Source organism: Haloferax marinisediminis, assembly GCF_009674585.1.
GTDB classification, from domain to species: Archaea; Halobacteriota; Halobacteria; order Halobacteriales; family Haloferacaceae; genus Haloferax; species Haloferax marinisediminis.
On the sequence record NZ_WKJP01000001.1, the window covers coordinates 1,228,835 to 1,453,558 of the forward strand.

The window sequence follows — 224,724 nt, forward strand, 5'->3', positions numbered from 1 at the left end:
GCAGGCGGCAGCGACGACGCGTGCGTGGTCTTCGAGGAGGAGCGACTCGCCGACTGCGCCTCCCGAGTTGAAGTGAGTCACGACGCCGTCGTCGACGAGGTCTTCGGCGATGCGATGGAGGGCGCGCTCGGCGTACTCGCGGGCCTGTTCGTCGTCGGTGAGTCCTGCGAGGACCAACAGGGAATCAACCGCGAGGGCGTTTCCACCAGCGTAGACCGTGAGGTCGGTCCGCGGTCCGGGTGCGTTCTCGCGCCCTTCGGCACCGAGGAGGTAGTAGTCCGTCCCGGCAGCAGGGCCCATGCTCCCGCCGAACCCGGTGCCGGTCCACAGCGACTTGACGAGGAACCGTGCCGTCTCGACTGCCGGGTCGCGGTAGGCGTCTTCACCGGTGTACCGGTATCCGTTGGCGAACGCCCGAAGGAGCGCCGCGTTTGATTCGAGTGTCTTCTCCCGGTTCGCTTTCGTCCACGCAGCGTCGTCTGTGTATCGGAAGAAACCGCCTTCGACAGGGTCGAACAGCCCGTCACGAATCGCATCGAGTGTTCGGAGCGCGCGCTGTTGGTCGCGCTTGAGTGCGAACTCGACGGTGCGCGGGAGTGGGAACTTGGCGGCGTCGCCCCACCCGGCGTGTGATTCGTCGAAGGTGACCTCGACCTGCCCGGCGAGGTGCGCTTCGATTTGCGGCGAGACCTCACCTGCTGGCGGGAGGTCACCGGCGAGTGCGCGCGGGAGTCGGCCTGCTTCGGCCCCCTTCTTCTCCCACACCTCGCGCACGCGGTCGATGACCTGCCGCATGCCGTCGGGTCCGATGAACGTCGCGCCCGTGATTGGTCGGCCGTCCGGCGCGAGGAACACCGTCGAGGGGAACCCGCCCATGTTGTACCGCTCGCGGATGCGTGGCTGGCGGTCCACGTTCACCCGGACCGGAACGAACCCGTCGTTGAGATTCGCGGCGATACGCGGCTCCGCGTACGTCTCGGCGTCCATCTCGTGACAGTCCTCGCACCACGTCGCCGTGAGCGACAGGAGAATCGGCTTGTCTGCCGCCTGTGCCTCGGCGAACGCGTCGGGACCCCACGGTCGCCATTCGACGCGCGTCTCGTCGGTCATATCCTGTCATCCGCAGTGGATGCGGGTAAGCGCTTCGAGGCCACGCCGCACAGTCCGCGACGGCGTTGGGGTCCCGTCGCATCTAACGGAGGACAAAAGGGCTATGCGTTGGGACCCGGTAGAGACGACCATGCGAACGCGCACGCTGCTCGCGCTCTTGCTCCTCATCCCCCTCTCCGACGCGTTGTTGCTCGTGGTCGTCGCGCAGTACATCGACCTCGTGCCCACTGTCGCGTTGGTGGTGCTGACCGGGTTAGTCGGTATGCTGCTCGTCCGCGCCGAGGGGCGACACACCCTCCGCAATCTTCAGACGAAGTTCGCTCGAGGCGACCTGCCGACGAACGAACTCATGGACGGTGGCCTCCTCATCGCGGCCGGTGCGTTCCTCCTCACGCCGGGGCTCGTCACGGACACGATTGGCTTCCTCATCGCCATCCCAGTGACGCGGTACCCCATCCGCGAGGTGCTCAAGCGCTACGTCGTCAAACCGTACATGGACAAGCAGGCCGGCGGATTCGTCACGGGCAACGTCTGGACTGCCGGATTCCCGCAAGGAGACATCGGCGACGACGACGTCTACGACACCGGTGGCGACGGCGTCTACGACGCCGACCCCGACTCGTATCGGTTCGGCGGACAGGACTCAGAGTAACGCTGGCTACATTTTCTTCGACACACACTCGTCGACGAGCGACAGCGCTCGGACCTGACGGGATTCGTGTCTCCTCGGTGAATCGACGGACGACGGCGACATTCACTAACACGCACCAACGCTGCCTCGAAAAGAAAGTCTTAAAATCAACAGCGCACAACGAGTGAATGCGCTTACCTGGGCCAATAGCTCAGTCAGGTTGAGCGCTCGGCTGATAACCGGGAGGCCCGCGGTTCAAATCCGCGTTGGCCCACTCCCATTGGCAACGATTCGTTGCCGATGTGAGTTGGGGCGTAAACTCCCCGGCCACCCAACTTCTGACGAACCTACTCCTGAAGAGACGTCTCTACTTACGGAGCGTTCACTGAGATTACTCATGGTGCGAGACGCAGGAGTCAGTGTCGCCACTGTAACTCACACGTCTCGCGGAGCTTCCGCACCTTCGGCGGCGACGACAACCCCGCGCATCGTTGTACGGAGTACGACACGCCCATGAGTGATGATAGTCGGGTGCAGCTATCGGACCTTCACCCCATCACTACCGGAAATGTTGGTCCCATCATCGAGTTGGCCGACGATGATTCCCAGTTCGTCTCCATCTCCAAATCCAGTATCTTGAACCGGGAAGTGGAGCACTAAGTCAACGATTCCATCGCCATCTACATCCTCGAGATGTCCTCCATGAGCGGCGCTGGCACCAGCCCCACCGCCAACAGCCGACTCAGAGCCAAATCTGAGTGAGCCCACATCGACGCTACTGGGATCGAAGTCGGCCGTGCCAAGGATGGCAACTGGGATTACACCTGCACTCCTCGGGTTAACTGGATTCAGATCGCTTCCAGGCTTGATGTCGATGGAAACTTCTTGGATCGATTTGAAGAACCGAATATTATCCCAATACGCGTCATTGTCACCGTCGACCCAGAAGGCGACGGTGTGAACTCCGCTTACACCAGATAAGTCGATGAGGCAATCCCGCCACCACTGTCCCTCGCCTCCGTACGGGTCTTCACCCCGACGGTTCTTCAACTCGGTCGATGGGAAGTCCCACAGAGCAATCTGATTTGGAGAACCATATCCAGCATCATCGAGCGAGACTTTGATGTTCCCGTAGTTTGGGTTATTATTCTCTGCATATAGGTCTAAAAGGATATTTTCAAAGTCGGTCAAATCGAGAGTAATCCCGATTGCGCTAGCGTATCTTAGGGGTGCATTCGCTGTGCGGAACGATTGTGAACCGCTTGATGCCTGTGCAGTCGTGACTACATGGGTTCCGTTATTTTTGAACAATACCCATGGGGCGTTTGGTGAAGTATCTCCTGGGCTCTCAGTTTCGAAGGATTGGGTGATTGTCGGGCTCTGTGCTACGGCGGGAGAACTGGTCGCTAATATACCGGTCCCGAGCACCGGCACGGTACCAGCGATCTTGAGCACTGTACGTCTCGAAATTCGCAGCAGGTCTCGTTCTGACATACGATACGAGATACGAACTGCAGTCGAATCACGTCACCCACCGGGAGAATCACCGGGGTACGGTCGCCAATATTAATCCTTCCGGAATATGTAATTTGAGTCTAACATTGTAAAGAGACATTCGGAATTTTGAGTAGGCGATAGTGCTTCGCTATCGCGGTTTTTCAACCAGATAGATTTGGAGATAATCTGGTGACACGGAGAACCTATCAAATTTTATAACTTTTCAGAGTGTACCTGTCTTGTAGGGTGGATGCAGCTATGAAAAATACAGAAACGGATATTATCGATATTCTGAATCGCCGTTCTGTTCTATTAGAGTCAATCTCAAAATATCCAGCAAGAAAGCGTACACTGGTTGATGAGTTGGATACCTCGCGGTCAACGATTGACCGAGGGATTCGCGACCTCGAGACTCTTGGGTTGGTCAAGTACGAATCTGGTCTCTACAGTCTCACATCAGTTGGTCAGTTCATTGAAACCATATTCTTCGATTTCCAGGAATCAGTCACAGTCGCGACGAACCTCGCACCCTTCCTAGAGTGGATGGATCCCGAGTGGTTTGATGTCAACCTCTCTTCGCTTCGGGATGCACAAGTATTCGTTGCCGACTCTAACGACTCTTTTGGGCCTTGGGATTGGCACGCTGGGACTGTACGAACCACACAGCTGTACCGTGCATTGCTCCCATCTGTTGGCCGGGAACCGATGGAAATCAAGTACCGGACTATTGTCGAAAACGAGTCAGAACTCGACGTGATTGTGTCTCATGAAACTGCAGAGAAACTCCAATCTGAGCCACTCGTAGACGTCTTCGAGGACATGTTGGAAACCGGTCGTGTAACGGTCTACGTCTGTGACGAGCCAATCCCCTACTATATCGGTATTTTCGATAACGTGGTACAGGTTGGATGCTGTGGCAACCACGGAATACCGCATACGCTACTGGAAACTAGCGCCCCCGAATGTGTGACATGGGCAGAAAACAAATTCAATTCGTATCAGACCCGGTCGGAGTTGCTTTCCTACTAACCATCACCTGCTCAATTCCTTAGACGGGACGGATAACCTCGCGTGGCACACCGGGATGTGTATCGGCGCGAAGCACGCGACCAACGTCGACGACATCGATTGGAGTGCGAAATCTGCATCTCGCTGGAACCGGGCAGGATCTCTACGACTTCCACAAGGGCAACTACTTCGACGTGACCAGTCCCTCAATCGTGAGCGACCGAGTGAATCCACGTGAGACGAGATGCAGGAGTGTGCCACGTCGAACTGCGTGTAGAATTGCCCCTACTCTCGATAAACAATGTCAACTGTATGCCCGACTACAGTGGTAGTTTTAAAGATTATTAACGTATCGTCTCACAACTTGGCCATATATACTCGAACTTAGACCCCACCTGTCGCAAATGAGGGCAACGCATATGTGGCACCGGAATGTGGTACCAAATAACATGGTTTTCAAATTGACGTGTCTCTACGGATGTGAGTTCACGACCACTGCAGACTCTCGCGAACACGTCGGGGTTCTCGTGATGGAACATATGGACGACGAACACGATACGCCCGTCGACCCACTGGAGGCGGGCGAACTCGCAGTGAAGACCGCCGACAGACCACCGAGAAGTCGGTCCACCTGAAACGTATCAATCAGGTCGTCGGTGGTGTGAGTCTCGTTTCAAATCACATCCAGTTCCGTACCAATTCGTCTCTGTCACTCGATTCGAGCCTCGGTTGTCGAACGATAGCAAATAAATTTACTCGATTCTGTATTCCAGTAGTATTAAAGTCGTACACGACATATGAACAGGTGATGCCAACCATCGACGTCTCCGAACACCTGTACCGCCAGCTCCAGTCCGCCGCCGAAGGTGAGGATCTCGACGCGGCGATGTGGAAGATGGTCGGTCGCTACCAGCGCGGTAACACGCCCGGCGACTAAACAGGCTGGAGACCAACTACCCCGGCCGCGCTTGCGGTCACATCAACCCCTCTCGTCGCGGTATGCCCTTTTCGCGACGGGCCATCAGTACTCCAGAGCGGGTGCGCTGTGTCGCGCTGCGCAGCTGTGTCCGTCGACAGCGTCCCCCGCAGATACCCACTTATCCATAGAACGCCTCCACACGAACGTGGAAAAAGAACACAAAGATTTCACTTCCATCAGTGGCCTGCCCGACGAACTCGGCATCGACGCTGACCTCTCGAAGGTCGGACAGACGCTCACGATTCGGAAAGACACCCGACGGTACGGAAAGCCGATGACCATCGTCTCCGGGTTCGAGATGGACCGAGCCGACATGAAAGAACTCGCGTCGGAACTCAAGCGCAGACTCGCCTGTGGCGGAACTATTCTCGACGACGAGATCGAACTCCAGGGGAACCACGTCGAGCGCGCGCGGGACATCCTCGAAGAACTGGGGTACCGAGTCGCCTGAGCGCCGTTCGTCATCCCGGGTCGCGCGTCACCCGACGAACGAGGTGACGCCGAGGCTTTCGGCGACTAACCACACGATGAACAACCCGTACGTTCCGAGGAGGACGTACGACTCGCCGCGGGTCAGTGCCATCTCGGTCCGGAGGACGGCGAAGAAGACGATGGATGCACCGGTCAGAAAGCTCATCATCGGGACGACTTCTTCGAACGCGATGACTGTCCCACCCGCGACGAGAATACCGATTGGGAGCGCGACGAGCAGGGCGAAGACGTTGCTCCCGAAGACGTTTGCCAGACTCATCGGTGCGTTACCCTGACGGGCGGCCGTGACGCTGACGAAGGTATCTGGAAGGCTGGTCCCCGCCGCGACAACCGTCAATCCCCAGAGGAACGGCGACGTTCCGAAGGCGTCACCGAACCCGACCGCCGCCCGGACGAGCAGCTCCGCCCCGACGAGGATGATTCCGAGGGAGACGATGAGCGCAATCCACTGACGCCGTGGGTCGATGCCTTCGACGGTCGTGGTCTGCGTCGCACGGTGCTCCAGCGTATCGTGGTACTGCATGAAGAGATAGAGGCCGTACAGCGAAAGAGGGATGAGCGCCAGCGGACGGGTGACGAACCCTTCGAGGCTCTCAGCCGTTCCAGACGGTTGGTAGATGACGGCGAGTGAGAACGTGAGTACGAGCACCGCCAGCGCGAGGAGATAGAACTGTGCTTCCTTGTACACGAGGTCACGGTTCGACGCGAGTCGCTGTCCTTCACCCACGAGCGCGGACACCGCAGGAATAACCAAGATGTTGTACACCGCTGACCCGACGACGGCACCGATACCGATGTCGAACGCGCCGTATCGAAGCGTGGCGATGATGATGCTCGATAGCTCTGGAAAACTCGACCCGATGGCGGCGATGATGGCTCCCTGTACGATGGCGGGGAGTCCGTAGTACGCGCCGAGTCGGTCGGACGCCTGCACGAGGTAGTCGCCACCCCTCCACGCGAGGACTGCGCCCACGATGGTGAACACCACGAGAACTGGAACAGATGCCACACCGGACGTTCGGTTGGTGGTGACAAAAGCGCGCGGGACAGTGGTCGCGACACGCTGCCGGAGTGGCGTCCCTCAGAACCCTTCTCCCTCAGAACCCTTCTCGGAGATAGACGTCACGCTCGGTGAACACCGAACCAAGGGCGTCGACAGCAGACGACTCGTGAACGGTGAGGTACTCACTCTGTGCAAGTTCGTCGACCGACCGAGCGCCGACGAGCAGTTGCGAGAGCGCCCCGATTTCGACGGTTGCATCGGGGTCTGCTGTCGTCGGTTCGACCGACGCCTCGCCGTCGGTGACGACGACCCGGAACGTCTCGTCGTTCCACGCACAGCGGTCGTCGGACACGTCGAAGACGAACGCAGACTCGGCAGCTGTCGGGTACGACACCGCTTCGAGCGCTGCGGCCACGTCGACGATACGGACCATCGGCCCGGGCTTGATTTCGACCGTCGCTGCGCGCGGGTCGGTCAGGTCGTCGATGAGACGGGTTCGCTCGTGCTCTCGTTCGAAGACCACCGAATCCACCTGTGAGTCGTGGTCGCGAACGAATCGCAGGAGGTGTCGCTGTGCCTCGGTATCCACGCCCGCGAGCTGGTCGACGTGCATCGTCCGCGACTCCCAGTCGCCTTTGACGCGGTAGACGACGTACCCTCTCAGGTCGCCGTCCAGTTCCCACCCGTAGACGTATGGGTCTGTCTCCCAGCCACGGAAGACACGATATCGCCACCATCCTTCGGTTCGGTCGAGTGCGAGGTCTTCGGTGGCCGAGTCGGCGTAGACGGCGTCGAGGCGGTCCCAGTCGTCGGCTCTGAGACGGACGAACTCGCCGCGCGCGGCTGGACACACCGCGGTGAGTTCTTCAGGCGAGACCGTCGTCTTCGCGTAGTTGTTGGTTGTCGCCCACCCAAAGCGCCGATAGAACTCGTATTTGAACGGCCAGAGCGCCGAGAGGTACCGACCGGTCTCCCGGAATTCGACGAGGAGATCGTCGAGCATCGTCGCGATGTGGCCTTGCCGGCGCGCCTCGGGCGGCGAGGCGACCGCGGTGATTCCGGGCAGTGGATGCCACTCGCCGCGGACGCGTGCTTTGTAGTCGTAGAAACCACAGACCGTCACGAGGGCCGACGAATCGAGGTCCTCGAGTGGTGTCTCTGGCGGGACGTCGTAGAGGCCGCGGCGGACGTAGATGTCCGGGTGGGGGTGGTCGTCGTCGTCCCAGTCGGGACCACCCTCCGGACGGAAGGCGTAGTTGAGGAACTCGCGGTAGGTGTCGCGGTGTTCCTCGGGAAGTGGGTGGAGGTGCATAGAATCGGTCCGTCGTCGGCCGGTATATGTTTTGGGAGGCCGACCGTGTGACGGGGAGACCTTCGGCATGACGCTTCGGCCTGACGGTGTCTTCGCGTGCCTGCGAGAACCGTGCGATTCACGTCGTCGCGGCCCTGAGGCGTCACCATGAGCGAGACTCGGAGTTCGTTTTTGAAGCGGGGGAATCTGCTCCTCGTAGCCGTCGTGACGCTTGGAATCGTCATTCCGGGTGTCGCGCGACGGTTCCTCGGTGAGGCCGGGTACAACGACCTCGGCATGATTGTATTCATCCTCGGCTACGCGGGGATGATATTCATCGTCTGGTACGGGTGGATTCGACCGCTCGACATCTCCGGGCCGGAACCGTAGCGCTACCGAGTCACTCTCTCGACGGTTTACCTCTATATCGTGGGCTAGTGGCCCGCGAGACGAGGGAGAATAACGGAACTTTGATAGTCGATTCGCACCGACCGAGAAAACAAGAATGCTTCCCCTTCAGCTCATAGACAGCTTCCTGCTCAACTACAACATCGGGCAGGCGCTGTTGCTCGTGTTCATCCTGACGACGGTTGGAGCTCTGCCGCTGAAGTCGCGACGTATCCTCGGCATCAACACCATCGTGTTCGGCCTCATCTTCCTGTTGACGCCGCAGGCACTGGCAAAGTCGCACTACCTGTTCCTCGGCATCGCACTGCTCATCGTCGGCCCCATCCTCTACACGACGGGCAACCGCTAACCACCGAACCGACCGCTGACAACGCTTTCTCTGCGCACCTGACTCCGAAGAACGCGACGTTTAAACAGTGAGAACCGTAACGCACGGGTATGTCTGAACCGCGCGTTCCCGGCGGTCGTGGGGCAGTGCTCGACCTGCCCTGTGGCGAAGAAAAGCGCGTCCGGGGACTCGACTTGGGCAAACGTGAGTTTGACTGTCCCTGCGGCGGCACGCACGCTGTCGTCATGGACGTTCACCCACCGGACCGATTCCTCCCTGAGTTCCTCGTCGAAATTCTCCAGAGTACCATCGAGACGACGAGTGAGGACATGCCCGAGTTCGGGACGGCACATCTCATGGGAATCGTCCTCGAAGAGTTCCCCGAAGCAGTCGTCTCCGAAGACGTCTCCGACGACGGTGAGATGGGCGCGGGCATCGTCTGGGTCACGGATTTCGATTCTCGAAGACTCCACGAGATTATCGTCGAACTCATCGTCGAACTCATGGAACACGCCGTCAGTCACGCCAACGACGACGGTGTCATCTCCGAGTTCGAGTCGAAGATGCTCCAGTTCGACGTGAGCGAGTTCGTCGACGAGTACCGCGCCCAGCGCGACCTCGACCCCGAACCGTACATGTGAGCGCTGGGGCCGTCGGCCCCTCTCGTTACTCCACGTGTATCTCTTCAGCAGTAGGGTCGAGCGTCGCCTTCGCCCCGAGTGGGAGTGGAACGCTCGGGTCTGCGTGGCCGAACTCCACGTCGAAGACGGCAGTCGCCTCCGGGTTGTACTCACTGAGAACGGACAGCACCGCTTCGCGGAGTTGCTCGCCGTAGTCCGCTGGCGGTTCCCACTCTAACTCTGGCGAGTACGTCTGTGGCCGACCCATCACGAGTCCGTCGAATCGCTGGAGGAGTCCCCGCTCACCCATCGAACGAAGGGTATACCCTACTTCACGAGGCAGTGGCACGTCTTCCGACGTTTCGAGCGCGAGTATCGCACCGTCGAGTTCGTCAGGAGTCGGGAGGTAGCGGTCTGTCTGGAGGTGCCACTTGACGATGCTGAAGCATCCGCCCCAAAGCGTCCCGGAGACGCGCTCGTCACCGTGCCACGTCCGGCCGGGGTTCTCGTACCATTCGCGAGGTTCCCCGGTGTCGAAGTCGAACCATCTGTCGGTCCACTCCGGGGCCGGTTCGACCACGCCGAGTGCGTCGTCGAAGAACGCACGTCTGAGATACCGCTCGGTGTAGGGGTGTATCTCGGGGTCCAAGATGAGCGTCGGGTGCAGTGTCGCACCGTAACTCACGATGCCGTGGTTCCAGAGAAACAGGCGGAGGTTGTCGTTGTCGCTGAAGCCGTAGAATCGCGTCGGGTTGGCGGTCAATCGTTCTGGGTCGAGATGCTTCAAGACGCGAATCTGGTCGTCACCACCGGTCACCGCGATGACGCCGTCGATCGACGGGTCTTCGAACGCATCCACGATATCTTCCGCGCGCGCTCGCGAGTTGTCACGGAGCCACTCCCAGTCTCGGCGGGCCGTCTCGAATATCACTGGCTCCAGACCGAACGTCTCTCGGAGTCGCTGGCACGCTCTGTTTCGCCTCGACTCGTCGATGGGGCGCGACGGTGCGACGACGGCAATCCGACTGCCCGGCTCGAGCGGTGGCGGCGTCGTGAACTGTGGGGGCACGTTCTTCCATCGTGTTACTTCGCCTGAATAGCCTTCGCCGGGCCGTACACCGGTGTTTGGCAAACTTTACGATATTCGCAATCACGTTTCGGACCTCGTAATTTTTCGCCGGACTTATTACGATGTGCGGATTCGATTGCGACGATGACTGACGAGGACACATCAGCCGGAACTCAGAACGGAACAGAGGACCGGACGATTCTGCTCATCGGAAGTGGCCCGATTCAAATCGGACAAGCAGCGGAATTCGACTACTCCGGCGCGCAGGCCTGCCGCGCGCTGCGAGAGGAAGGCGCACGAGTTGTCCTCGTCAACTCCAACCCCGCGACCATCATGACCGACCCCGAGATGGCCGACAAGGTCTACATCGAGCCCATCACGACGGAGGCCATTTCGGAGATCATCCGGAAGGAACGCCCCGACGGCGTCATCGCCGGACTTGGTGGCCAGACGGGACTGAACGTCACGGCCGAGTTGGCAGAAGAAGGCGTCCTCGACGAGTTCGACGTCGAAATCATGGGGACGCCCCTGGACACCATCTACGCGACCGAAGACCGCGACCTCTTCCGTCAGCGGATGGAGAAGATTGGACAACCCGTCCCGCGCTCGACGACCATCTCACTCGAAGACGGTGAGAAGGTCCAGAACATCACCGAAGCAGACCTCCAAGAACGCGTCGAAGCGTCCGTCGACGACGTCGGCGGCCTCCCCGTCATCGCCCGCACTACCTACACGCTCGGTGGCTCAGGGTCCGGCGTCGTCCACGAGATGGACGAACTCGTCAGCCGTGTCCGCAAGGGACTTCGCCTCTCGCGTAACAGCGAAGTGCTCATCACGGAGTCCATCTCCGGTTGGGTCGAACTCGAATACGAAGTGATGCGCGACGCCGACGACTCGTGTATCATCATCTGTAACATGGAGAACATCGACCCGATGGGGATTCACACCGGCGAGTCCACCGTCGTCACCCCATCGCAGGTCATTCCCGACGAAGGTCACCAAGAGATGCGCGACGCCGCACTCGAAGTTATCCGCGAACTCGGCATCCAGGGTGGCTGTAACATCCAGTTCGCGTGGCACGACGACGGCACACCCGGCGGCGAGTACCGCGTCGTCGAAGTGAACCCGCGTGTCTCTCGCTCCTCCGCGCTCGCGTCGAAGGCGACCGGCTACCCAATCGCCCGCGTGACGGCGAAAGTCGCCCTCGGCAAGCGCCTCCACGAGATTACGAACGAGATTACCGGCGAGACGACCGCCGCCTTCGAACCCGCAATCGACTACGTCGTCACGAAGGTCCCGCGCTGGCCCAAGGACAAGTTCACCGACGTAGACTTCACGCTCTCGACGGCGATGAAGTCCACCGGTGAGGCGATGGCTATCGGCCGGACGTTCGAAGAGTCACTGATGAAGGCGCTTCGCTCCTCGGAGTACGACCCCGCCGCCGACTGGGACGAGGTGTCCGACGACGAACTCGAAGCAGAGTTCCTCGTGAAGCCGACACCCGACCGTCCGTACGCCATCTTCGAGGCGTTCGAACGTGGCTACACGGTCGACGACGTGGTCGAACTCACGGGAATCGAAGAGTGGTACGTCGAGCGCTTCGGCCGCATCGTCGAATCGGTCGAAGCCGCCTCGGAGGGTGACTTCGCCGCCGCCGCATCCGCCGGGCACACGAACGCCAGCATCGCAACGGCGACTGGCACCACCGTCGACGAAGTCGAGCAGAACGTCCCCGGCCGCACGTACAAGCAGGTCGACACCTGTGCCGGCGAGTTCGCCGCACAGACGCCATACTACTACTCCGCCCGCAAACCCGAGTTCTTCCGCGGACCGTTCAAAGGCGACTCCGCGGGCAACGAACTCCGCGTCGACCGCGACATGGAGAGCGTCGTCGTGGTCGGTGGCGGCCCCATCCGTATCGGACAGGGTGTCGAGTTCGACTACTGTTCGGTCCACGCCGTCCAGGCCCTCCGCGACCTCGGAATCGACGCGCACGTCGTCAACAACAACCCCGAGACGGTCTCGACGGACTACGACACCTCCGACGGCCTCTTCTTCGAACCAATCACGGCCGAAGAAGTCGCCGACGTCATCGAGGCAATCGACGCCGACGGGGTGATGCTCCAGTTCGGTGGCCAGACCTCGGTCAACATCGGTCACCCGCTGGAGACCGAACTCAAGCGTCGCGGTGTCGACTGTGAGATTCTCGGAACCACCATCGACGCGATGGACCTCGCCGAAGACCGCGACCGGTTCAACCGCCTGATGGACGACCTCGGCATCCTCCAGCCACAAGGTGGCTCTGCCACGAGCGAGGCCGAAGCGCTCGACCTCGCCAACGAACTCGGCTACCCCGTCCTCGTCCGCCCGTCGTACGTCCTCGGCGGCCGCGCGATGGAAGTCGTCCACTCCGACGACGAACTCAAAGAGTACATCGAGGAAGCAGTCCGCGTCTCGCCCGACAAGCCAATCCTCATCGACGAGTTCCTCGCCGACGGTGTCGAACTCGACGTCGACGCCGTCTCCGACGGCGAACGCGTCCTCATCGGTGGCGTGATGGAACACGTCGAGGCCGCCGGTGTCCACTCCGGTGACTCCGCGTGTATGATTCCGCCGCGCTCGCTCGACGACGAGACGATGGCGCGTGTCCGCGAGGTCACAGAAGATATCGCAAAAGCGCTCGACACGGTCGGCCTGATGAACGTCCAACTCGCCGTCAAGGAGAACGACGACGGGTCGAACGACGTGTACGTCCTCGAAGCCAACCCGCGTTCGTCGCGGACGGTCCCGTTCGTCTCGAAGGCGACGGGCGTCCCGATCGCGAAACTCGCAGCGAAGGTCATGGCCGGCAACACGCTGGACGAACTCGAAGCGACCGAGCAGATTCCCGACCAGGTCTCGGTCAAGGAAGTCGTCCTCCCGTTCGACCGCCTGCCGGGTTCGGACCCGCGCCTCGGCCCGGAGATGAAGTCCACGGGTGAGGTCATGGGAACCGCGACCACGTTCGCCAAGGCCTACGAGAAAGCCCAGATTGCAGCGAACGATGCCATCCCGCTCGATGGGACGGTCTACGTCGACCTCGCCGATTCGGAGTTCCCTGACGCCGACAGCGAAGCGGGACAGGCACTCCTCGACGGGTTCGCCGACTACTACGACGTACTCACGCCCGGCGACGTAGACGACCTCCTGCCGCTCCTCCGCGAGGGTGACATCGACTTCGTCGTCTCCCGTGACCGCGAGACGCTCATCGACTGTGTCGAAGAGGAAGTCGGCTACTTCTCGACGTACGCCTCCTCGAAGGCAGCCCTCGAAGCACGCGGCGCGGCGGACGAGGACATCGACGTCCACCCCGTCTCCGAGCGCCCGCGCACCATCGCCAACTGGGGTCAGTAGACGACCGCTGGTCGGCGAACTGCGCGGTCCTTTCTGTGACGTGTCGTTCGTTCATCAGTCCGTGCGCTGCCCCCGACTTTTGACGCCTTCACGAAGGTTATTGAGTCTCGACCCCATGCGCGAGTATGACACGGAAGCGCGGCCGCGTCCTCGTCGCCGGTGCGACGGGTCGGACCGGCCGGTTCGTCCTCGACACGCTGGCGGAGACTCCGTTCGTGGTCAGGGCGCTCACCCGCGACTCCGACGCGGAAGCCACACTTCGGACACAGGGGGCAGACGAAGTCGTCGTCGGTGACCTCCTGAACCGCGACGATGCGAGGGAAGCGGTAATCGACGTCGACGCCGTCGTCTCGACTGTCGGCGTCGCCGCCGGTCTCGAAACGATTCGCGGAGAGCTCGTCGACGGTGAAGGCGTCGAAAACCTCGTCGATGCCGCGACTGCCGCAGGCGTCAAACGCTTCGTTCTCACCTCGTCTATCGGCGTCGGTGATTCGAAAGGCGGTCTCCCGCTCTCACTCCGCGCGATTCTCACCGCTGCGGGCGTCCTCTCGGCCAAGGAACGTGGCGAGAGACGACTCAGAGACGCCCCACTCGACCACACGATTGTTCGACCGGGGGCGCTGACCGACGCGCCGGCGACCGACGAAGTCCTCGTCGGCGAGGGTGGAGACTCTGTCCGAGGAAGTATCCCCCGCGCGGACGTGGCGAACGTGCTCACCCGCTCGCTGTTCACCCCTGCAGCGGAGAACCGAACGTTCGAAATCGTCTCGCGACCGGGACTTCGTGGACGACCGAACTACCTCGTCGACATCCAGTGGGGATCCGTTCCACGAGGCGAACCCGCCGACTAGTCGAGTTTTCCAAGCGCTTCGAAGAAGTCAGAGGTTGGGCCAGCGAGTCGAACTGGCGAGTCGGACTGCTCGATGCGAACCTCGATTGGTGTCGAGACAGTCCGGCGGGTCCGTCCGTCACCCACGACGACGGCTGACTCGGCGTCTGTGACCGTCACAGTGACCGTGGCATCGAGTGGGACGACGAGCGACGGCATCCCCTCACGTGCAGCCATCTCGGTGACGACGAGTCCTTCGACGCCGGGATGGACGAGCGGCCCACCTTCGCTGAGGTTGTAGGCTGTACTACCCGCAGGCGTCGTGACGAGAACGCCGTCTGCGTGACCGCCGGAGTAGAGCGAGCCGTCGACACGGATCTCCACCCCTGCACCCCCACCGTGGCCTCGTCGAGGGCCGTGGACGACGACTTCGTTCATCGAGGGGTCCATCTCCCAGTCGTCCCCGCGGGCGACGATACGCGGAACTTCGCGGACCGACGGCGTCCCGTCTCGGAACGCTGCGACTTCGCTCAACACTTCGTCGATTGCGTCGTCGGGAGAGACGGCGTTCAAGAACCCGACCTCGCCGAGGTTCACGCCGAGGATGGGGACGCCGTCTGCACCTCGTGCAGCGTAGAGAAACGTCCCGTCTCCCCCGATGCTCACCACGAGGTCACACTCGTCGAGCCGCTCGACTGGGAACCCACCGACGTCTAGTTCCTCGGCCGTCGCCGCATCGACAACCGCTTCGACATCGACGGCCGCCAGCGCCTCGCGCATGTCTGCGGCGAGGTACGCGGCCCGACTATTGCCCTTCTGCGCGACGATGCCGACCTTCATAACCCGCGGTTTGACGCCACCGGGCAAAAGCCCACCGTCACGTCACCACGAAAGACTGACACGGGAAACGTTCATGACATCCCCTGCCCACGTTGAACTGATGGCAGGCACGGACGGTGGCCTCTCTGTTCGGCCGAGGTGGTCTCCGTGAGCGACGACGACGACTGGTTCGAGCGGGCGCTCCGCGAGCGCCGCGACGACACGGACGAAGCCGCCGCCGACCCAGAAACTGTGGAACTGGACGACGAGAACCACGACCACGCCGATAGAGACGGTCGCAGTGACGACGAGAGCGCGTCGGGTTCGCCGGCGAACGACTCGGATGGAGCGGCAGCGCCAGCCGACTCGATGGAGAACGCGGGCGACGACCCGTTCTCGACGAACTTCGCGGAGGCGTTCAAAAACGCGCCGATGCCAGACATCGGCGATTCCGACGACGAATTCGGTGGGTCCGCCGGCAGTGGGATGGGCGACGACTTTCACTTCGACAGCAACGCGACCCGGGAGTCACTCCAGTTCGACGACGACGACTTCGAGTCGGACATCGACCGCATCGACATCGGCATCGAAGGACTCGACGAGATGATTCTCGGCGGCGTCCCGGAGCGGTCGCTCATGGTGACGATTGGGAGTGCCGGGACCGGCAAGACGACGTTCGGTCTGCAGTTCCTCTACGAAGCGCTCAAAAACGGAGACAACGCCGTCTACATCACGCTCGAAGAGAGCCGCAGTCGTATCCTCGACACCGCCGACGAGAAGGGCTGGCAGTTCTCGGAGTACGAAGCCGATGGAAACCTGGCAATCGTCGATTTGGACCCCGTCGAGATGGCCAACAGTCTCTCCAGCATTCGCAACGACTTACCTCGCCTCGTCGACGAGTTCGACGCCGACCGTCTCGTCCTCGACTCGGTCTCACTGCTCGAGATGATGTACGACCACCCCTCGAAGCGCCGGAGTGAAGTGTTCGACTTCACGCGCTCGCTGAAAGATGCCGGTGTGACGACTATGCTCACCTCCGAGGCAGACCAGACGAATCCGTACGTCTCTCGACACGGCATCGTCGAGTACCTCTCCGACGCGGTGTTCGTCCTCCAGTACGTCCGTCCCGACGACTTCCGAGAGACGCGACTCGCAATCGAGATACAGAAGATTCGCGATGCCAACCACTCTCGAGAGACGAAACCGTACGAACTCACGAGCGAGGGAATCAGCGTCTACCGGCAGGCGAATATCTTCTAACTCCACCTTTTTCTTCGTCGGGGTCGCTACGCGACCCGCTCTTCACGGGCGACCCGCGAGTCGCCCGTGAGGAAGCGAGACGGTGGTTCCGTCTCGCCCTCCTCGAAAAAGCTGTCTTCGTGAGCGTCAGCGAACGAAGGCTCGTGAGACGCGAGGCGTCTCACGGTGGACCACTGCTAGAAGTCACCGACTTCTGGCCGTTCAGCCAGAACGCGGCGCGTTCTGGCGACAAAAAAGGCCGAACCTCGCTTCGCTCGGTTCGGTGCAGTACACTTGTTGGAGGTCAGGGAACTCGCCAGATCCTGTTGAAATCATCTGTCACTGACACTTCGTCGAGACCGTGCTGGATAGAGGGCGCGAGTCGGTCACGCGGTTGAATGAGTAGGTCGGCGATGCCACCGCTACTCAAGAGCCGTTTTTTCCGTTTGGTTGCTCCAGTACGTCTGGTAGTCCCACTGGTCAGTCCTGTTCTCACTGTAAGTTGGCATATAGCAGCAGTTGTGTATCATATGGGAGTGATTTAATCGATAGACTAACTGGCCGAGTCCTCGCACTGCGACGAATACGTGTCTGTTACTCCAGACTGACCTGATTTTAGAATGTCACAAGTTCGAGACAGATTTAACTGGTAAAGATATAACTCAGGTCCTGACATTCTGGTCATCGTAACTTTTCGCCACTCATGTGCGCTCTCGACGTAGGGTCGAGGTTCTGTGTGCGGTTTGGGGGGTTATACACTACACTACATATGTCGAACCAAAACAATTCTCCAGTAGACGGAACCGACAAGACAGGCGTCGAACACACTGGCCCTGAACTTTCGCGGCGCTCCGCGCTTCGTAGCCTCGCGGGTGCGGGCCTACTCGGTCTGGTCGGCCTCCCGGCGATGGCCGGGTCAGTGAGTGCATCTTCGTCCTCGTTCCTACACAGCGGTTCGTGCTCGAGAATCACCGGCGTCGGAGTGGGCCGCAACGGAACGTTCACGCCCGTCGACGCGCCCGCGATGGTTTCTCCATATCACGAGAGTGGTAACCCCCCGTGGGGCAGTGTCTTCAGCGCTGACGCCCAGCACGTGTGGTACTGCCCATCCGGGACGTGTGATCTTTATCAACCCGCAGACGAACGAATCCGCCTTGAGCAGACGTTCGACCTCGATATGGTGCCGAGTACAGCGACGCTCTCCGTCGCCGCGGACAACACAGCTGAGATCTATCTGAACGGCACTTTCGTACGCACTGTCGGATACTACCCACCGATGGTCGGGCAGGACGTCGTTCCCTTCCTACAGACCGGCGAGAACACTCTCGAGATACGCGCGTGGAACGACCCAATGTACGGTGACACACCTGCGGCAATCATCTTCGAGATGAAGGCACCTCTCCCACCGCAGAGCTGTGAATCAACCACTATCGACGTCAACATCGACATCAAGCCCGACAGTGACGACAATTCCATCAACCCGAACTCGAAGGGAGTCACCCCCGTCGTGGTCTACTCGACCGACGATTTCGACGCGACGACGCTTGACGTCTCTTCACTCGCCTTTGGCCCTGGCGGTGCGAGCGCGGCCCACGGCGGCCACGTCGATGACGTCGATGGAGACGGCCTGATGGACCTCGTGCTACACTTCCCGACTCAAGACGCTGGCTTCGCCGACGGCGACACCGAGGCCAACTTGGTCGGGCAGACCAACGATGGCACGGACGTTGTCGGGACCGACGCGATCAAAACTGTCGGCGGCAAAGGTAAGAACAGAGGCCGCGCTCGCTGAGGATTCGTACCGTCGACGTTCTGAAAAGCGACATTTTTTCTCTGCGCGAAGTTGTTCCGGTCTGTCCCAATGTGCAGAACCCGTTGATCGTTGTATCTCAAAATTCCGAAAAAGTGCAGTGATGGGCGCCTCGTCCGGTAACCGTCACTCCGTAACGCTCGGAACTCAATAGTGAATACACCCTCTGAGTGTTGCACATCACTTCTGACAGCAACTGGGTCGCTTTCAGCGGCGTGCTGAATAGAGCACGCGAATTAGTCAATGAATTGCCTTTTTGTACGGTGCGTCTAAGTATCGGACATGTCTCACCCCCACCCGATTGAAGTCTTCATTCCGGTGGTGTTCTTCGGTGGTGTCGGCTATCTGGTAGCAGGCCCCCTTGCAGCAGGTGTGGGAGTGGTCGTGGGTGCTGCATTGGGAACTTCAATTGGAAAATCAGAGTCGTAGCCTGTACTGAATACACTCTCAATTCAGCACGCGATTTCTCTCAGTTGGTGCGCATCTCAACGGGCCAGTCGATGTTATCGACGCCATCAACGCATTCAGACCGCTTCACTCACCTCGTCAGCCACTCGGGAGTGCCGCCCTCTCGGAACCGCGAGGACGAACCTAATGGCCAGCGTCGCGGCGATGGCTGCCGGCAGGACCGTGAACACGACGACGACGAGCGAAACCGTCACCTCGCCTGCGGTAAACAGCAGGAACGTCGCGAGCGTCAGCGTCGGTGCGAGAACCGCACCAAACACGAGGCTGATTCCAGCGAGCGTGTACCCCCACAGTCTCCCTTGCCAGACCCAGATTCCACTGACAGCGAGTGCCGGAACGACGACACTGAGGTCGAGGAAGTGCGAAATCATGGCCTGTGGACCGACTTCCGCGACGAGGAGTGGGGCCGACCCCGTGAGCGTGGCGGGAACGACTTCGGAGAGCCACAAGAACGCCAGCCCCAGTGCAATCACGAGCAAGAACACGCCGTAGACGCGCTCTGTGATGTGTCCCGCTAGCGTGTCGTGAATCTCTCTCGCGTCGGTGGTCACGACCCCGCCCACGAACGTGAACAGCGAGAGCGAAAAGAGTGCGACGTACCCGAGGAAGAACTGATTGAACGCAACCTGCAGGCCAATCGACGCCCACATGTACGTCATGTACGCGAGCGACCCGAGCCAGACGATTCGCCCCCGGAGTGACCCACGCATCGTAAACCAGAGACCGAGTGCTAACATGGGAACACCGACTGCGAGCATCATCAGATCCTGTGCGAAGTACGTCGGGAGCAGGGCAGGGACGTCGTTGTAGTGCCCCGGCCGAAAGAGGCCTAAGAGGGCCGAAATGACAGACAGCACGACGAGTACGCTTGTCGTGACGACCTGCCAGCCTCGAATGAGCGTCGTCATCGGTGAATCACCACTTAGAGATACGCTCGAACGAAGAATAATCCGGCTCGACGGTCCTCACACCCTGAGAACGGTGGAGTAACTGGTGTGGCGACTCACGTCGAAACCGGCGGGAAAAGAGGGATGAAGTGGAGTGGGGGTCGTGTCAGAGTGGACTGTCTGGCGTCAGTCGTCGGCAGGCGCGGGGACGGCCTCGCGCTCTGGCGAGAACTCCTCGTAGTGGACGACTTCGTCGACAGGGCGGCGGTATTTGGGCTCAGCCTGCAGTTCACCGGCGTCTTCGGCGGGAATACCCATCGTCAGAAGCATCACGGGTTCGTACTGGTCGCCGTCGATGTCGAACGCATCGAGGACGGCGTCGGGGTCGAAGCCACCGATGGCGCAGGTGGCGACACCTTCGTCCCACGCGGCGTGCATGAGGGCCATCGAGACGAGTGACGTCGAGCGAACGGTCCAGACGCGGCGTTCCTGCTCGGGCAGGTCGGCCATCCCGGCGATGTTTCCGAGGATGTCGTCGCGGACCTCCTCGTTCGGGAGGTAGCCCTTTTCGAGCATGTCGTCGGCGATGGTTTCGGCGTGTGCTTCGGGGTCTTTGTTGCCGAGGATGACGACCGACGCGGCGGCACCGGTGACGTGTTCTTGGTCGTACGCTGCTGCCCGGAGTGCCTCTTGAGTCTCGTCTTCACGGAGGACGACGAACTCCCACGGTTGCAGGTTGTAACTCGACGGTGCTTGAATCGCATTCTCGAAGATCGTTTCGAGCGTCTCGTCGTCGAGCGGTTCGTCTGCGTATTCGTGGATGGAACGGCGGGTCGTCGCAACCTCTTTGAATTCCATTGTTACCTCTCTAGGAGGACAATATAATAGAGGGTCGCAATCCGGGCGAAACCGCCGATTTCAGTGTGCTCGCAGCCCTCATTCCACTGGTTTCACCAGGTGGCATTCGTGTAACCACCGACGAATTCGCCCCAAAAACGAGGGACGTCGGGGGAACGGCCGCCCGAGCGTGAGCGATGGTTCACACCTCGATAGCTCGTCGTGCGAATGCGAGCGTGCCGTTCACGTCGAAGAGGGTACATCTATCGCCTATGTGAGCGTATATATAGCATGGCTTCCTCGACAGAGTCCGGTACACTTGCCCCCACGCCGGACGAGTTTCGCGACTTGGGATACCGCGCAGTCGACATCATCGCGGACTATTTCGAGAGTATAGACGACCTCCCAGTGTTCCCCGGCAAAGCACAGACAGAGATCGAAGCGGTGTTCGAAGAACCGTTGCCGGAGACTGGCGAGGACCCTGCATCGATTCTCGAAGAGTGGCCCACCCGAGTCCTTCCGAACGCGACACACGTGGGTTCGCCTCGGTACTTCGGCTACGTCATGGGTTCTGGAACGGCGATGGGGGTCGTCGCAGACGCACTCGCTGCCTCCATCAACATGAACGCCGGTGGGTGGAAACCCGCACCCGCTGCGACTGAAATCGAACGCCAGACGATCTCGTGGATCGCCGAGATGATTGGCTATCCCACAGACTGTGGTGGGCAGTTTACCAGCGGCGGGACGATGGCGAACCTCACTGCGATTCTCACTGGCCTCAGAGCAAAGGCTGGATACGACACGAAACGCAGTGGGCTCCAGTCAGCTGACCAGTCGTTCACACTCTACATGTCGGACCACGAAGGCCATTCGTCGATTTATCGTGTCGCAGAGATTCTCGGCCTCGGTAGCGACGCGGTCCGACTCGTCCCCAGCCACGACGATTTCACGATGGATGTCGACGCACTCGCCGAGCAACTCGACGAGGACGTGTCCAACGGCGACACCCCACTTTGTGTCGTCGCGCAGGTCGGCTCTGTCAACGTCGGCGCAATCGACCCGTTAGACGAAATTGCGACAGTCTGTGCGGAACGTGACATCTGGTTCCACGCGGATGGTGCGTGTGGCGCGCTTGGGGCGATTCTCCCAGAGAAGCGACCGCAGTACGCCGGCTTGGAACGCGCAGATTCGGTCACGTTGGACCCGCACAAGTGGCTCTATATCCCCTACGACTGTGGCTGTGTGCTCGTGCGCGACCACTCGCTACTGGCTGATGCGTTCGAGATGCACGCCTCGTACCTGGAGGGGACGATGCGAACTCCCTACGAGGGGCTGGATTACTACGAAGTCGGCCCACAGATGTCACGCGGGTTCCGGGCACTGAAAGTCTGGATGAGTTTGAAGCACTACGGCGTCGAGGGCTATCGCACACTGCTCTCACAGAACGTCCACTGTACGGAGCATCTCGACGCACGTGTCCGCGATGCAGACGATTTCGTCGCACTCCACGAGCCAAATCTGTATCTGTACTCGTTCCAGTACGCACCGCCTGACCTCCAGGCGCTCGCCGCAGACAGTCCACAGGCACGCGACGCTGTCGACACCTATCTCGACGAACTCAACCAGCGAATCGCCGACGAGATTCAGCTTACCGGCACTGCGTTCGTCATGACCACCTCGATTCACGGGCGCACAGTGCTTCGATTTTCTATCTGTAGCCACCGGACGACGACCGACGACATCGACCGAACCTTCGAAGCGCTTCGTGACATCGGCGAACAGGTAGATAGCAGCCTCCGACAGACACTCGACCGACACGTGTAGTCGGAGGCGTTTCTGGTGTTTCTGTTTCTGTCGGAGAAGTGGCCGTGACCCCGACTGTGTGCCCTACCGGACGATTGTGACAGGGACCGGTGCGCGCCGGACGACTTCTTCGGCGACGCTTCCAAGCACGATTCGAGAGACGCCAGTTCGGCCGTGGCTTCCCATCACGACGTGGTCGTAGTCGGCCTCGTCGTCACTCAGTTCGTCGACGATGGCCTTGGCTGGACTGCCGACGGCGGTGACTTCGTCGATGACGCGCTCCGTGTCGACGAGTCCAACCTCGGCTTTCGCCTCGGCGAACGTCTCGCGCGCCTCGCGCTTTTCGTCTTGATACCACTCTTCGGACCCGCTGAGAGCACGTTCTCGATAGTCTGGGTCTGCAGGGTTGATGACTTTCAACAGCGTGAGATGAGCCTCCGGCCACTCCGACGCGGCAAAACGGAGCGCAGCGACCGACTGGGGCGACCCATCGACGGGGACGAGAACGTGTTCGGCCATGTGACTGTATAGACGGGGACAGGACAAAAACCCGCCCACGAAACGGCCCTCGCGGACGCCGTCAACTCCGGTCCAAGCGCCCACTGTCTGGCTCGACAGTTAGTCGCCGTGCCGTGTCACACAGGTCGAGAGGCCTTTCAGTTCGACCGGTTCGGAGTTGTCCGGCGAGTAGACGACCATCTGGCCTTTCTCCATGTACGGCACCTTGTCTTCGAGGTTGGGCGGGATGTTGACGCTCTTGATGGCGTCTTCGTCGCCGAGGTTGAGCACGACTTTGGTGTTCACCTGTTTGAACACGGAGTCGGCGATATCCTGTGGGTCCTGTGTGATGAGGAACAAGCCGAGACGCTCTTTTCGGCCCTGCTTGGCCGCCTCGGTGAACTTCTCGATGACCTTTCGCGCCTGCACAGTGTCGGCGTTGGTCAAGAAGTTGTGTGCTTCGTCCATCCCGAGCACCAGCGGCGTCTCCTTGATTCGCTCACTGGACGGGTCGTTCGAGAGTTTGTCGTCGATGAGCAGTGCGGAGACGGCGAGGACGAACAGTTCCTTCGCTCGACTCGACGAGAGGTGATAGGTCGGAACGACGGTCAGACCACCGGGGCGGACGAGTTCGTGGTCGAGTTCCGTGATTGGTCGGGCGTCTTGGTCGAACACGCCGTTTGGGACACCGCGAACGCGCCGCTTCACCGCGTCGAACGTCGCTTCGTGGACGCGCCCCGATTCGTCGAGTTCCTCTTTGAGCGCAGGGTCGTCGAGGAACGTCAGGAACTCACGGTAGGTTCCGCTGTCGCCGTAGTCGCGGAAGAATCGATTGAGCAGTTCGAGGAGTGCCGGGTACTGGTTGTCGTTGAGGCTACTGCCGGCGACCAACCACGGGAGGTCGCGAGCCATCGAGAAGGGAATCGTGAACTCCAACTGCTCTGAGCGGTGGTTCGACCCGGCGTACGACGACCCGGCCATCTTCGGGACGAGTGCGAGTGTGTCGTCGTGGCCGCCGTGGGCGATTCCCTCGCGCTCGTAGCGCCGGGCGGTTTCGTCGTCCATGTCCGGGTTGTCGTCGTGCATCTGTGCGTACTCGTCTTGCGGGTCGAACTGCACGACTGCCGTCTGAACCTCGCGTCCGTCGTCCATCTCGTACGTTCGCTCGGGTGAGAGGTACTGCCGAAGGATGTTCTTCGACCCGTGGGTCTTCCCGGAGCCTGTGCCACCCGCGACGAGCGTGTGCCGGAACACGAGGGGGTCGCCGTCGGAGTAGTCGTCTTTCAGTCGGTAGTCGATGGTCGGCGGTTGTGCCGCGGTTCGAACCTTCTCGCCGCCGACGGAGAGGTGTCCGAGGAAGACGCCGTCTTCCGGAATCTTCAGTCCGGTCTTGATTTGCGTCGCGTCGGTGGCCTCGCCGACCGTCGCACCGGGTTTAGGCACTCGGTCGACCATTCGGCGCTTGAGCTCGCCACGGTCCGAAAAGAGGACGGCGATGGGTTCGAGTTCGGCCATGAATTTGAAGTCACGCTCTTCGAACTCGTCGAGCGGTTGGCGCATCGCGCGCCGGGCGTGAATCTCGGTGGCGTCGTCGGTCTGGAACTCCTGGGCGTATTCGAGGCCGACGATGCGGCAGAACAGCAGTTCGTCGTCGGGGTAGGGGACGATGAGGTACTTCCCGAGACGAACGTGTTCGCGGTTCCCGGCCGTGACGAACGCCCGGAGAATCGTCCGTTCGTGGTCTTCGGAGACGCGGAGTCCCTGCGAGACGGCGATTGCACCGAGGCCGCGTTCGGTCCCAGTGGGTTCGGCGTCGTACTCCTCGAACTGGAGGCCACTGCCGCCGTTCGCGGTGGCCACAGACGATGTCGACGCGTACTCGTCATCCGCCTGTTCGGTGTCGTCGGAACTGTCTCCACCCGAGGGACGTCGACCCTCGCGTTCGTCTCGGTCCGTCTCGTCGGAGTCGTCGCCGACGAAATCGTTGAAGTCCCCCAGGTCGGTCATGTCCCAACGCTTGCAGGCGGCGTGTAAAAATCCTCACGTCGTGGCATCGAGTGAGAATCACTGGGTTCCCAACTTCGCACCGGCCGCCGAACCTCGCGGACGACACGGGCACTCGCAGATGTGAGGCGTTCCCGCGGACGACTTTTCCGTGTCGCTTCCCTAGGGGTGTGCATGCTTCTAGTCCGCGGTCACGGTGGGGGAACGGCACTCACCGGAACGATATTCGAACGAGGTGAGGAAGCGCCCACCTACCGCGGTGCCCCCGACGAAGCGGCACCGTACGTCTGGGTCTGCGACGAGTTCTACGAGGTCGAAAGCGGCGGCAGCGAGACGGAAATCGACGGCCGGTCTATCAGAGTCGCGTTCGACACGCCGATGCCGCGCGGATTCGACACCCGCGAGCAGGCGCTCGTCGCGGCCAAAGAACACATTCGAACACAGTTCGCACGCGTCGGCGTCGACTCCGACGCCGTCCGTATCGAGGTCGTCAGACCCGACGAAGAGGGTCGCCCCGAAGAGGCGCCGTAACTTACTCGTCGGCGTCGACCCAGCGGACGTTGTCGTAGCTTTTCATCTGGTCTGACCCGAGCTTCTCGGCGAGTTTCCGTCTGAGTGCAGCCTTCTCTCCGACACTCACTCGCGCTAACTCGTCTGCCTTCTCGACAGCGAGTGGTGGGCCGCGTGTCGCGGCCACGTCGCGCACCATGTGGCGCATCAGCTTCTCACGGCGTTCTTCGTCCTTCGTGAACACGTATGGCGCTTCGACCCGGTAACAGACGTCCGTCCGCGGGTCGTACAGCACGAAGAACGTGACCGTGTACGCTTCGGGGTCCAGCTTCCGCTCGACGCCGAACGCGTCTCCATCGGCGCTCATCTGACGGTCCGACCCGCCGCGTGAGATGAACCAGTTCGTGAACGTCAACGACTCCGTTCGCCGGTCGTCTGCGTCCGGTCCGTCGCGCCGTTCGAGCAACCTGACGAAGAACGAGGCGTCGTCGACCCACGGCACGTCGCCAGACTCGTTCTCGCGGAAGTGGTTCTGGACCGTGCGGACGATGTGCTTCGCGCCGGGGTTCTTCACGAATCCAGCGAGCGGAACGTCGCGTTCGGCGAACCGCTCGACCAGTCGGACGTAGTTCTGAACGATTGCCTTCGGTTTCGCGTCACGGGCGAGGTCGTTGAGTTCCGCGTCGCGGTCCCGCCAGTTCAGGAGTTGTTTCGGGTAGATGGGCCCGTCGAGGATGAGGAGGTCAGAGACCTCGTCCGCGTGTTCGAGTGCGTGAGCGCTTTCGGCGAGATACAGCGACAGCGCGTGGACGACACCCTCGGCGTAGCGGTTGACTCGTGGCGCGCGGAGGATGCGCTTTCGGGCGTATCCACGGTCCGATTTCGTCCACTCGTCGGTGTCGAAAATCGAGAACGAGTCGCGGGTGTGCGCAGTCATGACGATGGACCGTGCGCGGTGGAGGTCGAGGTCCGATGGTTCGGCCGCCATCGCGGCGTGGGCCACGTCGAGGACGAGTCCGTTCTTGAACGTCGTCGGGTTGATGGTCCCCGAATCGAGGCCGTGGACGGTCGGAAACGGCGCGTCGACGAGTGCGATGTCGTCTACGTTCGCAGCGTTGAGTCGTTGCTCGCCGATGGGTTCGATAATCGGTCGTCCGTCACCGACCGGCGAGAGCGGGTCCAGCCACGATTCCCAGACCGTCCGCGCGAGGTCCTCGTAGTCGGTGTCGTCGACCGAGTCGGCGATGGAACTCGCCATGGAGGCGATGTCGTCCACGTGGACGGGGTCGAGGGTCATACCTCGGCGTCGTCGCCGATGGTGAAAAATCCGCCCGTCTCCTGATGTGTCCGAGAACGGAGTCGTTCCCGGCATGCTCATATCAGTTCGTTTCCAATGCTTCGACGACGATGTCAGTCAGCGCGGTCGGGTTCGACCTCGACTACACACTCGCAGTTCCGACGCGGGACCGCGAGACAATCCTCTCAGAGGCAGCGGCAGCAGCAGGCGCGCCGCCGCTCTCTCGGGAGGCGTATCTCCGGGCACATCAAGAGAATCTCACACGCGAGACGCGCGCGCCGATTTTCGAGGCGCTCCTCGCAGAGCACGACTCCCCTGTCGACCCTGAACACGTGGCGACGGCGTACCGTGAGCGTATCACGGACGCAGTCGTCCCCGTCAGTGGTGTCGAAGCGATGCTCACCGGCCTCCGGACGACCTACCGGGTCGGTCTCCTCACAAACGGCCCGGTCGTCGCACAGGAAGACAAAATCGAGAAACTCGGGTGGTTCAACCACTTCGATACGGCGCTCGTGACCGGTGCGCTCCCCGCAGGGAAACCGGACGTTCGGTCGTTCGAGGCCCTCCTCGACGGACTCGACACACCACCCGAAGAGACCGTCTACGTCGGAGACAGTGTCCATCACGATATCGCGGGCGCACACGACGCCGGGATGCTTCCGGTGCAGGTGGTCGGTGACGACTGTGACGACCCCGACCCGCGCGCCATCGCGCACATCCCCCGCGAGCTGTTGCCGACGAAGCTTCCCGAACTCCTCGCAGACCTCTAGTTACGCGGGTTCGTCTTCTGACGTGTTTTCGTCGTGCTCACCTGTCGCGTCTGCGTCGAGCGCTGCGACCAGCGCGCGGAACACCGGAAGCGTCCACTTCACTTGCGCGCCGTCTTCGACGAACACGAGCGTCCGCGGTGGTCGGACTGCCTTCGGACGCACTCGAAGGTTCTCTTCGCTCGCCGCATCGGCAGTCACGTCGGGGTGTGCGAGGAACTCGATGCGGGCACGGTCCGGTTGGACGTACACCTCGGCGACGCGCGTCTCGTTCGCGTCGACGGCGTAGGCGAAGGCACCGTCGTCGGTGGGCTCGACGTCGGGGTCCGCATCGACCACGGAGAGTATCGCAAACGCCTCCTCGTGGCCAGTCAGTTCGGAAGCGAGTAGTTGCGCGATGCGTGTTCCGTCGGTGAGTCTGTCGACGACCATAGAGTCGGTTGTCGTGGAGATGCTTTTGGGGTGTCGCTTTCGTCAGCGATGTGGGGTGGGTTACTTCGACAACCCGTGTTTCGCCTTCGTCGCCGCCTCGTCGACATCGACGCCGTTCTCGCGGGCGAAGAGGACTGCTGCCGCCTCGGCGGTCACACCGAGGTTCGACTGTCGCTCGTTGATGCCGGCGACGGCAGCCTGTTTTTCGATGCCAGCAGCGACGCAGGCGTCGAGAATCTGCTCGAACGCAGACTGCTCTCGGAGCACGGACGCGTCGGGTTCGAACTCCTCGGGAATCTGTACGTCGGCGGGGTCGAACGTCGCGACGACATCGCCATCGTCGCGTTCGACGAGCCCGCGACCCGCGGCGAGGTCGATGAGGCGCTTCGCTTGGTCGGGTGAGAACCAGTCGCGGTCGAGTGACAGGGCGACGACGAACTCGCCTTCGCCGAGTCGAGTCGACCCGTGCTGACGGAAGGGAACGGCGACGGTGACGTCGAGACTCATCGGTTCGACGGCGGTGGCGGGTGAACTAAACGGTTTGTGTTGGTCGCGGCGGGCGTACGCCTCGTTGTGACACCCCCTGACGAGAGCTGATTCGAGCGATTCAAGTAGTCACCGAGGTTTTTACCCCGTATGAAGGACCAAGGACGCTCCAAGCGGAAGCGGACCGGTGGACGACTCAAGCCGGCGTCGAACAAGAAGCGCTACCAGCTGGGTCGTGAGCCCGCCGCCACGACGGTTGGCGAGCCTCGATTCCAGGTTATCGACTCCCGCGGAAACAACGAAAAGCTCCGCATGCTCTCGACCAACGTCGCACAGGTCGCTGAGGGTGCCGAGGTCACGCAGGCCGACATCGAAGGCGTCGTCGACAACCCGTCGAACGTCAACTACGCCCGCCGTAACATCATCACGAAGGGCTCCATCATCGACACGAGCGCCGGTCGTGCCCGCGTCACGTCCCGCCCCGGACAGGACGGACAGGTCAACGCAGTTCTCATCGACGAAGAGTAATTCTCTTTCACCGCGTCGGAATTCCGGCGCGGCCCCGTTTACTTCCAGAGAGCGACAGCCACGCGTAGACGTGGCTGTGAGTGTGAGCACCGTGCGTGAAGACGATAGCTGAGCGACGACTGTTGAGCGACTGGTTGTGTGGATAGAACGTGCGGAAGAACGGACTCGAACGAACTCACACCGTTGCGAGGTGGAGGGCCGATAGACTGCGTCGCCTGGTCAGGGGGTCGGTGCCGCTTTCTGGAGTGCCGTCTCGGCGATGTTGCCACCGTAGTCGGCGCTCCGCGAGACGGAGTCGACGATGAGCCCGAGGAGTTGGGCCCGTGCCGGGTCGAGGTCACGGAGCAGTTCGTCGATTTTGCGGGCGCGTTCGTCGATTGCTTGCACGGATTCACGAGCCTCGTTCGCGAGCCGCGCTGCTTCGTTGCTGTCTTCGGCGAAGAGCGCATCCATGCCGCCGTTGACGACCTTTTTCGCCTCTTCGAACAGTTCCTCGATAGCCGCGATAATCTCCTCGCTCACCGGTTGTTCGAAGTTCAACGAGAGGTGTGCAATCTTCGTCGCGTGGTCGGCGATGCGTTCGAGTTGTCGTGCGGCGGACTGGTAGTCGAAACACACCTCACGGGGCAGGCCGAGTTCCTCTGCCGCCTTCGGGGTTCGGAGCGTCGCACGGAAGATACGAGAGACGACCATCCAGAGGCGGTCGACGTCGTCGTCTCGCTGGATGACGTCGTGGGCGAGGTCTTCGTCCATCTCCGCGATTGCGGCGATGGCGTCTTCGAGCATCGAGAGTGCGATGAGTCGCATACGCGTGACCGCGTTGTGGATGGAGAGTTCAGAAGAGTCCAGCAAGTCACGGATGACGACGCGGTCACGAGTCTCTTCGAGGACTTCGAGACCGACGAGGCTCTGTGTCGCCTCGCGAATCGTCCGACGCTGGTCGGTCGTGATGCGTCCACTCTCCAACGCGATGATGTCGAATCCACTGACGTACATCGTCATCACCGCGCGCGTGAGTTCGTCACCTTCGAGGTTCGAGATGTCGAGCGTCCCTTCGGTTCGTTCCTCTTCGGACCGGGGAGTCAAGAACAACGAATCACCCTCTGGATAAAATTCGACTTCGCTCCCAGCGGAGACGCCGTTCTCGGTCGCCCAGTCTTTCGGGATAGAGACAGTGTAGGTGGAACCGCCCGTCACCTGCACCTTTCGGGTTTCGACCATACGCGTCTCTGGACCTCATCGCACAATAAAACTGTCTATACCTATATACTATTTGAGCAGATTACATTCTAGATTCAGAACTGCGCTGTATTGTGCGCAGAGTCACAACCTCACTGACATCTCTGGAGGCAGCTGTGGAACTTCATATCTGTAGATATCGGTATGTATGAGCGCACCCATGCCAGTAGTTGACAATCCACTCCCCGAAATATCACGGGGAACGTCCCGGTACGTGCGGCGAGCAGGTCGGAGACGGCTCTGTCCGTGCCACAAGTACCAGAACATATCTCTATATAGTTGTCATAGCAGCGTATTTACTTACAAATCATCTCGAAATCGATGATGACGCACGAATCGGATGACGTCCTGTCTCGGCGCAAATTCTTGATTGCTTCCGGCGCGGCTGGCATCGTTGGCCTCGCTGGATGTACCGAGAACAACTCCGGCAGTTCGGAGGGCGGCAACTCCGGTGGCTCGGACGGTGGCTCCGAGGGCGGCGACAGCGAGACGCTCTCGGGTCCGGTCGACATCGCCGGTTCTTCGACGGTGTTCCCACTGGCCACCGCGATGGCCGAGCGCTTCCGTGGAGAGAACCCCGATGTCAACATCAACATCCAGTCGACGGGGTCCGGTGGCGGCTTCGCGAACTACTTCTGTACCGGGGATACGGACTTCAACAACGCCTCGCGCCCCATCGACTCGGAAGAAGAAGACCAGTGTGCGAGCAACGACGTCACGCCCGTCGAGCTCAAGGTCGCAACCGACGCTCTGACCGTCATCGTCAACAACGACAACGACTTCCTCGGCGAGGGCCTCACCGTCGAACAGCTCCAGACCATCTTCTCGGCTGAGGCACAGCCCGAGACGTGGTCCGACGTCAACTCTGACTGGCCGGAAGAGCCCATCGAAATCTTCGGTCCCACTGACGCATCCGGCACCTACGACTACTTCATCGAGGCCATCATCGGCGAAGAAGGCCCGGGCCACCGCCAGGACTACTCTGCAACCGAACAGGACCGCACCATCATCCAGGGTGTCGAAGGCTCCGAGTTCGCCATCGGCTACATGGGCTTCGCGTACTACACCGAGAACACCGACTCCGTGCAGGCGGTCGCCATCGAGAACGACGCCGGCGAATTCGTCGAACCGTCGCTCGACACCGCACTCTCCGGCGAGTACAACCCGCTCTCGCGCCCACTCTTCACGTACCCCGCCACGGAGTCCCTCGCGGAGCCGCAGGTCGCTGAGTTCGCTCGCTACTGGATGGAGAACTCCACGAGCAAGGAAATCGTCGCCGACGAAGTCGGCTACGTCCCGCTCGGCGAAGACGAACAGCAAGAGATGCTCGACAGGCTCAATTCGGCCATCGAAGAGGCTAACTGAAGCCGTACTGGCAGAATAGGCTAACGAAGCGTTTTTTCATAATCCACTATTCATACAATCCAATGAGAACAGATGACCTCGAAACTGACCTCACGCGGAAGACGGAGAATTCTCCGCGTGAGTTGCTGACGCGGTCGTTCTTCTTTTTGTGCGCGGCGTTGTCCGTCGTGACGACCGTCAGCATCGTTGCACTCCTCATCACAGAGGCGGCGAAGTTCTTCAGCTTCACCGCCCCGCTGATGGGGGTCACGGGAGAAACAGCCTCACTCGTCGACTTCCTCACGGGAACGACGTGGCAGATTCACAATCAGGAGTTCGGTGTGCTGGCGCTCGTCTCGGCGACGCTGATGATTACCATCGGCTCCGCGATCATCGCGCTCCCACTCGGTGTCGCAACCGCGATTTACCTGAGTGAGTACGCGAGCACGCAAGCCCGGTCTGTTCTCAAGCCGGCGCTCGAAATCCTCGCTGGCGTTCCGACCGTCGTGTACGGGTTCTTCGCACTCATCTACATCACGCCTGCGCTGGGCGTCGTCTTACCCGGAATCGGGACGTTCAACATCCTCTCGGCGAGCATCGTCGTCGGCATCATGATTATCCCGATGGTCGCGTCCATCAGCGAAGACGCGATGTCCGCCGTCCCCGACGACCTTCGACAGGCTGGCTACGGGATGGGTGCGACGAAGTTCGACGTCTCGACCGGAATCGTCGTTCCGGCCGCGCTCTCGGGCATCTTCTCGTCGTTCATCCTCGCACTCTCGCGTGCCATCGGCGAGACGATGGCCGTCACCGTCGCGGCAGGTGCACAGGCGAAGTTCCTCAACCCGCTGGACCCCTCTTCGTATCTCGAAGGCGCGTTGCCGATGACCGCGGCGATGGTCCAACTGCTCACCGGTGACATCACCGGCGGCGGTCTGGCCTACCGCAGTCTGTTCGCAATCGGTCTCGTCCTCTTCGTCATCACGCTCATCATGAACATCATCAGCGACTACGTCGCACAGAAATACCGGGAGGTGTACTGAGATGGCAACCCAGAACGATACCGACCAGATAGAAGGGTTCGGCCAAGTCAGCAGAACGACCGGCACCATCTTCCGGTACCTCCTCATGGGGGCGACGATGTTCGGCATCGTCACGCTGGCCATCCTCCTCGTCTACGTCGCAAACGACGCACTGCAACCGCTCACCGCAGACGCGGGCTGGTATCTCGTCTTCTTCGTCACGCTCGTCGCACCGGCGGTCCTCGTCGGCGCGTACCTGTACCGAACGAACATCGAGGCGCTCAAACTCGGTTCGATGGTCGTCGGCATGCTGGCGGTGACGCTGATGTTCAGCGGTGGTGTCGCCATCCTCTTCGTGGACATCATCCCGCCGCTCGTCAGTCTCTCCTACGTAATCGGTCTCCTCGTTGCCATCGGGGCCGTCGTCATCATGACCAAATACGAGGACAAAATCCCGTTCACCGTGCGTGTCGCGGCGACAGGCGCTATCTTCTTCCTGTCGCTGTTCGGGATTCCGGGCTACTACCACAGCATTCCGGAGATGGTCCAAAAGATTCCGGTCATCCCGACCGAGTGGGTCATCGTCACGCTCGTCTTCGGCGGTATCGGCGCCGTCGTCGTCGGCCAGTACTTCGCTCGCATTCGTGAGAACACGAAGGTGGGCATCGTCGCCGGCGCTGCAGCACTCGGTGCAACTGGACTCGCTGCGGCATCCGGGATGTTCACCGGCGTCAACCCGACTGCACTCGCAGTCGTCACGGCCGGCGCGTTCGTTCCAACCGCCGCCTACGCTGGCGGCGCTGCACTCACGCGCGAACGAGAACGAATCGGACTGCTGTTCGCGGCCGTCATCATCTTCGGGTCGCTCGTCGGTGCTGGTGTGGTCGACGCGCTCGGCTTCGCCGGCCCACAGTCGTGGGTCAACTGGCAGTTCCTCACGAGCCCACACAGTGGCTCGGCCGAAAACGCCGGTCTCTACCCCGCAATCGGCGGCTCCATCCTCCTGATGATTACGGTGGCCGCGCTCTCGTTCCCAATCGGTGTTGGGTCGGCGGTGTACCTCGAAGAGTACGCCCCGGACAACACCTTCACCCGCTTTATCGACGTCAACATCTCGAACCTCGCTGGCGTCCCGTCCGTCGTGTACGGGCTTCTCGGGCTGGGTGTGTTCGTCACGTATCTCGGCCAACCAACGGGGACGGTCCTCATCGGCGGTGCGACGCTCGCGCTGCTCATCCTCCCAATCGTCATCATCTCCTCGCGGGAGGCGATTCGCTCTGTTCCCCAGGATATGCGACAGGCATCCTACGGGATGGGCGCGACGCGCTGGCAGACCGTCAAGAACGTCGTCCTCCCCGAGGCGTTCCCGGGAATCCTCACCGGGACCATCCTCGCACTGGGTCGGGCAATCGGTGAGACCGCACCGCTCATCATGATCGGTGCGCCGAACGTCCTGTTCAGTCTCCCGACCGAACTCAGTTCGAAGGTAAGCGCGATGCCACTCCAGGTGTACGCGTGGTCGAGTCTGTTCGCCAGCGAGGACTTCTACACGAAGGCAGTGCCAGCGGGCGTCGTCGTGTTGCTCGCGGTCCTCCTCGCGATGAACTCCGTAGCAATCGTCCTCAGGAACAAGTTCGAAAGCGAAAGCTAATACAGGTACATGAGTCATAAACACAACACAGCAGAGGTTGAAGGTTCAGATATGACCGGGACAGAGGACCCGACGAACGACGAGATGCTCGTCCAGACCGACGTCAGCGATGGACTGTCGGCGTCGTCGATGTCGGATACGACGAACGCGGAGACGATTATCCGCGCAGACGGTGTCGACGTCTGGTACGGTGACGAACAAGCACTTCAGGGCATCTCGATGGAGATTCCTGAAAACAGCGTGACCGCGATGATCGGTCCGTCTGGATGTGGGAAATCCACGTTCCTCCGGTGTATCAACCGGATGAACGACCTCATCGACGTCGCTCGTGTCGAAGGGTCGTTGACGCTTCGTGGCAAGAACGTCTACGACGACGACGTCGACCCGGTGGCACTCCGTCGCCGCGTCGGGATGGTCTTCCAGAAGCCCAACCCGTTCCCGAAGAGCATCTACGAGAACGTCGTCTACGGACTGAAGATTCAGGGCATCGACGCCGACTACGACGAAGTCGTCGAGGAGTCGCTCAAGCGCGCCGCCCTCTGGGACGAAGTCAAAGACCGTCTCCACGAGTCCGGTCTCGACCTCTCCGGTGGGCAACAACAGCGTCTCTGTATCGCTCGCGCGATTGCGACGGACCCGGAAGTCCTCCTGATGGACGAACCGGCATCTGCACTCGACCCGGTTGCAACCTCGCAGATCGAAGACCTCGTCGAAGAACTCGCCGAGGACTACACCGTCGTCATCGTCACCCACAACATGCAGCAGGCCGCACGTATCTCGGACAAGACCGCCGTGTTCCTCACGGGCGGTGAACTCGTCGAATTCGACGACACGCAGAAAATCTTCGAGAACCCCGAGAGTCAGCGCGTCGAAGACTACATCACCGGCAAGTTCGGATAACGCCACGACCACGGCGTTCGTCGGGTTCGGTTCTCCGCTTTTTCTCGGTGTCGTCCGCGTCTGTGAGTGTCCCGTCTCGGCTGTTCCTGTGAGTTTCCGGTCTCATCCGCGTCTCTGAGTTGCCCGTCTCGTCCGTTTCTCTGTGTGTCCACCCAGTATCCGTGTGACAATAGCACATCCCAGCACTGGTCACGGGACTGAACCTCACGTGAGGTGCACCATCACAAGGAATTTGACTGTTCCTCTCGGATGGACAGACATGGCTAGAAACGAGTACCAGACTCGACTCAGGGAACTCGAGGAAGACGTCTCGTACCTCGGTGAGTTGGTCTCTGAGCGTGTTCGACACGCACTCGACGCTCTCGACGAGAAAGACGAAGACCTCGCACAGCGCGTCGTCGAAGGCGACGGGGAGATAAACCGCCTCTACCTCGACCTCGAACAGGACTGTATCGACCTGCTGGCGCTTCAGCAACCCGTCGCCGGCGACCTCCGGTTCGTCGCAGCGTCGTTCAAAATCATCACCGACCTCGAACGCATCGGTGACCTGGCAGTGAACCTCGCACAGTACGCCACCGACGCCGAACAGGATGTCTACACGGAAGTCGACATCCAGCGCATCGGTGATGCCGCTCTCGATATGGTCGACCAGGCGATGGATGCCTACTCGACCGAAGATTCGGAACTCTGCCACTCGGTCGCCGAGCGGGACGACGACCTCGACACGATGTGCGACAACGCGTCGCAGACAATCGTGCGAGACCTGATGACCAGTGACGACTTCGAAGGCGACGACGACCTCGACGCAGAGGACTCCCTCGTCGACGTGCGGCGACTCCTGCTGACGGTCCGTGACCTCGAACGCATCGGCGACCACGCGGTCAACGTTGCGGCACGGACGCTCTACATGATCGACAACGACGACTCGCTGCTCTTCTAAGCAGTCGTTCGCGGGTTCGTCTTCGATTCACTCGGTGCGGTATTGTGCAGTCGCTCACAGTCGTGCGTGACGCAGAAAAAACACGAGCGAACGGTGATGCTCGACTTACTGGAAGCCGAGACGACCGTCGCGAGTGTCGGGCGACAACCCTTCGCGGGCACCGCCTTTGAACTGGTCTTGGATCTGTTCGTAGTAGCTCATCAGGTCCTCGGTGATGGTCGGGCGGACCGACTCCATCGCCTTGCGGAAGTGGCGCATCTCGATTTCCTTGGCGTTACCGTCTTCCCGAAGCGCCTCGATGGCGGCCTCGCGGCAGATGGATTCGAGGTCAGACCCGACGTAGCCGTCGGTAATCTCGGCAATCTCGCGGAGGCTCACGTCGGGTGCGAGCGGACTGTCTTGCGTGTGGATGTCGAGAATCTGCTCACGGCCCTGCTCTTCGGGTTGTCCGATGAGGACGAGGCGGTCGAAGCGACCCGAACGGATGAGCGCGGGGTCGATCATGTCGGGGCGGTTCGTCGCCGCGATGACCATGACGTTCCCAGCGTCTTCGAGGCCGTCTAACTCGGTCAGGAGTTGGTTGACGACGCGCTCAGAGACGTTGTTCCCCATATCTTGGCCGCGTGCTGGGGCGAGTGCGTCCAGCTCGTCGAAGAAGATAATCGTCGGCGAGACCTGCCGCGCCTTGCGGAACGTCTGCCGAATCGCCTTCTCCGACTCACCGACCCACTTCGACAGCAGTTGCGGGCCACGAACCGAGATGAAGTTCGCGTTCGTCTCGTTGGCGACTGCCTTCGCGATGAGGGTCTTCCCCGTCCCGGGTGGGCCGTAGAGGAGGACGCCTTTCGGCGGTTCGATACCCATCCGGACGAACTTCTCGGGCGTGGTCAACGGCCACTCGACGCTCTCTTTGACCTTCTGTTTGGGGTCTTCGAGGCCGCCGACGTCGTCCCACGTGACCTTCGGAATCTCGACGAGCACCTCGCGCATCGCCGAGGGTTCAACCTCGCCGAGGGCGCCACCGAAGTCGTCGTTCTTGACGACCATCCGGTCGATGAGACTCGGCGGGATGTCCTCTCTGTCGAGGTCGATTTCGGGGAGGTAGCGCCGGAGTGCCTTCATCGCGGCTTCTTTGGTGAGCGCCTCGATGTCGGCACCGACGAACCCGTGGGTGCCGTCTGCGAGGTCGTCGAGGTTCACGTCGTCCGACAGCGGCATGCCGCGGGTGTGAATCTGGAGTATCTCCTTGCGGCCTTCCTCGTCCGGGACGCCAATCTCGATTTCACGGTCGAACCGGCCGGGGCGGCGCAGCGCGGGGTCGACAGAGTCGACACGGTTCGTCGCCGCGATGACGATGACCTGTCCGCGTGCTTCGAGGCCGTCCATCATCGTCAGTAACTGGGCGACGACGCGGCGTTCGACTTCGCCAGTTACGTCCTCGCGCTTCGGCGCGATGGAGTCGAGTTCGTCGATGAAGATGATACTCGGCGACTCCTCTTTCGCGTCCTCGAATATCTCGCGGAGTTGTTGTTCGGACTCACCGTAGTACTTCGAGATAATCTCCGGGCCAGCGATAGAGAAGAAACTGGCAGACGTCTCGTTCGCCACGGCACGGGCGAGAAGCGTCTTCCCGGTGCCCGGCGGACCGTGTAGAAGCACCCCTTGCGGCGGTTCGATGCCGAGTTTCTTGAATATCTGCGGGTGCTTCATCGGCAGTTCGACCATCTCGCGGACGCGCTGAATCTCGTTGGTCAGGCCACCGATGTCTTCGTAGGTGATGCCGCCGCCGGTCTTTTCGAATCCGGAGATTGGCTCCTCACGGAGTTCGACGTCGGTGTCTTCGGTGACGAGCGCGACGCCGTCCGGTTTCGTCTCGACGGCGATGAGCGGAATCGCCTGCCCGGGCGACCGCATGAATGGGTGGTTCGTACTCGACATCACCGGGACGATGTCGCGTTCGACCACCGGTCGTTTGAGAATCTGTCGCTTGACCATCCCGGCCGCGTCGGACCCGAACTGGACACTCGCCTCTTCTGGCGGTGCCAACACGAGTTTTTCGGCCTTCTTCGCATCCGCTTTGCGGATGGTCACGCGCTCGCCGATGCTCACGTCGGCGTTCTGCCGCGTGAACCCGTCGATGCGGACCGTATCTGTATTCCAGTCCTGCCGGTCTGCCCGCCACACCTTCGCGGCGGTCGTCTTTCCTCCCTCGATCTCGATGATGTCTCCCGGCGAGAGCTTGAGATGGAGCAAGGTGTCCGGGTCAAGACGGGCGATACCGCGTCCCGAGTCGTTCGGGTACGCTTTCGCCACTTCAAGTTGGACTTCGTTCATATGAATTACCTCGCGGGGATGCTGATACCTGTGGGAGGCCACCGGATAAGTCCTTCCCCGGTCTGCCCGGGTCGGCGTCTTCCGCAGGTGACAGCTTAGCACACAATAGGGCGGGCGGCTACTAATCCCTACCGACTAAACTGGTCTTCGCCGCGTCGATGGCGGGCGTTTTTACCTCCGCACGCCGACGAATACTACCATGAGACTCCTCGCGTTCGACGGTCGGATGGGTGCGAGCGGTGACATGCTCCTCGGAGCGCTCGTCGCCGCCGGTGCCGACCCGTCCGTTCTCGCCCCCGTCGAAGACGCTCTCGACGTCGAATACCGAGTCACCGAGGTGGACAAAAACGGCATCGTCGCGACGAAGGTCGACGTGCTCCTCGTAGAGACCGACGGTGGCGACCCACGCGGCGAAGGCCACGACGACGACCACCCGCAACACGAAGACGAGCGCGACTCGACGCACGAAGACGAAGGCGACCAGCAGCCCGACGAGGACGCCGACAGTTCTGACGAGACGCCACCGAACCGTGTACGCGGACATTTCTCTCCAGACCACGGACACTCCCACGACCACAGTGGCGACGGACACGGTCACAGTCACGGCCACAGTCATTCGCACGACCACGACCACACCCACAACCACTCACACCATTCTGACGACCACGACCACACCCACGCCGAAGGCCACGGCCCGCACCGGACGTATCCAGAAGTCGTCGAACTCGTCGAGTCGATGGACCTGCCGGCGGGTGTCGTCGACGACGCGACGGCCATCTTCCGAATCCTCGGCGAAGCGGAGGCCGCGGTTCACGGAACAGCCCTCGAAGAGACGCACTTCCACGAAGTCGGTGCCGACGACGCCATCGCCGACGTGGTCGGAACGTGTCTCTTGCTGTCGGACCTCGACGTCGACCGCGTCGTGACCGCGCCAGTCTCTGTCGGCGGCGGTGAGACCACGATGAGTCACGGAACGTACCCGATTCCTGCACCAGCGGTCCTCAACGTGGTCGAGCAGGCCGACTGGTCTATTCGCGGCGGCCCGGTCGAGGCCGAACTGCTCACGCCGACGGGCGCGGCCATCCTCGCCCACCTCGCCGAGGGTGTCGAGGCGCTCCCCTCGCTGACCGTCGAATCCTCTGGCTACGGTGCCGGTGGGTGGGACTTCCCGGACCACCCAAACGTACTCCGCGCAATCGTCGGCGACGGCGGATCGCGACTCGTCCGCGACGAGATTTCCGTGTTAGAGACGAACCTCGACGACGCCACCCCCGAGGTTCTTGGAAGCCTCCAAGAGACGCTGAAAGACGCCGGCGCACGCGACGTGTCCATCATCCCGACGACGATGAAGAAGTCGCGCCCTGGTCACCTCGTCAAAGTCATCGTCAAACCGGAGGACGTCGAGCGCGTGGCCTACCGACTGGCTGTCGAGACAGGAACGCTCGGCATCAGAGAACACGGTGCGGGCCACCGTTGGACTGCCCACCGCGAGTTCGAGACGGCGACGCTCGACATCGATGGCGACACCTACGACGTGACAGTGAAAGTTGCCAGCGACGCAGATGGGGTCGTCTACGACCGAAGCGCCGAGTACGACGATGCGCTCGCCGTGGCTAAAGAGACGGGGCTGGCGGTTCGAGAGGTCATGAGAAGAGCAGTGGATGCAGTCGCGGCAGACGAGTAGGCGACATACCTGGCTCACTTCGGAATCGAAGAGACCGGCTTCACTCAGTCGTCGGTGAGTTGCGGATACGCGACTTCCCAGAGATGGCCGTCTGGGTCAGCGAAGTAACCCGAGTACCCGCCCCAGAACACCTCTTGTGCCGGCTTGACGATTTGGCCGCCGGCCGCCTTCGCTTCCATGAGTACCTCCTCGACGGCCGCTTTCGTGGAGACGTTGTGCGCAATCGTGACGCCGGAGAAACCGCTACTAGCCTCGTCGAGGACAGTAGCATCTTCGGCGAGTAAATCCCGTGGATAAAGCGCTAACCACGTCCCTTCGAGCGTGAAAAAGGCGATGTCACTGTCCGGTTCTCGGTCACGGAGTGGCAAGTCGAGACCGTCGCGGTAGAACCGAATCGATTCGTCGAGGTTCGACACACCGAGCGTTACGACTGTGATGCGAGGGTCCATTCAGAAGCGGTCGCTCGGACTGCGCATAAATAGGGTGTTCGTCAGTCCGTCCCTCACAACTCCGCGACGAAGTCCCGAACCAGCGGCACGAGGTCCGCGCCGAACTCTTCTTGGACGTAGTGACCGACGCCGTAGAGTCGAACCGTCGACGAGTCTTCGAACAGGCCTTCGAACGTCCGGAGTTCGGCCGGACGGAACGCCCCGTCGTCCATCCCCCAGATGAGGCGTGTGGGGATGTCAGCGAGGTGCTCACGGCGTTGCCAGAGCGACGAGAGCCACGCCTGCGACCCGATAATCGCCTGCGGGAAGACGCCCGTCCCGGTTCGGTCTCCCCGGTTCGCCAGTCGGTACTGCTCGCGTGCCGCCTTGGTGAACTTCGACCGGTCGGCGAACCCCATCGGCATTATCACGCGCGTGAACAGGTCGTAGCGCTCACAGAGTTCACGTCCGATGCGTCCGCCGAGGAGGCGGGAGAACCGCGCGAAGTGCGGGTCGTCGTTCACCGGCCACATCCACGTGTTCATCACGACGAGGCCACGGACGTTCTCGGGGTGTTCGACGGCGTACGAGAGACCGATTGGTCCGCCCCAATCTTGGACGACGAGGACGACGTCTTCGAGTCCGAGTTCTTCGATGAACTCCTCGACGACGGCCGCGTGGTCCTCTGGTCGGTACGTGAAGTCGGCCGGATGCTCGGAGAGGCCGAATCCGAGGTAGTCGAGTGCAATACAGCGGTACTCGTCGCGCAGGCCACGAATCAGGTGCCGGTAGAGGAACGACCACGTCGGATTCCCGTGGAGCATCAGCAGCGTCGCAGCACCACCATCGACCGGTCCTTCGTCGACGTAGTGTACCGCGCCGGCGGAGAGCCCAACACAGTGTGATTCGAACGGGTACGCCGACCGGTCGACCCACGTGGTGTCTGTGTGGGCCATCGAGAGAGACTCGTCTATCGCACGTGAACTGATGGAAGTCATAGGAGAACTACGCATGCAACCAACATAAACTCGAACGGCGACGTGGTCGATTCGGGGCGAATTGCGGGTTAGGTAGTTCCTTCCCGGCCGTTCAGAACACCGTATCAACGCCGCACGAGAGGTCCGACCACCCCCACCAACGCGTCCACCTGAATCCAGAAGCACTCCTGCGTACGCAGCGGTGCATCACTGCGTATACGACTCGTTTACTCCTCTCGCGTCCGGTGTTCGTCGAGTGCTTCGTCGATGCTCAACTCACCGCCGGCGACCCGTCGTGCGAGGTCTTCGTCTATCGTTCGACTGTCGTCCGACACCTCACGAGAGCGTTCCTTGATGCGCTGGAGTTCACCAGCGGTTGGTTCGATCTCTCTGGATTCGATTCGTTTGCCACTCATCTGCGCGATGTTGACCGCCGCGAGCACATCTCCCATTCCGCGCGCACCCGTCCCCAGATACGGTGTCGTCCCCGTCTCGTCGACGAGTTCGACTGCGACGCCGTCGAGGTCGTTTATCAGTTTTGCACCCTGCAGACGGGCACCGTCGCCGATGCGGACGACCGGGTCGATAGCGTCGTCCGTCTCGCGTTTGATGACTTCGACAGCATCGGCCAGTGGCACGTGGAACGCGGCGACGACGGTCTGCCCCGAGAGGACGGCGATGCCGGGTCTCGTTCCGGGGTCGACACCGACGACGGTCTGGCCGCCACCACCACGGAGTGTCGCGAGCGCTTCGTCGACGGCGCGGCGGACGTCGTCGCCGGTTGCAGTTACGCGTGAGACGGTCGGGTCTGTCTCGACATCGTCACTCGGAGCGGTGATGAGGACACGTGTCTGGTCGGGGAGTGGGTCGCCCGGTTCGACGGTTGTGAAGGTGACTCCTCGACTTCGCAGTTCTCCCACGGCCTCGTGGTACAGTTCGAAGTCCGCGGTGGCGACGACTATCACGAGTGGAGGTTGGCGATGGTGACGAATAAAGCGTGTTGCGTCGGGCGCGCGCCCGCGCCTGACGGACCGGGGACTTTTTCGGTCGGTGGCGCACACTTCCGTCCGTGACAGCGCCAGTCTCCACCGGATGTGCTTCGCTCGACAACCTGCTCGACGGTGGGTTCGAACGCGGCACCGTCACGCAAGTGTACGGTCCGCCCGCCGCTGGAAAGACCAACGTCGCCCTCTCTGCGGCCGTCAACGTCGCCGCCGAAGGCAAAACCGTCGTCTACATCGACACAGAAGGGTTGTCAGTCGACCGCTTCCAGCAACTCGCCGAAGCAGTCGCACCCGCTGACGTGGAGGCTGTCACCTCGCGATTGATGATAAGCGAGGCGTACGATTTCGAAGACCAGGAGGAGGCCGTCCGCGACGCCGCCGAGTTCGTCGAACAAGCGGATCTCATCGTCCTCGACTCCGCGACTGGATTCTACCGACTCGAACGCACCGCCGAGGGTGACGGTGGCGAGTCGCTCCGCCGTGTCGCGCGACAGGTCACCCACCTCTTATCCCTCGCGCGGAAACACGACCTCGCTGTGGTCTTGACGAATCAGGTGTACTCCGACCCCGATACCGACCGGACGCGTCCGCTCGGTGGACACACGCTCGAACACTGGACCGGAACCGTCGTCCGACTCGACCGCTTCCGCGGCGGGAACCGACGGGCGACCCTCGAAAAACACCGTGCGAAACCGGCCGGTGAGACGGCGACGTTCAAGATTACGGACCGCGGACTCGCCAGCACAGAGTTATAAAAAAGTGGTCGACGGGGGTGCACCCGAGTCACCCCGGATTGCGGGTCGTGTCTCGGCGATTCTGCTCGCTTACAGTTCGTTCAGCTTCCGCAGGAGTTGGCCGCGGTAGCGTTCGTCGGCTTCGAAGCCTTTCACTTCGAGCACGTTGCGTTCGAGTTTGTCGAGCGCGACGTGGAACGCGTGTTCAGAGCCGTAGCCTTCACCGCTGCCGGCCAGTTGCCCGTGACTCGTGCGGAGGCGAATCTGACACTGGATGAGCGGCGTGCCGCGGAGTTTCTCTTTGTGTTCGTGGAAGCGAACGTGCGCGTGGTGGACGTTCATCCGCTGGTACTTGTTCGCCACCTCGGTGATGGCCGAGACGATGTCGGCGCGGCCGAGCGTCTCCAAGAGGCCGATGTTCGTGACCTGCACGTCCATCTGCTCTTCTTCCGTGAACGTGAGTGCGCGGAGCACGTCGGTCTTGGTCAGCACACCGAGCACCTCGCCGTCGTCGTCTTTGGGCGTGACGACGAGCCCAGCGATGTCGTTTTCGAGCATGCGCGAAACGGCATCACGGACGCTCTCTTCGGGCGTCGCGGTGAGTGCGGGACTCGTCATCAGGTCGTAGACCGGGAGGTCGAGCATCCGGTCGGTGTCACCACGACGGTCCTGTTTCCCCTGTCTGCCTTCGTCGCGAACCATGAACTCGACCAGGTCGTACGTGGTGAGGACGCCTGCGAGGCGGCCGTCGCCGTTGGTGACGGGAAGTCGCGAGATGCCGTGTTCTCGGAGTTGGTTGATGGCTTGCCCGAGGCGGTCACGCTCGCCGATGGTGACGACGTCTTCGGTGTAAATCTGTTCGACCGTCAGCGCGTCGAGGTTCTCGAGGACTGCTTCGAGGATGTCGTTCTGCGTGACGACGCCGTACTGCTCTTTGCCCTCGTAGACAGGGGCGACTTTGGTGTCTCCCTCGACGAGCATGCGCGCGACTTCACGAACGTCCTCGTTTCGGTCGATTTTCGGGACTGCTTTCGTCAGCGCCGATGCTTTCGTGTTGTCTTCGACGTGCGAGTTGATGAGTTGCTTCTCACCGATGACGCCCGCGTACTCGCCGTCGTCCACGACGATGATTCCTTTAGGGTTTTCCCGCTCGAAGATCGAGCGGACTTTGCCTAATCGCTCGTTAACGTCGACCTCGATGAAATCAGGAGTGGCGATATCAGCAATATCCATAATACATCCTGATATACAACGTGTCCTATCTTGAAACTTCGTCCCGTTACCACCCCACAGGAACCAGCGAAATCGCAAGGCGTCGGCGAGTCTCAACGGCCGAATTCACGCGAGAGACGGCCTGTGTGTAACAATGTCACGCACAGTAGCGTTGTCGAAGTGATGTCCGAGAGATATTTCGTCTGTCTCGCTGGGACGGCCGTGCGCGCTAGTGTCCCCGAATGACCACGACTATCGGGTCGATAACGAGACTTATCGTCGTTCATACCAGTTCGAATGTTCTCCTAATTCTGGGAGTAGGGGCTACCTAACCCCTCAAATTCGGACATCTAGCCTCTCCATACTTACACGCTTTCCGACCGTTCATGATTTCAAGAGTATGGCGACTCCTGACAAGAACTCCAAGACAGACCGCTACGATGGCGAGGAATCGTTCCGAGCAGACGGCTCGGGCCGTGCAGCACTGATCCCAACGACCGGCCCAGACGCGATGGCTACGCGTGCGAAGGAACTCCCAGTTCCGGCGGCAGACCGCATCGAGTACGGCCCCGCCGACGTCGAGTCCGAACACGAAGAGCTGGACGACGAAGAGACCGAGGCCCCCGAGACACTCCGTGAGGCAGTCCTCCGCGAGGTCAAGGCGTTCTTCGCAGACATCGACGACGAAACCGCGTTCGCACCGACACCGTCTGACCAATTCATCGAAGAGAACTTCTTCGACTTCTCCTTCCTCGAAGGCGTCGAAGACGTCGAACACTACTGGGTGAACAAACCCTTCGCGTTCGTCTCGATTCTCTACGACCACAAACAGCGAGAACACCGCTACCACGTGAGCGAACCGATCCTCGACCCCTTCGAGACGTTCGTCCGCGACGACCTGACGAAGATTCTCCGAAACAGCCTGCTGTACCGCGACCTCGACCACGATGGCGACCGCGAAGAGGTGTTCGACGACGAGGCACGCGAGATTATCTCTGAGCACGCCGCGACGGTCGAAGATGGCTCGCTCTGGAAGTTGTTCTACTTCCTGCTTCGCGACTTCATCCACTTCGGTCGTATCGACCCCGTGATGCGCGACCCCGGAATCGAAGACATCTCGTGTGACGGTGACGGCGTCCCAGTGTACATCTTCCACGGTGTCTACCGCGACATGCCGACGAACGTCGTCTTCGACGACGGCGACCTCTCGTCGTACACCATCCGCCTCGCCCAACGCGCAGGCAAGCAGGTGACCGTCTCCGACCCGCTCGTCGACGCGAGTCTCCCTGACGGCTCTCGCGTCCAACTGACGCTCGGCTCCGATATCGCGACCCGTGGGTCGAACTTCACCATCCGGAAGTTCGCAGACGAACCGCTGTCGCCAGTCGACCTCGTCCGCTGGAACACCTTCAGCGTCGAACAGATGGCGTACTTCTGGCTCGCCATCGAGAACAACCGCTCGCTCATCTTCGCGGGTGGCACGGGGTCTGGAAAGACCACCTCGATGAACGCAGTGTCGTTCTTCGTCCCCGGACACGCGAAGGTCGTCTCTATCGAGGACACGCGTGAAATCACCCTCCCGCACGACAACTGGATTCAGTCGGTCACCCGTGACACCTTCACGGCCGACGGTCGCGGCGAAGTGTCGATGTACGCGCTCTTGCAGGCCGCCCTTCGACAGCGCCCCGAGTATCTCCTCGTCGGTGAGATTCGGACCGAAGAACGCGTCGCACTGACGTTCTTCCACTCGATAGCGACGGGCCACACCGCCTACACGACGTTCCACGCGGACTCCTCGCAAGGGGTCGTCCACCGGATGCGGAACGAACCGCTCGGCGTGCCCGCACAGATGCTGTCCGACCTCGACATCATCTCCGTCCAGAAGCAGATTCACCTCGACGGCGACCGGACGCGACGCAACATCGCAGTCACCGAAATCACCGGCGTCGACGAAGACGGTGAGGTCGAACTCCGCGACGTGTTCAAGCGCAACCCGACGAACGACGCGCACGAACGCGTGGGCGAGTCGAAGATTCTCGACGAAATCGCGGCCGAACGCGGCTGGACCCAAGCCGACCTCCAGTACGAACTGGACATCCGTGCCGACGTACTCCGCTTCATCGCTGCGCAGGGAATCGACGACTACCGCGCCGTGTCGGCGATGATTCGCCGGTTCGAACGCGACCGTGAGGGCCTCCTCGCCCACGTCTACGCAGAAACGTCCCTCGCAACCGTCGAGCCAGACGACGAAGCAGACAGCGGCGAATCCGCTGCCGATACTGAGTTCGACGAATCGCTCGACGACGAGGAACTCGCCGCCGAGGCAGAAGAAATCCTCTCTGACCTCTTCGACATCGAGGTCGGCGACGCCGACGACTCCACGTCTGCTGACGACGCCGACGACGTCGAGACTGACGCTGCGACCACCGAGGAGACGTCCGAGGAAGACGCTGCGGCGTCTGCTGATGACGACGTGACCAACGGTTCCGACTCGGAGGACGACGATGCCCGCTGATTCGTCGTCCTCGGTGCCGCTGCCCGACTACGAGGTCGAGCAGTACTTCCCACGCGAACACTTCGACGAATCGCCGGAAGACGTCCGTCGCCTCCGCGAGCGCTACGGGTACGTTCGCACGTACTTCAAGCGCCACCCTGCGGGACACCGTGACCTCCAGCGCTGGCTGAACCAGACGCGCATCGGGATGACCTACGACGTCTACCTCACGCAGTCTGTCAAACTGGCGCTCGTCGCTGCAGCTATCGGGTCACTCCTCGGTATCGCCGTGACGTTCGTCCTCGTGCAGATGGGCGTGCTGGCAAACGCCAGCAGTCCAGTGAGCTTTGGTGCTGGCTACGGTCTCATCGCACCGCTCCTCCCGTACAAGGTTCCCATCCTCGGGACCCTTCTCGTCCTCCTCCTCGGAGGACTGTTCGGCGCCGGAACGTACTACGCGCGCTACTACACTCCGCGGAGTCGCGCCGAGATGCGTGGCCGAAGTGTGGACATCCTGCTCCCGCACGCCATCGTCTACATGTACGCCCTCAGCCACGGTGGGATGAGCTTCCTCGAAGTCATCCGCTCTGTGGCCGACGCACCCGACTACGGCGAAGTGTCACGCGAGTTCGAAATGATCGACCGCGACATGGACCTGTTCGGCAACGACCTGTTCACGGCCCTCCGCAACGCGCGGAACCTGACTCCGTCGCTCAACTTCGAGCAGTTCCTCGACGACTTACTCTCGGTTCTCGACTCCGGTGGCGACGTCACCGCGTTCTTGGACCGCGAGTCGTCTACCTACCTCGAAGAAGCACGTGACGAACAAGAGGACTTCATCGAGACGCTCTCGATGCTCTCTGAGGTGTTCGTCGCGGCGTTCGTCGCCGCACCACTGCTGCTCATCGTCACCCTGATGGTCATCAGTTTCCTCGGCGGCAACACGCTCGTCCAACTGTACGCGCTGAACTACCTCATCTTCCCACTGGGGATGGCGTTGTTCTTGCTCCTCATCGACGTGTTGTCGGCCCCGTACACGCAAGATACGGTCCAGACGAAACACGACGTGACGATCGTCGAAGAGCTTTGGATGGCCCTCCACGAGTTCGCCGCCGTCGCTCGGCGTGAACTCCAGCGCGCCCGTGAGGAACGCTGGGGAAGCGACGACGCAATCGCCTCCGACGGCGGCGTCGTCGACGCCCGACTCGACCACTACCGCCGCGCGAACGCGGTCAGCACTCTCCGGGAACTCGTCGGCGACCCACTGGACATCATGCGCCGTCAGCCGTACCTCTCGGCGCTTATCACGGTGCCAATCGCAGTCGTCGCCCCCATCGTCGCCATCGCGCTCGGTCTCGCGACGCCGAGCATCGACGCCATGCTGGCCGACCCGTACAACACGACGGTTTGGCTGGCTGTGCTCCCGTTCGCCATCGTCGCCGTCCCGCTCACCGTGTTCCACGAGCTTCGAACTCGCCGCGAGCGAACTCTCGAACGACGCTTCCCAGACACGCTCAACCTGCTGTCGAGCGCGAACCAGATGGGCATCCCGCTCGTCGAGTCGCTCGCACTCGTCTCTCGGTGGTCGAGCGGCATCCTCGCGGACGAACTCCGCGCGCTCCGAAACGACATCCGCTGGAACTACGACGCGCACTCGGCGCTCATGGCCTTCGCAAGCCGCCTCGGCGTTCCACAGCTCTCGCGGGTCATCCGCCTCATCGCGAGCGGTGGCCGGACGAGTGGTGACCTCTCGCGCGTCCTCAGCGTCGCTGCCGAAGACACGCGAAACCGATACAAACTGGAGAAGTCCCGCCGTCGCGCGATGGGTTCGTACATCGCCATCGTCGTCATGGGATACCTCGTCTACCTGTTCGTCATCCTGATGCTGGGTGCGAGTTACCTCGCGCCCCTCGCCGAGATGACTGCGCCCACGACGGCGTCGAACGGGCAAGCACTCCCCATCGGCATCGGCTCCGTCCCAATCGACAACTTCCACGTGGTGTTCCTCCACTCCGCGCTCATCCAGGCGGTCGGGAGTGGCCTCCTCGCTGGCAAACTGGCCGACAACAGTGCCCTCAGTGGCCTGAAGTACGCCCTCGGACTGTCTGCGCTGGCGCTCATCGCCTTCGCATTGGTGTAAATCCATGACTCACAAAATCCCCTCCAAACACACACAATCGCCACTCAGGCACGTATCGCGCGGGCTCGTCGCACGCTTCGGGAGCGACGGCTCGCACCTCCGAACCGACCAGCGAGGTGCATCTGCCATCCTCGGGACGATGTTCGCGTTCGCACTCGTCGTCTCCGTCGTCGCCATGGTGCAGGTCTCGGCGGTTCCCGCGTGGAACCAACAGACCGAGTTCGAACACCTCCAGACCGTCGAGAGCGAATTCGCCATCTTCGACGAGAACGTCGCCAAGGCTGCTGACGGGCACGCAACCCGGTCGACCATCGACGCCGGCGTCGATTACCCGACTCGGGCGCTGTTCCTCTCGCCTGCAGCAGGCTCCGGAACCCTCCGAACGACGGACGAAGCGGCCGCGAGCATCACGGGTGCCGTCGCGACCGGCGAGACCGGAACGTACTGGGACAGTACCGAACACACCTTCGACACCCGTTCGTTCGTCTACCAGCCTGACTACCGTTACATGCAGGAAAACCCAGCGCTCGTCCACGAAGGCGTCTCGCAGTACACTGCCTACTCGTCGGGCGAAGTCGGTGCGACGCAGTCGCTCGTCGACGGCACTAAAATCTCACTCGTGCTGTTCGAGGGTGACATCAACGTCGGCACCGGTGAGTCGACGACCTTCGGTGTCGTTCCACTGAGCGCTGGAACCGACTACATCACGGTCACGGACACGGGCACGCCGATTACCATCTCCGTGCCGACTCGGCTCTCCAACGAGACGTGGCACGACCTCCTCGCTGACGAACCCAACGTCCAGTCGATTACGTACACGAACGGGACGGACTACAACACCCTGACCGTCGAACTCGTGCCCGGAAAGACGTACGACCTGCAACTCTCGCGCGTCGGACTCGACACGGCGGGAATCCAACAGGAGCCAGCCTACATCGTCGATGTCGAGGGTGACGACGCCGTCGTTCCACCCGGAGCGACACACCGCGTCACTGTCGAAGTACGCGATGCACAGAACAACCCAGTTCCGAACGCTGTCGTCAAGGCGAGTCCAGGACTGACCGACGAGAGCGGTCGCATCGAAGCCCGTGACACCGGAACAATCTCGACTGTCACCGACGCCAATGGCCGTGCGACGTTCACCTACTCGGCGACGGGCAGCATCGACGGTGTCGTCTCCGACGAGTTCGACATCGTCGTCGAAGACTCGTCAGGAACCGAGGTCGACCGGATGACCTTCGACGTGCAACTCCGTGTCGGCGGTACCTCCGACCCCCTCCGTGGGTTGGTCGCTGACATCGACGACCCCGGCTTCGTGTACGCTGACGTGGACGGAAACGGTGAGTTCGACGGGTCTGACTACCAGGTCTCCAACACTGGAACCGGCGACGCCGTCGTCTACGATGCAGGCTCCGACAGACTCGTGGTTCCCCCGAGCGTTGGGACCATCTTCTCTAACGAGAGCGTCTCCCTCTCTGGCAACGGTGTGTCGCTCCACGTCGACGTCGTGACCTCCAGTTCGAGTTCGGGTGACATCACCATCGACGCACGGAGTGGGTCCGTCGCTGGCGTGGGTGTCAGTATCTCCTCGGTACAGAAGGGGAACATCCTCGTCCAAGCAGCCGACGAAATCGACATCTCGGGTGCGTCGGTCAACCAGGCCGACGGGTCGATAACGGTGACCGCTGATGGTGACGTCGACATCGACAATGCAGGGTTGACGACCATCCAATCGGACACGATAACCGTCGAGTCGACTAGTGGGTTCGTCAGCGCTCGGAGCGCCGACATCAGTGGAAACGGAGACGTCGCAGTGGACGGCGCTACGGGCGTCGACCTGACAGGCGGTGGCCTGTCGAGCGTCAAAGACACCCGTGGTCTGTCCGTCGGGTCGTCGAGTGGTGGCGTCAACCTCAACGGTGTCGTCATGCTCGGTGACGGCGGCATCGACGTGACCGCAGAGAACAACATCTACGTCGTCGGTGCCAACATCGCGTCGTCGAAAGGGAACGCCAACAGCGACGTCATCATCACGTCGAATTCCGGGATGGTGAGTGGTCGCGAAGCGGCACTCTCCGCGAAGCACGACATCGTCATCACCGCAGCGACGCGCATCTCTCTGCCGCAGTCGTCGCTAGAAGACAGGGACAACTCCCCTGAACTGAACGCACCCACGGTGGAGGTCTGAGATGCCACGGTTCGCGACGCTATCTCGGTTCACGAAACAGACGCGCGGGACGTCCGAGATCCTCGGCCTCGTCTTCGCGTTCGGCCTCGTCATCTCGGTCATCGCCATCGGCCAACTCGCGGGGGCACCCGCGTGGACTGCTGGGGACGAAGCGGACCACAGCGCGAGCGTCTCTTCCGACATCGCGTCACTCGATGCCGCAATCTTCCGGAGTTCTGGCACCGACGCCAGTGGTCGGGTCGCAATCGACGCGGACGTGTCGTACCCCGAGCGATACCTCGTGGTGTCGCCCCCCGGGAGCGTCGGTAGTTTCCACGTCGACGGAACCGACACCGTGACCATCACAAACGTGACGGCGGCCGGTCCCGAGTCGGTGTTCTGGGACGGAACCAACCGAACCTACACGACGACGTCCATCGTCTACAAACCCGACTACGCCGAACGTGACGAGGCCACGTTGGTCATCGAAAGCGGTGTCTCGTACCTCGAAAACGACGGGTCTGCAGTCGTTCACCGCCAGTCTCTCGTCCGTGGAACCGACGTCTCGCTCGTCTTCTTCGAAGGTGAGCTAGACGGCCACACGACGGGTGGCGAAACGGTGTCGCTGTCACCGATTTCGGTCCGAACCGAAATCCTCCCAGTATACAACGAGGACGAACCGATTCGCATCACCGTACCGACGTTCCTGCCAGAAGACGACTGGCGTGACCTCATGGACGAGGAACCGCACGCGTCAGTCGTCTCCTACACGACGGCCGGTGACCACGCCACCGTGACCATCGAACTCGAAGCAGGCGTCATGTACAACGTCCGTGTCGCTCGGCTCGGCGTCGGCGACCCCGTCAACCCCGACCCGGGTGCGTACGTCGTCACTGAAGCGGGTGAAGATGCTGCCGTCCCTGCTGGTGGCCGTGAGACGCTCGCTGTCCGCGTGTTCGACCAGTACGGGGCACCCGTCGCAGGAGCGACGGTCACGGCACCGTCGTCGACACCGCTCGGTGGAACCGTCGCCCCACTCGGTGGAGCGACTACCGTCACCGACGAGACGGGCCGTGCTCGGTTCTCGTACACCGCTCCCGAGGGAGTCACTGACATCGACCACGACACCGTCACCATCACGCTCGCCGGTGCGAGTGGCCCCGGTTCGACGGTGACTATCCCGTTGGAAGTCCGTGGTGCCGGTGAGACGTACGAGGTTCGGAACGTGGCGATGACGCCAACCGCGACGCCGACACCCACCCCGACTCCGACCCCAACGCCCACCCCAACAGCGACGCCAACTCCAACGCCCACCCCAACAGCGACACCCACCCCAACAGCGACACCCACCCCAACGCCGACCCCAGAAGACAGCTTCGTCATCGACGATGGCTCGGTCGTTCCCTCTGTCGACTTCGTAGGTGACCTCGAACTGCTCGGAAGCGCAATCAAACAAGGCACCACGGACGTCCCTGTGACGGTGTCGTTCGTCGCCGGCGGTGACACACACTCACCGTCGGAGTGGGACAACGTCAACGATGGTCAGCAGCACTCGTTCACCCTGAATGGACACGGTGGAGACGTGATATCCATCGTCGCCGCCGCCGAAGGATACGTCACTGCTGATTCCTCGGCTGACGCACAGCAGGTCGCCGTCCTTCGAAACGGTGACCCAGTCCCCGATATCAAGGGGTACGATGGTCAGCAGGACGCAGAGGAGTTCGTCGCCCCGTACATCAGCGACGACGGACAAACGATGGAACTGGCAGACAACCAGGTCATCTTCCTGTTCGAACTGGGGTCGACGAACCCGAGCGACAACGCCTTCGACATGCAGGACGCCGTCATCCTCGTGACGCTCTGGGAAGCGTAAATGCGCCGGTGTCGGAATCTCCGTCACACGCACTACCTGAACAGAGTTAACAAACCCCACATCGTATCATTTCGCCATGCCGTTCGACTCAGACCGCGTCTCGACTGTTACGTTCGACTCGTACAGCACCCTCGTCGACGTCGACGCCGCCGAAAAGGCGCTTGCTGACCGCGTCGCCGACCCAGAACCCGTCTCGAAACTCTGGCGGGCCCGCTCGCTGGAATACACGTTCGTCGGCAACCACATCGACGAATACCGTCCTTTCTACGAAATAAACCGCGCCGCGCTCCAGTACGCGCTGGATGCGCACGACGTGGGCGTCTCCGAAACCGAACGAGATGAAATTCTCGCCGTCTACCACGAGCTCGACGTGTTCGACGACGTTCGAGACTCCATCGAACGGTTGCGAGACGCTGGCTACGCCTGTTACGTCGTCTCGAACGGAAACCCAGAGATGCTGGACTCGATGGTGGACCACGCGAACATCCGTGACCTCCTCGACGGCATCGTCAGCGCGGACGAGGTCGAGGTGTTCAAACCCGACGCAGAACTCTACCGCCACGCCGCGGCAAGAACGGGGACCGCAATCGACGAGATTGCCCACGTGACCGCCGGGTGGTTCGACGTGATGGGTGCACAGCACGCGGGAATGCAAGGCGTCTGGGTCGACCGGAAGGACTCACCGTGGGAACCGTTTGGGCCGGAACCCGACCTCACGGTGCCGGGGATTACGGCGTTCGTCGACGAACTCGGCGTCTAACTATCGATTCGATCGGTGACGTTCCTCCTCGAGGGACAGTCGCATTCGACAGCGACCACGATTATTTGGCTAGGAGTCATATCTAGTGACATGGAAAAACGGCGAATCAAAGGTGGGTTCCTCGCAGTCGTCGGGTTCATCCTCTCGCCGTTATCGTGGTGGAACGACCTCGTGGTCAACCTCCCGTTAGCCTACGCGTTCGGTATCGCTGTCGCGCTCATCTCACGAGAGTTGTTTCTGCCGGGCGTCATCGCGGGGTACTGGTTGACGAACGTGGCCGGGTTCGTCTTACTCCACAAGGGTGCAATCGACGTCGTCTCCGGTGAGCCAGAGCCGTACACGACCCGACGCTTCGTCAAAGACTTCCTCATCTCGGTCGGCTACACTGTGATCGTCATCGCACTCGTGTGGTTCGGCATCTTGACCATCCCCGACGGAATCTTAGCGGCGCTCGGACAGTGAGTTCGGTTGGTCGTCGAAGCATTCCGCGGTCAGCACCCTAACTGTCGTGTCATGCTGCGTATCGCACATTCGTCGAGCGAGGGCGCTACCACTCTCTGTCTCGCAGTGGGCTGAAAAAAGGTCGATTCGGTGTCCCAACCGGGTCGAATTCGGCGGATGATGGCCGAGATATCCGGTCGAGGTAGTCGTTCGTCTAGCTCTCGCTCGACGTTTCGTTCGTCTCGACAGTCACTTCCGCATTGTCAGTGACTGGCGCGCCGTTTGCCGTGTACGGGCCATCGTCTGCTCCCTCGGAGCTGACGAAGTCGAACTGTTCGTTACCGTTGCTGTCGAAGTGCGGCATCGCCGTGAGCGTCGCGTTCTCCGTCAGTGGTTCGTCGAGCGTTACTGCGATATCCTCCTGTTCACCGGCCGAGAGGTATCCGGATGCACCGATGACAGCACCGCTCTCGTCGTGGATGACGATGAATCCACCTTCAGAGAGGGTCGCACTCGCCACGAGCACTGCAACTCCGGCGGTCGACTGGTCGTTGAACTGGACGGACGCGGTCGCCTCTTCAGCAGGCGGTGCTTCAGTGGTTGGTTCTTCAGTCGTTGGCTCTTCGGTCGTAGGTGCTTCAGTGGTTGGTTCCTCGGTGGTTGGCGTTGCCGTCGGCGTCGCGGTTGGCGTCGGCTCAGCAGCCCCGACAATCACGTTGGCGGTGTCAGTGACTGGTGCACCATTCATCGTGTACGGACCATCCTCAGCCCCTTCGGACGTGAGGAAGTCGAGTTGTTGGTTGTCGTTGGTGTCGAGGTGCGGCATCGCGGTGAGCGTCGCGTTCTCGGTCAACGGTTCGGCAAGGGTCACAGTCACGTTGGACTGGTCACCGGGTTCGAGGTACTCAGACGCACCGACGACGGCACCACTCGCGTCGTGGATTGCGATGAACCCCCCGGCAGAGAGGGTCGCACTCGTGACGGTAACGGTGGTTCCGTCAGAGGTTTGGTCGTCGAACTGCACAGATGCAGTCGGCTCTTCAGCCGGTGGTTCTGGTTCTGCTTGCGCAACGGTCACTGCGGCAGTGTCAGTGACGGGTGCACCATCGACCGTGTACGGACCATCCTCTGCTCCCTCGGACGTGAGGAAGTCGAGGACCTGGTTGTCGTTGGAGTCGACGTGTGCCTGTGCGGTGAGCGTGGCGTTCTCGGTCAACGGTTCGGCGAGGGCCACAGTCACGTTGGACTGGTCACCGGGTTCGAGGTACTCGGTCGCGCCGAGCACGGATCCGCTCTCGTCGATAATTGCGATGTAGCCTCCGTCAGGGAGGGTCGCACTCGTGACAGTGACCGAGTCTCCGTCGGTCGTCTGGTCGTCGAACTGGACCGACGCAGTCGGGACAGGTTCACTGGAGACGGTGAGCGTCGTCAGTTCACCCATGTCCTGTGTCTCGACACCGTGGATGTAGGTGCCCTCTGGGAGTCCGGACGTGCTGACTTCGAAGGTCACCGTCTCGGTCTCGCCGGGGTTGAGTGCCCAGCCGATTCGCTCGACGACGTCACCTTCGAGCCGGAACTCGACGCACTGAATCATCGGTACGGAGTTCGGGTTCGTGATGTCGGCAGTCACCGTCACCGTGTCGCCGGGTTGGACCGTCGACGGTGCGGAGAGGTTACTCACGTCGTACGACGCGAGTGAATCGTTCAGTGGATATGTACACTGCTGGCCCTGTGCTTGTTGTTGAACCTGCGCGTACTGTGTTCCAACAGCCTGCGAATTTGGTCCACCAACCGCCTGTGTCGCCCCTTCAGGCGCCGCGAAGCCGATACCTGTCGCCGCCACAGTGACGACTGCAGCGATGAAAAGTATGGTCGCGATGTGTATTCGTGTGTTCATGTGTCTGCAATGACAGACTACCCAGTCCACAGATAAAAGATGACGAGATTGTTTCACTATCTCGCTGACATAGCTGTTGGTTTACGTGACTGTGTTGCGAAGGTTAGTTGATGGTTGAGGCCTTCACGGGTGCGTATTCGGGGCTCTTTGTGATTTTCCAGTATCAATGATTGTTTCTCTCAGACTGTTTCGATTAACTGTCATTGTGTGGATATAATTCGGGGATTTGACACTCTCTCGTCACTTTATTAAGAGTATCTTGACAAATGAACTGACGAGTTTCGGTGACTCTTTGCTCGGTGGATATGTGCTTCGTCTCCACTGACCAGAGCGATACACGAAAGCCGAGCAACTCCTTCAGCACCGTCGAGAGAATGGATAGGTTAGGGCAGATTCGAACTTTGTGAGACTGTCATCTCACGTGCTCACGCTCGCGTTGCTCGCGTGAACCTCACTCGCAAATCAGAGATTTGCTCGCTGGTTCGAATCTGCCGTCATCATTTTCGATTCCACAGACTCCTCACCTCGCTCACGATGTTCGCTCCGCTCGAAGTTGCGAGGAATCAGAAAATGGGTTGGGGCAGATTCGAACTGCCGACCTGCTCCGTGTGAAGGAGCCGTCATAACCTGGCTAGACCACCAACCCGGCTTCGAACGTTCGTTCCCTGCGCCACCAATTAAGACTTACGTTGTGCCCCAATTAGGGGGCCGCACCGACCTGCTCACTGACTGGTTCGACGAACACGTCGCCGAACCTTGCCGGCCGCCTCTCTGCTTCGAGTGGCTGCCCGGCGAGCCCCATACTCGACGCGTTCGCGGCGTGTCTCTAGGGTGATTTCTTCTTCTTCTTCAGGTTCCGCTTCACGACCCATCCGTTCCATGAGGTCTCTGCGGAACGGTGCTGTCTCCTCGTCGATTCCAGCGTACAGGTGCTCGAATCCACGTCGGAAGTAGTATCTCGCGTCGGTGAAGTGTCGGTTCATACCCTCAGATAGTCTCGCAGACGAGAAAACAATTGTGTTGGTTGATACCGATTGTCGTGATTCTATGAGAGAGCGACACACTTTTGGTGATTTAGGCATACCTAAAACATGGGAATGCCGACTGCCATCGTGGTCGGTCCCGTCAGCGACTGTCCCGCCGGGACGGCGATACCGTGGGCACGCTTCGTCCGTCCCGGTCTCACTATTCCTCCAGAGCGGCCGCGCTCTCAGTAGGTCGGCGACTCTTCAGGGACGCCGTCGCGTCTGTTGACCAACCGAGCGAAGACGAACAGCGCGTCTGACAGACGATTGAGGTAGGCGACGACTTCGGTGTTGACCGGTTCTTCGGCTGCCAGCGAGACGACACGTCGCTCTCCGCGCCGGGATACGGTGCGGGCGTGGTGGAGCTTTGCCCCCGTCTCACTTCCACCCGGGAGGATGAACGACGTGAGTGGGTCGAGTTCCGACTCTGCTTCGTCGATCCACGCTTCGAGGTCGTCGACGTGCTCCGACCGAATCTGCGGGTCGTCTTCGTCCGGGTCGGGGTTGGCGAGGTCCGCTTGGACGATGTGGAGGTGATTCTGCATCGCTTCGAGAACCTCGTCCACGTCGTCGTATCCGGTCGGTCGGACGGTTCCGATGAGTGCGTTCACCTCGTCGACCGTTCCGTACGCCTCGATTCGACTGCTCGTCTTCGACACGCGAGTCATATCTCGCAGGTCGGTCATTCCCTCGTCGCCGCGGCCGGTGTATATCTTCATTGTGCTAGTGTCTGCTCGACGTACTGGATGATGTTCTCGCTCTCGTTCATCGTCACACCACGTGCCTCGTCGACGAGGACGGGAACGGCACGCTGGCCACTCACCCGCTTCACCTCGTCGCGGTCAGAGTGCAACGGTTCGACCCAGTGCGTCTCGTAGTCGATGCCCGCGTCCGTGAGCGCGTCGTGGACTCGGACACAGAACGGACAGCCATCGAGTGCGTACAGAGTGACTCCCATGACCCGACCTTAGGAGCGACCGAGCAAAGAGATTTGGACGCCGTCCAGTGTGTCGTCTATCGGCCGGTCGAATGGCCGACCCCCGTCGTTCGACGTGGTAGCTAAGCTGATACCTGTCGTATCAACCAGTTACGATGAGCCATCCACAACCGCTGGACCCGGACCGTCTCAGAGTCGCATACCGCGACGAGATAGACGGTGCCTACCTGTACGACGTGTTGGCGGGACTCGCAGACACACCGGAACTCGAAACTGTGTACGAACGGTTGGCAACCTCCGAACGGGGCCACGCCGACCAACTCCGAGCACTCCTCGGTGAAGACGAGTCAGTGCCGTCGACACCATCGTGGCGTGCTCGCGTGCTCGCTCGACTCGCTGGCCGATTTGGTCCGGGTATCGTGCTCCCGACGCTGACCGAACGCGAGGTGGACGGTGCCGCAGACTACCTCGTTGCCGGGGAATCGGGTATCGCAGCCGACGAACACGGCCACGCTCGAACACTGCGAGCGCTCTCGGAGACGACCGGGGGTGTCCAAGGGACGACGCTCGCGATGTTGGAAGGCCGCCACCGTGCGACGAGCGGAAACACCCTCCGTGCAGCAGTTCTCGGCGCCAACGATGGGTTAGTCTCTAACCTCAGTCTCGTGATGGGTGTCGCTGGTGCGTCGCTCTCGCCTGAGTCGGTCCTCATCGCTGGCCTCGCCGGCCTCGTCGCTGGGTCCGGGTCGATGGCGATGGGTGAGTGGCTCTCGGTCCAGAGTTCGCGTGAACTGTACGAACGACAACTCTCCGTCGAGGCCGCCGAACTCGAAGCGAGCCCCGAGGAGGAAGCCGAAGAACTCGTGCTCATCTACCGAGCCAAAGGGGTTCCGGAGGCGCAGGCCACGGAACTCGCCAGTCGACTCGTCTCGGACCGTGACACTGCACTCGACACGCTCGCGCGCGAAGAACTCGCCATCGACCCGGAAGACCTGGGTGGGTCAGCGTGGGGTGCCGCGGCGAGTTCGTTCGTCCTCTTCGCACTCGGGGCGGTCATTCCGGTGATTCCGTTCTTCTTCGTCTCGGGAACTCCTGCCGTCATCGCGAGTCTCGTTGCGAGCGCGATCGGACTCTTCGCAATCGGAGCAGGAATCACCGTGTTGACCGGTCGAAGTCTCCTCTTCTCTGGTGGCCGGCAGGTCGGAATCGGGCTCGCTGCCGCCGCGTTGACCTACGGTATCGGTTCCCTCGTTGGGGTCGGTTTAGTTGGCTGACACCGTTTCACCACGGCCAATTTTAGACTAGTCTAATTTCCAATTTAGAACAACAAATCTATATGCTTCCTCGAGTCTATATCTGATAGTAATGAGTAACAAACCTCGTCAAGGACGAGAACGGGCCATGTCTCGGCGGCGTGTACTTGCCGCAGGCACCGGTCTCGTGACTGCTGGTCTCGCAGGCTGTCTTGGCAGCTCTGAGGGAACCCTTGGAAGTAGCAACTCGGACGATACCGACGCAGAAGACGGTCCCGTCGTCGTCGCGTCGTTCTTCAGTTTCTACGACTTCGCGCGGAAAGTGGCGAAAGACACGCCAGTGACGCTGAAGAACTTGGTACCGACTGGACTCCACGGACACGGCTGGGAACCCGACGCGAGTGTCACGCGTGACATCATCGAGGCGGACGCGTTCATCCACGTCGGTGAGGACTTCCAACCGTGGGCAGACCGCGCCATTCAGACGCTGAAAGACGACGACGTCGACACGCAACTCATCAACGTGCGCGAGGGCGTCGAACTCGTCGAACTCGCCGCCAGTCTCGACAGAGATGAAGAAGGTGTCGGCGAAGGCCGCGGTCGAGACCCGCACTTCTGGCTCGACCCACAGCGCGCGAAGACGGCAGTCGACAACATCACCGAGGGCCTCGTCGAACTCGCCCCCGAGTACGAAGACACCTTCCGCGAGAACGCGTCGACGTACAAGACCGACGTTCTCGACCGAATCGACAGCGACTACCAGGACATCTTCGACAGAGCAGAGCGAAAAGTCGTCCAGTTGGCCGCACACAACGCGTTCCAGTACATCGGCGTCCGCTACGGCGTCGAGATGCGTCCGCTCGTCGTCAACCTCGCCGCGAGTGGCGACGTGAAGCCATCGGACATCACCGAAGCGAAACGCGTCATCGACGAGAACGACATCAAGTACATCGGTGCCGGCGTCTTCGAGACGCGCAAGCCCGCGAAGCAGTTGATTGCCGAGACGAACGTCGAAGCCTACTACCCCGTGACTCCGTACGCAGGCGTCCGTGAGGACTGGGTCGAGAACGAGTGGGGCTACGAGGAGATTGCGTACAACATCAACATGCCGACGTTCGAAGTCGTCCTCGGGAACAAGTCGCCCGACGAGGTCGGCTACGATGGCTGGGCGGACGAGTGGAGAAACTTCGAATGAGCATGATGCGTCCGTCTGAAGCACGAACAGAACTGCAAACGGGGGACGCCGTCGTCGAACTGTCGAACGTCGAGTTCGGCTACACCGCTAGTCCAGTCGTCGAAGATATCTCACTCCGTATCGACGCCGGCGAGTACGTCGCCGTCGTCGGACCGAACGGGTCGGGAAAGTCGACGCTGATGAAGCTCATGCTCGGCCTCCTCCGTCCTGATTCGGGAACTGCGCGCCTGTTCGACGAGCCATCGCACGCCTTCGACGACGGCGCTCGAATCGGCTACGTCGCCCAACACGCGAGCGCCTCGAAAGAGATGCCCATCACGGTCCGTGAAGTCGTGAAGATGGGTCGATTCCCACACGTCGGCTTCGGGCGACTGTCTGCCGAAGACAAGCAAATCGTCGACGACGCGCTCGAAACCGTCGGCATGACCGCGTTCGCCAACCGCCGCGTGACGAAACTCTCCGGCGGGCAGCGCCAGCGCGCGTTCATCGCCCGTGCGCTCGCGAGCGAGGCCGACCTCCTCGTCTTGGACGAACCGACTGTCGGTGTCGACGCCGAGTCGGTCGACGCGTTCTACGACCTCCTCGAATCGCTCAACGAGTCGGGAATCACTATCCTGCTCATCGAGCACGACCTGAGCGCCGTCACCGAACACGCAGACCGCGTGGTCTGTCTCAACCGCGAGATATACTTCGACGGTCCAACCTCGGAGTTCGTCGAGAGTGACGCGCTCGCCCGAGCGTTCGGGACCGCAGCGACGTTCCTCGGAGGCTCGAAATGACCGCCGCTCTGCTCGTTCCGTTGCAGGCCGGGTTGCTCGACACGCTCCTCTCGCCGATGTACGGGTTCCTCGAGTTCTGGTACTGGCTGTTGACGCAGCTGTACTACCTGACGGGACTCGAACTCATCAGTCCGGAGTACAAGTTCATGCACCGGGCCATCCTCGTCGGTCTCTGTATCGGCGTGATGGCGCCGCTCATCGGGACGTTCCTCGTCCATCGCCAACTCGCACTCATCGGTGACGCGCTCGCACACACCGCCTTCGCCGGCGTCGCGGTCGGATTGTTCCTCAACGGCGTGTTGAACCTCGGCGTCTCGCCGTACTTGTCCGCTGTCGTCGTCGCCGTCATCGCAGCACTCCTCATCGAACTCATCTCTGAGGCCACTGACGCCTACAACGACGTGTCGATGGCCATCGTCCTCTCGACTGGGTTCGCACTCGGGACGGTCCTCATCAGTCTCAACGCCGGCGGACTCGCAGTCGGTATCAACCAGTACCTCTTCGGGAACCTCTCGACTGTCTCTGCAGAGAACGCGGCGATTCTGCTCGTCCTCTTCGCGATCATCGTCGGCACGATCGGACTCACGCGCAACCAACTGCTCTACGTCACCTTCGACGAGACGGCCGCAGCAGTGTCGGGCCTCTCGGTCACGTGGTACAACCGCGTGATGGTCATGCTGACCGCACTCGTCGTCGTCGGTGCGATGCAGATTATGGGTGTCATCCTCGTCGCCGCGATGCTCGTCGTCCCCGTCGCTGGGGCGGCACAGGTGTCACGGAGTTTCTCCGAATCACTCCTCGTCTCGGTCGTCCTCGCCCAGCTCGCCGTCCTCCTCGGTATCGGTGTCTCCTACTACGGCGAGGCGACGGCAGGGGGCGTCATCGTCCTCGTCGCCGTCGGCATCTACGTCGTCTCGGTCCTCATCGGGAAACTGCAGGCGCGTGTCCGTGAGGACACCGCACCAGAACTCGGCAGCATCGACTCGACGAGTTCAGACTGAGACGGTCACTGTTTCGTCGGCCTCTGCGAACCCTGATATCGTGAGCGTCGCCTCTCGGCGTCCGGTTTTTTCCACTTCGATACACGCGTTGAACGAGGTCTTCATGCCGGCGACGACACTGTCGACGCTCGTCCCGATGTCACTATTCGTGTCGAGTGCGCAGACGCCGATACCCTCACCACGGCGAATGTCCGACAGGAAGTTCGAGTTCAAGAGTCTGTAGACTGACCGCACGTCTGTTGCTTCCTCGCAGATGCTCGTACAGAGGTAGATTCCCGACCGGAATCGAGGCGTCTTCTGTTGTGACTCCGAGAGAAGCATCGAGAAGTTCATCCCGAGTTTCGTGAGGTCACCGAGGTCGTCTATCGTCTCGACGTTGGTGCCACTCACACCCGCACCGGCTAGCACAGACGACCGGGACCCAGACCCACGCGTCACCTTGTCGAGTGCCCGTTGGACCATCCGACCGCTGTCGTTCGTCGCCAGCACGACACTTCGTTCGTCTTCCTGTGCCGCGACGAGTTGATAGAACACCGACTGGAGGGCATCCGAGTCGTCGCCGACGAGCAAGATGCTCGTGCCACTGTCTATCGCGCCCAGTCCCATCGAGTCGGCAGTGAACGTCTCCGAAGACCTGAGACTCATTGGACCGCCTCCACTGTCCGCGTTCCAAGCGCGGCCTGGCGAAGCTCGAGAATCTCCATCGCAGTTTCCGCGAACTGCTGAAGTTCGTGTCGCTCTTCGGCGTCGTACGTCCGCACAACGTCGTCGATGAGACACACCTGCCCGATGACGTGGCCATCACTAGTCGTCATGTTTGCGCCCGCATACGACCGAATTCCGAGGTTCGCGAGGTGTGGGTTCTCACTGAACCGCTTGTCTTCTCTGAGGTCTTCGACGACCATCACGTCCGCTTGCAACATGCTGTGTGTGCAGATGGTGTCTTCGCGCGTCAGTCGGTCCCAGTCGCCACCGTGACAGGCGACGATGTTCTCTTCGTCCGCTTCGACCAGGCCGATGAACGCGATGGCCGTGTCGAAGTGACTGGCGATTAAGTCCGTGAGTCGGTCGAAACTCTCCTCGATCGGGAGTTCGTCGATGTCGTACTGTTCGAGGGCGTCCAATCGCTCCTGCTCGTCGTCTGGTTTCAAGAAACTGACCTGCGCGCTGTGGTTGATGACGTCTTCGACGATGAACGTCAACCGGTCGTATGCGTCGGGTAAGTCGCGATTGATGTACTCTAAGAGGACCTCCTCGAACGATGCCGTGTCAATCTCTCCCGGCGATATGTCGGTGAACAGCACACACGGTGTCTGCGGTGCAGTCTGTCTGATTGCCTGTACGATTTCGAGGCCACTCCCGTCGTCGAGTTCGTACCCGGTGACGACACAGACGACATCCCGTTCGTCGAGTATCGCATGGGCATCTTCGACAGACGTTGCTTCGACTGCTTCGAACGCCTCTTCAGTGTCTATCGCGGTGGACACCGCGCCAACTCGGTCCACTGTATCGACGCACAAAATTGTCCGACTCATTGTTCACCCGAAACTCAGTGAACCCGTGTAAAGTTCTATGTGCCAAATTATCGCCCCCGATATTTAGGGTGTTCAAGTAGGACGTTGGTCGTTCTGCCGCCGGTATCGTGCCGTAGCTACGACTTGCAGATGACGAAGGCCCAGAGTGCTCTGTTCCGACCAACGCCAATTTCGTATCGCAGTATGTGATTTATGAAGGAGGAATGCGTTCTCTCGACCCGAAAACGCGACCGCCCACGAACCAATATCTTCAACAACGACCACAACGGATTCGCTTGCATGAGCGACCTCGAGATCGAACGCAAGTGCCCCGTCTGCGACAACGACACGTTCTACCTCGCCGCGAGCATGGAGGTTCACCTCGGAAAGAAGACCAAGTGGCACTGTACGAACTGTGACTACGGCTACATCCACATCACGGACGACGTCGAAACCTACGCGAAAGCCGAAGCGTAAGGCCGAAAAAAGGATTCTCTGTTATTCTTCGTCCGCTTCGAGCGATTGCCAGGAGAGTCGCGGGTTCCGGGCCGCAGACACCTGGTCGATACGCCGAGCGCTCGTCTTCGAGGGCGCAGTTTCGAGCGCCTCGTCAGAGTCTGCATAGGCAGCGTTGAAGGCGTGAGCGAGGTCGTCGAGCGACGCCTTGTCTTCGACTTCCGTGGGTTCCGTGAGCATCGCCTGTGAGACGAGTTCGGGCCACTTCGTCGTCGGTGGGTGGACACCGTAGTCGAGCATCCGCTTTGCCACGTCTGCGGCGTCGCGGTCACCCGATGTCGCCGCGAACTCGTGGTGGAACGGTCCGTACGGGACCTCCAAGTCGATTTGCGAGGCGAGGTAGTTCGCGTTCAACACGGCCTTCGCGCTGGCGTCTGCGAGTCCCTCGTCGCCGAGGCGGGCGATGTAGGCGTACGCCTTCACGAGGACGAGCCAGTTACCGGCGAAGCCGTGGACCTTTCCAATCGAGGACTCGGGTTCGTACTGTTCGTACCCGGCCGCAGTCTCGCGGACCATCGGACTCGGGAGGTACTCGGCGAGTTCTTCGACGACACCGACCGGACCTGCGCCCGGTCCGCCACCGCCGTGGGGCGTGGCGAACGTCTTGTGGACGTTGTAGTGCATGATGTCGAAGCCCATGTCACCGGGGCGAGCACGTCCGAGAAGTGCGTTGAAGTTCGCACCATCGTAGTAGAGCAAGCCACCCGCCTCGTGGACCATCTCCGAAATCTCGACGATGTCACGCTCGAACAGGCCGAGCGTGTTCGGGTTCGTGAGCATGAGCGCGGCCGTCTCTTCGGAGATGGCAGCTTCGAGTGCCTCGATGTCGACTCGTCCCTCCTCGTCAGAGGGGAGTTCGACCACGTCGTACCCCGCCATCGCGGCGGAAGCGAAGTTCGTCCCGTGCGCAGACGCCGGGATGATAATCTCCGAGCGGTCGTCGTCACGGGCCTCGTGGTAGGCTTTCGCGATGAGGATGCCGGCGAACTCACCAGCAGCGCCTGCTGGCGGTTGGAGCGTCACCGCGTCCATGCCGCCGATAGTCGCGAGGTACTCCTGCAGGCCGTGGAGCAGGCCGAGCGTCCCCTGAATCGTCCGGTCAGACCGGTCGGGGTGGACCGCTGCATTGGGGTCGCCGGCGACGTCCTCGGTGAACGACGGGTTGTACTTCATCGTACACGACCCCAGCGGGTACGGCCCCAGTTCGACGCTGTAGTTCATCTGCGACAGGCGCGTGTAGTGGCGCGCCAACTGAGGTTCCGAGAGGCCCGGCAGCGTGAGTTCGTCACGCGTCAGGTCGTCGGGGAGGACACCATCGGCATCGACTTCGACGGTAGTGCTGTCCTTTTCGGACAGAAGCGGTTCGTAGACGTCGTCGCGGCTGAATCGGGCTTGGTCGAAGTTCATCAGGCTACCTCCTCGAAGGCCGCGACGAGATCGTCTGCGGCGTCGGCGTTCGCCTCCGTGATACAGACCTGAATGTGGTGGTCGTCGAGCGCGTGGACCGCGAATCCACGACCTGCGAGGTCGTTCGTAATCGCCGGAGCGGGTTGGTCAGTGTAGGCGACGAACTCCCGGAAGTGGTGGCGGTCGTACACCGGTGCTTTCACACCCGAGATATCGTCGAGACGCTCCGCGAGGTCACGTGCGTTGACGACGGCGTCTTTGGCGACGTCGACGAGGCGGTCCGGGCCGAGCCACGCGATGTGCATTGCCGTTCGGAGTGCGACCCACGCCTGATTCGTACAGATGTTCGACGTAGCTCGCTCCTTGCGGATGTGCTGTTCGCGGGTCTGGAGCGTCAGCGTGAACGCTCGCATGTCTTCGGCGTCTTCGGAGACGCCGACGAGGCGGCCGGGAACCTGTCGGAGGAAGTCTTCGCGGGTGGCGAAGATACCGAGGCCCATGCCGTACGCCGACCCGATTCCGAGTGCGCCTGCTTCGCCGACGACGACGTCGGCACCGACGCTCGCGGGTTCTTGCAGGAGCGAGAGGGCGACGACGTCGCTTCCGAGACAGAACAGCGCGTCGTTCTCGTGGGCGATGTCGCCGATGTCGGCGAGTCGCTCTTCGATGACGCCCCGAACGGTCGGACTCTCGGCGTAGACCATCACCGTCTCGTCGTCGACGAGGTCGGAGAGGGCGTCGACGTCGACAGCACCGTCGTCCATCGGGTACTCCCCGATTTCCATGTCGGCACCGTCGAGGTAGTTCTCGAGGACGCCCAGACGGCCTTCGTGGATGTGTTCGGGGACGAGGACGCGGTGGCCACTCGCACCGCGTCGGAGGCGGTTTGCGAGGAGTGCGGCCTCAGCGAGGGCCGTCGCGGCGTCGTACATCGAGCAGTTCGCCACCGGGAGGCCGGTCAGTTCGACCAGCATCGACTGGTACTCGAAGAGCACCTGCAGGAAGCCCTGCGCAATCTCTGGTTGGTACTGTGTGTACGAGGTGAGGAACTCCGAGCGCCGCGAGAGGTCGTCGACCAGTGCCGGCACGTAGTGGGCGTGGTGACCACGTCCGAGGAACTCGGTCAGTTCTTCGTTTCGGGCGAAGAGGTCCGCGAGAGACTGTCTGAGTTCTCGCTCGCCGGTCGGGTCGATGCCGAACTCGTCGTCGAAGCGGACGTCTTCGGGGATGTCGAAGAGGTCTTCGACGGAGTCGACACCGACTGCGTCCAGCATGTCGGCCTCGTCAGCGTCTGTGTGTGGGGCGTACGGGCTTCCGACCCGTCGTCCATTTCCAGCGGTCATCTCACTCCGTTTGCTCGCGGTACTCCTCTGGAGAGAGGAGGTCGTCGAACTCGTCCGTGTCGGACGGTTCCAGTTCGAGCATCCATCCGTCGCCGTACGGGTCGTCGTTGACGAGTTCGGGGGCGTCGAACAGGTCTTCGTTGACGGCGGCGACCGTCCCCGAAATCGGGGCGTAGAGGTCGGAGACTGCCTTGATACTCTCGACGACGCCGAACTCGTCGCCTGCTGCGACTTCGTCGCCCTCGGCGGGGAGTTCGACGAACACGACGTCGCCCAGTTCGTCCTGTGCGAAGTCAGAGATGCCGACGCGGACGGTGTCGCCGTCGGTGGTGGTCCATTCGTGCGATTCCAGGTACTTTCGGTCGTCGGGAATTTCGAACATTATCGGTCGATAAAGGGTGGTGTGACTATCTTTGCGCGCTTTTCACGGCCGCGGACGAGAACCTGTACGATGGTCCCCGACTCTGCGTATTCGGTGGGGACGTAGCCGAGTCCGATGGGTTCCGAGAGCGTCGGACTCATCGTTCCGCTCGTCACCACACCGACGACGTCGCCGTCCTCGGTGGCGATGTCGTAGCCGTGTCGGGGGATTCCGCGGTCGAGGAGTGTGAAACCGACGAACGTCTCGTCGACTCCGTCCTCACGTTGCTGTTCGAGGGCGTCACGGCCCACGAACTCGGTGTCTAACTTGACGACGAAGCCGATGCCGGCCTCGTAGGGGGTTCGGGGTTCGTCCTCGGGGTCGAAATCTTGCCCAGAGAGCAAGTACCCCATCTCCATCCGGAGCGTGTCGCGGCACCCGAGTCCACACGGTGTGGCGTCGAGTGACGACCACACGGTCTCGGCGTCGTCCCACGGACAGAGGACTTCGAAGCCGTCTTCGCCGGTGTAGCCCGTTCGGGCGACCCAGCACTCGACCCCCGCGACGTCGGCGAACGTCGCTTGGAACTTCGAGAGGCCGCCGAGGTTCGCGTCGGGTGCGGCATCCGTGACGGTGTCGAGTGCGTCCGGGCCCTGTACTGCGAACATGGCCCACTCTTCGGTGACGTCCTCGACGGTGGCGTCGAGGTCCCAGTCGTCACGGAACGAGGTCCACCGGTCGTACATCTCTTCGTCGTGCCCGGCGTTCGGGATGAAGAGGTACACCCGGCCGTCTCGGTCAGGTAATCGGTAGACGACGGTGTCGTCGATGATGACTCCCTCGTCGTCGACGATGGCCGAGTACTGCGAGTCACCCGGGTCGAGGGCCGTCACGTCGTTCGTCGTCAGGCGTTGCATCAACGCGGTGGCGTCCGGGCCGGACACTTCGATCTCACTCATGTGTGAGACGTCGAAGATGCCAACGGACTCTCGGACGGCCGCGTGTTCTGCCTTGATGGAGTCGTACTCCACAGGCATGTCCCATCCGCCGAACTCCGTGAAACGCGCCCCGGCGTCAGCGTGGGCGTCGTACAACGGCGGCTTTCGAAGGCCCATACGGGCCACTGCGAACCGCGATAAGTAATGCTTTGGTATCTCCTCGCGCGGTATGGGCACGATTGTGTGTACATTGGCTTGTCAGGAAGTCAGAAAGAGCATGTATTCGCAACACCGCCGCCAAAAACTGCCACCTCGGGCGAACCACCGATTTCGCTGCTGACGGGCTCAATAAACTAGATACTGCGATACGGAATTACTCCCGTGTCCAATATCACGACCATTTACGAGAGGGAAACCGGGGAATCACCGCAGTACGTCAGCCAGAGCCAACGCTGAAGAGATAATTCGGAGCGCAGTCGTAGCTGAAGTCCGGTCTATAGGCTGGTAACCCGACATTGTAGCCGTAGGTAGTTTTATTAGGACACGGGTGGAAATAGTTACTATGATTGTTGTAACTTCTGAGAAGCAGACGCCCGTCCGCTCGACCCCCGTCCGCCGTACCGCCACCTTCGCCGAGATGTCTGCGGCGATGCGCGACCTCTAAACACTTCCTTTGATTCTAACTCGGGGGGTCTTCCCCACACCGACAGGTTCGTCCCGTCTGTACCTATGTTTATTTTGAACTGACAGTTTCTCACTCGGGGCAAACTGGAGCGAGTTGTCTGCGAAAAAACAGGAGATGGCGCTCAGTTCCGCTCAGGAACAGACTACTTTCCAAGAGAGTCGTGAGCGCGAAACTGTCGTAAACACGGGACTGTAGGCCTGAGACGTTGTATCTCGGGAAACGGATATACCCTTGGGTGTCATATTTTACGAAACTGGGCACAGCGCCCTGATACCTATGGCAGACAAACCACACCAGAACCTAGCCATCATCGGACACGTCGACCACGGGAAGTCCACGCTCGTCGGGAGACTCCTGTTCGAGACAGGCAGCGTACCGGAACACATCATCGAACAGCACCGCGAGGAAGCGGAGTCCAAGGGCAAGTCGGGTTTCGAATTCGCCTACGTCATGGACAACCTCGCAGAAGAGCGTGAGCGCGGTGTCACGATCGACATCGCCCACCAGCGCTTCGACACGGACAAGTACTACTTCACCATCGTGGACACGCCCGGTCACCGCGACTTCGTGAAGAACATGATTACGGGCGCGTCGCAGGCCGACCACGCCATTCTCGTCGTGGCGGCCGACGACGGTGTCGCTCCGCAGACCCGCGAGCACGTCTTCCTGGCCCGGACGCTCGGTATCGAGACGCTCATCATCGCGGTCAACAAGATGGACGTCGTCGACTACAGCGAAGACACCTACAAGCAGGTCAAAGAGGAAGTCCAACAACTCCTGAAGCAGGTTCGGTTCGACAGCGACGATGCTCGGTTTATCCCCATCTCGGCGTTCGAGGGGGACAACATCTCCGAGCACTCGGACAACATGCCGTGGTTCGACGGCCCGACGGTGCTGGAAGCACTCAACAATCTTCCAGAGCCGTCACCGCCGACGGACGCACCGCTCAGAATTCCGATTCAGGACGTCTACACCATCTCAGGTATCGGGACTGTTCCCGTCGGTCGCGTCGAGACTGGCATCCTGAACGTCGGTGACAACGTGAGCTTCCAACCGTCGGATATCTCCGGCGAAGTGAAGACCATCGAGATGCACCACGAGGAAGTCGGTCAAGCCGGCCCCGGCGACAACATCGGGTTCAACGTCCGCGGCGTCGGCAAAGACGACATCCGCCGTGGCGACGTCTGTGGCCCGGCCGACGACCCGCCGTCCGTCGCGAAGACGTTCAAGGCGCAAATCGTCGTGATGCAGCACCCATCGGTCATCACCGCTGGCTACACGCCGGTCATCCACGCGCACACCTCACAGGTCGCGTGTACGTTCGAATCGCTCGACCAGAAACTCGACCCCGCGTCGGGTGAAGTCGCCGAGGAGAACCCGGACTTCATCAAAGCAGGTGACGCCGCAATCGTCACGCTCCGGCCACAGAAACCACTCAGCCTCGAACCGTCGTCAGAAATCGCCGAACTCGGCAGCTTCGCCATCCGTGATATGGGTCAGACCATCGCGGCCGGCAAAGTGCTCGAAGTCAACGAGTGAACTACTCGTTTCGACCTGTCCTTTTTGTTTCGACGTAGTCAGGCTTGCCCTTCGACGCCCGGGTAGAGCGCTGAGACTTGCCAGACGTTCGCGCGGACACCCGCACGTTCGATGTCCATCCGAACCCGGTCGCCACTGTGATGGCTTGCGAGGTAGTCACGAAGGGCTCGGTTGTCGTAGGATGTGACGTGATACGTAGACCCGTTTTCGTCCCGGAGGGTCGCCGCCCCATGGTCATTTACCTCGTTCACGATTGTGAACGTTTTCCCACCACTTTTAGTTACCATTTCCACCATGCTCGATAATATGTGAGAATGTGGCATAAAACCGGCGGTCTGGCCGATAAATCATTATAAACTTATGAACAGTTTCATACTAGACTAACGAGACTACGACGCGGCATTCCCCCACGCCCGTCGGTAGTAGTTTTCAAAACGGCCCGTCCCACGGTTGCAACGGAAGGTCATGCGCCAGCAGTTCATACTGGCGTGGGACGTGCCGTGGTGTCGAACCATCGTCAGTGAGACGACGGTTGTGCCCTGAGAAGTGGCACCGACCACGTGCTGTATGACCAATCCCTGCAGTGGGCCGAGCGCATTATGACTGGACGCCTCCTATTCGGATAACGAACTGGCCTGATATAGCAAGGGCTACTTATCTACTGATTCGCCCTTGACACGCCGCCGAACGTCGACGTAGTAGTTTCTGAGGACGTCACGTCCAATTCGAAGTGGAGTATCTGGCTCGACATCGTCGTCGAGAACGGCTGTCACGGTCCGTCGGTCTCCGGCAAGTTCGACGACGATATCGACGCGCGGTGCCGCGTCACCAGAGAGGACAGACGGTGGTTCGGCACCGATTTCTATCGCCAGTTCGGGGTCGATTCGTGTCGTGTCGGCAGCAGTGTCGATGTGCGCGAGAACCGCCTTCGAGCCACTGATTCCAGTGACTGTGACTCGCTCTGAATAGCCGACGACTGGCACACGTTCGTCCCGAACCGAGGATGGCGCATCTTCGGGTGGCGTCCCATCGAGTTGGTGAGTGAGTCGTTCCACGTCAGCCTCGTTGACACTCCCACCTGCTCGCTCGATTGCGAGTCGAGCAATCGCAGCAGCGGGCGAGGTCCCTGTCGCGCGGTAGAGTCCACGGAACCCTGCAGTCGGATTGACCTCGAGCACGACCCATCCGTCGGGGCTCTCGATGAGGTCGACACCAGCGAAGTCGAGTCCGAGCGCACGTGTTGCGCGGAGGGCCGCACCCGCTGCCTGTTGAGAGAGTTCGTCCGTCGCATCGACGACGTCACCACCGAGTGCGACGTTGGTTCGCCAGTCTCCTGCTGGCGCGTATCGGTACATCGCCCCGACGATTTCGTCGCCGACGATGTAGACTCTGAGGTCACGGTGGTCCTCTGTCTCGCTGAGGTACTCCTGAATGAACGCTCGCCGGTCGTCGACGGTCGCGGAAAGCGGTCGGTCGTGGTCCACGAGCCACGTCCCGCCCCCGTTGGTTCCGATGGCCGTCTTGTAGACCACTGGTGACCCGAACTTGACGCGTGCTTCGTTCAACTTGGCATCACTCGTGGCGAGATACGTGTGCGGAATTGGGACACCTGCCGCTGCGAGTCGGGCCGCTGTCGCGTGCTTGTGGACTGCAAAGAGGACGTTACGTGGATCGTTGAGGACGGGCCGAACTGCTGCGTAGCAACTCGCAATCGAGAGGTCTTCGAGCGGTGTCGTCGACTTCGAGAGCAAGAGTCGGTTGATTACGACGTCGACGTCCGGTTCGAGGCGGACTCCTTCAGACGAGACCTCTATACCGACTGCCTCTTCGTGGAGCCAGTACGCTTCGTGCCCTAGTTCGGAGACCGCGTTGCTGAGCGCCTTCGTCTCTCTGCTGTCGTGAAAGCCAAGAATACCCACCGTGATTGTCGCGTCTCCCCCAGTCATACCCCACATACGTGACCAGGTAGTATCAGCACATCGAGATGTCTAGGGGAACGAGAATGTTTGTCGTGCTGACGAAGATACGAGACCGAACCCCGACGTGCTCATGAAGAATCGGTCGGTATGACGGTGTTGTTTGCCGGGGGTGTCGGGGTGTGAGGTCCTCGGATGTGTCTGGGTTGTCGACGACGATTTGCTCGGTGCTATCGGTCGACCACGACCGGTACTCGTCGTTGCGCGTCGTTCGTCGTGTAGAGTGCACTGTGGGTTGCATTGCGCTCTGCGAACGCGACCGCGGCGCCGCCGAGCGTCTCGTTCTCGTGAACGACTCGCACGTTCGTTGGGACCTGTTGTTCGACCACCTGACGTGGACTGCCCGCAGTCTTCGAGACGCCGACGAGAACCTCGTTCTCTTTCGGTCCCGGTGTCCTGCCCGGTGTCGCCGTCGTCAGGCCGGCCACTCCTGTGATACCTGCAGTGGTGGAGGGCTTCAGGAAGGCCCGTCTGTCGAACGCTGGGGTGCCTGTCATAGGCACCCACAACTCAGAAGAGTATCTCTATAGCTGTTATCGTAACTGAAATCCACATTTCACCAAATCTGTGGGAAGAAACTCAGCCCAAGCGTGGAAATACGAACAAATCTCCAAGCGAACGGCGGGGAGAATCGAGTCATCACTGTCTTGAGACGACGAACCGACGGCCCACGAGTGACCTCGAAATTTATAAACACGAAACCGGGCGAGGAGTTGTATGGACCTCCTGCGGCGGTTGTTCGGTTCCGACGAGGCACCGTCGGGTCGAGTCGCCCTCTTCGTCGACGGACCGAACGTCCTTCGCGACGAGTTCGACGTCGACTTAGACGACATCCGTGAAGCGGCACGAGCGCTCGGTGGACAGATGAGTGCGACACGACTGTACCTCGACGAACACGCCACACCGGGACTGATTCAGGCGGCCGAAGCGCGCGGCTTCGAGGTCATCATCACGAGCGGCGACGTAGACGTGAAACTCGCCGTCGACCTCACACGCTACGCCGTCGAAGGGCGCGCTGAAGTCATCGCCATCGCCTCCCGCGACACCGACTTCAAACCCGCACTGGAGACGGCCAACGAGTACGGTCTCCGAACCGTCGCCATCGCACCCGGAAGTTACGGTCGGTCAGACGCGCTCCAGAACGCGGCGACCCACGCGGTCACGCTCGACGAACTGGCCGACGAGCGCGACAACTGAGCGGTCGTCTCTCGCTGCTCACGCCCACACGAGCACGGACATCGACACCGGTGGCGACTCACGAACGGTTCGCTTTTTTCCCGGCCGGTCGACCACACGACCATGCAGGAGTTCGACACGCCGGTGCTGGACAACCACCTCCACCTCGACCCGGACCACGGCCGTGGGGTCGAGGCAGTCAAGGACTTCGTCCGAAGTGGGGGAACCCACCTCCTCGTCGTGAACAAGCCATCGTGGCTCTTGGGACACGAAGTCGAGACAGGCGAGGACTTTCGCCCCGTCTTCGAGACCACGGTCGACGTCGTCCGTGAGGCATCTGCGATTCTCGACGGACAGGCGTGGCCCGTCCTCGGCGTCCATCCCGGACTCGTCTCGAAGCTCGTCGACGACCGAGGGTACGACGCCGAAGACGCCCGGGACCTGATGTGCGCCGGTCTCGACACGGCCGCCGAGTTCGTCCGCGCCGGCGACGCGCTCGCGCTCAAGTCCGGGCGACCGCACTACGACGTCTCCGACGCCGTCTGGGAGGCGTCGAACGACGTGCTCAAACACGGACTCGAACTCGCCGCCGACTGCGACTGCGCACTCCAACTCCACACGGAGTCGACGACAGACCTCTCGGACGTCGCGTCGTGGGCCGACGAACGCGGGGTTCCCCGTGAACGCGTCGTGAAACACTACGCGCAAGGCCACCTCGTCGGCGGGACGCCGAGCGTGATGAGCGACAGAGACCGCCTCGAAGTTGCCGCCGAGCGTGGTGACCCGTTCTTGATGGAGACGGACTTCATCGACGACCCCGACCGACCCGGCGCGGTGATGGGTCCGAAGACGGTTCCCCGCCGTGTCGACTGGCTGCTCGACGAGGGGTACGACGCAGCAGTCCGGAATGCGCACGTCGAGACGCCCAGCCTCGTCTACGACATCGACACCGAAGCGACACTCGACCGCTGAGGGCATCTGACACCTGCTCGGACCGCGATAGCGCCTCGATTTCTGTGTTGTCGCGCGGCACGCCTCTGTGTCGCACGCCTTGCCATCGGATAAGAAAGGCATTTGAGTCCGGCACGGGAGGATGTAGGTATGACCGAGGCCGAGGAACGATACTACTCCCCGGAACGCTGGCAGAACTGGTTGACACGCGTCGAAGAAGAGGACCTGGACCTCGAAAGCGAAGAGACCGGACGCCTCCTGATGAACATCCAGAACGACGCAGCCATCGCGCTCGCGAAGATTCTGGCCGCGTACGACGACGGCACGCTCGATCAGGAGGAAGCACTCGACGAACTCGCGACCGTCCACGACATCGTCATGGCGGAAGCCGAGTTCGAGACCGAGAACGAAGAGGGCGAGATTCTCATCGGAAGCGTCCAGACGAGCCTCACCTGTGCCTTCTTCACGGCCGAAGAGTACCTCATCGCCGGTCCCGCTGAACTCGAAGACGAGCTGGAGGCGTACGTCCTCGCCGCCGCAGACGCCGAAGCCGCCGACGACCTCGACGCCGCGCTCGGCTACATCGTCCAGATGGGGACGAACGTCGTCGCAGGCGAAGAACTCGACATCTCCGTGCTCGACGACATCGAGTTCGGTCTCGTCACGGAGTGGGTCGACGGTATCGAGAGTCTCCAGAGTGGGCTCTCGGAACCCGAAGTCGTCGAAGAAGAAGACTAAACTCGGCCACCACCTCACTCGATTCTCCGTTTTCCGTCGCAGAGCGAGTGTGCCGACCATCTTCGAACTCGAACACGGCCGGCGAGTGACTACTTCGGAACGGCCACGAAGTACGTCGACGATTCGCCGGTGTCGAATCTGACGGTGACGATGAAGAAGTCCTCCGTCACGCCCATCGGCTTGTTGTCGCTGTTGAAGACGAGTGTGACGGGTGTCGGCGTGCCGGTGTCCAGTTGGACATTGTTCGCGCCCAACTCGTGTTGCAGGCCGCCGATTGGCTGTGGGTCAGACCCGTTGAACGTCGCCGTATCGGCAATCGGGTCTCCCTGGTCTGGGTAGTAGAACGACACGCGGAAACTGGTGATGGTGCGTTGGTCTCCCGTGTTGTTCAGTCGAATCTCGACGGTGTCTTTCGCTGGTGAACTCGTGTCTTCGAGGATGACGTCTCCCTTTTCGTTGTTCGGCGGGTTGATTTCACCCGTCGAACCATCGCCTCCCGACCCGCTTCCACTACCACTGCCACCGCTGCCGTTCACGACCGGAATCGTGTAGGTCACTTCTTCGGTGGACTCGATGTCCCCACTCCCGTCGAAGTCGCTCGACGCTTCGATGGTGACACGCTCCGTCGCGTCGCTGTCGACGGTGAAGTCGAACGTCGCGAGCCCTTCGTCGGTGGTCGTGACGGTCTGACTCTTCGGCGTCGCATCACCGGTAACTTCGAACTCGATGGACTCGCCTTCGACGGGGTTGTTGTACCCGTCGCGCGCTTCGACGGCGACCGTCGACGTCTCTCCGGGCGACGCCACGACGCTGGTCGTCGCCGGAACGAGATATTCGGCTTCTGGCGGCGCGGTTGTCGGTGTGGCCGACGACGACGACAGTTCGACCTTCGCGAGACGGAGTTCGTACGTGTACGAGCCATCGAGGGTGACACGAACGAGACTGTTCGTCGGGTCGTCACCGGTATCGAGGTCTGTAATCGACACGACACGGGCGTTTTCTCTCATTCGGTCTGCCGTCACTGACCGGTTCCACGCCGTCGCATTGCTCCCAACTGGAAGGGTGATTTCGATGTCCTCGCCAGTCGTGTTGGTCACCGTCACCGTCTCGGCGGACGACGAGATGGGTGTCACCGTCAGCGGCGTCTGGACACCTGTTTGTCCGATCCGCCCGTCGAGTGCGACGACGGTGATGCGGTTCCCCGAGATGAACGTCTGCCCACCGAGTGGGACGACGTTCGCACCGGCCTCCCGCTGGACCGAGACCCCCGTCAGCGACACCGACTCGGCGTCGAACTCGTTGTAGGCTGGCGAGTACCGGAGCACTTTGCTCTGATAAGTGCGTTGGCTTCCGTTCCACACAGTCTGGACTGATGCCGCTTCACCGTCGACAGCGTCCGCGCCCGTGATAGAAACCGTCCGTGCATCGGACAGCGAGAGTCCCCCTGTCGGCGGCCCGGGGTTTACGAACAACGTCCGGGGGCGGTACCGAACACCGGTCTGTACTACGGTCCCCGACTGGACGTCTTTGGTCGCACCCGTGAGAAGGTCGTTGTGCAGTGAGACGAGGTCGTCCGAGGCGTCGAGGTACGCCTCGAACTCCGTCGATTTCGTCTCCTGCGGGACGACCGTCGCCTGATAGAGCGACAGGCCGATGACGAGGAACCCGAACAGGAGGATAGCTCCCACCTGAACGGCTTGCCCTCGTTCACTGTCGAGAAACTCCATTGGCGAGGTCAACCGCGTGGAAGCGTATAGGTCTATTGCCGTGACTCTCACGCCGCGTAGACTTTTGTACAGTCTCGGTGAGTCTCTCCTGTGCAGGACCGCGCGCAGTCTGAACTGGTCGGAACGATTCTCCTCGTTAGCCTCGTCGTTCTCTCCGTCTCGGTCGGTGGGTCGTTCGCTATCGCGAGTCTGTTCGGGGAACAGACACCGTCGCCAACGGTCGACACCGCGGTCGAACTCACTCCGTCGAACTTCACCGTGGTTCACCGTGGCGGCGACCCACTCGACGTGAGTGACCTGAATATCGTCGTCAGTCGAAATGGGTCGTCTACCACGTACGCACTCGAATCGGGGAGAGTGAACGGTGTGGCTGTCTCTTCGACGACAGTACTCGTCGCAGGTGACCGGTGGACGCCTCCGGGGCCGGACCCGTTTGGCCCGAGCGACGAAGTCCGCGTCGTGGTCGTTCACGAACCCTCTGGGACTGTTCTCGTGACGAAGCAACGGTCGGCCGACTCGGCGTGACTGACGACCAGTACCCCGAGTAACGCGGGGCGAACTCGGTTCGGTGCGAAGATATCGACAATCAGCGTAACGCCCTATCGACAAAACCATATGCCCCCACTCTGAAGAATCATCCATGACTTCCGTGGGCATCGACGCCATCGAGATTCGGACGGGCAAACTCGTTTTAGACCTCCCCAACACCTTCGCGCCGGTGAAGGGTGAAGACCCCGAGAAGTACACCAAGGGCCTCGGACTCTACACCTCGTCGTTCCCCGACGTGTACGAGGACATCGTCACGATGGGCGCGAATGCCGCCAAGTCCCTGATGGACCGAAAGGGGCTCAAACCAGAGGACATCGGCCGAATCGACGTGGCGACGGAGTCCGCATTCGACAACTCCAAGCCGGTGTCGACGTACATCGCTGGCTGTCTCGAACAGGTGTACGACGGCGACTTCCGCCACGCCAACAAAGGCGAGCGCAAGTTCGCGTGTATCGCCGGGACCCAGAGCCTCGACGACGCGTACAACTGGATCAAGGCCGGACGTAACCGTGGTCGTGCAGCGCTCGTCATCGCGACCGACACCGCACTCTACGAACGCGGTGACCCGGGTGAGGCGACGCAGGGTGCCGGTGCCGTCGCGATGCTCATCGACGAAGACCCCGACCTCGTCGAACTCTCGACCGAACAGGGCTACGGCAGCATGGACGAGACGGACTTCCTCAAGCCGAACCAGCAGTTCCCGTCGGTCGACGGCAAGCGCTCCATGCAGGTCTATCTCGCTCGCATGCGTGAGGCGCTCGAAGATTACGAGAGCGTCGCCGGTCGAACCCACCCCGACGACTTCGAGTACATCCCGTTCCACACGCCGTTCCCCGGAATGGTCCGCAAGGCCGCACTCCTCGGCTTCCGTCACATGAGCCGCGACACGGAAATCGAAGACGAACTCGCGGACGAAATCGGCCGCCAGCCCCGCGAAGCCGACTTCGAGACGTGGGACGACTACGAGGAGGCCATCCGCGCCTACATGGACGACCTGAAGACGACCGAGCAGTACCGCGACTGGTACGGCCGCGTCATCGAACCGACGCTCGACATCTCCAGCCGCGTCGGCAACTGGTACACCGGTTCCGTCCACATCGCTCGCCTGTCGGCGCTCATCGCCGCCGCCGAGGAAGGTAAAGAGATGACCGGCAAGAAGCTCCTCGTCGGCTCCTACGGCTCTGGCGCACAGGCCGAGATTCACGCCGAGACGGTCCAGGAGACGTGGCTCGACGAGATCGAGGCCGTCGACGTCGACTCCCAACTCGCCGACCGAACCGAGATTTCGTTCGACGACTACGAACTCATCCACGACGTGCACAACCACGAGAAGGAGATCGAAGTCGAGGAGTTCACCCAACCCGAAGCCGAGTTCGTCTTCACTGGCTGGGGCCGGATGAACGAGCGCCGCTACGAGTACGTCGAATAGACGTCGAGTAGCGAGTTCACTCACTCGATTGGTCACCAGTACGATTCTTCGGTGACGATTACGGCCGACTCGCTCCGTTCTTCAGCCCTCAAAACGACACCGCTTGGTCAGGGAGTATCCGCCACGATTCCGCGGGGTCTGCGCCACGGTCGTCGTAGAACTTCCGACCGATGTAGTCGTCGCTCAGGTTCCCGATAATCGTCGTATACAGGTCGTCAGCGGACTCGAACGTCGCCGTGCCAAGCGGTGTGAGGATGGTCGCTATCGTCTCGGAGTTATCGGCATCCGGGGCGTCGACTTCGACGTCGCCGACGTGTTCGACCACGCCCTCGACGTCGATTGGGTAGGTCAACTCGTCGGCGAGGAACGCGGAGAGTGCGTGGGATTCCATACTGGCAGTAGCACGCGAGAGCGTTTCGGCTTTTTTCGCACTCTCGAAGACACTCACGACTCTCGAAGCGAAGCAGGCCCACCACCAATCGTGGGGTGGCGTTACGGGAGTTTTCGCAGGTCTTCGAGCATCTCTTCTAAGTCGCGGTTCGTCACCGCGAGACCGAACCCGTCGATAGTCGCGAGCGAGGGCGCGTGTTCCCAGAGTTCGTCTTCCGTGAGTCCATGGAGGACGACGGCGTTCGGCGTCGGAGTGACGACACGCATGGCGACGAGTGGAGACTCACCACGGGTGACGTCTGTGAATACGAGCGCACGACTCGTCGATTGGCCGTAGAGGCGGTAGAACTCCTCCGACGAGAGGCGTGTAATCGCCTGAATACTGTTGATGACGGTGTGGCCGCTGATTCGGTCCTGGTCGCCGTCGACGATTTTGGTCGCGCCGATGGCGTCGTAGAACGTATCCAGCGGGATGGAGGTCGGATACTCGCGGAGGTCCTGGACGATATCGCTTTCGAACCCTGCGGAGAGGACGCGAGCATACTGGCGGATTCGACTGCCGCCGCGGGCCTCGTCGATGTCCAGCAGGGCTTCGACCATCCGACGGATGACGCCGATACCCGGACTCTCACGACGGCCACTCTCGTAGTCCGAGACGACTGACGAGGAGACGTCGAGCTGCTCGGCGAGTGCTGTCTGCGAGATATCGAAGTCAGTGCGCCACTTTCGGAGCGTCGCACCGGGGTCGTCAGAGAGCGTAATCTCTCCCGCGATGCGGCGGGCGAGGTCGTCGCGGGGTGCCGCGGTCATCGGCCGCACCTCCATACGACGGGGGAGTGAGACATGCGATAACGTGCGAGAGTGCACCGCAAAAGAGTGTCGAAAGGGGAAGTCGTCGCTTGACGAACTTGGCAGGGCAGACGTGAACGAACCCGACGGGAGTCCCGCGAACGAAGTGAGTGGGACACGGCGGGGAGAACGAACGAAGCGAGTGAACCCCACACAAAACCTCAAGTTCATCCGATGGTGACTGTGGGGTATGCCATCGACCCTCGTTCACGTCGCCGTCGGCGGACTCCTCGGCGCTGCCCTCCTCGGTCGCTGGTTCGATTCCCGGGCGATTTTCGTCGTGCTCGCGGCGGCAGCGGTTCCCGACCTCGACACCTTCACCAGCACGGTCATCCCCGGGAGTCATCGGTCGCTCCTCCACACGCTCTTGTTACCGCTCGTGCTCGCTGCAGTCGTCCTCTACGACACCCGTCTCCGAGAACAGTCGGTGATTCGTGAGCAGTGGGGGACCCGTGGCGTCGTCGTCGCGTGGGTCGCACTCGCTGCACTCCTCGGTGGCGGCATCATGCCGGACCTCTTTACGAACGGCGTGAACGCCTTCTACCCCTTCCACGACGCCTTCTACGCCATCAACGGGGAAGCCCTCTGGTCGAGTACGCGCGGGTTCGTCCAGACGTTCGTCGAACTTCGACCGGAGTCCGCACCGCCGACGACACAGACGCTCCACTACAGCACCGTGGTCGACCCCTCACCGGGTGCCGAACCCGAGAACGTCGAGCGAATCGCACCGCTCGCCTCGTCGGGTCTCGAACTCATGCTCGTCGTCCTCGGCACGACTGTCGTTGGCGGGCGACTCCTCGCAGACCGACTGTGGTCTCCGCGAAACTGAACCCACACGGTCACGACAGAGGCAATCCCTACAACTCCGGGCCTCCCACGACTCCGAGGGTTCATAACCGATGGCGGCGCACGGCCTCTCATGAGCGAGACACCTGCTGGCGTCGAGGTTCGGCCGTACGACCCGGCGGACGCCGAGGCGTTCTGGGAACTCAAGCGCGGATTCGAACTCGGTCTCGGTGAGGGAACTGGTGGGGACGACAAACTCTCGAAATACGAAGCGAAACTCACCGACGACTACCGAACGCGATATCTCTCGTGGGTCGAGCGCTGTTCGACCGACGACCCCGGGTGTGTCGTCGTCGCGGAAGCGACGGCAGACGACGGGACGAGCGACCTCGTCGGATACGCCTTCGCGCTCCCCGAAGGGATGACGTTCATCTGGGACGCGGCGGTGCTCAACGAGATATACCTCGCGCCCGAGTACCGAGGGAGCGGCGTCGCCGACGACCTCATGCAGGCGGTTCTCGACCACGCACGGTCACAGGACCTCCCACTCGACCGGATTGTCCTCGACGTCGACGAGGCCAACGACCGAGCGCAGGCGTTCTACGACCGATACGGGTTCGACCACTGGGGAGAACTCGTCGCGCGCGACCTCTGAGCGAGCGTCTGCACGCCTCACGACGACGGTTCTGACGCCTCAGCAACCGACGTTATCGGAGTGCTGCGGTGAGCGCCCCGCCGGCAGTACCCAGTGCGAGGGGATACACCCCTCCGGCGAGGAGCGCGGCAGTCACCGGGTCCGGACGAGCGACGGCGTCTCCAATCGAGACGGCGAACAGTGCGATACCCGCGAGCGCGACGGGCATGTACCCGAGTGCCGTCGTCGCGCCAGCGATTGCGCCAGATTTCACCGACGAGTGGCCGCTGGCGACAGTCACTGCGGCACCTGCCGCGAGCAACGCGACGATGGGAACCGCGTACAGTGCCGGAGAGAACGCACCCACGTTCTCGATGAGGTTGGTCGACGAGGTGGTCCCGAAGAGTCCCGGGAACGTCGTCGTCGCGCCGTGAGCGTTCAGAAACACCCACCCGACGACTTTCCACGTCGCGAGGTCCGAGCCGAGGGCTTCGAGCACCTGACTCGCTGTCGAGTTCTCGATGGTGGTCGACGTGGCGAGGTAGGTCGTCAGGTACGCGAGGAGGGCAGCACCGAGACCTGCGATTGCTCCGAGGCCGGCGGTTCGGAGTGGTGTGTGTGACGATTCGGAGACCGATTCAGTTGCCACTGACATCGTGTCGGGAGCGATTGTCCGTTTCCGATAAATATCTCGTGGCCACCGTGTGGAACGATAGTAGTGCGCATGCACGGTTCCTCGGCGACGAAAGAGGGGCACGTTCAAGTCCTGTGGGGCGATACCGAAGGCCATGCTACTCCGAAGTGCCCGTGTGATACAGGGCGGGCACGTCACCGAAGAGACGGACGTGCGGACCGACCCCGAGACGGGCCGAATCGTCTCGGTCGGTGACCTCGCCCCCCGAGACGCCGAACGAGTGGTCGACCTGTCCGGGAAGACAGTCACACCCGGGTTAGTGGACGCGCACGTTCACTTCTCGTTGTCCGGAGAGCGGAGCGTCGAGGACGTCGTCGGCCTCTCCACCCCAGAACTCACGCTCGTCGAGGCACGAAACGCTCGGAAGACGCTCGAAGCGGGCATCACAGGTGTCCGTGCGATGGGCGCTCGCGACATCGACGTGGTTCTCAAACGTGCTATCGAGACAGGTGATGTCCCCGGTCCACGGATGATTGCGAACTGCCGGTCGATTACGATTACCGGCGGCCACGGCCACCACATGGGCCGCGAGGTCGACGGTGCCGACGACGCCCGAAAAGCAGTCCGAGAACAGGTCAAACGCGGTGCAGACTTCATCAAGTTCATGACCACCGGTGGGGTGACGACGCCCGGTAGCGACCCCGGTGCCGTCGCCTTCACCGACGACGAACTCCACGCACTCGTCGACGAGGCACATCGTCGCGGCGTCCACACGGCAACCCACGCCCACGGCGCTGAGGGAGTAAAAGCCGCCATCAGAGCGGGCGTAGATACGGTCGAACACGGGACGTTCCTCGACGACGAGGCTATCGACCTCTTTCTCGACCACGACGTGACGCTCGTGCCGACGCTCTCGGCACCGTACCACATCTCCCGCAACACCGAGGCGGCGACGAACGAAGACGTGTCGAAAGTCGAATTCGTCTACGACCAGCACCTCGAATCGTTCCGCATGGCGGTCGAAGCGGGTGTCACCATCGCGGGTGGGACCGACGCCGGGACGCCGTTCAACTACCACGGCGGCAACGCGTCCGAGATTCAGTTCATGGCGCAACACGGCATGGAACCCATCGACGCGATTCGGGCGATGACCGAGACGGCCGCAGAAGCAATCGGCTTGGACGACTGCGGCGTCGTCGAACCCGGTGCCTACGCCGACCTACTCGTCTTCGACGACGACCCGCTGGTGGACCTCACGGTGCTAAACGACCCGACGGCGGTGCTGAAAGGTGGCCGTGTCGTCTCTGGGTCGCTCCCGGAAAACTGAGTCTCCAACTCAGATGACGTCGCTCGCGTCCCAGTAGAACTCGGCGTCGTACTCGCCGTCCGTCGCGTCGAGCCACTCCTCGCGTGAGACGCTGTATACGTACTGGTCTGCAATCTCGTCGCCGGTCGACAGACTGTTTCGTTTTCGGCCGTCGCGTCGGCCGCCGAGCGAGTCCATGTAGTTCTCGATGGCTCGCTGTGAGTTCTCGTTCGCCACGGCGTGTTGGACCTCGACGACCTCTAAGTCGAGGACGTCGAAGGCCAGTGCGACGAGTGCTCTCGCGCGCTCACCCGAGTAGCCGCGGCCCCAGTACCGGGACGAAGCCAGAGTCCGAGTCGACCGACTCGGCGGTCCCATTCGGTGTGGAGGCCGCCGAAGCCAGCGAGTTCACCCGCGTCGCCTTCGCCCTCACGTGGGAAGATTCCAAACTGGGCACTCTCCGCGTCGGTCCACTTCGACGCACAGTCGTCCAGGAAGTCCAACGTCACTTTCGGCGTCTCGTGACGCGACCATGGCATGAACTGGGTCACGTCGTCCATGTACGGCTTCGAGCAGATGTCGTAGGCGTCGTACGTGTCGATATGCGCTGGAGTTGCTGAAACCAGTCGAAGGCGTTCGGTTTCGACGACTTCTGGATAGAGGTCACTCATCGTCGTCCTCCCAGCGGAATTCGGCATCGTACTCGCCCCCAGTGGCGTCGGACCACTGGGCGTGGGTCACAGACCACGCGCGAACGTCACGGGGGGTGCCGTCGGCGTCGACCACCTCGTTGCGGAACGTCCCGTCTTCCTGTCCACCGAATCGTTCGGTGTACTTCGAGATTGCGCGACACGAGGCGTCGTTCTCCGGAATGGCGTACGCGAGGGCGACGTCGAGGTCTAACAGGTCGAACACCGCCGCGAAGAAGGCCGCAGCGCGCTCGCCCGAGTAGCCACGACCCCAGAACTTCTTTCTGAGCCACATGCCGTAGATGGCACGGCGATTGTCCCACTCTGGCTTGAAACCGGCCGTGCCGGCGAACTCGCCTGCACCGTCTTCTCCCTCACGGGGGAAGATGGCGTAGATGGCATTCTCGGCGGCTGCGTGCTGTTCTTCGGCCTTTTTGAAGAAGTCGAACGCCTCTTTCGGCGTCTCGTGGGGGTTCCACGTGACGTACTCCGTCTCCTCTTCGATAGTGTTCGACCGTGAGGCGGCGAAGTAGTCGTACGCTTCCAACGGGTCGACGACCTCCCGCGACAGGGCACGAAGCCGCAGCCGTGGGGTGACAATTTCGTCGGGGAACATAGAACAGAGCGCACTCAGAGCGAATTGATAAGCTTACCGAATACTGACATATGTCAACACACGGCGCAAGACCCCGAGAGAGCTCAGTCGTCTCCTTGCGGACTTCCCCGCGTCGAACCGACAGCGGTCACGTAGTCACCGAATTCGGGATGGGTCTCGCGCATCCAGAGGAGTGCGATGCCTCCGGAGACGAACATCGCAGCGGCGGTTACGTAGAACGCCATCTGGACCGAGGCGAGGTCGGCGGCGAGGCCGATGATGATTGCTCCGAACCCGTAGCCAGCGTCGCGCCACATCCGGTAGACGCCGAGTCCGGTCGCACGCCACGTCGGATGTGCGGCGTCGCCGACGACAGTGATGAGGTTCGGGTACAAGAGTGCCATGCCGATACCCGTGAGACCAGCGGTCGCCATCCACGCGAGATAGCCCGAGACGAACGTCGTCGCGAGGACACCTGCGCCGGCGAGGAACATTCCAGCGACGACAGGTGGACGGCGACCGATGTCGTCGGCGAGTTTTCCGGTGTACAGTTGGAGGACACCCCAGACGCCGCCGTACACACCAACGACACCGCCGACTTCCACGACCGACAGTCCCGCGGACGTGAGGTACAGTGGGTAGGCAATCCAGACGAGCGCATCCACGAACTTCTCGACGCTTCCGGCCTGCGCGGCCGCGAACAACGTCTTGTCACCCCACGTCGCTCGTTTCAATACGTCCACGAACGGGAGGTTCGCGTCCTGTTCGTCGCCAGTGTCGGACGCGTCGGCCTCCGCTTCTGCGTACGGCAAGGTCTCGTCGACGAAGAACACCGAGACGACGAGACCGAGAAGAACGACGCCCACGAGAAAGACGAACGGGGCGGGGCGAAGGCCGTACTGTCCGGCGATGATACCCGTGACCCACGACCCGACGGCAACTCCGCCGTAGCCGAACGCTTCGTCGAGGCCGACTGCGAGTCCACGGCGCTCACTCCCCGCGAGGTCGATTTTTGCGTTGACGCTCATACTCCACGCGAGTCCCTGATTGACGCCGAGGAGGACGTTTCCGACCGTCACCCACCACCAGTTCGGTGCGTAGATGAGAACGAGTGGAATCGGGAGTGCGACCAGCCATCCTGCCACGAGAATCGGCTTTCTACCGTACGTCTCGGCCCACTTCCCGCCGTAGAGGTTGAGCAGTGCCTTGACGAACCCGAAACTCATCACGAACGACCCGATGACGAGCACCGATTCCACGCCGAGCACGTCTCGTCCGAGGATAGGAACGACGTTCCGTTCCGACCCAATCGTCAACCCGACGGCGAAAACCGTCACCAACTGGAGGACGAACTGCTGCCAATTCTCACGAATTCCGTGTGTGTAGCGTCCCATCGAGTATGGGAAGGTCTGAGACCAGCGTACTAATAGTGCTCGATAATCACATTACTATGCACGACAGCGTACCTCACTCAGAGACTGTGCACGAAGCGTGCTGGTGCTCGCGACGCAGCACTCACTGACTGTTGTTCACGCTCGCGGACGCAACCCGCTTTGCGAACTGCGCACCCGCGCGGTCGTACGCCTCGTCGAGAAGCGGCCGAAGCACCGTCTCGACAGTCGTTTCGGACGGTGAGACGACGCTAACCCATCCGGCCCACCCGTAGACAGGGTGAGGCAGTAGTTCGTCGACAGTCGTGAAATCGTGTCCAGTGTCGACGACATCGCCCTTCGGCGGGCGTTCTGGGCGCGCGCCGAACAACCGTCGGTAGGTGGCCTCGCTCACACCGAAATTCACGCGCCAGACGTCATCACGATAGAGGTGTGATGCGGAGTCGTTCTCGCTGTCGCGGTCTTTGACAGTCACGAAGTACGTCCCGCGAGGGAGTCGTCCGCCGGGGTTGTAGAAGAGACCCTGTTCGCCCCATGCGTCGTCGAGGACCACGTCGTCGTACCGTTCTTCGACGTATCTGAGGAAGTCCGTTGGATTCACACCCAGTCAACGCGCTCTGAGAGCGTTAACATTCCTGCGGTGACACGTCGCGTGTGGTGTCGCCACGCTCGTGTCCATCGGAGAATCGGCGCAGGTACGACGACCCATGACACCGTATCTCACAGCCTGAGAATCACATGTGAACTACTTGTCTTTTTGGCGCGTCTAGGTACGGGGAGGATGGGATGAACTGGGAGAGGGTCGTTGCAGTGTACGCACTCGTCGTCGGAGTCTCGATACTCGGACTGTGGGTCGTACTCGTGCAAACAGAGCAAGTTGGAGCGTTACGAACAGAGCCATTTTCGATGTTCACGCATCTCGTCGCAGAGGGGTTGACAGCGGTTGCACTCCTCGGTGCAGGAATCGGCCTCGTTCGACAGACAGATTGGGCACGTCCACTCAGCCTCGTCGCGTTCGGGATGCTGCTCTACACCGTCATCAACAGCGCGGGCTACTACGCCCAACTCGGAGAGATTGCTGCCATGATGGTGTTTTCTGGACTGGCGTTCACGACGGTGGTCGTCCTCGGATGGGCACTGATGGACGTCCGACAGAAGACGAGTCGCGCCTCGTGGTGAGCGGAAGTGGCGTGACGGGTGTTCTCGTGGCACTTTGCGACGGTTCTCGTAAGTGAAGAACTGTCGACTACGGCTTTTATCGCCGCAATGAATTGTTCACGTGGTGACTAGCGATGACTCAGATGCAGCGCGAAACGGTCCCTGTTGGCGCAGTTCGAGAGAGGCTCGGTGACGGACGAACACTGGCTGGTGTTCTCTTTTTCACCCTTGCAGCACAGTTCATGACGGTAATTATGCTCGCCGCCGCGATGGTTCCCGGCTACAACTTCAACACCGCGGCCATCAGCGACCTCGGCGTCTTCCCCGAGACGGCGTTACTGTTCAACGTCTCGCTCGTCGTCGTCGGGGTGTTCAATCTACTCGGTGGCTACGCGTTCTACCGAACCCACGGCACCCGCTGGCTCCTTGCGTTGTTCGGAATCGCCGGACTCGGTGCCATCGTCGCGGGACTCTTCCCGCTCGGAACCTCCGACCTCCACAGTCTCGGTGCGCTGCTCGCGTTCCTGTTCTTCAACCTGCAGGCGCTCGGCACCGCGACACGACTCGACGGTGCGATGAAGGCCGTCTCGATACTCGCGGGTGTCGTCGGCCTCGTCTTCGTCGCGCTCATGATTGTCGGTGACAGCGGTAACGCGGCAGCCTTCGGCGTAATCGGCCACGGCGGCACCGAGCGCATGATCGTCTACCCACCGATGATGTGGCTCGTCGCCTTCGGTGGCTACCTCATGGCGACGCCCGGTAGACGAGGTGTCTCCACTGACGCACCCACCGCTGGCGCCGACTGAAGGTCGGACCCTCCACCGACTGCTCGCCCACTCGGGCGTACGTACGGCCCGGTGTAGACCACTCCACTACGCAGAACCCTCTATCCAGACTCCACCCATGACCCCCGCTTCCATCCGAACCGTCGTCGTACTCACCCTCGTCCTCGTCGTCGCGAGCACACCTGTTCTCGCGTCAGTCGCGGACCCGACTGCCCTACGCAGTGACACTGCAGTGTCTCCCGTCGATGCCTCGCAGATTGACGGTGATGCCATCGATGCCAGCGAGTTCGAGTCGTGGCTAGACGCTACGATGGCCAGCCAACTCGAAGCGTACCGCGTCCCCGGTGCAGCAGTGGTACTCGTACAGGATGGCGATGTCGTCCTCGCGAAAGGGTACGGCTACGCCGACGTCGATGCCGAGACACCAGTCGTCGCGAACGAGACCGTCTTCGGCGTCGGGTCGACCTCGAAACTCGTCACGTGGACGGCCGTGATGCAAGGCGTCGAAGACGGGCGACTCGACCTCGACCGCGACGTCAACGACTACCTGACTGAGTCACCCGTCACAGTTCCGGACACGTACCCTGAACCAATCACACTCGAACACCTCGGAACCCACACCGCGGGCTACGAGGATTCGTTTGGCGGGACGCTCGTCGACGACCCGAGCGACCTGCGACCACTCGGTGAGGTTCTCGCCGAAAACCAACCGAACCGCGTTCGCCCACCGGGTGAGTCCGTTGGGTACTCGAACTACGGCGCGGGATTAGCCGGCCACGTCGTCGAAGAACAGTACGACACGACCTTTACAGCGTACGTCGAGCAGCACGTCTTCGACCCGCTGGAGATGCACGACAGTACCTACGACCAACCCGTCCCAGCGAAGCTCCAGTCGCGCCTCTCGAAGGGGTACATCTACCAGAACGGCGAGTACGTCTCGCAGGAGCCGCAAATCTGGGGAATTGCCCCACAGGGCGGTGCCATGCGTGCGACGGCGACCGACATGGGGAACTTCATGGTCGCACACCTCGGTGAGGGCCAGTTCGGGTCCGAACGCATCCTCGAAGCGAACACGGTCACAGAGATGCACCGCCAACACTTCGCGAAGGAACCCGACGCTCCAGAACTCAACGGGATGGCGTACGGCTTCATCGAGATGGACCGAAACGACGAACGAATCGTCGGCCACTGGGGCGACACGGCGTTCTTCCGGAGTCTGCTCGCCCTGTACCCAGAGCGCGACACCGGCCTGTTCGTCGTCTACAACTCCCCGGTGGACACGACGCTCGGTTCGAACTCCTACAGGAGTTCACGGACCGCTACTACCCTCGGGCTGACGCGCCGGTCGTCGACCCCCCAGCAGGAGCGTCCGAACGGGCGGCAGCACTCACCGGCTCCTACCGGTCGTTGACGGTCTCAGAGACCTCGTGGCACCGCGTCCTCGGCGTGATGACGCGGACGTTCGCGGTCAGTTCGACAGACGACGGCTATCTCACGACACGACGCCTCGGCGGCGAACCTCGGACGTGGGTCGAACTCCGACCCGGTGTCTACGAAGCGGTCGGTGGACAGGAGAAACTCGTCTTCAGTATCGACGAGACCGGTCGGGCCACACACGTGTACTTCGGGAACTTCGGCCCGGCGACGTACGAACGTGTCCCCTGGTACGAATCACTGACTGCCACGCTTGGCATCCTCGCCGGGGGTGTCGTCGCGTTCGTCTCGCTGCTCGTGTTGCTCCCCGGCGGCTATCTGTGGCGACGGTTCCGTGGTGATGCGCCCCCGGCCGACCGCGAACGGGCGGCCCGATGGCTGCTGGGCGTGTCGAGTCTGCTGTGGCTCGCCACCGTGGTCATCTTCGTCTTCGCGTGGCTGAACTTCAACGCCGAAGTCGCCTCCCCGTCGCTCGCGCTTCGTGTCGGGATGGTCCTCCCATACCTCGCACTCGTCGGAACAGTCGGGTCTGCAGTCGCGACAGTTCTCGCGTGGCGCGACGACTACTGGACAGTTCCCATCCGTCTCCACTACACTATCGTGACGCTCGCGGCGTTCCTCGTCGCGTGGCAACTCTCGCTGTTGGGCATCCTTCGGCCCTGAAAACTGAGTGAAAATCATGAAACCACTGATACAAATCTCCAACACCGGTGATGCACAATGAGAGCCAACCGACTCCGCGACGTCGTCGCCGACAGGCCAGTCACGTCGTTTTTCGTCCTCGCGTATGCGTTCTCGTGGATTGCGTGGTCCCCGCTCGTCTTCGGGGTCGAGGGACCACTCCAGACTGCGAGTTTCATCGCGGGTGGATTCGGCCCAGCGGTCGCTGGTGCTGTCACCACGTGGCTCGCTGGCGACTCCGTCAGAGCGTGGGCACGCCAAATCGTGTACTGGCGCGTCGCCCCGAGGTGGTATCTCGTTGCCTTCGGACTTCCGCTCCTCGTCGTCGCGTTGGGAACGGTGGGTATCGGACTCGCCAGCATCGACGTCGACCTCGGCTTGCTCCCGGGCCGAACGACGGCACTCGTCGTCGGGTACGTGACTGTCGCGCTCGTCGGTGGCGGTAACGAAGAACCCGGCTGGCGTGGGTTCGCGCTCCCCCGACTCCAGGACCGACACGACCCACTCCGGTCGACGCTGGTCCTCGGCGTAGTCTGGGCGTTCTGGCACGTTCCGTTACTGGCGTCGGGACCGACGCCCCTCTCCGGAATGGATGCGCTCGGAGAGCAGGCCCCGACCATCGTGCTTCAAATCCTGAACATCGTCGGGTTCGCGTTCCTCTTGACGTGGGTGTACAACGGGACGAACAGCGTCCTTCTCGCGCTGCTCACTCACGCCGGGTTCAACACGGCAAACAGCACGCTCGTGCCGCTTCCGCTCGACGCCCTCGCCGGTGCCGACTCCACGGCGGTTCTCGTCGCGATTACGGTCGCCGTGTGGGTCGTCGCCATCGCGTTGGTCGTCCTCACCGGTGGTCGACTCGGATACGATGGCACCGCTACCTCACTCGACGCAGGGCGTGACGCGTCTCCACTGAGTGAATGAGGTGCTCCCCGACGCGAGATGCGGCGCTCTCGAAGACTTAGTGACTGGCCCTCACTGTCGCTTCGAGAAATCCGCCGACTTCCATCGCATCAGTCCAGAGAGCGCGGTACGCAATGGTTCCGTCGGGAGCGACGACGTACACCATGTTCGGCGCACCACCGTACTTCGTCGAGACGTTTCGTGGCACGTCGTCGACGAGGACAGTCATTGGAACGTCTTCTTCGGCGACGAGTCGCTCGGCGAGTCGACGGCGGCCGTCGTAGGTGTCTGGGTTGTCGACGTCGAGGAACTGCCCCTGGTTGGGGTGGGCTTCGGTCTGATAGACGAGCGCGAACGTCACGTCGTCCGAGTCAGCCCAGTCTGTTGCCAGTCGAGCCATCCCTCGAATCTGCCGGCGATACATCGGACAGGTGTACGACCCGAACTCGAGGACGACGTACTCGCCGCGGTGGTCCGAGAGCGAGAACGACTCGCCGTCGACCGTCTGAAGTGTGAACTCTGGCGCCGGGTCGCCGACCGAGAGAAACTCGTCGAAGTCGTCCATCTCGACTGCCGGGTCCGTCTTGTAGTCGAGGATACCGCGGACGAACCGTATCGGGGTCCGGACCATTCGGTTCCGCACGAAGGCCTGATAGAGGTTCGCCGGGACGTTAGGTGGTGTCTTGTGCATGTCTGGGCGTGCGCTCCACCGAGAGTGGTCGGACTGGCGCAGTGATGTACTCCTGATAGGATAGCCCACCACCTAATCGTTCGTCTGCGTGGTGTCGTCATCGCACTCCCGCGTCCACGAGTGACCGACCCGAGAACAGGGTCCGAAGCGTAGCGCTCCGGAACCACTAAACACGCCTCGCTCCTTCCTCCGGTAATGGTAGATTGGACGGAGAAGTACCGCCCATCGACGCTCTCGGAGGTCCGCGGGAACAACAAGGCCCGCGACGCCCTCGCGGAGTGGGCCAAATCGTGGGACGACCACCGGGAGGCAGTCGTCGTCCACGGGAGTCCGGGCATCGGAAAGACCTCCGCCGCACACGCGCTCGCAGCAGACATGGGGTGGGAGACAGTCGAGTTGAACGCGTCTGACCAGCGGACCGGCGACGTCATCGAACGGTTCGCCGGTCGCGCCGCGAAGAACGCCACGCTCGCCGGGTCTTCGGCCGGGACCTCCACCCGGCAGTTGGTCATCCTCGACGAGGCGGACAACATCCACGGCAACTACGACCGCGGCGGGTCCAGCGCCGTGACGAAACTCGTCAAGTCGTCGAGTCAGCCCATCGTCCTCATCGCCAACGAATTCTACGACATGAGTCGCGGCCTGCGGAACGCCTGCCAAGAAATCGAGTTCCGCGACGTGTCGTCGCGTTCTATCGTCCCCGTCCTCCGCGACATCTGTCGGAAGGAAGGAGTGGAGTTCGAGTCGGCCGCGCTCGAACGCATCGCCGACATGAACAGCGGTGACCTGCGCTCTGCGGTCAACGACCTGCAGGCCATCGCCGAGGGCCGAGACCGAATCACCGAAGAAAACGTCGTCATGGGCGACCGCGACCGGTCGGTCGGCCTCTTCGAATTCCTCGACGCGGTCCTCAAAGAGAAGTCCGCACAGGAGGCGCTCTACACCGCCTACGACGTCGACGAGACGCCCGACGACCTCACGAAGTGGATAGAGGACAAGGTGTCGCTCGTCTACGAACCGGACGAACTCGCTCGCGCCTACGAGTTCCTCGCCAACGCCGACAAGTGGTTGGGCCGGGTCCGCGCCTCGCAGAACTACTCGTACTGGCGCTACGCGACGGACAACCTCGCCGCCGGTGTCGCCGCCTCTCGAAACCGGACACGCGGGGGATGGACTCGCTACGGTGGCGCGCCGTACCGCTCGACGCGAGACAAGACGCGCGACACGGTCGTCCGGAAGATTGCAGAGAAAGGCGGATTCAGCATGGCGACCGCCCGCCGCGAAGTCCTCCCGTACCTCTCGGCGCTGACCCACCACTGCAAACCACGCGAACTGACCGTCGCGATGGCGGCATACTACGAGTTCGACGAGTCGCACGTCTCGTACGTCACCGGAAGCGGTGAGACGACGAACAAAGTCCAATCCATCGTCGAAGACGCCGAGGAACTACGCGCGGAACTGGTCGAAGAACACGCTGGCGGCGCGTTCGCCGGCATGGAGAACGTCGAGACCGAACCTGTCGACGACGCGGACGACGGCGGAGACGACGTTCTCGACAGAGATTCCGAGAGCGACGACAGCGACTCTGAACCTGCGGCGGCGTCGGACGACGGCCAATCTGGCCTCTCCGACTTCATGTGAGCGACTGAGTCGTTTCTTTCGACCGGCGGTTCGTCGGCGTCTTTTATTTGACCAGCAGACCGACCCCTGTGTATGCGTGCCGCAGTCCTCCGCGAACACGGTGAACCACTCGACGTGACAGACGTTCCTGCGCCGACACTCGACTCCGAGGGAGTCATCGTCGACGTGGAGGCCTGCGGCATCTGTCGGAGTGACTGGCACGCGTGGATGGGCCACGGCGAGTGGGCCGACGATGCAGTGTCTCCGGGGCAGATTCTCGGTCACGAACCCGCCGGACGTGTCGTCGACGTCGGCGACAGCGTCGAGACGATTCGTGAGGGAGACCGCGTCGCGCTCCCGTTCAACCTCGCCTGTGGGTCGTGTGGCTACTGCCAGACCGGTCACGGAAACGTCTGTACAGGTGACCACCCACACGCGCTCGGATTCGAGCAGACTGCGCAGGGTGCATTCGCCGAGCAAGTCCACCTCCCCTCGGCCGACTACAACGCGATTCGTCTCCCGGATGGCGTCGACCCACGCGACGTGGCCGCACTCGGGTGTCGGTTCATGACCGCGTACAACGCGCTCGACGCTCGGGCCGGACTCCGTGCAGGTGAGTGGGTCGCCATCCACGGCTGTGGCGGCGTCGGCCTCTCGGCGATTCAGGTCGCGACTGTCCTCGGCGCGCGGGTCGTCGCCGTCGACGTGCGCGACGAAGCACTGGACGTTGCTGCGGACCTCGGCGCAGAAGTTCTCGTGAACGCAGCCGAAGACGACCCTGTGGCGGCGGTTCGTGACGCAACCGACGGCGGTGCGCACGTCTCGGTCGATGCACTCGGTGTCGCCGAGACCTGCCGTAACTCCGTGCGATGCGTCAGACCACGCGGGACACACGTGCAGGTCGGCCTGACGACCGACGCAGAGAAGGGCGAGGTGTCGCTGCCGACCGACTGGATGACGCGACACGAAATCTCGTTTCTCGGTGCTCGGGGGATGCCTCCGACGAACGCAACGGACCTCCTGTCGGTGCTCGCGTCCGGTGCTGTCGACCCCGGGACGCTCGTGACGAAGACGGTGTCTCTCGACGAAGTTCCAGCACGGTTGGCGGCGATGACCGACTACGGCACCGTCGGTGTCGAAGTGATGACGCGATAGAAGGGAGCGCTTCGATACGAGACCGAGTCGCTACGCCGTCGGCGTGAGGGCTCGTTTCGTCTCTTCGGTGTCGTCCGCGTCGAGTCCTTCCCAGACGGTCGTTCCGCAGTCTGGACAGTCGATGTGTTGGACGCGGTCACTGTTCATCTCGGTCGGCCACTCACCGAGACCCGCGCTACGGCCACAGGTCTGGCAGAACAAGACCGTCTTCAGTCGCTCGGTATCAGGGGGGTCGGCGCTGAACGTGTGGGGAGGGCAGTTCATGCCGCAGAAAGCGGGGTTTCAGCGTATAAGTGTGTTGGATAGTTATCGGGTGTGTGCCCGACTAACCCACCTCAGAGTAGCTTCGAGAGGAACTGCTTTCCGCGGTCGGTCTTCGGGTTCTCGAAGAACACTTCTGGTGGCGAGTCTTCGACGACGCGCCCATCGGCCATGAGCACGATGCGGTCGCCAACCTCGCGGGCGAAGCCCATCTCGTGGGTGACGACGAGCATCGTCATGCCCTCGTCGGCGAGGGCGTGCATGACGTCGAGAACTTCCCCGACGAGTTCGGGGTCGAGTGCGCTCGTCACTTCGTCGAACAGCATGACGCGTGGGTTCATCGCGAGTGCACGGGCGATGGCGACACGCTGTTGCTGGCCACCCGAGAGTTGGTTCGGGTAGGACCCCGACTGTGCAGAGAGGCCGACACGGTCGAGGAGCGTCTTGGCCTCCTGTTCGGCCGACGCCTCGTCTTTGCCCTTGACTTTCGTCGGCGCGAGCGTCACGTTCTCCAGCGCCGTCTTGTGTGGGAAGAGGTTGAAACTCTGGAACACCATCCCGATACGCTGGCGCAGACGGTTGATGTCCGCCTTCGGGTCAGAGATGGACTCTCCTGCGAGACGAATCTCCCCGCCCTGAATCTCTTCGAGTCGGTTCGCACAGCGAAGCAGCGTCGATTTCCCGGACCCCGACGGCCCGATGATGACGCACACTTCGCCCTCTTCGACGTTCAGGTCGACGTCCTTGAGGACGTGTGTCTCGCCGAAGTACTTGTTCACTTTCTCGAATTCGAGGAGACTCATCGGCGGTCACCTCCCCACTCGGAGCGGGCTTCAAGGTACCGAACCACCTTGCCGAGCGGCAGGGTGATTCCGAGGTAGGCGATGGCGACGAGCAGAATCGGTGTCCACGGGTCGAACGTCGCGGAGTTAATCTGTCGGAACGCGCTGATGAGTTCCGGGACGGCGATGACCGTCAGGAGCGAGGTGTCCTTCACGAGGATAACCTGGTCGTTCCCGATGGCGGCGAGTGCGTTACGCCACGCCTGCGGGAGGACGACTTCACGCATCGACTGGACGTAGGACATCCCGAGCGAGCGAGCGGCCTCCATCTGTCCTTCGGGGACGGCGTTGATGCCGCCGCGGACAGCCTCGCCGACGTACGCGGCGTGGTTGAGCGTCAGCCCGATGATTGCGGCTGGAACCGCCCAGTTCGAGATTGGGAACTCTCCCGGTGGCCAGAACGCAGGAATCCCGAAGAAGATGATGATGAGTTGGAACAGCAGTGGCGTTCCACGGAAGAACTCGACGTACCCGCTGGCCACCGTGTTGGTGATGCGGGTCTTCGAGACACGACCGAGGCCGACGAAGATGCCGGCGATAATCGAGAGAAAACTCCCGACGAGGAAGATGCCGAGGACGAGCAGATACGCTTCGACGAACTGCGGATAGATGATTTCGACGAACAGCTCGAAGTCGACCTGTGTGAAAATGATCGCACCGATGAACAGTCCGACGATGAGTGTGAACAGGACGGCGACAGCGGCGCCCGCAAACTTGAGCGTCTTATCGTTCAAAAACTGCTCTTGGAACTCGTCGTCGGCGGTTCGTCCGTCCGAGTATGATTCAGCCATTGGTAATGATTCTCACAGTGTTGTAAAAAAACGGATGGTACGGTGGGGTTATCCCGAGAAGTACGACGAGTAGATCTCGTCGTACGTTCCGTCTTCTTTGATCGTCGCGAGGGCACCGTTGACCTCTTCGCGGAGCTCGTCGTCGTCCTGACGGAAGCCGATACCGTACTCCTCGACGGTGAGGGTGAGGTACGGCGGCGCGTCTTTGCCCTGCTCCTCGGCGACGCCTGCGCCTTCGAGGAACTCAGCAACGTCACTCTGGTTGACGAACTCGGCGTTGACGGTGTTGTCGTTGACGACTGCGACGACCTGATTGTTTCTGAGCGCGTCGAACGCGCCGGTAATCTGGTCGTAGCGCTGGATGGTCAGGTCGCCACCGAACTCTTCTTTGAGCTGGTCGGCCGCACCTGCGCCGGTGGTCCCCTTCTGGACACCGACGGTCTTGCCTTTGAGGTCCTCCTTCGCGGAGATGTCGCCGTTCTTGAGGACGACGATGGTCTGGTATGCGGTGAAGTACGGGTCGGAGAAGTCGATCTTCTCGGCACGCTCTTCGGTGATGGTCATCGCGGACATGATGACACGGAAGTTCCCGTTGTTGAGCGACGGGATGATGCCGTCGAAGCTCGTCTTCTGGAACTCGTGTTCGTAGTCCAGTTGGTCGCTGAAGACGGCCTGCGCGATGTCGACGTCGAAGCCGGTGAGTTCGCCGTCGGTCGTCTCCCATTCGAACGGACGGTACGGAATGTCCGACCCGATGGTAATCGTTTCACTGCCGCCACCGCCGCCGCCGAGACAGCCAGCCAGCGTGAACGCCGCTGCAGCCCCTGCGGAACCCTTGAGATAGGTGCGTCGCTTCATAACAAACCACGGTAGCACATGCCCGTATAACACTTCTTCGATACGCGCCTCCATTCACGGATAATTTGGTGAAAATTGCCAATAAATGGGTTGAATGAATAGAAATAGCCCTCCAGTCCAGACAGGGTTCAATATAACGGCGAGTGGTGATATGTTTCTCTAACTAATACCGATTTTATCGATTCGAATAGAAGCGTACTGTCGGATGTCGAACGCCTGTCAGTCGGCGTCGTTAGTGACTGCTTCTCGTGGGACCGGTAGCCCACCGCGGACGACGATTGCGGCGGCGACGACGAGGACGAGAGCAACGACGGTCCCACCGAGGTGGGCCAGTTGGAGTGTCGGACCGTACACTTGCCGGCCGGCGATGAGGAGCGCGACGACGACGACGCTCGCGGGTGCAGTGATGAGCCTGAGTCGACCGTACACGTCAGCACGGGTGCTGTGGGCAGCGCTCGCCCAGAGCGTCGCAGCCACGAGTGCGGCGTAGGTTGCGAGGCCGACGAGGTAGTAGGTCGCTTGCGTCAGCGGCCCGAACGAGACGAAACTGTGGGGCGCGAGCACGAGCATGATGGGCGCACCGACGAGTGCGAGTCGAATGGCGTCGGCAATGCGGGGGATTCCACGGTCTACGAGCCCCCACGCGGCGGCGGCGACGACGGCGGTGAAGATGGACGTGGCGACGACGTAGTGGGCGGTGAGGATGACCCACTCGTACTCGGTGACGGTGAGCGCGCCGAGGACGATTTGGAACGGGAGAATCACGGTGGCGACGACCAGTGCCCACCGGACCCGTGGGTCGACCCCTTCGCGCCACGCCTTCACCGTCGTCCCGAGGATGAGGAACCCAGTGAGCATGGCGACGAGGCGGTGGAACCACTCGATGAAACTGCCCCAGTTGGCGGGGAACAGCCCGAGGAAGCCGTCACAGAACGGCCAGCGGCCGGCACAGGTGAGTCCAGCACCCGAGGCGGCAGTGTAGACCCCGAGTACCATCAGAACGCCGGTCATCGCGGCGGCCCCCGCGAGGAGGCGGCGAAGCCGAGGTGTCATACGCGGGGGTCAGGCCTGCGCAAACTTATATCTCGCAGGTATGCTTCTCGAAGATGTCTCGGAGGCGACCTATCGACGACACCTCTTGCAAACAGTGGCGCGAGTCGTCCCATTCAAGTCGGTCCAGTTGGACCCCCGGGTATGAACGAGCGACTCGCATCTCGGGCCGAGCGTCTCGACGCGTACCTCGACGAGCACGACGTCGAGGCGGTCTGGTTCGCCCGTCCGAACTCATTTGCGTGGCTTCTCGGTGGAGACAACGTCGTCGACCGCGATTCGCCGGTCGGCGTCGCGGCCGCCGGGTATGATGGCGACGAGTTCCACGTCGTGACGAACAACATCGAAGCCACTCGACTGCTTCACGAGGAAGTCCCGCACGAAGACGTGCGAATGCATCAGTACCAGTGGTACGAAGGGTCTCTCGAGTCTGGCGTGGCGACGGTCTCACCGACTCCTGCGGCCGCCGATTTCGACGTGCCGGGATTCGCGGACGTCGACGCGGCGGAACTTCGGCAACCGCTCTCCAACGACGACATCGAGGCGTATCGCGAACTCGGCCGCGACGTGGCGAGCGCCGTCGAGCGAGTGTGCCGAGAACTCGAACCACAGGACATGGAGAGCGAAGTCGCCTCGGGCCTTCGCGTCACGCTCGGTGCGATGGGCATCGAGACACCCGTCGTCCTCGTCGGCGGCAGTCGCCGCGCCCAGAAGTACCGCCACTACACGCCGAAACAGGAGCGCCTCGGTGACTACGCACTCGTCTCGGTGACGGCCCAGCGTGACGGTCTCTACGCGAGTTGTACCCGGACCGTCGCGTTCGACGCCCCCGATTGGCTCGAATCGCGTCACGAGAAGACGATGCAGGTCGAGACGAGCGCACTCGCAGCGACACAGCGAGCTGCCGCCGAGGACGGAACTGCCGGTGACGTGTTCGACGCCATCCGCGACGCGTACGACACGGTCGCAGAATCGGACGAGTGGCTGAACCACCATCAGGGTGGTGCTGCTGGCTACGCCGGACGCGAGTGGTTTGCGCGACCTGATGCCGACGACACGGTGTACGCACCGATGGGGTACGCCTACAACCCGACTATCGAAGGCGCGAAGAGTGAGGACACGGTTCTCGTCACCGAAGACGACATTGAGGTGCTGACCACCACCGGTCAGTGGCCGACACAGACGGTCACCGACGAGACGGAGTCGGTCGAACTCGAACGCCACAAAATTCTTCACCTCGATTCGGAATAATTTTCCCACAACCCAGCACCGAATTGCCTTCAGCATCCGTCCGCCGTCTGGCGGGTGTTCGACGATAGTCGAAGGCGATATACGACGGTGTTGGATAGTTTTTTGCCCTCTGCGTGAGGAGGTGTGAAACATGGGACTGGACGACGATTCACGGGAATATCACCGGCAAGACCCGCCGGGTAAAATCGAGATTGCGACGACAAAACCGACGAACACACAGCGCGACCTGAGCCTCGCGTACTCGCCCGGTGTGGCGGCACCGTGTCGTGACATCGCCGACGACGAAGATGCCGCATACGAGTACACCGCGAAAGGGAATCTCGTGGGTGTCGTCTCCAACGGAACTGCGGTCCTCGGCCTCGGTGACATCGGCGCGCAGGCTTCGAAGCCGGTCATGGAAGGAAAGGGCGTCCTGTTCAAGCGCTTCGCCGACATCGACGTGTTCGACGTCGAACTCGACCTCACAGACGTGGACGACTTCGTCGCCGCCACGAAGGCGATGGAACCGACGTTTGGGGGTATCAACCTCGAAGACATCAAAGCTCCCGAGTGCTTCGAGATCGAGCAACAACTCCGCGAGAAGATGGACATCCCCGTCTTCCACGACGACCAGCACGGGACGGCTATCATCTCCGGTGCTGCCCTCCTCAACGCTGCGGACATCATCGAGAAGGACCTCGACGAACTCGACATCGTCTTCTCTGGTGCGGGCGCGTCTGCGCTCGCGACGGCACGATTCTACGTCTCTCTCGGCGCGAAGAAAGAGAACATCACGATGTGCGACTCCTCGGGAATCATCACCCAGTCGCGCGTCGACGCGGGCGAGGTCAACAAGTACAAAGCCGAGTTCGCACAGCCAGTCGAGGAGGGTGACCTCGCCGACGCGATGGAGGGTGCCGACGTGTTTGCCGGTCTCTCTGTCGGTGGCATCGTCTCGCAGGACATGGTCCGGTCGATGGCCGACGACCCAATCATCTTCGCGATGGCGAACCCCGACCCCGAAATCACCTACGAGGACGCCAAGAGCGCCCGTGACGACACGGTTATCATGGCGACGGGGCGGTCGGACTACCCGAACCAAGTGAACAACGTTCTCGGGTTCCCGTTCATCTTCCGCGGCGCACTCGACGTTCGTGCGACCGAAATCAACGAGGCGATGAAGCGCGCCGCCGCCGAGGCACTCGCCGAACTCGCCCGACAGGACGTTCCCGACGCCGTCGTCAAAGCCTACGGTGACCACCCGCTCCAGTTCGGTGCTGACTACCTCATCCCCAAACCGCTCGACCCCCGTGTGCTGTTCGAGGTCGCCCCTGCTGTCGCACAGGCGGCGATGACCTCCGGTGCGGCCCGCAAGCGCCTCGACATGAACGAGTACCGCGAGCGCCTCGAAGCACGCCTCGGGAAGTCGCGTGAGATGATGCGCGTCGTCCTCAACAAGGCGAAGTCCGACCCCAAGCGGGTCGCACTCGCCGAAGGGACCAACGAGAAGATGATTCGGGCAGCCTACCAGATGCAAGAGGAAGGCATCGCCCAACCCATCCTCATCGGCAACACGAAGACCATCCTCCGGAAGGCCGAAGAACTGGGCCTCGACTTCGACCCGACCATCGCCAACCCACGTGACGGCGAGTGGGACCACTACGCCGACCGACTGTACGAACTCCGTCAACGCAAGGGTATCACGGAGTCCGAGGCGAGCGAACTCATCCGCCGCGACTCCAACTACTTCGCCAGCATCATGGTCGAACTGGGCGACGCCGACGCGATGCTCACGGGGCTCACCCACCACTACCCTGCTGGGCTTCGTCCACCGCTGCAGGTCGTCGGGACTGCCGAAGACGCGAACTACGCGGCCGGTGTCTACATGATGACGTTCAAGAACCGCGTCGTCTTCTGTGCCGACACGACGGTCAACCTCGACCCCGACGAGGAGATTCTCGCGGAGATTACGAAACACACCGCGAAACTCGCCCGCCGGTTCAACATCGAACCGCGCGCGGCGCTCCTGTCGTACTCTAACTTCGGCAGCGTCAACAACGAGGGCACTGCGAAGCCCCGCGACGCGGTCAAACTGCTCCAGAACGACCCCGAAGTCGACTTCCCCGTCGACGGCGAGATGCAGGCCGACACGGCGCTCGTCGAAGACATCCTCGAAGGCACGTACGACTTCGCAGAACTCGACGACCCCGCGAACGTGCTCATCTTCCCGAACCTCGAAGCCGGGAACATCGGCTACAAACTCCTCCAGCGTCTCGGCGGCGCGGAAGCCATCGGCCCGATGCTGGTCGGCATGGACAAACCGGTGCACGTCCTCCAGCGCGGTGACGAAGTGAAGGACATCGTCAACCTGGCGGCGACAGCAGTCGTGGACGCACAAGAAGAGTAACGACGCTAGCGGCGCTGGCGACTGATTTTTCGGCCGGAATTCGACGGGTGAGTCGGCCCTGCGTACTCGGTGCAACCGAGGCATGTGTTCAAGACACCGCAGGCGAGAGTCACCCCATGGAGGGGACACTCGCCGCCGCGGCGCTGGTCTTCGGCATCGTCGCGTTCGGCGGTTTCGTCACTGGCGTCAACGGATTCGGGTTTTCTGTCGTCGGGACCGCACTCCTCGCGGCGACGATCGACCCGCAGACCGCCGTCGTCGTGATGATTCTCCCGATACTGGCTGGGAACGTCTCGCTCGTCCGCGAACTCGACCGGTCGAGTCTGCAGTCCTGCGTCCGTCGTTTTTGGCCCTACGTGGCCGCCGCGCTCGTGGGAACAATCGTCGGGATGCTCCTGTTGTCGGCGATTCCGACCCAACCACTGACACTGGCGCTCGGTCTGTTTGTGCTTGTCTACGTCGTCTTTTCACAGCCGTGGGTGTCGGTTCCCGGGGAGGACCGCCTTCGCGGCATCTGTTTCACCGAGAAAACGGGAATGAAAGCCGGTCTCGGCTTCGTCTCTGGCGTCATCTTCGGGGCGAGTAACGTCGGCGTTCAGGTGGTGGCGTACCTCCAATCACTGAAGTTAGACCGCTCGACGTTCGTCGGCGTCGTCGCGATGGTATTCCTCGGGATCTCGACGGTTAGGGTCGTGCTGGCGTCCGTACTCGGACTGTTCGGTGGGGGCGACCTACTGTTGCTGTCTGCGGCCGCAGCAGTGCCGGGGCTCGTCGGTGTGAGTGCTGGCAAATGGGTTCGCCCGCGGGTTCCAGTATCCTACCAACAGGTGGGCACGATGGGGCTGTTGCTTCTCATCGGCCTGCGACTCACGAGTCGGGGGATTGGCCTCTAACGGGGATGGAGGAAGTGGCCCCCTTCGCGCGTACGAGGGAAACAACGGTAGTACGGTGGGTGTTGCGGCGGGTGCGGTTGGTGTTCAGTCGCCTGCCTGACCTTCGAACCGTGACGGCGGGAGGTAACTCACGTCGCTTTCGGACTCGAAGCCGAGCGGTTCGGGGAGGACACACCGGTCTGGTTGTCTGTTGACGTGTTCGTATTCTCCTGGCGAATTCGCCAGCGGGTGTGCCGGGTTGTCCCTGCTGTCGATGCGGGCGGCTCGGACCTCGCCGAAGCCAGCGATACGCGCCTGGATTCCGCGCCAATGGTGTTCACTCCCGGCTGGGACAGTGATACGCTTCGGTGACTTCCAGTCGGGGTGGTCACACGCGAGAACTGCGTTGTTCACGTTCGCGGCCAAGTCGTCGTGGTCGACGAGGACGCCGACGCGGGCACTCGGGGGTGCTCGATGGGCGAGCACGTCCAACCCGAGGTGGAGTGCACGATACTCCGAGATGTTGTTGTTCGGAGCCACGTCTGGGAATGCGATACGGGCGACTCGTTCACCGTCGCGGGTCTCTATGACGACACCCAGTCCACCGCCGTCAGGGCGATACGACCCGTCCGTCGCGACGTAGAAGTGACGGTGGTGGGTCCGCGGCGGGTGCGCGATGTGGGGCGTTGGCGACTCGTCGAACAAGTCTCGAAGGGTGGGACGGCCGGTCACGGCCATACGAATCGTTCCGCGATGGGACCATATAAGTATAACCCGTATTCGAGAGACGTTAGTGCTATAATAAATGGCCGAAATATATATAGCAATTACCCCCGAAGGCCGGTCTCTTAGGCAATGGTTATAAGAAGGGGGAATCCAAATCTCCTCCGATGAGTGATAGCGATTCTCACATCGGTAGGCGGTCGTACCTCAAGCTAGCAGGCGGAGCAGCTGCTTCCGCCGCACTCGCCGGTTGTACCGGCGGTGGCGGCGAAGAGACGACCACCGAGAGCGGTGGCGAAGAGACGACCACCGAGAGTAGTGGCGAAGAGACGACGACTGCGACCGAAAGCAGCGAACCGTTCGACGTCACGATTACGCAGGGTCAGATGCCATCCGGCCTCGACCCACAAGACCACCGTGAAACGCCGACGGACATCGTCGTCCTGCACGCGTACGAAGGTGTACTGACTCGTGACGCGACGGGTGCAGTTCAGCAAGCACTCTCGACGAACTACGAGCGCATCGACGGCGAGGACGCCGTTCGATTCGACATCCGAGAGGGTGTCACCTTCCACAACGGCGACGAACTCACCCCCGAAGACGTCGCCTACAGTATCAACCGCGTCGTCGACGAGGAAGTCGGCTTCGCGAGCCCGCAGTCCGACCAGCTCGCCGGCGTCACCGGCGCAGAGGTCATCGAGGGCGAGCGCGCCGTCAAGGTGCTCAACGACGGTCTGAACCCCATCGTGTTCTCCGAGTTCGCAACGTACCTCGACGTGATGCAGCAGTCGTGGGTCGAAGAGCGCAGCAAGGCACAAATCGGCCAAGAGATGAACGGGACCGGTCCGTTCAAGCTCGACTCGTACACCGAAGACGAGGAAGTCGTCCTCTCGCGCTACGATGACTACTGGCAGGAACCAGCAGCAGTCGACACGCTCACGTTCCGTGCCGCCTCCGAGGCGAGCACGCGTGTGAACCAACTCCTGCAGGGTGAGACCGACGTCATCGTCAACGTCCCGCCGCAGGAAGTCCAGCGCGTCAACAACTCCGAGAACGCCCGTGTCGCCGCGGCCCCGTCCACGCGTATCATCTACAACGCGATGCGCTACGACGTCGAGCCGTTCGACTCCGTGGAGTTCCGGCAGGCGATGAACTACGCGATCGACCTCGAAAGCATCGTCCAGAACGTCCTCGGCGGCTTCGGTGCGCAGACGAGTCAACCGACGCTCCCCGAGTTCGTCGGCCACAACGCCGACCTCGACCCGTACCCGTACGACCCCGAGATGGCCGAGCAACTCGTCGAAGAGTCCGGCTACGCTGGCGCAGAGATCGAACTCAACACGCCGGTCGGCCGCTACCTGAAAGACCTCGAAATCTCGCAGGCTGTCGCTGGCTACATCAACGAACTCCCGAACGTGACGGCGACGGTTCGCCAGCGTGACTTCGGTTCCCTCGTCGACGAACTCCTCGCCGGATCCATCGAAGAACGCCCACACTGGTTCCTCATCGGATGGGGCGAAGCGACGTTCGACGGCGGCCTCGTCATGACCGCACTCCTCTCGTCCGAGGGTGTCCTCACGACGTGGGAGAACGAAGAGTTCGACTCGCTCCTCGCAGATGCAGGCCAACAGTCCGGAGACGAACGCGACGCAACGCTGCAGGAAGCGAACGCACTCGCACACGAGGAGTGCCCGTGGATCTTCCTGAACCAGCAGTTCAGCGTCTACGGCGTCAACGACGCCATCGAATGGGAAGCCCGCTCCGACGAGCGTATCGACGTGTACGACATGAGACAGAAGTAGTCGATGTCACTGTCGAGGTTCCTCATCAAACGCTCGCTCCAGGGTCTGTTCGTCATCTGGGGGGTCATCACCGTGGTCTTCGGGCTCCGGTTCATCTCACCAGGTGACCCTGCAAACGTCCTGTTACCCCCGGACGTCGACCCGGAGGTCAGAGCGCAGGTTATCGCCGAGCTCGGGTTGAACGAACCCCTGTACGTACAGTACTGGGATTTCATCTCGGGCATCCCGCTCGGTGACCTTGGCCTGTCGCTCGTGACGCGAACACCGGTCGCGGCCCGCGTCATCACGAAAGTTCCGGCGACGCTCGAACTCGCGATTGCAGCGACCATCGTCGCAGTCATCATCGCAATTCCGTTGGGCGTCGTCTCAGCGACGCGGCGGCACCAACCCGCCGACTACGCTGCGACGGTGTTCTCGCTGTTCGGCATCAGTACGCCGAACTTCTGGCTGGGGGTGATGCTCATCCTCATACTCGCCGTCCAGCTCAACTTGTTCCCGACGAGTCAGCGACCCATCGGTATCGATGGAATCCTCTTGCTCGTCGCCAACGGGAACCTCGACGCCGCATTCGACGGGTTCACCACGTGGTTGTGGCACATCACACTGCCCGCAATCACGCTGGGAACCTACTTCACCGCGCTCATCACACGCCTCACTCGCAGCGGAATGCTCGACCAATTGGGTCAGACGTACGTTCGGGCGTCGCGAGCGAAGGGGCTTCCCGAGACTCTTGTCCGCTACAAGCACGCGCTTCGAAACACACTCATCCCGGTTATCACCGTCATCGGTCTCCAACTCGGCACCCTCATCGGTGGGGCTGTCATCACGGAAGCCGTCTTCGCGTGGCCGGGACTGGGGACGTTAATCATCAACAGTATCAACGCACGTGACTGGCCGGTCCTTCAGGGGTCGCTCATCATCGTCGCGGTTGGATTCGTCCTCGTAAACATCCTCGTAGATGCCCTGTACGCCTACGTCAACCCACAGGTGGCCTACGATTGAACCACCTCGTTAATCGATGATATCGGAACGAACACGCAGAAACCTTCGCCGGGAACTCCAGCGAAATCTACTCGCAAAGATTGGCATCGTTGTCGTCGTCCTCATAGTGGCGATGGCGATCTTCGCACCATTTATCTCGCCGTATAGCCCGGGCACACAAAACCTCGAAGACGCACGCCAACCCCCCATCGGGTTCAGCACCAAAGAGACGAAGGAGGTGACGAAGATGGATAACGGGAGCGTCGTCATCGAAAACGGACAAGTTGTCACCGAAGAGCAGACGGTGTACACGAACGCGACGTTCGCACACCCCCTCGGAACTGATGGGAACGGGAGAGACATCCTCTCTCGTATCATCTACGGGGCCAGAACGTCCATCCTCGTCGGCCTCTTCGGAACGTCACTTGCTGCACTCATCGGCGTCGTCGTCGGTCTGTCCGCAGGGTTCTACCGCGGACGCGTCGACGACCTGCTGATGCGCGGCGCGGACATCATGCTCGCGTTCCCCTCGCTCGTCCTCGCGATCGCGCTCGTGGGCGTGTGGGGACAGGCACAAGCACCGATTCCCGACCCGTTCGTCGTGAGCGGTATCGCACCCGCGTTCCGCTCTGCGGTGGGGTTACCGACAGGGATGCCCGAAACAATCGTCCTTCCCGGGACGGTCATCGTCGTCGTCGCACTCGTCAACTGGGTGTGGTTCGCTCGCGTCTCACGCGGTGAAGCGCTCTCGATTCGCGAAGAGGAGTACGTGAAAGCCGCTCGCGCCCTCGGTGCGAGTGATGGACGGACGATGCTTCGGCACGTCCTCCCCAACGCAATCACGCCCATCCTCGTCCTCGCGACGATTCAGGTGGCCGCGATTATCCTCCTCGAATCCGCGCTGTCGTTCCTCGGGTTCTCCGGGGCCGACGTGTCGTGGGGCTTCGACATCGCGCTCGGTCGGCAGTACCAGTCGACCGCGTGGTGGATTTCGACGATGCCCGGCCTCGCCATCGTGGTGACAGTCATCGGACTGAACCTCGTCGGCGACTGGCTCAGAGACGCACTCGACCCCGGTATCGAAGGGGAGGGAGGTGTCTAAGATGGCAGACTCCATCCTCAAGGTCCGCGACCTGACGACCCGCTTTTTCACCGAAGAAGGGCAGGTCAACGCCGTCGAACACGTCTCGTTCGACGTCGAAGACGGCGAGATTTTCGGCATCGTCGGTGAGTCCGGCTCCGGAAAGTCGGTCACCGCACTGTCGGTTATCGACCTCATCGAGTCTCCCGGCCGCGTGACCGACGGCGAAATCTGGTACCGAAACGAGAAACTCGCAGACGAGTTCCGTGGGTCGAATCCAGACGCTGTCGACGGTGACCTCGTGGACATTCGGCGACTTCCGAAAGGGGTCCGCCGGTCGCTCCGTGGGCCGTCGTTCAGCATGGTGTTCCAGGACCCGATGAGCAGTTTCAACCCCTCTATCACGGTCGGCGAGCAGATCGCCGAAGCGGTAGAGGTCCAACGACGAGCACGCTCGAACCCACGAGCCACTCGGTCGCGGACGCAGGGGTACGGACTTGGGAAACTCGTCGCAGACACGTTGCTCCCCTCCCAAAGCTACGTTTCCGACGAGAGCATGGAACGGGCAATCGAGCTCCTCGAACAGGTCGGTATCCCCGACCCAGAAGACCGTGCACACGAGTACCCCCACCAGTTCTCCGGTGGGATGCTCCAGCGGGCGATGATCGCACAGGCGCTCGCCGGTGAACCCGACATCCTCGTCGCCGACGAACCGACGACGGCGCTCGACGTGACGATTCAGGCGCAGATTCTCAACCTGCTCCGTGACCTGCAAGAACAGCAGGGAATGAGCATCCTGATTATCACGCACGACCTGGGCGTCATCGCTCGGATGTGCGACCGCGTCGGCGTCATGTACGCCGGTGAAATCGTCGAGCGGGGACCACTCAGCGACATCTTCGACAACCCGGTCCACCCGTACACGCAGGGGCTTCTCGGTTCGATTCCGGACGTGGACGACCCATCGACCCGTCTCGAACCCATCACGGGGAACGTCCCGAGTCTCCTCGACTCGGAGATGCCGAACGCGTGTTACTTCGCCGACCGGTGTCCCAAAGCTATGAACGACTGTCTGACCCGCATCCCAGAGTACGAACTCGACGGACGACACAGCGTCCGGTGTGTGCTCTCCGAACGAGAGTACGACCCGAACGACGCCATCGAAACGGAGGTGACTGCCGATGACTGAACCACTCCTCAAAGTTCGTGACCTCCAGAAGTACTACTTCGAACAGGACACGTTCATCGACTCGCTCCTCGGACGCGAGCGAAAGAGTGTCAAAGCAGTCGACGGCATCTCGTTCGACATCGAACCCGGTGAGACGCTCGGTCTCGTCGGCGAGTCCGGGTGTGGGAAGTCCACGACTGGTGAGACACTGCTCCGACTCCGCGAGGCCACCGGTGGCTCGGTTCGTTTCGACGGGCAGGACGTCTTCGAGATGGACTCTGACGAACTCAAGGCGTTCCGCAAGGACGCACAAATCGTCTTCCAGGACCCGTTTTCGAGTCTCGACCCCCGGATGACCATCGGCGACATCGTCGCCGAACCGCTGAAGATTCACGGTATCCCAGAGGGGGCAGGCGACCAGTCGAAGCGTGAGTGGCGCCGTGACAAGGCCAGTGAGTTACTGGAACGCGTCGGCCTCTCGGCGAACCAACTCGACCGCTACCCACACGAGTTCTCCGGCGGGCAGCGCCAGCGTATCGGTATCGCTCGTGCACTCGCCCTCGAACCCGACTTCATCGTTCTCGACGAGCCGGTGTCCGCACTCGACGTCTCCGTGCAGGCGCAGGTGTTGAATCTCCTCGACGACCTGCAGGACGACTTCGGTCTCACCTACCTCTTCATCGCCCACGACCTCTCTGTCGTGCGCCACATCTGTGACCGTGTCGCGGTGATGTACCTCGGGAACATCGTCGAACTCGGACCGACCGACGAACTGTTCGAGTCTCCGAAACACCCGTACACGCAGGCGCTCTTGGACAGTGTCCCCCGGCCGTCGACCACCGAACACGGCCGTCGTGTCGAGGCACTCTCCGGTGACGTTCCGTCCCCACGGAACCCACCGTCTGGATGCCGCTTCCGCACTCGCTGTCCAAAAGTCATCCCGCCAGGGGACCTCGACATCGACCAAGAGACGTATCGCGCAGTGATGGACTTCCGCGATGCGCTCGCCGTCGGCGACGTCAACCCAGAACACATCTGGGAGGAGGCCGACCCCGAACACGTCGACGAAGAGGCGTTCATCGAGGTGGCACGGTCACGTCACGTCGATGCCGAACTGCGCGGAGAGGTGGCGGGCGTCGTCGACACGGCGCTCGGACAGCTCGCAGAAGGTGACGAAGAACGCGCCCAAGAGACGCTTCGTCGTCGCTTCGAGAGTCCCTGTGAGACGCGCCGACCTGCCGTCGGCGACGCACCACACCCCGCCGCGTGCCACCTCTTCGAGGGGTCCGACGAGGTGACGGTCGTCGAGACGAACGCAGGCGCTGCTCTCGAAGCAGACGACTGAACCGCGGCCGGTCAATTTTTTGCGTCCACTCCGCACGTCCGAGCACGCTGTGTGGACCGACTGGATTCCGGTGAAATCGCCCCGCATCGAAACGTTCAGGCACCCACCGAGCACATCACCGCTGTGACACGGTACCGCAACCTTGGACTCTTCGTCGTCCTCGCCGCCGTCTGGGGGTCTGCGTTCATGGCCATCAAGGCCGGGCTGGAGTTCTTCCCGCCGGTTCTCTTCGCTGCCCTCCGGTACGACGTCGCCGGAGTGATCATGCTCGTGTACGCGTTCTACGCCACAGACTCACCAGTCCCACGCGGCCGAGCAGAGTGGACAGAGATAGCCATCGGTGCGGTCTTTCTCATCGCGGCGTACCACGCCTTGCTGTTCGTCGGGGAGACCGACCCGGCGGTCACGAGCGCTGCTGCTGCCGTCATCGTGAGTCTCAGCCCGGTTCTCACGAGCGGGTTTGCACGGGTGTTCCTCCCCAGTGAGCGCCTGACTCCGCTCGGTGTCGTCGGGTTGCTGCTCGGCCTCGTCGGTGTCGCCGTGCTCTCCGAACTCGACCCGAGTAACTTACTCGCTGGCGGAACCGTCGCAAAAATCCTCATCTTCGGTGCCGCCGCGGCGTTCGCCCTCGGGTCGGTCCTCACCCGTCGTATCGAGTCTGACATGCCGATCGAGACGATGGAAGCGTGGTCGATGCTCGGTGGCGCCCTGTTGATGCACGCCATCTCGGTCGGTCTCCGAGAGTCGTTCGCCGACGTCGTGTTGAACACGGAATCGCTCCTCGCACTCGCCTACCTCTCGGTGGCGGCGAGTGCAATCGGCTTTCTCATCTACTTCGACCTACTGGAGCGACTGGGCCCCATCGAAATCAACCTCGTATCCTACGTGGCCCCGATTTTCGCAGCACTCTCCGGGTGGGTCTTCCTGAACGAGGTCCCGAACCTCGCGACTGCGGGTGGCTTCGCGCTCATCTTCTTCGGGTTCATCCTCCTGAAACGTGGGGCGATTCGGCGTGAACTCCGCCACCGATTCGGCGACAGCGCAACGCCGACCGACTGAGTGTCGCGGTCGGACTACGCTTCGAGTCGCTCGACAGACGTGACTTCACCGACCATCGACCAGCCCTCTTCTCCGGGTGCCTGTCTCCCGACGATGACGGCATCGTTGTCTTCGGTCGTCGCGAACCGATACGCCGCGTCGTCGCCCTCACGACTCCCCTCTGCTTGAAACTCTGTCTGGAAGAACTCCGCGCTCTGGAGGGTAAACCGCCCCTCGAGGTCCTCGTCGACGACGAGGTACATCGCGTTGGGGTGGATGTTGTACATACGTTTGGCAACGCGGTTGAGGTCGGACATGATTCGTCAGTCGTGCTCACGAAGTAAATCGATACGGGAAGTGCCCGTTGGAGACCAGACGGGGTTTCACGCCCGTCTAATGTGTGGTGATCTGGCCTCGACACCGAGCGCGAAAATCACCTCACGTGCTGCATTTTGGAACGTCCTAATCGACTCCCAAAACTGGACGACGTGCGCCGGTTTGTGTTCTGCTAACGTCACGTTTTTCGCATATATTCAGAGAATTCATACTGTTCGAGATTACAGAAGGTAGCACTGAATAAAAGAGTTAGAAGACTCTATAAAGTATTAGATTGCCTCTAGACAGGCAATGAAATTTCACGTTTATTAGAATATCTCGACTAAATGAGGGTGAAACGAAGCGAATCCTCGCACGTAATTATGACCCCCGAGTTGATATAGTGGATGTAGGTTCCCCCCGCTATGTCAAACTCATCAACCAACCTCCCACGCGAACGTCTCTCCGAACTCCGGGAGATGGTCGCAGACGAACAGCAACTTCCGACCGGTGTGAGACTCGTTGCGGCGCCACTCCGATTCGTTGGCTTTTGGGCCGCCGTCGCCCTCCCGTTTCTGTACGTTCCACTCCTGTTCGGCGGTCTCGAAGCGAGCGAACTCACCGTCTTCGTGGCGCTCGTCGCGCTCAACGCCCTCGCACTCGTAATCGGGCACAACTACGCCCGTTCGTAAACTCGCGCGACTCGACCCTCCTTCGCGCAGAGTCATTTTTTGACGTTTTACGCAGTACGTATTCTCCAATTAATTCCGATAGTCGCGGGTGAATCGAGATTCTTTACCACGACCCAGTCGTCGAGTCGAGTATGTCGCTCGAGATGGTCCCGTTGGGACGAACCGGCACGAGCGTATCGGAAATCGCGTTCGGAACGTGGCGATTCGGCCGACAGAACGACACAGGCGAGGTCGAAGTCGACGCTGCACAGGCGCACCGACTGCTCGACGCCTACGCCGACGCGGGCGGGAACTTCATCGACACCGCCGACATGTACGGTGACGGTGCGAGTGAGTCGTACATCGGTGACTGGCTCGCGAATCGCGATCGAGAAGACTTCGTCATCGCATCGAAGATATTCTGGCCGACTCGCGAGGACGCCAACGGGCACGGTCTCAACCGAAAGCATCTGCGCCGGCAAATCGACCGTATCCTCGACCGACTCGGGACCGACTACGTCGACCTCCTCTACATCCACCGCTGGGACGACGACACCCCCGTCGACGAGTTCATGCGCACGCTCGACCAGTTCGTTCGCGACGGAAAGGTGAACTATCTCGGGACGTCCACGCTCGAACCGAACGCCTGGAAGGTCGTCAAGGCGAACGAACTCGCCGACCGCCGTGGCTACGAACCGTTTAGAATCGCCCAGCCTCGGTACAACGTCGTCAACCGCGAGGTCGAAGGGAACTATCTCGAGATGTGCGACGACTACGACATCGGCGTCATCCCGTGGTCGCCACTCGCCGGTGGGTTCCTCACCGGCAAGTACGCTCGCGGTGAGTCGCCACCGGCGGACTCTCGCGCGGCGAACGACCAACGATTCGCCGACTCGTACCTCACCACAGCGAACTTCGACGCACTCGACGCCGTCGAAACCGTCGCCGAGGAAGTCGGTGCGTCGCCCGCACAGGTCAGTCTCTCGTGGCTGATGCACCACCCGCAGATCACCGCTCCCATCATCGGCGCGCGGACCGTCGACCAACTCGAAGAGAACCTCGTCGCCGCCGGCGTCGACCTCTCGGCCGACCAGTTCGAGCGTCTCTCGGCCGCGAAGCGCCACCTCTCGGTGTAGACGTTCCAAACCGTCAGGTGTAGGTGTCAGCGGCCGGTATCTCCGCCCATGACCGACGACGCGTTCGACCCCGAGAAATACGTGGCCGAACTTCGCGAAAAGCGGCGTGAGAAAGACGACTTCTTCGACTCCCACCCTCAGTCACCGGTTCCACCGGCAGAGCGCGAGGCATTCGACGGACTGGACTACTTCGACCCGGACCCGGACTTCCGGGTGTCGGCGACTGTCGAGACGCACGCCGACCCGGAGCCCGTCGTGATGGACACCACTGCGGGGCGCGAAGTCCGGTATCTTCGCGTCGCGACGTTCCACTTCGAACTGCGCGACACCGACCTCGAACTCGGTGCGTACCAGCAGGAACACGACGACTCGCCGACGCTGTTCGTCCCCTTCCGCGACAAGACCACCGGCCAGCAGACGTACGACGGCGGTCGGTACATGGAACTCACGCCGGACGTCCCGCTTTCGGAGCTCGACGACATCGTCGTGGACTTCAACATCGCGTACAACCCGTTCTGCGCGTTCACCGACACGTTCGACTGCCCACTGCCACCCGAAGAGAACTGGCTGAGCGTCGTCGTCCCCGCGGGCGAGAAGAAGTACGAGTCGCCGTAGCGACGAAAAGCGCAAGTTCCATATCCTCTTGTTCCGGATACGCAATCATATGGGACTGTTCAGTTCGCGCAACGCGCTTATTGGAATGGCGCTGATGGTCGTCGGCACGCTCGCAATGCTCCCCGCGCTGCTTCCGAACGCCGCACAAGTAACGTCGTACGCTCTCGTTCTCGGCGCGGCGGCGCTCACCTACGGGACGTGGCTCGTCGGCACGTCCGAAGACGGACGTCCGGTCTAAGGCCGAGGCTCGTCGCAGGTATCAGTGTCTAAAGAAATCGGGTTTTAGCGGATTTTACGCTTCCGGTCCAGACCACTTCTGGAGCGTCGCCGAGGTGGACCCGGATTCGTCGGACCAGACGATGCGGACGGTTGCGCCGGCGAGGCTGATGTCATTAGCGGGGTTCTGTTCTGAAGATCCGTCACCAGTTTCGTCGAACGTGGTGTCATCGATTGTGATTGTCTTGCCGGCACTCATGGGGTCAGGAATAACTGGCTGGCTGTCTGTAACAGTTACTGAACCACCAGCGCCGGTTTTCGCACTGCTGATTGAGACCGAAAGCTGACCACTCGGAATCTGGTCACCACTCTCGTGAGTGATTTTGAGGACGTCACCATCAATCGAGTTACTTTCATCTGCCGAGTTATTCGTGTAGTCGAAGGCGAAACTCGCCTGTGGAGCCGTGTTGCCAACTTGGTCACCGAGACCGAGGACGAACGTCCCGATAACGGCTGCGAGGATGACCGTAATTGCGACCATCAGGCGTGCAATTACCCATCAGTAGCCGACTCTCCACTACCTCTATCGGTTGAACCGAGATGTACCTACTCATGGCTCACTCAATCCGAAGTTTGTCCAGGTGAGGACGGCGACGAAGTTCCATCCGCTCGCGCTGGGACGCTTTGTCGTAATGCTGTTCAATAACGTCCTGAGACGCATTCACGCGTTCTGCCGTCACCTCAGGAGGGAACCCGCGGTCTCTGTGCCACGTAATTGACCCCGTCCGAACGTGGTGTGGTGCTCGAGAAGACGGACACTTGCTTCCCTGAGTGTATGACCCCGCAAATTCGCAGGAATTTTTCTCGTATTCGTGCGGACACGGACCAGCAACGCACGGTTGCGTCGCCTGATACATCCACCCCCGAAAGCCGTTCTTCGAGATACGAGTCCCGTGGTGTGTGACGAACAACGGTGAGCGACCGAAGTCGTCGTGACCATCCGGTCGGAACTTCTTGATGTAGGTGTTCAGCGATTCGACGACCTCCGGCAAGAGCGAGACCGTGCGCTCACCGTTCATCTGATTCTTCAATGGCGTCTCGGACTCCGGCCGGTGGACGAACTCGACATACTGCTCGTCGGGATAGTAGTCACGAAGATCGAGACCACGAAGAGCACCAAGACGTGCTCCAGTGTGCCACGCCAGCTCAAGAACAGCGTGGAACCGAGTTCCACGGACGCTACTGTGAGACCGATAGAACCGAAGCAATCGAAGCGCGTCCTCAGGAACCAACATCGTATCCCGCGACCGTTCCGACATCGGCACGCTCGGCACGTGGACCTTCTTCGAGAGACCGTCGTCAACAGCCTCGATGCGTTCGAGATACTCGACGAACCCGAGCAGTGTCTCCATCTCGCTGTGGAGCGTTGGTGAAGCGATGTCCTGACCGGCGCGGAACGCCTCGAACTGCTCGAACGTCCACCCGTTCAGGTCAGAGACGCGCTCGATATTCCGGTCCTCGCACCACTCGACCCAGAGCTTCAGGCGGTACTTGTAGGTCTTGATGGACGATGACGAGAGTTCCGTCCCACGGCGGTCAAGGTACCGGCGAACTGCCTCGCGGGGTTTGAGTTCTGAAGGTCGGTCCATGCTTATTCGACCTCCCGGCCGGCGCACTTCCGGCAGACGCTCAGACGAGTTTTAGCGTCGATACCGATTGCAGCGCGAACACGGCAGATCGCACATGGGTACCCATCGCCCTTATCAAACTGTGCCGCATTGGTGACTATGCGGGTGTTAACACCCGCTTTGGTGGCATCCGTCATGGTTATATGACGGAACCTTCCCGGGTGCGGTGCTGGTCTCACCGCACTCAGGGCCTACAAATATCATCTCGAGCCGACGGTATCTCACGTGGTTCCGTACTCGTTCATATTCGTTATTTTTGCATAAATGTTGTGGTCGGTGCATTGAATACATATGTCTGCACTAATACCACATACAGTAGCAATAGTAGTGACCTACGCAAATATTCACAGAGAATGAGGAAATCCGCATCGTGGATGACCATCTGGGACGACCGGATTCTTGAATATATTGACGAGAATGGCTCTGCCAGTCCCGGTGAGTTGGACAAATCTGGCTATTTTCAGGTCTCTCGGTCTCAGATTTCGCGTCGACTACGACGTCTGAAAGACAAAGGAATGTTGCAACATCTCGGAAATGGTGTCTACGTCATCACTCCAATCGGCGAGGAATACTTAGAGGGAGAACTCAACGCAGAGGAATTGGACGGAGAGAACGGTGGAGAGGGCACTGCATCTGCGTAGATTTCATGGTCAGGAAATCAGGTGACTGGATGACGATTTGGGACGATAGAATTCTGGAGTATCTTCTTGAGAACGACTGGGGGTCAAGGTCAAGGCGAGACAGACCGGCACCCTCGCACTCGTTGGGGTGCTCGTCACGACCGCCGCAATGAGTGGTGCCCTTCCGGGTGCCTCACCTGTCGGTGACGCTTCTGCCGAGTGGTCCGAAGACTGCGACCTAACAGACTCACTCTTAGGCGCGGCGTGGAACACGCTAGTCGGCACCGACACCGGCTGCCGTTGGCTCACTGGGCAAGAAATAGACTACGCCAACGTCTCCGCAACCGATGCCCACGCAACCGCTGTGGGTATCCACGAGGGTCAGAATTCGTACTTGACGACGACTAACAACTTCATGCAAGACACCCGTTCGGTGGCCTTCATGAAGGCGAAGCTCACCCTCATCAACGAACTACAAAACGGGTCCACCGAAGCGAACGCGACCGCCGCGGCGAACGCGACCGTCGAAGAGTACTATTCGAACATTCAGTACAACCTCGTTCAAGACTACAACCAACGTGCTGCGCAAATATTCTACCTCGGGAACCAGACGAGCGTGGAGATGCGCCACGTCTACGACAGTGGCTCGGCAACGGTCCCAAGCGACCTATACCGCCTCGATGAACAACAAGGCGACCCGACAGTTAGTAGCGTCTTGCTGGAAAATGGGACGGTGATTTACGCCACGTCCATCTATCTGAAAGACACGTCCGGCTACACTCTACAATTCGATACAGACCCCGCAGAAACGGACTTCTGGGTCGAAACGAAGCCGCCAACTGGTTCTTATCAGGCAGTGTTTGAGTCTGACCCATACGAACAGACCTACACGGACCTCGGGAATCAATCGACTCAGGTAAAGTCGAACATCGACGTATATGCAACGTCGTTCTATTCCCAGTACAACGGTAGTGAATTCAACTCGACCGAAGTAGCACAACTGGACCCGACGCTCATTGCGAGCCAAGCATCCACCGAGTACAATTCCACTGGATACTACTCATACGCGGCAATGCAACTTGCCGCGATGGGTGCATCTGGGGACCTGAACGTTTCCCACACCATCGAAATCACGAACGGAACGAACACGTCGACCTATGAGGGTACGCTGTTCTATACCGGCAGTGACGCATCCGCCGGGTGGGATACTAACACGACATACAACGTCACTGACTACAACGGAACGCTGTATTTTGCCTACCAGAATAACAACTCGTCCGGCATCATCGACGTTGGACAGGAGGGTACTGAATTCACTCTCACGAGTGCGACGAACACCGACACAGGCGAATCGGTGACCACCACAGTACCACAGGAATACGTCTACGAGGAAACGAACGCCTCGAATCTTCAAGAGGAGTTAGACCGACTCCAAACCGTCCGCGACGAGTACGAAGAAGCCAAATCAAGCAGTGGCAGCCTTGACCTCGGCGGTGGGGTCGGCACCGAAGATAAGGCGATTATCGCGGGTGCGATCGTCGTTCTGCTCCTTGCCGTCATCAAGGGCTAGCACAGCCAACTAACCAACCTCCCCTTTCGGACCACGACCATGCGCCGAATCATATTCACACTCATACTCATCATGACCGCAGTCGCAACGCCCGCACTCGCCGGCACCGTCGCCGCGCAATCGAACGAAAACACGACGGAGACGCCCGCGCCCTCGACGCCAGAAGTAGACCGAACGATCGAACTCTCCGAAACGACTAGTATCACGAACTGGCGGTTCGACAACGGGACGTTCTACGTCACGTTCGACGTCGACGTTCCGACCCGCGTTGCCATCACCGACGCCGGGAAACTCTCGCGAATTCTCTCGGAGGGAGAAGGCGAAGCGGCAGGGAAAGCCCGGATGCGTCGCTTGACCTTGACCCCTGGAATGACGACGGTGAAATTCAACGCCGAGGACTTCAACGGAGCCAGCGCAGTGACTATCTCTTCGAGCAACGCTGACGGAATCGTCGCGCTCCGAAGTGATGCGGTACGAGCTGGGAACCCCCCGTCAAGTGGGGAACCGCGAACGCGCTCGTCGGTGGTGCTGCAATCGTCACCGCCGCCGGGACGTTCCGGTACGTGAAGAAGAAGCGCGAAGACAAGGAGATGACCGCAGAGAGGTTGCTCTAATGAAGCGCGACGATGCCCTCAAACTCGGCGGAATCGGTGCCGTGGCCGTCTACGCTGGCGACGTGGCACTCCCGCAGTGGACGCCGCTCGCAGTCGGGATGTTCGTTATCGCAGGCATCGCGGCACTCGTCGCGAGTGGGAAGATCGACGACCTCATACCCGACCCGCCGACCGTCTCGCTCGCCGTCATCGACGGTGGTAACGACGAGAAGGTAGAGCACTGGGAACTCTCTGAGGACCAATTTGCTGAGATGGAAGTCGCGGCAGGAAGCCTCAACCCTCTCACTGAGAGCAAGGGCGAAGCCTACGAGTGTTACCACTACGACGACGAGCGAAACCTCGCAGTTGGTACGTGGCGCGGGATGCGGCCACATTCACACATCGTCGGCCACCACGACATCGACGAGGCGCTCAACATCATCAACGAGATGATGAACTACCTCGAGCCGGAGGCCCGACGCGGCCAGCACATCCGGAACAACCTCATCTCGATAGTGCGGATACTTGACCGTCAACGCGCGGCTGCACAGAACGCCGCCCTCGAGGGACACCTCGCACCGAACATGGGTGGCCAGACTATCGACGAAGTGATTGCCGAGACGCTGCCGGACGACCTCTTACCGGACCGACTCTCGTCGGACGACGCCAGCGACGATATCGAGGACGACCTCGCCGGAATGGACCTGGTGTTCGAAGGTGACGGCGATGCCCTCGAGCCCGTTGACCCGATGCTCAACGACGGAGGAAGCCCATGAGCAATAGCAAAAACGACCAGTATGCCGCCGCACAGGGACGAACCTATCTCCGAGGTGAGCTCGGAGACAAGAGGCCTGAGTACGTTCGCCGGTTCGCCGGACTCGTCGACGACGCTCACACGCTCGACCTCCTCAACCACTACTGCTCACTCTGGGCCGACCGCGCGGGTGACTTCCTCGATACTCGAATGGCCGAAATCATCATCTCGTCCTCCTCGACGCGCTCGATAAACACGGCCTACGAGTTCGGAAACGTCTCGCAGTTACAAGGGATGGTTGGTCTCGTCGATAGGACGAAAGACGGCGATGAGGGGCTCACCCGAATGGCCCGGATGCTCACCGACGAGGGAGCAATCGGTGCCGTACTCGGTCCACCGGGTTCGGGGAAGACCGCGATGACGCTCGATATCGGTCGGATCTGGAAAGCCGTCACTGGCGGGAAGGTGGTCACGAACATCAAGTGGAACGGCGGAACTCACATCTCGGGTGCTCGGGAGATGCTCGACGAGATGGCGAACTTCGATGGCCCTGTCCTCGCGATAATTGATGAAGGGAGTCAGTCGCTCACTTCGCGCGGTGCTGAGGCACAGTCTGCCGACCGATTCGCCAAGGCGCTCAAGTACGTCCGGAAGAAGGAAACCGGCGACAAGTACGCGAAACGTGGCTCGGTTCTCATCGTCGGCCATACCCGCGCAGACACCGCGAAGGACCTCCGACGACTTTACTCTGCAATCTTCGAGAAGCCATCTCGCGCAGACCCCGGCCGCGTGAAAATCCTCGAATCCACTGGCACGACGGATAAATTCGAGGAAGTAGCCGAGTACAAGGGTATCACCGACACTGCCGAACGATACGACGAACACGAAGCTTCCTCGTTCGCAGTCGACCTCGAGGACGAGACTGACGACGACCAGGAGGACGTCGAGACTGCCGACGATGCGAGGCGGAAGGAAGCTATCTCGACAGCAATCCGTGCTGCCCGTCCGTGGGATGACGACGGTATGAGTTACGCCGATATCGGCAAGGAGAACAGCCAAGACACCGAATACCTCGTTCCATACTCGACCTCGTGGGTTGGCGACAGAGTCCGAGAGTGGCAGAAGGGACAACATCGAGACCTCGTGGCGGCCCCAGAAGGAGAAAGCGCATGACGACAGCGACTCTGGACCATCACCACCACCACACACCCCCCGTGGTCGCATACTTACTTACACAGTGGCGCCGATTGGCGGCACCCCGGTGGTTGCCCGTCCCCCGTGGAACCGGAATTTTGCTCTCTGTCCTCGAGGTGATCGGCGCGAAGACGTCGTGGGTCAAAGGTCATGACGAATCGGAGTAAGAAAGCAGCCCACTACGGTGCACTCGCTGAGCGTGCTGCTCGGCAGAGATACGGTCTTGTCTCTGCGCACTCATCTTGGCAGGACGCTGAGACCGACGACGGCCGCCCCGTTGAAATCAAAGCTGCAATGGTGAATCGGAGAAGCGGGAAAATCGGTCGTTTCCGGGTTTTCGAGGACTACCATGCTCGACTCCGGCGAGAAGGTGGCTTGTACGTGTTCGTGCTCTACTCTGCTACTGGTGGTGCTGGAGGTGGTGGAATTCGGGTTCGAAATATGCGCTCTGTCGAAGCCTCGTCGCTGCGGCTGCGGTTCTACGGCTCAGGTGGACATCGTAACTCAGAGCAAGTGAAAATCCATCCACGGCGGATCTTTGTTTAACCATGGAATAGATTACTCATTAGTCGATAGATTGAATCTGAATTACCTAGCTCTTGATTTTTCTTGGAGACATTCCATAGGTCGATTGAGACTGAAGGTGAGATGAACCCGTAGTTACTGGCCGGGTATTACCATTCAGATTTTAAAAGAATCAGGAATATCAATAAGTATGGTTACGCTCCCAACTATCGTTGCTCAGTCTAGCTCTTCTGCAAGTCTACCGGATTCTACTATCATCGGAGTTGCCGCGTCCTTCGTATCTGCATTCTTAGTGTACTCTGCTAGGCAAGTTTGGGAGAGAAAAAAGCTGAAGCGGGCCCTTCTCACCGAAGTCGGCCAAATGACCGGAATTACTGATTGTGCTAATCAAATGGCGCGGTTAAGCAAACGTCCTCCAGGTCGTCAATTACAACCTGATGATATGCCTTCTCCCGACTCAATCCCGACAACGGTGTATGAAGCCAGTGCAGTAAATATCGGACTATTAGGCGGGGTTTTCCGTGGGTCTGAGTTAGAGAACGCGGTGGATTTCTACTCAAAAGTGACCAAATACAAGGGCGTAATCCAACGGATTAGTGAATCAGAGAATGTGTCTGAGGAGATCCCTGATACTGTACAAGAGGACCTGTATGACAATATTGGTGAGTTAGAAGAGACTCGCGCTGAAATTGTATCTCGAAGTAAGTTCGTTGAAGGATGAATATCCGAAAAACTATTCGGACTCTATACATATCATGTGGTATGAGAAGTATTGAGCGCCAGAGTGGGCAATCATCTCTAAGAGGTGTCTAATGCCTGAGCAGTCGTCGGACTTCTTAGATATAATTGATGAGTCCTTCGATGACCAGGCTGCGCTCATTAAATATATTGACTATCTTTATCAGAATGAGCAAGCCTCTGGCCAATTTAACATAATTGGCGCAGTTAACAATCTGGCTGGCGGAAAGGACGAGTTCCTAGGCTTTGTGCAGTCTAGCTTTAGCATCCTTAACTCGTCCGGCGATCTCCATCTACTACACAGTACAGTTGATGAAGAACCGGTCTACAGCTATGTCTACCTCGATGACCATGTTCCTCTGTTCATTACAAACGCAAACAAAACGGACCAAATTCCACCCACCATCTCAAAGTTTCTGATCGAAACGCCTCACCTGGGTCGTCTAATGCTTTCCAAGCGTGAGCTGGACGAGTTGCGGAAGGATATCGTGGCAAACCACGAAAATATATTAGTCCCATATTTCAGTGCGAGACGCTCTGCTGATTCGAAAATAAGCGCTCGACGTCGTCCTGAAACTGAACGATCGATTCAGTATCGTGCTATCGATGGACTGGACACCTACCGTGAGATGAGGTATAATTACGGGATTTTACCTCAGATAATGGTTTTTGAGAAGCCCAACGAATTCAAATTCAAAATAAAAACAGACGGTACGTTCGTACACGTCAATGGTAGCCTCCAAGAACTGTGGCTGCAGTTCAATAAAGAAGTTGAACGTGTCAAGGAGATGAAAAAGTACGCGAATACTGGGCACTACGGAAAAGCAGACAGTGCATTCTTCGGAGAAGATAAGTTCTCTGTGAGTACTCCTTGGGCCGTTGAGGTTGCTGATGGTATCAGTGCGGAAAACCTGGAGAACTTCGAATCGCATATGGATACCGACTTTTGGGAATTCAGCGTTTCAGAATATACTGCGTACCCCGAATTCAAATCCTTCCAAGCAGAGTTAATTGATGAAACTACTAACGAGAGAACCACTCTCAAGAGTAAAGGAAACCAAGTTCGGGTGTTCCCGAGAGAGTTGACTGACATTGACCAGTCTCTTCGGATATTCAACTTTTTGAGTGACCACTTCGACTCAGAATGTACCCCGAAGAAAGTCGCATGAAGGACCCAAAACCATACGACGACGGGTATTTTGCTGAACTGGGGAAAGGAGACAAACGCTCCTTTGAGCGGTTATTCACTAAAAAATACGACAGCATCGACGAAGAGAGAGCAAGGAAAAGCTATGTCACGACTTTTCAGTCAACAAGTAAGCAAGAGTACAACCTCTTCCGGGATATCGTGAATGCGTTTTCCCCTAAGGACGCTGCAATGGGGAGTGATAGTGGATTTGAGACAACGATCATAAACCCTCTTCGTGAATTTGGTGACTCTGGAGCAGAGTTACTTCTAGCGAAAAAACAACCTAGTGGTGTTCATCTCTGTTTTGTTTCTTGTAATGTAGGTGGCGAGGAATACCAACACTGGGTTGATGAAATTAACACGACCAAAGACCTGCTCGAGTCCGGGTCACGGCGTGATAAAATAAAAAGACACATTCAGTGTTCAGACCTTTCAATTCAGTCAGTTCAGTATCTCACGTTCACTCGAGCAATCGATCTTGTCGATGCAGACATGGAAGTGATGAAGATTGCTACAGATCCCGACGAGTATGCTGTTTGGAAATTAATCGAGGCCGAAATGCCTCCTGAAGCAGACGAGGAAGATAAGACGATAAAATACCACGATGGCCACGTTGAAAATCCAAATTTGAGGAGATTAGGAGAGGACGGAATCGACCCAACACTTGCTGAGAACGACGATATTCGATTCCACCTAACCAGTCACCCAGTGTTTCCTCTCGGCGAAGTGCTGCTCCAACTCTACTTAAACAATATGGGCTCGGTTGATGAACCAAAGGAATTTAGAAAACGAGAGTTTGAGCGGACATTCAAATCCAAAATCCATCTGGGGACCAACCGCCGGAACATAGACCGCGTTGTTGATTCGCGGATAGATGAACTGTTGGAGATCGCTCTGAACTATGGTATGATAAAGGATTCAGACGCAGACGTGGTTAAAGAGCGTGACTTTAGGATAATGTGGGAGTCAGAAGACCCAGGTGAGATCAAAGACATGGTGAAGGACAAATTCTTTGATGGGATGGTTCCCGAGGAGACAGGAAAATTGGCCTATCAAAGAGCCCGCGAAGAGTTCGTCCGGAAAGAATCGAGTCTGGACGAGTTCGACGACTAATCAAATTCCATTCCTGCGTCGAATAGGTTCGGTTGTTGCTGCTTCACACTGCGTAATCAGCGAGCGTGGAAGTTACTCAAGCATCAACTTCCGAATTCTTCATGCAACCCTTCGCCCCTCCCCTTTCGACTGCGTCAACTGGAGCTACACAGCCGGAGGGTTATTTTTTGAAAGTTGTGACGTTAGTCACACTCGCTAAGGGGATGGTCGCACGCAGTGCGACCGACCTGCCGCGGAACCGGCGCGATGCCGTCGCTCACAGGTGTCGAAGGGTCCACCCGAAACACGGGTCCGGGCGAAAACCAAGGTGTAGTATATAAAAGAAAGAGACGACGAGTAGTGTTGCCACTCACGAGGGCCGCTCTATCTGAGGTGCTGACTCGCGATTGCGGACTGTTTTGGACCGTACGCCTGGTCGAATTCGATGATGGCGTTGTAGAACCGACCGGCGTCGAGGCCGGCGTCACACCACGCGGAGTAGCCTGCGTCGATCACGTCGGGTAGGTACTCGCCTTTCGCAGTGCTGTTCTTCGATTCGGTTAGAATCGACCGAACGCGAATCTTCACGCGCTTCGAGCGATCGTCCATCCCCTGGACGACTTCAGCACCGTATCGATTGAGCCAGTTCTGCAGAGCACGGCCGGAGCGTTCCAGGTCACGTGGGTCGACAGAGAGGACATTCTCGATGAGTCGTGCGTTGGACTCGACGACGTCCTCGGTGACAGAGACGATTTCGCGGACCTGTTGGGACATCTTCGAGGAGACCCACGAGACAACACGATTGTCGCAGTCGAGGAGGCCGCTGAGTCGCTGAAGGACGCGGTAGACGGTCGCTTCGGACCACCCGGTCTCTTCGGCTGCCCCGTCGACAGTTCCCCCGTCGGCCATGGCGACGTATTCGAGGACGTCGCGGTCAGAGTCTTCCAGCTCCTGGAGCGTCCGGATGATAACCGACTCCTGCGACGCCTCAATTTCCGGCGTCGGGTCGTCCCAGAACGCAATCCGCCGGTCGGATTCTCCGGGAACGAAGTGGTCGTCTTCGACGAACCATGACCCCGGATTCGTTGGAATGCCGGCCCACTCGAGCACGTTCATCATTTTCTCTTCCAGGTCGTCGACGAGGTCGTGGCGGTCGGTCCACCGAACCGATTGGTCTTGGTTCAGATTCTTCTTGTAGAGCGCACCGAGCTTCGGGTGGTACAGTGGGTCGTCACCCGACTTCTTGCGCACGTGCTCGGGATGGTAGTGCTTGAGCTGCATCCCGCGTGGTCGATGACGGCTATTCTTCGAAATCTCCTCGATGGCCTTGCGGTCGAATCGGAGTTGGTGGTTGTAGCCAACAACCTTCTCGTTGTTCGAATCGTAGACGACGTGCGACCCCTCCAGGTCTGCGACGAGCATGAAGAGTTTCATGAAAACCCCGTCGCTGTGGACGAGTTTCTTCGCCATGTCCCGAAGGATGCGGATGTACCGCTCGTGCTGGGTGATGGTCGAATACTCGTGAGGTGTCTCTGTGAAGTACCGACGAGACCAGTCAAAGCCGACTCTCTCACAGACGGCACGTAATATCTCGCGAATGAGATGGGGAATCTCGTCAAGTTCGACGTTGACCGTGTTGTTCAGTTTGACGTTGGTCGAACGGCCAAGGTTCGCAGGAACGCTGTTTGGCCGGTTCTCGTCGTCCCATCCGAGTCGGGGTTGAATGATAATCGGGAGTTTTCGCTGTCCCTCACCGTAGGCGTTGATGTCGTACTCGAGGAGCGAGTTGACGGTATCACGTTTCGAGGGAGACAGCCCGGACTCGTGGAACCCGAGTGAAACCGTCCAAACCTCTGTTCCCGGCGCGTCGTAGCGTGGTATTTCTACCTCGATTCCTTTCGCACCGCCGTCGATGTGGTTGTACAGCTGGCGGACGGCCCAGTAGGGCGAGTCTTCGTACTCCGTGTACAGTAGGTTGCCACGAGTCTCGTGGGGTGCAGAGGCTACGTGGCTCATTGGCGGTCATCTCCGACGAGGTCACGGCCGCACCGCTCGCAACGATGCAGCTTTTCGCTGTCGTGGCCGCAGGTTGGACACTCGACGGTCACGCCGTGTCACCTCCGACCGCTCGACGAACGTCGGCGTCAGTCGCGTCGAGAGCAGGGTGACGAACGGCCGTCTGACTCTCGACGTGGTAGAGCTTCGAGGCGCGGACGAAGTCGACAGGCGTCACTTCGACCACCTCTCTGGCTGCCCACCGTGACGACCGGGTGACTCTTGCGGGTCCGGCGTTGGAACGTCACGGCCGGCTGCAGACCCTCGCTGAATCCGAACGGCGGTGTCGCACTCTCGGCATCGGTGTACGCGGTCCTCAGAATCGCCGTAGACGCGACAGAAGTTGTGGGTGACGTGCGACCCGCAATACTCACACTCACGAGGCTGGGCCTCGAGGGAGAGGAGCATCACGCCAACCACCGCTGTTGGCTGTTAAAACCGGCAAAATAAGCCGAATTCCCCTTAATGGGTATGGGACCGCCCGGATAACCCCAATAACCGGCGATACTGCGTCGTCGTCTGTGAGTAGGTCAGTGAATTTCATAATTTCTGACTGTGTGTTCTGTTGAACAGTCACGACATTTGAACCTAAAACTATCGGGGCGTCAGACGACGAAGAAAACGGGTGACGGAAGGGTCGTTACTGCTTAGGCGTCAGGGGCGGACCACTTCTGGAGCGTGGCGGACGATTCGCCGGATCCGTCGGCCCAAACGAGGCGGACAGTTGCTCCGCTCAAGTTGAGTGCTTCAGCATCGCTGTCAACCCCGCTGTTGTCGTTGTTAGCACCGGTTGCTGCAAAACTACCATCACCGTCAAGGTCGTATTGGAAGTCATTTCCGTCTAGAGTGACTGTGCTTCCTGCGCTCACGTCATTTGGCGACAGGTCATTCCACGACGTTGCCCCGGATACTCCATCAATTGCCAGCGTCGCGGAGGCTGATTCGTCAGCGTCATCTGCGGTAGCACCGGAAACTGCGAACGTCAACTGCTCTGGGTTGATTTCAGTCCCGGACTCGTGCGTAATCGAGAGGGAATCTGGGTTATCAGTTGCCGACTGATCGTTGTCGGTGAGGTCGAAGCTGAAACTCGCCTGCGGAACCGTGTTGCCGACTTGGTCACCGAGACCGAGGACGAACGTCCCGATAACGGCCGCGAGGATGACCGTGATGGCAACCATCAGGATTACCCCGATGACTGGAGACACAGCGTCGTTGTCAGCGAGGAGTTCCTTGAAGTTCATTTATCCGTTGTAGGTCCACTTCTGGAGCGTGGACGAGGTGCTGCCACTTTCGGACGACCAGATGATTCGAATCGTATCGCCGCTGCTGAGTGCTGCATCGGGTTCGAATACAGCGGATTCGCCCGCATTCACTTTACTGTTCGAGTCACTGTCTGAGAAGGCTGCAGTAGTTGGGACATTATCTCCTTCAACTGAGATAAGCGAAGTGCTGATACCTTCACCACTTTCGTGAGTGATAGTGACTTCCCCGTTAGTATTGGCATCCTGGTCGTAACTGAAACTAAAGCTCGCCTGCGGCGCGGTCTCGCTCACTTGGTCACCGAGACCGAGGACGAAGGTCCCGATGACGGCCGCCAAGATGACGGTGATTGCAACCATCAGGATGACCCCGATGACTGGACTGACTGCACGGTCTTCTGTGAAGAGGTTTTTGAGTTGCATTGGTTGTCCGACACCCGGACGGTGAGGTTGATGCCGGACTCACTGGTGCGCTCGATGTCGCACGTGGAGGGGATGTGCCCTCGCTCCCTGCCCGGAATTCCGTCGCGGTGTGTCTAATCGATTGGTTACTCTCGGGTTACTTAAATGTGGCTGCCAAATTAACGGGGTATTACGCCCTAAAAATTCACGTTTAATATACTGTTTATATGGAGTTTAAGTGGTGGAAATCAGTTCGATTTTTTGACAACTGGTTTTCTGTCTGACATGTGTGAATGAAATGACGTATTTCGAGGGAGAATCGCCGTCGGTAGAACGCGTCGAAGTTGTGTCGAGTCTGTCATTGTTGAGCCAGTACAGTGTCTTTCGCCTGCCCACGCGCGAGGGAGCAAGTGGAGAACGTCGATAGAAATCAGGAGACCGACGGCGGCTGGCGAACGTAGTCCGACTCGCTCTGTCGAGTCACACCCCGGTCGAGTGGCAGCGCGGGCGCTCAGAAGTCAGTGTCGTCGAGAACGGGTTTGTCCCCGACGAATCGGGGACGTCGTTCCTACCCAAGGTTGCGTGCGCACGCGCTTTATATTGAATCATTCACCACATAAATGCTTTGTGGGCTACATTCGGTTTTCAGGGCTTCTCGCTCACGATTGTTACCGTTTCGGGAGCTTTCAATCACACAAAGTATTTACCGCGAAAGGTCAACATGTCCAACTGTACCCCTGCCCATGGAGGCATCTGTGAGTACCTCGCCTCGGCCCGGGTTCATCCCCGGCTAGGTTACGTCCGAGGGTCGACGAAAACGATGTCCCCGACTGCAACACCCATCAAAACAACAATGACACGCAATAAGCAAATTCGTGCAGTACTTCTCGCTGCGCTGATGGTCTTCTCGGTTTTCGCCGGGACCGTCGCGCTTTCGGGTAGTGCTGCCGCCGATGCTTCTGACATTAGCCTCAACGGTACCACGGCAGGTACCGCGGTTACTGTCGAAAAATCGGCATCCGGAAGTACAACAGTCTCCGCATCGGTTACTGACGGAGCAACAGACGACGGCGCAAACGTCTACGTTTGGGTCGACATCAACAACAACGGTGTCCTCAACACGGGCGAACCTAACGCGTCCGCTACGAGTTCGGACGGTTCCACCGTTGACGTCGGCGACATCGACGTGAGCGACGTCTCGGATGGTACCTACGACGTCAACGCCATCGAGGCTGACTCGCTCGCTGCAGCCAACTCTGCTGACCCGTCCTCCGACACCGAGATCGACAATGGTCTCACCGTCCAGACGGCTGAAGGCCCGGAGATCTTCTCCGCGACGCACTTCACGTCGACTGACAACGGCGACGTCCTCGAACTCTCGTTCAGCGAGGAAGTCGACCTCTCTGGTGCGACCTTCACGGTCTACCAGGACGAGACTGACGTCACCAGCACTGTTGTCGACTCTGCAGGCGTCATCGAGAACAACGCAAACGGTCAGGTCCTCATCCAGACGACCGACATCTACACTGGCGACATCGAAGTCAAGATCGAAGGTGTCACTGACACGTCCGGTAACGCCCTCGACGAAGGTCTCGACAGCGACGGTAACATCACCGTCGACGTCGCGACCGTCACGGTCGACACCAGTAACGCTGACAGCACCACGAACGCCTACCAGGGCGAGAACGTCGTGCTGACGAACGGCGATGTCGACACCAACATCCAGATCGAATCTGACGAGAGTCAGGACGGAGATGAAGGCTTCTTCCGCGCCGGTTCCACCGGTTCGAGCTCCGAAGTCTTCGTGTTCAACACGACCACCCGCCAGACGGAGCGCTACAACGTCTCCATCGCTGGCACCGCAGCAGGTAAGGTTCAGGTCCGTGACCTCGGCCTCGACGTCACTGTCGACGACCTGAACGTCACTGACGAAGAAGTCATCGAAGGAACGGTCTCCGCCAACGCGGGCGGCCGTGACATCGAAGTTCGCGTCATCGACGAAGATGACGACGAAGTCGAAACCGACAACCTCCCAATCTCGGCCACCACGAACGGCCAGGGTGAGTACGACTTCGAAATCGACGTACAAGAAGAAGACCTCGATGGTGGCGACTACACGCTCGAAGTCGTCGACCAGGCCTCCGGCGTCACCGTCGTCTCTGACACGGTCACCGTCCGAGAAGCCGAAGAAGGTCAGACCAACTTCGCCGAGAACGTCGTCACCGACCAGCGTGGTGACGTCGTGGCGATCCCTGTGACCCTCGATAGTACGGACTTCGCGACCGTCACCATCGGTACGGCAGACCAGGGTTACACCGCTAACGTCACCGTCGAAGACGGTAACGACGACGGCGAAGTCATCGTCCTGTTCGACACCTCGAAGTCGACGCTCAGCGGCGACAGCTCGACGACCGTCAACCAGGTCTTCGACGTTGACGACAGCGACGACGACGTCGTGACTGTGACGGAAGACTCTGCGAGCTCCTCTGGAGTCACGCAGGCTACGTCCGACCTCATCGACGCCGGTGACTACGACCTCGAAGTTACGGCCGGTAAGGACTCCTCTGCTAACGCAGAGAACGTCGCAACCCTCGTCCTCGAAGAGGGTGGCGTCGAATCCGTCAACGTCTGGACGCTTCCGCAGTCCGAGAGCGTCGGTGACATCGACGACGTCACTGAGGCAATCGAGGACGGCAACCTGACGCAGACCGACAGTGTCGCGTTCGGTGACAAGGTCGTTCTCCAGATCACGGCGGGCGGCCTCGAAGGTACGCTCGACGCTCAGGGCGACGAGACCATCACGCAGAAGTTCTTCAACGGTTCCTACGAAGATCAGGTCTACGTGCTCACGGTCAACCAGACCGCACCTGGCCCGAACCGCGACCCCAAGATCCTCAACCTGTCCGGCGACAGCACCACCTCGGTGCTCGCTGACAGCGACAACGACACCTACTTCGTTGTCTTCGACTCTGAAGACGTCACTGCGGTCCGTGACGAGAACGACAACGGTATCGTCGACGATGAGGACACCACGTCCGCAGCACCGGAAGACGACGACGCGTGGGACGTCAACTTCACGATGAAGGAAGACACGCTCAACGACGCTGTTGCGCTCGTTGACGACGACTCCTCCGCACAGACGGCCTACGAGAACGTCGAAGGTGAACACGACACCGACGCTGACCCGATCAACGTCACGAACGCCGAAGATCAGGTCATCTCCGGTACGTCGACCACCGCACCTGGTACGGAAATCACCGTCCGCATCCGCTCGGCCGGTGACACCCAGCCACGCTTCCTGAAGACGGCGACGGTCTTCGTGTCCGAGAACGGCACGTGGGACGCTTCGTTCGACTTCAGCGAGCAGAACCTCGGTGACACCTTCACGGTCGACGTCGAAGGTGGCGCTGCTGACGATGTCGAAGACATCGACGGCAACGTCGTCGAATCCGTCGGCGAAGAGGAAACGACGACCGAGGAGACCACCGAAGAGACGACAACTGAGGAGACCACCGAAGAGACGACGACTGAGGCAACCACGACTGAAGAGGAGACTACCACGGAAGCCCAGACGACTGAGGAGACCGCCACGGAATCCCAGACGCCTGGCTTCGGTGTCATCGTCGCCCTCGTGGCCCTCGTCGCCGCTGCGCTCCTCGCAATCCGTCGCGACTAACGACCGCTAACTAACTACCGGGACGTTCCCGGCCCCCTTTCCATTCTTTCGACGCTGTCCGGTGAGCGACAGCGCTCTCGCCTGTCAGTGTACCTCGTGGACAGCGAGCGTCTTCGTGACGCACTGTCTCCCAAGAGCCACGAGTGAGTGCATCGTATGTCGGTCAGCTCTGCTGGCGACGACGACAGTCACAGGCAGACGACACCGTGGACGAACCCACGGGAACGACGTGGCGACATAGTGAACATACGCGTCTGTTTCTGCTGTCGAACTCCCAAACGTCAGCACCGGCGCGTCAGTAACACGCGCTGACTACGCCGCCACCCACCACGCTGACAGCCAGTGTTCTGCCTCGATGTGTTTGGAGTGACGAGACTGACGTGTGAGCAGAGACACCAACTCGCTGAGGTCGTGTACGAGTGTGGAGTACGACGACGTTCAGAAGGTAGCCAGTCCGTCGCGGAGTAACTCACGACGATGTACGTTCTGTGAGGGATGCTGATAGGACCCCGACGAGAGACGAGCAAGCACGAGAGCAATGACGCGACCCGCCGGTAGGGTGGAGTGCTGCTGCCCACTGGAGACACACTTGGACGTCGCTCACTGGCGGCGCTACCCAGTCGAGGATGCGTCGAGAAATGAAGTGAGAGCGGAGAGAGAAAAGAGACGGTCGTGTGCCCGGTCAGACGACCGGGGTGTTGGTCACGCCGTCGTTAGCACTCGGACCAGCCGCAGTTCTGGCAGGTCTTACAGCCCTCGGAGTAGTAGAGGTTCATCTCTCCACACTCGGGACATTCCGGGCTCTCGCCGGCAGCCAGCAGGTCTGCAGTGGCGTCTTCTTTCGGTGCAGACGTGTCGTCGCTACCGGCGTCGACGGCGATGCCGCCGTCGGTGTCGGTGCTGTCGGCCTCGGCGGCCTCGGCTTCGACTTCGGTCAGGTTCTTCTGACGTGGGTAGCCCTTGTCGATGTCGCCGTTGAGGTAACGGCGCATCGCGGTGCCGATTGCGTCCGGGATGGAGTTGATCTGTTCACCCTTGTCCCACGCAACCTTCGGGCTCCGGATGCCCTTCAGTTCGTTCGCAATCTCCTCGGGGTCGACGCCCGAGCGGAGCGACGTGGAGACAGTCTTGGCGAGCGCCTCGGTGAAGGATGCGGTGAAGCCACCGGAGTTGCCGATGTTGGCGAACAGCTCGAACGGTTCGCCGTTCTCGTCTTCGTTGATGTTGACGTAGAGCTTCCCGTAGCCGGTGTCGATGCGCTGGGTGACGCCGTAGAGCACGTCCGGACGCGGACGCTTCTTGCCGACCTCGCTGGGCGAGTCGGCGAAGGCGAGTTCGAGTTCGCCGCCGATGAGGTCGGCGACTTCCTCAGATTCGAGGAACGCCGAAACGTCGCCGAACACGTCGCGAATCTGCGAGACGATGGCCTCGGCGGCCTCTTCGTCGTCGGAGAACTCGGTGTTCTTCGCGCGCGTCGTGAGGACCTGCTTCGAGCGCGTGCCGTCGCGGTAGACGGTGACGCCCTTGCCGCCGTGGTCGTAGATGTAGCGGTAGACTTCGTCCATGTCCTCTTTCGAGGCACTGTTCGGGAAGTTACACGTCTTGGAGATGGCGGAGTCGACTCCTTTCTGGAGCGCACACTGAACGCTCGCGTGTTCGAGGCCGGTCAGGTCGGCCGTGACGACGAACAGTTCGGAGATGGCGTCCGGAACGGACGACAGCGAGGAGACGCCGTCGAACTCGTTGTTCGCCATCTGGTCTTGTGCTTCGCGCTTGACGGCCTCGACGTCGATGTCGTTGGCCTCCAGCACGCGGAGGAAGTAGTCGTCGAACTCGACGAGCATCTCGTCGCCCTGCACGTCGTCGGAGACGTTCTTGTAGTAGGCGACGTTGTAGATGGGCTCACAGCCACCGGTGGTGTTCGACACCATCGAGGTGGTGCCCGTCGGGGCGATGGTCGTCGTGTTGTGGTTGCGGATGGGGAAGCCGTCTTCCCAGTCGTCCGCAGACTGGCCGGTGTGGTGTTCGAACCACTCGCGGTACTCGGTCGGGTTGGCGTACTTGGACTCAGACCACGCCTCGAACGACCCGCGCTCTTCGGCGAGTTCGTGGGAGGCCCACTTGGACTGGTGGTTGATGTGGGTCATGAGCTGCTGCGCGATCTCGTTACCCTCGTCGGAGCCGTAGCGGACGCCGAGCTGGATGTAGAGTTGCGCGAGGCCCATGATGCCGAGGCCAATCTTCCGGAGTTCGCGGACCTTCTCTTCGATCTTCTCGACCGGGAAGTCCGACATCGTGACGACGTTCTCGAGGAAGCGCGTCCCGTTCTCGATGCGGTGGTCGAACTCGTCCCAGTCGACGGCGTCTTCGAGGAAGGCGTCGACGGCGGCCGACAGGTCGTCGTACTCGTCACCGTGCTGGTCGTACCAGACGCGCCAGTCGGGTGCGTCGAGGTCGACGAGCGTCGAGAGGTTGATGTGACCGAGGTTACACGCCTCGTACTCTTCGAGTGGCTGTTCGCCACACGGGTTCGTCGCGAGGATGCGGTGGTCGGGGTGCTTCTCGACGTCGAAGGAGTGTTCCTTGTTCGCGCGCTCGAGGTAGACGACACCAGGTTCGCCGTTCTCCCACGCGCCGTCGATAATCTGGTCCCAGAGCTTGTCGGCGGGGACCGAGAGCACCTCGCCGACCTCGACGTACTCGCCGAGACCGAACAGGTCGTAGATCTCCTTGGTCTCCGGCGTCGCGATGTGCGGCTCTTCCGTTCGGGGGTTCGTGAAGACGAACTCCTCGTCGTTGTAGAGCGCCTCCATGAAGTCGTCGGTGATACCGACGGAGATGTTGAAGTTCGAGAGGTGACCTTCGACGGCGTTACGGAGGTGCTTGGGGACACGGCCGTCCTCGTCGATGAGTTCACGCGCCTCTTCGAGCGCGTCGGCGAACTTCGTGTGCGTGAAGTCGTCAGGGTCGTTCAGGCGGAGCGTGTGCGCGAGCGAGACGTCCTTGTTCTTCGCGTGGAGGAACTGGATGACGTCGGGGTGAGAGACGCGCATGACACCCATCTGAGCGCCACGACGGGCACCACCCTGGGCGATGGTCTCACACATCTGGTCGAACGTCCGCATGAACGTGATGGGGCCGGAGGCGATGCCGCCGGTGGAGCCGACTGCGTCGCCGTAGGGGCGGAGTTTCCAGAAGGCGTAGCCCATGCCACCGCCGGACTGGAAGACCTCTGCGGCCTCCTTCGCGGTCTGGTGGATGTCGGTGATGTCGTCACCGGGCGAGTCGACGAAACACGCCGAGAGCTGCTGGAGTTCGTCGCCAGCGTTCATCAGCGTCGGCGAGTTCGGCATGAACGAGAGCTGTTCCATCATGTCCTGGAACGTCTCGCGCTTTTCGACGACGACGTCGCGAATCTCATCGGGGAGTTCGGGGACGAGCGTGTCGTAGGCGAACTTGTTGACGTTGTAGATAGAGAGGGTCGCCTCGGCGTCCGTGTCGTCGGCGGTGACGCCTTTCCCGAAGACTTCTTCGGCGAGTTCGTCACGTCGTGGGTGGTCGCGCTTGATGAGGTCCGGCGTGACCGTAATCTCGACGTCTCGCTGTTCGGCCTCGAAGACGGCCTCGGCGAGCGCGATGTTCTTCGCGACGCGTGGGAAGAGGTCCTCTTGCGTCTCGACGAGGTCGCCGTTGGCGTCCTTGCGAAGATACCGCGCGGGCAGGATGTTGTTGTAGGCGTTTCCGGTCATCCGCTCCGCGAGCGTCTCGCCTTCGGTCCGTTTGACCGGCAGGACGAGTTCGTCCGTGGAGAGTTCTGCGTCGCTCATCTTACTGTACCTCCCGCCCGAAGCGTGTTCGGGCATCGGCGTGTCGTGGACTGCGTGAAATTCCGCTCATTGTGACGATATTGGTGTGTGGGGCGTGGTCGGTTAAGGCTTCGGACTCCGGGGCGTTTCACCCCCGAAACTATCACATTTAGTGCAAGTATGTGGAGGTCGAGACGCCGGGCCCGAAACGCACAGGTTTCCTAGAGGTGAGCAGACCACATAACGGTAGCCAGAGCGGAGTGGAAGTAAAATAACGAGGCAGATAATCGCCATACTGCGGCAGGATATGCAGTAGAATGTGAGGGGGGCCAATCGGTGTCTGACACTGTCACATGGGGGATGTATCGAACTGCGGTGGAGAATATAAAAGAATCCACGACTGACGCAACGACAAGAACTATCAGTATTCATATGTACTGAAAATCGCCGCTTAAGAGGGCGCTGAATTCGACCGTTTCGGGCAGTGGAACGCCCCCGAAAACGGTGGGTGGTATCGTGCCGCAAACTTATTCGCCTCGCCGGTGTCATATCCGACTATGGTACTTTCCCCCTCACTCTCGTACCGCTGCAGTTCGGTGAGTTCTTCGCAGGGCCACTCGGGCAGATTCTGCTGGTGCTCATCGCGATTGCCATCGTCATCGTCGTCGGCCGGATGGTGTTGAAAATTGCGTGGCGACTCGTGACGATTGCCGCACTCATCATCGCCGTGTTGCTCTTGCTGTCGTTCTTCGGAATCAACGTCATCTGACGACCGAAGAACGACGCGCGACGGCCGTTTCGTCGTCACCGACGTCAGTTATACAACGTCGAATCCAGCGACCGCTGAGAGAAAGTTTCTGACGACGCCGTGTCCCGACCCCGTGAGGACGCTCTCCGGGTGGAACTGGACACACTCGATAGGATACTCGCGGTGACGAACGCCCATCACGAGTGATTCGCCGTCGTGGTCCGTCGTCGCCGACACGTCGAAACAGTCGGGCACTTCGGTGGCGACGAGTGAGTGGTACCGACCGGCGGGGAACCCCGCTTCGAGGTCAGTGAAAACACCCTGCCCGTCGTGGTCGATGGGGAACGCCTTACCGTGAATCGGTGCTGGCGCGTGGCCAATCGTCCCGCCGTAGGCGTAGACTGCCGCTTCGAGACCGAGACAGACACCGAGCGTCGGAATCTCGGTCGAGAGTTCCGTGAGTACGTCGGTCGTCACACCCACGTCGCGGTCGTTCTTCGGATGCCCCGGTCCCGGGGAGATGACGAGGGCGTCGGGGTCGAGGGAACGAATCTCGTCGAGTGTAGCCGTGTTCTTCAGCACCTCGATGTCGAGCGGTTCGCCGTTCACGGTCTGTTCGGAGAAGTACTCCACGAGGTTGTACGTGAACGAGTCGAAGTTGTCGACGATGACGAGCCGAGTCATCGAGACACCTCCCGTGGCTCGTACTCGATTCGACGGATGGCGTCGAGGACGCCGCCCATCTTCTGTTCGGTCTCGTCGTACTCCGAGGCGGGATCAGAGTCGGCGACGATACCCGCGCCCGCGCGGACGGTAATCTCGTCTTCGTGGCCGTCAGTCTCGACCGTCGCCGTTCGGATGACGATCGCCATGTCGGCGTCACCAGTCCACGAGTAGTAGCCAACGCCACCGCCGTAGACACCACGTGGGTCGTCTTCGAGGTCGTCGATTATCTCCATCGCCCGGACCTTCGGCGCGCCAGTCAGCGTTCCTGCGGGGAAGGTCGCACGGGTCGCGTCGAACGCGTCGTGTTCAGCGTCGAGCGTTCCGGAGACCGTCGACTCGATGTGCTGGACGTGACTGTACTTGATGACGCTCATGAACTCTTCGACGCGGACGCTCCCGGGCGTCGAGACGCGGCGGACGTCGTTGCGGCCGAGGTCGACGAGCATCGTGTGCTCGGCGCGTTCTTTGGCATCGGCGAGGAGTTCGCCAGCGAGGCGGCGGTCTTCGACCGGACCGGACCCACGCGGGCACGTCCCTGCGATGGGGTTGACGACGACACGGTCACCACGAACCGAGACGAGGGTCTCGGGGCTCGCGCCGACGACGCGGCGGTCACCGTGGCGAAGAAGGTACATGTACGGAGACGGGTTGACCTCGCGGAGCGAGGCGTACAGACCGACGGGGTCGACCTGTCCACGGAGTTTTCGGGTGCGCGAGAGGACGCCTTGGTAGATGTCGCCGTCGCGGACGTGTTCTTTGGCCGCACGGACTGCGGCCTCGTACGACGCTCGTGAACCTGCTTCTTCACTGGTTCGCTCGAAGCCACCGGGGGCGGGGTCGTCGGCCGTCTCGAGTTTCTCGGTGACTGCTTCGACTTCCGCGACGACAGAGTCGTACACCTCGGCGGGGTCGTCGTCCGGCGTGACGACTGGGGTGCAGACGAGTCGAACCGTATCTTCGACGTGGTCGAACGCGAGCGTCCGGGTCGTCAACACGAACTCGGCGTCCGGGTCGTCGGTGTCGGGGCGCTCCCGGCCGACTTCGGCTAACCAGAGGTCGTAGACGGCCTCGTACGCGAGGAACCCGACCAGTCCGCCGGTGAGTGTCTGTCGCTCCGTCTCGGGGAAGTTCACGCGCGGAAGGTCAGGGAGCGCGCCACGAAGCGAGTCGAGCACGTCGCCTTCTGCCTCGCGGACGAACGCTGCCGCGGGGCCGCCGAGGTCGGTTACGTCGGTTCCGTCGGGGCCGACCGTCACGACTGCTTCGGGGTCGTAGCCGACGAACGAAAAGCGCGCGTGGGAATCGGCGGTGGTCGCGGGAGACGAGAACGCGCCCTGCGGGTTGCTCGACGAGACCTTCTCGGCGCTCTCCAAGAGGAACCCGTACTCACTCCGGTCGGCGAGTGCGGTGTACGCCGCGAGCGGGTCGATGTCCACGTCGAGTTCGGTGACGAGGTGCGCCACGACGGGCTCGTCGTAGTCTGCGAGCTCGGCGACGAACTCCTCACGGTCGGTTTCGGGTCGCGTCACGCCGGAACCTCCTCGTGATTCTCGTGGTCACGGAACGCGGTTTTCGCCTCGGTGACGAAGCGGCGAACCGCGTCGTGGTCTTTGACACCGCCGGATGCTTCGACACCGCTGGCGACGTCGACCCCGTCAGGGGCGACGGTTCGGACCGCATCGGCGACGTTGTCGGGCGTTAGCCCGCCGGCGAGAATCACAGGCACGTCGACGGCTTCGACGAGCGCCCGTGAGGCGTCCCAGTCGTGCGTCTGGCCGGTTCCACCTGCACCCGACTCAGAGGGTGTGTCGACGAGGAGACCATCGACAGCGGGCGCGACAGCGCGTGCACGCGCGATGTCTGTTGCGTCGACGACCGGGACGACACGGACGCCTTCGGTGGCGAGTGTTTCGAGTTCGTCCGCCGAGAAGTCCGCGTGGAGTTGGAGTACGTCGGGGCGGACCTCGCGTGCGAGTTCACGAGCGTGTTCGACCGACTCGGGCATCGTCACGAGGACCGTCGAGAGGAACGGTGGAGCACCTGCGAAGAGCTCGCGGGCGCGCTCGGGCGAAATCTCCCGAGGCGTGTCGACGGGAACGTCGCAGATAGCGCCGACTGCGTCTGCACCGGCCGCAGCGACGGCGTCGAGGTCTGTCGAACGGGTGACGCCGCAGACTTTCACACGGACCATCTCACGCCTCCCGGAGCGCGTCGAGTTTTGCTTTCGCGGCACCGGTGTCGATGGCGTCGCGGGCGACGTCGACGCCGTCTTCGAGCGAATCTGCGATGCCAGCCACGTAGATTGCAGCGCCCGCGTTGGCGAGGATGAGGTCTCGTTTGGCACCGGTCACGTCACCCGTGAGGATGCCTTCGAGGTCGCGGGCGTTCTCCTGTGGCGACCCGCCGGCGACGGCGTCGATTGGGGCCTGTTCGAGACCGAGGTCAGCAGGCGTGAGCGTGTACTCGATGACGTCGTCACCGTCGACTTCGGCGACGGTCGTCGCGTCGTGGAGCGCAATCTCGTCCATCCCCGAGCCGTGAACGACGAGGGCACGCTCGACAGGCATGTGCGAGAGCGCGCGGGCAATCATAGGGACGAGGTCAGGGTCGTAGACGCCGAGAACCTGCGCGTCGGCACCGGCGGGGTTCGTCAGCGGTCCGAGGACGTTGAAGATGGTGCGCATGCCGAGTTCCTTCCGCGGGCCGATGACGGCCTTCATCGCGGGGTGGAACACGGGCGCGAGCATGAAGCCGACGCCGTTCTCGTCGATACATCGCTCGACCGATTCGGGGTCTGCTTCGACGTTCACACCCGCGACTTCGAGCACGTCAGCACTCCCAGAAGATGAAGAGACGGAGTAGTTGCCGTGCTTGGCGACTGCGGCACCCGCGCCGGCAGCCACGAGCGCGCTGGTCGTCGAGACGTTGATCGTGTTGTAGTCGTCGCCGCCGGTTCCACAGGTGTCGACGAGTGGCTCGCGCGAGGGTTCGATGGTCAACGCGGCGTCGCGCATCCCCTGTGCGAAGCCGGCGATTTCGGCTTCAGTCTCTCCTTTCGCACGGAGTGCCGCCAGGAGGGCGCCGATTTGCGCCTCCGTCGCCTCTTCGAAGACCGCACGCGCAGCGTCGCGCGCCTCCTCGACAGTCAAGTCAGAACCAGCAGTGACGCGTTCGATGTAATCTTGCATTGGTAATCACCGATGTACGTGTTCGAGTTACAATGTACAAATTCGTACATTGACTTAAGGGTGTCGGGCAGGCGAAAATCGCCGCCATCGAGCCCGGTCGTGACGCAGGGATTCGGCGGTATGAGACGGTGGGAGTGTGCTATGGTGGGAATCGCCGCACGTGGTCCGATTCGAAAGCTTAAATTGTAACCCCGGACAACGGAGAGATGCGTCCGAACGGGCGTGGAAAGCACCGTAACCGGGTTGGTGGTCTAGTCTGGTTATGACACCTCCTTGACATGGAGGAGGCCGGCAGTTCAAATCTGCCCCAACCCACTTCCTTTCCACGTTTCGGAGTTCGGCCGATGTTTGCAACACCGGGTTGGTGGTCTAGTCTGGTTATGACACCTCCTTGACATGGAGGAGGCCGGCAGTTCAAATCTGCCCCAACCCATTTCGCTTCTACGAGAACCCGACGACCACCGAGGCGAAGCCTCGTGTGTGAGTCACGATTCGAGACGAGCGAAATTCTTGGGGCTGTTTGAACTCGGGAGCGACTGCAAGGAGCGACCAACGTTCAAATCTACCCCAACCCACTTCTCTTCGACGTAACGACCGCGAGAGACACGGAGGTCTCTCGCGTCAGCGTCGTGGTCACGGCAGATTTGAACCAGCGAGCGACCGCAAGAAGCGAGTGGGGTTCAGAATCTGCCTACCTGTTCCTCGAGATGAACCGTAGATGTCGTGGACGACGACTTCTCATCCGACATTCTGCTCGTCGAAGTAGACGTTCACCTCGTACTGCGACCTGTCGTAATCCAGTGATAGCGCCTCGATAGACCCATTGAAACGGTACCGGTCGCCGAGGAAGTGTCGTCCACCGGCGTCCGCGGGTCGCGGACCCGTCGTGTCGGCGACGGTTACCGTACCATCTGCGTTCTGTGTCGTGGCCTCGTCGGAGTCCGCGGAGAAGTCGCCGCTGTCGGTATCAGGTTGAATGGCACCTTCGAGGAGTAATTCGTACGCCGTCGGCCCGTTCGCAGTAATCATCACCGAGCGCCACTCGTTCACGTACCCGGGTAATTCGACCGCCAGTGGACTCACGAGCATTTCGTCAACGTAGACGTATGCATCGTACCCCGGCTCGGGGACAACCGTTAGCTGTGCGTATCCAGAGATGATGAACCGGTCACCGAGGAAGTTTGTTTCTCCTGCGTTTTCGGGCCGCGGTCCGGTTTCGTCGCGCACCGCTTGGCCGGCCGGCCCGTCGGGGTCGAACACGATGTCGTCCTCGTCGGCAGAGAAATCGCCGAATTCGGTGTCGGCTTCGAGCGTCCCGTCGACTGTGAACTCGTAGTCAACCGGTCCGTTTGCCGAAATCATCAGCGTGTGCATGGCCGACCCCGAGGTCTGCCCACTCACTGAACCTGCTACGCCCCATATCGGCAGCACTGACGCTCCCACCCCGATGGCGGCCGTCTTCAACATCGTTCGTCGATTTAATCGCCGCCCCGTACTCCGTTGGCCCGCTGACTGCCCGCCAGCTGTGCTATCAATGCACATAGATAAACTGTCACTCCCGAGTCTCTTATACACTTTTTATAATTGACAGGAAACTGGACGTGGGATGACATTCATCCCAAGAGAGTTGTGCCACGCAAACAGTGAGAGCGATTTCAAACGGCTGCTTCAGTCCCTACTCGAGTGGGTGATGTGGGTCGCTAGTCGTCCGCCGGCGCCAACGCCGGCGACGAGAACTCCCGGTACTTGTACATCCGCGTCAGGTGCAGGACGACGACGTACCCGAGAGCCGCCAGCACGACAGCGAGAATCGTGTTTCCGAGCAGTTGCCGGAAGAGGATGTCGAACCCTGCATCGAGCGACACGTCGGAGACGGAGACGCCGGGAATCGGGCCGAGGATGTACGACCCAACCCAGAAACTCGCCCCGTAGACGGCCCACTTGACGGGTGGATTGAAGATGACGAGTGTCGAGACGAGCGCGAGTTTACTCGCTCTGTCGACGAAGTACGCGATGAGCGCGAACAGCGCGAGTGCGGTGCCAGCGGTGGGCATCACGACGAAAAACACACCGAAGGCGAAACTCACTGCAATCTCGTGAGGCGTGTGTTCCGCCGCAAAGGCACGTTCGATTCCCGACCACACTCGGGCCCGAATCGACGCTACTCTCTCGCGCACAGGTGACGGCTAGATGCAGGACTCTACTATCAATTCTTCGCCATGCGAGGCAATAGCTATCGAATTCACGAATTCGAGACTATCTGAATCGGCGGTCAGATTCCCACTTGCTCTTCAGCTCCAACATCTCCCCGACGCCGCGGGCGACGTCAGAGATGTGGAACGCGATGTCGGTGGCCGTCACGATACCCACCATCTTCGCGCCGTCGACGACCACGAGTTTCTTGACCCGTCCGTCGCGCATCTTCTGGGCGGCGACGCGACTCGTCGAGTCTGGACGGACCCACTTGATTGGATGTGACATGACGGCGCGCGTCGGGATCGTCGACAGCGGGCTGTCGCTCGCGACGCCGGCGCGAAGCACGTCCGACTCAGTCACGATACCTGCTGGGCCTCCGTCGGTACTCACGACGACGCTCCCTGCCCCCCGTGTGAGCATCACTCGAGCGCAGTGGGCGACGCTGGAGTCCAGCCCGACAGTTGCGACGTCCTCGGTCATGATTTCGTCGACGCGCATCGTTACTCGCCTGCCAGGTTCGTTCGATGATACTGCCGACCAACGGGAGTCGAAACGACAGTGACGTCTGGGTGTGTCAGTGCGGAGAACTGCAGAATCTCATATTCTGTAATCGCGTCGGGGGAGTGCGGTTTCACCCCAGAAACGCCAGTTTCGTCCATTAGCGTGACCAATCCGGATTGGTCGGATAAACCTCTCCGTTCGAGTATCGGTTCCGATAATTAGATGGTGTAGTCGTTCACCGTTGGTCACCTGTGTGAGCGGCAACGATACGGTTGTCGAACGCTATCGAATCACATGGACATTGGTCTCCGACTCCTCGTGGCAGGGTTCTGCATCGTCGCCCCATCCCTCCTGTTCGTCGGGTTTGTCCGATTCCTCGACAGCATGCGAAACGACGCGCTCGTCGACCGCGTCCTCGACCGACTCGACGAGGATATCGACGGCACCGGAACGACACTCGACCCGGCGACGTTCCTCCGAACGGCACAGGAGAAGTCGCGCGAACAGATGACGGCCTGTCCGGAGTGTGGCGTCCCGAATACGCTCGAAAGTAGTCGCTGTGGGCTGTGTGGGACGAGGCTGCATCGATAATCTGGCGGCCGCTCCGTTCACGAGTCGCAAAAATCGAGAGATGAGAGCGAAGACTTAGAGGAAGTCTTCGATGTGGTCGGCGACTTCGTTCGGGGTGTCGCCGACGGGGACGCCCGCGTCGTTGAGGGCGCTGATTTTGGACTCTGCGGTGCCCGTACCGGAGCCGGAGACGATTGCGCCGGCGTGACCCATGCGCTTGCCCGGCGGTGCCGTGCGGCCGGCGATGAAGCCAGCGACGGGCGTGTCCATGTTCTCGGCGATGAACTTCGCCGCCTGCTCTTCGTCTTCGCCACCGATCTCACCGCACATGACGACGGCGTGCGTGTCGGGGTCGTTCTCGAACGCTTCGAGGGCGTCGACGAACGACGTGCCGATGATTGGGTCGCCACCGATACCGATTGCGGTGGTCTGACCGATACCGCGCTCGGTCAGGTTGGAGACGACCTGGTAGGTGAGGGTACCGGAGCGCGAGACGAGACCGACGTTACCCTCCTCGAAGATGTTACCGGGGAGGATGCCGAGCTTGGCCTCGCCGGGCGTGATGATACCCGGGCAGTTGGGGCCGATGAGACGGGTGTCGACCTCTTCGAGGCGCTTGTTGACCTTCGCCATGTCCTGCGTCGGGACGCCTTCCGTGATGGCGACGACGAGGTCGAGGTCCGTGTCGAGTGCCTCGAAGATTGCGTCGGCGGCGAACGCCGGCGGGACGAACACGACAGAGGCGTTCGCGTCTTCTTCTTCGACGGCCTCAGAGACGGTGTCGTAGACGGGAACGCCTTCGACTTCCTGCCCGCCCTTGCCGGGGACCGCACCGGCAACGACGTTCGTGCCGTACTCCATCATCTGCTGGGTGTGGAAGCGACCTTCCCCACCGGTGATACCCTGTACAACTACGCGCGTGTCGTCGTCGACGAAAATACTCATTGGGACACCTCCTGTGCGTTCTCGACGGCACGCTGGACTGCATCCTCCAGCGTTCCTTCGACCTGTACGAGTTCCGTGTTCAGAATCTCCATGCCCTCTTCGGCGTTCGTGCCGGCGAGGCGGACGACGACGGGTTTCGGAATCTCGTCGAAGCTTTCGAGTGCCTCGTTGATACCCTTGGCAACCTCGTCACCACGGGTGATACCGCCGAAGATGTTGAACACGACGGAGTCGACGTTCTCGTCGGAGAACACCATGTCCAGCGCGTTCGCCACGCGCTCGGCCTTCGCGCCGCCACCGATGTCGAGGAAGTTGGCGGGCGTGCCACCGAAGTAGTCGACGAGGTCGAGCGTCGTCATGACGAGACCGGCACCGTTGCCGATGATACCGACGTTACCCGACAGACGGACGTAGTCGAAGCCGTACTCGCCAGCCTTGGCCTCAAGGTCGTCTTCGTAGGAGTCCTCTTCCATCGCCGCGAGGTCCTCGTGGCGGAAGAGTGCGTCGTCGTCGATGTTCATGACGGCGTCCGCGGCGACGACGTCGCGGTCGGACGTAATCATGACCGGGTTAATTTCGATGTCGGACGCGTCGTTGGCCTCGTAGAGGTCGTAGAGCGTCGAGAGGAACGAGGCAACGTCGAACGCGACGTCACGTGGGATGCCCGCGTCGAAGACGAGTTTGCGAGCCTGGTACGGGTGCAGACCGAACGCGGGGTCGATGTGCTCGCGTGCGATTGCGTCGGGGTTCTCCTCGGCGACTTCCTCGATGTTGACGCCACCTTCGGTCGAGACCATCGCGACGGGCTTGCCCGCGCTGCGGTCCATCGTGACACCGACGTACAGTTCGTTCTCGAAGTCGACGCCTGCCTCGACGAGCACCTTCTCGACCGTGTAGCCCTTGAGGTCCATCCCCAGGATGTCCTCGGCGGCCTGTCGAGCCTCGTCTTCGTCCATGGCAATCTTGATACCGCCAGCCTTGCCACGCCCACCGACGTGAACTTGCGCTTTGATAGCAGCGGGGTATCCGATGTCCTCGACCGCCTCCATAACCTCGTCTACAGACGACGCGAGACGGGACTCTGGGACCGGAATCCCTGCCTCTGCGAAGATATCCTTCGCCTGGTATTCGTGAAGCTTCATTACCAATCGTGGGAGGGGAAGGCACGCGCTTAAATCCCATCCATCTCCTTCAGTATTATCCGGTAGAATTCGCCGACGTGGGTTTACTCGCTGGCGAAATAATACTTTCACTCGACTCGAGTGCTGACGTTGCCGAGTGAGTGACCGTTCGACCCGCCACACAGTCTCGGGAGATGGCATCTAGCGGTGTATGTTAGTCGTTGAGGTACGTAGCAGACGTATGGGAACCCAGACGAAGGAACGACGCTACGATGCGGGGTTCGGATGGGCAATCGGGATGGCGGTTGGTCTCGTGTTTGGTGTACTCGGGTGGGTGATGACGAGAGAGATAACCATGCTGCTCGTCGTCTTCGTGGCGACCGGAAGCGCGCTGGGGTTCGCACTGGAGCAGTCGCTGAACCCAGCGCCGCTCACGCCGCGCCAACGGCGTCTCTTGCTGGTCTTCTTGACGGTCGGTGTCGTCGCCGGTGTCCTCGCCTTCCTCACGTGGTCTGGGCTCAGGTGAGTGTTCGTGTGGTCGGCCCTCGAAAGAGGTTCTTCTCACGCGTCCCCGCGTGAACACCCCCGTATCTATCCGGGGTGTCCGAACTTATCACGCATGAGGCCACACTCCCTTCCATGCGTGCTGTCAGATTCCACGAACACGGCGGACGCGACGTACTGCAGGTAGACGATATCGATACCCCCGACCCGGCGGCAGACGAGGTGCTCGTCGAGGTCGCTGCGGCGGGAGTCAACCCGGTCGACACCTACTTCCGCGAAGGGTCGTACCAGCCGTTCGCCATGCCGATGATTCCCGGCGTGGACGTCGCCGGCACCGTCGCCGCTGTCGGCTCCGACGTGACTGGATTCGAAGAGGGAGACGCAGTCGTGGGCACTGGTATCGGCAAGGACCACTACGGTGGTTACGCCGAGTTCGTCGCCGTTCCGACCGACCGCCTCGCGGTCCTGCCAGAGAACGCAGACCTCGTCGCCGCCGGTGGCGCGGGCGTCGCTGGCGTCACCGCGTGGCGCGCGCTCGTCGACCACGGCGAGATGCAACTCGGCGACACCGTTCTCATCCACGGCGGGTCCGGCGGCGTCGGCCACGCGGCAGTCCAACTCGCGGACGCGGCGGGTGCGCACGTCATCGCCACGGCGGCACCTGAATATCACGACCGCGTGTCCGAACTCGGTGCCGACGTGGTCCTCGACTACGGCCGTGACGACCTCGCCGACGCCGTCGTGGACGCCGCGAAAGGCGACGGCGTCGACCTGACGCTCGACCATCGCCTCGACGACTATCTCCAGTTCGACGCCGACGTTGCGACGACTGGTGGTCGCGTGGTCGGCATCGGCGAGAACGACCCGGAAGTCGGGTTCGACCTCTCGTCGTCGGCCCGCGGGAAGGACCTCCAGATAACGATGATGAGCATGTTCAACACGCCCGACCTCTCGGCCCCGCTGCGCGAACTGGCGGGCCAGATGGGCGCTGGCGAGTTCGAAATCGACGTGGCTCGAACCTACGACCTCGACGAGGCCGACGAAGCACAGCGCGCCGTCATGGAAGACAGTTTCCTCGGGAAACTCGTCATCACGCCCTGACCACACTCGCTGCGCGTTTTTTCACGTCTCACTCCGTCGACTGTCTCACCCCGTCGGCTAGCGACTGCACGACCGCGACCGAATTATGTGGTTTGCTCACGTAGTACATGGTTATGGACGTGAACTACGACTTCGACGGAACAGTGGCTCTCGTGACTGGCGCGAGCGGTGCCCTCGGTGGCGCTGTTGCCCGTGCATTCGCAGACGCAGGTGCGAACGTCGCGGCCGCCGACGTGGTCGAACCGGAGGACGAAGACGGCTTCTTCGAGTCGGATGGCGTCCGCTTCTACGAGGGTGACTTCACCGACGAATCTGACGTCGCCCGCGTCGTCGACGCCGTCGTGGACGACTTCGGCCGACTCGACTCCCTCGCCAACATCGCCGGGACGTGGCGTGGCGGAACGCCCATCGACGAGACCGATGCGGAGACGTTCGACTTCCTCTTCGACGTGAACCTGAAGACGATGTTCCTCGCTTCGAAGCACGCTGTTCCGCATCTGAGAGAGACCAACGGCGCCATCGTGAGCGTCTCCGCTCGCTCATCACTCGAAGGTGGCACAGGTGACGGAATCTATCGGGCGTCGAAAGCAGGTGTTCGCCTCCTCACAGAGACCATCGCCAAAGAGAACCTCGGAGTCGTGCGCGCGAACGCGGTGATGCCGAGCGTCATCGACACCCAGATGAACCGCGAGATGATGCCCGACGCCGACTTCGACGCGTGGGTGAAACCGGAGGAGATTGCCCAGGTGGTATTGTTCCTCTGTTCGGACGCGTCGTCGGCGACGAGTGGAGCCGCGGTGCCGGTGTACGGAGAGGCTTGATACCACTCTTCACGGGGCATAATACCACTCGTCGCGATATATATTTACATAGTTGCGCGCGCGGATTTTTTCACCCCACGTGAGCGATTCACGAACACGACACACGTTAGAATTTAGAGGGGAATATCATACCAGATTCGGACGAACGTCTCACCATATATAATCGGTTGGAGAAATATGTCGATTTTACCTCCGATATGCGACGGCATACCGCGTCATTTATCACACCCACATCGGCAAGAGGGTGATAGAAATGAGCGAACGTGAAACATGGGCAAGCAGGGCAGGATTCATCCTCGCCGCTGTCGGCAGTGCCGTCGGCCTCGGGAACATCTGGCAGTTCCCGTTCAAGACTGCACAGTTCGGTGGCGCGTCGTTCCTGATCGTCTACATCATCGCCGCACTCGGCATCGGCCTCCCGGCCATCCTCGCCGAGTTCATCATCGGACGGAAGACCAACCTCAACACCATCGACGCCTTCGAGAAACTCGGTCACAAGAACTGGCGCATCGTCGGTGCGCTCGGCCTCTTCACTGGCTTCTGGATTCTCTCGTACTACAGCGTCGTCGGTGGGTGGGTCCTTCGGTACCTCGGTGGCAGTGTGACGGGTGCGTACTTCGGTGCCCCGCTGAGTACTTCGGACAGATTTCGGCCGGCATGGACGCGCTCGTGCTCCACGCCGTCTTCATGGCGCTCGTCGTCGGCATCGTCGCCGCGGGTATCGAAGACGGAATCGAGAAAGCGACGAAACTGATGGTTCCGAGTATCGTCGTCATCCTCGGCGCACTCGCCGTCTTCGCCTTCACGCTCCCCGGCGCATCCGAGGGCTACGCGTACTTCCTGTCGCCCGACTTCGAGGCACTCGCCGCGAACTTCGGCGACATCGTCCCGTTCGCCGTCGGGCAGGCGTTCTTCTCGCTGTCGATCGGTATGGGTGCGATGATCACCTACGCCTCCTACATCGACGGCGACCAGAGCCTGTTCGGTGACGGTATCACTATCGTCTTCCTGAACAGTTTCGTCGGCATCCTCGCCGGCCTCGTCGTCCTTCCGCTGCTGTTCGCACAGGGTATCGACCCCAACACGAGCGGTGCGGGCGCGGTGTTCATCAGTGTCGCTGGCGCGTTCGGTGACATCCCCGGTGGCCAGATTATCGGCCTCATCTTCTTCGGGGTCGTCCTCATCGCGGCGCTCTCGTCTGCGATTAGCCTCCTCGAAGTCGTCGTCTCGTGGGCGATCGACAACTACGACGTGTCGCGTCCGCAGGTGGCCCTCGGCCTCGGTGGAATCATCTTCCTCCTCGGTGTCCCGTCGGCGCTCAACACGGCGTGGCTCGGCTGGTTCGACACGCTCGCGTACAAGTTCCTGCTGCCGGTCGGTGTCCTCGGTATCCTCGTCTTCGTGGCGTGGGTCTACGGCGCACCGGCGCTCGACGAACTCATGAAAGGCAGCGGCCTCGGCGACGGTGTCGGCCTGACGTGGCTCTGGCTCGCTCGCACGCTCGTCATCGTGGCCGTCGTCGCCACGCTGGCGCTGGGTCTCCAGACCCTGTTCCTCGGCGAGAACCCGGCTATCATCCCGCCGCTCTGAGGCAGCGACGACTCGCCGCGTTGCGGCAGAAGCAATCCACTTTTTTGTGCAGTTACGAATCGTAGGTGGTTGTGCACATTCTCCGACCAATCTACAGCAATACGTGCGTCTCGATGCCTTAGAACCGTTAAATTTCTGCGATGACGTATTGTCGGTTCGAAAGTCACTTTAGGGGCGTAGTGGCAATGGCTCTCAATGGCACGAGAAACATGGGCGACACGGCTCGGGTTCATCCTCGCCGCTGTCGGAAGCGCAGTCGGCCTCGGGAACATCTGGCGGTTCCCGTGGCAGACCGCAGAAAACGGCGGAAGTGCGTTCCTCGTCGTATATCTCGGTATCGTACTCCTCGTCGGCGTTCCCGGACTCCTCGGTGAATTAGTCATCGGCCGACGCGCGAAGAAATCACCAGTCGGCGCACTCCGCGACCTCTCGGGGTCCAAAAAGTGGGGTTACGTCGGCGCCTTCTCCGTTATCACTGGCATCTCACTGTTGTCGTTCTACAGCGTCGTCGGTGGCTGGATTCTCCGGTACCTGCTCGAAAGCGGCGCCTCAGTCGTCGCTGGAAACCCTGCGTACTTCTCGAATCCCGGCCAGTACTTCGGTGGCGTCTCTGCCGGCGCCGACGCCGCAATCTACCACCTTCTGTTCCTCGGCTTGACTGCACTCATCGTCTTCGCGGGCGTCCGCAAAGGCATCGAACTCGGCACGAAAGTCATGATGCCGTCCGTACTCTTGCTCCTCGTCGGCCTCGCCGCGTGGGCCGCGACGCAACCAAACGCAGCGGCCGGGTACGCCTTCTTCCTCCGATTCGACCCCTCGGTTCTCACTGAGAACTTCTTCTCCATCCTCGGCCCCGCGGCTGGACAGGCGCTCTTTACGCTCTCGCTCGGCGCAGGGACGATGATTACCTACGCCTCCTATCTCGACGAAGACCGGTCGCTCCCCTTCGACGGCGCGGCAATCGCCGTCCTCAACACGAGCGTCGGTGTCATCACGGGCCTCGTCGTCTTCCCGCTCCTGTTCTCGCAGGGCATCAACCCCACTGAGACCGGTACTGGCCCCGGTGCGCTGTTCGTCGGCCTCGCTGGTGCGTTCTCGCAACTGCCCGCCGGCACGCTCATCGCGACCGCATTCTTCGCCGTCGTGACGCTCGCGGCGCTGTCGAGTTCTATCAGCATGCTCGAGATTCCCGTCGCGTTCCTCGTCGACGAGTATGACATCTCGCGCAAGCAGGCCGTCGTCGGCATGACCGCGCTCGTCGCCGTGACGGGGACTGTCTGTGCGTTCAACCCCAGCATCTTCGGCTTCGTCGCGGGCACGCTCGTCAACATCCTCCTGACCGCCGGCCTCGCAGCGTTCCTGCTGTTCGTCGGCTGGGTTATGGGTCGTGAAGCAGTCAGCGAGTTCACTGCGGGCGGTGGCGCCATCGCGGACGCGCTCGGCACGCCGTGGCTCTTCGCTGCCGGCGTCGTCCTGCCGCTGTTCCTCGTCTTTACGCTCCTCACTCACTTCGGATTGGACGCGAGCATCGGCTTCTGGCCGACGGTCGGCATCTCTGTTCTGGCGAGTGCCGCCGCGTTCGTCGGCCTGCGCCGACCCGAATCGGTCGTCTAATCGGATTCGACGGTCTTTTTCTTCCCTTCATCTCGACGCTGTCTGCCGGTTACACGCCGAGAACTATGATGATTGTTCGACCTAATATTCGACAGACGTCGAAGTAAGGGTTGCCGGATTGCGGAACTCCTTTGACCCCAGACTACGCACCGACGTTTCAATGAGCGAAGGTGGTCTGGCATGACGATGGAGGACCGGATCGACGAACTCCGTGAGAAGCGCGAAGAAGCACTGAAAGGCGGCGGTGAAGACCGAATCGCCTCCCAGCACGACAAGGGCAAGATGACCGCCCGCGAGCGTATCGACTACTTCCTCGACGACGGCACGTTCCAAGAGTTCGACCAGTTCCGAACCCACCGCAATCACAAGTTCGGAATGGAAGAGTCGAAACTCCCGGGCGACGGCGTCGTCACGGGGTACGGCGAGGTCGACGGGCGAACTGTGTTCGTCTTCGCCCACGACTTCACCGTCTTCGGCGGGTCGCTCGGCGAAGTGTTCGCCGAGAAGGTCTGCAAAGTGATGGACAAGGCGATGGAAGTCGGCGCGCCAGTCGTCGGGTTGAACGACTCCGCCGGCGCGCGCATCCAAGAGGGTGTCCAGTCGCTCGGTGGGTTCGGCGAAATCTTCCGCCGCAACACCGAGGCGTCGGGCGTCATCCCACAGATTTCGGCTATCATGGGCCCCTGTGCGGGCGGTGCCGTCTACTCCCCGGCGCTGACCGACTTCACGTTCATGGTCCGCGACACCAGCCACATGTTCATCACCGGCCCAGACGTCATCAAGACGGTCACCGGTGAGGAGGTCACCTTCGACGAACTCGGTGGCGCGACCACGCACACGGCGACGAGCGGTGTCGCCCACTTCGCCACCGACACCGAAGAGCAGGCGCTCGACGATATCCGACATCTCCTCTCGTATCTCCCCCAGAACAACGTCGAAGACCCGCCGCGAGTCGAACCGTGGGACGACCCAGACCGCGTCGACGACAATCTCGCAGAGGTCGTTCCCGACCAACCGCGGAAACCGTACGACATCCACGACGTCATCAGCGGCGTCGTCGACGAAGGGTCGTTCTTCGGCGTCCAGGAAGACTTCGCGAAGAACATCGTCGTTGGCTTCGGCCGTCTCGACGGCCACTCCGTCGGCATCGTCGCGAACCAGCCCCGTGTGAACGCCGGCACCCTCGACATCGAATCGTCGGAGAAGGCCGCGCGATTCATCCGGATGTGTGACTCGTTCAACGTCCCAATCCTGACGTTCGTGGACGTGCCCGGGTTCCTCCCCGGAACCGACCAGGAGCACAACGGCATCATCCGCCACGGCGCAAAACTCCTGTACGCTTACTCCGAGGCGACTGTCCCGCTGATGACGGTCATCACGCGCAAAGCCTACGGTGGTGCCTACGACGTCATGGCCTCGAAACACCTCGGTGCCGACGTGAACTACGCGTGGCCGACTGCCGAAATCGCGGTGATGGGGCCACAGGGTGCGGTCAACATCCTCTACCGAGACGAACTGGAGGCAGCCGACGACCCCGACGCCCGGCGCGACGAACTCATTCAAGAGTACCGCGAGGAGTTCGCCAACCCGTACACCGCTGCCGACCGTGGCTTCGTCGACGACGTCATCGAACCCGGCGAGACGCGAAAGCGACTCATCGCAGACCTGCAGATGCTGAAGTCCAAGCGCAAGTCGCAGCCGGACAAGAAGCACGGTAATATCCCACTATGAGCGACGAACTGCTCTCGGGCCTGTCGATTCCCGACGATGCAGACCCCGAAGAAGCCGCGGCCATCGCCGCCGCCGTCGGCGCACACCTCCACGACCAGCAGGTCGCAGCCGCGGCCGCCGCGGCCGACGACGAAGAGACGTGGAACGAGAAACGCTGGCAGTACGCCGGTCGCCTCGAATCGGTCAGCGGGTGTAGTCGGCGCGTCCCCTCGGGCGCACCGACGAACGCGTGGGCCGCATCCGGTCGCGTCGACCGGTTCTAACCGAGCGGTTTACTCGACTGACTTCTCTCTGTTTTCTTCTCCGACGATCTCCGGGTCGTCGACGATGACGCCATCGACGCCCCACTCGCGGAGTCGCTCGACAATCTCTCTATCGAGGACCGTCCACGCGTTGAGTTCGAATCCGGCGTCGTGTGCCTCGGCGACGCGCGCCGCCGAGAGCAGGTCGTAGTGCGGGTGGATAGCCACGCAGCCCAGTGCGTCCGCAGTGTGGAGTGCGTCGCCCCAATCGTGAGAGATGAGCAGTGCGACCGGAAGGTCGGTGGTCTCGCGAACCTCGCGGAGGGCATCCACGTCGAACGACGAAACGAGAACCTCGTTCGGCACGTCGGCGACGACGGCCACGAGGTCGGTCGCGAGTCCCGATTCTTTCAGTTCGACGTTGACGGCGACGCTCTCAGGGAGTGCCTCGAACACCTCGGTGAGCGTCGGAATCGACTCGTCGGAGTCGTCGACGCGGAGGTCGCGGAGTTCCGTGAGACTCGCGTCGGCGACGGGACCGGTCGCGTCGGTCAATCGGTCGAGTGTCTCGTCGTGGAAGACGACGAGTTCGCTGCTCCCGCAGCGCCGAACGTCGAGTTCGACCCAGTCGAGGCGGTCGCTAGCGGCGCGGAACGCAGCGAGTGTGTTCTCGGGCGCGAGTGCGGGACAGCCGCGGTGACCGATGACGCGCATAGGGCGTGGTCGCACGACGACGGCGTAAACCCTTTCGTCAGCAGTGCGCTGGTGCGCTCGCGTGGCCGGCGCTACCGCTCCCGACGCGGGTGGAGAAGAGTAGTCGCAGAGAGAATCGTCTGCTTCGAATTTACGCGGTCTGAGCGCCCTTCTTCCGGGTGATGTAGCCCGCGATGCGGTTGCGGACGCTCTTCGACTCCACCGTCGTCAGTTGACTGACGCTGTCCTTGTTCGTCTCGAAATCCGTGTTGAACGCCTGCGGGTACCGTTCCAGCAGGATGTTACCAAGCTGCTTGACGTACTTGGGCTTGATTGCCATGTGCGGAATTTCCCCGGACGAACACTAAAACGATTCGTTCCGTCTTTGCGAGGCCCGTTCGCGCCACCCTGTCAACTCGTCGATTCGTGCGAACGCGTCGCGCTCTCTCGGTCCGCCGCACTTCTCGACCGTCTCTGCGAAGTACGCGAGTCGAGAGAGCAGTTCGTCGGTGTCGAACGCGGGCACGTCGAGGCGAGAGGCGGCGACAGTCGCGTCGACGACGGCACCGAACCCACGGTTGATGGTGAACGGGCGTGTCGCCTCGACACCAGCATCGGCCGGCCTGAGTTCCCAGCGTTCCCACCGTGTTCCGCCGTCTTCACCCGACTCCACCTGTGTCACTTCGACTTCCACCCACGCGTCGGCAGAGTCGAGGACAGGCGACTCCGTCTCTCGAATCGTCATCGCAGCCTCCACGAAATCCACAGGGTCGGTGACGAACTGGACGACGCCGCGACCCTGTCGGTGGAAGTTCCGCCGCGTTCGAGTGTTGCCCCACGTCGTCGCCGTCACCGGTTTGTCGGCGTCCGCGGGTGCGTGGAGACCGAGTGCGGCGACGTTCCACAGGTCGTTCGGCCCGAGTGTGGCCACGACCGATTCGGTGACGCCGCGGAGGTCGACCGGCCACTCGACTTCGGTTTCGGACTCGTCCGCACCCGGTTCGGCAGTCACAACGGGACCCCCCGCTCTAGCGCGACGAACGTCGCCGCACAGACGATATCGGCCGTCGTCCCGGGATTGATTCCGTCGGCGACGAACGACTCGGCCAGTTCCTCGGCCTCGTCGAGGTCGGAGACGGCGGCCGCACGGTCCATCACGTCGCGCGCGACTGCCTCGCCGTGGTTCGTCACGACGAGTGTGTCCGGTTCCTCGGTGAGCAACTCCAGAAACGCCCGCGCGACTCGGTCGGTGACTGGCCCCTCGTCGGCCAGAATCGACTCTGCAGCGCGGAACGTGCGGGCGAAGCCACCGGTCCACTCACGGGCGTTGGCGTCTCCCTCGGCGCTGAGTTCCATCACGTCGAACAGCGTGAGCGACTGTGCACGCAGGGCCGACTCCGCATCTGCACCGCGGCGGACGTCGAGGTCAGGGGCGTCCTCCGGCGGGTCGCCCACGGCCACGTCGACGTGTTCGAACGCCCGATAGAACGACACCGCGTCGTCGACAGTCGTCGATTCGGCGACGTCGGTCACGCCCACCGGCGAGAGTTCGCCCACTGCAGCTGCCCGAACGAGCGGCACGAGAAGCAGGAGACAACCGAACTGTGTGTTGCCCCCTCCCTGTCTGCTCATGCCGGCGACGGCCGTCTCGAACGCCTCGCCGACTGCCGCGCCATTCTCGGCACGTCGAAGCCCGTCCGCAGAGCCGACGGCCCCAGTCAGGAAGTGCTCGAAGTGGAGGTCAGAGAGGTCACGACGGCGGTCCACGTTGCCCGGTTTTGGTGTTCCGGCGACTTCGAGGAGTAAGGCGAGTTCGGCGTGTCGTGCCGGGCCGAATCCTCGGTCTGTGACTGGATGCGTCGTCATCGGGCGGACACCCCCGATTCGTCGGTTGAGTGTGTGTGGTCTTCGTTTTCGAACCACTCGTCGACGGCCTGCTCGACTCGACGCAGAACCGCCGGGTCGTCGCTTGGCCGACCCACGCTGACGGCGTCTGCACCGTACCGAAGGTACTCGTGTGCGGTCGCTCTGTCTCGGACGCCGTTGTTGGCGACGACGAACAGGTCAGGTTCGGCAGCGACGATGTCGGCGATGACAGACTCGGAGTCCATCGCGTCGACGTGAAGCCACGAAGCGCCTGAGTCTGCGAGTGTCGGGGCGAGTTCGGGAAGGGAGACGCCGTCGACTTCGGCGCGGACCTTCACACCGACCGGTGCGTCGGCTTCGGCCGCGGCAGCGACGTACTCGACGAGTCGGTCGGTGTCGCGGAGGAGTGACTCACCACAACCGATAGCGCAGAGTTCCTCCTGTCGGCAGTGTGCGTTCACTTCGACACCAGCACCGTGGTCGGCGCAGACCGCTGCGACGTCCCGAATCGGGGCTGCTGACGTGGCGCGCACGTTGACGGCGACGAAGCAGTCTATCTCCTCGACTGCAGTGAGTTGGTCTGCGACGAACGCGACTGGGTCGTCGGTGAGGAACTCTGAGCGTCCCCGAGCGACGAGTGCGCGGGCAGCCTCCTGTGTAGTCTGGTCGATGGCGACGCCACCGAGGAACGCCGCGCCGACGTGTGGGGCGGCCGTGCGGGCCCAGTCGGCGTCAGATTCGCCGCTGAGGCTCGCCACAGCGAGCCGAGGGGAGAACATCACGACACCTCCGCGAGTGCATCTTCGACCGCGCGAGCGACCCGTGCGGCGTCTTCAGGGCCGTCGATTCGGGTGTCTGTCCGGACGACCGGTCTGTCGAGGTCGGTCCCGTCGTCGTCGTCGAGGACGAACGCGTCCGCGAAGGGGTACGCCTCGGCGACGCCGGCCGTCGAAGGGTCGTATCCCACGCCGGCCATGAGGTCTGCGGCGGGACCGGAGAACACCTTGTCTTCGACGAAAGGTGAGACAGCGACGACGGGCGTTTCGGCAAGCGCATCGCGGAATCCGTCGAGGGCGAGCATCGGGCCGATGCTCGTGACGGGGTTCGACGGGCCGACGACCACAGGGTCGGAGAGTGCGTCGGCGACCTCGTCGGTGATTCGTGCGTCGTCTGCACCGCGGAACTCGACGTCGTGAACCGCGGGTTCGGCACGGCGGTGGACCCAGTACTCCTGAAAGTGCATCGTCCCTTCGTCGGTGTGGACGAGCGTCGCCACGGGGTCGTCGCTCATCGGGAGGAGCGAGACGCTGAGGTCGAACGCATCCGCGAGGGTCCGTGTGACTTCGGTGAGTGAGCGCCCTTCGTCGAGAAGCGACGTGCGAGTGATGTGGACTGCGCGGTCGCGGTCGCCGATTTCCATGAACTCCGCGATGCCAGAGAAGCGTCGCCAACGGGCGATGTCGCGTCCGGCGGTCTGTGCGTCGGCAGAGAGATATCGCGGCCCGAATTCGAGACCCGCGGCGTCGGCGAGCCGGTGGAGTTCGTCGTCGGTTTCGGTGGTGTCGTCGGCGATGCCCCACCAGCGGTCAGTATCGAGGACACCGCCGCCCCAGAAGAGAACAGTGTCCACGTCGGGACAGACGAGGTGGCCGCCGAGTTCCACGTCGTCACCCGTGTTGGCGACGACAGTCGTCTCGGCAGGGTCGAACACCTCGCCAGCACCGTCGAGGAGTTTGGGGGTGCCCGTGCCCCCAGCGAGGAAGGTTACCATGCACGGCCGTAGGGTGAGTGTCGGTTTGAAAGTTCCCTCACCGGAAGGTGAGACTCACGGACCGCTGCGGTACGCCACGGATACGTCGAAGTTCGACGGCATCACCTGCCCAGCGACGGCTTTCCGGACGAAGTAGCCAGAGAATCCGGCTATCAGCGCGGTTCCGAGAGCGCACATGACTCCCACGATGCGAAGTTCGGTGAGGCCGCTGAGGAGACTTACTCCCACCAGAGATGCTGCAACGAGGACCGAAAGCCCGGCCACGGCGAGCAAGAAAAGCCCGAATACGCTCCCGAGTGCAGATTTCAGGCTCATGCTGGGTCGTTTGGCCTGTCGTTGTAAACTACTTGTGGCGGCTGACCACGTGACAGACCAGCACGAATCACAGCACGACTATCGTCTCAGATGAGAGAAAGTATTCTATGGCACAGTCCCCGCCAGCTCCTCGGTCTATCGCGCTCGTCGCGCTCGTCGTCGTCCTCGCTGCCGTCAGTAGCGCCTTTCTCTTCGCTGACTTCGAAGCCGCAACGTTCCAAGCCTCGACCGACACGACGACCACCGCAGGTGGAACGAACCTCGATTCGCTTCCACCAGTGACGAACGGCTACCTCGTCGTCGACGCACCCGACGCCATCCGCGACGACCTGACCAGTGAACTCGTCGCCGCCTTCGAGCGCGAAGGAATCACGCTCGAACCGACGGCAGCGCGGGGCTCGTACGACCGGCCCGTCGTGGTCGTCGTCGTCGACGAATGGAGTCCGCGCTGGAACCCCGTCGCCCCGTCGGGGGCCGTGATGTGGCGTGCCGCGTTCGACGCCGGTGGGCACGGCGAACACATCGAAGCAGGACTCTCCGATGGCTCGTTCGTGTTCAACTCGACGACGGGGCCAGACATCGCGGGGTCTCTCGATGCGACAGTCGAGGTCTCTGCTTCTGGTGCCGTCTCTCGGCCAGCCTACCGGAACCAACTCCTCGACGCCGTCGCCAACACGACGGCCGAACAGGTCGCCGGACAGTTCGAACAGGGACGGTAACGCCGTTCGACTGAACGGTTGGGGTATTTGACACTCGTCGCACAAGTGTCGGTATGACCGCCGTCAAAGACAGCGTCCACGACTACATCACACTGGACCCCGTGGCCGCGGAACTCGTCGATACGCCCGAGTTCCAACGACTTCGGCACATCAAGCAGCTCTCGACGGTTCGTCTCGTCTACCCCTCTGCGAGTCACACCCGATTCGAACACAGTCTCGGCGTCTACCACCTCGCCTCATGCGCCCTCTCGCACCTCGGCATCGACGGTGACCGTGCCGCACACGTCCGTGCTGCTGCGCTCCTCCACGATATCGGTCACGGGCCGTACGGCCACCAGACAGAAGACCTGATTCGCCGTCGAACCGGCCGCGACCACGACGAGATTCACCACCTGCTCGACGGCACAGCAGTCGGTGACGTGCTCGAATCACACGGCCTCTCTCCGTCGCGCGTCGCCGACCTCGTCGCCGGCGATAGCGGACTCGGCCAACTCGTCTCGGGTGAACTCGACGTCGACCGGATGGACTACCTCGTCCGCGACGCCCACCACACGGGCGTCCCCTACGGCACTATCGACCACGGCCGACTCGTCCGCGAACTCCGCTATCGCGATGACGAACTCGTCCTCGCCGAAGGCAACGTCCAGACCGCAGAGTCACTGCTCCTCGCTCGGGCACTGATGAACGGAACCGTCTACCGACACCACGTCTCGCGAATCGCCGGTGCGATGCTCGAACGGGCGTCTGAACGACTCGTTGACGATGCCGTCCCCCTCGAAGAGTTCGTCCGGATGGCGGACCACGATTTGCTCGTCGCCCTCGACACGCACGTCCCAAAACTCGGACAGCGCATCGAGTGCCGGAACCTGTACAAGCGAGCCGTCTGGGCACCCATCGATGCGGTCCCGACGAACGTGGTCGACTTCGACGCCGAGGCCGCACGAGCGGCAGCGCGTGAAATCGCCGACATCGCCGACGTCCCGTTCGATTCGGTCATCGTCGACGCGCCGTCACGGCCGCGAATCAAGGAATCACGGTCACGCGTGGTCGTCAACGGGGTCGTCCGGCGACTCGAAGACGCGTCCGAACTCGTGGGGGCACTCCGTGCTGCTGAGCGGGCTCAGTGGCGACTCGGTGTCTACGCCCCGGAAGCGGTTCGCGACGAGGTTGCGGCCGCCGCCGTCGACGTCCTCGACGTACCTGTGCGTGCGACGAAATAGGTGGAGCGACGCGACAGGTGTGGCGACGCGAGTGTGACGACGCTCCCCTGTCGTTCCAAAGCGGCGGCAGGAGGCACGACGGTTCCCCCCCCTCTGCTGTATGTGTTGAAATTCCCAATAAACAGAAGAAATTGACCAGAATATACGAATTTTACACCAGTATTGTCGGAAGTTCTTGGAAAGTGTCTAAGATATTTATTATCGTTCCCATCGATATGACTTCCATGGCAATTAACTGGCGTGCAGTCCTATACGGCTTCGCTACGTACATCGTCCTCGGCCTGCTCAGTGGCTTCGTTATCCCGTTCACAGACGTCGCTCTTCCGGTACTCGGTGCAGGTCTCTCGGGACTCATCGCGGGTGGCGTCTCCGGCTATTACAACAACCGCAGCACCATGAGTGACGCGACGCACGGCGCACTCGGTATCGTCATCGGTGCCCTCATCGTCGGCATCATCCTGACCGTACTCGGAACGCTGGTCGCAGGGATCTTCGGCCTCGGTGCCGGCCTCGGCCTCCTGACCCTCATCTTCGTCGCGGGCATCCCCGGCGCCGTCGGTGGTGTCGTCGGCGGGTACCTCCACCGCGGCCGCGAAGACCGCATGGGCCGCCCGACCGCCTGAGACGTTCCACTATCCTCGCTTTTGGGTGTCTGCTCGACTGAGCCCGGAGCTTCGTCTTTCACTCTCTGCCCGACCCTTTTTAGCCGATGACGGCCGAATGACCCTCCATGACGACCATCAAGGACAGCGTCCACGACCACATCGAAGTCGAGGGCGCGGCCGAGGCCCTCCTCGATACGCCGGAGATGCAACGACTTCGGCGTATCAAGCAGTTGGGGACGGTCCAACTCGTCTACCCATCCGCGAACCACACGCGGTTCGAACACAGCCTCGGCGTCTACCACCTCGCGTCCCGTGCCCTCTCACACCTCGGTATCGAAGGCGACGCCGCCGCACACGTCGAGGCCGCAGCCCTCCTCCACGACGTCGGTCACGGTCCCTACAGCCACAACATCGAGGACGTGACGCACCGGCACACTGGGAAGTACCACGACGACGTCGCGGGACTCGTCACGAGTGGAAACGTCGGCGAGACGCTCGAAGAAGAAGGTCTCGACCCGAAGCGCGTCGCCGACCTCATTGCAGGCGACGGCGAGTTCGGCCAACTCGTCTCGGGTGAACTCGACGTCGACCGGATGGACTACCTCGTTCGTGACGCCCACCACACGGGCGTCCCCTACGGCACCATCGACCACGAGCGACTGATTCGTGAACTCGCGTTCGTCGACGGCGAACTCGTCCTCGCCGAAGGCAACGTCCAGACGGCGGAGTCGCTGCTCCTCGCTCGGGCACTGATGAATCCGACCGTCTACCAACACCACGTCGCGCGTATCTCGAAGGCGATGCTCCGGCGGGCGTCCGAGCAACTCCTCACCGAACCGGATATCTCGGCCGACGGACTTCGCCGGATGGACGACTACGACCTGTTGGTCGCACTCAGGCTCACCCCCTCGACCAGCGAGTTCGCCGAGCGCCTCGCCACTCGCAATCTGTACAAACGGGCCGTCTGGGCAGAAATCCCGGACGTTCCCGACTCGGTCATCGACGCTGACCACGAGACGAAAGCGGCGTTCGAACGGGAGATTGCAGACCGTGCAGACGTCGCCACCGACTCGGTCATCCTCGACGTCTCTTCGCGGCCGTCGATGACGGAGTCGTCGTCGCGGGTGATGGTCAACGGAGAGATTCGACAGTTAGAACGCGAATCACCGCTCGTACAGGCACTCCGGACCGCCCAAGAACAGCAGTGGCGACTCGGCGTCTACGCGCCGAGAGGAGAGACAGACCGCGTCGGGCGCGCCGCCGCAGACGTTCTGGGACTCGATATCGACGGGGCACTCGTCTCGGAGGTCAGACGCAATCTCAACACGACGCTCGACGAGTTCGAGTAGCGTCGTCGTGTTCGTCGGCGAACCGGGTGTGGTCGTTTCGAGACGAGAGTTTCAAGCCTCGGGGTGACGGATTCGAGAACAATGCACCTCGAGGGAACCGTACTCCGCGGCCGCGAGTTCGAACCGGTCGAGGGACGGGTCGTAGTCGAAGACGGGACGATAACCAACATCGAGGAGACGGAGACTGACTCGACGGACATCATCCTCCCCGCGTTCGTCAATGCGCACACGCACCTCGGCGACTCTATCGCGAAGGAAGCGGGCGAAGGCCTCTCGCTCGACGACCTGGTTGCGCCACCAGACGGACTGAAACACCGCCTGTTGCGGGCGGCGAGCACCGAGGAGAAAGTCGCCGCGATGCACCGGTCGCTGCGGATGATGGAACGCGGTGGAACCGCCGCCTGTCTCGAGTTCCGCGAAGGCGGCGTCGAAGGCGTCGATATCATCCGACAGGCGCTCGACGGGCGCGACATCGAAGCCGTCGTCCTCGGCCGCGAGACCGAGGCAGCGATGGAAGTGTCGGACGGGTTCGGTGCCTCGGGCGCTCGTGACGCCGAGTTTGGCGAACTCAGAAATGCCACGGACAACGCCGGCAAACTGTTCGGCATCCACGCCGGCGAACGCGACTCGCTCGACATCAACCCCGCGTTGGACCTCGACCCCGACTTCCTCGTCCACATGGTCCACCCAGAACCGCTCCACCTCGAACGCGTCGGCGACAGCGAGATTCCAATCGTCGTCTGCCCGCGGTCGAACCTCGTCACGGGCGTAGGCGTCCCGCCGATTCGTGAACTCGTCGAACGCACGACAGTCGCCCTCGGGACGGACAACGTGATGCTGAACAGTCCCTCGATGTTCCGCGAGATGGAGTTCACGTCGAAACTCGCCGCCGTACCCGCGGCCGAAGTCCTTCGGATGGCGACCATCAACGGCGCCGACATCGCCGGCCTGAACTATGGCCTCGTGGAGGAAGGCCGCGACGCGAAGTTACTCGTCCTCGACGGCGACACAGACAACCTCGCCGGCGCCAAAGACGTGGTCCGCGCCGTCGTCCGTCGTGCCGGGATGGCGGACGTGAAAGACGTCTATCTCTGACGGCGGCGGACGCTCGCACTGAACCAGCGGTAGCCCGCTTCTCCGACGTACTCTCGGAGTCGCTCTGCTGTCACAAAGTGTTATTACTGCCTGTCGCAATATGTCATCAAGTGACATGGTGCTGTACGACCGAATTATCGTTCCAACCGATGGGTCTGCGGGGTCCGGACGTGTTGCGACACACGCTGCAAAACTCGCTGCGGTCCACGATGCGGAACTACACGGGGTGTACGTGATCAACGCCGGGAGCTTTGCGGGACTCCCGATGGAGTCGTCGTGGGAGGGCCTCGACGACCTGTTGCGTTCGGACGCCGAGGCGGCGCTCGAACTGGTAGAGCGTGCGGCCGAACGCGAAGGTGTCCAGGTCGAAACACACGTCCTCGAAGGGACACCGAGTCGAGAAATCGTCGAGTTCGCCGAGCGCGGCGGGTGCGACCTCATCGTGATGGGGACACACGGCCGTGGTGGCATCGACCGCCTCCTCCTCGGGTCGGTCGCAGAGAAAGTCGTCCGCGCGTCGTCGGTCCCGGTGTTGACCGTCCGTATCGATGCTGACGAAGAAACGCCTGCCGACGTGGGGGGCGACACGACTGGCGAGTCCACCACAGACGCCTCCGTCGACGCCGACAACGCAGCAGACCCGACCGCCACGGCAGACGGCGAAGAGTAGAACGGTCGTCTTCTCAGTGCCCCTCGTCGGCCACTGGCCGCAGATGTTCGCAGTCACCAGCGTGGACTCGGACGTCGCCTTCGTCGGTCTGGACGATGAGCGTCCCGGGATGTTCGACGTCGACTGCCGTTCCTTCCACGATGCTGCCAGCAGTGTGGACACGGACTCGTCTGCCGAGCGTGTCTGCTCGCTCGCGCCACGCCGGAAGGACGCCGTCGAGGTCCGCTCGGAGTTCGTCGAAGCGTTCGAGCACTCGCTGTACGAAGATACGACGTTCGACCGCCCCCGACTCGGCGGCGACACTCGTCGCTCCTTCGGGGAGCGTCTCCGGGTCGATGTTGACGTTGATGCCGGTTCCGATGACTACCCACGAGACTCGGTCGGCCTCGCCTTCCATCTCGGTGAGGATGCCGCAGAGTTTTTTGTACCCTAGCAATTCCGATTTTGGCGAGTCAGATGACGCATCGCTCGCTTCGCTCACGATGACACCGTCGGACGCTGGCGCGCCCGACGAGCGATTGTTCGCTTCGCTCACAATCACATCGTTCGGCCACTTGATACTTGCATCCACCCCGGCCTCACGCGCCGCATCACACACGGCGATGGCCATCGCGAGCGTGTACAACGGCGCGAACGCGGGAGGTTCCTCAGGACGGATGAGCAGACTCATCCAGACACCGCCGTCGGGTGAAGTCCACACTCGACCCTTTCGGCCTTTGCTGGCGGACTGTTCTCGGGCGACGACGACCACGTCGCTCGCACCTTCGTCGGCGAGTTCGCGGGCCCGAGTGTTCGTGGAGTCGAGCACGTCGTGGAACTCCACGTCGTAGTCGGCCTCCAGTCCGTACTCGATCGCGGGGCCGCCGTACTCCGGCACGTCGGTCACGACGTAGCCCTCGTCGTCGCTCTCGACGCCAAATCCTTCGTCCCGGAGCGACTCGACGTGTTTCCAGACGGCAGCGCGGGAGACACCGAGTCGGTCGGCGAGTTCGGGACCGGAGACGGGACCTTCGGCGAGTGCGGCGAGGAGGGCGCGTCGCGTGTCGCTCATGGAGTGTGCTACTGCAGCGCGGGAAAAGAGGTTCGCGGTTCCTGACTCGTCTCGGAACGTGTGCGTGTTCCGGTTATTCGAGGACGAGGAGCACGTCGCCCATGTCGACGCTGTCGCCCTCGCCGACGAGGACTTGCGTGACGGTGCCGCCGCGCTCGGCAACCACGTCGTTTTCCATCTTCATCGCTTCGAGGACGCAGACGGTGTCGCCGGGTTCGACTTCGTCGCCTTCCTCGACGTCGACAGAGAGGATGGTTCCCTGCATCTCGGCGGTGACGGACTCGCCGTCGCCCTCGATGACTTGCTGGTCGTCGTCACCGTCGTCACGGCGCTTGCGCGGACCGGACGGCTTGGATGCGGCTCCGGCACCACCGAGTGGGATGGCGGGCGCGCCGCGTTCTTCGAGGCTGACCTCGAAGCGCTTGCCGTTGACTTCGACGGTGAACGTCCGTTCGGTGACGTCCTCTTCGTCGTCGTCGCCGTTGACTGCGTCCGGTGCCCAGCGCTCGACGGCGGCCTCGATACGGTCGCGGTCGAGGACTTCGTCGAGGTACTTCGTCGTGTGGGTTCCTGCGCGGAACTCCTCGTCGGTGAGCATGAGGCGGTGGAACGGGATGACCGTGCGCAGTCCCTCGATGTCGAACTCGGCGAGCGCGCGCTCGGCGCGGGCGAGCACTTCCGTGCGGTCCGAGCCGGTGACGATGAGTTTCGCAATCATCGAGTCGTAGTCGCCTCCGATTTCGTCGCCCTGACGGACGGCGTCGTCCATGCGGATGCCGATACCACCCGGTGGGTCGTACGTCGTGAGCGTGCCCGTCGCGGGCGCGAAGTCCTTCTCGGGTGCCTCCGCGTTGATACGGAACTCCATCGAGTGGCCGTCGATTTCCACGTCTTCCTGCGAGAAGTCGAGTTCCTCACCGGCGGCGACGCGAATCTGCCACTTCACCACGTCGAGACCCGTCACTTCCTCCGTGACGGTGTGTTCGACCTGGATACGCGTGTTGACTTCCATGAAGTAGAACTCGCCGTCTTCGACGAGGAACTCCACCGTCCCGGCGTTGGTGTAGTCTGCGGCGCGGACACCGCGTCGGGCGGCCTCGCCGATACGCTCGCGCAGGTCGTCGTCGAGTGCGGGCGACGGTGCCTCCTCGATGACCTTCTGGTGACGGCGCTGGAGCGAGCAGTCACGCTCGCCGAGGTGCCGGACGTTTCCGTGCTCGTCGGCGAGAATCTGCACTTCGATGTGCCGCGGCGCTTCGAGGTACTTCTCGACGTAGACGGAGGCGTTGTCGAAGTACGCCTCACCTTCGCGCTGGGCCGTCTCGAACTGGTCTTCCACTTCTGCTTCGGAGTGGACGACCTTCAGACCGCGGCCACCACCGCCACCTTCGGCCTTGATGGCGACTGGGTAGCCGTAGTCGTCGGCGACGGCTTTCACGTCCGCGGCGGACTCGGCGGGTTCGGTCGTCCCGGGGACGACCGGCACGTCTGCATCCTGCATGAGGGCGCGGGCCTTCGTCTTCTCACCGAGCCGTTCCATCGCGTCTGCGGACGGGCCAATCCACTTGAACTCGGAGTCTTCGACCTTCCGGGCGAACGCGGCGTTCTCGGCGAGGAAGCCGTATCCCGGGTGGATAGCGTCGGCACCGGCCTTGCGGGCGGCCTCGATGACCGACTCGTGGTCGAGGTAAGAGTCGGCCGCACGGGCGGGACCGATGTTGTACGCTTCGTCGGCGTAGCGCACGTGCCCACCGTGCTTGTCGGCCTCGCTGTAGACGGCGACGGTTCGGACTCCTAACTCCTCGCACGCACGCATGACGCGCACTGCGATCTCGCCTCGGTTGGCGACGAGAACCTTGCTGAACATTTGCGGTAGTCTTTCAGGGAACTGCACGTTATTCTATCGGTTTCCACAACGCACGTCGGTATCCTGTTCGACGATTGCCGATTTGTGTGTTCGACCGTGATAGAACCCGCGAGACCGCGGTTCTGTGGAAATAATTGGGGAGAATATCGGCTCGAATCCAAACGGCCTTATGCGTGTGACACACTACGACACGGGTAATGGCAGTACGAGTCGGAATTCTCGGTGCAACCGGTGCAGTAGGACAGCGATTCATCCAACTCCTCGAAGACCACCCCACGTTCGAACTCGCGGCGTTGACGGCGAGTGAGTCCAGTGCGGGCAAGCGGTACGACGAAGCCGCGAAGTGGCGCGTCAATACGCCCATCCCGGAGGACGTCGCCTCGATGGAAGTCGGCCGAACGGACCCGGCGGACGTTCCTGACGACATCGACCTTCTCTTCTCGTCGCTCCCCTCTTCCGTCGCCGCTGAGGTCGAACCCGAGTTCCTCGAAGCGGGCTACGTCGTCTCGTCGAACTCCTCGAACGACCGCATGGCACCCGACGTGCCGCTGACGATTCCCGAAATCAACCCCGACCACCTCGACCTCATCGAAGTCCAGCAGGACGAACGTGGCTGGGACGGCGCGCTCGTGAAGAACCCGAACTGCTCGACGATTACGATGGTTCCGACGCTCGCCGCGCTCGACCAGTTCGGTCTCGAACGCGTGCACGTCACGACGCTGCAGGCAGTCTCCGGTGCAGGGTACGACGGCGTCACCTCGATGGAGATTATCGACAACGCCATCCCGCACATCGGTGGCGAAGAAGAGAAGATGGAGACCGAGTCGCGCAAGCTCCTCGGTTCCTTCGACGGTGCAGAAGTCGCCCTCCACGACGCCGAAGTCAACGCGTCGTGTAACCGCATTCCGACGCTCGACGGCCACCTCGAAAGCGTGTTCGCAGACCTCGCAGCGGACGCCTCGCCCGAGGATGTCGCAACCGCGATGCGCGAGTTCCCCGGTGTCGACCTCCCGAGCGCTCCCGAGCAACTCATCCACGTCTTCGAAGACAACTACCGTCCGCAACCCCGCCTCGACCGTGACCGCGGCGACGGCATGCAAATCTCCGCCGGTGCGATTCAGGAGACGCCGAACGGCGTGAAGTACAACTGTCTCGCGCACAACACGATTCGTGGCGCGGCCGGTGCCTCCGTCCTCAACGGCGAACTCCTCGTCGAAGAAGGCTGGATTTAATCTAGAACCACCTGTCTCCGGCGCGTTCTTCTTCGTCTTCGGTGCGTCGCCACTCCTCGGAGAGGAGGCCGTAGCGCAACACGTCCACGTGTTCGCCGTCGACGAAGCCCTGTTCCCGGTGGACGCCTTCCTGCTGGAATCCGGCCTTTTCGAGGACACGAACGGACCCCGGATTCGTCTCGTAGGCGTTCGCGTACACTTTGTTCAGTCGCCGCTCACCGAACGCGTATCCGCAGATGGTCCGAAGCGCATCTGTCGCGTACCCATTGCCCCAGTGGTCCGGTGCGACGATGTAGCCGACTTCGACTGCGCCGTTGACCACGTTCGGTGGCTTGAGTCCGATAGTCCCGACCGGGTCGCCGTCGTCGCAGATGACGAAGTTGATGTTGTCGTCGGTGCCGCGTGACTCGACCCACTCGCGTTCGTTCGTCCGCGTTACCGGGTCGACAGCGGCGATACCACGACGGACGCGCGGGTCGTTGACCATCTCGTGGAAGAAGTCGATGTCTGACTCGTCGACGGTTCGGAGTTCGACGGCGTCGCCTTCGAGGAACAGTGCGCCGGGCATACGTACGCTATCGCCGAGCGCGTATTTTAAACTCCGCTCACGGCCACGGCGCCCAGTCAGACACCGTTTTCAGTGTGCGCCAACCGAACGTCGTACATGACACGGCGAGGGAAAGAGACGGCCCTCACTGCGGGCCTAATGTTTGCTGTGTTGGGGTTCGTCGCGTGGGCCACTGGGTCAGCGTTCGTCTTCCCGAGTCTCGGTCCGTCCGCGTTCGTCCTCGCCTTTTCGCGTGAGGGTGAGCGGCCGAACGGACGTCGAGTTATCGGGGGACACGTCGTTGGAGCAGTCGCTGGATTCCTCGCCTACACGCTTCTCGCAGCAGGAGTGACGCTCACCGCATCCCTCCCTGCATTTTCTTTCGCAGGCTTCCGACTCGTCGCCAGCGCCATCCTCTCTGTCGTCGTGACGAGTTGGGGGATGGTCGCCACCGACACCGTCCACGCGCCGGCGTGTGCGACGACGCTCATCGTCTCACTCGGATTGCTCTCGACACCGGTCGAAGTCGGAATCATCGTGGTGAGCGTCGTGCTCCTCGTGGGAGTCTCCGTGGGGCTCGCTCAGTGGAGCGTGCTGGGGTTCAGCTGACCAATCTGTCGCTCGGTGGACGTCGATTGAATCACGCTCAACGTCGTGTCCACGTCGAAGAGAGTCGAAGAATCGTGACTCTAGGTTAAGCCTGTCAGTGACGTTAGAGTACGTGATTATGCGTGTTCAGATACTTACCGTTCTCGTCGCACTACTGCTCGTCATCGCAGGGTGTACTGGTGCGCCAACCGACACCTCGACGGCGGCACCATCTGGCGGTAGTGGAGACAGCGGCGGAACGGGTGGTTCCGGAGGGGCAGGCGACTCTGACGGCGACACAGACGGGTTCGACGTCAGCGACTCGGAGGCCCAACTCCGTGCTGCAGGGAGTTTCACGAGTACGTGGTCGTTGACGATGGTCGATTCGACGGGCGAAGAGTCGGTACTCACCAACACGTACTACGTGGACCTCGAAGCGAACCGGACGAGTGAGACGTTCACTATCTCCGGGGCCGATGAAGGCGTGAGTTACGAGCGATTCATCGCCGACGGAACGAGTTACACCAGACTCGGAGACGACACCGAGGCGTTCTATCAGGTCCTCCCAGCGGATGACAACCAGGTCGAGTACGCGTTGGCACGCGGGGCGTCGTTCTCGTACGACGACTTAGAGGACGCCACGTTCGTCGGCACCGAGACGTTCGACGGTGTCGCAGTCGACCGCTACGAGTACACCGACCCCACCCTCTGGCGTCAGTACGGCGTCACCGCGCTCGGGCCCGACGAGAACGTGACGATAACCGACTTCACGCTCGTCGTTCTCGTGGACGAAGACGGCCTCGCTCGCTCGTCGAGTTGGGACCTTCGCGGCGAAACGGAAGACGGTGAGCCCGTCTCTGCCGAGTGGCGCTTCGAGTTGACCGACGTCGGGACGACGTCCGTCACCGACCCTGCATGGTTGGACGAGGCGCGCACGGGACAGACGACTGTGACGTACTGAGTCGCCGCTTCGATTCCGAACGAAGAGGCTACCTTTCTCAACGACGGGGTGGAGTACAATGACACTCGAGGACGACGCTCGGGAGTACCACCGCGCGGACCCGCCCGGGAAGATAGAGATTGCGACGACGAAACCGACGAACACACAGCGCGACCTGAGCCTCGCGTACTCGCCCGGTGTGGCAGCACCGTGCCGCGATATCGCCGACGAACCGACGCTCGCCTACGAGTACACCGCGAAGGGGAATCTCGTAGGTGTCGTCTCCAACGGGAGTGCCGTCCTCGGTCTTGGAGACATCGGCGCGCAGGCGTCCAAGCCAGTCATGGAAGGAAAGGGCGTCCTGTTCAAACGCTTCGCCGACATCGACGTGTTCGACGTCGAACTCGACATCGCCGACCCCGACGCGTTCGTCCAGAGTGTCGCGGCGATGGGCCCCACGTTCGGCGGCATCAACCTCGAAGACATCAAAGCCCCCGAGTGCTTCGAAATCGAGCACAAACTCCGCGAGCGGATGGACATTCCCGTCTTCCACGACGACCAGCACGGGACGGCTATCATCTCTGGCGCGGCGTTGCTCAACGCCGTCGACGTCGCCGATAAGGAGCTTTCTTCCCTCGAAGTCACCTTCGCGGGGGCGGGTGCTGCGGCGACGGCGACCGCTCGGTTCTACGTCTCACTCGGCATCCCTCGTGAGAACATCACGATGTGCGATATCGACGGCATTCTCTCAGAGAGACGCGCTGACGCAGGCGAGCTCAACGAGTACACCGAACCGTTTGCCCGTGGCGTCGAAGACGGCTCTCTCGAAGACGCGATGGAAGGCGCCGACGTGTTTGTCGGTCTCTCTGTCGGTGGCATCGTCTCCCAAGAGATGGTCCAGTCGATGGCGGACAACCCAATCATCTTCGCGATGGCCAATCCGGACCCCGAAATCACCTACGAGGATGCCAAGAGCGCCCGTGACGATACGGTCATCATGGCGACGGGCCGGTCTGACTATCCTAATCAGGTGAACAACGTCCTCGGATTCCCGTTCATCTTCCGCGGCGCGCTCGACGTTCGTGCGACCGAAATCAACGAGGCAATGAAGCGCGCCGCCGCCGAAGCGCTGGCGAACCTCGCTCGGCAAGACGTTCCAGACGCCGTCGTCAAAGCCTACGGCGACGAACCGTTGCAGTTCGGCCCCGACTACCTCATCCCGAAACCCCTCGACCAGCGCGTCCTCTACGAAGTCACACCCGCCGTCGCGAAGGCGGCGATGGACAGTGGGTCCGCTCGCCTCGAACGCGATCTCGACGAGTATCGCGAGGAACTCGAAGCGCGTCTCGGGAAGTCCCGCGAGATGATGCAGGTCGTCCTCAACAAGGCGAAGTCGGACCCCAAGCGGGTCGCCCTCGCCGAGGGGGAAGACGAGAAGATGATTCGGGCAGCCTACCAGATGCAAGAGGAGGGAATCGCCGACCCGATTCTCATCGGCAACACGAGGCGTATCCTCCGCAAAGCCGAAGCACTGGGCCTCGACTTCGACCCCACCATCGCCAACCCGCACGACGGAGACTGGGGTCACTACACGGACCACTTGTACCAGAAACGACAACGTAACGGCCTCACGCGTGTCGAGGCGGCCGAACTCGTCGGGCAGGACTCGAACTACTTCGCCAGCGTGATGGTCGATATCGGTGACGCCGACGCGATGCTCACGGGGCTCACCCACCACTACCCATCGGCACTTCGCCCGCCACTGCAGGTCGTTGGCACCGCCGAAGACGCCAACTACGCGGCCGGTGTCTACATGCTGGCGTTCAAGAACCGCGTCATCTTCTGTGCGGACGCGACGGTCAACCTCGACCCCGACGAGGAGGTGCTCGCCGAGGTGACGAAACACACCGCTGAACTCGCCCGCCGGTTCAACGTCGAACCGCGTGCGGCGCTCCTATCGTACTCCAACTTCGGCAGTGTGGACAACGAAGGGACTCGGAAACCGCGGAACGCGGTGAAACTCCTGCACGACGACCCCGAGGTTGACTTCCCCGTCGACGGTGAGATGCAGGCCGACACGGCGCTCGTCGAAGAGATACTCACCGGCACCTACGAGTTCTCTGACCTCGACGACCCCGCGAACGTGCTCGTGTTCCCGAACCTCGAAGCGGGCAACATTGCCTACAAACTCCTCCAGCGACTCGGCGGTGCCGAGGCAATCGGACCGATGCTCGTCGGCATGGACAAACCGGTGCACGTCCTCCAGCGTGGCGACGAAGTGAAGGACATCGTCAATCTGGCTGGTGTGGCCGTCGTGGACGCTCAGCAGTAAGGTCGAACCCGCAGAGACGCGTTTTTAGACGGTGTTTATCTGCGGGAAGGTCGTCTCGTCGTTCAACCGTGGGGTTCAGAAAGACGACCCGAACGCCCCTTGGTTCCCAATTACGTTGGAAAGTTCGGAGAGTGACTCTTGGAAGAGTGTTCTGCTGATTCGCTTCGTCTCCCCTGAGTCGGGGACGTGAATCTCGATGTGGTCGAACCCGGCGTCGTATCTATCGAAAAGGAGGGCCGAGGTCATCGTCGAACGCGTGTCTTCGAATTCCTCTTGTTCGATGACGAGTGTGTTACCCGACTCGTGCACATCGTACACCTCGATATCGTACGCATCAGCAATGTTCTGTACGGTGTGCTCGATTTCCAGGCTATCCATGGGCGGGCATCCAATCAGAGTTTGATAAAAATTTCCTTTTGGATACGACAGAATTGATGTTGGGAGTGTTACACGAATTGTGGCTTTTCGATGCCGGGCTCGACGCGCAGCGTCGTGCAGAATTTCCCGACGCAACTGGATTCTCGCCGGAGTCCTGACGGACTCGCGGCAGGATATGCAACCCTATTGTACCGCGAGCCGAGCGTAGCGAGGCCTCGCGGCTCTTTTTGGTCCAGATTTTTTCGAGGCGGGTTCCCGCAACGAGCCGAAGGCTCGTGAGGAAACCCAACGAGGAAAAAGGTGGAGTGGGACCGCTGAGAGTCGAACTCAGGTCCTACCGACCCCATCGGCAGAGGATACCACTACCCCACGGTCCCAGGGTGCATTCAAAGCGATGCGTGTCTTGCGGTTAAGCCCTTCGTTTCGTTGTCGGACTGCGGCGGTCTATCGTGCTATCAGCTCGCAGTCTGAAGACCAAATTACACCCGAGCCAGCTGACCCGTCGCGACTGTCTCAGACCAACACGCGTTCTAACGAGACGACTTCGCCAGCGTCGGCGTCGGCATCGCCGACGAGTTTCCCGAGACAGACGGCCGACCCGTTTTCGGTGTAACACGCGACGAGGTCGCCGCGGCCTGCGTCGTCGTCCACATCGAACACACCGGGGGCGTAGACCGGCGCACCGTTGGCGACTTCGCGGGCGGCGCTGTTGGCAATCGTGACCGACGGGATGTGCGTCAGTGCCCGTTCGGCCGGGAAGACGAGGTCGCGAATCCACGACTCGTCACCCTCTTGGGCGAAGACGAGGGCGTCTTTGAGGTCGTGGAGGTCAACGAGGTCCGAGTCGTCGAAGGGGTCCGTCGCGGTTCGGCGCAGGTGACCCATGTGACCACCGGTTCCGAGTGCGAGGCCGAGGTCGTGACACAGTTTTCGGATGTAGGTTCCGGACTCACAGCGAATGCGCAAGAGGGCCTGTCGGTCCTTCACTTCGAGGAGGTCGAGGTCGTAGATTTCGCGGACGCGGAGGCGACGCGAGACGGCCGATTTTCGTGGTGGCTTCTGGTAGAGTTTGGTCTCGAACTCCGCGACGGTCGATTCGATGTCGGCTGGTGCAGGGCCGTGCAGTTCGAGTACCGAGACGTACTCTTTCGACCCTTCGAGGAACACCTGTGCCATTCGGGTCGCGTCGTCGAGGAGAATCGGGAGACAGCCAGTGACCTTCGGGTCGAGAGTTCCCGAGTGGGCGGCCCGGTCGAGTCCTGCCATGTCGCGGACCCACCCAGTCACCTGGTGGGCCGACGGCCCCGGTGGCTTGTCGAGGTTGACGACGCCGAACGAGAGGAGTTCGTCGACGCTTCTGTCTTCGGGTGGGGTTCGGAGCATGGTTAGAAGTCGTAGCGGACGCCTTCGACGGGGTATTTTCCTTCGTCGTCGTCGGGGTCGTAGGCTTCGACCGCGGCGGTGATGATTGCAGGTACTTCAGATTCGCCCCAACGGGCCGTGTTGAGCGTGATATCGTAGATAGAGAGGTCGGTGATGTCGATGCCGTAGTACTCCTCGTAGCGGAGTGCTTCGCTCGCCTCGCGAGTGGTCGTCTCTTCGCGTGCGACGTCGGCGGGCTTGTCCTCGCGGTCGGCGATTCGTTCTGCGCGAACGTCCACGGGGGCGTCGAGCCAGAGACGAAGGTCTGCGGCGTCGCCTGCGAGCCAGCCAGCGAGTCGCGATTCGAGAAGCACGTCGTCGCGTTCGAGTGCGATATTGCGGAGGCGTCGGTCGAGGTCGCGGTCGATTTGGTCGTCTTCTTCGGCGAGTTTGTTGAACTCGACCGCAGACATGCCGCGTTCGGCGGCGAGTTCACGGAAGATGTCGCCGCCGCTGATGTGTTCGAGGTCGAATGCCGCAGCGAGTGCAGCGGCAGTCGTGCTCTTTCCGCTGCCCGGTGGCCCGGAAACAGTCAGTAACATATCTATGCTCCGTTGGGTTCACTAAAAGAGGTTATCGTTGGCGTCGGCCCCTGTGGGGGCTTCTCACGCCTGTCGAGGAAAAATCGAAACGGCTGCTTACGAAGCCGACGGGGTCATGTCGATGTTGAGCCCCTTGCGGATGATCTGGGTGAACCCCATCGAGCAGAGGAAGTACCAGACAATCCACGCCTGCATCGGTCCGATGACGCCAGTCGTCCACTCGACCTGCCCGACCATCGGGAGCACGAGCGGTTCGAGCGTGACGTGCGGCTGGGCGTTCGCGCCGCCGACACCGATGGCCCAGTACATCCAGAGGAACACCGGGATGGTGAGGAACATAATCCAGACCATCGGGCGGAACTGCTCTTTGAACATGCCCATCTGGTCGCCCATCGCTTCCATCTGCTCTTCCTGGATTTTCTCCAGTTCGGCGTCGTTACCCTCTTCGCGGGCTTTCTTCTGCCGTTTCTGGATGTCCTTCATGCGCTCTTGGTAGACGGACATCTTCTCCATGTCCATGAGGTTCGCCTGCAGGAGCGTGGAGTACAGCCCCGTCGCGAGTGCGAGAACCATCACGACGGCGTAGAACGGGAGCAACTCGGCCAGCGGTCCGAGGAAGACGTCCATGACGCCGCCGATGACGTTGCGGACCTGGGCGACAGAGTAGCCGAGGAACAGACCAACAGTCACGACTGCTGCGCCCTTGTCGTACTTCGACCACGACGAGTCGCCAGTGTCGGTCGACGAGGAAGACGAGGACGAAGCCACTGACGAGGAGCCGGACGACGAGTCGTCGTCTTCGAGGCCAGCGCGGGTCGCCGTCACGTCTGCAAGCCGGAAGCCTTCGTCACCGTCGACGAGGATTCCTTTCTCGATGAGGCGGCCCCACTGACCGCTCGTGAGCTCGTCGCGGACGTCGGCCCACTCGACTTCGCCGTCGTCCGCCCGTTCGAGGACGGTCTCGACGGCGGCGCGCATGTCGGAGTCCGAGCCGACGAGGTCGCGCACCTTAGATTCGATTCGTGCCATTACCGACTCCTTAGCAACCGGCCGTTATCAAGGTTTTACTCTCCGGGCGTGAGCGTGCACAGCTCCGACACGCGACGTTCCTGTCCGAACCACCGCAAAAAACAGTGTGAGTGTCCCGATGATGCGTCGTCGGTGACGCCACCAGAACTCGAAACGGTCTGGTTGCTCGTCGAGGGTTACGCGTCGTCGACGACGTCTGCGACGTCTTCGAACACTTCGTCAGGCGTCTGCTCACCGTCGATTTCGACGAGAACGCCTTCGTCGCGGTAGTGTTCGATGACCGGCGCGGTGTTCTCTTCGAAGACGGAGAGCCGCTCGCGGACGGTCTCTTCGGTGTCGTCGTCGCGTTGGACGAGTTCGCCGCCACACTCGTCACACACGCCTTCTTCTTCCGGTTGGTTGAACTTGACGTGGAAGTTGGTTCCGCACTCGGAACAGACACGACGGCCGGTGAGTCGCTCGACGAGCTCGCTCTCGGCGACCTTCAGGTAGAGGACGGCGTCGAGGTCCGTAATCTCGGTGAGGTACTCCGCCTGCGAGAGGTTGCGCGGATAGCCGTCGAGAACGTAGCCGTCGGCGTCTTCGAGGGCAGCCTGTACGATTTCGTTGACGACTGCATCGGGGACGAGTTCGCCTTTCTCCATGAACGAGCGAGGCGTACCGTACTCGGTCTCCATGTCCTTGTTCGCGCGAAGCGCGTCACCGGTCGTGACGTGGTCGATGTCGTAGTTGTCGGCGAGTCGCTTCGACTGTGTGCCCTTGCCGGCGCCGGGCGCGCCGAGCAGAAGGATGCGCTTGCCCATATCGACTACCATCCGGCGAGAGCATATAGTGTTGAAGATACCCGCCCAGATATGCGACGAGCGAAGTCAGGGAAAGCGGACAGTGATGCCGGATTCTGGGCAAAAATCTCGTGCTATTGACACACATGGCCAGATAAACCAGCCTATTTTGCCGATTCGAGCGACGAAGAGCGATACGTTCAACGGCGCGGGTGTCCTCGAATCGACCGATGTGCGACTCGTCGCTCGAACTGGTTGAGAACGCTTCCCACTCTGTCCGGCCATGAGCGAGGCACACGTGACACGGGTTAGGCGTCTCCTCCCCGGGATTGGACTGCTCGTCGTCCTCGCCGGAGCAGCGACACTCGTCGCAACTGTCGTTCCCGGTGTCAACGCGCTCTTGCTCGGCGTCGTCTTTGGTGCCATCGTCGCGAACACCACCGGCGTGCCCGAGTGGGCGACGCCAGGCGTGCGCACGCAAACGATACTCCTCGAAGCGGGTATCGTCCTCCTCGGCGCCCGTATCGCAGTCGACGAACTCGCCGCCTCTGGAGTGAGACTCATCGCACTCGTCGTCGTCACCGTCGTCGCGAGCATCGTCCTCGTCGAATTCGTCGCTGGACGCGTGTTCGGGCTCGCCGACCAGACCGGGTCGCTCCTCGCCGCTGGCGCGAGTATCTGCGGTGTCTCGGCGGCCACTGCCATCGCAGGGACCATCGACGCCGACGGCGAATCACTCGCACACGTCGTCGCCACAGTCCTCTTGTTCGACGCGATTACGCTCGCGCTGTTCCCCATCGCAGGTGACGTACTCCCACTGACCGGGCGTCAGTTCGGCGTCTGGGCCGGTCTGAGCATGTTCAGCACCGGACCAGTCACTGCGGCCGGGTTCGCCCACTCCGACGTGGCCGGACAGTGGGCGACGGTGACGAAACTCGCGCGTAACTCGTTGCTCGGTGTCGTCGCGCTCTGGTACGCCGTTCGGTACGCCGGAGGGAAATCCACAGACGTCCGGGCAGTCCTCGATGGCATCCCACGGTTCCTCGTCGGATTCGTCTTCCTCGCCGCAGTGGCGAACGCAGGCATCCTCCCCACCGGCGTAGTGGCGGCATTCGACACTGCCAGCGGCGCTCTGTTCGCACTCGCGTTCGTCGGTCTCGGCCTCGACATCCGTCTCGCTTCGATGCGTGAGACTGGGATGACCCCCGTGTTCGTCCTCGCCGTCCAGTTGCTCGCGGTCAGTGTGGTGACGCTGGGCGCAGTTCTCGTCCTCATCTGACCGCCGGGAGCGACGCGGGCCGTTTTTGTACCGAGCGAGAGTAGCCACGTCTATGACTCGATTCGAGGCCGACACTCCTCGCGAGCGCCGGAAGCTCTTCGCCGACGCCGTCGTGGCACACCGGAACCGCGGAAGCGCCTTCCTCACGCTGGAGGCCGACCGCGACCCTGATGTCGACGGTGAGGGCCCCGGTCCGTGGATTCAGTTCGGCGAACAGACGTTCAACATGGACGTGACAGACGAGGAACTCGCCCGGTTGAAAGACCTCCTCTCTGAGTTCCCGGAGTTTCGCATCGACCAACTGGAGAGTCCAGACGAAGCAGAAGGAACGAACGTCAGAATCACTGCGCGGTCCGACGCGAACCGTCTCGCGGGGTTCGCCGACCAGGTGTTTCAGGCGGTGTACGAGCGCACAGAGGAGTATCGCGCCTGGGTCGTTGCCATCTGATGGTTTAAACTAAACGAACGTCCTATTTCCCCGGCGAATTTCGCCGACACGGGGGCGGGATTTGCGAACTTCTATACCAATCGGCGTCCAAGCCGGCGATATGTATTCCCGACGGTCACATTGTGAATCGGGCGCCGCTGGACCCGACACAATCCCGTTCCGCCGGGTCGAATCGCTCACTGTACAACCGACACCACCGTGTCCACAACTATGACAGAACAGGTAGACTCACTGTTCTCACGTCCGCTCCTCCCACTCGCAAACGAGGAGGACGCCGAGGTCACGTGCGGCGTCGCGTTCCCACGCATTGCGGCCCAAGATGGCCAGGCCTTCGTCGTCCACGTCATCGAGAAAGCCGGCGGTGCGCCCGACAAAGCGGGTGTCGAGCAACGCGAAGAGCTCGCAGACGACCTGTTCGACATCGCTCGTCGCGCCGCTGAATCGGCCGACATCGACATCGAAACTGACCTTCGGTTCGACACCGACGTCGGCGACGCCATCCTCGACGCGGCGCGCGACGTCGATGCGTCTGCAATCGTGTTCACCCCGCGCGGTGGTCGGTCGTGGTGGGACCTCTTTTCGGGGGACGTCCGCGACCGGTTGATTCGGAAGAGTGACCGTCCAGTCGTCGTCTTGCCCCACAACGATGTGGCGCTCGACGGCGAGACCGACGACGAATCTGACGACACCTCGAACGGTGAGACATGACTGACGAAGAACTCGCAAAAGACCTTGGCCCACTCGCGGCCTTGACGATTGGTATCGGGACGATGATCGGCGCTGGTATCTTCGTTCTCCCCGGCGCCGCCGTCCAGTTGGCGGGGCCGCTCGCCGCCGCGGCGTTCGTCCTCGGTGGAGCCATCGCGCTCTTGACCGCCGCGTCTGCCAGCGAACTCGGGACCGCGATGCCGAAATCCGGCGGTGCGTACTACTACATCAATCACGCACTCGGCCCCCTGTTCGGCAGCGTCGCAGGATGGGGTAACTGGATGGGGCTCGCATTCGCGTCCGCGTTCTACATGACCGGGTTCGGGCAGTACGTCGCGACGTTCCTCACGGTGCCTAGCCTCTCGATTGCGGGTGTGACCATCTCCGGCGTCAAACTCGTCGCCCTCGCCGGTGGTCTGCTGTTCGTGTTCATCAACTACGTCGGTGCGAAAGAGACCGGGAAACTGCAGAACGGTATCGTGCTCATTCTGCTGGCTATCCTCGCAGTGTTCACGCTGTTCGGCCTCCTGAACGCCGACATCGCGAAACTCCGCCCGTTCGTCCCGCCGGACAAGGGTGTGAGTCCACTGCTGCCAGTGACGGGCCTCATCTTCGTCTCCTACCTCGGGTTCGTCCAGATTACCTCGGTCGCTGAGGAGATCAAGGACCCCGGAAAGAACCTCCCTCGCGCCGTCCTCGGGAGTGTCCTCATCGTCACGGCAGTGTACGCACTCGTCCTCGTGACGGTGTTAGCCGCCGTCGACAACAGCGTCGTCGCCGGCAACGAAACCGCCGTCGTCGACGTGGCGAGAATCCTCATCGGACCGCTCGGTGCGGCCGCGATGTTGTTCGGTGGACTGCTCGCGACGGCGTCGTCCGCAAACGCGTCCATCCTCGCCTCGTCGCGCATCAACTTCGCGATGGGTCGCGACCGAATCGTCTCCGAAGAGCTCAACGAGATTCACCCACGCTTCGGAACGCCGTACCGCTCTATCGCCATCACGGGTGGGTTCATCCTCCTGTTCATCCTCCTGGCCGACGTGGGAACGCTCGCAAACGCAGGGAGCGTCCTGCACCTCATCATCTACGGCCTCCTCAACGTCTCGCTGGTCGTGATGCGCGTCGCAGACCCCGACGACTACCAACCAGACTACCGGGTTCCGCTGTACCCATTCACGCCGATTCTGGGTGCAATCACGTCGTTCGCACTCATCGCGTTCTTCGCCGACACGATCGTCTTGCTCGCAGTCGGGTTCGTCGTGTTCGCGATGCTCTGGTACGCCGTCTACGCTCGCGGGCAGGCGACGAAGCAGGGTATCCTCGGCAAGTACGTGCTCCAGCGGTCGGAAGATCTGCCGCCCGCAGCCGTCTCGGCGACGACGTCGGTCCAACCCGACGGTGGCTACCGGGTCATGGTTCCGCTGGCGAATCCTGCGAGCGAACGTGACCTCGTCACGCTCGGCGGGTCCGTCGCGAAAGCGAACAACGGGACGCTCGTCGGCGTCCACATCGTGCAGGTTCCTGACCAGACGGCACTCGACTCCGCACGTCGAGAGTACGACTTCGCGGAGGCCGACGAACTCCTCGAACAGGCCCGTCTCGACGCCGACGAACTCGACATCGACATCGAGACGCACACGATTCTCTCCCACCGTTCGTTCGAGGAAGTGTTCGACGCGGCCGAGATGTACAACGCAGACCTCGTCGTGATGGGGTGGGGCCCCGACAGTCACGGGGCACCCGGTCGTGCAGAGAGTGCCATCGAAGAGATGACCAACACGCTCCCGTACGACGTGCTGGTGATGAAAGACCGTGGCTTCGACCCATCGAGTGTGCTCGTCCCGACTGCCGGTGGTCCGGACTCCGACCTCTCTGCGTCGATTGCAACGGTGCTCAAGGAGTTCTACGGAGCAGAGGTGACGCTCCTCCACGTCGCCGACGACCAACGCGAAGGCGAGGCGTTCCTCAGTGAGTGGGCCGAAGAACGCGGCCTCGGCGACGCCACACTCGAAGTGGAGACCGGCGATGTCGAGCGCGCAATCGAGTCGCACGCTCGTGACAAGTCGCTCCTCGTCATCGGGGCGACCGAACGCGGCCTCCTGTCGCGACTCGTCCGCGGGACGTTGGTACTGGACGTCGTCGACGACGTGGACTGTTCGGTCCTCCTCGCAGAGCGAAGTCGCAAACGGAGCATCCGGCAACGCCTCTTCGGATAGCGTTTCTCCGGAGCGAATCGCCCGCTTTTCGACGGCGGTCGATTCGCCGCGTCACATTTGTGGTCTGACCGCGTAGCGAGACGTATGTCGAGTCAAACGGGGTTGGAGTGTGAGGACGTACAGTTACCTGTGGAGGTGACTGGTCGCATGGTCGATGTCGGCGACACCGAACTCTACGTCGTCGAAGCGGGGCCAGAAGATGGAGAACTCGTCGTCCTCCTCCACGGGTTCCCGGAGTGTTGGTACGCGTGGGCGGACTACTTCCGCCCGCTTTCGGAGGCCGGATACCGGGTCGCCGCCCCCGACCAACGTGGGTACAACCTGAGTGACCGGCCGAGCGGTGTCGATTCGTACAGCATCGACGACCTCTCGAACGACGTGGTCGGACTCGTGGACGCACTGGGCCGTGAGAAAGCGCACGTCGTCGGCCACGACTGGGGTGCCGCCGTCGCGTGGTGGACTGCGCTTCACCACCCCGACCGAGTCCGGTCGCTCACGGTGATGAACGTCCCGCATCCGACTGTCTTCTCTCGACACCTCCGGCGTAACCCGGCCCAGCAACTCCGCAGTTGGTACGTGCTGTTCTTCCAGGTGCCGAAGCTTCCGGAACTCCTCGCTCCCGTCGGCGACTGGGCCATCTCCGAGCGGACGATGCGCGCTACTGCACTCCCGGGAACGTTCTCGCCGACGGACATGGAACACTATCGAACGGCGTGGTCGAGTCCCGGTGCGTATCGCTCGATGGTCAACTGGTATCGGGCAGTCGTCCGTGAGCGTCCACAACCGGCGTCGACCACTGTCGAGGTTCCAACGCTCATCGTCTGGGGGACCAACGACCGATTCCTCCGGCCGAAGATGGCCAGAGAAAGCCTCTCGTACTGTTCAGACGGCCACCTCCGAACGTTCGAAGGAGCGACTCACTGGGTCCACCACGAGGAACCTGTGGCCGTCGCCCGCGCGCTCATCGAACACATCGACGACGCGTGGTGGACGCCGAACAACACCCCCGACAAAACAGGGTATCGACCAGTCTGAGCGTGGCAGGTAGCTATCGATGTCGTCAGTGATTTATGTCGTTTTAATTCCCCTATAAAGTACTATCGAGGGGACTTAGCGAGGTTCTTGTATGTCCAGAGCGATGCCTGAACTGACGCGGTCACAGTCCGGTGGTGGTGGGACAGTATGTTCCCCGTCGAACCGTCTCCGCGTCTTCTTCATGAGCAGGGACGGGGGACCGTCCCATTTTCACTCGGCGAGCGTGCAGGCTCTCGTTCGAGGTCGTAGCCACCGGTCTGACGACGTACGGGGTCCGCAGAAACGACAGATGAGTACGTTCTTACTGGCGGCCCACCGACTCCGACTATGACCGACCTCGGAAAGGTCGACCGCGACTTCTTCGACGAGTACATCTACCCGCGTCTCGGCGCTGACCGAGACGACGTCGCGCTCGGCCCGACCCACGGCGTCGACTTCGGCCTCCTCGACATCGATGGAACCGCAGTTGCGCTGGCGACTGACCCGATATCCGTGCTTCCCGCCCTCGGGTTCGACCGCGCGGGACGGTTCGCCATCGACATCGTCCTCTCGGATATCGCCGTCTCTGGCCTCGAACCCTCACACATCGCAGTTTCGTTCACGCTCCCGCCGGAGATGACTGACAGCGAGTTCGCCGAACTCTGGAACGCGATGCACGAAGAGGCGTCTGACCTCGGCGTGAGCATCGTCACCGGCCACACCGCTCGCTACTCGGGCTGTTCGTACCCGTGGGTCGGCGGCGCGACTGCGCTCGCTGTTGGCGACCACGACGACGTCGTCCGACCGGATGGCGCACGCCCCGGAGACGACGTGCTCGTGACGAAGGGTCCTGCGGTCGAGACGACCGGTCTCTTGACCACGCTCTTCCCCGAGGGATTCGACGGCCTCGATGCCGACGTCCTCGAAACTGCACAGGCACGACTCGACGAGACCGACGCCGTCCGCGACGCGATGACTGTCTCTGCGGCTGGTGGGCGGAAGGTCCACGCCATGCACGACGCTACCGAGTGCGGCGTCCACGGCGCGCTCAACGAGATTGCAGAGAGTGCAGGCGTCCAACTCGAAATCGACGAGTCGAGCATCCCATTCCGTCCGGGTGTCCGCGAGGTCTGTGACTACCTCGACATCGACCCGTGGCGCTCGACGACTGCTGGGTCGCTCGTCGTCGCCGTGGACCCAACTGTCACCGACGACGTGGTCGCCGCACTCGACGCCCGAGGGACGCCTGTCGGTGTGGCCGGAACCGTCGTCGAAGGTGAGGGCGTCGTCGTCGACGGCGACCGAATCGACCACCCGGACGTCGACCCGTCGTGGGCGGCCTACGAGCGACTCGCCAGCGCAGCAGAAGAGTGAGAACCTGAAAGAGCGAGAACCCGCCTGGGTTCATCCACGAACACGCCGCAAAGAGAGTCACCGGTTCGGGACGTTCTCGGTCCTGACAAATTATTTTCAAGCCAGTTCGACACGTACACTCGGTGTTATGGTAGTCACGAAGTGGCGTGCGGTTGCAATCGGATTCGCAATCACCGCCATCCTCTCGTTAGTGGCCGGGTTCGTCCCACAACTCGCCATTCTTGGTGGCGGTGTCGCGGGTATCATCGGTGGATGGGCCGCGGGATACTACGCCAATAGCGGACGGGTGAGTGGTGCGTGGAATGGCTTCCTCGCGGGGTCGATTGGCGCGCTCGTCGCCGTCACGATACTCGTCCTCGCCGGCCTCACAATCTCGCTCGTCGAACTCTCCCTCGGCGGCGTATTCGCGACTATCGGCGTTGCGTTCGCGATTCTTCTGTTCGTCCTCATCGGCGCGATTCCCGCGACGATTGGTGGCCTCATCGGGGGACTCTCTCCGCGCACGGAGTCCGAAGACGCGGAGCGACCGACGGCCTGAGTACTCGAATCCGAAGTCGTCCCTAATTTTGGATTTTGTGGGGATCAACCCACGTTAGAACCCACGCCGCAACGCGTCTGCAACCCTGTCGAGCGCCACATCGGCCACGTCCACGTCTGCGGTCAGGCTGAGAAACCCGTGTGGCATCGCGGGTTCGTGGTCGTGGACGACGTGGACGCCTGCCGATTCGAGTGCCGACGCATAGGCCGCGCCTTCGTCTCGAAGCGGGTCGAACCCTGCCGTGACGACGTATCCCGGTGGCAGGTCGGTGTGTGAGTCCGCACGTAGTGGCGCAGCAAACGGGTTGTATCGGTCGACAGGCGACCGGAGGTAGGTGTCGTGGGCCCACAACACGTCTCGGCGCGTGAGCAGTGGCCCATCGGCGTTCTCGGAGAGCGACGGGTGGTCGGCAGAGAGGTCTGTCATCGGATACAAGAGGAACTGGGAGTCTATCGTCGGGCCACCGAACTCGCGACTGTGGAGACACGTCGCCGCCGCGAGGTTGCCTCCGGCGCTCGTTCCGGCCACGGCGAGTTGGTCTGGGTCTGCACCGATGCGCTCGGCGTTTGCCTCGACCCACTCCGTCGCTCGCACACAGTCTTCGAGACCAGCGGGGAATGGGTGTTCGGGAGCGAGTCGATAGTCGACGGAGACGACGACGTGCGCTGCCCGTGTCGCGAGGCGCCTGCAGACGCCGTCGATGGAGTCGAGGGTCCCCATCGCCCAGAGACCGCCGTGGAAGAAGACGAGCGTCGGGAGCGACCGTTCGGGGTCGGGGTGGTAGACGCGAAGCGGTATTCCACCCGCCGGCCCGGGGATTTCGAAGTTCGTAACCCCGGCAACGTCGGGTGCATCTGTGGGTGCGAACACCTCGTCTTCGATGCGGCGGGCGCTCTCGATGTCGAGTGCCGACCACTCGGGGATGCCGAGTCGCGTCACCTCGTCGACGACTGCGTGCGCCTGTGCGTCCAGTTCTGCCGCCGCGTCGGCGAGGCCGTCATGTCTGGGTGGGGCAGGCGGCGAGTCGTCGTCGAAGAGAACCATACCCGGAGGCGCGCAGGCGAACGTGAAAAACACCCCGCCGCACGGGTCACAAAACTACTTGCGTCGGGCGGCCAACTCGCGTCCATGAACGACGAGGAGGACATCGCGTCCATCGAATCTGCCCGTGAGATGGATGCCGCAGACCCGCTTTCAGACCTCCGTGACCGCTTCTTCGTCCCCGATGGCGAACTGTACATGGACGGGAACTCACTCGGCCCGCTCTCTACGGACGCCGAAGCAGCCCTCGACCACGTCGTCGACGAGTGGCGAACCCTCGGTATCCACGGGTGGACCGACGCCGACCCAGACTGGTTCACCTACGGCGAGCGACTCGGTGCACGACTCGCACCGCTCCTCGGCGCGAATCCAGACGAAGTCGTCGTCGCCAACTCCACGACAGTGAATATCCACACCCTCGTCGGGACGTTCTACGACCCCGAACGCGGCGAGAAGCTCGTCGTGGACGACCTCGACTTCCCCACGGACCACTACGCGATTCGAGCCCAACTCCGACAGCGCGGCGTCGACCCCGACGAAGCGCTCCGCGTGGTCGAGAGTCGCGACGGTCGAACCATCGAGACGGAAGACGTGCTCGCGGCTATCGACGACGACGTGGGAATGGTGTTTCTCCCGTCGGTCCTCTACCGAAGTGGGCAGTTGTTCGACATCGAGACCATCACCGAGGCGGCTCACGATGCGGGGGCACTCGCTGGATTCGACCTCGCACACTCGGTCGGCGTGATTCCACACGAGTTGTCGGCTGTCGGCGTCGACTTCGCCGTCTGGTGTACCTACAAGTATCTGAACGCCGGCCCCGGCGCAATTGCAGGTCTGTACGTCAACGAACGCCACTTCGGGGCGACGCCATCGCTCGCCGGATGGTGGGGCAACGACAAAGAGACCCAGTTCGATATGGCACTCACCTACGACCCCGCGCACTCGGCCGGCGCGTTCCAGATTGGGACGATTCCCATCCTCGCGGCCGCACCGCTCGACGGGACGCTCGACATCGTCGAGGACGCTGGCGGAGTCGCTGCACTCCGGGAGAAATCACTCGCACTCACCGACTACCTCATCGAACTCGTGGACGAACGACTTCCCGAATGTGAGGTTGGGACGCCCCGCGACCCGGCGGCCCGTGGCGGCCACGTCGCCGTCGAACACCCAGAAGCGTACCGTATCAGTCTCGCGCTGAAAGCACGCGGCGTCGTCGTCGACTTCCGTCCGCCGAACGTCGTCCGCATCGCGCCCGCACCGGCATACGTCGGGTTCGAGGACGTGCACCGGGCGGTCGACCACCTGCGAGAGGTTCTGGATGGGACGGAGTACGAGCAGTTCGACCGGCGAGGTGCTGGTGTGACGTGAAGCGAAGAACCACCTGAAGTTGGTGTGTACCGCGACCGAGTTACGGGGGTGTCTTCATCAGTTTGAACGACATAATCTGGTGTACTCATGTTGCGCACGATACTCACCGTGTTCGGCGTCGCTGAACTCCTCCGACCGGAGGTGCTCATCCGGGCGGCAGAACGACTTGCGCTCGAGAACCCCGAAGAGTGCGAGTTACGGCCGTGGACGGTCCCCGTCGCTCGGGTCGAGGGAGTGGCCTTTTTACTCCTCGTGAGACGGCGCAAAGGCTCGTATTCGACGTTCAAGAAGTTCCTCGGTGTCGTGGGGCTTCTATCGGTCCTGTATCCACGCGAGTACCTCGGGTATGCGACCAAACTCGCCTACACTGACGCCGCCAACTGCCAATGGAGGCCCTGGGTGTACCACGCGACGCGGCTGGCGGGATTGTTCTACGTAATCGTGGCGGTGAAGGAGCTCGCGAAGCCTTCACGCGCAGAGATAGAAGAAGACTCCCAGCCGAACTGACGAGAGCCAGGGGCAACGGTTCGACTTACCAGTCGATGACTTTCTTGTCGCGCCAGAACTTCCCGGACGGACTCCCCGGCTTGAACTGCGCGAGCCACGTCGGCGTCTCAGCGCCCTTCTCGACTGGTCGGGAGGCCTCTTCGCCGCCCATGTCGGTGCGGACCCACCCGGGACAGACGGAGTTGGCGATGAGGCCGTCGTCGCCGTACTGGCCTTCGAGGTAGACGGTGAGGCCGTTGATGCCCGTCTTCGAGATACGATACGACGGCGAGCCACCGGACTGGCCTTCGACGAGTGCACCCATGCCGGACGAGACGTTGACGACGCGGCCCCCGTCGTTCTGGAGGAGAAGTGGGACCGCGTGCTTACACATGAGCATCGGCCCGCGGAGGTTGACGGCGAGCGTCTTGTCGATGCTGTCGGTCGGTTCGGCGACGATGTCGTCACCGAACTCTCCGATTCCGGCGTTGTTGACGAGGATATCGAGTTGCCCCTGGTCGGCGAAGATCCCGTCGACGACTTCCTCGATGTCGCCTTCTTGGGTCACGTCGAGGAGGACGCGTTCGGTTCCCTCGGGCGTCTCGTTCGTGACGCTTCGAGACCCGGCGTACACCGTCGCACCGAGGTCACGGAGGTTCGCAGCGATTTGGCGGCCGATGCCTCGGTTCGCGCCGGTGACGAGGGCAACTTGCCCGTCGAGGTCGTCGTATACGTCGGGTTCCATACGACTCTGTGAGGACTCACGCGGGTTATTCTCACCGGAAACTTCTGACTGTGTGGAGAGAACGAGGTGTGGAGAGAACGAGGTGACGACGCCTCACTCGACGGAGACTTCGAGTTCGCGGAACTCGGTTCCAGTCCACTCGTGGGCGGTGAGTCGCCCATCGGGGTGACAGATGAGGTAGACGTACCCCGGCCACGACGCCTGCTCCCGGTCGGCGGCGCTTGGGACTGGCGCCGACTCGGGGTGCGAGTGATAGAATCCGACGACATCGAGCCCCGCAGAGTCGGCGTCTTCGAAGGCGGCGACCGTCTCAGCAGGGTCGAGTTCGTAGGCGAGCCGTGGCTCGTCGGAAACGTTCGAAACGGGGACAACAGTGGTGATAGAACCTGCACTACGGTCTCCCACGAGGACGCCACAGACCTCTGCTGGAGGGGCTTCGGCGGCGCCCGAACGAGCGTGGGAGACGATGGAGTCGTGGGCGTGTGACGCGAGTGAGAGGTTACTCGAAGTCACGACGCATCGCAATCTCGAACCACGGGCAGAGGCGCAGTTGACGGTACCACTTGGGGTGGTCGTTGAGGTGCTCGTAGTCGACCCAGAGCATCCCCGCAATCTCGTCTTCGTCGGGGTCCAGCGACGTGTCTTCGAGGGTAACCTTGAGGACCGCACAGACCTCCCACTCGAGGCCGGCGTTCTCGTAGTAGCGCTTGTACTCGAACTTGTCCGTGACGCGGAGGTCGGAGTACTGGTCGGGCGTGATGCCGAGTTCGTCTTCGAGTCGCTCTTCGGTCGCTTCTTCCTGCGACTGCCCTTCGACGGGGTGGGAGGCGACGGTGCCGTCCCAGTAGGTGTCCCACAGGCGCTTGTTCGGTGCGCGCTGTGCGAGGAGCAGTTGGCCCTCTTCGTTGAACACGAGGCAGGTAAAGGCGCGGTGGCGAATCCCGTCGCCCGTGTGGGCGTCGAGCCGGTTGACGGTGCCCTCCGGATTGTCGTCGGAGTCGACGGCGATGACGTCCTGTTCTGCGTTCTTGTGGAGTTCCGTGGCCTCGTCGGCCGCTGCATTGCTCATGTCCGTCTCGTCGGAGGCGGGGGTCAATTATGCTTCGATGCGAACCAGCGGGGAACGAACTCACCCGAGTCGCTCGTCGAGAATCAAGCGGGTTTTGGTACTCTTTACGTCGTCGTGCTCGCGTGCACGTGTGATGAGGTCGTTTACTGCACGCGTGTCGGCGGCGTCGACGACGAGGACGATGTCCTCTTCGCCCGAGACCTGCCAGACGAAGTCGACGTCCTTCCACTCGGACATGAGTTCCGAAACGTCGTTGGTATCGACGTCGACCGCGACGGTCACCTCGATCATCGCTTTCAGGTTCCCGGTGCGGGTCGCAATCGTGAACCGTTCGATGACGCCTTCCTCGACCAACCGTTCGACGCGGTTTCGAACCGTCCCCTCGGACGTTCCGACTTCTGCCGCAATCTCCGTGTTGGGGGTCCGAGCATCCCGTCGGAGGATGTCGAGGATACGTCGGTCCAGCTCGTCCATACCCCACGTGCCGCCCCCAGCGACTTACCGATTACGAATTTCGTAACTCGGCTTCGAAAGCAACACTTATGCACCCGTGTTCCGTTCGTTTCTCGTAATGTCGGACGCCTATCTGGCCCTGGAGGATGGCCGCGTGGTCGAAGCGCGTGGTCGCGTTCCGGGACGTACACGTGGCGAACTGGTGTTCACGACCGCATACACGGGATACGAAGAGAGTCTGACCGACCCTTCGTACGAAGAACAAGTACTCACCTTCTCGTACCCCCTCATCGGCAACTACGGCGTCCGAGCCGAGCGATTCGAGTCCGACCGGGTCCACCCACGGGCCGCCGTTGCACGCGAGTTCACCGACGACGTCGTCGAGTGGCTCGCCGACGAGGGTGTCCCGGCGGTCGACCACCTCGACACGCGCGACCTCGTGACTTCGATTCGCGAAGAAGGTGCGATGAAGGTCGGTATCGTCGTGGGCGAGGATGCGACCCCAGAAGCAGCGAAAGAAGAACTCGCGAAGTGTAAGGGCATGAGCGAGCACGTCGACATCGGCACGCAGGTAACCACTCCTGAACCCACCACCTACGAGGGCGACGGTGACAAGACGGTGACCCTCATCGACTGTGGTGCCAAGCAGTCTATCATCGACTCGCTCGTCGAGCGCGGTGCGACTGTCCACGTCCTCCCGTACGGTTCGACGGCCGACGACGTCACCGCACTCGACTCCGACGTGTTGTTCATCTCGAACGGCCCTGGCGACCCAGAGAACTTCGGCGCCGCGCGCGAACTCGTCGAGGAGTTCGCCGGCGAGGTTCCCATCGCGGGTATCTGTCTCGGTCAACAAATCGTCGCGAGCGCACTCGGCGGTACCACCGAGAAGATGGCCTTCGGTCACCGTGGCGTGAACCAACCCGTCCGCGACCTCGACACTGGGAAGGTCATCATGACGACCCAGAATCACGGCTACACCGTCGCCGACCCCGGTGAAAACCTCGAAGTGACGCAAGTCAACGTCAACGACGACACTGCAGAAGGACTCGAAAGCGAAGCACTGAGCGTCATCACGCGCCAGTACCACCCCGAAGCGCACCCCGGCCCTCACGACTCCCTCGGCTTCTTCGACGACGTTCTCTCCATGGCGGACTCGGAGGGAAATGGCCGTAAGCGGCGCGTCGTCGCCTCGGACTGACCACACCTGACACCACCCTCGCAGTTTCTGTACCAAATGCGAACCACCGACTGCGGTTGAGTTCACAGCGGCGGCGCAGTCGCGCGCTTTGCCGTTGTACTTACGGATTACATATATGAGGCACTGTCAAGCACTCATAACGCGTATCACATCTCATGGGAGATGCATCGCTGATTGAACGCGGATTCGACGAACTCCCGGCAGAAGTCGCGATTCTCGACAAACACGGCGACATCATCTACACGAACAGAGCGTGGCGAATGTTCGCTGAAAGCAACGATTACGCCGGCGACTCCACCTCGATTGGCGTCAACTACGTCGCCGTCTGTGATGCCGCCCGTGAGGAGAGTGAGACAGCAGGTATCGTCGCCGACGGCATTCGTTCGCTCCTCCGCGGTCAACAGGACTTGTTGGCGATCGAGTATCCGTGTCACTCGCCGACGGTCTACCGGTGGTTCTTGATGCGTGCGGTTCCCTACGATACGCCTCGCCACGGTCGGTTTGTCCTCGTCATGCACCTCGACATCACCGAGCGACGACTCGCAGAGTTGCAAGTCAACGAGAAGAACCAGCACCTCGCGATGCTCGCGCACGTCCTGTCGAAAGAACTCAAAGAACCCCTCTCGTCGGCCATGGAGAAGGCTGCGAAACTCGTGGCGAAAGATGGTCCCGATGCGTCGTCGCTGTCGAAGATACTCTCTCGTATCGACGCCGTCATCGAACGGAGCATCGCACTCGCCGACCAAGTGGCGACACTCGACCTCGAATCAGTCGATTTCCGCGAGTACGCCCAAATCGAGTGGGACGAGGTCGGTGATGGAACGAACATCGATTTCCGCGTCGTCGGTGGTGGCGTCCTCGATGCGGACGAACACCTCTTCGGACTCTTCCTTAGTTCGCTGTTTGCCAACGCCATTGGTCGAAGTTCGGTTCCGGGTTACCCCACGCAAATCGTCGTCGGGGCGACGATGAACGGATTCTACGTGGACGACGATGGACCACGGCCCTCAGACGAAGAACGTGCCGTGACGGCTGGACAAACACAGGTGCTCGGCGTCGATTACGATTCGGTCGAGCTCTCAGTTGCAAAACGCATCGCCGACCTCCACGGGTGGTCATTCGAGATCAACGACTCCGAACTCGGTGGTGCCCGATTCGAAGTCCACGACGTGACGTGGCGGTGACGTGCGACCCCTTACGAGAGGTCCGCTTCCATCACGAACGTTGGTTGTTCTGCAACGTCACTTCGAGCGAGTGAGACGTCAGAGACCCACTGGACCCCTTCGGGGACGAGGACGCGCGTTCGGTCTGCGCCGACTGCCGCCGCATCACGGCGAACGGCATCGATGAGTGAGCGACAGGTCTCGGCGTCGTTCCACGCGGCGACTGCGTACTCGGCCCACGTCACTTCGCCTTCGTCTTCCAGCTCGCGCGAGTACGTTCGGTTTCGGTAGGTAAAGCCACTGACTCGGTCGTCGTCGACGACGAACAGACGGTCGTCGGCCGCCGCGTCGTGGAGTTTCGAGCGAGTCAACTCGGAGACTGCCCACGACTCGACTGGGTCGAGCGCGAGTCCCGACAGCGCAGTTCGCATCTCGCATCCAGTCCAGAACGCCCACGCTGCGTCGGCATCGTCGCTCACGTCTAACGCCGGTGTCGCGTCGGCATCCGGTTCGGGTGTCGCCCAGCGGAACTCCATCCCCGGGTCGAACCCGACGTGGCGGGAGTTCGCGAGACTCGGCACGTTCCACGAAAATATCATGTTCCGAACGCGACGAGCACCCTGTTCGCGTGCCCAGTCGAACAGTGCGTGGGTGAGTGTAGTTGCGAGGCCTTGCTCGCGGTAGTCTGGTGCGACGCGCATTCCCTGCGCCCACGCTTCGTACTCCGAGAGCATGACCATCTGCGCGATGGCCGCAACCTCTTCGGATGGTGTTTCGTCACCCATATCGACGAGGAGCGTTGCCTGCTCTGCTTCGCCAGGCGCTATCCACTCGTGGTAGATGTCGGGGATGTAGTCTGACCCGCCACGGTCGGCCCACGTGTCGCGGGTGAACCCGACGACTGCCTCGTAGTCCTCCGGTCTGGCGGGTCGAATTTCCATCAGATTACTCCCACGGGACGGACCGCTCGGTCAGTTCGCCTTCGAGGTTTCGCCCCATCGCATCTGCCGGGTCGGAGTGGTTGGCGAGCGCCCACATGAGCTTCACCTTCGCGGTTCCGGGGAGGGTGTCACCCGCTTCGACGACGCCGGCGTCGAGGAGGTCGCGGCCGGTGTCGTAGACGCGGTCACAGACGCGGCCTTCGAGACACTGCGAGGTCATGACCACGACAGTCCCGTTCTCGATGAGTTCCTCGATTCGCGGGATGAAGTCGGTGTGGACGTGCCCGAGACCGGTCCCTTCGATGACGAGGCCCGCCTTGTCCTCGAGGTAGTCGAGTGCCGCGATGTCCATGCCGGGCGTGAACTTCAGGAGTTCGACGCCGGATTCGAGGTCCGAGTGGAGTGCGAGTTCTTCTTCGTCGCGCTCGGTGTAGTCGCGGCGGAACGTGACCTCTTCGGCCTCGTAGTCGACTTCGCCGAGTGGCTTTGCGCCGATGGTCTGGAAGGCGTCGCGCCGGGAGGTGTGGTTCTTGCGGACGCGGGTTCCCTCGTGGAGGGCACACACGTCGTCGGACTCCGACCCATGCATGCAAATCATGACTTCGGCGGCGTCGGCTTTCGCGGCCTCGACGGCGCAGACGGCGTTCATCACGTTGTCCGAGGACGGACGGTCTGCCGAGCGCTGACTGCCCGTGAAGACGATTGGGACGGGCGTGTCGAGCATGAACGACATCGCCGATGCGGAGAACTGCATCGTGTCCGTGCCGTGCATGACGACGACGCCGTCTGCACCCGCCTCGATTTCCTCGGCGATGGCCTCGGCGAGGTCGACCCACACGTCGGTCGTCATGTTCTCAGAGAGGATGTTGGCGACGACGCGACCACGGTAGTTCGCGCGCCCGGCGAGGTCCGGCACGGCCCGAAGCACGTCTTCGGCGTCGAACTGCGCCGTCACGGCGCCCGTTCGGTAGTCGACGGTCGACGCGATGGTCCCACCGGTCGAGATGAGCGAGATGGTCGGGAGGTCCTCGTCGAACTCGATTTCGGAGGTTCCGCCGCTCTCAGTCTGTGCGTCTTCGATGTCGTAGACGTCCGTTTCGAGCACTTCGACGTCCGCATCGTCGCGGTCGATGCCGACGTTGTAGCCACCGTCGAGTTTGAGGACGAGATACTCGTCGGTAGAAGAGGGCATCAAGACACCTTCGTTCGTGACATCCGCGCGTGTGACGCGGACGCGGTCCCCTGCGTTCATATCGCGGGATAACGCGGGGTCAGACTTGAATCCCACTCTTCCACCTTTTTCCTCCTCGGGGTCGCTACGCGACCCGCTCGGAGCAAAAATCTGGACCAAAAAGGGCCAAGAGACTCGCTACGCTCGTCTCTCGGTGCAACTCAAACAGAACCTCCAGCACTGGCCTGTCGAACTACTCTGACTGGGATAGGAGTAGTGTGCAACAAATAGAGGTCATATCTACTAAACGAACGACGTTCGGAGACCCCAAACACGGCGGTCCACCCTTCGAGGTCGGTCGTATCACTCGTCCGGTCGCAACTGAGCCGGACTGGACTCAGATGAGTGTGACGACGAGGGTGTACGCGACTGCACCACCGAGGAAAGAGAGGAACCGGCCCCGTCGGGGGTGCGGAAGTTCCTCCTTGATGACGTTGAGGATGATGCCGCCGGAGACGAACGCGAACAGCCCGGTAATGACGAGGGGTTGACCCAGTGTGACGAACCCGACCGCGGCACCGAGAAGGGTCGCACCCGCGAGCACCCACCGCCCCACGCGGTCGTACTGTGCCCCGAGGTGTCGGCGTATCCCGTGGTCGGTGATGCTGAAGTGCAGTCCCATCGCGACTGCGTACAGCAAGAGGTTGACGACGCCCGGGAGTTCCTGGTGAAACAGGAGGTAGCCGATGAGGCTACTATAGAGGGCGAACACGGCGATGTAGGCCCGGAACACGAGTGGCGGTGCTGCGGACTGCTCGGCCGTGGTTCGGGCGATGAGAACCTCCAGCCCGTAGAACACGACGAACCCGGCGAGCGCGACACCGTAGATTGTCTCCTCGGTGACAGAGCCTGCGGTGACTCGCGAATCCCCGGCCGCGAAGTGCGCTACTTCGGGCAGCAGCAGGACGAACACGTACGCAACGGCCGCTCCCCCGGCGGCCGACAGCGCCGACCGCCCTGCCCCTGTCTCGGTATCGACTCCCTCACCGACGAGGAGGTGGACCGCCGCCAGTGCGAGGGCTGACAGAGAGGCCACAATCAGGAGTGACTCGAATGGCAATCCCGGGACCTGTGACGCGGACAACATTTCTGATAAGAGAGTCGTCGTGTCCGGAGATAAGTTTGTGACTCTCTCCGGACTCTCAGCGACTCTGCCTACTCGTTCGGTTCACACGCGCTCTAGCGTGTTCGGGAGTCGGATGCGAGAGTCCACGTGTACGAATGGCACGGCGTGGTTCGTCTAGAATACGTGATTGACCGACTCGTGCGCTGAGTTCAGCACGACCGTAGAAACCTCTCCAATCGCTATCAGAAATCGCGTGACACAGACAGCGGGTGTATGCAGCAGTCTGGAACCCTGAACTCACTGTAGCAATCCAGCAGAGACGGTCCTCTCAAACTACTTCCGGCCGCATACGCAATGTATGCACATGAGTACGTCAATTCGTGTCTCTGACGAGACGAAGGAGAAACTGGCGAGACTGAAGCGAGACGATGAGACCTGGGATGAGTTCCTCGACCGATTGGCGAACGAAGGGTCGGGGATGAAGGCTGGCGCGTGGAAAGGGACTGACAAAGCCGAGAAGGCGCGTGAAGCTATCAAGCGTTCCCGAGAGAGCTACGAGCAGTGACTTTTCTCGATTCATCAGTTATCATCGATTACCTCGACGGTGTCAAGGAAGTTGTCGAGTTCGTCGATGAACAACCGACCGTAGTCACCTCCAGCATCTGTATTTGCGAAGTTCTCGCTGGTGAGGTGTTCTCAGTCGGTGAGGCAGACCTCATCGGAGCGCGTGAGAACTTCGGTCGAGTCACCGCTCTCGACTTCTCCGAGGAGGTCGCGTTTGAAGCTGCCCGGATGCAAAATCGTCTTCTCGAATCTGGGAATCCCATGTCGCCACGCGACCTCATGATTGCGGCTACAGCTCGATCTGAGGGGAAGGAACTGGTCGTTTCCGACGCTGACTTCGATACAGAAGGCCTCCGTGAACTACTCTCTGTCCGGAAATTCGGCCCGTATTAGTCCTTTTCTCAGGTGTACGACTCACGAGGTAAACTGCCAAAACCCGTGCTAGACTTCGACCGTTTCCACTTCGACTTCACCACTCGAATTGACTCGCACCGTCGTCGACTCGTAGTCTTGAATGGTGTCTCTGTATCTTCTCTGGCCGTCGACGTACAGCGCGACAGGACAGGTCTCGGCGTCAACCTCGCGCCTGATGGTTTTCGAGTCTCCCGCTTGTAACTCGAAATCCTTGTCACGGCATTCGGCGTCCAGCATCGCTTCTCCAGAAAACTCAGGACTGACGAACACCCTCACCATCTGCGACCCCTCACACAGTTGGAACTCACCACATTCGTCGGATGCTGGTTCAGACAGCCCACTCGTACACCCAGAGAGAGCGACGAGCGACCCAAGAGACGCGAGAACCCGCCTGCGTTTCATGTCACCAAACTCGATTGACACAGTAAGTGTCTTGTGAGCGTTCGAGACGGTGCGGCACAAGAGCCATCAGCCTTCCCACCCACAACTCACACATGCAACGGTCGGACCAAAAGGAGTCTGAGCGGTCCGTCGACGACATCCTCTCTGGACTCAGCCTCGACGACGACGAATCGACGCCGCAGAAGCAGTCCAAACGCGGTGGCGGCCGTCTCAGCGGCCTGTTCTCTCTCCGGACGTTCCTCGTCGCGCTCGTGCTCTCCATCGGTGGCCTCCTGATTGGTGGGGCAATCCCCATCGTCGGCTTCGTCGGTCGGTTCGTCGGTATCGCCGCTGTTGGCTTCCTCCTCGGAATCGCCGGGTCGAAACGCCACTACGTCGAAGTCGCCCTCGCAGGCTCGATTGCGGCCGGTCTGGCGTTCGTCCTCTCGACGCTGTTTTCGGTGTTTGCGCCGTTCGCGGTGCAACTGCTCGCGGACTACGGACTCGCGATTGCAGGCGTCGGCGCACTCAGTGGTGGCCTCGCTGGCATCGTCGGCCACTACTTCGGCCGTGATTTGAAAGACGGCCTGACGCGAGAACTGTAACGGCTAAAAAGCGAGTACGGACACTCAGTTAATCTCCCAGCCGTCGCCGTTGTAGACGACGAGGCCACCCTCGGCGAGGCGCTGGAGTGCCCCATCGACCATGTTGGGGTCTGCGTTCACGTCTTTTGCGACGCTTCTGACCGTGTTCGACCCGTTCGCGACCGACGCGAGAATCTCGGCGTAGAACCGGCTGTCGGCGTCGACGCCGAGCCGGTCGTTGATTCGGTCGAGTACGTCCGTCAGTCGCCCTTGTACCCACCGCTGGGCGAGCGAGAGTTCGTTGTCGAGTTCCTGTAGCTTCCCGAGTTCGCGCGCGAGGTCGACGACGTCGTTCGTCTCGGTGTTTTCTACGTCCAGTGAGACGTGCGGGCAGCGCCCGGCCATGTCGAGACTGGGGCTCGGTGGGTACGCGCTCTTCGCGCCGAAGCCGTACGGCGAGACGTTCACCTCGAGTCGGAGGTTCCGAGAGATGTGGAAGTACTTGCGCCGTTGGTCGTCGGTGCGTGACTCGATGAGTCCCGCGTCCTCCAACTTCCGGAGGTGGTCGATGACGGCCTTTGGGCTGACGCCGAGGTACTCGCTAATCTCGGTGACGTAGCACGGTTTGTGCGAGAGTAGCCGCAAGATACGGCGGCGGTTTTCGTTCCCGAGTAGATCAAGCAGTACCGCGGAGTCCATTAGGTGTCCATAGTCTACGGGTGGCCAAAAGCCTGACTCATGGGGAACGCTACGCTGTCGTGCGATTAGTGATTATGACCCACGGGGAAGGCGGTCGAAGGCACGAGCGGCGAGAAACACCGCGAGAAACGACAGGCCAACGGTGATGACCGCGAGCAGGAGACCCGCCTCGTACTTCAGCGGAGGATAGTAGCCGAACCCGTAGTCGAACACGTCGTTGACGAGGGCGAGTCCGAGGGCGAACACGAGCGCGCCCTTCGTCGTCGCGCCGTAGCGCGGGATGAGATACGCCGCGACGAGGAACCCGAGGTGCGTCAGCATGATTCCCCAGTAGTCCCAGAGCGCGGCGCCCGAAAATCCGACGTAGAGGTCGGGCCGGAGGTTCAGTGCGACGGCCGTCCAGATGCCGTACTTGACCAACCAGACGAACGCGAGCGTGTGGAGATACGCGAGTGGCCGGTTGACTGGGGCGTCCACGACCCGCCGACCGAGATTCGGGAGAAGCGTCGCCGCCGACAGCGTCATCAAGGCGAGGGCAGTCGGTGAGTCACCGAACAGCGGGTAGAGAAATGTCGGGATGTCTGCGAGCGAGGGGTCCGAGTGAACGTAGAAACTCACGCCGACGAGGAACGCCGAGGCGTTGAGGAGGATGAAGACGACGAGGCTAGGGCCGTTTCCGAGGTAATACTCGACCCACTCGTCGACGGCCGCGTCGAGGTCGAAATCACGCAGACGCATCGCCGATGTGGACGGTGCGCCGGAAGAAAAGGCCGTCGGGGTCGGCTGAGAGGAAGGCGCTGCCAAGAACAAAGGACAATTACCCCAGGGTGCCGAACCAGCGGCTATGAACGCAGCCCTCATCATCCTCGATGGATGGGGTCTCGGTGACCACGACCGCCGCGATGCAATCAAAGCGGCGGACACACCGAACTTCGACACGTACCGCGACGCGGGTGCCTCCGGCACGCTCATCGTCGATGGCCGGCGCGTCGGCCTCCCGGACGGCCAGATGGGTAACAGCGAGGTCGGCCACCTCAACATCGGGGCCGGCCGCGTCGTCAAACAGGCGTACACCCGCATCGGCGACAGCATCGAAGACGGGTCGTTCTACGAGAACGAGGCTATCACGGCCGCCTACGACCACGTAGAAGAGACCGGCGGGCGCGTCCACCTGATGGGACTCGTCTCCGACGGTGGTGTCCACTCCGATCAAGAACACCTCCACGCGCTCATCGAACTCGCCGCAGACCGCGGTGTCGGCGCCGTCACCCACGCATTCATGGACGGACGCGACACCTCCCCGACCGGCGGCGAAGGCTACCTCACCAATCTCGAAGCCGTCGTCGACGAACAGGGAACCGGGCAGGTCGCCACCGTCACCGGACGCTACTACGCGATGGACCGCGACCAGAACTGGGAGCGGACCAAGCGCGCCTACGACGCAATCGTCGAGCGCGAGGCCGAGTGGACCGCAGACACCGCCGTCGACGCCGTCACCAAGTCGTACGACCGCGGCGACACCGACGAGTTCGTCGAACCGACGCTCGTCGACGACGCGCCCGCGCTCGAAGACGGTGACTCGGTCATCTTCTTCAACTTCCGCGCGGACCGCGCTCGCCAACTCGTCCGGATGCTCTGCGACATCGAACCCGAGTGGGAGTTCGAGACAACGCCCCCGGAGATTCTCATGACGACGATGACACAGTACGACAAGACGTTCGACGTGTCCGTCGCGTTCCCGCCGGAGCAACCCGAAGACACACTCGGCGAAGTTATCTCTGAGGCGGGGATGACGCAGTTGCGCCTCGCAGAATCCGAGAAGTACCCGCACGTCACCTACTTCCTCAACGGCGGCCGCGAAATCGAGTTCGAGGGCGAGATTCGACGCATCGTCCCGAGTCCGGACGTGCCGACCTACGACCTCCAGCCCGAGATGTCCGCCGAGGAACTCACCGACACGGCCATCGACTACATCGAGTCCGACGACCCGAACGTGATGGTGCTCAACTACGCTAATCCCGACATGGTCGGCCACACCGGCGACTACGAGGCCGCGATTGCGGCGGTCGAAGCAGTCGACGAGCAGCTCGGCCGACTCGTCGAGAGCGTCCGCGCACACGGTGGCCACGTCTGTATCACCGCCGACCACGGCAACGCGGACGATATGGGAACCGAGGAAGAACCCCACACCGCACACACGTTCAACCCGGTTCCGTTCGTCTATTTGGCAGCGGAGAACGCCGAGAACGCCGAGAATGGCAAAAATGGCAAGAACGGCAAGAACAGCAAGAATGGCAAAAATGGCAAGAACGACGAGAACGACGAGTCGGACCGCCCGCTCTCGGGTGGACGGTCCATCCGCGACGGAGGGTCGCTCTGCGATATCGCACCGACGCTCCTCGAACTGGTCGAAGTCGACCAGCCTGCTGCGATGACTGGCGAGTCGCTCCTCGACTAACTGACCACTGTTCGTTTTCGTTCGGCTTTCGACGCCTACGCCTCTGTCCCTGCTCGGTACCGGCGGTACGCAGGCGGAACGAGAAGTGCACACCCCGCGAGCGCCGCGAGTGCGACGAACTCGGGGCGGACGATTGCCTGCAGGGAGTCGGTCGTGAGCGTCTCGACAGACGTGCCGGCGACGACGCCGGCAATCGCCCACGGGAGTTCGCCGAGCGCTGTCCCGAGTGCAAACGCGCCGAGTCTGACGTTCGCGACGCCTGCTGCAACCGACACGACGTCAGAAGGAACCGGCAACAGTCTGCTCGCAGTCACGCCTCTGACAGACCCGGTGATGGCGACGGTCTGCTCGCCGACTTCGGCCAGTCTACTCGTCCCGCGGAACCGGCGTGCGAAGATAAACGGCGGGATACTCGTGAGGACGATGAGCGCGAGGGCGAACGGAATCCCGATTGGGCCGAGTCCATACCCGACGATGAGCGCGAGGAGCGTCGTCGGCCACGCGAGGAGCGGACGAACGAGGGCGAGGAGGCTCACGGCGACGACGAGACGAACCGGGTCGGCGGCGACCCACGTCGCGTGCGAGACGACGGCCGCTGGTGAGACGACGAACGCACCGACCAACAGCACGGCCAGTGCGAGGCCAGCGACGAGACGTGGGCGCTTCACGGTAACTCGACAGAGCGTCGTCTCGCAGCGACCAAACGCTTTGTGCTTCGGAGGGCTTTAGCCCGATGGGACTCGAATAGCATCCGACTCGTGACGGACCAACCACGTGAGGAACGCGTCGAACTCGCACTCGAACTCCTCGCACACCTCGAAGTCGACGAACTCTCGCTCGCCGAGGTAGTCGACCGTATCGAGACGGTCACGACGGACCCGACACTCACGCGAGACATCCTCGACACGGCGGAACTCCGGGGCATCATCGAGCGAGACGGTGGCCGAATTCGTCACCATCGCGGCGGAACGTTCGTCCGCTTCGAGAGTCAGGTCGTCCAGCGTGAGGGCGACTTCGACTGCCGTCGCTGCGGTGCGTCGATATCGACAGGGCACTTCGTCCGATTCGAATCGGGCGAACTCGGCCCATTCGGGTCGTCGTGTATCAGAAAAGTCCTCGGACGAGAGTAGGCAGGTTCGGACGAGAGTAGACCGGTTCAGACGAGAGTAGACGGGCGCTCTGAGACGGAGCGACAGACGAGAAGTCGAGTGTGGAAAGCCGACCTACCGACCGCGTCGGAGTTCTTCGATGAGTTGTTCGATGAGCTGTTGCTGGTAGTCGAGTTGCTCGGTTTGCGCCTCGACGACGGTGCGGAGTGCCTCGACTTCGGCCGCGAGTTCCGAGATGTCGCCGTCTGAATCTGCTGCCGGTTCGAACCCGGAGCCTTCGAAGCCGAGGTCTGCCGCGTCAGCGACCTTGTTCGCAGAAGACTGAACCGTCTGCGTCTCGGTCGTCGAACTCCCGGTACTCGTCGCTTCGACGGTCTGTTTCTCAGGCGGTTCGTCGGAGTCGTCGTCTGCACTCCGTGTCGCGTTCGCCGGTTCGTCGGACAGTTCGCCGGGGTTGGCGCTCAGTGGGTCTGGACCCGCTCCGAAGTCGGTGTTGTCCCGCGCTTCTTCGACGCTCTCGTCTTCTTCTTGCTGTTCGGCAATCATGAGACGGAACTCTTCGAGGCTTCCTACGTCGTGGTGCGCACAGAGTGCGTTCGCGAGTTTCTCGCGGACGACACGTGCCTCTTCGTTCGGGATTTTGAATCGCTCTTGGCGGCCGTTGACGGTGAGGACGACTGTCGTCGCGACACTGCCCGATTCGAACTCCAGGTCGGTCACGTTGTCGTAGTGGTACGACTCGTAGTCTTCGTCCCACACCGCGCTTCCGATGTGGCGGACGACGCGGCGCTCGGCGACGGTGAACGTGAGTTCGCTGAACCGGAACGACTGGACGACACGTTCGTCGTCGTCGATGACACCGGCAGCAGAGAGGACACCTTCGACGACGGGCTGGAGTGCCTCGTCGAGGTGTTTCACAGAGAGACCGAACGTCTGAGTTCCGTCGAGACCGTAGTCGAGTGATATCTTTCCTTTCCGTCGTCCTTCGCTCACCGAGAGTCGCTCGGCAGCGTGTGAGAACTCGTCGACAGATTCGTCCGAGAGGAGTCCCTCGGCGCGGTACACGAGTGTCCGCGTTGGAGTCACAAACAGTTCGTCCTCGCCCCCGAGGTGCACGCGGGACACCACGTCTTCCCCACCGAGGACGGACTGGACGATCTCCGGTTGGCTCATGCGTGTGTGCACCCAGTGTCGGGTCATAAATCCGTGGGTCAGTCAGTCACGAATGACGGTAGTGAGCTCTGTCATGTCGGCGGTGGCCACCCGGTCCGAGTGCTATGGTGACTCGCACCGGAGCCGGTCAAGATGAGAAGCTTAAATACAATCACCGAACAACGCGAAGATGAGCCCGGGTGGCTTAGCTGGACATAGCGCCGCACTCATAGGGTTTCACAATCGGTGCGGAACGCCTTGGAAGCCTCCGCCCCTCGCGAGGTCATGCCGGCCTCGCACCTGGGACATGCGGAGATCGTGGGTTCGGAGCCCACCCCGGGCACTACTCAATTTCACGACGTCACGACCCAAACAGAGCGACGCCACCGTGGTCGTCTTCCGTCCTTCTCACAGCTCTGTACAGGCCGACCACAAAGCCCTCTCTGCTCTGACTATTCATTTTGAGAAATTCTTAAAAACGTCTTTCCCGGCGGCGAAATCTATGTTTCTCACACGTCTACAGCCAACACACTTTACTACTCAGGTATCCATTTGGTATACGCTGTTGTCAGAGGGACCCTCCAGTTTGGCCGGCGAACTCGTTGGCTAGACTCCCCCACATCTCTCCACCAGAGCAGTTTACAAGTCCCTGGCAGCAGGTAGAGTCAGTTGCAAACGTGGCGGGACGTAGTTCCCCTCGTCACGCTATTCTCTATACGACTCGTCGCCGACAGACGCATCCTCGCCCGACGACGTCGCCGACAGGTGAAACAGACTGCACTGCAGCACAACAGCCATCGACGTCGAACGGCCCGCGATAGTTCGAACCGCTGTTTACAGGTCGAACTTCTCGGACGCAGTCTCCATGTCCTTGTCGCCACGACCGGAGAGGTTGACGAGGATAGTCTCGTGTTCTCCCTCTTCGGCCAGTTGAATCGCGCGGGCGACGGCGTGACTGGATTCGAGCGCGGGAATGATGCCTTCGGTCTCACTGAGTTCGCGGAACGCGGCGAGTGCTTCGTCGTCCGTGACGCCAGTGTACTCTGCTCGGCCGAGAGCGCGGAACATCGCGTGTTCGGGGCCGACACCGGGGTAGTCGAGGCCGGCAGAAACCGAGTGGACTTCCACGTCGTCGTCGATGACGCGGGTTCGCATGCCGTGAATCACGTCGTCTTTCCCCTTCGCCAGTGGGGCGGCGTGCCGCTTCGACGACGACCCTTCACCGCCGCCTTCGGCACCGTAGAACGCCACGTCGTCGTCGCGGAAGGCGTGGAAGAGGCCGATTGCGTTCGACCCGCCGCCGACACAGGCAACGGCGGCGTCCGGGAGTTCGCCCGTGCGTTCGAGGAACTGTTCACGCGCTTCCTGTCCGATGACGCTCTGGAAGTCACGAACCATACGCGGGAAGGGGTCGGGGCCGACGACGCTCCCGACGAGGTAGTGGGTGTCGTCGATGTTCTGTGCGAAGTCCTCTAACGCCGCGTCGACTGCGTCGGCGAGTCCGGAGTTGCCGCGAGTCACTTCGTTGACTTCGGCGCCCATCAGGCGCATCCGGAAGACGTTCATCCGCTGCCGGTCGGCGTCTTTCTTCCCCATGTAAATCTCCGTGTCGAGGCCGAAGAGCGCGCCGACCATCGCCGTCGCCGTCCCGTGTTGACCGGCACCCGTCTCGGCGATGAGGCGCTTCTTTCCTGCTTTCGACGCGAGCAGTGCCTGTCCGAGCGCGTTGTTTATCTTGTGGGCACCGCCGTGGAGCAGGTCCTCACGCTTCAGATAGATGTCGGCACCGTACCGGTCGCTGAGGTTCTGCGCGTGGTACAGCGGAGTCGACCGCCCAGCAAACTCTTCGAGCAGTCGTCGGAACTCGGCTTGGAACTCCTCGGTGTTCGAAATCTCGTCGTACGCGCCTGCGAGTTGTTCGAGTGACTCCTCGAGCATATCGGGCACGTATCGTCCGCCGTACCCGTCGAAATCGCCTTGTGACATGTCTATCCATGCCAAATTCGTCCACCCACAAAAAGCGTTCTTAGATGACCAATTTCGCACATCAGTGCCTGCGAGAGAACTGCAGATATCGGGCGAAGGTTGAAAAGGGAACGAGGGACGAAGTGGGACCGAAGGAAACAGTGGAGAGAACCGAGGGGTGAGAAGACGAGGGGTGACGGTACGCGACAGAGCGAGTGTCGCGGGTGGCGTGTTCGTGTGTTCCGACTCACGCCATGCGTTCGACTTGGACGAGTGCGACGGGGTCATCCCAGCCGTAGACCTCCACGTCGAGGTCGCCGTCGCCGACGATACCACCGTGCGGGGTGATGACGCCGTCTTCGGCGAGGTCTGGGTTACTCGTTCCAGTCCCTTCGGTTCCGGAGTCGATACCGTAGAGGCCCTGCGCAGGCGGGACCATGTCGGCGTACATCTCGGTGTTCGTCTCAGTGCCGGCGTCGAAACTCGCTGCGAAGTACGACCGTGACTCGTTCACCTGGTCCGGGAGTGGGACGGTGTCGAGCCCGGTGAACCCGTCGTTCGTCCCGATGAGCATGCTCACGAACGAGAGGTATGCACCGCTCGCATCGGTCTCCAGTTCGAGTGTCGTCCACGACGGGAACATGTCACTCCCTGGCAGTTCGGTCGGAACGAGCGGTGTCTCGGCGATGGCGGCACCGCGAACCTCGTTCAGGCTCTCGGCGAGTTCACCGAGGGGAGCGAGGTTCCCGTTCTCGGCGAGCTCCTTGATGGCGTCGTTCGCGGGGTCACCAACCGAGAAGAGTTCCACGCTGGGCTGGTGGGCCACCACGACAGGCGGCGTGAACGGTTGACTCGAGGTGAGGTTCGCCACGGTCACGCGGTAGGTGCGCGCAGACTGGTTACCGTTGCCGTTGCCGTCCGCCTGTAGTGCGGTCACTCCACCGAGGCACCCGGCGAGTGCGGTCAGCGCACCAGCGCCGGTTAGTCCGAGGACGGTTCGTCGTGTCGTCGAAAATGATTTGTCGGTCATCGTCTCTCACGTGTGGTTGAATCCACAGAGAGACAGACGTGAGATGACCTCATGTTGATTTTTCCAAATTAGTACCAAATTCTGCAACGAGGGCGCGACTGTCTGCCGATTTGGCGAATCGTGACAGACGGTTTGTCTGCCGATTCAGCGCATCGTGACGTACGTCAGGAACGTGAGCGCGAGGAGTTGGAGTGCGCGGAGGACGAGTACCGCCTGTTGGACGTGCGGGTCGCCCGAGTAGAGACTCTGCATGGTGAACAGGAAGTACAGCGCGAACGCGTTCTCGACGAGCATCACCACTGCGAACGCGAGGAGGCCGAGGACGAGCGACGTCCGGAACGTCCGGTAGTTGCGAACCCACACGGCGGCTAACGCCGCGAGGAAGACGATGTTCACGCCCGAAAGGACGCTCGCTGCCATAATTTGGGTGCCCATTGCCATGGTTTATTCGAGGTGTTTTGTGATTTGTTCGAACGTGTCGCGGGAGTGTTCGAACTGGTCTGTCAGGAAGTACAGTTGCCCGTACTTTTCGCCACCTGCTTCGACGACGCCGTGCGACTCGAGGACGTCGAGGTGGTGTCGGATGGTCTTGTAGCCGACGTCGAGTTCGTCGGCGAGGCGGTTTGCATTCAACGGCTGGTCAGAGAGTGTCCGAATGATTCGGACCCGATTCTCTCCGCCCCGTGTCGCCGTGAGTAGATACCAAAGCGCCTTCTCCATCGACTGCTCTTTCTACTGATTCGTCAGGAGTCGTAATATTCACACTGGTTTGATACGACACGTCGACAGTGATTCTCAGTGACCACGGTACATGAGGGTTGTTCCACTTCAGTACCAAATTTGGGGTGAGTTCCGCCGCGACGACCACTGAGTGAGGACACGACACCAGACGGACGCAAAGATGCGTTTAATCTCAGAGACGACCTCTAGATGTACATGGATGAGCAACGTTGCACGTTCGTCACGAGCGGTGAAACCGTGTCGGGGGCACTGCGGCCCCGTTTCCGTGGCGGCGGCTCGCCAGTCACGACGTGGGAACTCGTGACCGCTGGGGGGAGTGGTGAATCCAACCTCACGGGCAGGACGGTGTAAGGATGAACATACCGGCATTCCGTCGGTCCGAAGACGGTTCTGTGCCGTGGCAGAACCCAACTGTACAGGTCGTCCTCGCGAGCACGCTCCTCGCACCCCTGGGCGTGCCGCTGGTTGCTCCAGCGCTCCCCGTCATTCGCGACGTATTCGTGCTCACCGACGCCGAAGCGAGTCTCCTCGTGAGCGCGTACTTCCTCGTGGGCATCGTCGTCTCTCCGTTCGTCGGCCTCCTCGCCGACCGAATCGGCCGAAAGCGCGTCCTCATTCCCGCCCTGCTGGTCTTTAGTGTCGCCGGCCTCGCGTGCTACTTCGCACCCAACTACCTCGTGTTGCTCGGGTTGCGGGCGATTCAAGGAACCGCTGCAGCGGCACTGTTCGTCACGACGGTCACGGTCATCGGCGACGTGTTCGAAGGCGTTCAGCGAAACGCCGTCCTCGGAGCGAACATCGCCATTCTCTCCTTGGGTGCCGCTATCTTTCCCGTCCTCGGTGGGGCACTCGCCACGGTTGCGTGGAACACCCCATTCATCGCATACGCGTTCGGGTTCCCAGTGGCGCTGTTCGCGTACGTCGCGCTCGACGAAACGGTGAAGAAGCCCAGTGAAGCGAGCGACGATGCACCAGTGAGCGACGATTCACCCGGCGAGGGCGAGCAATCCAGTGGGTACCTCAAGGGTGCGATTTCGGCGCTCACGATCGGAATGGGGGCACTGCTCACGACGGCGTTCCTCACGGAGTTCTTCCTGTTCGGTGCCCTCGTGACTGCACTCCCATTCTTGCTGACAGCAGTCTACGGTGTCGGTCCGCTCTACATTGGACTGGTGCTGATGGTCGCAGAGGCGGGAGCCATCGGCGCTGCGAGTGCGAACGGCCGGTTGGCACGGATATTCTCGAACGGGCGGATAATCACCCTCGGCTTCGTCTGTTATGCGCTCGCGCTGGCGGGTGTGTTCGTCGCTCCGTCGCCGACTCTCGTCATCGCCTCGGTGCTGTTGTTCGGTGCTGGACTCGGACTCAGCATGCCCGCAGTCGATGCTGCGGTCAGCAACCGGGTCACCCAAGAGTACCGTGCAGGGCTCTTGGGCCTGCGCAATAGCACGACGTTCCTCGGTCGAGCGACTGGTCCCATCGTCTTCGCCGCGGCGGCGACTGCCGTGGGGTACCGCCCGCTGATGGGCATCGCAGCAGTCGCCTTGGCCGGAGTCGCGCTGGTCGCCGCGATGACGACGCGAGGAACGGTCCCGCTTCAAGAGGCACAGACCGGGGTCTGATTCTCCCACTGTCCGTCACCAACGAGTCCGATTCGTCACGGCGTGGTGTGTCTGGAACCGAGCGCGGAACTGCAAACCGGCAGGAGATGCCGACAGTGGCAGTAAGTGATATGTAAGTGGAGTCCTTGCAAAATTCGTATGGACGCCCCCGACGGAGACGCGTGTCGCATCGAGGCCCCGAAAGGCCGCCCGTGTCCCTACTGTGGGGCATCGATGAATCATCGCCATTGCAAATACATCTGCCCGGAACACGGCGTCGTCTACGACTGTAGCGACACGTTCTGGTAGTGATGGCTGACACATCCCTCTCACCGAGTCACCACTGCTATGTCGGTGGGTTTTCTGGGGGATTCCGCCGTGGCGGCAAGTGTTATGTCGACACAGACCCATTGATTGGTTGAGACCACTTGCGGCCTCCCGGCCTTTTCTCGCTCACGAGACACAAGACGGTCACGCGAACATGAAACGATGCTAAACGAATCACAGGTTGAAGCCGGAAAAGAGATACAACAGCGAACGGGGAAGACGTTCTACTTCGCCACGCGACTCCTCCCGGAGCGCGTCAGGCACGCGACGTACGTCCTCTATGCGTTCTTCCGTGTTGCCGACGAGGTCGTCGATGCCGAAGAGACGGCCCCACCAGAGCAACAGCGTCAGCGACTCGAACGACTTCGAGCCGAAGCACTCGGAGAAGTCGACACGGACGACCCCGTCTTATCCGCGTTCGCAGAGCTCCGGGAACGATACGGCATCGACCCCGAGGACGTGAACGTCTTCATCGACGCGATGGAGTCCGACATCGACAAGGACCATTACGCCACCTACGAGGAGTTAGAGACCTACATGGACGGGTCGGCATCGGCAGTCGGGCGGATGATGACGTCCGTGATGCGGCCGAACGACCCCGAGGCAGCGCTTCCACACGCGACGGCACTCGGTCAGGCGTTCCAGATGTCGAACTTCCTTCGTGACGTCGGCGAAGACGTCGTCGAGCGTGACCGCGTCTACCTCCCACAGACGTCGCTGGAGCGCCACGGCGTCGACGTCGACCAGATTCTCGCCCTCGACTTCGACGAGTGTGTCGCGGCCGTGATGCAAGACGAACTCCGGCGGACGGAGTCGCTCTACCGCGATGGTGTCGCAGGAATCGAACACCTTCCCGCAGACTGTCAGTTCCCGGTGTTGCTCTCGGCGGTGCTCTACGCCGACCATCACCGGTCGATTCGAAACCTTGGATACGACACCATCTCCGAGACTCCCGAGTTGAGCTTCGCACGGAAGGTCGCCCTCCTCGCTAAGACAGCGGCGTACTGGGCCGTCTGGCGCGACCCTGTCGCGGTGTTCAAGGCCGTCAGCGTCGTTCCGTACCCAGACGACGAGGAGTTCGACGCCGACTTCGGGCCCGGTTCGACCCCCACCCGCAACCCACAAAACCGTGGTCGTGTCTCCGGGTGGCTTCGCTCGCTGAACCGCTGGGGTTCAGATTAGTCGTCGTTTCGTGTGCTGTCTTGATTCTATCCGGTGAGGCTCAATTACGCCCCGATTTTGGGTGGCGCAGGAAGAAGAACCGCTACCGTCGAACCACCCGTGTCTCTGCTCGTAATCGAGACGTCTCCCCCCAACTGTGTAACGACCCAGTGAACAGTCCAGAGACCCATCCCACTCCCATGTGTTAGTGCGGTCTCTTTACCCTGTTTTAGAATCTCTTGTTCAGTCTCCGGGATTCCCGGCCCGTCATCTTTGACAGTAATCACGACCCGTTCGGTGGAGACTCGTCTCGTCGCTAATTCGACTGTCGGCGATTCTCGGTCGTTGTGTACAATCGCATTGTGGACGAGTTCGTCGAGTGCGAGGCGTAGTGACCCCTGGTCTCCGAAAATCTGCGCTTCTCCACCGACGACGTTAATCTCCGAGTGAGGGTGTTTTCGCTGGTAGGTCGTCTGTAGCTGCGACAAGGTATCGTGCACTGGAATCGCACGCTGTTCGACCTCGTTTTCCATCACCTGCTCGAACGCTCGTGCCTTCTCACCAGTCGACATGAGGTCCTCGGCGTTCTCGATGATACGCTCTGTCATCCGTACCGCAGACTGCGTCTCAAATTCGTCCACTGCAGAGACTGTCTGGGTGAGCGCCGCCAGTTCCGAGCGGATTCCAGCGGTCGTCTCGGAGAGGTCATCGAACACATCGAGAAGATGTGTTAGGTCACCGTCTGCCATCGACGCGTGTTCGAGTTCCTCGAGGTCGTTTTGCAGTTTGTTTGCGTACCCTGTGACGACGTTGAGGTTGTTCCGCAGGTTGTGGCGTAACACCCTGTTGAGGACCATCAGTCGTTCTTCGTGCTCTTTTCGAGCCGAAATATCACGAACTGCGCCGCGAACAGTGTCGGTGCCCTCGACGGCCTCTCCCCGTAATTGAACCCACCGCTTTCGCCCCTTCGCGGTGATGATTCGAAGTTCCACGTTGAACGATTCACCACTCTGTCGAGCCCTCTCGACTGCGTCTTCTAGCAGTTCACGGTCGTCGTCGTGAACGAACGCCACGACGTCACGAATCGTGAGTTCCTCCTCGTTGGGAACGTCGAGAAGTTGTCTCGCTCCGTCAGTCACGCTGATTGCACGCGGCTCAAAATTGAGTTCCCACCCGCCAACGTCGGCTAACTGCTCGGTCCGTTCGAGTCGGTCTCGACTTCGCTCCAGTTGTTCTTGGTAGTCGCGGGTCTCCGTGATATCTCGGACAATCTCCGCGAACCCATTGAGAGTCCCGCTTTCGTCGTACAGTGCGCGAATCGTGACTTGTGCCCATATCTGTGACCCGTCTTTTCGAACACGCCACCCCTTCTCCTCGTAGCTTCCGTCGCGCTCTGCAAGTGAGAGCGCTCTCTCGGGAGCGTCACTGTCAGAGTCGTCCAGATAGAAGACCGAAAAATGGGTGCCTAAAATCTCGTCACGCTCGTATCCCTTTATTCGCTCTGCACCCTCGTTCCAACTCGCCACGTTCCCATTGGAATCGAGGAGGAATATCGCGTACTCCGTCACTTCTTGGAAGAACTCTTGAACGATAGTGCCCGCGTACACCGGGTCGCTGGAATTCTCCCGAGGCCCGGCCATTATCACAAATATACCAGTACTGGTAGATAAGTTCGACCGTTCTCCACAGAGGCCGTGAACCCGTGCAGTCTACAGACGAGAGTTAGAAGTGAGTGCCGCTATTTGGCGACGGTCACGACTGCCACGGGAGCCGCCGTGGAATCCGGAGCAAGCTGGAGTCGAAGCGCTCGGTTCGAAGCAGACCGACACCGAAGAGACCGGCGACCACGACGGGTGCCCAGTTGCCGAACCACGCGTTGATGCCACCCCAGAGGATGACGAAACTCACCAGGTCGTCGAGCATGAACTCGGTCTCAGCCAGCCGAGTGAGAAGCGCCTCGCGGTCGAATCCCCAGTCGAGGAGCACGACGGCGATGGTCGCGCTGATGACCCAGCCGGCGTAGTTCGACAGTGGGACGCCGTAGAAGAGGAGCGTGCCCTCGCCGAGTCGGTAGTACTCCCAGAACCCAAGTGAGACGGCGCCGGGGTCGAGCACGACGTCCATGGCGAGAACCATCACGATGACCGTGATGAGCCGAACTGCGGTGTTTCGGGCACGGTCGCCCAACAACAGGAGACACAGCAAGTAGGCGTTCATCACGAGCGGGATGAAGAACACCGGGAGGCCGATTGGGACGCCAGCCACGGTCGGGCCGAGGTCGACACCGTAGAAGAACCACCCGTAGGGCCATCCGGTCGTGATACCGGTGTACTCGATGACGTACGCATACGCCGTGAGTGCGCCGACGGCGACTGCCGCGCGACGGGTCACCAGTGGCAAGACGCCGACGATAAGCGGCGAACGCATCACCAGCGTCCCGAAGAGTATCAAGAACGCGTTGAACGCGATCGGTTCGGGCATCCACGCCATCGCACTCGCGATGAGCAACACAGCGCCGTTCAGGGGGAAGAACACCGAGATAGTAAACCGGTTGTCGCGCACGAGTTCGTCGAACGCGAGTTCGACCTCTTGGCGCGTCCGAGGAAGGGTCGTTCGCAGGTCAGCCATTCACGATACCCCAGAGTGCTCCGAAGGTGATGAGCATGCCGACGATTGTATTCAAGACGGGATACCACCAGTAGGCTTCGTCTACGTCGACACCAGAGAAGGCGATACCGAGGACGACCACTGGATAGGCACCCAAGAGCGCACCGAGACGCACGTCCACGAGGGCGAACGCGACGGCCGCGAGACCCCACGTCACGGCGCAGTACGCGTACGTCCATCGCGCGCCGAGGAACGTCGCTGTCGTCTGAATTCCGGCCGCTCGGTCAGGGTCGATATCGGGAATCGCAGAGAACGTGTGCATCCCCATCGTCCAGAGCCACGCTCCTGCAATCGCGAGGAGCGGTGGGTTCACACCTGCAATCGTCGCGTAGGCGGCCACGCCGGGGAGGATGTAGAGGCCGTTCGAGATGGAGTCGAGAAACGGGGTCGTCTTGAACCGGAACGGTGGCGCGCTGTACTCGACGGCGAGGAAGAAGTGTGCGACCAGCCACGGCCACGCGACTGACGGTGTGAACGCGAATAGACCGAGTCCGAGGACGCCGCTCCCGACGACGACAGCCCGATTCACTGGGTCGCCGCGCCAGCGTGCCTCTCGGTCGTCTTTCTTCGGATTGGCCTCGTCGACGTCCACGTCGAACACGTCGTTGACGCCGTAGAGAAACACGTTCGCCGGGACGAGGAAGTACGCGACCAAGACGAGCGCCTCGGGTGAGAACAGGTCCGAGAGATTCGTCGCGGCGGCCGCGATACCGACGAGGACCGGCCCGGCGAGGTAGAGCCAAAAGCGTGGCCGCGAGAGGACGAACAGGTAGCTGAGTCGGTCTCGCAGTCCGCCGTCCATCGCGGAACCCGCCGCCATATCGGTCGTCATCGTGCGTCTTCGGCCATCTCCTCTGCGGTGAGTTGTCCGCTGATGAGACACATGGGGACGCCGATGCCGGGTGTCGTGAACGACCCCGTGAAGTAGAGGCCGTCGACCTTCTTCGAGGCGTGTGGCGGTCGAAGGAGCGCAGTCTGTCTGAGCGTGTGTGCGAGACCGAGTGCAGTGCCTTTCGTGCTGTTGTAACGCTCGGCGAAGTCGTTCACACAGAACGACTCTTCGACGACGATTCGGTCTCGGAGGTCGACACCCGTGTTCTCGGCGATGTCGTCGAGGACGAGGTCACGGTACGACTGGCGAATCTCCGGTGTGTCTTCGAGGCCCGCAGCGATGGGGACGAGTGCGAAGAGGTTACTGTGGCCGTCGGGTGCGACGGTGTCGTCCGTCTTCGAAGGGACACAGAGGTAGTACGCTGGGTCTTCGGGCCACGCCGGCCTGTCGAAGATGTGCTCGAAGTGGTCGTCCCACTGGGTCGGCAAGACGAGCGTGTGGTGGGCGAGTTCTTCGACGTCGCCTTCGACACCGAGGTAGAGGAGAAACGCCGAGGGCGCGTACGTTCGGGATTCCCAGTAGTCGGCGTCGTACTGTCGCTTCTCAGGTGGGAGGAGTTCCTGTTCCGTGTGGGCGTAATCGGCGTCGCTCACGACCTGGTCACAGAGGAACTCGCGTCCGTCTTCGGTTCGGACGGCGAATCCACCGCGTCGACCAGCGATTTCGGCCACCGGCGAGTCCGTGTGGAACTCGACGCCGAGTTCCTCTGCGAGTGAGACCATCGCGTCGACGACGCCCGCGAGGCCGCCGTCGGGGTAGTACACGCCCATGTTGAAGTCGACGTGACTCATGAGGTTGTAGAGCGCCGGCGTGTTGTCTGGCGCGCCACCGAGGAACACCAGCGTGTACTGCATTATCTGCTGGAGTTTAGGGTGGTTGAAGTACCGTTCGACGTGGTCTTGCATCGACCCGACGAGCGAGAGGCCCCACGCGTTTTTGGCCACGTCGAGGTCGATGTAGTCTCGGAGGTTGGGGCGGTCCTCGTAGACGAAGTGTTCCATCCCGATGCGGTAGTTCCGCTCGGACTTCCGGAGGTACTCGTCGAACTTCTCGCCCGCGCCGGGTTCGTACGACTCGAAGACGTCCTTGTTCGCCTCGATGTCGGGGAGCATGTCCACCTGGTCGCCGTCTTTGAAGAAGATGCGATAGTGCGGGTCGAGACGAGTGAGGCCGTAGTAGTCCGAGGGGCGTTTCCCGAAGTGTGCGAAGAATCGCTCGAACACGTCGGGCATCAGGTACCACGACGGACCCATGTCGAATCGGAACCCATCGCGTTCGAGCGTACTGGCTCGGCCACCGAGTTGTTCGTTCTTTTCCAACAGCGTCACGTCAGCGCCGGCGTCGGCGAGATAGCACGCTGTCGAGAGACCGCCGAACCCACCGCCAACGACGACGACCGACTCGCCAGCGAGAGAATCGAGGTCCGAGACAGAATTCATACAGTCTTGTAAGAACGTCAAGGACATAAATCGACTGACCAAATCGGTATCCGACGCAGGTATCTTTAGGACCAGTCCGTCCTAACGAGGCACATGAACGACACCACTGTCGTGGTTACTGGCGCGAGTTCCGGAATCGGTGCGGCCATCGCGCGAGCGTTCGGTCGGAACGGGGCGACAGTCGTCGCCTGCGCCCGCGACCACGACGCCCTCCAAACCGTCCTCGACGACGTCGAAGACGCCGGGGGTGCTGCAGAAGGCCTCCGTGCCGACGTCCGCGACGAGTTCGACATGGAGCGACTGATGGAGATTGCCGCTCGCGCCGGCGGTTCCATCGATGTTCTCGTCGCCAACGCGGGAGTCAACCACGGCACGCCCGGTGAGATGCCGATGGCCGACGAGTCGTACGCCGCGTTCGACGACACGCTCAGAACGAACGTTCGCGGCGTCTTTGCGGCGGTCAAAGAAGCACTGCCGCACATGACCGACGACGCCCGTATCCTCATCCCCTCCGGGTCGATCGCCCGCGAGGCGAAACCCGGGATGGGAGCGTACGCCGTCTCGAAGGCGGCGGCCGAAGCACTCGCTCGGCAGTTCGCCGCCGATTGTGCCCAACCTGTCGGCGTCCTCGACCCCGGTCTGGTCGCCACCGACCTCTCTGGCGGGCATGGACGCGACCCGGACGACGTTGGCGACATGTTCGTCTGGGCGGCGACCGAGGCCGACCCGGCCGACCTCGATGGCACCATCGTCGACCTCAAGGCGTGGAAGAAGGCGACTCGCTGACCGTCCAACTGGGACGCTGCGCCGACCGCCTCACGAAACCGGGCGCCTTATTAATCCGAGCCAATTCGTTCACAACATGAATCGTTCGACAGCCATCGGCGTCGGCAGCGTCGTGGTTCTCGTCGCCCTCTCGGCGTATGCAGTGTCCACGCAGGCGTGGAAACTTCTCATCGTCTCGTGGGCTGCCTTCGCTGCGATGGCGTTCGCTGCGCCGTTCGGTGCGCGCTCTCGCACCGAACACGCGGAAGGACTCGTCTGGGGTTACGGCCTCGCTAGCGGTGCGATGGTGACGAGTGCAGCAGTGTTTCTCGTCCCACAGGCACTCGGTCACCACCCACAGTTCGGTGGGTTCGGCATCGCGTTCGGTATCCTCGCCGGATTCGGTGCGCACACCGTCGGCCACCGATTCGCACACATGGACTTCCCGATGGACCGCACCGTGACGGAACTCTCTGCGCACGCCCTCTCCGCCGGTGCAATCATCGGAATCGTCTACGGAAACATCGACGTGGGTGTCGGCCTCGGCCTCGCAATCGTCTCGCACAAAGGTCCGGCGGGCTACGCTGCCGCCCGTCGCCTCGCTGGTAACGACAAATCGGTCTACCCGCTTCTCCTCCCAGCGGCGGGTCTCGGTGTCGCGGCCATCATTTCGAGTGCCGTCTCGCTCCCGGCGACAGACGCGTTCCGTGGTATCGTCTTCGGGTTCGCTTCCGGAGTCTTCCTCCACGTCGCCATGGACTTCCTTCCGCGGTGCGAAATCGGCAGTGAGATTCACGACCTGCTGTCGGTCGAAGACGAACACGCACACTCGGTGCTCGACAGACTCCGCGTCCACGCTGCCGTCAGTACCGTCATCGGCGGCGTCGCCGTCTTCGGTGCGTGGTTGGTACTCGCATAAGTTCTCACAGAGACCCTCCGACGTGAGTCGAAGGTCACATCTCGTCGGTGACGGAACGGCCAGTCACGTCTCGTCGGCGACCGAGACGTCGGTCACTTCTTCGTCAGCCGCCGAAGTTGGATGGAGATGCCGAAGGCCGCACCGAGGAGTAACACGAGGTTGAACGCGGCTTGGAACGGCGCGCGGAACTCGGGGTTCACCCACGTCGAGATGGTCTGTGAGGCGTTGAGGTAGAACTGCAAGGCCGCGATGAGTGCCAGCAGCAGCAACCCGACGAGGACAGCGTAGTCGAGATAGCGGCGCAGGCGTGCGGCGAACTCACGGTTCTCCCGTTCGGTTGGGTCGTCGTCCGGGTCGGGGACCGTCTGGGTCCGTTGGGCCTTCTTGGTCCCCGATTTCGTTGGCGTCTCGTCGCTCATTGGCTCCACCTCCGGGCGACGAACGCAGTGGCACAGAGCGCCACGAGTGCGACGACGGCGCCGAATCCGGGCGCCGAAGACTCGGTCCGGGTCGGTTCGTAGTCGCTTGCTTCAGGGGTCCGTTCTCTGTCGTCTTCGAAGTCTTCGACACGCAGTTCGACTTCTTCTGTGGTCTCGTTCACGCTAATCGTCCTCGTTGGGTTCAGGTTCGCCGCGCCACGAGCGGAGTCGATGACGACTCCATCTCGGAGCAACACGACGTCGATGTAGTAGTTGTACTCGTTCGGTACGGTCGCCGTCGCGTCCACGGACTCGGTCCGGCCGGCCTGGATGGTGCCGGCGTCGACTGTCGTCCGAGAGGCGACGATGTTAGACTCGGCCTGCCGGAGGACGAACGTGACCGAGAGGTCTTCGGCCGGTTGGTCACCGGTGTTGACGAGCGTCGCAGTCAGGTCGAGTGTGGTTCGGTTCTCGCCAGCGTCGGCGATGGAAAACGAGACTGGCGGGAGCGATTCGGACTCGGTGAACGACGTGGTCGATTGGAGGTACGGCGGCTTGATAGCCGAGACACCTCGGATGCTCTTTCGCGCCTCGTCGACGCGCTCGGCGTCGCGGTAGAGGACGACTTCGATGTCGTAACCTCCCTCTCGTGGGACGGTGAGGTTGGCAGTTGCGGTCGCTTCACCGTCACGGGTGAGCGTGCCGACGTCGACTCGTTCCGTCGTCGTCACCAGTCCCGACTCGGCGTCGATTGCTCGAACGAGCACGCTCACGTTCTGGGTCGGGTTTCGTCTGTGGTCGATTCGTGTCTCGATACCGAGTGTAACCGTCTCTCCCGTGGCAGGGCCCGCCGCGATGGAGACGTCCGCGACGTCGACCGGGCCGGGTCGAACCGGACCGTCGTCCGTCGGGTCCGCGAGGACACCGGGGACGAGGACAGCGGAGACGGCGGCGACGATGAGGACACCGACGGCCCCGCCCGCGAGGAGGGCGTTTCTATCCATAGTCGAGTGACATTTTCCGGTCGGTAAATGTTTTGTCCCTGATTAGTCTCGGACTGAGAACGTCTTCGGGACCGTACATGCGACTTTTGACGACAGCAATCGTAGGTTATGTGGCATGTCCGAGATGCAACAAGCAACCTGTTCGTGTGGGTTCAGCGTAACGTCCGAGAACGAAGACGAACTCGTGATGATTATCCAGAACCACGCACACGACACACACGGAAAAGAGATGACAGTCGCAGACGTAAAGGCGATGGCGAAGCAGGTCTAGCCGTCACTGTTGGGGTGTGGATTTTTATAGAACGGCGTCAGGATATGTTGCATGGCAACGTACGTTATCGGCACGAACTCTGTCCACACGAGTGCCGAACTCTGTGACTACCTCTCGCGACGAATAGAGACCGGCGACGTCGTTCACGTCGTCAACTCGCACAAAGGCGGCGACAGCACCGACAGCGACGACGTTCGCGACGGCGACGACGCGTTGAACGTCGTCTCCTCTCGCCTCGGCGACTTCGTCACCGTCGAGACACACCAGTTCATCCGCGGCAACGACCCGGCCGAAGACATCCTCGAGTGTGCCCAAGACCAGAACGCCGACGAAATCGTCATCGGCGTCAGAAAACGGAACCCGACCTCGAAAATCGTCTTCGGGAGCACCGCACAGGACGTCCTCCTCTCTTCGAACGTTCCGATGGCAGTCGTTCCGTTAGAAACAGTCTACTGAGGCGCGTCTCAGTTTCCGGGCCGGTATTCGACGAGCGTCATCTCGAAGACCGGTTCGTCGTCACCTTCCTCTTCGTAGAACGCCATGTATCCCGGGAGTGGACTCTCGGGGGAGACACAGCTCTCCCAGAACACACTGCCGTTCATCTGAACCACGAAGTACGCACAGTCGAGGCCGGCGTACGACGAGGTGCGCTCGACTGTGAAACTCACGTTCCCGTTGGTTCCAGAGGCTTCCCATCCATCGCCAACTTCGAGGGTTTCACCGTCGACACCGCTGTAGTACGGAGAGTTGAATCCGACCGTCGCAATCGACCCGGAGGGACTCCCGGAGAGTTCGCTGTAGAGTTGGTCCCGCGAGGCGGTCACGGTCTGCTCACTCGTCGTCTCCTCGGCGTCGACCTTCGTTCGGATGGTCACTTCGTCTTCGGTCGCAGAGAGGACTTCCCACTCGTACGTCGCCGTGTCGTTCAGGTTCGGCGACGTAATCTCGTAGCGGTAGTACTGGCCTTCTCGGAACTGTTCGTCCCACGACTGATTGAAGTCGAACGCCATCGACGACGAACTGTCTTCACTGCTGCTGCTGTCACCAGACTCGCCAGTGTCACCGTTCGTCGTGTCGCCGTCGGCAGTGTCCGCGACGGTCGTCGTCTGTGTTGCCGTTGCGCCGTCACCACCAACGCCACCTGAACACCCGGCCACGAGGACCAGGAGGGCGACGAGGAGGGTCTTCCACATTGAGTGCATACCCCTACCGACGCCGGTCGGCACTATAATAGTCTCGTGTGCCAGAGTGTCTCGGATTCGAGACGATTTAGACGAGATTCGTTTCGACGAGAAGAGGCGTTACTCGGCCGGTTCGTCGAGGACTTTCTCGGCGAGCGTCGGGACGAACGTGCCGATGTCGGTCACCATCCCAATCGCCTGCGACGACCCGCGGTCGAGCAGTTGCGTGACGGTTGCGGGGTTGATGTCGACACAGACGGTCTTCGCAGACGACGGCAGGCAGTTGCCGACGGCGACAGAGTGGAGGAGCGTCGAGAGCATGAGCACCATGTCGGCCTTGTGGGCCTGTTCTCGGATGGCGTTCTGTGCCTCGATGGTGTCGGTGATGGTGTCTGGAAGCGGCCCGTCGTCGCGGATAGACCCAGCGAGAACGTACGGAACGTCGTTCTTCACACACTCGTACATCACACCTTCTTTGATGAGGCCCTCTTCGACGGCCTCGGCGATGCCGCCTGCTCGGATGACTTCACTGATGGTGTAGATGTGGTGTTTGTGCCCCTTTCGTGGGTGCTCCATCGTCTCCATATCCATCCCGAGGGAGGTGCCGTAGAGTCCGCGTTCGATGTCGTGGGTGGCAAAGCCGTTGCCAGCAGAAATCATGTCGATGTAGCCCTCGCGGATGAGACGCGCGAGTGCGTCACCGCCGCCGGAGTGGATGAGCGCCGGCCCGGCGACGACGAGGACCTTCCCACCTGCTTCTTTCGTCTCGCGGAGTGCGTCGGCGATTTCGCCGATGAGTGAATCCGACGGACGCTCCGAGGAGACACCGCCTTGCATGAACCCGAACGGACCTGACGAGTCACGGGGGCGCTCTGGAGGCTTGACACGGATGCCTGCCTCGTCGGTGACGATGAGGTCGCCTTCTTCGACGCTGTTGAGAACTTTCGTGTAGGCGCGTGGCCCCTCGGGTCCGTCGGGGTCGACGACGATTGCACAGTCCATCTCGATGTTTTCGACCGAGAGCCAGTCGCCCTCGTACCGAACGTCGGTCGGATGGTTGGTCGTGGAGTAGAACCCGACTGGGACGACCTGGTCTGCAGGCGACGGCTCGACACGAGCGTCGACCGGTTCGGTGAGGTTGGCCCCGATTTGGTGGAGTTCGTGGAGAATCTCCTGGAGTAGCTTCTCGTCGTCCGCCGAGACGGCCATCCGGCAGTACGACGTCTTGTCCTTCTGTTTCCCGACGTCGAACTGCTCGACGTCGAACTCGCCTCCGAGGTCCATCACGAGACCGAAGGCCTGTTGCATCATCCCGGAGTCGATGATGTGGCCTTCGAGTTCGACCGTACGTGTGTGGGTCATTGGCGGAGAATTGACTGTGGGGGCAAAATGGGTTACGGACACGACAGTCCAACCGTCGGTTTGCGACCATCGAAACGGAGCGTCAGAAAAAACAGTGAGTGGACGCGCTCAGAAGAGCAGGCCTTTGAACAGGTTGGCGATGGTCCAGACAGCCTTGTCGACGAAGTGGCCGTCCTCACCGGTGACACGGATTCGGTCGTCGCGGACCGCCTGTTCGACTTCGGCCAGTGGGTTAGACGACGACGCAATCGCTTCGAGTGTCGCGCGGTCGGTGCTGATACGCATCGATGCGTCCGGATTTGGCTCCGCCGCGACGTCGACGATACGCATGTCGTCGTCGACGCTCGCGGAGTACACGTGTGTCTCGTCGCCGTCTTCGATGTAGACGTTCACCGTCTTGCCGGCGATGAGGCCACGGGCGAACGAGACGTCGAACTGGTCGGCGTTCTGGTTGTACAGCGCGACACCCTCTTCGAGAAGTTGGAGCATCTCTTCGTCACTCGGACTCTCGGACTCCTGTGCGACGACGGGAGCCGAAGCGGTGACGAGCGCGATGGCGAGGAACACAGAGACGAGACGGCGAGAACGAACGAGGCGGCGGATAGGTGACATAGTCGAGACTCCTTTGGCGGCTGACGACATAATGATTCTCACGACTATTCAGAAAATTGTCCAGAGTGGCTGTTAGATCGTGTTAAGGAACGACCGCAGATGACCGAACGTCTGTTCGAAGGTTCGGTCGTAGTGGTCGAAGTGGTCTGCAGGGAGTTCGACGAACGTTGCATCGATGAGTTCGTCGGCGAGCGCGGCGACGTCGTCGGCAGGGGCGAGTTCGTCGCGTGTTCCGGCGACGAGGAGGACTGGGCAGGTAATCTCTTCTGGGTCCGAGAGCGCTCGGTAGCGGAACATCGAGAGGAACACGCGGGCCGGCGTCTCGTCGCGCCAGGCACTCCCCGGCGGGACGAGTTCTCGGTACGCTCCGCGTGTCCCGGGGTCTTCGAAGACGGCCATCGACGCGCCATCACCGACGACCGGAACGCGGTACGGTCCGAGGAGTCGTGACTGAAGTTTGTCGCGGACGCCAGCGACGAGTGCAGCGAGCGTTCCTCGAACGCCACGGCCACCCATCACTCCCGTGCCGTCGAGCATCGGGTTCTGTGCGACGACGGCCGCGACACGGCCATCTTCGGCGGCCGCACGGAGTGCGTAGCCACCGGAGAGCCCCGCCCCCCAGAGGATGAGACGCTTCGAATCGATTTCGGGGCGTTCACGCAGTCCGTCGAGTGCTGCGTGCCAGTCTGCAACCTGCGAGCCGGGAGCGACGAGATTTCGCGGTTCGCCGTCCGAATCACCAGTGTTCCGGTAGTCGAAGAGGAAGGCGGCGAACCCCGCTTCGGCTAACCGCTCGGCGTAGGTTCGGAGGCCAAAGCGACGTTCTGCGGCGAGTTCTCCGGCCATGACGACGACGGGCGGTGTCTCGACACCGTCAGGGCGGTACAGCCAGCCTGCGCAGTCCGTCCCGTCACTCTCGAAGCTGAGGCTGACTCGTGAGTAGTCGAAGTGTGAGGGCCGGCGTGGCCCCCGCGCGGCCGGTGGTTTCCCGCGATGACGCCACGCGCTCACGCTGTCCCCTCCTCGTAGATACTGTCGAGGACACGTTCGGACAGTTCCACGTCGTCTATCTCGTAGCGGTTGTACGCGCGAATCCAGTCGGCTTCGAGACGCCACGTCGCCTGTACGTCGCCCTCACTCCGCAGAATCGTCGCGTCGACGGTCGTCGGTTCCAGCGCCTCGTCGTTCGCGAGTTCGAGGAACGCCGTGACTGCTCGCCCGACTTCACCGTGGTCGGGTTCGACGTCTGGAAACGCCGTGAGATAGGTCATAGACACGTGGTCGTCGATGGAGAGAGACTCGACACTGATACCGTTCCCACGAAGTGCTTCCTCGACGGTGGCCGTCGGTTCGAGGTCGTTCATGGAACGTGGTACGGTACCCGTCGGCTAAACGTTTGCCGCGCGACAGGACAACTGAGCGGGCGACGCCTCTCTCCGCTGACTACGCCTCTGTATCGAGACGACGCAGCGCGTCGTGGAGTGAAAACAGTGGTTCGATGTCGCCAGCGGCGTAGTCGACGAGAAGGCGGGTGAGTTCGGCGTGTGTGTGGGTGTGGTCGAGGCCGGCGACGACGCCGTCGACGAACTGCTCGCCGAGGGCCTCACCGACGTGCGCACCTTTCACGTGTCTGTCGTCGATGCCAAGGCGGTCGAGATAGTTCGGTGGCAGGTCGTAGTCGTCGTACCAGACGGTCGGTTGGGCGATACCTGCCTCGTCGCATGCCTTCCAGAGCGCGGGAATCTCTCTGTTGGGGCGGACCGCGTTCGGGTACGCTGTCGCGGCGAGCGTCCCGAGGTCGACGTGGTTCGAAAACAGTGCGTCCACGCGGGACGGTGCGTCGGGCCACACGCCCTCGTCTGCGACTGTCGTGGCCCACGCCCGGAGGTGGTGCTCGTCGAAGAACTCGCCGTTGTACGTGACGACTGGGCCACCGTGTGCCTCACACCACTCGACGACCCTCCGGAGGAGGTCTGCTGTGTGTTCTGCCTCCCAGCCACCGTCGCGAAGGAGCACTTCGACCTTGGCGTCTCCGTCACCGTCGTGGTAGCCAAGCCCGACCGCGACCAGCTCGAAGTCGGCAGTGTTCTGGAAGTCGGTCGGTTCTCCACGCGGGCTAGCCGTCTCGATGTCGAGTGCGAGTCGCCCCTCGTTCATACACTGTGAGTCTCAAATCGAGTACAAAAATCGGCCGGCTCGACTCCGAAACGAGTCACTCCTGTCTCGGCGATAGTGCTGAACGAAGTGTCATAATTCGATAGACACGACCGGGATTGGTCGCGTCTCGCTTCCCGAAACCCTCCCCCGAGATAGAACGTCGACACCACCAGAAATACCAGTCAGATGTCCAACATCTAAATACTTTCTGCCAGCGTCTACCTGCCTATGGCCCGAAGACCAAGAGCAGCAGCCCGACGGGAGCGGCGTGAACAACGCGGTATCGGACGGCGAGGTGGGCCGAGCGACTGGGAACGGTACAGAATGACGCAGCGACTCGTCGCTATCGGTGACGACTACTACGTCGAAAATCAGGCCGGCATGCGGGCGTTCAAAATCGACGGGAAGGTGCTCCGTGTCCGCGAGACGCTCAAGATGGACGACCTCCAATCTGGCGACGAGTACAAGATTCAAGAGCGAATCGCTCGCGTCAGAGAGACCATGACCATCCAGAAGAACGGTCGAAAGGCGGCAGTGGTACACAAGGCGGTCGTTACCCCGCTCCGAGACCGCTTTACCGTCTCTCTCGTCGGCGGGCCTGACCTGCGGGTCCAGGGGAACATCGTCAACCACGAGTACAGGTTCATGCGAAACGGACAGCGAGTCGCAGAAGTGTCGAAGAAGTGGTTCCGCGTTCGCGATTCGTACGGTATCGAAGTCTCTCCCGAGATGGATGCTGGTCTCGTGGTTGCTTGTACTGCCGCCCTCGACATGATGGTCCACCCAACTCGGTAAGCAAAGACACGGAGATGTGCTCTCCACGACTCGTTTTTCGAACTCGCTCGAACGAACCAGTTCTACCCTCGTCTGTTCACAGGACGCTCTCACGACGGTGAACGTCGGGTCTCACCGACATTCAAATCAAATATCGTACAGTTTCATTCACTGTCCACGCGATATGTCGGTATGGCTCGAAGACCACGGGCGGAGACGCGGCAATCACGACGAGAAGGACGTGGGAGGGGACGACGTGGAGGAAAACGCGAGTGGGACCGCTACAAGATGACCCAGAAACTCGTCTCCATCGGGGACGACTACTACGTCGAAAATCACGCCGGGGCGAAGGTGTTCAAAGTCGACGGGAAGGTGCTTCGTGTCCGCGAGACGCTCAAGATGGACAACCTCCAGAACGGCGATTCGTACACCATCAAAGAGCGAATCGTCCGCATCAAGGATACGATGACGATTCACAAGAACGGTCGTCCGGCGGCGACGGTGAAGAAAGCGCTCGTCACCCCACTTAGAGACCGGTTTACCGTCTCCATCCACGGCGGGCCGGACCTCCACGTGAAAGGCAACATCCTCGACCACGAGTACAAACTGATGCGCGACGGTGAGCGAGTCGCAGAAGTGTCGAAGAAGTGGTTCCGCGTCCGCGACACCTACGGCATCGAAGTCGCACCCGAGATGGACGACGGACTCGTCGTCGCCTGTACTGTCGGCCTCGATATGATGGTCCATCCGACTCGGTGAGCGACGACGGAATCGAGCAGGCACGCAAGAACCTCGTCACATCCCTCCGCGAGCGAGGTTACATCTATACGAGGAGAGTCGAGCGGGCGATGGGAGCAGTCCCCCGACACGAGTTCGTCCCCGACGCCGTTCGTGGCCGTGCCTACGCGGACGAACCACTCGATATCGGTCATGGGCAGGTCGTGACTGCGCCACACCTCGTCGCCCAGATGACCGAACTGCTCGAACTGCGGCCGGGACAGACGGTCCTCGAAATCGGAACCGGAAGCGGGTACCATGCGGCCGTTCTCGCAGAGATGGTCGGCCCCGAGAACGTCTTCACCATCGAGCGGGTTCCCGCCCTTGCCGAGTCTGCTCGCGATGCACTCAGCCGAACTGGCTACGGTTCCGTGACGGTCATCGTCGCTGACGGGTCCGGTGGACTCCCCGACGAGGCACCCTTCGACCGTATCAACGTCACGTCTGTCGCCCCGGAGATTCCCGACCCGCTCGTCTACCAACTCGCCGACGGTGGGCGGATGGTGATTCCACTCGGCCCTCGTGGCGGGTCACAGGAGTTGGTGCTCGTCACAAACGTGGATGGACGAGTCGAGCAGACGAACTACGGTGGTGTTCGGTTCGTTCCGCTCATCGGTGAACACGGGTTTGCTGACGAAGAGTGAGTGATGCCTCTCACCGATTGGCTAAAATGAAAATGTGACCGCGGTTCCTTACTCGCTGCCGAACATCTGGCGCATCATCGGGTGCATCTCCATGAGCTGCTCCTCGGCGATCTCCT

General features: G+C 61.5%; 227 protein-coding genes, 6 tRNA genes and 4 pseudogenes (2 of these 237 only partly in view). 124 read left to right on the forward strand and 113 right to left on the reverse strand.

Annotated features, from left to right (window positions below):
• Window positions 1-1,110 carry the 5' portion of a DUF255 domain-containing protein gene (locus tag GJR98_RS06380; RefSeq protein WP_151136598.1) on the reverse strand. 540 nt of this gene lie to the left of the window's left edge, so only the first 1,110 of its 1,650 coding nucleotides appear in the window; its start codon is at window positions 1,108-1,110; its stop codon lies beyond the left edge, outside the window.
• A 130-nt stretch (window positions 1,111-1,240) separates the two neighbouring features.
• On the opposite strand from GJR98_RS06380, the gene GJR98_RS06385 reads away from it, so the two are divergent.
• From GJR98_RS06385 to GJR98_RS18130, 3 genes and pseudogenes are all read left to right on the forward strand, one after another.
• Entirely contained in the window at window positions 1,241-1,762 is a 522-nt protein-coding gene (locus GJR98_RS06385; RefSeq protein WP_191965428.1) for an FxsA family protein, read from the forward strand.
• A 179-nt stretch (window positions 1,763-1,941) separates the two neighbouring features.
• Window positions 1,942-2,015 (forward strand) — tRNA-Ile (locus GJR98_RS06390).
• Window positions 2,016-2,131: 116 nt separating this feature from the next.
• Window positions 2,132-2,239 (forward strand): annotated as a pseudogene (locus tag GJR98_RS18130) (DUF7563 family protein); the annotation flags it as partial.
• 39 nt (window positions 2,240-2,278) lie between these two features.
• Here GJR98_RS18130 and GJR98_RS06395 read toward each other — a convergent pair.
• A complete protein-coding gene (locus GJR98_RS06395) occupies window positions 2,279-3,235 on the reverse strand; it encodes a hypothetical protein (protein WP_151136602.1) in 957 nt (318 codons plus the stop codon).
• Window positions 3,236-3,496: 261 nt separating this feature from the next.
• Between GJR98_RS06395 and GJR98_RS06400 the strand changes: the two genes are divergently transcribed.
• The 4 genes from GJR98_RS06400 (at window position 3,497) to yciH (ending at window position 5,676) form a co-directional block, all read left to right on the forward strand.
• Window positions 3,497-4,267, forward strand: a complete 771-nt coding sequence (locus tag GJR98_RS06400; RefSeq protein ID WP_151136604.1) for a helix-turn-helix transcriptional regulator — start codon at window positions 3,497-3,499, stop codon at window positions 4,265-4,267.
• A gap of 428 nt (window positions 4,268-4,695) precedes the next feature.
• Complete coding sequence (locus tag GJR98_RS06405) at window positions 4,696-4,881, forward strand: DUF1059 domain-containing protein (RefSeq protein WP_151136606.1); 186 nt, start codon at window positions 4,696-4,698, stop codon at window positions 4,879-4,881.
• 173 nt (window positions 4,882-5,054) lie between these two features.
• Complete coding sequence (locus GJR98_RS17810; protein ID WP_255518402.1) at window positions 5,055-5,183, forward strand: hypothetical protein; 129 nt, start codon at window positions 5,055-5,057, stop codon at window positions 5,181-5,183.
• Between the two features lie 187 nt (window positions 5,184-5,370).
• The gene (gene yciH / locus GJR98_RS06410; RefSeq protein ID WP_151136608.1) at window positions 5,371-5,676 is read left to right on the forward strand and encodes a stress response translation initiation inhibitor YciH; all 306 of its coding nucleotides are present in this window, start codon (window positions 5,371-5,373) and stop codon (window positions 5,674-5,676) included.
• Window positions 5,677-5,703: 27 nt separating this feature from the next.
• On the opposite strand, the gene GJR98_RS06415 is transcribed toward yciH, so the two are convergent.
• Both GJR98_RS06415 and GJR98_RS06420 read right to left on the reverse strand, forming a co-directional pair.
• Window positions 5,704-6,726, reverse strand: coding sequence for a sodium:calcium antiporter (locus GJR98_RS06415; RefSeq protein ID WP_151136610.1), 1,023 nt, complete (start codon window positions 6,724-6,726; stop codon window positions 5,704-5,706).
• An 88-nt stretch (window positions 6,727-6,814) separates the two neighbouring features.
• Entirely contained in the window at window positions 6,815-8,032 is a 1,218-nt protein-coding gene (locus tag GJR98_RS06420) for a GNAT family N-acetyltransferase (protein ID WP_151136612.1), read from the reverse strand.
• Window positions 8,033-8,179: 147 nt separating this feature from the next.
• Here GJR98_RS06420 and GJR98_RS06425 point away from each other — a divergent pair, with 147 nt between their 5' ends.
• The 3 genes from GJR98_RS06425 (at window position 8,180) to GJR98_RS06435 (ending at window position 9,388) form a co-directional block, all read left to right on the forward strand.
• The gene (locus GJR98_RS06425; protein WP_151136614.1) at window positions 8,180-8,401 is read left to right on the forward strand and encodes a hypothetical protein; all 222 of its coding nucleotides are present in this window, start codon (window positions 8,180-8,182) and stop codon (window positions 8,399-8,401) included.
• Between the two features lie 115 nt (window positions 8,402-8,516).
• A complete protein-coding gene (locus tag GJR98_RS06430; RefSeq protein WP_151136616.1) occupies window positions 8,517-8,768 on the forward strand; it encodes a hypothetical protein in 252 nt (83 codons plus the stop codon).
• A gap of 89 nt (window positions 8,769-8,857) precedes the next feature.
• Window positions 8,858-9,388, forward strand: a complete 531-nt coding sequence (locus GJR98_RS06435) for a DUF5815 family protein (protein WP_151136618.1) — start codon at window positions 8,858-8,860, stop codon at window positions 9,386-9,388.
• A gap of 25 nt (window positions 9,389-9,413) precedes the next feature.
• Here the strand turns inward: GJR98_RS06435 and GJR98_RS06440 are convergent, their stop codons facing one another.
• Window positions 9,414-10,436 (reverse strand): S66 family peptidase, encoded by a 1,023-nt coding sequence (locus GJR98_RS06440; protein WP_151136620.1) that lies wholly within the window; start codon window positions 10,434-10,436, stop codon window positions 9,414-9,416.
• A 144-nt stretch (window positions 10,437-10,580) separates the two neighbouring features.
• Between GJR98_RS06440 and carB the strand changes: the two genes are divergently transcribed.
• Complete coding sequence (gene carB, locus GJR98_RS06445) at window positions 10,581-13,829, forward strand: carbamoyl-phosphate synthase large subunit (protein ID WP_151136622.1); 3,249 nt, start codon at window positions 10,581-10,583, stop codon at window positions 13,827-13,829.
• Window positions 13,830-13,954: 125 nt separating this feature from the next.
• Window positions 13,955-14,680 carry an SDR family oxidoreductase gene (locus tag GJR98_RS06450; RefSeq protein WP_151136624.1) on the forward strand — a complete coding sequence of 242 codons (726 nt, stop codon included), beginning with the start codon at window positions 13,955-13,957 and terminating at the stop codon, window positions 14,678-14,680.
• Here the strand turns inward: GJR98_RS06450 and GJR98_RS06455 are convergent.
• Window positions 14,677-15,498 (reverse strand): NAD(+)/NADH kinase, encoded by an 822-nt coding sequence (locus GJR98_RS06455; RefSeq protein WP_151136626.1) that lies wholly within the window; start codon window positions 15,496-15,498, stop codon window positions 14,677-14,679. The two genes, GJR98_RS06450 and GJR98_RS06455, sit on opposite strands and share 4 nt — an antisense overlap.
• Before the next feature lie 147 nt (window positions 15,499-15,645).
• Here GJR98_RS06455 and GJR98_RS06460 point away from each other — a divergent pair, with 147 nt between their 5' ends.
• A complete protein-coding gene (locus tag GJR98_RS06460) occupies window positions 15,646-16,737 on the forward strand; it encodes a KaiC domain-containing protein (RefSeq protein WP_151136628.1) in 1,092 nt (363 codons plus the stop codon).
• A gap of 26 nt (window positions 16,738-16,763) precedes the next feature.
• On the opposite strand, the gene GJR98_RS06465 is transcribed toward GJR98_RS06460, so the two are convergent.
• Entirely contained in the window at window positions 16,764-16,901 is a 138-nt protein-coding gene (locus tag GJR98_RS06465) for a hypothetical protein (RefSeq protein WP_154269713.1), read from the reverse strand.
• 584 nt (window positions 16,902-17,485) lie between these two features.
• On the opposite strand from GJR98_RS06465, the gene GJR98_RS06470 reads away from it, so the two are divergent.
• Window positions 17,486-18,508 (forward strand): hypothetical protein, encoded by a 1,023-nt coding sequence (locus GJR98_RS06470; protein ID WP_151136630.1) that lies wholly within the window; start codon window positions 17,486-17,488, stop codon window positions 18,506-18,508.
• 542 nt (window positions 18,509-19,050) lie between these two features.
• Here the strand turns inward: GJR98_RS06470 and GJR98_RS06475 are convergent.
• Both GJR98_RS06475 and GJR98_RS06480 read right to left on the reverse strand, forming a co-directional pair.
• Window positions 19,051-19,902, reverse strand: coding sequence for a hypothetical protein (locus tag GJR98_RS06475; protein WP_151136632.1), 852 nt, complete (start codon window positions 19,900-19,902; stop codon window positions 19,051-19,053).
• A gap of 165 nt (window positions 19,903-20,067) precedes the next feature.
• Window positions 20,068-20,739, reverse strand: a complete 672-nt coding sequence (locus GJR98_RS06480) for a nitroreductase family protein (RefSeq protein WP_151136634.1) — start codon at window positions 20,737-20,739, stop codon at window positions 20,068-20,070.
• A 270-nt stretch (window positions 20,740-21,009) separates the two neighbouring features.
• Between GJR98_RS06480 and GJR98_RS06485 the strand changes: the two genes are divergently transcribed.
• Window positions 21,010-22,542 (forward strand): pyridoxal phosphate-dependent decarboxylase family protein, encoded by a 1,533-nt coding sequence (locus tag GJR98_RS06485; RefSeq protein ID WP_151136636.1) that lies wholly within the window; start codon window positions 21,010-21,012, stop codon window positions 22,540-22,542.
• Between the two features lie 63 nt (window positions 22,543-22,605).
• On the opposite strand, the gene GJR98_RS06490 is transcribed toward GJR98_RS06485, so the two are convergent.
• A complete protein-coding gene (locus GJR98_RS06490) occupies window positions 22,606-23,040 on the reverse strand; it encodes a universal stress protein (RefSeq protein ID WP_151136638.1) in 435 nt (144 codons plus the stop codon).
• Window positions 23,041-23,139: 99 nt separating this feature from the next.
• The gene (locus GJR98_RS06495; protein ID WP_151136640.1) at window positions 23,140-25,026 is read right to left on the reverse strand and encodes an ATP-binding protein; all 1,887 of its coding nucleotides are present in this window, start codon (window positions 25,024-25,026) and stop codon (window positions 23,140-23,142) included.
• A gap of 171 nt (window positions 25,027-25,197) precedes the next feature.
• Between GJR98_RS06495 and GJR98_RS06500 the strand changes: the two genes are divergently transcribed.
• Window positions 25,198-25,554, forward strand: a complete 357-nt coding sequence (locus tag GJR98_RS06500; RefSeq protein ID WP_151136642.1) for a DUF7113 family protein — start codon at window positions 25,198-25,200, stop codon at window positions 25,552-25,554.
• 1 nt (window position 25,555) lies between these two features.
• Here the strand turns inward: GJR98_RS06500 and GJR98_RS06505 are convergent, their stop codons facing one another.
• Window positions 25,556-26,830, reverse strand: a complete 1,275-nt coding sequence (locus GJR98_RS06505; RefSeq protein ID WP_151136644.1) for a DNA double-strand break repair nuclease NurA — start codon at window positions 26,828-26,830, stop codon at window positions 25,556-25,558.
• 110 nt (window positions 26,831-26,940) lie between these two features.
• Here GJR98_RS06505 and GJR98_RS06510 point away from each other — a divergent pair, with 110 nt between their 5' ends.
• Window positions 26,941-27,600, forward strand: a complete 660-nt coding sequence (locus tag GJR98_RS06510; RefSeq protein WP_151136645.1) for an HAD family hydrolase — start codon at window positions 26,941-26,943, stop codon at window positions 27,598-27,600.
• On the opposite strand, the gene GJR98_RS06515 is transcribed toward GJR98_RS06510, so the two are convergent.
• Together GJR98_RS06515 and GJR98_RS06520 are read right to left on the reverse strand one after the other, a co-directional pair.
• The gene (locus GJR98_RS06515) at window positions 27,601-28,029 is read right to left on the reverse strand and encodes a hypothetical protein (protein ID WP_151136647.1); all 429 of its coding nucleotides are present in this window, start codon (window positions 28,027-28,029) and stop codon (window positions 27,601-27,603) included.
• A 60-nt stretch (window positions 28,030-28,089) separates the two neighbouring features.
• The gene (locus GJR98_RS06520) at window positions 28,090-28,536 is read right to left on the reverse strand and encodes a DUF2240 family protein (RefSeq protein ID WP_151136649.1); all 447 of its coding nucleotides are present in this window, start codon (window positions 28,534-28,536) and stop codon (window positions 28,090-28,092) included.
• 129 nt (window positions 28,537-28,665) lie between these two features.
• On the opposite strand from GJR98_RS06520, the gene GJR98_RS06525 reads away from it, so the two are divergent.
• A complete protein-coding gene (locus GJR98_RS06525) occupies window positions 28,666-29,043 on the forward strand; it encodes a 30S ribosomal protein S8e (RefSeq protein WP_151136651.1) in 378 nt (125 codons plus the stop codon).
• 219 nt (window positions 29,044-29,262) lie between these two features.
• Here GJR98_RS06525 and GJR98_RS06530 read toward each other — a convergent pair whose 3' ends face one another.
• Window positions 29,263-30,264: a phosphate uptake regulator PhoU gene (locus GJR98_RS06530; RefSeq protein ID WP_151136653.1), complete on the reverse strand. Its 1,002-nt coding sequence runs from the start codon at window positions 30,262-30,264 to the stop codon at window positions 29,263-29,265.
• A 342-nt stretch (window positions 30,265-30,606) separates the two neighbouring features.
• Here GJR98_RS06530 and GJR98_RS06535 point away from each other — a divergent pair, with 342 nt between their 5' ends.
• The 5 genes from GJR98_RS06535 (at window position 30,607) to phoU (ending at window position 36,139) form a co-directional block, all read left to right on the forward strand.
• Window positions 30,607-31,647 (forward strand): PstS family phosphate ABC transporter substrate-binding protein, encoded by a 1,041-nt coding sequence (locus GJR98_RS06535; RefSeq protein WP_151136655.1) that lies wholly within the window; start codon window positions 30,607-30,609, stop codon window positions 31,645-31,647.
• A gap of 62 nt (window positions 31,648-31,709) precedes the next feature.
• Window positions 31,710-32,669: a phosphate ABC transporter permease subunit PstC gene (pstC, locus tag GJR98_RS06540; protein ID WP_151136657.1), complete on the forward strand. Its 960-nt coding sequence runs from the start codon at window positions 31,710-31,712 to the stop codon at window positions 32,667-32,669.
• 1 nt (window position 32,670) lies between these two features.
• Window positions 32,671-34,299, forward strand: coding sequence for a phosphate ABC transporter permease PstA (pstA, locus tag GJR98_RS06545; protein ID WP_151136659.1), 1,629 nt, complete (start codon window positions 32,671-32,673; stop codon window positions 34,297-34,299).
• A 51-nt stretch (window positions 34,300-34,350) separates the two neighbouring features.
• Window positions 34,351-35,199: a phosphate ABC transporter ATP-binding protein PstB gene (pstB, locus tag GJR98_RS06550; protein ID WP_151136661.1), complete on the forward strand. Its 849-nt coding sequence runs from the start codon at window positions 34,351-34,353 to the stop codon at window positions 35,197-35,199.
• 259 nt (window positions 35,200-35,458) lie between these two features.
• Window positions 35,459-36,139, forward strand: a complete 681-nt coding sequence (gene phoU / locus GJR98_RS06555; protein WP_151136663.1) for a phosphate signaling complex protein PhoU — start codon at window positions 35,459-35,461, stop codon at window positions 36,137-36,139.
• A 105-nt stretch (window positions 36,140-36,244) separates the two neighbouring features.
• Here phoU and GJR98_RS06560 read toward each other — a convergent pair whose 3' ends face one another.
• Window positions 36,245-38,473: a CDC48 family AAA ATPase gene (locus tag GJR98_RS06560; protein WP_151136666.1), complete on the reverse strand. Its 2,229-nt coding sequence runs from the start codon at window positions 38,471-38,473 to the stop codon at window positions 36,245-36,247.
• 199 nt (window positions 38,474-38,672) lie between these two features.
• On the opposite strand from GJR98_RS06560, the gene larC reads away from it, so the two are divergent.
• Window positions 38,673-40,157 carry a nickel pincer cofactor biosynthesis protein LarC gene (gene larC, locus GJR98_RS06565; protein ID WP_151136668.1) on the forward strand — a complete coding sequence of 495 codons (1,485 nt, stop codon included), beginning with the start codon at window positions 38,673-38,675 and terminating at the stop codon, window positions 40,155-40,157.
• Between the two features lie 44 nt (window positions 40,158-40,201).
• Here the strand turns inward: larC and GJR98_RS06570 are convergent, their stop codons facing one another.
• From GJR98_RS06570 to GJR98_RS06580, 3 genes are all read right to left on the reverse strand, one after another.
• Window positions 40,202-40,606: a VOC family protein gene (locus GJR98_RS06570; protein WP_151136669.1), complete on the reverse strand. Its 405-nt coding sequence runs from the start codon at window positions 40,604-40,606 to the stop codon at window positions 40,202-40,204.
• Window positions 40,607-40,659: 53 nt separating this feature from the next.
• Window positions 40,660-41,583: an alpha/beta fold hydrolase gene (locus tag GJR98_RS06575; RefSeq protein WP_151136671.1), complete on the reverse strand. Its 924-nt coding sequence runs from the start codon at window positions 41,581-41,583 to the stop codon at window positions 40,660-40,662.
• A 206-nt stretch (window positions 41,584-41,789) separates the two neighbouring features.
• Window positions 41,790-42,527 (reverse strand): hypothetical protein, encoded by a 738-nt coding sequence (locus GJR98_RS06580; RefSeq protein WP_151136673.1) that lies wholly within the window; start codon window positions 42,525-42,527, stop codon window positions 41,790-41,792.
• A gap of 104 nt (window positions 42,528-42,631) precedes the next feature.
• Here GJR98_RS06580 and radB point away from each other — a divergent pair, with 104 nt between their 5' ends.
• Entirely contained in the window at window positions 42,632-43,321 is a 690-nt protein-coding gene (gene radB, locus GJR98_RS06585; RefSeq protein ID WP_151136675.1) for a DNA repair and recombination protein RadB, read from the forward strand.
• Window positions 43,322-43,390: 69 nt separating this feature from the next.
• Here the strand turns inward: radB and GJR98_RS06590 are convergent, their stop codons facing one another.
• Window positions 43,391-44,533 (reverse strand): CBS domain-containing protein, encoded by a 1,143-nt coding sequence (locus GJR98_RS06590; RefSeq protein ID WP_151136677.1) that lies wholly within the window; start codon window positions 44,531-44,533, stop codon window positions 43,391-43,393.
• 379 nt (window positions 44,534-44,912) lie between these two features.
• On the opposite strand from GJR98_RS06590, the gene GJR98_RS06595 reads away from it, so the two are divergent.
• The 6 genes from GJR98_RS06595 to GJR98_RS06620 all read left to right on the forward strand — a co-directional run bounded on the left by GJR98_RS06595 (window position 44,913) and on the right by GJR98_RS06620 (window position 54,408).
• The gene (locus GJR98_RS06595; RefSeq protein WP_151136679.1) at window positions 44,913-47,027 is read left to right on the forward strand and encodes a type II/IV secretion system ATPase subunit; all 2,115 of its coding nucleotides are present in this window, start codon (window positions 44,913-44,915) and stop codon (window positions 47,025-47,027) included.
• A complete protein-coding gene (locus GJR98_RS06600; RefSeq protein ID WP_151136681.1) occupies window positions 47,017-49,146 on the forward strand; it encodes a type II secretion system F family protein in 2,130 nt (709 codons plus the stop codon). The genes GJR98_RS06595 and GJR98_RS06600 overlap by 11 nt, the downstream gene beginning before the upstream one ends.
• Before the next feature lie 4 nt (window positions 49,147-49,150).
• Entirely contained in the window at window positions 49,151-51,334 is a 2,184-nt protein-coding gene (locus tag GJR98_RS06605; RefSeq protein WP_151136683.1) for an Ig-like domain-containing protein, read from the forward strand.
• Between the two features lies 1 nt (window position 51,335).
• Window positions 51,336-53,186, forward strand: a complete 1,851-nt coding sequence (locus GJR98_RS06610) for an Ig-like domain-containing protein (protein WP_151136685.1) — start codon at window positions 51,336-51,338, stop codon at window positions 53,184-53,186.
• Window positions 53,187-53,262: 76 nt separating this feature from the next.
• Entirely contained in the window at window positions 53,263-53,946 is a 684-nt protein-coding gene (locus tag GJR98_RS06615; protein ID WP_151136687.1) for a haloacid dehalogenase type II, read from the forward strand.
• A gap of 90 nt (window positions 53,947-54,036) precedes the next feature.
• A complete protein-coding gene (locus GJR98_RS06620; protein ID WP_151136688.1) occupies window positions 54,037-54,408 on the forward strand; it encodes a hypothetical protein in 372 nt (123 codons plus the stop codon).
• A 193-nt stretch (window positions 54,409-54,601) separates the two neighbouring features.
• On the opposite strand, the gene GJR98_RS06625 is transcribed toward GJR98_RS06620, so the two are convergent.
• The 5 genes from GJR98_RS06625 to GJR98_RS06645 form a co-directional block, all read right to left on the reverse strand.
• On the reverse strand, window positions 54,602-56,284 hold the full coding sequence (locus tag GJR98_RS06625; RefSeq protein ID WP_191965429.1) for a DUF7282 domain-containing protein: 1,683 nt from the start codon (window positions 56,282-56,284) through the stop codon (window positions 54,602-54,604).
• 571 nt (window positions 56,285-56,855) lie between these two features.
• Window positions 56,856-56,930: transfer RNA gene (locus GJR98_RS06630), tRNA-Val, on the reverse strand.
• A gap of 76 nt (window positions 56,931-57,006) precedes the next feature.
• Complete coding sequence (locus tag GJR98_RS06635; protein ID WP_151136690.1) at window positions 57,007-57,267, reverse strand: hypothetical protein; 261 nt, start codon at window positions 57,265-57,267, stop codon at window positions 57,007-57,009.
• Window positions 57,268-57,494: 227 nt separating this feature from the next.
• The gene (locus GJR98_RS06640) at window positions 57,495-58,028 is read right to left on the reverse strand and encodes a cob(I)yrinic acid a,c-diamide adenosyltransferase (protein ID WP_151136692.1); all 534 of its coding nucleotides are present in this window, start codon (window positions 58,026-58,028) and stop codon (window positions 57,495-57,497) included.
• Entirely contained in the window at window positions 58,025-58,267 is a 243-nt protein-coding gene (locus GJR98_RS06645; RefSeq protein ID WP_151136694.1) for a glutaredoxin family protein, read from the reverse strand. Before GJR98_RS06645 ends, GJR98_RS06640 begins: the two co-directional genes overlap by 4 nt.
• 134 nt (window positions 58,268-58,401) lie before the next feature.
• Here GJR98_RS06645 and GJR98_RS06650 point away from each other — a divergent pair, with 134 nt between their 5' ends.
• The 4 genes from GJR98_RS06650 (at window position 58,402) to GJR98_RS06665 (ending at window position 62,474) form a co-directional block, all read left to right on the forward strand.
• Window positions 58,402-59,520 carry a VIT1/CCC1 transporter family protein gene (locus tag GJR98_RS06650; protein ID WP_151136696.1) on the forward strand — a complete coding sequence of 373 codons (1,119 nt, stop codon included), beginning with the start codon at window positions 58,402-58,404 and terminating at the stop codon, window positions 59,518-59,520.
• 91 nt (window positions 59,521-59,611) lie between these two features.
• The gene (locus GJR98_RS06655) at window positions 59,612-60,694 is read left to right on the forward strand and encodes a metal ABC transporter substrate-binding protein (protein ID WP_151136698.1); all 1,083 of its coding nucleotides are present in this window, start codon (window positions 59,612-59,614) and stop codon (window positions 60,692-60,694) included.
• Complete coding sequence (locus tag GJR98_RS06660; RefSeq protein ID WP_151136700.1) at window positions 60,691-61,473, forward strand: metal ABC transporter ATP-binding protein; 783 nt, start codon at window positions 60,691-60,693, stop codon at window positions 61,471-61,473. The genes GJR98_RS06655 and GJR98_RS06660 overlap by 4 nt, the downstream gene beginning before the upstream one ends.
• The gene (locus GJR98_RS06665) at window positions 61,470-62,474 is read left to right on the forward strand and encodes a metal ABC transporter permease (RefSeq protein ID WP_151136702.1); all 1,005 of its coding nucleotides are present in this window, start codon (window positions 61,470-61,472) and stop codon (window positions 62,472-62,474) included. The genes GJR98_RS06660 and GJR98_RS06665 overlap by 4 nt, the downstream gene beginning before the upstream one ends.
• Here the strand turns inward: GJR98_RS06665 and GJR98_RS06670 are convergent.
• Window positions 62,466-63,119 carry a DUF7504 family protein gene (locus tag GJR98_RS06670; RefSeq protein ID WP_151136704.1) on the reverse strand — a complete coding sequence of 218 codons (654 nt, stop codon included), beginning with the start codon at window positions 63,117-63,119 and terminating at the stop codon, window positions 62,466-62,468. The genes GJR98_RS06665 and GJR98_RS06670 overlap by 9 nt on opposite strands.
• On the reverse strand, window positions 63,116-64,009 hold the full coding sequence (locus tag GJR98_RS06675; protein WP_151136706.1) for a GAF domain-containing protein: 894 nt from the start codon (window positions 64,007-64,009) through the stop codon (window positions 63,116-63,118). The genes GJR98_RS06670 and GJR98_RS06675 overlap by 4 nt, the downstream gene beginning before the upstream one ends.
• 279 nt (window positions 64,010-64,288) lie before the next feature.
• On the opposite strand from GJR98_RS06675, the gene GJR98_RS17455 reads away from it, so the two are divergent.
• Window positions 64,289-64,465, forward strand: a complete 177-nt coding sequence (locus GJR98_RS17455; RefSeq protein WP_191965430.1) for a DUF7838 family putative zinc beta-ribbon protein — start codon at window positions 64,289-64,291, stop codon at window positions 64,463-64,465.
• A gap of 21 nt (window positions 64,466-64,486) precedes the next feature.
• Here the strand turns inward: GJR98_RS17455 and gcvPB are convergent, their stop codons facing one another.
• Genes gcvPB through gcvT form a run of 4 tightly spaced genes read right to left on the reverse strand, consistent with a single transcriptional unit; the run spans window position 64,487 to window position 68,730 of the window.
• Window positions 64,487-65,911, reverse strand: coding sequence for an aminomethyl-transferring glycine dehydrogenase subunit GcvPB (gene gcvPB, locus GJR98_RS06680; RefSeq protein WP_151136708.1), 1,425 nt, complete (start codon window positions 65,909-65,911; stop codon window positions 64,487-64,489).
• Window positions 65,911-67,254 carry an aminomethyl-transferring glycine dehydrogenase subunit GcvPA gene (gene gcvPA, locus GJR98_RS06685; RefSeq protein WP_151136710.1) on the reverse strand — a complete coding sequence of 448 codons (1,344 nt, stop codon included), beginning with the start codon at window positions 67,252-67,254 and terminating at the stop codon, window positions 65,911-65,913. Before gcvPA ends, gcvPB begins: the two co-directional genes overlap by 1 nt.
• Before the next feature lies 1 nt (window position 67,255).
• Window positions 67,256-67,636, reverse strand: a complete 381-nt coding sequence (gcvH, locus tag GJR98_RS06690; protein ID WP_151136712.1) for a glycine cleavage system protein GcvH — start codon at window positions 67,634-67,636, stop codon at window positions 67,256-67,258.
• Window positions 67,636-68,730 (reverse strand): glycine cleavage system aminomethyltransferase GcvT, encoded by a 1,095-nt coding sequence (gene gcvT, locus GJR98_RS06695; RefSeq protein WP_151136714.1) that lies wholly within the window; start codon window positions 68,728-68,730, stop codon window positions 67,636-67,638. The genes gcvH and gcvT overlap by 1 nt, the downstream gene beginning before the upstream one ends.
• A 784-nt stretch (window positions 68,731-69,514) precedes the next feature.
• Here gcvT and tuf point away from each other — a divergent pair.
• Window positions 69,515-70,777 carry a translation elongation factor EF-1 subunit alpha gene (gene tuf, locus GJR98_RS06700; RefSeq protein ID WP_151136717.1) on the forward strand — a complete coding sequence of 421 codons (1,263 nt, stop codon included), beginning with the start codon at window positions 69,515-69,517 and terminating at the stop codon, window positions 70,775-70,777.
• A gap of 38 nt (window positions 70,778-70,815) precedes the next feature.
• Here tuf and GJR98_RS06705 read toward each other — a convergent pair whose 3' ends face one another.
• The 3 genes and pseudogenes from GJR98_RS06705 to GJR98_RS06715 all read right to left on the reverse strand — a co-directional run.
• Window positions 70,816-71,073: a hypothetical protein gene (locus GJR98_RS06705; protein WP_151136719.1), complete on the reverse strand. Its 258-nt coding sequence runs from the start codon at window positions 71,071-71,073 to the stop codon at window positions 70,816-70,818.
• Window positions 71,074-71,427: 354 nt separating this feature from the next.
• Complete coding sequence (locus GJR98_RS06710) at window positions 71,428-72,723, reverse strand: ATP-grasp domain-containing protein (protein WP_151136721.1); 1,296 nt, start codon at window positions 72,721-72,723, stop codon at window positions 71,428-71,430.
• A 230-nt stretch (window positions 72,724-72,953) separates the two neighbouring features.
• Window positions 72,954-73,250: pseudogene (locus tag GJR98_RS06715) on the reverse strand (twin-arginine translocation signal domain-containing protein); the annotation flags it as partial.
• A gap of 220 nt (window positions 73,251-73,470) precedes the next feature.
• On the opposite strand from GJR98_RS06715, the gene GJR98_RS06720 reads away from it, so the two are divergent.
• The 3 genes from GJR98_RS06720 to GJR98_RS06730 all read left to right on the forward strand — a co-directional run bounded on the left by GJR98_RS06720 (window position 73,471) and on the right by GJR98_RS06730 (window position 75,618).
• Window positions 73,471-73,950: an NYN domain-containing protein gene (locus GJR98_RS06720; protein ID WP_151136725.1), complete on the forward strand. Its 480-nt coding sequence runs from the start codon at window positions 73,471-73,473 to the stop codon at window positions 73,948-73,950.
• A gap of 102 nt (window positions 73,951-74,052) precedes the next feature.
• Entirely contained in the window at window positions 74,053-74,901 is an 849-nt protein-coding gene (locus GJR98_RS06725; RefSeq protein ID WP_151136727.1) for a TatD family hydrolase, read from the forward strand.
• 129 nt (window positions 74,902-75,030) lie between these two features.
• Window positions 75,031-75,618: a DUF2150 family protein gene (locus GJR98_RS06730; protein WP_151136729.1), complete on the forward strand. Its 588-nt coding sequence runs from the start codon at window positions 75,031-75,033 to the stop codon at window positions 75,616-75,618.
• Window positions 75,619-75,707: 89 nt separating this feature from the next.
• Here GJR98_RS06730 and GJR98_RS06735 read toward each other — a convergent pair whose 3' ends face one another.
• Window positions 75,708-77,345: an Ig-like domain-containing protein gene (locus GJR98_RS06735; RefSeq protein WP_151136731.1), complete on the reverse strand. Its 1,638-nt coding sequence runs from the start codon at window positions 77,343-77,345 to the stop codon at window positions 75,708-75,710.
• A 90-nt stretch (window positions 77,346-77,435) separates the two neighbouring features.
• Between GJR98_RS06735 and GJR98_RS06740 the strand changes: the two genes are divergently transcribed.
• Entirely contained in the window at window positions 77,436-77,870 is a 435-nt protein-coding gene (locus tag GJR98_RS06740; protein ID WP_151136733.1) for a type IV pilin, read from the forward strand.
• A gap of 115 nt (window positions 77,871-77,985) precedes the next feature.
• Window positions 77,986-79,323: a hydroxymethylglutaryl-CoA synthase gene (gene hmgB / locus GJR98_RS06745; RefSeq protein ID WP_151136736.1), complete on the forward strand. Its 1,338-nt coding sequence runs from the start codon at window positions 77,986-77,988 to the stop codon at window positions 79,321-79,323.
• Window positions 79,324-79,411: 88 nt separating this feature from the next.
• On the opposite strand, the gene GJR98_RS06750 is transcribed toward hmgB, so the two are convergent.
• The gene (locus GJR98_RS06750; RefSeq protein WP_151136738.1) at window positions 79,412-79,714 is read right to left on the reverse strand and encodes a DUF5789 family protein; all 303 of its coding nucleotides are present in this window, start codon (window positions 79,712-79,714) and stop codon (window positions 79,412-79,414) included.
• Between the two features lie 101 nt (window positions 79,715-79,815).
• Window positions 79,816-80,523 (reverse strand): helix-turn-helix domain-containing protein, encoded by a 708-nt coding sequence (locus tag GJR98_RS06755; RefSeq protein ID WP_151136740.1) that lies wholly within the window; start codon window positions 80,521-80,523, stop codon window positions 79,816-79,818.
• 229 nt (window positions 80,524-80,752) lie between these two features.
• Between GJR98_RS06755 and GJR98_RS06760 the strand changes: the two genes are divergently transcribed.
• Complete coding sequence (locus GJR98_RS06760; protein ID WP_151136742.1) at window positions 80,753-81,391, forward strand: metal-dependent hydrolase; 639 nt, start codon at window positions 80,753-80,755, stop codon at window positions 81,389-81,391.
• A gap of 90 nt (window positions 81,392-81,481) precedes the next feature.
• Complete coding sequence (locus GJR98_RS06765) at window positions 81,482-82,003, forward strand: GNAT family N-acetyltransferase (RefSeq protein ID WP_151136744.1); 522 nt, start codon at window positions 81,482-81,484, stop codon at window positions 82,001-82,003.
• Between the two features lie 52 nt (window positions 82,004-82,055).
• Here GJR98_RS06765 and GJR98_RS06770 read toward each other — a convergent pair whose 3' ends face one another.
• Window positions 82,056-82,637 (reverse strand): transporter, encoded by a 582-nt coding sequence (locus GJR98_RS06770; protein WP_151136746.1) that lies wholly within the window; start codon window positions 82,635-82,637, stop codon window positions 82,056-82,058.
• Window positions 82,638-82,770: 133 nt separating this feature from the next.
• Here GJR98_RS06770 and GJR98_RS06775 point away from each other — a divergent pair, with 133 nt between their 5' ends.
• A complete protein-coding gene (locus GJR98_RS06775; RefSeq protein ID WP_151136748.1) occupies window positions 82,771-83,943 on the forward strand; it encodes a metal-dependent hydrolase family protein in 1,173 nt (390 codons plus the stop codon).
• Between the two features lie 9 nt (window positions 83,944-83,952).
• Here GJR98_RS06775 and GJR98_RS06780 read toward each other — a convergent pair.
• The 4 genes and pseudogenes from GJR98_RS06780 to GJR98_RS06795 all read right to left on the reverse strand — a co-directional run bounded on the left by GJR98_RS06780 (window position 83,953) and on the right by GJR98_RS06795 (window position 87,198).
• Window positions 83,953-84,593, reverse strand: a pseudogene (locus tag GJR98_RS06780) (GNAT family N-acetyltransferase).
• A complete protein-coding gene (locus GJR98_RS06785) occupies window positions 84,586-85,227 on the reverse strand; it encodes a GNAT family N-acetyltransferase (RefSeq protein ID WP_151136750.1) in 642 nt (213 codons plus the stop codon). The pseudogene GJR98_RS06780 and the gene GJR98_RS06785 overlap by 8 nt, the downstream one beginning before the upstream one ends.
• An 83-nt stretch (window positions 85,228-85,310) precedes the next feature.
• On the reverse strand, window positions 85,311-86,600 hold the full coding sequence (locus GJR98_RS06790) for an MFS transporter (protein WP_151136752.1): 1,290 nt from the start codon (window positions 86,598-86,600) through the stop codon (window positions 85,311-85,313).
• Between the two features lie 121 nt (window positions 86,601-86,721).
• Complete coding sequence (locus tag GJR98_RS06795) at window positions 86,722-87,198, reverse strand: DUF6194 family protein (RefSeq protein ID WP_151136754.1); 477 nt, start codon at window positions 87,196-87,198, stop codon at window positions 86,722-86,724.
• A 185-nt stretch (window positions 87,199-87,383) separates the two neighbouring features.
• On the opposite strand from GJR98_RS06795, the gene GJR98_RS06800 reads away from it, so the two are divergent.
• The 5 genes from GJR98_RS06800 (at window position 87,384) to GJR98_RS06815 (ending at window position 91,579) form a co-directional block, all read left to right on the forward strand.
• Window positions 87,384-87,776, forward strand: coding sequence for a hypothetical protein (locus GJR98_RS06800; protein ID WP_151136756.1), 393 nt, complete (start codon window positions 87,384-87,386; stop codon window positions 87,774-87,776).
• 113 nt (window positions 87,777-87,889) lie between these two features.
• On the forward strand, window positions 87,890-88,561 hold the full coding sequence (locus GJR98_RS06805) for a DUF998 domain-containing protein (RefSeq protein WP_151136758.1): 672 nt from the start codon (window positions 87,890-87,892) through the stop codon (window positions 88,559-88,561).
• Window positions 88,562-88,658: 97 nt separating this feature from the next.
• On the forward strand, window positions 88,659-89,951 hold the full coding sequence (locus GJR98_RS06810) for a serine hydrolase domain-containing protein (protein WP_225316376.1): 1,293 nt from the start codon (window positions 88,659-88,661) through the stop codon (window positions 89,949-89,951).
• Window positions 89,948-90,637 carry a hypothetical protein gene (locus GJR98_RS17640; protein WP_228717155.1) on the forward strand — a complete coding sequence of 230 codons (690 nt, stop codon included), beginning with the start codon at window positions 89,948-89,950 and terminating at the stop codon, window positions 90,635-90,637. The genes GJR98_RS06810 and GJR98_RS17640 overlap by 4 nt, the downstream gene beginning before the upstream one ends.
• A 57-nt stretch (window positions 90,638-90,694) precedes the next feature.
• Entirely contained in the window at window positions 90,695-91,579 is an 885-nt protein-coding gene (locus tag GJR98_RS06815; RefSeq protein ID WP_151136760.1) for a CPBP family intramembrane glutamic endopeptidase, read from the forward strand.
• Window positions 91,580-91,616: 37 nt separating this feature from the next.
• Here GJR98_RS06815 and GJR98_RS06820 read toward each other — a convergent pair whose 3' ends face one another.
• Window positions 91,617-92,249, reverse strand: a complete 633-nt coding sequence (locus GJR98_RS06820) for a peroxiredoxin family protein (protein ID WP_151136762.1) — start codon at window positions 92,247-92,249, stop codon at window positions 91,617-91,619.
• Window positions 92,250-92,444: 195 nt separating this feature from the next.
• Here GJR98_RS06820 and GJR98_RS06825 point away from each other — a divergent pair, with 195 nt between their 5' ends.
• Window positions 92,445-93,890 (forward strand): replication factor C large subunit, encoded by a 1,446-nt coding sequence (locus GJR98_RS06825; protein ID WP_151136764.1) that lies wholly within the window; start codon window positions 92,445-92,447, stop codon window positions 93,888-93,890.
• Between the two features lie 72 nt (window positions 93,891-93,962).
• On the forward strand, window positions 93,963-95,024 hold the full coding sequence (locus GJR98_RS06830) for a zinc-dependent alcohol dehydrogenase family protein (RefSeq protein ID WP_151136766.1): 1,062 nt from the start codon (window positions 93,963-93,965) through the stop codon (window positions 95,022-95,024).
• A 30-nt stretch (window positions 95,025-95,054) separates the two neighbouring features.
• On the opposite strand, the gene GJR98_RS06835 is transcribed toward GJR98_RS06830, so the two are convergent.
• The 5 genes from GJR98_RS06835 to GJR98_RS06855 form a co-directional block, all read right to left on the reverse strand.
• Window positions 95,055-95,288 carry a hypothetical protein gene (locus GJR98_RS06835; RefSeq protein WP_151136768.1) on the reverse strand — a complete coding sequence of 78 codons (234 nt, stop codon included), beginning with the start codon at window positions 95,286-95,288 and terminating at the stop codon, window positions 95,055-95,057.
• Between the two features lie 71 nt (window positions 95,289-95,359).
• Window positions 95,360-96,088, reverse strand: a complete 729-nt coding sequence (locus tag GJR98_RS06840; protein ID WP_151136770.1) for an amino acid ABC transporter ATP-binding protein — start codon at window positions 96,086-96,088, stop codon at window positions 95,360-95,362.
• Window positions 96,085-96,918 carry an ABC transporter permease subunit gene (locus GJR98_RS06845; RefSeq protein ID WP_151136772.1) on the reverse strand — a complete coding sequence of 278 codons (834 nt, stop codon included), beginning with the start codon at window positions 96,916-96,918 and terminating at the stop codon, window positions 96,085-96,087. Before GJR98_RS06845 ends, GJR98_RS06840 begins: the two co-directional genes overlap by 4 nt.
• A gap of 48 nt (window positions 96,919-96,966) precedes the next feature.
• Window positions 96,967-97,776, reverse strand: a complete 810-nt coding sequence (locus tag GJR98_RS06850; RefSeq protein WP_151136774.1) for a basic amino acid ABC transporter substrate-binding protein — start codon at window positions 97,774-97,776, stop codon at window positions 96,967-96,969.
• A 219-nt stretch (window positions 97,777-97,995) separates the two neighbouring features.
• Complete coding sequence (locus GJR98_RS06855; RefSeq protein ID WP_191965480.1) at window positions 97,996-98,787, reverse strand: COX15/CtaA family protein; 792 nt, start codon at window positions 98,785-98,787, stop codon at window positions 97,996-97,998.
• Between the two features lie 183 nt (window positions 98,788-98,970).
• Between GJR98_RS06855 and GJR98_RS06860 the strand changes: the two genes are divergently transcribed.
• From GJR98_RS06860 to GJR98_RS06870, 3 genes are all read left to right on the forward strand, one after another.
• Window positions 98,971-100,077, forward strand: coding sequence for a M24 family metallopeptidase (locus tag GJR98_RS06860; RefSeq protein ID WP_151136779.1), 1,107 nt, complete (start codon window positions 98,971-98,973; stop codon window positions 100,075-100,077).
• Between the two features lie 130 nt (window positions 100,078-100,207).
• A complete protein-coding gene (locus GJR98_RS06865; RefSeq protein ID WP_151136781.1) occupies window positions 100,208-102,463 on the forward strand; it encodes an NADP-dependent malic enzyme in 2,256 nt (751 codons plus the stop codon).
• Window positions 102,464-102,579: 116 nt separating this feature from the next.
• On the forward strand, window positions 102,580-103,356 hold the full coding sequence (locus GJR98_RS06870; RefSeq protein ID WP_151136783.1) for a sulfite exporter TauE/SafE family protein: 777 nt from the start codon (window positions 102,580-102,582) through the stop codon (window positions 103,354-103,356).
• An 84-nt stretch (window positions 103,357-103,440) separates the two neighbouring features.
• Here the strand turns inward: GJR98_RS06870 and GJR98_RS06875 are convergent, their stop codons facing one another.
• Window positions 103,441-104,073 carry a ribonuclease H gene (locus GJR98_RS06875; protein ID WP_151136785.1) on the reverse strand — a complete coding sequence of 211 codons (633 nt, stop codon included), beginning with the start codon at window positions 104,071-104,073 and terminating at the stop codon, window positions 103,441-103,443.
• A 152-nt stretch (window positions 104,074-104,225) separates the two neighbouring features.
• On the opposite strand from GJR98_RS06875, the gene GJR98_RS06880 reads away from it, so the two are divergent.
• The 6 genes from GJR98_RS06880 to GJR98_RS06905 all read left to right on the forward strand — a co-directional run bounded on the left by GJR98_RS06880 (window position 104,226) and on the right by GJR98_RS06905 (window position 111,494).
• Window positions 104,226-105,860 carry an ABC transporter substrate-binding protein gene (locus tag GJR98_RS06880; protein WP_151136787.1) on the forward strand — a complete coding sequence of 545 codons (1,635 nt, stop codon included), beginning with the start codon at window positions 104,226-104,228 and terminating at the stop codon, window positions 105,858-105,860.
• 3 nt (window positions 105,861-105,863) lie between these two features.
• Window positions 105,864-106,862, forward strand: a complete 999-nt coding sequence (locus GJR98_RS06885; protein ID WP_151136789.1) for an ABC transporter permease — start codon at window positions 105,864-105,866, stop codon at window positions 106,860-106,862.
• A 16-nt stretch (window positions 106,863-106,878) separates the two neighbouring features.
• The gene (locus tag GJR98_RS06890; RefSeq protein WP_151136791.1) at window positions 106,879-107,943 is read left to right on the forward strand and encodes an ABC transporter permease; all 1,065 of its coding nucleotides are present in this window, start codon (window positions 106,879-106,881) and stop codon (window positions 107,941-107,943) included.
• Between the two features lies 1 nt (window position 107,944).
• The gene (locus tag GJR98_RS06895; protein WP_151136793.1) at window positions 107,945-109,111 is read left to right on the forward strand and encodes an ABC transporter ATP-binding protein; all 1,167 of its coding nucleotides are present in this window, start codon (window positions 107,945-107,947) and stop codon (window positions 109,109-109,111) included.
• Entirely contained in the window at window positions 109,104-110,435 is a 1,332-nt protein-coding gene (locus GJR98_RS06900) for an ABC transporter ATP-binding protein (protein ID WP_151136795.1), read from the forward strand. The genes GJR98_RS06895 and GJR98_RS06900 overlap by 8 nt, the downstream gene beginning before the upstream one ends.
• 123 nt (window positions 110,436-110,558) lie before the next feature.
• A complete protein-coding gene (locus GJR98_RS06905) occupies window positions 110,559-111,494 on the forward strand; it encodes a DMT family transporter (RefSeq protein WP_151139397.1) in 936 nt (311 codons plus the stop codon).
• Window positions 111,495-111,508: 14 nt separating this feature from the next.
• Here the strand turns inward: GJR98_RS06905 and GJR98_RS06910 are convergent, their stop codons facing one another.
• Window positions 111,509-111,790 (reverse strand): transcriptional regulator, encoded by a 282-nt coding sequence (locus tag GJR98_RS06910; protein ID WP_151136797.1) that lies wholly within the window; start codon window positions 111,788-111,790, stop codon window positions 111,509-111,511.
• Window positions 111,791-112,213: 423 nt separating this feature from the next.
• On the opposite strand from GJR98_RS06910, the gene GJR98_RS06915 reads away from it, so the two are divergent.
• From GJR98_RS06915 to GJR98_RS06930, 4 genes are all read left to right on the forward strand, one after another.
• Window positions 112,214-112,480: a hypothetical protein gene (locus GJR98_RS06915; RefSeq protein ID WP_151136799.1), complete on the forward strand. Its 267-nt coding sequence runs from the start codon at window positions 112,214-112,216 to the stop codon at window positions 112,478-112,480.
• A gap of 131 nt (window positions 112,481-112,611) precedes the next feature.
• Window positions 112,612-113,595, forward strand: a complete 984-nt coding sequence (locus GJR98_RS06920; protein ID WP_151136801.1) for an aldo/keto reductase — start codon at window positions 112,612-112,614, stop codon at window positions 113,593-113,595.
• A 48-nt stretch (window positions 113,596-113,643) separates the two neighbouring features.
• Window positions 113,644-114,210 carry a DUF1684 domain-containing protein gene (locus tag GJR98_RS06925; RefSeq protein WP_151136803.1) on the forward strand — a complete coding sequence of 189 codons (567 nt, stop codon included), beginning with the start codon at window positions 113,644-113,646 and terminating at the stop codon, window positions 114,208-114,210.
• Window positions 114,211-114,259: 49 nt separating this feature from the next.
• Window positions 114,260-114,448, forward strand: coding sequence for a hypothetical protein (locus tag GJR98_RS06930; protein ID WP_151136805.1), 189 nt, complete (start codon window positions 114,260-114,262; stop codon window positions 114,446-114,448).
• A 54-nt stretch (window positions 114,449-114,502) separates the two neighbouring features.
• Here the strand turns inward: GJR98_RS06930 and GJR98_RS06935 are convergent, their stop codons facing one another.
• Window positions 114,503-114,967, reverse strand: coding sequence for a type IV pilin (locus GJR98_RS06935; protein ID WP_151136807.1), 465 nt, complete (start codon window positions 114,965-114,967; stop codon window positions 114,503-114,505).
• Between the two features lie 76 nt (window positions 114,968-115,043).
• On the reverse strand, window positions 115,044-116,075 hold the full coding sequence (locus GJR98_RS06940; RefSeq protein ID WP_151135022.1) for a tyrosine-type recombinase/integrase: 1,032 nt from the start codon (window positions 116,073-116,075) through the stop codon (window positions 115,044-115,046).
• Window positions 116,076-116,467: 392 nt separating this feature from the next.
• On the opposite strand from GJR98_RS06940, the gene GJR98_RS18050 reads away from it, so the two are divergent.
• The 9 genes from GJR98_RS18050 (at window position 116,468) to GJR98_RS06980 (ending at window position 124,410) form a co-directional block, all read left to right on the forward strand.
• Window positions 116,468-116,755, forward strand: a complete 288-nt coding sequence (locus GJR98_RS18050; RefSeq protein WP_394349859.1) for a PhiH1 repressor — start codon at window positions 116,468-116,470, stop codon at window positions 116,753-116,755.
• A 148-nt stretch (window positions 116,756-116,903) separates the two neighbouring features.
• Window positions 116,904-118,304 (forward strand): hypothetical protein, encoded by a 1,401-nt coding sequence (locus GJR98_RS06945; protein ID WP_151135018.1) that lies wholly within the window; start codon window positions 116,904-116,906, stop codon window positions 118,302-118,304.
• Between the two features lie 39 nt (window positions 118,305-118,343).
• A complete protein-coding gene (locus tag GJR98_RS06950) occupies window positions 118,344-118,871 on the forward strand; it encodes a hypothetical protein (RefSeq protein ID WP_225316378.1) in 528 nt (175 codons plus the stop codon).
• On the forward strand, window positions 118,838-118,918 hold the full coding sequence (locus GJR98_RS17940; protein WP_323849381.1) for a hypothetical protein: 81 nt from the start codon (window positions 118,838-118,840) through the stop codon (window positions 118,916-118,918). The genes GJR98_RS06950 and GJR98_RS17940 overlap by 34 nt, the downstream gene beginning before the upstream one ends.
• Window positions 118,918-119,673 (forward strand): hypothetical protein, encoded by a 756-nt coding sequence (locus GJR98_RS06955; protein ID WP_151135014.1) that lies wholly within the window; start codon window positions 118,918-118,920, stop codon window positions 119,671-119,673. The genes GJR98_RS17940 and GJR98_RS06955 overlap by 1 nt, the downstream gene beginning before the upstream one ends.
• Window positions 119,670-120,824: a hypothetical protein gene (locus tag GJR98_RS06960; protein ID WP_151135012.1), complete on the forward strand. Its 1,155-nt coding sequence runs from the start codon at window positions 119,670-119,672 to the stop codon at window positions 120,822-120,824. The genes GJR98_RS06955 and GJR98_RS06960 overlap by 4 nt, the downstream gene beginning before the upstream one ends.
• A 736-nt stretch (window positions 120,825-121,560) precedes the next feature.
• Window positions 121,561-122,091 carry a hypothetical protein gene (locus tag GJR98_RS06970; RefSeq protein WP_151135008.1) on the forward strand — a complete coding sequence of 177 codons (531 nt, stop codon included), beginning with the start codon at window positions 121,561-121,563 and terminating at the stop codon, window positions 122,089-122,091.
• A 91-nt stretch (window positions 122,092-122,182) separates the two neighbouring features.
• On the forward strand, window positions 122,183-123,277 hold the full coding sequence (locus tag GJR98_RS06975) for a hypothetical protein (RefSeq protein WP_151135006.1): 1,095 nt from the start codon (window positions 122,183-122,185) through the stop codon (window positions 123,275-123,277).
• The gene (locus GJR98_RS06980) at window positions 123,274-124,410 is read left to right on the forward strand and encodes a hypothetical protein (RefSeq protein ID WP_151135004.1); all 1,137 of its coding nucleotides are present in this window, start codon (window positions 123,274-123,276) and stop codon (window positions 124,408-124,410) included. The genes GJR98_RS06975 and GJR98_RS06980 overlap by 4 nt, the downstream gene beginning before the upstream one ends.
• Window positions 124,411-124,773: 363 nt before the next feature.
• Here the strand turns inward: GJR98_RS06980 and GJR98_RS06985 are convergent, their stop codons facing one another.
• From GJR98_RS06985 to GJR98_RS06995, 5 genes are all read right to left on the reverse strand, one after another.
• Window positions 124,774-126,405: a helix-turn-helix transcriptional regulator gene (locus GJR98_RS06985; RefSeq protein ID WP_151135002.1), complete on the reverse strand. Its 1,632-nt coding sequence runs from the start codon at window positions 126,403-126,405 to the stop codon at window positions 124,774-124,776.
• A gap of 88 nt (window positions 126,406-126,493) precedes the next feature.
• Complete coding sequence (locus GJR98_RS17815; protein WP_255518392.1) at window positions 126,494-126,622, reverse strand: hypothetical protein; 129 nt, start codon at window positions 126,620-126,622, stop codon at window positions 126,494-126,496.
• Window positions 126,619-126,852 (reverse strand): DUF7563 family protein, encoded by a 234-nt coding sequence (locus GJR98_RS17650; protein ID WP_151135001.1) that lies wholly within the window; start codon window positions 126,850-126,852, stop codon window positions 126,619-126,621. Before GJR98_RS17650 ends, GJR98_RS17815 begins: the two co-directional genes overlap by 4 nt.
• A gap of 239 nt (window positions 126,853-127,091) precedes the next feature.
• Window positions 127,092-127,685 carry a type IV pilin gene (locus GJR98_RS06990; protein ID WP_151136809.1) on the reverse strand — a complete coding sequence of 198 codons (594 nt, stop codon included), beginning with the start codon at window positions 127,683-127,685 and terminating at the stop codon, window positions 127,092-127,094.
• Window positions 127,686-128,126 (reverse strand): type IV pilin, encoded by a 441-nt coding sequence (locus GJR98_RS06995; RefSeq protein WP_151136811.1) that lies wholly within the window; start codon window positions 128,124-128,126, stop codon window positions 127,686-127,688.
• 832 nt (window positions 128,127-128,958) lie between these two features.
• On the opposite strand from GJR98_RS06995, the gene GJR98_RS07000 reads away from it, so the two are divergent.
• Window positions 128,959-131,781, forward strand: coding sequence for a DUF7827 domain-containing protein (locus GJR98_RS07000; RefSeq protein WP_151136813.1), 2,823 nt, complete (start codon window positions 128,959-128,961; stop codon window positions 131,779-131,781).
• Between the two features lie 713 nt (window positions 131,782-132,494).
• Here the strand turns inward: GJR98_RS07000 and GJR98_RS07005 are convergent.
• The gene (locus tag GJR98_RS07005; RefSeq protein WP_151136815.1) at window positions 132,495-135,608 is read right to left on the reverse strand and encodes an adenosylcobalamin-dependent ribonucleoside-diphosphate reductase; all 3,114 of its coding nucleotides are present in this window, start codon (window positions 135,606-135,608) and stop codon (window positions 132,495-132,497) included.
• A gap of 526 nt (window positions 135,609-136,134) precedes the next feature.
• Here GJR98_RS07005 and GJR98_RS07010 point away from each other — a divergent pair.
• The gene (locus tag GJR98_RS07010; RefSeq protein WP_394349871.1) at window positions 136,135-136,356 is read left to right on the forward strand and encodes a hypothetical protein; all 222 of its coding nucleotides are present in this window, start codon (window positions 136,135-136,137) and stop codon (window positions 136,354-136,356) included.
• 48 nt (window positions 136,357-136,404) lie between these two features.
• On the opposite strand, the gene trpG is transcribed toward GJR98_RS07010, so the two are convergent.
• Genes trpG through trpD form a run of 4 tightly spaced genes read right to left on the reverse strand, consistent with a single transcriptional unit; the run spans window position 136,405 to window position 140,249 of the window.
• Window positions 136,405-137,019: an anthranilate synthase component II gene (gene trpG / locus GJR98_RS07015; RefSeq protein ID WP_151136817.1), complete on the reverse strand. Its 615-nt coding sequence runs from the start codon at window positions 137,017-137,019 to the stop codon at window positions 136,405-136,407.
• Complete coding sequence (gene trpE / locus GJR98_RS07020) at window positions 137,016-138,590, reverse strand: anthranilate synthase component I (RefSeq protein ID WP_151136819.1); 1,575 nt, start codon at window positions 138,588-138,590, stop codon at window positions 137,016-137,018. Before trpE ends, trpG begins: the two co-directional genes overlap by 4 nt.
• Window positions 138,587-139,252 carry a phosphoribosylanthranilate isomerase gene (locus GJR98_RS07025; protein ID WP_151136821.1) on the reverse strand — a complete coding sequence of 222 codons (666 nt, stop codon included), beginning with the start codon at window positions 139,250-139,252 and terminating at the stop codon, window positions 138,587-138,589. Before GJR98_RS07025 ends, trpE begins: the two co-directional genes overlap by 4 nt.
• Window position 139,253: 1 nt before the next feature.
• Complete coding sequence (gene trpD / locus GJR98_RS07030; protein WP_151136823.1) at window positions 139,254-140,249, reverse strand: anthranilate phosphoribosyltransferase; 996 nt, start codon at window positions 140,247-140,249, stop codon at window positions 139,254-139,256.
• Between the two features lie 240 nt (window positions 140,250-140,489).
• Between trpD and GJR98_RS07035 the strand changes: the two genes are divergently transcribed.
• Both GJR98_RS07035 and GJR98_RS07040 read left to right on the forward strand, forming a co-directional pair.
• Window positions 140,490-140,564, forward strand: a tRNA-Val gene (locus GJR98_RS07035).
• Window positions 140,565-140,607: 43 nt separating this feature from the next.
• Window positions 140,608-140,682, forward strand: a tRNA-Val gene (locus GJR98_RS07040).
• A gap of 305 nt (window positions 140,683-140,987) precedes the next feature.
• On the opposite strand, the gene GJR98_RS07045 is transcribed toward GJR98_RS07040, so the two are convergent.
• The 3 genes from GJR98_RS07045 to GJR98_RS07055 form a co-directional block, all read right to left on the reverse strand.
• Window positions 140,988-141,650, reverse strand: a complete 663-nt coding sequence (locus GJR98_RS07045) for a hypothetical protein (RefSeq protein ID WP_151136825.1) — start codon at window positions 141,648-141,650, stop codon at window positions 140,988-140,990.
• A gap of 299 nt (window positions 141,651-141,949) precedes the next feature.
• Complete coding sequence (locus GJR98_RS07050) at window positions 141,950-142,426, reverse strand: DUF2062 domain-containing protein (RefSeq protein ID WP_151136827.1); 477 nt, start codon at window positions 142,424-142,426, stop codon at window positions 141,950-141,952.
• Between the two features lie 79 nt (window positions 142,427-142,505).
• On the reverse strand, window positions 142,506-142,943 hold the full coding sequence (locus GJR98_RS07055) for a CBS domain-containing protein (RefSeq protein WP_151136829.1): 438 nt from the start codon (window positions 142,941-142,943) through the stop codon (window positions 142,506-142,508).
• Window positions 142,944-143,240: 297 nt separating this feature from the next.
• Between GJR98_RS07055 and GJR98_RS07060 the strand changes: the two genes are divergently transcribed.
• Complete coding sequence (locus GJR98_RS07060; RefSeq protein ID WP_151136831.1) at window positions 143,241-143,537, forward strand: zinc ribbon domain-containing protein; 297 nt, start codon at window positions 143,241-143,243, stop codon at window positions 143,535-143,537.
• Between the two features lie 54 nt (window positions 143,538-143,591).
• On the opposite strand, the gene sucD is transcribed toward GJR98_RS07060, so the two are convergent.
• Window positions 143,592-144,461 (reverse strand): succinate--CoA ligase subunit alpha, encoded by an 870-nt coding sequence (gene sucD / locus GJR98_RS07065; RefSeq protein ID WP_151136833.1) that lies wholly within the window; start codon window positions 144,459-144,461, stop codon window positions 143,592-143,594.
• A complete protein-coding gene (gene sucC / locus GJR98_RS07070) occupies window positions 144,458-145,603 on the reverse strand; it encodes an ADP-forming succinate--CoA ligase subunit beta (protein ID WP_151136835.1) in 1,146 nt (381 codons plus the stop codon). Before sucC ends, sucD begins: the two co-directional genes overlap by 4 nt.
• A gap of 220 nt (window positions 145,604-145,823) precedes the next feature.
• On the opposite strand from sucC, the gene GJR98_RS07075 reads away from it, so the two are divergent.
• The 7 genes and pseudogenes from GJR98_RS07075 (at window position 145,824) to GJR98_RS07105 (ending at window position 153,206) form a co-directional block, all read left to right on the forward strand.
• A complete protein-coding gene (locus GJR98_RS07075) occupies window positions 145,824-146,108 on the forward strand; it encodes a hypothetical protein (RefSeq protein WP_151136837.1) in 285 nt (94 codons plus the stop codon).
• A 113-nt stretch (window positions 146,109-146,221) separates the two neighbouring features.
• Window positions 146,222-147,187, forward strand: coding sequence for an NADPH:quinone reductase (locus tag GJR98_RS07080; protein ID WP_151136839.1), 966 nt, complete (start codon window positions 146,222-146,224; stop codon window positions 147,185-147,187).
• Window positions 147,188-147,300: 113 nt separating this feature from the next.
• Entirely contained in the window at window positions 147,301-148,008 is a 708-nt protein-coding gene (locus GJR98_RS07085) for an SDR family oxidoreductase (RefSeq protein ID WP_151136841.1), read from the forward strand.
• Between the two features lie 253 nt (window positions 148,009-148,261).
• Window positions 148,262-149,598: pseudogene (locus GJR98_RS07090) on the forward strand (sodium-dependent transporter).
• Window positions 149,599-149,793: 195 nt separating this feature from the next.
• A complete protein-coding gene (locus GJR98_RS07095; RefSeq protein ID WP_151136843.1) occupies window positions 149,794-151,212 on the forward strand; it encodes a sodium-dependent transporter in 1,419 nt (472 codons plus the stop codon).
• Between the two features lie 186 nt (window positions 151,213-151,398).
• Window positions 151,399-152,943: an acyl-CoA carboxylase subunit beta gene (locus GJR98_RS07100; protein WP_151136845.1), complete on the forward strand. Its 1,545-nt coding sequence runs from the start codon at window positions 151,399-151,401 to the stop codon at window positions 152,941-152,943.
• Window positions 152,940-153,206, forward strand: coding sequence for an acc operon protein (locus tag GJR98_RS07105; protein ID WP_151136847.1), 267 nt, complete (start codon window positions 152,940-152,942; stop codon window positions 153,204-153,206). Before GJR98_RS07100 ends, GJR98_RS07105 begins: the two co-directional genes overlap by 4 nt.
• Before the next feature lie 9 nt (window positions 153,207-153,215).
• Here the strand turns inward: GJR98_RS07105 and GJR98_RS07110 are convergent, their stop codons facing one another.
• The 7 genes from GJR98_RS07110 to GJR98_RS07140 all read right to left on the reverse strand — a co-directional run bounded on the left by GJR98_RS07110 (window position 153,216) and on the right by GJR98_RS07140 (window position 157,830).
• Window positions 153,216-153,899, reverse strand: a complete 684-nt coding sequence (locus GJR98_RS07110) for a glycerophosphodiester phosphodiesterase (RefSeq protein WP_151136849.1) — start codon at window positions 153,897-153,899, stop codon at window positions 153,216-153,218.
• Between the two features lie 130 nt (window positions 153,900-154,029).
• Window positions 154,030-154,218 carry a 30S ribosomal protein S17e gene (locus GJR98_RS07115; protein ID WP_151136851.1) on the reverse strand — a complete coding sequence of 63 codons (189 nt, stop codon included), beginning with the start codon at window positions 154,216-154,218 and terminating at the stop codon, window positions 154,030-154,032.
• Between the two features lie 24 nt (window positions 154,219-154,242).
• Window positions 154,243-154,890 (reverse strand): DUF447 domain-containing protein, encoded by a 648-nt coding sequence (locus GJR98_RS07120; RefSeq protein ID WP_151136853.1) that lies wholly within the window; start codon window positions 154,888-154,890, stop codon window positions 154,243-154,245.
• A complete protein-coding gene (locus tag GJR98_RS07125) occupies window positions 154,887-155,744 on the reverse strand; it encodes a triphosphoribosyl-dephospho-CoA synthase (protein ID WP_151136855.1) in 858 nt (285 codons plus the stop codon). The genes GJR98_RS07120 and GJR98_RS07125 overlap by 4 nt, the downstream gene beginning before the upstream one ends.
• The gene (locus GJR98_RS07130) at window positions 155,741-156,523 is read right to left on the reverse strand and encodes a tRNA-dihydrouridine synthase (protein ID WP_151136857.1); all 783 of its coding nucleotides are present in this window, start codon (window positions 156,521-156,523) and stop codon (window positions 155,741-155,743) included. Before GJR98_RS07130 ends, GJR98_RS07125 begins: the two co-directional genes overlap by 4 nt.
• Window positions 156,523-157,515 carry a 2-phospho-L-lactate transferase gene (gene cofD, locus GJR98_RS07135; RefSeq protein ID WP_151136859.1) on the reverse strand — a complete coding sequence of 331 codons (993 nt, stop codon included), beginning with the start codon at window positions 157,513-157,515 and terminating at the stop codon, window positions 156,523-156,525. Before cofD ends, GJR98_RS07130 begins: the two co-directional genes overlap by 1 nt.
• Window positions 157,516-157,569: 54 nt before the next feature.
• Window positions 157,570-157,830 (reverse strand): hypothetical protein, encoded by a 261-nt coding sequence (locus GJR98_RS07140; RefSeq protein ID WP_151136861.1) that lies wholly within the window; start codon window positions 157,828-157,830, stop codon window positions 157,570-157,572.
• Between the two features lie 107 nt (window positions 157,831-157,937).
• Here GJR98_RS07140 and GJR98_RS07145 point away from each other — a divergent pair, with 107 nt between their 5' ends.
• The 6 genes from GJR98_RS07145 to GJR98_RS07170 all read left to right on the forward strand — a co-directional run bounded on the left by GJR98_RS07145 (window position 157,938) and on the right by GJR98_RS07170 (window position 163,488).
• A complete protein-coding gene (locus GJR98_RS07145; RefSeq protein ID WP_151136863.1) occupies window positions 157,938-158,549 on the forward strand; it encodes a hypothetical protein in 612 nt (203 codons plus the stop codon).
• A 53-nt stretch (window positions 158,550-158,602) separates the two neighbouring features.
• On the forward strand, window positions 158,603-159,769 hold the full coding sequence (locus tag GJR98_RS07150; protein WP_151136865.1) for an HD domain-containing protein: 1,167 nt from the start codon (window positions 158,603-158,605) through the stop codon (window positions 159,767-159,769).
• A 224-nt stretch (window positions 159,770-159,993) separates the two neighbouring features.
• The gene (locus GJR98_RS07155) at window positions 159,994-160,392 is read left to right on the forward strand and encodes a DUF5518 domain-containing protein (protein WP_151136868.1); all 399 of its coding nucleotides are present in this window, start codon (window positions 159,994-159,996) and stop codon (window positions 160,390-160,392) included.
• Between the two features lie 107 nt (window positions 160,393-160,499).
• The gene (locus tag GJR98_RS07160) at window positions 160,500-161,723 is read left to right on the forward strand and encodes an HD domain-containing protein (protein WP_151136870.1); all 1,224 of its coding nucleotides are present in this window, start codon (window positions 160,500-160,502) and stop codon (window positions 161,721-161,723) included.
• A gap of 81 nt (window positions 161,724-161,804) precedes the next feature.
• A complete protein-coding gene (locus tag GJR98_RS07165; protein ID WP_151136872.1) occupies window positions 161,805-162,818 on the forward strand; it encodes an amidohydrolase family protein in 1,014 nt (337 codons plus the stop codon).
• A 115-nt stretch (window positions 162,819-162,933) separates the two neighbouring features.
• Window positions 162,934-163,488 carry a universal stress protein gene (locus tag GJR98_RS07170; protein WP_151136874.1) on the forward strand — a complete coding sequence of 185 codons (555 nt, stop codon included), beginning with the start codon at window positions 162,934-162,936 and terminating at the stop codon, window positions 163,486-163,488.
• 13 nt (window positions 163,489-163,501) lie between these two features.
• Here GJR98_RS07170 and GJR98_RS07175 read toward each other — a convergent pair whose 3' ends face one another.
• Both GJR98_RS07175 and pccA read right to left on the reverse strand, forming a co-directional pair.
• Entirely contained in the window at window positions 163,502-164,539 is a 1,038-nt protein-coding gene (locus GJR98_RS07175; protein WP_151136876.1) for a biotin--[acetyl-CoA-carboxylase] ligase, read from the reverse strand.
• A 73-nt stretch (window positions 164,540-164,612) separates the two neighbouring features.
• Window positions 164,613-166,406, reverse strand: coding sequence for a propionyl-CoA carboxylase biotin carboxylase/biotin-carboxyl carrier subunit (gene pccA / locus GJR98_RS07180; protein ID WP_151136877.1), 1,794 nt, complete (start codon window positions 166,404-166,406; stop codon window positions 164,613-164,615).
• Window positions 166,407-166,603: 197 nt separating this feature from the next.
• On the opposite strand from pccA, the gene asd reads away from it, so the two are divergent.
• Window positions 166,604-167,638 carry an aspartate-semialdehyde dehydrogenase gene (asd, locus tag GJR98_RS07185; RefSeq protein WP_151136878.1) on the forward strand — a complete coding sequence of 345 codons (1,035 nt, stop codon included), beginning with the start codon at window positions 166,604-166,606 and terminating at the stop codon, window positions 167,636-167,638.
• A 1-nt stretch (window position 167,639) separates the two neighbouring features.
• Here asd and GJR98_RS07190 read toward each other — a convergent pair whose 3' ends face one another.
• The gene (locus GJR98_RS07190; protein ID WP_151136879.1) at window positions 167,640-168,206 is read right to left on the reverse strand and encodes a GNAT family N-acetyltransferase; all 567 of its coding nucleotides are present in this window, start codon (window positions 168,204-168,206) and stop codon (window positions 167,640-167,642) included.
• Between the two features lie 96 nt (window positions 168,207-168,302).
• Here GJR98_RS07190 and GJR98_RS07195 point away from each other — a divergent pair, with 96 nt between their 5' ends.
• The 3 genes from GJR98_RS07195 (at window position 168,303) to GJR98_RS07205 (ending at window position 172,045) form a co-directional block, all read left to right on the forward strand.
• Entirely contained in the window at window positions 168,303-168,794 is a 492-nt protein-coding gene (locus GJR98_RS07195) for an HPP family protein (RefSeq protein ID WP_151136880.1), read from the forward strand.
• Between the two features lie 118 nt (window positions 168,795-168,912).
• Complete coding sequence (locus GJR98_RS07200) at window positions 168,913-169,734, forward strand: DUF7537 family lipoprotein (protein WP_151136881.1); 822 nt, start codon at window positions 168,913-168,915, stop codon at window positions 169,732-169,734.
• A 58-nt stretch (window positions 169,735-169,792) separates the two neighbouring features.
• Complete coding sequence (locus tag GJR98_RS07205) at window positions 169,793-172,045, forward strand: NADP-dependent malic enzyme (RefSeq protein ID WP_151136882.1); 2,253 nt, start codon at window positions 169,793-169,795, stop codon at window positions 172,043-172,045.
• Window positions 172,046-172,120: 75 nt separating this feature from the next.
• Here the strand turns inward: GJR98_RS07205 and GJR98_RS07210 are convergent, their stop codons facing one another.
• The 6 genes from GJR98_RS07210 to GJR98_RS07235 all read right to left on the reverse strand — a co-directional run bounded on the left by GJR98_RS07210 (window position 172,121) and on the right by GJR98_RS07235 (window position 176,219).
• On the reverse strand, window positions 172,121-172,423 hold the full coding sequence (locus GJR98_RS07210; RefSeq protein ID WP_151136883.1) for a hypothetical protein: 303 nt from the start codon (window positions 172,421-172,423) through the stop codon (window positions 172,121-172,123).
• Between the two features lie 306 nt (window positions 172,424-172,729).
• Window positions 172,730-172,800 (reverse strand) — tRNA-Pro (locus tag GJR98_RS07215).
• Window positions 172,801-172,936: 136 nt separating this feature from the next.
• Window positions 172,937-173,806, reverse strand: a complete 870-nt coding sequence (locus GJR98_RS07220) for an RNA-guided pseudouridylation complex pseudouridine synthase subunit Cbf5 (protein ID WP_151136885.1) — start codon at window positions 173,804-173,806, stop codon at window positions 172,937-172,939.
• 2 nt (window positions 173,807-173,808) lie between these two features.
• Window positions 173,809-174,387 carry a (d)CMP kinase gene (gene cmk / locus GJR98_RS07225; protein ID WP_151136887.1) on the reverse strand — a complete coding sequence of 193 codons (579 nt, stop codon included), beginning with the start codon at window positions 174,385-174,387 and terminating at the stop codon, window positions 173,809-173,811.
• 96 nt (window positions 174,388-174,483) lie between these two features.
• The gene (locus GJR98_RS07230) at window positions 174,484-175,416 is read right to left on the reverse strand and encodes a DUF106 domain-containing protein (protein ID WP_151136889.1); all 933 of its coding nucleotides are present in this window, start codon (window positions 175,414-175,416) and stop codon (window positions 174,484-174,486) included.
• A gap of 176 nt (window positions 175,417-175,592) precedes the next feature.
• The gene (locus GJR98_RS07235; RefSeq protein ID WP_151136891.1) at window positions 175,593-176,219 is read right to left on the reverse strand and encodes an adenylate kinase; all 627 of its coding nucleotides are present in this window, start codon (window positions 176,217-176,219) and stop codon (window positions 175,593-175,595) included.
• 262 nt (window positions 176,220-176,481) lie between these two features.
• Here GJR98_RS07235 and GJR98_RS07240 point away from each other — a divergent pair, with 262 nt between their 5' ends.
• The 7 genes from GJR98_RS07240 to GJR98_RS07270 all read left to right on the forward strand — a co-directional run bounded on the left by GJR98_RS07240 (window position 176,482) and on the right by GJR98_RS07270 (window position 183,775).
• A complete protein-coding gene (locus GJR98_RS07240) occupies window positions 176,482-177,477 on the forward strand; it encodes a YeiH family protein (RefSeq protein WP_151136893.1) in 996 nt (331 codons plus the stop codon).
• A gap of 52 nt (window positions 177,478-177,529) precedes the next feature.
• The gene (locus GJR98_RS07245) at window positions 177,530-177,925 is read left to right on the forward strand and encodes a hypothetical protein (protein WP_151136895.1); all 396 of its coding nucleotides are present in this window, start codon (window positions 177,530-177,532) and stop codon (window positions 177,923-177,925) included.
• Between the two features lie 210 nt (window positions 177,926-178,135).
• The gene (locus GJR98_RS07250; protein ID WP_151136897.1) at window positions 178,136-178,633 is read left to right on the forward strand and encodes a universal stress protein; all 498 of its coding nucleotides are present in this window, start codon (window positions 178,136-178,138) and stop codon (window positions 178,631-178,633) included.
• A complete protein-coding gene (locus tag GJR98_RS07255) occupies window positions 178,630-180,849 on the forward strand; it encodes an amino acid permease (protein ID WP_151136899.1) in 2,220 nt (739 codons plus the stop codon). Before GJR98_RS07250 ends, GJR98_RS07255 begins: the two co-directional genes overlap by 4 nt.
• Window positions 180,850-180,933: 84 nt before the next feature.
• Window positions 180,934-181,884, forward strand: coding sequence for an alpha/beta fold hydrolase (locus tag GJR98_RS07260; protein WP_151136901.1), 951 nt, complete (start codon window positions 180,934-180,936; stop codon window positions 181,882-181,884).
• 327 nt (window positions 181,885-182,211) lie between these two features.
• Complete coding sequence (locus tag GJR98_RS07265; RefSeq protein ID WP_151136903.1) at window positions 182,212-183,237, forward strand: AIR synthase family protein; 1,026 nt, start codon at window positions 182,212-182,214, stop codon at window positions 183,235-183,237.
• Window positions 183,238-183,364: 127 nt separating this feature from the next.
• Window positions 183,365-183,775 (forward strand): DUF5518 domain-containing protein, encoded by a 411-nt coding sequence (locus tag GJR98_RS07270; RefSeq protein WP_151136905.1) that lies wholly within the window; start codon window positions 183,365-183,367, stop codon window positions 183,773-183,775.
• Between the two features lie 54 nt (window positions 183,776-183,829).
• Here GJR98_RS07270 and GJR98_RS07275 read toward each other — a convergent pair whose 3' ends face one another.
• Window positions 183,830-184,819 carry an alpha/beta hydrolase gene (locus GJR98_RS07275; protein WP_151136907.1) on the reverse strand — a complete coding sequence of 330 codons (990 nt, stop codon included), beginning with the start codon at window positions 184,817-184,819 and terminating at the stop codon, window positions 183,830-183,832.
• A gap of 84 nt (window positions 184,820-184,903) precedes the next feature.
• Here GJR98_RS07275 and kynU point away from each other — a divergent pair, with 84 nt between their 5' ends.
• Entirely contained in the window at window positions 184,904-186,184 is a 1,281-nt protein-coding gene (kynU, locus tag GJR98_RS07280; RefSeq protein WP_151136909.1) for a kynureninase, read from the forward strand.
• Between the two features lie 87 nt (window positions 186,185-186,271).
• On the forward strand, window positions 186,272-186,691 hold the full coding sequence (locus tag GJR98_RS07285) for a hypothetical protein (protein WP_151136911.1): 420 nt from the start codon (window positions 186,272-186,274) through the stop codon (window positions 186,689-186,691).
• Between the two features lie 25 nt (window positions 186,692-186,716).
• Here the strand turns inward: GJR98_RS07285 and GJR98_RS07290 are convergent, their stop codons facing one another.
• The 4 genes from GJR98_RS07290 to GJR98_RS07300 all read right to left on the reverse strand — a co-directional run bounded on the left by GJR98_RS07290 (window position 186,717) and on the right by GJR98_RS07300 (window position 188,958).
• Window positions 186,717-187,415 (reverse strand): SDR family NAD(P)-dependent oxidoreductase, encoded by a 699-nt coding sequence (locus GJR98_RS07290; protein WP_151136913.1) that lies wholly within the window; start codon window positions 187,413-187,415, stop codon window positions 186,717-186,719.
• 93 nt (window positions 187,416-187,508) lie between these two features.
• Window positions 187,509-187,928, reverse strand: a complete 420-nt coding sequence (locus GJR98_RS17655; protein ID WP_151136915.1) for a desampylase — start codon at window positions 187,926-187,928, stop codon at window positions 187,509-187,511.
• Window positions 187,915-188,484, reverse strand: coding sequence for an NUDIX hydrolase (locus tag GJR98_RS17660; protein WP_151136917.1), 570 nt, complete (start codon window positions 188,482-188,484; stop codon window positions 187,915-187,917). Before GJR98_RS17660 ends, GJR98_RS17655 begins: the two co-directional genes overlap by 14 nt.
• A 60-nt stretch (window positions 188,485-188,544) precedes the next feature.
• Window positions 188,545-188,958 (reverse strand): Lrp/AsnC family transcriptional regulator, encoded by a 414-nt coding sequence (locus tag GJR98_RS07300; RefSeq protein WP_151136919.1) that lies wholly within the window; start codon window positions 188,956-188,958, stop codon window positions 188,545-188,547.
• 97 nt (window positions 188,959-189,055) lie between these two features.
• Between GJR98_RS07300 and carA the strand changes: the two genes are divergently transcribed.
• Together carA and GJR98_RS07310 are read left to right on the forward strand one after the other, a co-directional pair.
• Complete coding sequence (gene carA, locus GJR98_RS07305; protein ID WP_151136921.1) at window positions 189,056-190,138, forward strand: glutamine-hydrolyzing carbamoyl-phosphate synthase small subunit; 1,083 nt, start codon at window positions 189,056-189,058, stop codon at window positions 190,136-190,138.
• A 155-nt stretch (window positions 190,139-190,293) separates the two neighbouring features.
• The gene (locus tag GJR98_RS07310; RefSeq protein ID WP_151136923.1) at window positions 190,294-191,322 is read left to right on the forward strand and encodes a PAS domain-containing protein; all 1,029 of its coding nucleotides are present in this window, start codon (window positions 190,294-190,296) and stop codon (window positions 191,320-191,322) included.
• An 11-nt stretch (window positions 191,323-191,333) separates the two neighbouring features.
• On the opposite strand, the gene GJR98_RS07315 is transcribed toward GJR98_RS07310, so the two are convergent.
• From GJR98_RS07315 to GJR98_RS07325, 3 genes are all read right to left on the reverse strand, one after another.
• On the reverse strand, window positions 191,334-192,242 hold the full coding sequence (locus GJR98_RS07315) for a GNAT family N-acetyltransferase (protein WP_151136925.1): 909 nt from the start codon (window positions 192,240-192,242) through the stop codon (window positions 191,334-191,336).
• Between the two features lie 4 nt (window positions 192,243-192,246).
• On the reverse strand, window positions 192,247-193,494 hold the full coding sequence (gene gatD, locus GJR98_RS07320) for a Glu-tRNA(Gln) amidotransferase subunit GatD (protein ID WP_151136927.1): 1,248 nt from the start codon (window positions 193,492-193,494) through the stop codon (window positions 192,247-192,249).
• A gap of 316 nt (window positions 193,495-193,810) precedes the next feature.
• Window positions 193,811-194,509, reverse strand: a complete 699-nt coding sequence (locus GJR98_RS07325) for a hypothetical protein (protein WP_228717156.1) — start codon at window positions 194,507-194,509, stop codon at window positions 193,811-193,813.
• Window positions 194,510-194,903: 394 nt separating this feature from the next.
• Here GJR98_RS07325 and GJR98_RS07330 point away from each other — a divergent pair, with 394 nt between their 5' ends.
• Both GJR98_RS07330 and GJR98_RS07335 read left to right on the forward strand, forming a co-directional pair.
• A complete protein-coding gene (locus GJR98_RS07330; RefSeq protein ID WP_151136929.1) occupies window positions 194,904-195,104 on the forward strand; it encodes a DUF7557 family protein in 201 nt (66 codons plus the stop codon).
• Complete coding sequence (locus GJR98_RS07335; protein ID WP_151136931.1) at window positions 195,101-195,496, forward strand: type II toxin-antitoxin system VapC family toxin; 396 nt, start codon at window positions 195,101-195,103, stop codon at window positions 195,494-195,496. The genes GJR98_RS07330 and GJR98_RS07335 overlap by 4 nt, the downstream gene beginning before the upstream one ends.
• A gap of 48 nt (window positions 195,497-195,544) precedes the next feature.
• Here GJR98_RS07335 and GJR98_RS07340 read toward each other — a convergent pair whose 3' ends face one another.
• Window positions 195,545-195,919 (reverse strand): hypothetical protein, encoded by a 375-nt coding sequence (locus tag GJR98_RS07340; protein WP_151136933.1) that lies wholly within the window; start codon window positions 195,917-195,919, stop codon window positions 195,545-195,547.
• A 92-nt stretch (window positions 195,920-196,011) separates the two neighbouring features.
• Between GJR98_RS07340 and GJR98_RS07345 the strand changes: the two genes are divergently transcribed.
• Entirely contained in the window at window positions 196,012-196,503 is a 492-nt protein-coding gene (locus tag GJR98_RS07345; RefSeq protein ID WP_151136935.1) for a hypothetical protein, read from the forward strand.
• Between the two features lie 24 nt (window positions 196,504-196,527).
• Here the strand turns inward: GJR98_RS07345 and GJR98_RS07350 are convergent, their stop codons facing one another.
• Complete coding sequence (locus GJR98_RS07350; RefSeq protein WP_151136938.1) at window positions 196,528-197,181, reverse strand: ArsR/SmtB family transcription factor; 654 nt, start codon at window positions 197,179-197,181, stop codon at window positions 196,528-196,530.
• Window positions 197,182-197,253: 72 nt separating this feature from the next.
• On the reverse strand, window positions 197,254-197,919 hold the full coding sequence (locus tag GJR98_RS07355) for a DUF1405 domain-containing protein (protein WP_151136941.1): 666 nt from the start codon (window positions 197,917-197,919) through the stop codon (window positions 197,254-197,256).
• A 106-nt stretch (window positions 197,920-198,025) separates the two neighbouring features.
• Between GJR98_RS07355 and gpmI the strand changes: the two genes are divergently transcribed.
• Window positions 198,026-199,639, forward strand: coding sequence for a 2,3-bisphosphoglycerate-independent phosphoglycerate mutase (gene gpmI / locus GJR98_RS07360; RefSeq protein ID WP_151136943.1), 1,614 nt, complete (start codon window positions 198,026-198,028; stop codon window positions 199,637-199,639).
• Window positions 199,640-199,674: 35 nt separating this feature from the next.
• Here gpmI and GJR98_RS07365 read toward each other — a convergent pair whose 3' ends face one another.
• Window positions 199,675-200,307 carry a TVP38/TMEM64 family protein gene (locus GJR98_RS07365; protein WP_151136945.1) on the reverse strand — a complete coding sequence of 211 codons (633 nt, stop codon included), beginning with the start codon at window positions 200,305-200,307 and terminating at the stop codon, window positions 199,675-199,677.
• 90 nt (window positions 200,308-200,397) lie between these two features.
• Between GJR98_RS07365 and GJR98_RS07370 the strand changes: the two genes are divergently transcribed.
• Window positions 200,398-200,769, forward strand: a complete 372-nt coding sequence (locus GJR98_RS07370) for a DUF5830 family protein (protein ID WP_151136947.1) — start codon at window positions 200,398-200,400, stop codon at window positions 200,767-200,769.
• A 93-nt stretch (window positions 200,770-200,862) separates the two neighbouring features.
• On the opposite strand, the gene GJR98_RS07375 is transcribed toward GJR98_RS07370, so the two are convergent.
• Complete coding sequence (locus tag GJR98_RS07375) at window positions 200,863-201,921, reverse strand: DUF7115 domain-containing protein (protein ID WP_151136949.1); 1,059 nt, start codon at window positions 201,919-201,921, stop codon at window positions 200,863-200,865.
• Window positions 201,922-202,094: 173 nt separating this feature from the next.
• On the opposite strand from GJR98_RS07375, the gene GJR98_RS07380 reads away from it, so the two are divergent.
• A tRNA-Met gene (locus tag GJR98_RS07380) sits at window positions 202,095-202,243 on the forward strand.
• Between the two features lie 491 nt (window positions 202,244-202,734).
• Here the strand turns inward: GJR98_RS07380 and trpB are convergent.
• From trpB to GJR98_RS07400, 4 genes are all read right to left on the reverse strand, one after another.
• The gene (gene trpB / locus GJR98_RS07385) at window positions 202,735-203,886 is read right to left on the reverse strand and encodes a tryptophan synthase subunit beta (protein ID WP_151136951.1); all 1,152 of its coding nucleotides are present in this window, start codon (window positions 203,884-203,886) and stop codon (window positions 202,735-202,737) included.
• Window positions 203,887-204,112: 226 nt separating this feature from the next.
• Window positions 204,113-204,895 (reverse strand): spondin domain-containing protein, encoded by a 783-nt coding sequence (locus GJR98_RS07390; RefSeq protein ID WP_151136953.1) that lies wholly within the window; start codon window positions 204,893-204,895, stop codon window positions 204,113-204,115.
• 144 nt (window positions 204,896-205,039) lie between these two features.
• Window positions 205,040-205,330 (reverse strand): hypothetical protein, encoded by a 291-nt coding sequence (locus GJR98_RS07395; protein ID WP_191965432.1) that lies wholly within the window; start codon window positions 205,328-205,330, stop codon window positions 205,040-205,042.
• A gap of 9 nt (window positions 205,331-205,339) precedes the next feature.
• Window positions 205,340-205,615, reverse strand: a complete 276-nt coding sequence (locus tag GJR98_RS07400; protein ID WP_151136957.1) for an ArsR/SmtB family transcription factor — start codon at window positions 205,613-205,615, stop codon at window positions 205,340-205,342.
• Window positions 205,616-205,831: 216 nt separating this feature from the next.
• Here GJR98_RS07400 and GJR98_RS07405 point away from each other — a divergent pair, with 216 nt between their 5' ends.
• From GJR98_RS07405 to GJR98_RS07415, 4 genes are all read left to right on the forward strand, one after another.
• A complete protein-coding gene (locus GJR98_RS07405) occupies window positions 205,832-205,987 on the forward strand; it encodes a hypothetical protein (protein WP_154269715.1) in 156 nt (51 codons plus the stop codon).
• Window positions 205,988-205,989: 2 nt separating this feature from the next.
• Window positions 205,990-207,258, forward strand: a complete 1,269-nt coding sequence (locus tag GJR98_RS07410; RefSeq protein WP_151136959.1) for an MFS transporter — start codon at window positions 205,990-205,992, stop codon at window positions 207,256-207,258.
• A 138-nt stretch (window positions 207,259-207,396) separates the two neighbouring features.
• Window positions 207,397-207,546: an HVO_2523 family zinc finger protein gene (locus GJR98_RS17945; RefSeq protein WP_191965433.1), complete on the forward strand. Its 150-nt coding sequence runs from the start codon at window positions 207,397-207,399 to the stop codon at window positions 207,544-207,546.
• Between the two features lie 180 nt (window positions 207,547-207,726).
• A complete protein-coding gene (locus GJR98_RS07415) occupies window positions 207,727-208,746 on the forward strand; it encodes a phytoene/squalene synthase family protein (RefSeq protein WP_151136961.1) in 1,020 nt (339 codons plus the stop codon).
• 44 nt (window positions 208,747-208,790) lie between these two features.
• Here the strand turns inward: GJR98_RS07415 and GJR98_RS07420 are convergent, their stop codons facing one another.
• The 4 genes from GJR98_RS07420 to GJR98_RS07435 form a co-directional block, all read right to left on the reverse strand.
• Window positions 208,791-210,365, reverse strand: coding sequence for a PAS domain S-box protein (locus GJR98_RS07420; protein WP_151136963.1), 1,575 nt, complete (start codon window positions 210,363-210,365; stop codon window positions 208,791-208,793).
• Window positions 210,366-210,477: 112 nt separating this feature from the next.
• Window positions 210,478-211,353 carry a bisanhydrobacterioruberin hydratase gene (cruF, locus tag GJR98_RS07425; RefSeq protein WP_151136965.1) on the reverse strand — a complete coding sequence of 292 codons (876 nt, stop codon included), beginning with the start codon at window positions 211,351-211,353 and terminating at the stop codon, window positions 210,478-210,480.
• A complete protein-coding gene (locus GJR98_RS07430; protein WP_151136967.1) occupies window positions 211,346-212,224 on the reverse strand; it encodes a prenyltransferase in 879 nt (292 codons plus the stop codon). The genes cruF and GJR98_RS07430 overlap by 8 nt, the downstream gene beginning before the upstream one ends.
• Window positions 212,221-213,723 carry a phytoene desaturase family protein gene (locus GJR98_RS07435; RefSeq protein WP_151136969.1) on the reverse strand — a complete coding sequence of 501 codons (1,503 nt, stop codon included), beginning with the start codon at window positions 213,721-213,723 and terminating at the stop codon, window positions 212,221-212,223. Before GJR98_RS07435 ends, GJR98_RS07430 begins: the two co-directional genes overlap by 4 nt.
• A 93-nt stretch (window positions 213,724-213,816) precedes the next feature.
• Here GJR98_RS07435 and GJR98_RS07440 point away from each other — a divergent pair, with 93 nt between their 5' ends.
• Both GJR98_RS07440 and GJR98_RS07445 read left to right on the forward strand, forming a co-directional pair.
• Window positions 213,817-214,509 (forward strand): SDR family NAD(P)-dependent oxidoreductase, encoded by a 693-nt coding sequence (locus GJR98_RS07440; protein ID WP_151136971.1) that lies wholly within the window; start codon window positions 213,817-213,819, stop codon window positions 214,507-214,509.
• Window positions 214,510-214,585: 76 nt separating this feature from the next.
• On the forward strand, window positions 214,586-215,407 hold the full coding sequence (locus tag GJR98_RS07445) for a ZIP family metal transporter (protein WP_151136973.1): 822 nt from the start codon (window positions 214,586-214,588) through the stop codon (window positions 215,405-215,407).
• Between the two features lie 92 nt (window positions 215,408-215,499).
• Here GJR98_RS07445 and GJR98_RS07450 read toward each other — a convergent pair whose 3' ends face one another.
• Together GJR98_RS07450 and GJR98_RS07455 are read right to left on the reverse strand one after the other, a co-directional pair.
• Window positions 215,500-215,826: a hypothetical protein gene (locus GJR98_RS07450; protein WP_151136974.1), complete on the reverse strand. Its 327-nt coding sequence runs from the start codon at window positions 215,824-215,826 to the stop codon at window positions 215,500-215,502.
• Window positions 215,823-216,830, reverse strand: a complete 1,008-nt coding sequence (locus tag GJR98_RS07455; RefSeq protein ID WP_151136976.1) for a DUF7490 domain-containing protein — start codon at window positions 216,828-216,830, stop codon at window positions 215,823-215,825. The genes GJR98_RS07450 and GJR98_RS07455 overlap by 4 nt, the downstream gene beginning before the upstream one ends.
• A 115-nt stretch (window positions 216,831-216,945) precedes the next feature.
• Here GJR98_RS07455 and GJR98_RS07460 point away from each other — a divergent pair, with 115 nt between their 5' ends.
• Both GJR98_RS07460 and GJR98_RS07465 read left to right on the forward strand, forming a co-directional pair.
• Complete coding sequence (locus tag GJR98_RS07460) at window positions 216,946-217,101, forward strand: DUF1059 domain-containing protein (protein ID WP_151136978.1); 156 nt, start codon at window positions 216,946-216,948, stop codon at window positions 217,099-217,101.
• 51 nt (window positions 217,102-217,152) lie between these two features.
• On the forward strand, window positions 217,153-217,557 hold the full coding sequence (locus GJR98_RS07465) for a universal stress protein (protein WP_151136980.1): 405 nt from the start codon (window positions 217,153-217,155) through the stop codon (window positions 217,555-217,557).
• Between the two features lie 8 nt (window positions 217,558-217,565).
• Here the strand turns inward: GJR98_RS07465 and GJR98_RS07470 are convergent, their stop codons facing one another.
• The 6 genes from GJR98_RS07470 to GJR98_RS07495 form a co-directional block, all read right to left on the reverse strand.
• Window positions 217,566-218,303 (reverse strand): hypothetical protein, encoded by a 738-nt coding sequence (locus GJR98_RS07470; RefSeq protein ID WP_151136982.1) that lies wholly within the window; start codon window positions 218,301-218,303, stop codon window positions 217,566-217,568.
• Window positions 218,304-218,402: 99 nt separating this feature from the next.
• Window positions 218,403-219,644, reverse strand: coding sequence for an ornithine cyclodeaminase (locus GJR98_RS07475; protein ID WP_151136984.1), 1,242 nt, complete (start codon window positions 219,642-219,644; stop codon window positions 218,403-218,405).
• Between the two features lie 108 nt (window positions 219,645-219,752).
• On the reverse strand, window positions 219,753-220,256 hold the full coding sequence (locus GJR98_RS07480) for a hypothetical protein (protein WP_151136986.1): 504 nt from the start codon (window positions 220,254-220,256) through the stop codon (window positions 219,753-219,755).
• A gap of 72 nt (window positions 220,257-220,328) precedes the next feature.
• Window positions 220,329-221,267: an alpha/beta hydrolase gene (locus GJR98_RS07485; RefSeq protein ID WP_151136988.1), complete on the reverse strand. Its 939-nt coding sequence runs from the start codon at window positions 221,265-221,267 to the stop codon at window positions 220,329-220,331.
• A complete protein-coding gene (locus tag GJR98_RS07490) occupies window positions 221,264-221,620 on the reverse strand; it encodes a hypothetical protein (protein WP_151136990.1) in 357 nt (118 codons plus the stop codon). Before GJR98_RS07490 ends, GJR98_RS07485 begins: the two co-directional genes overlap by 4 nt.
• Window positions 221,621-221,699: 79 nt before the next feature.
• A complete protein-coding gene (locus GJR98_RS07495; protein WP_151136992.1) occupies window positions 221,700-222,413 on the reverse strand; it encodes a hypothetical protein in 714 nt (237 codons plus the stop codon).
• Window positions 222,414-222,641: 228 nt separating this feature from the next.
• Here GJR98_RS07495 and GJR98_RS07500 point away from each other — a divergent pair, with 228 nt between their 5' ends.
• From GJR98_RS07500 to GJR98_RS07510, 3 genes are all read left to right on the forward strand, one after another.
• Window positions 222,642-223,208, forward strand: a complete 567-nt coding sequence (locus GJR98_RS07500; protein ID WP_225316380.1) for an LURP-one-related/scramblase family protein — start codon at window positions 222,642-222,644, stop codon at window positions 223,206-223,208.
• Window positions 223,209-223,379: 171 nt separating this feature from the next.
• Window positions 223,380-223,946, forward strand: coding sequence for an LURP-one-related/scramblase family protein (locus GJR98_RS07505; RefSeq protein WP_225316381.1), 567 nt, complete (start codon window positions 223,380-223,382; stop codon window positions 223,944-223,946).
• Window positions 223,943-224,608 carry a protein-L-isoaspartate(D-aspartate) O-methyltransferase gene (locus GJR98_RS07510; RefSeq protein WP_151136994.1) on the forward strand — a complete coding sequence of 222 codons (666 nt, stop codon included), beginning with the start codon at window positions 223,943-223,945 and terminating at the stop codon, window positions 224,606-224,608. The genes GJR98_RS07505 and GJR98_RS07510 overlap by 4 nt, the downstream gene beginning before the upstream one ends.
• 48 nt (window positions 224,609-224,656) lie before the next feature.
• Here the strand turns inward: GJR98_RS07510 and secY are convergent, their stop codons facing one another.
• Window positions 224,657-224,724: the 3' portion of a preprotein translocase subunit SecY gene (gene secY / locus GJR98_RS07515; RefSeq protein WP_151136996.1), read on the reverse strand. Its footprint extends 1,402 nt past the window's final position; 68 of the gene's 1,470 nt are visible here — the last part of the coding sequence; the start codon falls outside the window, past its right edge; it ends in the stop codon at window positions 224,657-224,659.

Bases quoted from the DNA above. Each gene is read 5' to 3' on its own strand.
- GJR98_RS07190 (WP_151136879.1), bottom strand. From the start codon at position 168,206: ATGCCCGGCGCACTGTTCCTCGAAGGCGACGCCGTCGAACTCCGAACC.
- GJR98_RS06915 (WP_151136799.1), top strand. From the start codon at position 112,214: ATGTCAAACTCATCAACCAACCTCCCACGCGAACGTCTCTCCGAACTC.
- GJR98_RS06975 (WP_151135006.1), top strand. From the start codon at position 122,183: ATGCCTGAGCAGTCGTCGGACTTCTTAGATATAATTGATGAGTCCTTC.
- GJR98_RS07165 (WP_151136872.1), top strand. From the start codon at position 161,805: ATGCACCTCGAGGGAACCGTACTCCGCGGCCGCGAGTTCGAACCGGTC.
- GJR98_RS17945 (WP_191965433.1), top strand. From the start codon at position 207,397: ATGGACGCCCCCGACGGAGACGCGTGTCGCATCGAGGCCCCGAAAGGC.
- cmk (WP_151136887.1), bottom strand. From the start codon at position 174,387: ATGTTACTGACTGTTTCCGGGCCACCGGGCAGCGGAAAGAGCACGACT.
- GJR98_RS06435 (WP_151136618.1), top strand. From the start codon at position 8,858: ATGTCTGAACCGCGCGTTCCCGGCGGTCGTGGGGCAGTGCTCGACCTG.
- GJR98_RS06835 (WP_151136768.1), bottom strand. From the start codon at position 95,288: ATGAACTGCCCTCCCCACACGTTCAGCGCCGACCCCCCTGATACCGAG.
- GJR98_RS06520 (WP_151136649.1), bottom strand. From the start codon at position 28,536: ATGAGTCTCGACGTCACCGTCGCCGTTCCCTTCCGTCAGCACGGGTCG.
- hmgB (WP_151136736.1), top strand. From the start codon at position 77,986: ATGACTTCCGTGGGCATCGACGCCATCGAGATTCGGACGGGCAAACTC.
- carB (WP_151136622.1), top strand. From the start codon at position 10,581: ATGACTGACGAGGACACATCAGCCGGAACTCAGAACGGAACAGAGGAC.
- GJR98_RS06845 (WP_151136772.1), bottom strand. From the start codon at position 96,918: ATGGCTGAATCATACTCGGACGGACGAACCGCCGACGACGAGTTCCAA.
- GJR98_RS07315 (WP_151136925.1), bottom strand. From the start codon at position 192,242: ATGGAAATTCGACCCGCCAGACCGGAGGACTACGAGGCAGTCGTCGGG.
- GJR98_RS06570 (WP_151136669.1), bottom strand. From the start codon at position 40,606: ATGGACCCTCGCATCACAGTCGTAACGCTCGGTGTGTCGAACCTCGAC.
- GJR98_RS07375 (WP_151136949.1), bottom strand. From the start codon at position 201,921: ATGAGCCAACCGGAGATCGTCCAGTCCGTCCTCGGTGGGGAAGACGTG.
- GJR98_RS07505 (WP_225316381.1), top strand. From the start codon at position 223,380: ATGGCTCGAAGACCACGGGCGGAGACGCGGCAATCACGACGAGAAGGA.
- GJR98_RS07140 (WP_151136861.1), bottom strand. From the start codon at position 157,830: ATGAGCCTGAAATCTGCACTCGGGAGCGTATTCGGGCTTTTCTTGCTC.
- GJR98_RS06645 (WP_151136694.1), bottom strand. From the start codon at position 58,267: ATGGGAGTCACTCTGTACGCACTCGATGGCTGTCCGTTCTGTGTCCGA.
- GJR98_RS06885 (WP_151136789.1), top strand. From the start codon at position 105,864: ATGTCACTGTCGAGGTTCCTCATCAAACGCTCGCTCCAGGGTCTGTTC.
- GJR98_RS06865 (WP_151136781.1), top strand. From the start codon at position 100,208: ATGGGACTGGACGACGATTCACGGGAATATCACCGGCAAGACCCGCCG.
- GJR98_RS07460 (WP_151136978.1), top strand. From the start codon at position 216,946: ATGTCCGAGATGCAACAAGCAACCTGTTCGTGTGGGTTCAGCGTAACG.
- GJR98_RS07125 (WP_151136855.1), bottom strand. From the start codon at position 155,744: ATGACGACGCATCCAGTCACAGACCGAGGATTCGGCCCGGCACGACAC.
- GJR98_RS06475 (WP_151136632.1), bottom strand. From the start codon at position 19,902: ATGACGACGCTCATTCGAGGCTGGCAGGTCGTCACGACAAGCGTACTC.
- GJR98_RS07390 (WP_151136953.1), bottom strand. From the start codon at position 204,895: ATGACCGACAAATCATTTTCGACGACACGACGAACCGTCCTCGGACTA.
- GJR98_RS06820 (WP_151136762.1), bottom strand. From the start codon at position 92,249: ATGCACAAGACACCACCTAACGTCCCGGCGAACCTCTATCAGGCCTTC.
- GJR98_RS07255 (WP_151136899.1), top strand. From the start codon at position 178,630: ATGACTGACGAAGAACTCGCAAAAGACCTTGGCCCACTCGCGGCCTTG.
- GJR98_RS07230 (WP_151136889.1), bottom strand. From the start codon at position 175,416: ATGGCACGAATCGAATCTAAGGTGCGCGACCTCGTCGGCTCGGACTCC.
- GJR98_RS06515 (WP_151136647.1), bottom strand. From the start codon at position 28,029: ATGGTCGTCGACAGACTCACCGACGGAACACGCATCGCGCAACTACTC.
- trpG (WP_151136817.1), bottom strand. From the start codon at position 137,019: ATGACTCGGCTCGTCATCGTCGACAACTTCGACTCGTTCACGTACAAC.
- GJR98_RS06660 (WP_151136700.1), top strand. From the start codon at position 60,691: ATGAGCATGATGCGTCCGTCTGAAGCACGAACAGAACTGCAAACGGGG.
- GJR98_RS06900 (WP_151136795.1), top strand. From the start codon at position 109,104: ATGACTGAACCACTCCTCAAAGTTCGTGACCTCCAGAAGTACTACTTC.
- GJR98_RS07345 (WP_151136935.1), top strand. From the start codon at position 196,012: ATGCAACGGTCGGACCAAAAGGAGTCTGAGCGGTCCGTCGACGACATC.
- GJR98_RS06890 (WP_151136791.1), top strand. From the start codon at position 106,879: ATGATATCGGAACGAACACGCAGAAACCTTCGCCGGGAACTCCAGCGA.
- GJR98_RS06955 (WP_151135014.1), top strand. From the start codon at position 118,918: ATGAAGCGCGACGATGCCCTCAAACTCGGCGGAATCGGTGCCGTGGCC.
- gcvT (WP_151136714.1), bottom strand. From the start codon at position 68,730: ATGGGCCTTCGAAAGCCGCCGTTGTACGACGCCCACGCTGACGCCGGG.
- GJR98_RS06875 (WP_151136785.1), bottom strand. From the start codon at position 104,073: ATGGCCGTGACCGGCCGTCCCACCCTTCGAGACTTGTTCGACGAGTCG.
- GJR98_RS06500 (WP_151136642.1), top strand. From the start codon at position 25,198: ATGCTTCTAGTCCGCGGTCACGGTGGGGGAACGGCACTCACCGGAACG.
- GJR98_RS06775 (WP_151136748.1), top strand. From the start codon at position 82,771: ATGCTACTCCGAAGTGCCCGTGTGATACAGGGCGGGCACGTCACCGAA.
- trpD (WP_151136823.1), bottom strand. From the start codon at position 140,249: ATGCAAGATTACATCGAACGCGTCACTGCTGGTTCTGACTTGACTGTC.
- GJR98_RS07170 (WP_151136874.1), top strand. From the start codon at position 162,934: ATGGTGCTGTACGACCGAATTATCGTTCCAACCGATGGGTCTGCGGGG.
- GJR98_RS06860 (WP_151136779.1), top strand. From the start codon at position 98,971: ATGAACGAGCGACTCGCATCTCGGGCCGAGCGTCTCGACGCGTACCTC.
- GJR98_RS07420 (WP_151136963.1), bottom strand. From the start codon at position 210,365: ATGGCCGGGCCTCGGGAGAATTCCAGCGACCCGGTGTACGCGGGCACT.
- gcvPB (WP_151136708.1), bottom strand. From the start codon at position 65,911: ATGAACTTCGACCAAGCCCGATTCAGCCGCGACGACGTCTACGAACCG.
- GJR98_RS07410 (WP_151136959.1), top strand. From the start codon at position 205,990: ATGAACATACCGGCATTCCGTCGGTCCGAAGACGGTTCTGTGCCGTGG.
- GJR98_RS07235 (WP_151136891.1), bottom strand. From the start codon at position 176,219: ATGGGCAAGCGCATCCTTCTGCTCGGCGCGCCCGGCGCCGGCAAGGGC.
- GJR98_RS07465 (WP_151136980.1), top strand. From the start codon at position 217,153: ATGGCAACGTACGTTATCGGCACGAACTCTGTCCACACGAGTGCCGAA.
- GJR98_RS07415 (WP_151136961.1), top strand. From the start codon at position 207,727: ATGCTAAACGAATCACAGGTTGAAGCCGGAAAAGAGATACAACAGCGA.
- GJR98_RS06385 (WP_191965428.1), top strand. From the start codon at position 1,241: ATGCGAACGCGCACGCTGCTCGCGCTCTTGCTCCTCATCCCCCTCTCC.
- GJR98_RS07220 (WP_151136885.1), bottom strand. From the start codon at position 173,806: ATGCTCCGAACCCCACCCGAAGACAGAAGCGTCGACGAACTCCTCTCG.
- GJR98_RS06505 (WP_151136644.1), bottom strand. From the start codon at position 26,830: ATGACCCTCGACCCCGTCCACGTGGACGACATCGCCTCCATGGCGAGT.
- GJR98_RS06925 (WP_151136803.1), top strand. From the start codon at position 113,644: ATGACCGACGACGCGTTCGACCCCGAGAAATACGTGGCCGAACTTCGC.
- tuf (WP_151136717.1), top strand. From the start codon at position 69,515: ATGGCAGACAAACCACACCAGAACCTAGCCATCATCGGACACGTCGAC.
- GJR98_RS06720 (WP_151136725.1), top strand. From the start codon at position 73,471: ATGGACCTCCTGCGGCGGTTGTTCGGTTCCGACGAGGCACCGTCGGGT.
- GJR98_RS07265 (WP_151136903.1), top strand. From the start codon at position 182,212: ATGACCGACCTCGGAAAGGTCGACCGCGACTTCTTCGACGAGTACATC.
- GJR98_RS06945 (WP_151135018.1), top strand. From the start codon at position 116,904: ATGAGTGGTGCCCTTCCGGGTGCCTCACCTGTCGGTGACGCTTCTGCC.
- GJR98_RS06765 (WP_151136744.1), top strand. From the start codon at position 81,482: ATGAGCGAGACACCTGCTGGCGTCGAGGTTCGGCCGTACGACCCGGCG.
- GJR98_RS06805 (WP_151136758.1), top strand. From the start codon at position 87,890: ATGACTCAGATGCAGCGCGAAACGGTCCCTGTTGGCGCAGTTCGAGAG.
- GJR98_RS07115 (WP_151136851.1), bottom strand. From the start codon at position 154,218: ATGGCAATCAAGCCCAAGTACGTCAAGCAGCTTGGTAACATCCTGCTG.
- GJR98_RS07440 (WP_151136971.1), top strand. From the start codon at position 213,817: ATGAACGACACCACTGTCGTGGTTACTGGCGCGAGTTCCGGAATCGGT.
- cruF (WP_151136965.1), bottom strand. From the start codon at position 211,353: ATGGCTGACCTGCGAACGACCCTTCCTCGGACGCGCCAAGAGGTCGAA.
- GJR98_RS07160 (WP_151136870.1), top strand. From the start codon at position 160,500: ATGACGACCATCAAGGACAGCGTCCACGACCACATCGAAGTCGAGGGC.
- GJR98_RS06980 (WP_151135004.1), top strand. From the start codon at position 123,274: ATGAAGGACCCAAAACCATACGACGACGGGTATTTTGCTGAACTGGGG.
- GJR98_RS06725 (WP_151136727.1), top strand. From the start codon at position 74,053: ATGCAGGAGTTCGACACGCCGGTGCTGGACAACCACCTCCACCTCGAC.
- GJR98_RS06575 (WP_151136671.1), bottom strand. From the start codon at position 41,583: ATGACTTCCATCAGTTCACGTGCGATAGACGAGTCTCTCTCGATGGCC.
- GJR98_RS07500 (WP_225316380.1), top strand. From the start codon at position 222,642: ATGGCCCGAAGACCAAGAGCAGCAGCCCGACGGGAGCGGCGTGAACAA.
- GJR98_RS06450 (WP_151136624.1), top strand. From the start codon at position 13,955: ATGACACGGAAGCGCGGCCGCGTCCTCGTCGCCGGTGCGACGGGTCGG.
- GJR98_RS06590 (WP_151136677.1), bottom strand. From the start codon at position 44,533: ATGGATATTGCTGATATCGCCACTCCTGATTTCATCGAGGTCGACGTT.
- GJR98_RS07430 (WP_151136967.1), bottom strand. From the start codon at position 212,224: ATGACGACCGATATGGCGGCGGGTTCCGCGATGGACGGCGGACTGCGA.
- GJR98_RS06730 (WP_151136729.1), top strand. From the start codon at position 75,031: ATGACCGAGGCCGAGGAACGATACTACTCCCCGGAACGCTGGCAGAAC.
- GJR98_RS06405 (WP_151136606.1), top strand. From the start codon at position 4,696: ATGGTTTTCAAATTGACGTGTCTCTACGGATGTGAGTTCACGACCACT.
- GJR98_RS07155 (WP_151136868.1), top strand. From the start codon at position 159,994: ATGGCAATTAACTGGCGTGCAGTCCTATACGGCTTCGCTACGTACATC.
- GJR98_RS06430 (WP_151136616.1), top strand. From the start codon at position 8,517: ATGCTTCCCCTTCAGCTCATAGACAGCTTCCTGCTCAACTACAACATC.
- GJR98_RS07105 (WP_151136847.1), top strand. From the start codon at position 152,940: ATGAGCGACGAACTGCTCTCGGGCCTGTCGATTCCCGACGATGCAGAC.
- GJR98_RS06605 (WP_151136683.1), top strand. From the start codon at position 49,151: ATGACTCACAAAATCCCCTCCAAACACACACAATCGCCACTCAGGCAC.
- GJR98_RS06930 (WP_151136805.1), top strand. From the start codon at position 114,260: ATGGGACTGTTCAGTTCGCGCAACGCGCTTATTGGAATGGCGCTGATG.
- GJR98_RS07150 (WP_151136865.1), top strand. From the start codon at position 158,603: ATGACCGCCGTCAAAGACAGCGTCCACGACTACATCACACTGGACCCC.
- GJR98_RS17810 (WP_255518402.1), top strand. From the start codon at position 5,055: ATGCCAACCATCGACGTCTCCGAACACCTGTACCGCCAGCTCCAGTCC.
- GJR98_RS07245 (WP_151136895.1), top strand. From the start codon at position 177,530: ATGACTCGATTCGAGGCCGACACTCCTCGCGAGCGCCGGAAGCTCTTC.
- GJR98_RS07080 (WP_151136839.1), top strand. From the start codon at position 146,222: ATGCGTGCTGTCAGATTCCACGAACACGGCGGACGCGACGTACTGCAG.
- kynU (WP_151136909.1), top strand. From the start codon at position 184,904: ATGAACGACGAGGAGGACATCGCGTCCATCGAATCTGCCCGTGAGATG.
- larC (WP_151136668.1), top strand. From the start codon at position 38,673: ATGAGACTCCTCGCGTTCGACGGTCGGATGGGTGCGAGCGGTGACATG.
- GJR98_RS06950 (WP_225316378.1), top strand. From the start codon at position 118,344: ATGCGCCGAATCATATTCACACTCATACTCATCATGACCGCAGTCGCA.
- GJR98_RS06970 (WP_151135008.1), top strand. From the start codon at position 121,561: ATGGTTACGCTCCCAACTATCGTTGCTCAGTCTAGCTCTTCTGCAAGT.
- pstA (WP_151136659.1), top strand. From the start codon at position 32,671: ATGGCAACCCAGAACGATACCGACCAGATAGAAGGGTTCGGCCAAGTC.
- GJR98_RS07175 (WP_151136876.1), bottom strand. From the start codon at position 164,539: ATGAGCGACACGCGACGCGCCCTCCTCGCCGCACTCGCCGAAGGTCCC.
- GJR98_RS06840 (WP_151136770.1), bottom strand. From the start codon at position 96,088: ATGAGTCTCCTCGAATTCGAGAAAGTGAACAAGTACTTCGGCGAGACA.
- GJR98_RS07000 (WP_151136813.1), top strand. From the start codon at position 128,959: ATGACACGCAATAAGCAAATTCGTGCAGTACTTCTCGCTGCGCTGATG.
- GJR98_RS07095 (WP_151136843.1), top strand. From the start codon at position 149,794: ATGGCACGAGAAACATGGGCGACACGGCTCGGGTTCATCCTCGCCGCT.
- GJR98_RS17455 (WP_191965430.1), top strand. From the start codon at position 64,289: ATGAGCGACCTCGAGATCGAACGCAAGTGCCCCGTCTGCGACAACGAC.
- GJR98_RS07400 (WP_151136957.1), bottom strand. From the start codon at position 205,615: ATGGAGAAGGCGCTTTGGTATCTACTCACGGCGACACGGGGCGGAGAG.
- GJR98_RS07355 (WP_151136941.1), bottom strand. From the start codon at position 197,919: ATGCGTCTGCGTGATTTCGACCTCGACGCGGCCGTCGACGAGTGGGTC.
- GJR98_RS07100 (WP_151136845.1), top strand. From the start codon at position 151,399: ATGGAGGACCGGATCGACGAACTCCGTGAGAAGCGCGAAGAAGCACTG.
- GJR98_RS06815 (WP_151136760.1), top strand. From the start codon at position 90,695: ATGAGAGCCAACCGACTCCGCGACGTCGTCGCCGACAGGCCAGTCACG.
- GJR98_RS07445 (WP_151136973.1), top strand. From the start codon at position 214,586: ATGAATCGTTCGACAGCCATCGGCGTCGGCAGCGTCGTGGTTCTCGTC.
- GJR98_RS07495 (WP_151136992.1), bottom strand. From the start codon at position 222,413: ATGAACGAGGGGCGACTCGCACTCGACATCGAGACGGCTAGCCCGCGT.
- GJR98_RS07330 (WP_151136929.1), top strand. From the start codon at position 194,904: ATGAGTACGTCAATTCGTGTCTCTGACGAGACGAAGGAGAAACTGGCG.
- GJR98_RS06610 (WP_151136685.1), top strand. From the start codon at position 51,336: ATGCCACGGTTCGCGACGCTATCTCGGTTCACGAAACAGACGCGCGGG.
- GJR98_RS06735 (WP_151136731.1), bottom strand. From the start codon at position 77,345: ATGGAGTTTCTCGACAGTGAACGAGGGCAAGCCGTTCAGGTGGGAGCT.
- GJR98_RS17650 (WP_151135001.1), bottom strand. From the start codon at position 126,852: ATGCTCCTCTCCCTCGAGGCCCAGCCTCGTGAGTGTGAGTATTGCGGG.
- GJR98_RS18050 (WP_394349859.1), top strand. From the start codon at position 116,468: ATGAGGAAATCCGCATCGTGGATGACCATCTGGGACGACCGGATTCTT.
- GJR98_RS07270 (WP_151136905.1), top strand. From the start codon at position 183,365: ATGGTAGTCACGAAGTGGCGTGCGGTTGCAATCGGATTCGCAATCACC.
- GJR98_RS06935 (WP_151136807.1), bottom strand. From the start codon at position 114,967: ATGGTCGCAATTACGGTCATCCTCGCAGCCGTTATCGGGACGTTCGTC.
- GJR98_RS06750 (WP_151136738.1), bottom strand. From the start codon at position 79,714: ATGGAATCCCACGCACTCTCCGCGTTCCTCGCCGACGAGTTGACCTAC.
- GJR98_RS06510 (WP_151136645.1), top strand. From the start codon at position 26,941: ATGTCAGTCAGCGCGGTCGGGTTCGACCTCGACTACACACTCGCAGTT.
- GJR98_RS06670 (WP_151136704.1), bottom strand. From the start codon at position 63,119: ATGAGTCTCAGGTCTTCGGAGACGTTCACTGCCGACTCGATGGGACTG.
- GJR98_RS07405 (WP_154269715.1), top strand. From the start codon at position 205,832: ATGGATGAGCAACGTTGCACGTTCGTCACGAGCGGTGAAACCGTGTCG.
- pstC (WP_151136657.1), top strand. From the start codon at position 31,710: ATGAGAACAGATGACCTCGAAACTGACCTCACGCGGAAGACGGAGAAT.
- GJR98_RS06395 (WP_151136602.1), bottom strand. From the start codon at position 3,235: ATGTCAGAACGAGACCTGCTGCGAATTTCGAGACGTACAGTGCTCAAG.
- GJR98_RS07005 (WP_151136815.1), bottom strand. From the start codon at position 135,608: ATGAGCGACGCAGAACTCTCCACGGACGAACTCGTCCTGCCGGTCAAA.
- sucD (WP_151136833.1), bottom strand. From the start codon at position 144,461: ATGAGTATTTTCGTCGACGACGACACGCGCGTAGTTGTACAGGGTATC.
- GJR98_RS06560 (WP_151136666.1), bottom strand. From the start codon at position 38,473: ATGAACGAAGTCCAACTTGAAGTGGCGAAAGCGTACCCGAACGACTCG.
- GJR98_RS07145 (WP_151136863.1), top strand. From the start codon at position 157,938: ATGGCACAGTCCCCGCCAGCTCCTCGGTCTATCGCGCTCGTCGCGCTC.
- GJR98_RS06800 (WP_151136756.1), top strand. From the start codon at position 87,384: ATGAACTGGGAGAGGGTCGTTGCAGTGTACGCACTCGTCGTCGGAGTC.
- GJR98_RS07205 (WP_151136882.1), top strand. From the start codon at position 169,793: ATGACACTCGAGGACGACGCTCGGGAGTACCACCGCGCGGACCCGCCC.
- GJR98_RS07450 (WP_151136974.1), bottom strand. From the start codon at position 215,826: ATGAGCGACGAGACGCCAACGAAATCGGGGACCAAGAAGGCCCAACGG.
- GJR98_RS06850 (WP_151136774.1), bottom strand. From the start codon at position 97,776: ATGAAGCGACGCACCTATCTCAAGGGTTCCGCAGGGGCTGCAGCGGCG.
- GJR98_RS17660 (WP_151136917.1), bottom strand. From the start codon at position 188,484: ATGAGCAATGCAGCGGCCGACGAGGCCACGGAACTCCACAAGAACGCA.
- GJR98_RS06910 (WP_151136797.1), bottom strand. From the start codon at position 111,790: ATGTCCGACCTCAACCGCGTTGCCAAACGTATGTACAACATCCACCCC.
- GJR98_RS06810 (WP_225316376.1), top strand. From the start codon at position 88,659: ATGACCCCCGCTTCCATCCGAACCGTCGTCGTACTCACCCTCGTCCTC.
- GJR98_RS06420 (WP_151136612.1), bottom strand. From the start codon at position 8,032: ATGCACCTCCACCCACTTCCCGAGGAACACCGCGACACCTACCGCGAG.
- GJR98_RS07490 (WP_151136990.1), bottom strand. From the start codon at position 221,620: ATGAACGACCTCGAACCGACGGCCACCGTCGAGGAAGCACTTCGTGGG.
- GJR98_RS07275 (WP_151136907.1), bottom strand. From the start codon at position 184,819: ATGGTTCTCTTCGACGACGACTCGCCGCCTGCCCCACCCAGACATGAC.
- GJR98_RS06525 (WP_151136651.1), top strand. From the start codon at position 28,666: ATGAAGGACCAAGGACGCTCCAAGCGGAAGCGGACCGGTGGACGACTC.
- trpB (WP_151136951.1), bottom strand. From the start codon at position 203,886: ATGTCACAAGGCGATTTCGACGGGTACGGCGGACGATACGTGCCCGAT.
- GJR98_RS06495 (WP_151136640.1), bottom strand. From the start codon at position 25,026: ATGACCGACCTGGGGGACTTCAACGATTTCGTCGGCGACGACTCCGAC.
- GJR98_RS06635 (WP_151136690.1), bottom strand. From the start codon at position 57,267: ATGAACCGACACTTCACCGACGCGAGATACTACTTCCGACGTGGATTC.
- GJR98_RS07455 (WP_151136976.1), bottom strand. From the start codon at position 216,830: ATGGATAGAAACGCCCTCCTCGCGGGCGGGGCCGTCGGTGTCCTCATC.
- GJR98_RS06760 (WP_151136742.1), top strand. From the start codon at position 80,753: ATGCCATCGACCCTCGTTCACGTCGCCGTCGGCGGACTCCTCGGCGCT.
- GJR98_RS06665 (WP_151136702.1), top strand. From the start codon at position 61,470: ATGACCGCCGCTCTGCTCGTTCCGTTGCAGGCCGGGTTGCTCGACACG.
- GJR98_RS07250 (WP_151136897.1), top strand. From the start codon at position 178,136: ATGACAGAACAGGTAGACTCACTGTTCTCACGTCCGCTCCTCCCACTC.
- GJR98_RS06705 (WP_151136719.1), bottom strand. From the start codon at position 71,073: ATGGTGGAAATGGTAACTAAAAGTGGTGGGAAAACGTTCACAATCGTG.
- GJR98_RS06490 (WP_151136638.1), bottom strand. From the start codon at position 23,040: ATGGCCGAACACGTTCTCGTCCCCGTCGATGGGTCGCCCCAGTCGGTC.
- GJR98_RS07075 (WP_151136837.1), top strand. From the start codon at position 145,824: ATGGGAACCCAGACGAAGGAACGACGCTACGATGCGGGGTTCGGATGG.
- GJR98_RS07060 (WP_151136831.1), top strand. From the start codon at position 143,241: ATGGACATTGGTCTCCGACTCCTCGTGGCAGGGTTCTGCATCGTCGCC.
- GJR98_RS06920 (WP_151136801.1), top strand. From the start codon at position 112,612: ATGTCGCTCGAGATGGTCCCGTTGGGACGAACCGGCACGAGCGTATCG.
- GJR98_RS07025 (WP_151136821.1), bottom strand. From the start codon at position 139,252: ATGGTCCGTGTGAAAGTCTGCGGCGTCACCCGTTCGACAGACCTCGAC.
- GJR98_RS06640 (WP_151136692.1), bottom strand. From the start codon at position 58,028: ATGAAGATATACACCGGCCGCGGCGACGAGGGAATGACCGACCTGCGA.
- GJR98_RS07480 (WP_151136986.1), bottom strand. From the start codon at position 220,256: ATGTCACCTATCCGCCGCCTCGTTCGTTCTCGCCGTCTCGTCTCTGTG.
- GJR98_RS06880 (WP_151136787.1), top strand. From the start codon at position 104,226: ATGAGTGATAGCGATTCTCACATCGGTAGGCGGTCGTACCTCAAGCTA.
- GJR98_RS06470 (WP_151136630.1), top strand. From the start codon at position 17,486: ATGTCGAACCAAAACAATTCTCCAGTAGACGGAACCGACAAGACAGGC.
- cofD (WP_151136859.1), bottom strand. From the start codon at position 157,515: ATGGTAACCTTCCTCGCTGGGGGCACGGGCACCCCCAAACTCCTCGAC.
- GJR98_RS06990 (WP_151136809.1), bottom strand. From the start codon at position 127,685: ATGAACTTCAAGGAACTCCTCGCTGACAACGACGCTGTGTCTCCAGTC.
- GJR98_RS06940 (WP_151135022.1), bottom strand. From the start codon at position 116,075: ATGGACCGACCTTCAGAACTCAAACCCCGCGAGGCAGTTCGCCGGTAC.
- GJR98_RS07395 (WP_191965432.1), bottom strand. From the start codon at position 205,330: ATGGGCACCCAAATTATGGCAGCGAGCGTCCTTTCGGGCGTGAACATC.
- GJR98_RS06530 (WP_151136653.1), bottom strand. From the start codon at position 30,264: ATGGTCGAAACCCGAAAGGTGCAGGTGACGGGCGGTTCCACCTACACT.
- GJR98_RS07300 (WP_151136919.1), bottom strand. From the start codon at position 188,958: ATGGACGAGCTGGACCGACGTATCCTCGACATCCTCCGACGGGATGCT.
- GJR98_RS07110 (WP_151136849.1), bottom strand. From the start codon at position 153,899: ATGCGCGTCATCGGTCACCGCGGCTGTCCCGCACTCGCGCCCGAGAAC.
- GJR98_RS06710 (WP_151136721.1), bottom strand. From the start codon at position 72,723: ATGACTGGGGGAGACGCGACAATCACGGTGGGTATTCTTGGCTTTCAC.
- sucC (WP_151136835.1), bottom strand. From the start codon at position 145,603: ATGAAGCTTCACGAATACCAGGCGAAGGATATCTTCGCAGAGGCAGGG.
- GJR98_RS06825 (WP_151136764.1), top strand. From the start codon at position 92,445: ATGGTAGATTGGACGGAGAAGTACCGCCCATCGACGCTCTCGGAGGTC.
- carA (WP_151136921.1), top strand. From the start codon at position 189,056: ATGTCGGACGCCTATCTGGCCCTGGAGGATGGCCGCGTGGTCGAAGCG.
- GJR98_RS06785 (WP_151136750.1), bottom strand. From the start codon at position 85,227: ATGTTCCCCGACGAAATTGTCACCCCACGGCTGCGGCTTCGTGCCCTG.
- GJR98_RS07055 (WP_151136829.1), bottom strand. From the start codon at position 142,943: ATGCGCGTCGACGAAATCATGACCGAGGACGTCGCAACTGTCGGGCTG.
- GJR98_RS07200 (WP_151136881.1), top strand. From the start codon at position 168,913: ATGCGTGTTCAGATACTTACCGTTCTCGTCGCACTACTGCTCGTCATC.
- GJR98_RS07085 (WP_151136841.1), top strand. From the start codon at position 147,301: ATGGACGTGAACTACGACTTCGACGGAACAGTGGCTCTCGTGACTGGC.
- GJR98_RS06485 (WP_151136636.1), top strand. From the start codon at position 21,010: ATGGCTTCCTCGACAGAGTCCGGTACACTTGCCCCCACGCCGGACGAG.
- GJR98_RS07285 (WP_151136911.1), top strand. From the start codon at position 186,272: ATGTTGCGCACGATACTCACCGTGTTCGGCGTCGCTGAACTCCTCCGA.
- GJR98_RS06625 (WP_191965429.1), bottom strand. From the start codon at position 56,284: ATGAACACACGAATACACATCGCGACCATACTTTTCATCGCTGCAGTC.
- GJR98_RS06600 (WP_151136681.1), top strand. From the start codon at position 47,017: ATGCCCGCTGATTCGTCGTCCTCGGTGCCGCTGCCCGACTACGAGGTC.
- GJR98_RS06830 (WP_151136766.1), top strand. From the start codon at position 93,963: ATGCGTGCCGCAGTCCTCCGCGAACACGGTGAACCACTCGACGTGACA.
- GJR98_RS06995 (WP_151136811.1), bottom strand. From the start codon at position 128,126: ATGCAACTCAAAAACCTCTTCACAGAAGACCGTGCAGTCAGTCCAGTC.
- GJR98_RS06595 (WP_151136679.1), top strand. From the start codon at position 44,913: ATGGCGACTCCTGACAAGAACTCCAAGACAGACCGCTACGATGGCGAG.
- GJR98_RS07260 (WP_151136901.1), top strand. From the start codon at position 180,934: ATGTCGAGTCAAACGGGGTTGGAGTGTGAGGACGTACAGTTACCTGTG.
- GJR98_RS06425 (WP_151136614.1), top strand. From the start codon at position 8,180: ATGAGCGAGACTCGGAGTTCGTTTTTGAAGCGGGGGAATCTGCTCCTC.
- GJR98_RS06650 (WP_151136696.1), top strand. From the start codon at position 58,402: ATGAGCCATCCACAACCGCTGGACCCGGACCGTCTCAGAGTCGCATAC.
- GJR98_RS06655 (WP_151136698.1), top strand. From the start codon at position 59,612: ATGAGTAACAAACCTCGTCAAGGACGAGAACGGGCCATGTCTCGGCGG.
- gatD (WP_151136927.1), bottom strand. From the start codon at position 193,494: ATGAACGCAGGGGACCGCGTCCGCGTCACACGCGCGGATGTCACGAAC.
- GJR98_RS07195 (WP_151136880.1), top strand. From the start codon at position 168,303: ATGACACGGCGAGGGAAAGAGACGGCCCTCACTGCGGGCCTAATGTTT.
- GJR98_RS06400 (WP_151136604.1), top strand. From the start codon at position 3,497: ATGAAAAATACAGAAACGGATATTATCGATATTCTGAATCGCCGTTCT.
- GJR98_RS07130 (WP_151136857.1), bottom strand. From the start codon at position 156,523: ATGTTCTCCCCTCGGCTCGCTGTGGCGAGCCTCAGCGGCGAATCTGAC.
- GJR98_RS07475 (WP_151136984.1), bottom strand. From the start codon at position 219,644: ATGACCCACACACGTACGGTCGAACTCGAAGGCCACATCATCGACTCC.
- GJR98_RS06480 (WP_151136634.1), bottom strand. From the start codon at position 20,739: ATGGAATTCAAAGAGGTTGCGACGACCCGCCGTTCCATCCACGAATAC.
- GJR98_RS06960 (WP_151135012.1), top strand. From the start codon at position 119,670: ATGAGCAATAGCAAAAACGACCAGTATGCCGCCGCACAGGGACGAACC.
- GJR98_RS06790 (WP_151136752.1), bottom strand. From the start codon at position 86,600: ATGGGACGCTACACACACGGAATTCGTGAGAATTGGCAGCAGTTCGTC.
- GJR98_RS06985 (WP_151135002.1), bottom strand. From the start codon at position 126,405: ATGAGCCACGTAGCCTCTGCACCCCACGAGACTCGTGGCAACCTACTG.
- GJR98_RS07350 (WP_151136938.1), bottom strand. From the start codon at position 197,181: ATGGACTCCGCGGTACTGCTTGATCTACTCGGGAACGAAAACCGCCGC.
- GJR98_RS07290 (WP_151136913.1), bottom strand. From the start codon at position 187,415: ATGGAACCCGACGTATACGACGACCTCGACGGGCAAGTTGCCCTCGTC.
- GJR98_RS06675 (WP_151136706.1), bottom strand. From the start codon at position 64,009: ATGAGTCGGACAATTTTGTGCGTCGATACAGTGGACCGAGTTGGCGCG.
- GJR98_RS06870 (WP_151136783.1), top strand. From the start codon at position 102,580: ATGGAGGGGACACTCGCCGCCGCGGCGCTGGTCTTCGGCATCGTCGCG.
- asd (WP_151136878.1), top strand. From the start codon at position 166,604: ATGGCAGTACGAGTCGGAATTCTCGGTGCAACCGGTGCAGTAGGACAG.
- GJR98_RS06855 (WP_191965480.1), bottom strand. From the start codon at position 98,787: ATGACCGGCGTTCTGATGGTACTCGGGGTCTACACTGCCGCCTCGGGT.
- GJR98_RS07340 (WP_151136933.1), bottom strand. From the start codon at position 195,919: ATGAAACGCAGGCGGGTTCTCGCGTCTCTTGGGTCGCTCGTCGCTCTC.
- pstB (WP_151136661.1), top strand. From the start codon at position 34,351: ATGACCGGGACAGAGGACCCGACGAACGACGAGATGCTCGTCCAGACC.
- GJR98_RS07210 (WP_151136883.1), bottom strand. From the start codon at position 172,423: ATGGATAGCCTGGAAATCGAGCACACCGTACAGAACATTGCTGATGCG.
- GJR98_RS07310 (WP_151136923.1), top strand. From the start codon at position 190,294: ATGGGAGATGCATCGCTGATTGAACGCGGATTCGACGAACTCCCGGCA.
- GJR98_RS06770 (WP_151136746.1), bottom strand. From the start codon at position 82,637: ATGTCAGTGGCAACTGAATCGGTCTCCGAATCGTCACACACACCACTC.
- GJR98_RS06615 (WP_151136687.1), top strand. From the start codon at position 53,263: ATGCCGTTCGACTCAGACCGCGTCTCGACTGTTACGTTCGACTCGTAC.
- GJR98_RS07240 (WP_151136893.1), top strand. From the start codon at position 176,482: ATGAGCGAGGCACACGTGACACGGGTTAGGCGTCTCCTCCCCGGGATT.
- GJR98_RS07470 (WP_151136982.1), bottom strand. From the start codon at position 218,303: ATGCACTCAATGTGGAAGACCCTCCTCGTCGCCCTCCTGGTCCTCGTG.
- phoU (WP_151136663.1), top strand. From the start codon at position 35,459: ATGGCTAGAAACGAGTACCAGACTCGACTCAGGGAACTCGAGGAAGAC.
- GJR98_RS07435 (WP_151136969.1), bottom strand. From the start codon at position 213,723: ATGAATTCTGTCTCGGACCTCGATTCTCTCGCTGGCGAGTCGGTCGTC.
- GJR98_RS06620 (WP_151136688.1), top strand. From the start codon at position 54,037: ATGGAAAAACGGCGAATCAAAGGTGGGTTCCTCGCAGTCGTCGGGTTC.
- GJR98_RS06755 (WP_151136740.1), bottom strand. From the start codon at position 80,523: ATGACCGCGGCACCCCGCGACGACCTCGCCCGCCGCATCGCGGGAGAG.
- GJR98_RS06535 (WP_151136655.1), top strand. From the start codon at position 30,607: ATGACGCACGAATCGGATGACGTCCTGTCTCGGCGCAAATTCTTGATT.
- GJR98_RS06895 (WP_151136793.1), top strand. From the start codon at position 107,945: ATGGCAGACTCCATCCTCAAGGTCCGCGACCTGACGACCCGCTTTTTC.
- gcvH (WP_151136712.1), bottom strand. From the start codon at position 67,636: ATGTTCGAAATTCCCGACGACCGAAAGTACCTGGAATCGCACGAATGG.
- gcvPA (WP_151136710.1), bottom strand. From the start codon at position 67,254: ATGACCGCTGGAAATGGACGACGGGTCGGAAGCCCGTACGCCCCACAC.
- gpmI (WP_151136943.1), top strand. From the start codon at position 198,026: ATGAACGCAGCCCTCATCATCCTCGATGGATGGGGTCTCGGTGACCAC.
- GJR98_RS06455 (WP_151136626.1), bottom strand. From the start codon at position 15,498: ATGAAGGTCGGCATCGTCGCGCAGAAGGGCAATAGTCGGGCCGCGTAC.
- pccA (WP_151136877.1), bottom strand. From the start codon at position 166,406: ATGTTCAGCAAGGTTCTCGTCGCCAACCGAGGCGAGATCGCAGTGCGC.